The following is a 185710-nucleotide window of genomic DNA, read 5'->3' on the forward strand; positions in this document are numbered from 1 at the left end:
GTACGGGCGGCCCCGTGCCCGCGGAACAAGTAACCCGGCTCCGCCGGGCACCGGGCTCCGCCCGGACCCGCGCCTCAAACGCCGGCGAGGCTGGAATGGCCGCCGGTGAGGCTGGGGTGCGCGCCGGCGGGGCTGGGGTGGCCGCCGGTGAGGCGGAGGTGGCCGCCGGCGAGGCTGGAATGCGCGCCGGTGAGGCTGGGGTGGCTGCCGGCGGGGCCGGGGTGCGCGCCGGCGAGGCTGGAATGGCCGCCGGTGAGGCTGGGGTGGCTGCCGGCGAGGGGGAGGGGGCCGGGGGCATTCGGCAGATGCCCCTTAGGGGGTCCCGGCAGGCGGGCGGGCCACCGATCGGCTCGGCGACGTACGCTCTCTTCCCGTGGAACACACGCCGAGCGACCCGCAACCCCCCGCCGCCCCCATCCGGGTGCTCCTCGCCGACGACCAGGCCCTGCTCCGCAGCGCCTTCAAGGTGCTGGTCGACTCCGAGCCCGACATGGAGGTCGTCGGGGAGGCCGCCGACGGCGCGCAGGCCTACGCCCTGGCCCGCGAGCACCGCGCCGACGTGGTCCTCATGGACATCCGGATGCCCGGCACCGACGGTCTCGCCGCCACCCGGATGATCAGCGCCGACCCGGAACTCGCCGGCGTGCGCGTGGTGATGCTGACGACCTTCGAGGTCGACGAGTACGTCGCCGCGGCCCTCCGGGCGGGCGCCTCCGGCTTCCTCGGCAAGGGCGCCGAGCCCGACGAGCTGCTGAGCGCCATCCGGATCGCGGTCGCCGGCGAGGCGCTGCTCTCCCCGGCCGCCACCAAGGGCCTCATCGCCACCTTCCTCGCCCAGGGCGGCGGCGCCCCGCCGACCGCCGCCGCGGGCGTCCACGCCGAACGGCTCGCCGCCCTGACCGGCCGCGAGCGCGAGGTGCTCGGCCTGGTCGCGGGCGGCCTGTCCAACGACGAGATCGGCGGCCGGCTGGAGGTCAGCCCGCTCACCGTGAAGACCCACGTGAACCGCGCGATGGCCAAGCTCGGCGCCCGGGACCGGGCCCAATTGGTGGTCATCGCATACGAATCGGGCCTGGTGCGGCCCCGCGCGGAGTAGATCGGGGCAGTGGGGCGTACTGCGGGCGCGGTACACGCGGGATAAGGACGGGACCTGCGGGCGACGCCCGGGCGCCGTGGCGGGGGAGAAGGTGGGACGACCCTCGCTCCACGCGCTCAATTCGGCAGAGAGATCTCACCCATGTCCTGGCTGTCCCGCTTCAGCCTTGCCCAACGGGCACTGATCGGCCTCGTGTCGATCGTCGCGCTCCTGTTCGGCGCCCTAGCCATCCCCCAGCTCAAGCAGCAACTGCTGCCCTCCATCGAGCTGCCGATGGTGTCCATCCTCGCGCCGTACCAGGGCGCCTCGCCCGACGTGGTCGAGAAGCAGGTCATCGAACCGATCGAGGCCACCCTCAAGGGCGTCGACGGCATCACCGGCATCACCTCCACCGCCAGCGAGGGCAACGCCCTCATCACGGCCAAGTTCGACTTCGGCGACAGCGGCACCAAGCAGCTCGTCGCCGACGTCCAGCAGGCCGTCAACCGGGCCCGCGTCCGGCTGCCCGCCGACGTCGACCCGCAGGTCGTGGCCGGCTCCACCGACGACATGCCCACCGTCGTCCTCGCCGCCACCTCCGACAAGGACCAGCAGGCCCTCGCCGACCAGCTCCAGCGCAGCGTCGTCCCCGTCCTGGAGGACATCCCGGGCGTCGGCCAGGTCAGCGTCAACGGCGTCCAGGACCTCCAGGTCACCGTGACCCCGGACCAGGCGAAGCTGGCGGCCGCCGGCCTCGACACGGCCGCGCTCGCCAAGGGCCTGGAAGCGGGCGGCGCCACCATGCCCGCCGGTTCCTTCGACGAGGCGGGCAAGAACCGCACCGTCCGCGTCGGCGGCGGCTACACCTCCCTCGCCCAGCTGGAGGACCTGCGCCTGAGCGCGGGCCCGGCACCGGGCGGCGCGGCACCGACCGGCGCGGCACCGACCGGCAAGCCGGCGGTCCGCCTCGGCGACGTCGCCACCGTGAAGCAGGAGCCCGCCAAGGCCGTCTCCATCACCCGCACCAACGGCAAGCCCAGCCTGGCCGTCGTCCTCACGATGGACAAGGACGGCAGCTCCGTCGCCATCTCCGACGCCGTCAAGGACAAGCTGCCCGAGCTGCGCACCGCCCTCGGCGCCGGCGCCGGCCTCACGATGGTCAGCGACAACGGCCCGGCCGTCGCCACCGCCATCTCCAGCCTCACCACGGAGGGCCTGCTCGGCCTGGTCTTCGCGGTGATCGTGATCCTGGTCTTCCTCGCCTCGATCCGCTCGACCCTGGTCACCGCGGTCTCCATCCCGCTGTCCATCGTGCTCGCGCTGATCGTGCTGTGGACCCGCGACCTGTCGCTGAACATGCTGACGCTGGGCGCGCTCACCATCGCCATCGGCCGCGTCGTGGACGACTCCATCGTGGTCCTGGAGAACATCAAGCGGCACCTGTCCTACGGCGAGGAGCGCGAGGCCGCGATCATCACCGCGGTCAAGGAAGTGGCCGGCGCGGTCACCTCCTCGACGCTCACCACCGTCGCCGTCTTCCTGCCGATCGGTCTCGTCGGCGGCATGATCGGCGAGCTGTTCAGCTCCTTCTCGCTCACCGTGACCGCGGCCCTGCTGGCCTCGCTGCTGGTGTCCCTGACGGTCGTACCGGTCCTGTCGTACTGGTTCCTCAGCGCCCCCAAGGGCGTGGACGGGGCAACCCCCACCGACCCGGCCGCCGTGGACGCCGTCCGGCGGGCCGCCGAGGAGAAGGAGTCGCGCAGCCGGCTCCAGACCTTCTACGTGCGGGTGCTGCGCTTCGTCGCGCGCCGCCGCCTGGCCACCGTGGCCGTCGCGTGCGTGCTCCTCGTCGCCACCTTCGCCATGGCCCCGCTGCTGAAGACCAACTTCTTCGACAAGGGCGAGCAGGACGTCCTGACCATCAAGCAGGCGCTGGCCCCCGGCACCTCCTTGTCCGCCTCCGACGAGGCGAGCCGCAAGGTGGAGAAGGTCCTCGCGGGCACCGCCGGCGTCAAGGACTACCAGGTCACCGTCGGCTCCTCCGGCTTCATGGCGGCCTTCGGCGGCGGTACGGGCACCAACCAGGCGTCCTACCAGGTGACCCTGAAGGACGCCAAGGACGGCGAGGCCGTCCAGAAGCGCATCGAGACCGACCTGGCCAAGCTCGACGGCATCGGCCGGACCACCGTCTCGGTGGGCGCGGCCTTCGGCAACACGGACCTCAGCGTGGTCGTCAAGGCGGGCGACGCCGGTGTCCTCGCCAAGGCCGCCGAGCAGGTCCGCGCCGAGGTCGCCAAGCTCAAGGACGTCAGCGACGTCCAGAGCGACCTCTCCCAGTCGGTGCCCCGCATCTCGGTCACCGCCAACGCCAAGGCCGCCGACGCGGGCCTGAGCCAGGCCGCCCTCGGCGGACTCGTCGCCCAGGCCGTCCAGGGCACCCCCGCGGGCAAGGCCTTCCTCGGCAACACCGAGCGCAACGTGGTCATCGCCTCCGGGCAGCCCACCAAGACCCTCGCCGAACTCCAGGCACTGCCGGTCGGACCCGTCAAGCTCGGTGACATCGCCGACGTCAAGGTGGTCCCGGGCCCGGTCGCGATGACCCGGATCGACGGCGCCCGCGCCGCCACCATCACGGCCAAGCCGAACGGCGACAACACCGGCGCGGTCAGCACCGAGCTGAGCGCCAAGCTCAAGGCCCTGCACCTGCCCGACGGGGCCACCGCCACCATCGGCGGCGTCTCCTCCGACCAGGACGACGCCTTCGGCTCGCTGGGCCTGGCCATGCTCGCGGCCATCGCGATCGTGTTCATGCTGCTGGTGGCGACCTTCCGCTCGCTCGTCCAGCCGCTGATCCTGCTGGTCTCCGTGCCCTTCGCGGCCACCGGCGCGCTCGGTCTGCTCCTGGTCACCGGCACCCCGATGGGCGTGCCCGCGATGATCGGCATGCTGATGCTCATCGGCATCGTGGTGACCAACGCGATCGTCCTGATCGACCTGGTCAACCAGTACCGCGCCCAGGGCCTCGGGGTCGTCGAAGCCGTCGTCGAGGGCGGTCGCCACCGTCTGCGCCCGATCCTGATGACGGCCCTGGCGACCATCTTCGCCCTGCTCCCGATGGCGCTCGGCGTCACGGGCGGCGGCGGCTTCATCTCGAAGCCGCTCGCCGTGGTGGTCATCGGCGGCCTGGTCAGCTCCACCCTGCTGACCCTCCTCCTGGTCCCGGCCATCTACACGATGGTGGAACTGCGCAAGGAGCGCCGCGCGGCCAAGCGCGCCTCGAAGCGCACCCCCCACCCGACCCCCACCCCCGCCCAGGAGCCCGACGAAAGCCCCGTCAGGGTCTGACGGCACGGACGCACGACAACGCCGATGGGCCGCCCCCTCGTGGAGGGGGCGGCCCATCGGCGTTGGTGCGGGCGCTCGGTTACGGGAGGGCGAGCATGCGTTCCAGGGCGAGCTTGGCGAAGCTCTCGGTCTCCTTGTCCACCTGGATCTGGTTGACGAGGTTGCCCTCGGCCAGGGACTCCAGGGTCCACACCAGGTGGGGGAGGTCGATGCGGTTCATGGTCGAGCAGAAGCAGACCGTCTTGTCGAGGAAGACGACTTCCTTGTCCTCGGCAGCGAATCGATTCGCCAGGCGGCGGACCAGGTTCAGCTCGGTGCCGATGGCCCACTTGGAGCCGGCCGGGGCCGCCTCCAGCGCCTTGATGATGTACTCCGTCGAGCCGACGTAGTCCGCGGCGGCCACGACCTCGTGCTTGCACTCGGGGTGGACCAGCACGTTCACGCCGGGGATGCGGGCGCGGACGTCCTCGACCGACTCCACGGAGAAGCGGCCGTGCACGGAGCAGTGCCCGCGCCACAGGATCATCTTGGCGTTCCGCAGCTGCTCGACCGTCAGGCCGCCGTTCGGCTTGTGCGGGTTGTACAGGACGCAGTCGTCCAGGGACATGCCCATGTCGCGGACGGCGGTGTTGCGGCCGAGGTGCTGGTCGGGCAGGAAGAGGACCTTCTCGCCCTGCTCGAACGCCCAGTCCAGGGCCCGCTTCGCGTTGGAGGACGTACAGATCGTGCCGCCGTGCTTGCCGGTGAAGGCCTTGATGTCGGCGGAGGAGTTCATGTACGAGACGGGCACCGTGACGTCGGCGATGCCGGCCTCGGTCAGCACGTCCCAGCACTCCGCGACCTGCTCGGCGGTGGCCATGTCGGCCATCGAGCAGCCGGCGGCCAGGTCCGGCAGGACGACCTTCTGGTCGTCCGTGGTCAGGATGTCCGCGGACTCGGCCATGAAGTGGACGCCGCAGAAGACGATGTACTCGGCCTCCGGCTTGGCGGCCGCGTCCTTGGCCAGCTTGAAGGAGTCGCCGGTGACGTCGGCGAACTCGATCACCTCGTCACGCTGGTAGTGGTGGCCGAGGATGAAGACCTTGTCCCCGAGCTTCTCCTTGGCCGCGCGGGCTCGGGCCACCAGGTTCGGGTCCGAGGGCGAGGGCAGGTCGCCGGGGCACTCCACCCCGCGCTCGCTCTTGGGGTCGGCCTCACGGCCGAGCAGCAGCAGGGCAAGGGGCGTCGGCTGGACGTCCAAAGGCTGGGCGGTGGTCACGACACGCACCCTTTCTGTTCTGCGACTAGGGACTGCTGGAGAGGTACTTCTGTGGAGGTACTGCGACTTCTCGTCTATTTGACGTTATCTATCATAACCGCTTCACGTCACTTTGACGATGCCCGATAGTGTCGATGTGACGCATTCGCCCGGCCGGCAGGTGTGCGAGCATGAATGTCTGGAACAAGCGCCGGACCCGGAATGAATCGGCGGCCGCGCTCGTTGCCACCGACGGCAAGAGTCCGACCGACGTTTCCCTGCCCCTGCCGGGAAGCCGCCCACTTCGGGAGTGAATGCAGATGTCCGTTCAGGACGAAAAGACCACTGTGAGCGACGGCATCCTCCTGTCCGACGCCGCCGCCGAGAAGGTCAGGACGCTGCTGGAGCAGGAAGGCCGCGAGGACCTGGCGCTTCGCGTCGCCGTCCAGCCCGGCGGTTGCTCCGGCCTGCGCTACCAGCTCTTCTTCGACGAGCGCTCCCTCGACGGCGACGTGGTCAAGGACTTCGACGGCGTCAAGGTCGTCACGGACCGGATGAGCTCTCCGTACCTGCACGGTGCGTCGATCGACTTCGTCGACACGATCGAGAAGCAGGGCTTCACGATCGACAACCCGAACGCCACGGGCTCCTGCGCCTGCGGCGACTCGTTCAGCTAGTCCCTGAGCCGTCAGGCACAGACGCACGGAGGGGCCCGACCGCCATCAGACGGTCGGGCCCCTCCGTGCGTGCGGGTGCCGGTCCCCGGCTACTGGCGGGGCAGCGGCTTGCCCGTGGTCCCGTCGACCACCTTCCGGGCGCCCAGCGGCTGCTCCAGCGTCACCGACACCGACATGTCCTTGGCGAGCATGATGCAGGCCCCGCCCGGGTTCGTCGGGGTGTCCGTGATCTTCACCGTCACCGCGTCGGTGCTCTCCCGGGCCTCGGCGGCGTAGGCACTGCACGCCCCGCCCCAGAAGTTCACGGTGAGCTTCCGGTCAGCCGCGGAGTACGAGAACCCCGGCACCGTACGCCCGGTCCCCGGCGCCGGAGCCGCGTCCCGCGCCGCGGGCTGGGCCACCGTGCGGCCCGCGCCGCCCCCGCTGCCCGCGACCTCGAAGAGCCAGGCGGGCACCAGCCCGCGGGCGCCGTCCACGGTCCCCGCGGCCAGACCCAGCACCGCCGTGCGGACCGTCTCCGTCCGCGGCGGCTTCATCGGGCGCGGCTCCGGGTTGCACGGCGGGGTCTCGCCCGGTGCGATCGGGGCCTCCGGCTCCAGCGGCACGGACGTGGCGCACCCGCTCGGCCCCGTCCCGCGACCGGGGGCCGACGCGGCGTTCAGCCGGTCCAGGGCCTCCTGCGCGCCGACCACCTGCTGGTCGGTCGCCCGCACCGGTGCCTTCAGCTCGCCGCCGGCGGCCACCACCTGGCCGTCCGCGCCCACGCTCACCGTGCTCTGCCAGCCCTGCGTGGGCAGCCCGCCGACCACCGGGTCCGCGGTCACCACGCGCACCGAGCCCTTGAGCTGCCGGGCGTCCAGCTTCGCGCCCTGCTGGCCCACCGCGGCGAGCAGCGGAGCCGCCGCGGCCTTCGCCGCCTCCTCGCTCACCGGCGTACCCGCGCCCGTATCCGTACTCGTACTCGTACCCGCGCCCGTGTCCGCACCGGACACCGCGGCGGGGCCGGGGCCCTGGCCCCCGCTGGGGGCCTGCGCGCCACCGGGCAGGGTGGCGGGCCCGCAGGTGTCCTTGCCGCGCCGGCAGTCGTCCGAGCCGCCCGCCAGGTGGCGGGTGAAGGTCCAGGTCCCGGGCGCCTTGAGGTTCACCTGGAGGCGCGGGCCGGACGGATCCCCGACCACCCCCGCCTGCCACAGCTCGCCCACCAGCTTCGGGACGGCCGTGATGCCGAGGGCGCTCGCGAGCCGGGCCACCTCGGCCTCGGTGACCTCGCCGCTCGCGGCGAAGGCGGGCGCTGCGGCCGGACCCTGGGGGAGGGGGCCTTCGGCCCGGTAGGTCACCCCGGACCCGTTGGGGTCCGGTTCGCCCGGCGCGATGCCGGGGGCCGAGGGGCCGACGGAGCCGGGGGCGCCGGGAGAGGCCGCCCTGGCCGCGGCGTCGCCCGCGGACAGTGACGCCGCGGCCGCGCCCGTGCCGTCGTGGGCCGTGGTGGCCCAGTACGCCGTACCGCCGCCCGCCAGCAGGACGGCGGCCGCGACCGAGGCGACGGCCCAGCGGGGACGCCGTCGTGGGGCGCCGCCCGGCCGCGCCGCGACGTCGGCCAGTTCGGCCGTTTCGGCCGGTTCGGTGTTGTCAGTCGGACCGGAATGCTCGGTGGTCACCGGATCGCTCCTTCGCCTGCCTCGCCGTGCGTGATGCGAGTGGGACGGAACAGGAGCGAAACCGGTTCCCCGGTCCCGCGGAGGGGATCAGTACCCGTACTGCGCGGTGGAGGCGATGAGCCGCGCGGAGGCCGGCGGCACGCGGACCCCGTGGATCTGCGAGGGCGCCACCGGGGCCGGTCGGGGGCCCGCCGGGACCGACCAGTGGGGCGCCATCCGGGCGCAGTCGCCCAGCAGCCGGGCGAAGCCCGGCTGGCGCGAGACTTCCGTGGTCCGCCCGGGAGCGGTGTACTGCGGGTACCCGAAGCCATCGGTATAGGTCATGGGGGCACCGTAAGCAGCGCCACCGGTGCGAAGAAAGAGCTACTACGGGGTAGTTTCAGCCGGTCGGCCTCGCGGCGTCTACCGGGTAGGTTTGATTGTCAGCTTGCCGCCCTCCGCAGGAGCATCCACGCCGTGCGCATCGCAGTCACAGGCTCCATCGCCACCGACCACCTCATGACCTTCCCCGGCCGCTTCGCCGACCAGCTGGTCGCGGACCAGCTGCACACGGTCTCGCTCTCCTTCCTCGTCGACAACCTCGACGTGCGACGGGGCGGTGTCGGCCCGAACATCTGCTTCGGTATGGGGCAGCTCGGAAGCCGCCCGGTCCTCGTCGGCGCCGCCGGCTACGACTTCGACGAGTACCGTGCCTGGCTCGACCGCCACGGCGTGGACACCGAGTCCGTCCGGATCTCCGAAGTGCTGCACACCGCGCGCTTCGTGTGCACCACGGACGTCGACCACAACCAGATCGGCTCCTTCTACACCGGCGCCATGAGCGAGGCCCGGCTGATCGAGCTGAAGTCCGTCGCCGACCGCGTGGGCGGCCTGGACCTCGTCCTGATCGGCGCCGACGACCCCGAGGCGATGCTGCGCCACACCGAGGAGTGCCGGACGCGCGAGATCCCCTTCGCCGCCGACTTCTCGCAGCAGATCGCGCGGATGGACGGCGAGAACATCCGGACGCTGATGGAGGGGGCGACGTTCCTCTTCTCCAACGAGTACGAGAAGGGCCTCATCGAGTCGAAGTCCGGCTGGACCGACGCGGAGATCCTCACCAAGGTCGGCACCCGCGTCACCACGCTGGGCTCGAACGGCGTCAAGATCGAGCGGGTCGGCCACGATCCGATCGTCGTCGGCTGCCCCGAGGAGACCGCGAAGGTCGACCCCACCGGTGTCGGCGACGCCTTCCGCGCCGGTTTCCTCACGGGCCTGGGCTGGGGCGTCGGGCTGGAGCGCGCGGCGCAGGTCGGCTGCATGCTGGCGACCCTCGTCATCGAGACCCTCGGCACCCAGGAGTACACCCTGGCCCGCGCCCACTTCATGGAGCGCTTCGCCAAGGCCTACGGCCCGGAGGCCGCGGCCGAGGTCCAGGCGCACCTGGCGTAACGACGCGACGCGGCGCCGTTCACACCAGGCGCCGCACCGTGTGAGCGACCCCCACCCCACCCGGGGCGGGGGTCGCTCCCACGTACTCCTGGCCCCGCATCCCGCACCACGCCGGAATGTCCAGCCGCGCCACCTCGTCGTCCGACAGGACCGTGACCGTCCCGCCGACCGCCACGCCCCCGATCGCGTTCCCCAACTCGATCACCGGCTGCGGGCACCGCAGCCCGAGCGCGTCGACGACCAGCGAATCGGCCGGTTCCGGCGCTCCCGCCGGCTGCGCGGACGGCGCCACGCCCAGCCGCGTCCGCACCCCGGCCACCACCCCCGGCAGCACCTCCAGGAAGCCGTTCACCTCCTGCGCCGTCGTGCCCACCGGCAGCGAGATCCGGACGTTCCCCTCCGAGAGCACCCCCATCGCCTTGAGCACGTGGCTCGGGGTCAGCGTCGAGCTGGTGCACGAGGACCCGGACGACACCGAGTACCCGGCCCGGTCCAGCTCGTGCAGCAGGATCTCCCCGTCGACGTAGAGGCAGGAGAAGGTGACCAGGTGCGGCAGCCGCCGCAGCGGATCGCCGACCACCTCGACGTCCGGGACCAACCGCGCCACCCGCCGCCGGATCCGGTCCACCAGGACGCCGAGCCGCTCCGACTCGGCCTGCGCGTCCGCCCGTACGGCCCTCAGCGAGGCCGCGGCCGCCACGACGGCCGGGATGTTCTCGAAGCCGGGGGAGCGGCCCGACTCCCGTTCCCCGCCCGGGCCTTGGGGCGCGAAGCGGACCCCCTTGCGGACGGCCAGCAGGCCGACCCCGGGCGGGCCGCCCCACTTGTGCGCGCTCGCGGTCAACAGCGACCAGCCCTCGGGCGCCGGACCCCAGGGCAACGACTGCGCCGCGTCCACGAGCAGCGGGACCCCGGCCGCCCGGCAGCGCTCGGCCACTTCCGGCACCGGCTGGACCGTCCCCACCTCGTGGTTGGCGGACTGCAGGGCGGCCAGCGCGGTGTCGGGGCGCAGCGCGCTTTCGAACACCCGCGGATCCACCGCTCCGGTGCGGTCGACCGGGACTTCGGAGAAGGAGCCCCCGCGTGACTCGACTGCCGCCGCCGAATGGAGGACAGAACTGTGTTCGACCGCGGACACCACGAGGTGCGCGCCGACGCGCCGACGGCCCGCCAGGGCGCCTTCGACGCCCGCGTGAACGGCGTGCGTCCCCGAAGGAGTGAAGACGAGTTCGTCCGGGCGGCACCCGACGGCCTCGGCCGCCGCCTCCCGCGCCGCGTCCAGCAGCAGCCGGGCCCGCCTGCCCTCCCGGTAGAGCCGGGCCGGGTCGGCCCAGCCCTCGTCCAGCGCGGCCTGTAGGGCCTGCCGGGCGACCGGGTGCAGCGGAGCGGCGGAGGCGACATCGAAGTACGGCATCCGGCCACGCTATCCGGCGGCCCCGCGCCCTTGGACGTCCGCCGAGGTCAGGGCCCGTCAGATGCCGTCCGGGCACCGCCATTCAGGTGTACGGAGGCCTTCCCCCGTACGGCGGATCCACCCCTTCGGGCGCAGTAGCGGCGCGTTGGGCACCCTCCCCGCGCGACCCCAAATAGCGTCCAGTAGGGTTTGGTCCGCATAAACATCCAAACCCCTGCCTGCGTCAGGGCCGGCGACCGACCCGAACACGGCCGCGGCCGACCGCGCGGGCCGAGACTCTCGGGAAGGCGCTACGTGAGTCCCTACGGCTCCGACCGCTCGCCGCGGCGCCCGATGCGGCGGAAGCTGCTGCAGGCGCTGACTGCGGGCGTGGTCCTGGCGACCGCCACTGGTTGCTCGTATTCATATAAGAACTTCCCCAACCTCGGTATGCCGGACCCGGTCACCAAAGAGGCGCCGATCATCCTCTCCCTGTGGCAGGGGTCGTGGGCGGCAGCGCTGATCACGGGCGTCCTGGTCTGGGGCCTGATCATGTGGAGCGTCATCTTCCACCGGCGTAGCCGGACGAAGATCGAGGTTCCGCCGCAGACCCGGTACAACATGCCGATCGAGGCCCTGTACACCGTGGTCCCGCTCATCATCGTCTCGGTGCTGTTCTACTTCACCGCGCGTGACGAGTCGAAGCTGCTCTCCCTCTCCGCCAAGCCGACGCACACGATCAACGTGATCGGCTACCAGTGGAGCTGGGGCTTCAACTACGTCGAGAACGTCGACGGCGACGCGGCGACCCCGAAGGCGGGCACGGTTCCCAAGGAACTGGCCTCCATCCCGGACCGCTTCACCAAGGACTTCCCCGCGGGCGCCGAAGGCGTCTACACCAAGGGTGTCCCCGGAGACGTGAACCCGGACAAGGCTGCGGAGGGCGTCAAGTGGCCCGGTCCGACGCTTTGGCTGCCCAAGGGTGAGAAGGTTCGCTTCATCCTGTCGTCCAACGACGTCATCCACTCCTTCTGGGTGGTCCCCTTCCTGTTCAAGCAGGACGTCATCCCGGGCCACACCAACGTCTTCGAGGTCACCCCGACCGAAGAGGGCGTCTTCATGGGCAAGTGCGCCGAGCTGTGTGGCGTCGACCACTCCCGGATGCTCTTCAACGTCAAGGTCGTCTCCCCCGAGGAGTACCGCAAGCACCTCAAGGACCTGGCGGAGAAGGGGCAGACCGGTTACCTCCCGGCCGGCATCAAGCAGACCGACCCGGCCCGCAACGCTGAGGTGAACAAACTGTGAGCATCCTCAACCAGCCTCAGGGTGCCGCCGCCGACTCGTATGAGAACGAGCTGCCGGTACGGCGCAAGCAGCCGGGCAACGTCGTCGTGAAGTGGTTGACCACCACCGACCACAAGACGATCGGCACGATGTACCTGGTCACGTCGTTCGTGTTCTTCATCATCGGCGGGATCATGGCGCTCTTCATGCGCGCCGAGCTGGCCCGTCCGGGCACGCAGATCATGTCGAACGAGCAGTTCAACCAGGCGTTCACCATGCATGGCACGATCATGCTGCTGATGTTCGCCACCCCGCTGTTCGCCGGCTTCGCGAACTGGATCATGCCGCTGCAGATCGGCGCGCCCGACGTGGCGTTCCCGCGGCTGAACATGTTCGCGTACTGGCTGTACCTCTTCGGTTCGACCATCGCGGTGGCCGGCTTCGTCACCCCCTCGGGTGCCGCCGACTTCGGTTGGTTCGCCTACTCCCCGCTGTCGGACGCCGTCCGCTCGCCGGGCATCGGCGCCGACATGTGGATCATGGGTCTGGCCTTCTCCGGCTTCGGCACGATCCTCGGTTCGGTCAACTTCATCACCACGATCATCTGCATGCGCGCTCCCGGCATGACGATGTTCCGCATGCCGATCTTCGTCTGGAACGTCCTGCTGACCGGTGTGCTGGTCCTGCTCGCGTTCCCGGTCCTCGCCGCCGCGCTCTTCGCGCTGGAGGCCGACCGGAAGTTCGGTGCGCACGTCTTCGACGCGGCCAACGGCGGCGCCTTGCTGTGGCAACACCTCTTCTGGTTCTTCGGACACCCAGAGGTGTACATCATCGCGTTGCCCTTCTTCGGCATCATTTCCGAAGTGATCCCGGTCTTCTCACGCAAGCCGATGTTCGGTTACATCGGCCTGATCGCCGCGACGATCGCGATCGCCGGCCTCTCCGTGACCGTGTGGGCCCACCACATGTACGTCACCGGTGGTGTGCTGCTGCCGTTCTTCTCCTTCATGACCTTCCTGATCGCGGTACCGACCGGTGTGAAGTTCTTCAACTGGATCGGCACCATGTGGAAGGGCTCGCTGTCCTTCGAGACCCCGATGCTCTGGGCCGTCGGCTTCCTGATCACCTTCACCTTCGGTGGTCTGACCGGCGTCATCCTGGCCTCGCCCCCGATGGACTTCCACGTCTCCGACTCGTACTTCGTCGTCGCGCACTTCCACTACGTCATCTTCGGCACCGTGGTCTTCGCGATGTTCTCCGGCTTCCACTTCTGGTGGCCGAAGTTCACGGGCAAGATGCTGGACGAGCGCCTGGGCAAGATCACCTTCTGGACGCTGTTCGTGGGCTTCCACGGCACGTTCCTGGTGCAGCACTGGCTGGGCGCCGAGGGCATGCCGCGTCGTTACGCGGACTACCTCGCCGCCGACGGCTTCACCGCGCTGAACACGATCTCGACGATCAGCTCGTTCCTGCTCGGCCTGTCGATGCTCCCCTTCATGTACAACGTCTGGAAGACGGCGAAGTACGGCAAGAAGATCGAGGTCGACGACCCGTGGGGCTACGGCCGCTCGCTCGAGTGGGCGACGTCCTGCCCGCCGCCGCGGCACAACTTCCTCACCCTGCCGCGGATCCGTTCCGAATCCCCGGCGTTCGACCTGCACCACCCGGAGATCGCGGCCCTGGACCACCTGACGGACCACGGCACGGCTCCCTCGGCGGTCACCGGCGGCAAGGAGTCCGGCAAGTGAAGATCCAGGGCAGGATGTTCCTCTGGCTCTCCCTGTTCATTCTGATCATGGCCGTCGTGTACGGCGTGTGGTCGAAGGAACCGGTCGGGACCACCGCTCTCTTCCTGGCCTTCGGCCTGAGCGTCATGATCGGCTACTACCTGGCCTTCACGGCCGCGCGCGTGGACGAGATGGCCCAGGACAACCTGGAGGCCGACGTCGCGGACGAGGCCGGCGAGCTGGGATTCTTCTCCCCGCACAGCTGGCAGCCGCTCTCGCTGGCCATCGGTGGCGCCTTCGCCTTCATGGGCGTCATCTTCGGCTGGTGGCTGATGTACTTCTCGGCGCCGCTGATCCTGATCGGTCTGTGGGGCTGGGTGTACGAGTACTACCGGGGCGAGAACGCCAACCAGTAGTCGAAAGCCGCCGCGCAACCCACTTGGGGCCCGGACACCTCGTCAGAGGAGTCCGGGCCCCTCGTTTGCAGTCACCCCGCGCGCCGTAATAGTCATATCTTCATAGCGTGGACTCATGAACCACTCACCGCGTCTTTGGACGGTAGTCGGCTGCTCCCTGCTGGTCGCGTCCCTCGGGGCCGGCGCCACCGCATGCGGGTCCGGCGACAACAACCCGCTGTCCGCCCGCCCCTACGACGCGGGCGACGAGGTCGCCTTCAATCAGGCGTCGGGCGGCCGGCCGGTCGACCCCGACCGCCCCCTCGAAGTCACCGCCAAGAAGGGCGACGGCCGGATCACCGACGTGAGCGCCGTCGACACCCACGGCCGTCACCTCGCCGGCGAGCTCTCCGCCAAGGGCGACCGCTGGCACAGCACCGCGCCGATGGCCGCGGGCGTCCGTTACACCGTCACCGTCGGCACGGAGGACGAGCGCGGCGCCCAGGGGCAGCGCACGCTGAACTTCGAGACCACCCCGGCCAAGAAGGTCGTCCACATCGAATTCGGCCCGGAGGCGGGCAAATACGGCGTCGGCCAACCCCTGACGGCCGAGCTCACCGAACCGGTCAAGGACAAGGCCGCCCGCGCCATCGTCGAGCGCGGCCTGGTCGTGGAGTCCGCGGGCAACGTGCAGGGCGCCTGGCACTGGGTGGACGACAAGAAGCTGCACTTCCGCCCCAAGGACTACTGGCCCGCCAACACCGAGGTCTCCGTACGGAGCAACCTGGAGGGCATCAAGATCGCGGACGGGCTCTACGGCGCCGCCGCGAGCTCGCTCAAGCTGGAGATCGGCGACCGCGTCGAGGTCACCACGGACGCCTCCTCGCACTACCTGACCTTCAAGCGCAACGGAGAAGTGATCAACACCATTCCGGTCACCACCGGAAAGCCCGGCTTCTCCACCCGCAACGGCGTCAAGGTCGTGCTGGGCAAGCAGTACTTCGTCCAGATGCGCGGCGACACCGTCGGCATCGGCGGCAGCGAGTACTACAACCTCCCGGTGTACTACGCCACCCGGGTGACCTGGAGCGGTGAATACGTGCACGCCGCGCCGTGGTCCGTCGGCTCCCAGGGCTACGAGAACGTCAGCCACGGCTGCACCGGCATGAGCACCGGCAACGCCGCCTGGTTCTACGAGAACATCAGCGAGGGCGACATCGTCCGGGTGATCAACAGCATCGGCGACGACATGGACCCCTTCGGCAACGGCTACGGCGACTGGAACCTCGACTGGAAGGAGTGGCGCGAAGGCAGCGCCCTCCTCAAGGGCACCCAGGACGGGCGCAGTCCCGTCGACGCGGCCCGGCTGCGCCCGCAGGTCTGAGGCGCCGTCGGATCCCGCGGGGCGCCCTTGGAAGCCCCGATCCGGCGCCACGAGCGACACAGCGGCCCCTGGAAGCCCTTAGGACGGCTTCCAGGGGCCGCTGTGCGATCTCCCGGCCCCAACGGGCCCGTTTCGAGCGCTCGGGCGCTCAGGCGTTCAGGGACAGCCGCGAGCGCAGTACGTCCGCCAGGGCCTCGGGGAAGTCCACCGGGTCGACCGGCAGCGTCACCGCGCGGTCGGCGCGGCTCCAAGTGGCCAGCCAGGCGTCCTGCGGGCGCCCGATCAGCAGCAGCACCGGGGGGCACCGGAAGATCTCGTCCTTGATCTGGCGGCACACGCCCATGCCCCCGGCCGGTACGGCCTCGCCGTCCAACACGCAGGCGTCGATGCCGCCCGCGTCCAGTTCCTTGAGGACGGCGTCCATGGTGGCGCACTCCAGGAACTCCACCGGCGGCAGGTCCGCTGCGGGCCTGCGCCCGGACGCCAGCCGCACCTGCTCCCGGGTGTTGGCGTCATCGCTGTAGAGCAGAACCCGCGCAGTCGCCCGCATTTCGTTCCTCCACGTGTCACATGAATCACGTTGATGATGTCGCGGATGCTACTCCGTCCGACACCCTGTCAACATCGGTTCGCAGGGGCCTCCGATGGGCCGTTCGGGCCTTGCACACGCCCCGGACACTCCGAACGGCACCCCCCGGGGTGAGGGCGGGATAAGCGACCGACATAATGTCGGTCGTGGCGACAGCAACGACAGTAGATACCGGGCACGCGCACCCGACGGTCAACAGGCCGAACCTCGTCAGCGTCGGAACGATCATCTGGTTGAGTTCCGAGCTGATGTTCTTCGCGGCCCTCTTCGCGATGTACTTCACCCTGCGATCGGTGATGGGCGCCGAGCATTGGGCAGAACAGGCCGAGGCCTTGAATCTGCCCTTCTCGGCGACGAACACCACGGTCCTGGTGCTTTCCTCGCTCACCTGCCAGCTCGGCGTATTCGCCGCCGAGCGCGGTGACGTGAAGAAGCTCAGGACGTGGTTCATCATCACGTTCGTCATGGGTGCGTTCTTCATCGGCGGGCAGGTGTTCGAGTACACCGAGCTGGTCAAGAAGGACGGCCTGAGTCTCTCGTCAGACCCGTACGGATCGGTGTTCTACCTGACCACCGGCTTCCACGGGCTGCACGTGACGGGCGGCCTCATCGCCTTCCTCCTGGTCCTCGGCCGGACGTACGCGGCCAAGAGGTTCACCCACGAACAGGCCACGTCGGCCATCGTCGTGTCCTACTACTGGCACTTCGTCGATGTCGTCTGGATCGGCCTCTTCGCCACGATCTACCTGATCAAGTAGCGAACACGTCGCCGGGCCCGTCCCGGCACTCCATCCAGACACACCGACGCAGAAGATCCTGACACCGGGGTAATCCGTGAAAAAGCTCTCCGCACGACGACGCCATCCGCTGGCGGCGGTCGTCGTTCTACTCTTCGCACTGGCGGTCACTGGGGGGCTGTACGCCGCCTTCGCGCCCGCGGGCAACGCGCAGGCAGACGAAACCTCCCAGTCCCTCGCCATCGAGGAGGGCAAGAAGCTCTACGCCGTGGGCTGCGCAAGCTGCCACGGGACCGGCGGTCAGGGTTCCTCTGACGGCCCGAGCCTGGTGGGTGTCGGCTCCGCCGCCGTCGACTTCCAGGTGAGCACGGGCCGTATGCCCGCCCAGCAGCCCGGCGCTCAGGTGCCGAAGAAGCCCGTGATCTACTCCCAGGCGCAGACCGACCAGCTGGCCGCGTACATCGCGTCCCTCGGTGCCGGTCCGATCACGCCGACCGAGAAGCAGTACGACCCGGCGGGCGCCGACATCGCCAAGGGTGGCGAACTGTTCCGCAACAACTGCGCGCAGTGCCACAACTTCACCGGTGAGGGCGGCGCGCTGACGCACGGCAAGTACGCCCCGAACCTCGAGGGCGTCGAGCCGAAGCACATCTACGAGGCCATGCTCACCGGCCCGCAGAACATGCCCTCCTTCCCGGACAGCACCATGCCGGAGAAGCAGAAGAAGGACATCATCGCGTACCTCCAGAACGTGAACGGCGAGAAGTCGACCAGCCCCGGTGGGCTCAAGCTCGGTGGCCTCGGCCCCGTTTCCGAGGGTCTCTTCGGCTGGATCTTCGGACTGGGTGCGCTGATCGCTGTCGCCGTCTGGGTCGCGGCCCACACCGCTAAGGCCAAGAAGTCATGAGTAGCCAAGACATTCCCGAAGAGAAGCACCTGCCGAGCGAGCAGGGCGACGCGCACCACGGTGGCGTAGCACTGGCGGACGACCCGTTCGCCGACCCGGGCCTGCCGGCCCACAAGCCCCGTATCCAGGACATCGACGAGCGGGCGGCCAAGCGCTCCGAGCGCACGGTCGCGATGCTGTTCACGCTGTCGATGCTGGCCACGGTCGGCTTCATCGCCTCGTACGTGACCCTGCCGGTCGACAAGATCGTGTACATCTTCCCCATCGGGAAGGTGAGCGCGCTCAACTTCGCCCTCGGCATGACCCTGGGCACGGCGCTCTTCTGCATCGGCGCGGGCGCGGTCCACTGGGCCCGCACCCTGATGTCCGACGTCGAGGTCGCCGCCGAGCGTCACGAGATCGCCGCTCCGCCGGAGGTCAAGGCGCAGGTCCTGCAGGACTTCGCCGACGGCGCCAAGGAGTCGGCCATCGGCCGGCGCCCCCTGATCCGCAACACGATGCTGGGCGCGCTGGCCATGCTGCCGCTCTCCGCCGTCGTGATCCTGCGCGACCTGGGTCCGCTGCCCGAGGACAAGCTCCGCAAGACGCTGTGGGCCAAGGGCAAGCTGCTCATCAACGACAACACCAACGAGCCGCTGCGTCCCGAGGACGTCATCGTCGGCTCGCTGACCTTCGCCCGGCCCGAGGGCCTGGAGGAGGACCAGCACGACTTCCAGACGCAGATCGCCAAGGCTGCCCTGATGATCGTCCGCATCAAGCCGGAGGACATCAAGGACAAGCAGGAGCTGGAGTGGTCCCACGAGGGCATCGTGGCCTACTCGAAGATCTGCACCCACGTCGGCTGCCCGATCAGCCTGTACGAGCAGCAGACCCACCACGTGCTCTGCCCGTGCCACCAGTCCACCTTCGACCTCTCCGACGGCGCCCGTGTCATCTTCGGCCCGGCCGGCCACGCGCTTCCGCAGCTGCGGATCGGCGTGAATGCCGAAGGCTTCCTCGAGGCGCACGGCGACTTCGAAGAGCCCGTCGGTCCTGCATTCTGGGAGCGCGGATGAGCACTGCCACTGAAACGACGGAGCGCAAAGCGCCTGCCGGTGAGCGCGTAGCCGACTGGGCGGACGGTCGCCTGGGCATCTACAGCCTCGCCAAGGCCAACATGCGCAAGATCTTCCCGGACCACTGGTCCTTCATGCTCGGTGAGATCTGCCTCTACAGCTTCATCATCATCATCCTCACGGGTGTGTACCTGACGCTGTTCTTCCACCCGAGCATGAACGAGGTCGTGTACCACGGCTCGTACGTGCCGATGCAGGGCGTCCAGATGTCCGAGGCCTTCGCCTCGACCCTGGACATCAGCTTCGACGTGCGCGGCGGTCTGCTGATCCGCCAGATCCACCACTGGGCGGCGCTGATCTTCGTCGCCGCGATGGTCGTGCACATGATGCGCGTGTTCTTCACCGGTGCGTTCCGCAAGCCGCGTGAGGTCAACTGGGTCTTCGGCTTCCTGCTGCTGTTCCTCGGCATGTTCACCGGTTTCACCGGTTACTCGCTGCCGGACGACCTGCTCTCGGGCACCGGTGTCCGCTTCATGCAGGGCGCCATCCTGTCCGTCCCGGTCGTCGGCACGTACCTGTCGATGTTCCTGTTCGGCGGGGAGTTCCCGGGCGGCGACTTCGTCGCGCGCTTCTACTCGGTGCACATCCTGCTGCTGCCGGGCATCATGATGGGCCTGCTGGTGGCCCACCTGATCCTGGTCTTCTACCACAAGCACACCCAGTTCGCGGGCCCCGGCAAGACGAACAACAACGTCGTCGGCATGCCGCTGCTGCCGGTCTACATGGCCAAGGCCGGAGGCTTCTTCTTCCTGGTCTTCGGTGTCATCGCGGCCGTCGCGGCGATCGCCTCGATCAACCCGATCTGGGCGCTCGGCCCGTACCGCCCGGACCACGTGTCCACGGGTGCGCAGCCCGACTGGTACATGGGCATGCCGGAAGGCCTCATCCGCGCGATGCCGGGCTGGGAGATCAACCTCTGGGGCCACACGCTGGTCCTGGGCGTCTTCATCCCGCTGCTGCTCTTCCCGCTGGTGCTGTGCTCGATCGCGGTCTACCCGTTCATCGAGTCCTGGGTCACCGGGGACAAGCGCGAGCACCACATCCTGGACCGCCCGCGCAACGTCCCGACCCGCACCGCGTTCGGTGTCGCCTGGATCGCGGAGTACATCGTGCTCCTCATCGGCGGCGGCAACGACATGTTCGCCCAGTACTTCCACCTGTCGATCAACTCGATCACCTGGTTCGTCCGGATCGGTTTCTTCCTCGTTCCGGTCCTCGCCTTCATCGCCACCAAGCGGATCTGCCTCGGCCTCCAGCGCCGGGACCGGGACAAGGTGCTGCACGGTCGCGAGACCGGCATCATCAAGCGCCTGCCGCACGGTGAGTTCGTCGAGGTCCACGAGCCGCTCTCGCAGGGCAAGCTGCACACGCTCACCTCGTACGAGCAGTACAAGCCGGTCGAGATCGGCCCGACGGTCGACGAGAACGGTGTCGAGCGCAAGGTGAAGGGTCTGGAGAAGCTCCGCGCGAAGCTGAGCAAGGGCTTCTACGGCGAGAACAACCAGATCCCGAAGCCCACGGCTGAGGAGTACAAGGAGATCCAGAGCGGCCACGGCCACCACTGACTCCGCATGACGGACTGATTCCGGTCAGTCTTCGCGTCGCCACGGCAAGAGCCCCGTCCAGTCACTGGACGGGGCTCTTCGCCGTCCACTCCGGCTGGATAGGCTGGGGCCTCACCCATCGACTGTGGACCCATCAGGAGCGGACCATGAACGTTGTGACCCCGGCAGGCGGCGACAGCGTGGCGGCCCGTACCTGGCCGGGCGTACTGGACGCCCTGCTGGACGGCCGCGACCTCGCCGCGGACGACACGGCGTGGGCGATGGACCGGATCATGAGCGGCGAGGCCACCGACGCCCAGATCGCGGGCTTCGTGGTCGCCCTGCGGGCCAAGGGCGAGACCGTCGCGGAGATCAGCGGCCTCGTGCGGACCATGTACGAACACGCCAACCTGATCGAGGTCCCCGGCCGCACGGTCGACATCGTCGGCACCGGTGGCGACGGCGCCAAGACGGTCAACATCTCGACGATGTCCGCGATCGTGGTCGCCGGTACGGGCGCCAAGGTGGTCAAGCACGGCAACCGCGCCGCGTCCTCCTCCAGCGGCGCCTCGGACGTCCTGGAGAAGTTGGGCGTCAACCTCGAACTGACCCCCGCGCGGGTGGTCGAGGTGGCCGAGGAGGCGGGCATCACCTTCTGCTTCGCCGTCAAGTTCCACCCGGCGCTGCGCCACGCGGCCTCCGCCCGCAAGGAGTTGGGCATCCGCACCACCTTCAACGCGCTGGGCCCGCTGACCAACCCGGCGCGGGTACGGGCCCAGGCGACCGGTGTCGCCGACGCCCGGCTGGCCCCCATCGTCGCGGGCGTGCTCGCCGAGCGCGGCTCCTCGGCGCTGGTCTTCCGCGGCGACGACGGCTTCGACGAACTGACCACGACGGCGACCTCCCGGGTCTGGTGGGTGCGCGACGGCGCGGTCACCGAGCAGGGCTTCGACCCGCGCGACATCGGCATCCCGCTGGTCGACGTCTCCGCGCTGCGGGGCGCGGACCCGGCGTACAACGCGGAGGTGGCCCGCCGTCTGCTGGCGGGGGAGACCGGCCCGGTGCGCGACGCCGTCCTGCTGAACTCCGCGGCCGCCCTGGTGGCCCTGGACCCGGGCAGCGGCACGCTGGAGGAGCAGCTGGCGGCGGGCGCGGCCCGCGCGGCGCAGTCGATCGACTCGGGCGCCGCCCAGGCCGTGCTGGAGCGGTGGGTGAAGGCGAGCAACGCCTGACGCCCGCGCGCCCGCCCGCACGGCTCCCCGCCGAGCGGCGATTTTCCGACAGGCCCCGGTCCGACATGCGGACCGGGGCTTGTGCGTGGCGGATCTTGTGGCAGGATGCTGACCAGGTCACGAGTGACAGCGTTTAGGCCCCGGCTTGCTGTCCGGCAACCCTCCTTCCGTGGCGGGGTGCCCCGGGTGATGACCAGGCCGTAGGCAGCGAGGCTTACGGCAAGCGCGGATCCCTCGACACCAGGGGTCCTGGTCTCTCGAGGAGCTTTTTCCGTGAGCAAGCGAATGCGATAGGGCGACTCGCCCCTTCTTCACCCCCGGAAACAGGGTCCTGTCCGCGTACCCCCAGGTAGCGCCGGCGCCACCCCCTCCTCCCGGGGCCTTCCCGTACCCCGCCGCACCCGGCCGCGTACGGCCCCTTGAAGCCATTCACCCCTGCCTGCCGGGAGATTCCGCCATGTCCGCTTCCCTGAACGCCGCCACCACCGCGACCGCCGACCCCGCGTGTGTCGAGCCCGCGTGTGTCGAGCCCGCTTGCGTCGAGCCGCTCCAGGTGCTCGGCCGGGACGTCACCGTGCCGCTCGTCACCGGCGGCGAAGTCACCTACGCGGCCCTGGACTACGCGGCCAGCGCGCCGGCCCTGCAGCGGGTCTGGGACGACGTGGCCGCCTACGCCCCGTACTACGGCAGCGTGCACCGCGGGGCCGGTTACCTCTCGCAGCTCTCCACCGACCTCTTCGAGCAGAGCCGGGCCACGGTCGCCGAGTTCCTCGACTGCCGGCCCACCGACCAGGTCGTCTTCACCCGGTCCACCACCGACTCGCTCAACCTCCTCGGCCAGGTGCTCCCGGCCGACTGCCAGGTCTTCGTCTTCGAGACCGAGCACCACGCCTCGCTGCTGCCCTGGCGCGACGCGCGGGTCACCTACCTCAACGCCCCGCGCACCCCGGCCCAGGCCGTCGCCACGCTGGAGCGCGCGCTGGCCGACCGCGAGCCCTACGGCCCGGCGCTGGTCTGCGTGACCGGCGCGTCCAACGTCACCGGCGAGCTGTGGCCGGTCAAGGAGCTCGCCGCCGCGGCGCACGCCCACGGCGCGCGGATCGTCCTGGACGCCGCCCAGCTCGCCCCGCACCACCCCGTGTCCGTCCAGGAGCTGGACGTCGACTGGGTCGCCTTCTCCGGGCACAAGCTGTACGCGCCCTTCGGCTCGGGCGTGCTCGCCGGGCGGGCCGACTGGCTCCAGGAGGCCGAGCCGTACCTCGCGGGCGGCGGCGCTTCGCGCAAGGTGGCGCGGCGTGAGGACGGCGGCGTGGACGTCGAGTGGCACACCACCGCGGCCCGCCACGAGGCCGGTTCGCCGAACGTCATCGGCGTCTACTCGATCGCCTCCGCCTGCCGTGCGCTGACCGAGGCCGGGTTCGACAGCCTGGTGGCCCGTGAGCAGCACCTGATCGCGAAGGTCCGCGAGGGGCTGGCCGAGGTCCCGGCGGTGCGGATCCTGTCGCTCTTCGGCGACGACGCGCCGCGGGTCGGCGTCATCTCCTTCGTGGTGGACGGGTGGAACAGCTCGCACTTCGCCGCCGCGCTGTCCGCCGAGTACGGCATCGGCGTCCGTGACGGGCTCTTCTGCGCCCACCCGCTGGTGCGGACCCTGCTGGGCAGTGCGCCGCAGGAGCCGGGCGAGTGCGGGGCGCCGGAGGCGGAGCCGGGCGAGCGCTCGCTGAACGCGATCCGGGTCAGCTTCGGGGCGGGTACGCCCGACGAGCACGTGGAGCGGTTCGTGGGGGCCGTGCGGGAGCTGGTGGCCCAGGGGGCGCAGTGGACGTACCGGACGGAAGAGGGCCGCTGCGTCCCGGCCGTCTGACGGTCCGCCTCAAACGCCGGCGGGGCTGGGGTGGTGCCCTTGTCCGGGGTCGGGGTGGGCGGGCCGCGGCCGGGCCGGTGACCCGCACGAGTGTCTCCTCGGCTCGCGGCAGCGGCCCCGTCGGACACTGCGCCCGGCGGTGACCGCTCGTCCTTGCGGGGACACTCCTGCGTGCCCCCGTCCCGGCCGCGACCCGCGCGGTGGTCCCGCGTCAGGGCGGTGGCGTCGCGGTGGGGCGGGGTGTCCCCGCAGGTCGAGCGGTCACCACCGGGTGCACGCTCCGACCGGGCCGAGCCCGCGAGCCGAGGAGACGCCCCGCCCCGGCGCGGCGACGCCGCCCTGACCCACCCCGACCGGGGTCAGGGACGTACCGGGCGCCCGCCGCCAGGCGTTACGCGTCCAGGCCGATCGCGAAGGCTGCTTCCAGGTCGTGCTGGGAGTACGTGCGGAACGCCACGTGGGTGTCCGTCGCCTCCACGCCCGGGATCTTGCTGATGCGGCCGGGGATGATGTCGGCCAGGTTCTCGTGGCGCGGCACCCGGACGAGGGCGATCAGGTCGTAGGTGCCCGTGACGGAGTAGACCTCGCTGACGTTGTCCAGCGCGGCGATCGACTCGGCGATCTCGGGGATGCGGTCCACGCTGGTCTTGATGAGCACGATCGCGGTGATCACGGCTGGCTGTCTCCCTCGGTGGCCGTCGCTGGTCGCCTCACTCTAGTCGTACGTCGATATCGCACCCACGCGTAGAGGAAGCCGAGCGAGAAGCCCACCACGTGGGCCAGGTACGCCACCCCGGGCCCGCTCCCCGCGCGCTGCGCCGCCAGCCACTGGAGGCCGAACCAGAACATCAGCACGATCCAGGCGGGGAAGCGCAGCGGGACGAAGAAGAGGAACGGGAAGAGGCTGGTGACCCGGGCCTTGGGGAAGAGGCACAGGAAGGCCCCCAGGACGGCCGAGATGGCCCCGGAGGCGCCGACCAGGGTCTGGTCGGAGGAGGCGTTGGCCGCCGCGTACGCGGCCAGGGCGAGGGAGCCGGTGGTCACGTAGAAGACGAGGAAGTGGGCGCGGCCCATGCGTTGCTCGGTCATCGCGCCGAAGACGTAGAGGAAGAGGCAGTTGCCCAGCAGGTGCAGCCAGCCGCCGTGGACGAAGAGCGCGGTCAGCGGGGTCAGCGCGGCGCGCGGGGTGCCGGCGAAGAGCTCGTCCGGTACGACGCCCCAGCGCCGGAAGTACGCCGTCCCGGCCACGACCAGGTCCTCGCCGGTGCCGTAGACCGGGTTCATCCCCGAGGCGGGGGAGAGGATGAAGACGACCGAGCAGGCCGCGATCAGCGCGTACGTCATCACCGGCCCGCGGGCTGCCTCGCGGACGGCCGGCCACCTTGCGCTCATGGGACAGAGCATGGCGTAACCGGAGGGACCGGGGCAGCTCGCCCCGCCGCGTCTCGCATGGAGGACTGTGCCCCACGCGAGGGGGGTGTCAGGCCGTAGGGTTACGAGCCACGGTCCCGCCGAGAGGCGCGGACCGCTTTAATTGAAAGAGTGACGAAGGAGTGAGCGGCCTGATGACGGTTCCCCTGCCGACGGAGACGACCCGGTGGCGCTGCACGCTGTGCGGCAACCTCACGCGGTTCGACGTGACCCGTTCGTCGAAGGTCGTGGAGTACGTCCACCTGGACCTCTCCGGGGAGCCCAAGGTCGAGGAGCGCGAGGTGGTCAATGAGACCATCGAGTCGGTCCGCTGCCGCTGGTGCAACGCGGTGGACCAGATCGAACTCGTGGACCGGCCGGGTACGGACTCCTGAGGGAGCCGGTGCCCGCGGTCGAGAAGTAACGGTAGGGGTGACGGATTGTGGAGCCAGCAAGCGGCGCTGAGCCGGCCGACGCGGCCGGTGACGCCGCGGAGGTGCTCGACCGCCCGCTGCCCGAAGGCGTGCGGCGCCGGGTGGTCGCGCTGGTCTCGGACGCCTTCGGCGGGTTGACGGTCGCCGACCTTCCGGGTCAGTTGCGCCAGTACGCCCGCTTCACCCCCACCCGGCGGGCGAAGTTCGCGGGCAACGCGATGGCGGCGGCCGTGGAGACGGACGCCGTCTTCCGCGGCCGGGTCGCCGAGAAGCTGCGCGAGGCCCAGCCGGAGCTGTCGGCCGCGCTGGAGTCCGGCGCGCCGCCCGCGGCCGCGGACCCGCTGGACGTGGCCGCCGCCGCGTACGTCCTGCGGCCCGCGGGCTGGGTCAAGCTCGTGGCCGCGGCCGGCGAGGAGGCGCAGCGCGCCGACGCCGAGCGGGTCGGCGAGGAGACCCAGCGCGAGCTGGAGCGGCTGCGCGAGGAGCTGGCACAGCTGCGCGAGCAGCAGCGCACCGGCGGCGAGCAGGTGCGCACCGAGCTGGAGGCCTCCCGCAAGGAAGCGGAATCGCTTCAGCGCAAGCTGCGCAGCGCCCTCAACGACGTCAAGCGCGGCGAGGCGGCCCTGCGCAAGGTGATCGCCGAGATCGACGGGATCCGCAGCGAGACCGGCGCCCGGGTGGTGGCGGCGGAGAGCGAGTCGCGGCGGCTCAAGTCCCGGCTGGCGGAGGTGGAGTCGGCGCTGGAGACCTCGCGCCGGGCCACCCGCGAGGGCCGCAGCATCGAGGACATGCGGCTGCGGCTGCTGCTCGACACGGTGCTCGACGCGGCCCAGGGGCTGCGCCGGGAGCTGGCGCTGCCGCCGGTCTCGACGCGTCCGGCGGACACGGTGGAGGCGGTGGAGCCGGGCCGGATGACCCCGAAGGACATCGCGGCGCGGGCGCTGTCGGAGACGGATCCGGCGCTGCTGGACCAGCTGTTGGCGCTGCCCCAGGCCCATCTGGTGGTGGACGGCTACAACGTCACCAAGACGGGCTATCCGACGATGCCGTTGGAGAAGCAGCGGCTGCGGCTGCTGGGCGGGCTGTCGATGCTGGCCGCCCAGAGCGGCGCCGAGATGACCTGCGTCTTCGACGGGGCCGAGCTGGCCGCGCCGGTGCTGTTGGCGCCGCCGCGCGGGGTCCGGGTGCTGTTCTCCAAGGCGGGCGTCACGGCGGACGAGTTGATCCGCCAGCTGGTGCGCGCGGAGCCGCCGGGGCGCCCGGTGGTCGTGGTCTCCACCGACCGGGAGGTGGCCGACGGCGTGGCCAAGGCGGGGGCGCGGCCGGTGACGTCCGCCTTGTTGCTGAAGCGGCTTTCGCGCGTTTCGTAACTCCTGGCCGGGATCGGTGGATTGAGCCAGTTGTCGGGATTTTCGGAACGTACCGTCAAGTGACCGCTACGGGGCGTGCGATGTAGGTAAAGAAGCTGGTCGGTGACCGATTTTTTTCTCGTCAGGATTTGAACTGATCACGGGAAGGTCACTAGGGTCGGCCCAAACCTTCGTGCGATGGATCACTCATTCGGGGTGCCGGGCGAAGGGGCTGCCGAGTGTGCGTACTGCGGCGGCTCTAGGAAGAAGGAGCTCGCCCCCGTGGCGTCCCACCGTCGACCCAAGCAGCCGAGCCGCCTTCGCGTGACCGTCCTGACGGCCACCGCCGCCGCGGCCGTCGTCCTCTCCGCCAACGGCGCCTCCGCCGCCCCGCAGCCGAGCAAGGACGAAGCCAAGGCCAAGGTCGACGCGCTCTACGAGGAGGCCGAACAGGCCACCGAGAAGGCCAACGGGGCCAAGGAGCGCCAGGACAAGCTGGAGAAGGAGATCGGCCAGATCCAGGACCAGGTGGCGAAGGGGCAGGACGAGCTCAACACCCTGCGCACCGCCCTCGGTTCGATGGCGAGCGCCCAGTACCGCACCGGCGGCATAGACAACTCCCTGGCGCTGTTCCTCTCCGCGAACCCGGACGACTACCTCGACAAGGCGTCCACGCTGGAGCAGTTGAGCGGCCAGCAGGTCGAGGCCGTCCAGAAGATCCAGGCCAAGCAGCGCAGCCTGGCGCAGAAGCGGCAGGAGGCCTCGGGCAAGCTCGCCGACCTCGAAGCCACCCGCAAGGAACTGAACGAGAAGAAGAAGGACTCCCAGGACAAGCTCGCCGCGGCGCAGGCGGTCCTCAACTCCCTCTCCGCGGAGCAGCGCTCGCAGCTCGGCGCCGACGAGAAGCGCGCCAGCGGCGGCGCCGCCGACAAGGCGAACGCCGGCGGCGGGGCGAAGGGCTCGGGCCGGGCCGGAGCCGCCCTCGAATACGCCAAGCAGCAGCTCGGCGACGCCTACCACATGGGCGACACGGGCCCCGACTCGTGGGACTGCTCGGGGCTGACCCAGTGGGCCTACGGCCAGGCCGGTGTGGACATTCCGCGCGTCACCTACGACCAGGCGAACGCGGGCCGCCGCCTGAGCCTGAGCGAACTCCAGCCGGGCGACCTGATCCTGTTCTACGACGACCTGCACCACGTCGGCCTGTACGCGGGCAACGGCATGACCCTGCACGCCTCCAACCCGCGCGGCGGCGTGAAGTACGAGGCCGTCGCCAACATGCCCTTCCAGTTCGGCGTCCGGGTCTCCGGCTGAACCCCGCGGCGCGCCCCGAACACCGCCCATCCGGGCGAATTACCGGGGCGCGCGCCACCCCCTCGCCCTGCCGGTGACCTGCGTCTGTCGGCAGGGCGTCACTGTGCGTGCCCACCGGCGGTCGTTGGTCGGGGCGTGGTCGCGCCGCTACTGTCTGCCAGCGCGGAACCCGGCACACGGCCGTCCACGGGGGGCGGACCCGGGCCCCGCGCTAGCGGAAGGGCGGCTCCACGTGGCATCCCATCGCCGGCCCGCGTCCACGGGCCACGACCGGAACACCAGGGTCACGGTCCTGACCGCCGCCGCGGCCACCGCCGCGGTCGCGTTGACCGGGGTACCGGCCAGCGCGACCCCCGCCGACCCGCCCGGTGCGAGCCGGGCCCAGGTGGACCGGCTGTTCGAGGAGGCCGAGCAGGCCACCGAGCGGTTCAACGCGGCGGGGGAGCGCAGCGCGAAGCTGCGCGCCGAGGTCCTGCGCGCCCAGGACGCCGTGGCGCGCGGCCAGGACCGGATCAACACCATGCGCGGGGTGCTCGGCAGCTTCGCCGGGGCCCAGTACAAGTCCGGCGGCCTCGACCCGGCCGTCGAGCTGATGCTCTCCGAGGACCCCGACGAGTACCTCGACAAGGCCAGCGCCCTCGACCGGCTGACCGGCCGCCAGACCCGCCAGCTCGACGAACTGCGCGAGGAGCAGCGCAAGCTGGACCAGGAGCGGCGGGTCGCCTCGGGCAAGCTCGCCGAACTCGACGAGCTGCGGGCCGACACGGCGCGCCAGAAGCGCTCCGTGACCGCCAAGCTCGCCGCGGCCCAGCGGCTGCTCAACGCGATGCCGACCGAGGAGCGGGCCTCCTTCGAGCGCTCCTCGCGTTCCGGCGGGCGCGCCGACGCGCTGCCCGAACTCCCCGGCTCCGGCGCCGCTTCCTCGGGGCGCGCCGCCACCGCCGTGATGGCGGCCCGGGCCGCGGTCGGGCGCCCGTACGTCTGGGGGGCCACCGGGCCCTCCGGCTTCGACTGTTCCGGGCTGATGGTGTGGTCCTACCGGCAGGCGGGCGTCTCGCTGCCGCGGACCTCGCAGGAACAGCGGCACGCGGGCCGCAGGGTCTCCCTCTCCGAGGCCCGGCCGGGCGATCTGGTGACCTACCGCTCGGACGCGAGCCACGTGGGCATGTACGTCGGCAACGGCCAGGTGGTGCACGCCCCCTACCCGGGGGCGGCCGTGCGCTACGACCCCGTCGGGATGATGCCGGTGTCCTCGGTGACCCGACCCTGAGGTGACCGCGCCCCGGGGGTGAGCGGCCTCCGGGGCGCCGCGGCCCGTGGTGCGGGTGGTTCCCGTGGTGCTTCCCGTGCCCGGGGTGCGTGGGCGCGCGTACGATCGCCGGATGGTCCGGGCTCCCCTCCGCGCGCTGCTCCCGCTGCTGGCCGTGCTGCTGTTGGCCTGCGGGTCCGGCTGCACCACCCGACCCGGGGCGCCGCCGCCCGACGGCGCCGAGCGGGCCGTCAGGGCGGCGGTGTCCGCGTGGTCGGCCCGGCCGCCCGCGGCGCTCGCCGCGGTGCCGTTGGAGGGCTGGAGCTACGAGGTCACCTCGGTGCGCCGGGACGGCGCCCGGGCCACCGTGCGCGCGGAGCTGCGCTACCGGCTCACCGGCTACGACTCCGCCCCGGCGGGCTCGGCCCGCTCCCTGACGCTGAGCGAGGACGCCGGCGGCTGGCACGTCACCGGTGACCGGCCCGCCCCCGGGGCCCTGCCGCAACTGTGGGACCAGGGGCCGGTGTCCGTGGTGCGCGGGGAGCGGGCGCTGGTGCTGGGCGGCCGGGGGCGCTCCAGGGAGAGCCTGGAGGAGATCGCGGTGGTCGCGGGGCGGGCCGTGCCCGCGGTGGGCGCGGCCTGGCCGCGGCCGTGGGCGGGCCGGCTGGTGGTCGTGGTCCCCGCGGACGTGGAGGCGATGGCGGCCCTGTTGGGGCGGCCCGCCGACGCCTACCGGGGACTGGCGGCGGTGACCAACGGGCTGGTGGGCGTGGACCCGGCCCCGGCGGACCGGGTGGTGGTCAACCCGCAGGCGTACGAGGGCCTCAGCGAGCTGGGCCGCCAGGTGGTCATCACCCACGAGAGCACGCACGTCGCCACCCGCTCCGCGACCACCGCCTCGACCCCGCTGTGGCTCTCCGAGGGCTTCGCGGACTGGGCGGCGTACCGCTCGACCGGGCGCACGCCGGCGGAGGCCGCACCGACCCTGCGCCGGGCCGTGGGCCGGGGTGAACTTCCGTCCGCGCTCCCCCCGAACGAGGCGTTCACCTTCGGGGGTGACGCGCAGGCGATGGCGCGCGCCTACGAAGGGGCCTGGTTGGCCTGCCGCTTGATCGCGGACCGCTGGGGCGAGGCGGCCCTGGTCAGGCTCTATGTCGAAGCCGGCCGGAATCCGCTGTCCACGGCCCTGCGGAGCACCCTGGACGCCGACCTCCCAAACCTCACCCAAACGTGGCAATCGACCCTGCGGGAGGAGCTGCGGTGAGCGGTAGCCTCGCCGCACGATGCACAAGACGCTGATCGTGACCAACGATTTCCCGCCACGCCCGGGCGGCATCCAGGCCTTCCTCCACAACATGGCCCTGCGCCTGGACCCGGACCGGGTCGTCGTCTACGCCTCCACCTGGAAGCGGGGCGCGGAGGGCGCCGAGGCCACCGCCGCTTTCGACGCGGCGCAGCCCTTCCCCGTCGTGCGGGACGGCGCAACGATGCTGCTGCCCACCCCCCGGGTCACCCGCCGGGCCACCGCCCTGCTGCGCGCGCACGGGTGCGAGGCGGTCTGGTTCGGGGCCGCCGCCCCCCTCGGGCTGATGGGCCCGGCGCTGCGCCGGGCGGGCGCCCGCCGGGTGGTGGCGACCACGCACGGGCACGAGGCGGGCTGGGCCCAGCTGCCCGGCGCCCGCGGCCTGCTGCACCGGATCGGCGAGGGCACGGACACGGTCACCTACCTCGGCGAGTACACCCGGTCGCGGATCGCGGGGGCGCTGAGCCCCGCGGCGGCGGCGCGGATGGTGCAGCTGCCGCCCGGGGTCGACGAGAAGACCTTCCACCCCGGGTCGGGCGGCGACCTGATCCGGGCCCGGCTGGGGCTGACGGACCGCCCGGTGGTGGTGTGCGTGTCCCGACTGGTGCCGCGCAAGGGCCAGGACACCCTGATCCGGGCGCTGCCGCTGATCCTGGCCGAGGTGCCGGGCACGGTGCTGCTGATCGTGGGCGGGGGCCCGTACGAGGGCGCGCTGCGGGCGCTGGCCGCGTCGAGCGGGGTCACGGACGCGGTGCGCTTCACCGGGGCCCTGCCGTGGGGGGAGCTGCCCGCGCACTTCGGGGCGGGGGACGTCTTCGCGATGCCGTGCCGGACCCGGCGGGGCGGGCTGGACGTGGAGGGCCTCGGGATCGTCTACCTGGAGGCCTCGGCGACGGGCCTGCCGGTGGTCGCGGGGGACTCCGGGGGCGCGCCGGACGCGGTGCTGGACGGGGAGAGCGGCTGGGTGGTGCGGGGCGGCTCCGCGACCGACGCGGCGGAGAGGATCGTCACGCTGCTGCGCGATCCGGCGCTGGCCCGGGCGATGGGGGAGCGGGGCCGGGCCTGGGTGGAGGAGCGGTGGCGCTGGGACCTGCTGGCGGACCGGCTGCGCGGGCTGCTGTGACCGGGGTGATCGCGGTCGCGGGGATCGCGATGATCGCGTACCGGTCGTAACGAGGCGCCTCTCGGCCATATCTGACTGTTACTCAGATATCTGTCAATACGGCATCTGGGTGGACGGTAGCATTCCGCCCATGATGCGAGCATGACATCACAGCTGACGCGCCGTCACCTCCTGGGGATCGGCGCCCTCCAGACCGCCGCGGCACTCGGGTTCACCAGGATCGGACTGTCCTCCGCGGCCGCCGCCGAACCCGCCGCCGCGCAGTACGCGCCCGCCATCGTCGTCGGCTCCGGCTACGGCTCCGCCGTGGCCGCCCTGCGTCTCGGACAGGCGGGCGTGCGCACCGTCGTCCTCGAAATGGGCCGGCTCTGGGACACCCCGGGCCCCGACGGCAAGGTCTTCCCCTCCACCTCCGCGCCCGACCAGCGCTCCATGTGGTACCGCACGCGCACCGAGGCCCCGCTCGCCCAGTTCCTCTGGCTCGACGTGGTCAACCGGGACATCAGCCCCTACCCCGGCGTCCTGGACCGGGTGAACTACGGCGACATGTCCGTCTACGTCGGCCGCGGCGTCGGCGGCGGCTCCCTCGTCAACGGCGGCATGGCGCCGACCCCCAAGCGCTCGTACTTCACCGAGGTGCTGCCCCGGGTCGACGCCGACGAGATGTACGGCACCTACTACCCGCGGGCCCGCCAGATGCTCGGCGTCAACGACATCGACCCGTCCTGGTTCGAGTCCACCGAGTGGTACCGCTTCGCCCGGATCTCCCGCAAGCACGCCCAGAACACCGGCCTGAAGACCACCTTCGTGCCCAACGTCTACGACTTCGAGTACATGAAGCGCGAGGCGGCGGGCACCGCCACCAGGTCCGCGCTCGCGGGCGAGGTCATCTACGGCAACAACCACGGCAAGAAGAGCGTCGACAAGACCTACCTCGCCGCCGCCCTCGGCACCGGCAACGTCACCATCGAGACCATGCAGCGCGTGGTCGCCGTACGCCCGGACCCGGCCGGCGGCTACGTCCTGAGCGTCCAGACCAGCGACGTGACCGGGCGGGTCACCCGGACCCGCGAACTGGGCTGCAAGCAGCTCTTCCTGGGCGCGGGCAGCCTCGGCACCACCGAGATCCTGCTGCGCGCCCGCGAGACCGGCGTGCTGCCCGCGCTCAGCGAGGAGGTCGGCCGCGGCTGGGGCCACAACGGCAACGTGATGACGGCCCGCGCCAACCACCTCTGGGACACCGTCGGGGCCAACCAGGCCACCATGCCCGCCCTGGGCATCGACGACTGGGACAACGCCTCGAACCCGGTCTTCGCCGAGATCGCCCCGCTGCCGATGGGGATCGAGCACTGGATCTCGATGTACCTGGCGATCACCAAGAACCCCGAGCGCGGCCACTTCACCTACGACGCCGCCAGCGACTCGGCGAAGCTCCAGTGGACCCGGGACCAGAACACCCCGTCCGTGAACGCCGCCAAGCGGCTCTTCGACCGGATCAACCGGGCCAACTTCACGATCTACCGCTACGACCTGTTCGGCGACAACAAGAACTTCGCCGACAACTTCACCTACCACCCGCTCGGCGGCTGCGTGTTGGGCGCCGCCACCGACGACTACGGCCGGGTCAAGGGCTACCAGGGCCTGTACGTCGTCGACGGCTCGCTCGTCCCCGGCTCGCTCGGGGTGAACCCGTTCGTCACCATCACCGCGCTCGCCGAGCGGAACATGGCGCGGATCCTCGCCCAGGACCCGCGCTAGCCCGTCACTCTTGGCGCTCAGCCCCGGTAGAGGGCCTCGACCTCGTCCGCGAAGTCCTTCGCCACCACATTGCGCTTCAGCTTCAGCGAGGGCGTCAGGTGGCCCGACTCCTCCGTGAACTGGGAGGGCAGAATGCGGAATTTCCGCACCGATTCCGCCTTGGAGACCGCCGCGTTGCCGTCGTCCACGGCCTGCTGGACGGCGGCGTTGAGGTCCGCGTCCTCGCGCAGCGAAGCCGCCGTCGAACCCGCGGGCTTGCCGTGCTCCGCGGCCCACCGGCCGAGGAACTCCTCGTCGATGGTCACCAGCGCGGCCACGAACGGCCGCGCGTCGCCGACCACCATGCACTCGGCGACCAGCGCGTGGGCGCGGATCCGGTCCTCGATCACCGCGGGAGCGACGTTCTTGCCGCCCGCGGTGACGATGAGTTCCTTCTTGCGCCCGGTGATCGTGAGGTAGCCGTCCTCGTCGAGGGTGCCGACGTCGCCCGTGCGGAACCAGCCGTCGGACAGCGCCTCGGCGGTCGCGCTCTCGTTCTTCCAGTACTCCTGGAAGACGTGCTCGCCGTGCAGCAGCACCTCGCCGTCGTCCGCGATGCGCACGACCGATCCCGGCAGCGGCTGGCCGACCGTACCGATCTTCGTCCGGTCCCACGGGTTGAAGGCGGTCGCGGCGCACGACTCGGTCAGGCCGTAGCCCTCCAGCACCGTGAAGCCGATCCCGCGGAAGAAGTGGCCGAGCCGCTCGCCCAGCGGGGCGCCGCCGGAGATCGCGTACTCGCCGCGCCCGCCCAGCACCGTGTGCAGCTTGCTGTAGACGAGCTTCGAGAAGACCTTGTGCTTGAGCTTGAGCCCGAAGGACGGCCCGCCCGGGGTGTCCAGCGCGCGGCTGTAGGCGATGGCGGTCTCGGCCGCCGCGTCGAAGATCTTGCCCTTGCCGTCGGCCTGCGCCTTGGCGCGCGCCGAGTTGTAGACCTTCTCGAAGACCCGCGGCACGCCGAGGATGAGGGTCGGCCGGAAGGACTGGAGCTCGTCGGTCAGGTTCTTGATGTCCGGTACGCAGCCCAGCCGGATGGGGGCCAGTACGGCGGCCACCTCGACCAGGCGGCCGAACACGTGGGCCGCCGGGAGGAAGAGCAGGACCGAGCACTCGCCGGTGCGGAAGAGCGGGCTGAGCCGCTCCACCACGTTGCCGCACTCGGCGAAGAAGTTGCGGTGGGTCAGCACGCAGCCCTTGGGGCGGCCGGTGGTGCCCGAGGTGTAGACGATGGTGGCCGGGTCGTCGGCGTTCGCGAGGCCGCTGCGCTCGTCGACCTCGGCGTCGGTGACCGCGGCGCCCGCGGCGCGCAGGGTCTCCAGGGCGCCCGCCTCGATCTCCCAGACGTCGCGCAGCTCGGGGAGCCGGTCGCGCAGGGCGGCGACGGACGCGCTGTGACCCGGGCTCTCGACGATCACGGCGCTCGCGCCGGAGTCGCCGAGGATCCACTGGATCTGCTCGGGCGAGCTGGTCTCGTACACGGGGACCGTGACGGCGCCCGCGCTCCAGATCGCGAAGTCGACCAGCACCCACTCGTAGCGGGTGCGCGAGATGAGCGCGACCCGGTCGCCGGGCCGGACACCGGCCGCGATCAGGCCCTTCGCCGTGGCCCGGACCTCGGCCAGGAACTCGGTGGCGGTCACGTCCTGCCAGCCGCTGCCGACCTTGCGCGCCATGACGGCGGTCTGCGGATGCTGAGCGGCGTTGCGGCGGATGAGATCCGTCAGGTTCCCGTCCGACGGGACCTCGTACAGGGCCGGAAGGCTGAACTCGCGCAAGACTGCTGCTCCTCTGGGCGCCATCGCCACCATGTGGACCGACCGGACGTTACCCACGAGTAGTGGGTTCCCGATAGGGGGAACCGGCCAGATGTTCCGTGCGTCACATGACACGGCCATACCGGGCCGACATTAGTCGACGCCTTCCACGACTCGGAAGTAACCGCAGGTCCGGGCAGCTGTACGAGATCCTCCCCACCCCGCCTATGCCCCGTCGGCGCACCCCCCTAGGGTGACGTCATGGGTGGTACGAAAAGCGGCAACGAGCGCACGGAGCGCAAAGGGACCAAGAGCGGCACACGGGTCAGCCGGGTGCACGTCGTCAGCGACGTGCACGGCAACGCGGAGGCGCTGGCCAGGGCCGGAGAGGGCGCGGACGCCCTGATCTGCCTGGGCGACCTGGTCCTCTTCCTGGACTACGCCGACCATTCGCGCGGCATCTTCCCGGACCTCTTCGGCGTGGAGAACGCCGACCGCATCGTGGCCCTGCGCACCGAGCGCCGCTTCGAGGAGGCGCGCGCGCTGGGCCGCGAGCTGTGGGCCGGCCTGGACCGCGAGCAGGTCATCGAGGGCGCGGTGCGCCGGCAGTACGAGGAGATGTTCGCCGCCTTCCCCACCCCCACCTACGCCACCTACGGCAACGTCGACATCCCCGCGCTCTGGCCGCAGTACGCCCGCCCCGGCACCACCGTCCTGGACGGCGAGCGCGTGGAGATCGGCGGCCGGGTCTTCGGCTTCGTCGGCGGCGGCCTGCCCACCCCGATGCGCACCCCGTACGAGGTGGACCTGGAGGAGTACGCGGCCAAGGTCGAGGCGATCGGCGAGGTCGACGTCCTGTGCTCGCACATCCCGCCCGAGGTCCCCGAGCTCTGCTACGACACGGTCGCCCGCCGCTTCGAGCGCGGCAGCGCGGCCCTCCTCGACGCCATCCGCCGCACCCGCCCCCGCTACGCCCTGTTCGGGCACGTGCACCAGCCGCTGGCCCGCCGGATGCGGATCGGCGCCACCGAGTGCGTGAACGTCGGGCACTTCGCGGCCACGGGGAGGCCATGGGTCCTGGAGTGGTGAGGTCCACCCGCGCGGTAGCCTTCACGCGGCGGCCGTAGGCCGCCACACTTCTGAACTTCCCCAGCTGCCGCTGGGAGGTGACACCGGCCCGGAGGAGCGACCGCGATGGCGGAACACACCAGCTCGAGCATCACGATCGACGCGGCGCCGGCTGACGTCATGGCCGTGATCGCCGACTTCGCCCGCTACCCCGAGTGGACCGGCGAGGTGAAGGAGGCCGAGGTGCTGGCCGCCGACACCGCGGGCCGTGCCGAGAAGGTGCGCCTGCTGCTCGACGCCGGGGCGATCAAGGACGACCACACCCTCAACTACACCTGGAAGGGTGCGGACGAGGTCAGCTGGACCCTCGACAAGTCGCAGATGCTGCGCCAGCTCGACGGCTCCTACCGGCTGGCCCCGCTGGACGGGGGCAAGAAGACCGAGGTCACCTACCAGCTGACCGTGGACGTCAAGATCCCGATGCTCGGCATGATCAAGCGCAAGGCCGAGAAGGTCATCATCGACCGCGCGCTGGCGGGCCTGAAGAAGCGCGTCGAGGCCGTCTAGGGCGTCTCTGGCACCCCGTAGTACCCGCCGTACCGCCGTACCCGCCGTACCGAACCGGAGCCGTCGCCCGTGCACACCTTGCTGATCACCGGCCCCGGCGGGGCGGGACGCACCACCGTCGCCGCCGCCACCGCCCTCGCGGCGGCCCGGCGCGGCCGGCGGGCGCTGGTCCTCTCCGGCGACCCCGGCGACCCGCTGGGCGCGCTCCTGGGCCCGGCCCTCGGGGCACCCGCCGAGGTGGCCCCCGGACTCACCGCCGTCCCCGTCGCCGAGGACGGCCTGTGGGCGGCCCGGATCGACTCCGCGGACGAGTTCCGCGCCGAGCTGGTCAGCCTCCAGGAGCGCGGCTCCACCGTCCTCGGGATGCTCGGGGCCCGGCCCCTGGGCGGCGAGGAACTCACCGAACTCCCCGGCGCCGAACAGTTCGCCCTGCTGCGCGCCCTGCGACGGGCGGCCGGGGCCGCCGCGGCGGGCGCCTTCGACCTGGTCGTGGTCGACATGCCGCCCGTCCACCAGGCCATCGCCACCCTCGCGCTCCCGGCCCAGCTGCGCCGCTACCTGGCCCGGCTGCTGCCCGCCCAGCGGCAGGCGGCCCGGGCGCTGCGGCCCGTACTGGCCCAGCTGGCGGGCGTACCGATGCCCGCGCAGTGGCTGTACGAGGCGGCCGCGCGCTGGGACGAGGAGCTGGCCGGCGTCCAGGCCGTGGTGGAGGCCGACACCACCTCCGTACGGCTGGTCGCCGAGCCGGGACCGGGCGCCGACGCCGCGCTGCGGCTCGGGTTGCTCGGCCTGGCCCTGCACGAGCTGCCCGTCGGGGCGGTCGTGGCCAACCGGCTCGTCCCCCGGGGCGGCCCGGACACCTGGCTGGCCGGACTGGCCGCGCAGCAGGACAAGTACGTCACCGCCTGGGCCGCGGACCTCCCCGACGCGGCCCGGCCCGCTCTGGAGCACCTGGGCGCGGACCCGCGGGATCCGCGGGACCTGGCCGCGCTGGACGCGCGGGACGAGCTGGCGGACGTACCCGCGGGGCCGCGCGTGCCGTGGGCGGTCGAGGACCGGCTGACCGAGGACGGGGTGCTCGTCTGGGTGGTGCCGCTGCCGGGGGCGACCAAGCGGGACCTGGACCTGGTGCGGCGCGGGGACGAGCTGCTGCTGACGGTCGGCCCGTTCCGCAGGATCGTTTCGCTGCCGTCGGCGCTGCGCCGGTGCACCGTCACGGGCGCGGGGCTGCACGAGGGGACCCTGCGCATCCGTTTCACCCCGGACCCGGGTCAGTGGCCGCTTACGCCCTGAACGGGACGGGGCCGTTCGGGTAACGTCGAGGGTGTTCCCACCGCCCCGCAGCCTGCCCAGGAGAGTCCGCCATGAGCGAGGCCACCGACCGTCCCGCAGACGACGACGCCTGGGCCAGGGCGTGCGCCGAGGACCTGGCCGCCGAGCGCGAACGCCAGCGCTCGCAGGGCCGGGGAGGCTCCGAGACCGGGAGTCCCACCGAGGAACTCTTCAAGCTCTTCGAGGCCGTCGCCGACAAGGTCGCCGGGCTCAACAATCCGCTGATCGGCACGGCCGCGCAGGGCGCCGCCCGCCAGTTCGTCAGCCAGGCCAAGAGCGCCGTCAAGCCCGTGATCGAGCGCAACCCCGAGGTCTTCGACCACCTGGCCGCCGCGGGTTCCGAGCTGCTGGCCGCCTACCGCTCGGCCGTCGAGGGCCACGAGCGCCGCTGGACCCGCGACGAGCCCTCGCCGCGCACGGCCCCCGCGGCCGGATCGGGCCCCAAGGGCGAGGACGGCGGGGAGGACGGCGGGGACGGATCCGGTCCCGGTGAGCGCATCGATCTCGACTGACATCGATCTCGACTGACTCTCGTCCAGCGCTCGGGTACCGTGGGCCCCGGCGGGGTTTGACCGGAAACCGAGGGACTAATGGGACTCACCATCGGCGTCGACATCGGCGGCACGAAGATCGCGGCCGGCGTGGTCGACGAAGAGGGCACCATCCTTGAGACGTACAAGGTGCCCACCCCGCCGACCGCGGACGGCGTGACCGACGCGATCTGCGCCGCAGTGTCCGAAGTCGGCAGCAGCCACACCATCGAGGCCGTCGGCATCGGCGCCGCCGGATACGTCGACGACAAGCGCGCGACCGTGCTCTTCGCGCCCAACATCGACTGGCGCCACGAGCCGCTCAAGGACAAGGTCGAGCAGCGCATCGGCCTGCCGGTCGTCGTCGAGAACGACGCCAACTGCGCCGCCTGGGGCGAGTACCGCTTCGGCGCGGGCCAGGGCCACGACGACGTCATCTGCATCACCCTCGGCACGGGCCTGGGCGGCGGCATCATCATCGGCAACAAGCTGCGCCGCGGCCGCTTCGGGGTCGCCGCCGAATTCGGCCACATCCGGGTCGTCCCCGACGGCCTGCTGTGCGGCTGCGGCAGCCAGGGCTGCTGGGAGCAGTACGCCTCCGGCCGCGCGCTCGTCCGGTACGCCCGGCAGCGGGCCAACGCCACCCCCGAGAACGCGGCGGTCCTGCTCGCGCTCGGCGACGGCACCCCCGAGGGCATCGAGGGCAAGCACATCAGCGAGGCCGCGCGGGCGGGCGACCTGGTGGCCATCGACTCCTTCCGCGAGCTGGCCCGCTGGGCGGGTGCGGGTCTGGCCGACCTGGCCTCACTCTTCGACCCGTCCGCCTTCATCGTGGGCGGCGGGGTCTCGGACGAGGGCGACCTCGTCCTCGACCCGATCCGCAAGTCCTTCAAGCGCTGGCTGATCGGCGGCGCCTGGCGTCCGCACGCTCAGGTCCTTGCCGCCCAGCTCGGCGGCAAGGCCGGGCTCGTCGGCGCGGCCGACCTGGCCCGCCAGGGCTGAGCCCGCACCGCACGCACGTCCGCCCGTCGCGCCCCCTGGGGGAGCGGCGGGCGGCTGCGTAGGTTGGCCCGCATGGACCTGCCTGTGGACGTGCCCGCGGCTCTGCCGCCGTTGCCGTGCTCGCGCACCGAACCGGACGGCTCCGCCGTGGTCCGGGTGCTCGGGTACAACGTGCGCTCCTTGCGCGACGACGAGGAAGCGCTGGTCCGGGTCATCCGGGCGTGCGCCCCCGACCTGGTCTTCATCCAGGAGGCCCCGCGGTTCTTCCGCTGGCGCAAACACGCGGCGCGCCTCGCCGCGAAGACGGACCTGGTGGTGCTGAGCGGGGGCGCGACGGCGGCCGGGCCGCTGCTGCTGTGCTCGCTGCGGGCGTTCGTGGAGCACACGCGGGACGAGCTGCTGCCGCTGCGGCCCGGGGAGCACCGGCGGGGCTTCGCGACGGCCGTGGTGCGGATCGGGGGCGTGCGGGTGGGGGTGCTCAGTGCGCACCTGTCCCTGCGGGCGGGGGAGCGGTACGAGCAGGCGGGCGTGCTGTTGGAGCGGCTGGCCGGGATGGACGTGCCGTACGTGGTGGCGGCCGGTGACATCAACGAGGGGCCCGAGGGGGCGGCCTTCCGGCGGCTGGCGGGGGAGCTGCAGGACTGCTGGGCGGTGGCGCCGTGGGGGGCGGAGGACACGTGGGTGCGGGGCGGGGGGCCCGGGCGGCGCATCGACGCGGTGTTCGCCTCGCGGGGGGTGGAGGTCCTGGGAGCCGGGGTCCCGCTGGGGCTCCCCGGGGTCACCTCCGCGGACCTCCACGCGGCCACGGACCACTACCCGGTCCTGGCAGCCCTCCGCCTCCCGGCGAGGTAGCCACCGCCCTCAAGCGCGGCCCGGGGTATCGCTCGTGCCTGCGCCGATGGGACGCTGGGGCCCGGTCTCGCCTCCGGCGAGGGCCCTCAAACGCCGGGCGGGCTGGTTTTGCCCCGGGGTGTCGTGTGTACCTGCGGCCGGTGGGTGCTGGGCCCGGTGGCGCCTCCGGGCCCTGCGGCCGGTGGGTGCTGGGCCCGGTGGCGCCTCCGGCGGGGGCCCTCAAGCGCCGGGCGGGCTGATTGGGGCGGGGCCGGTGGTGCCCGTTGCCCGCGCGGCGTTCCGGGCTCATTCAGCCCGCCCGGCGTTTGAGGGCACCGCAAGGTGGCCGGAGCGAAACCAGCCCGCCCGGCGTTTGAGGGCGCCCCGGGGCGGCACCTGTGAGACGGCAGGAGCGGAATCAGCCTGCCCGGCGTTTGAGGGCGCCCCGGGGCGGTGGTTGTGAGACGGCCGGAGCCAGATTTAGCCTGCCCGGCGATTGAGGGCACGACGGGGCGGCAGGCGAGAGACGGTCGGAGTGATACCGGCCTGCCCGGCGATTGAGGGTGTGGCCGGGCTTCGGGGCGCCGGAGGGGAACCAGCCCGCCCGGCGGGTGAGGGCGGTCGGGGAGGGGCTAGACCACCGCTCCGCGGCCCGGGTGGTCGTCCTCGTCGTCGTCACCGCGAGCCATCCGCGCCACCAGCGTCGCGAACCCGCCCAGGAAGCCGCCGATGCCCAGGGCCGTCAGCCACCACGTCATCTCCCACTGCAGCAGCACCGCCACCAACAGCAGCAGTGGCCCGCCCACCACCGCAAGCCACGCGAAGCGGGACGTGGCGTCGCCCGACGGGAGCGGCGGCGGCTCCGGCGGGACGAAGTGCCCCTCGTCCGCCGCGTCCCCGGCCCCCTCCGCCGCCGGCTCCGGCAGCGAGTGGTCGCGCGGGCCGACCCCCACGCCCGGGGCGAAGACCACCGAGCTGCCCAGGACCGGCGGTCCGGCCGGCCCCGCGTCCTTCTCCGGCGGTTTCGGCGCCACGGCCGGTTCCGGCTGGACGTCCTCCTCCGGCAGCATCAGGTTCTCGATGGGTCTGAAGGGCCGCGCCCCCGGCGGGTCCGGCGGCTCCTGCCCGTACCCGGCGACGATGGCCGCCCACGCCGCCTCTTCGTCCAGCGGCGGTACGCCTCCTGACGACTCCTCGTGCTCAGCCACCGCTGGCCGCCCCCTCCCTGCCGATGCTCTCCGCGAGCCGCCCGATGAACGCATAGCTGTCCGCGAAGATCCGCTCCGCGTCATGGTCCAACGTCGCGACGTGGTAGCTCTGTTCCAGCAGGGTTTCGGTGACGTCGGTGGACGACACCCTGGCGAGGATCCGGGCCGAGTCCACCGGCGGGACGACGTGGTCCTGCGGGCTGTGCAGGAGCAGCACCGGCTGGGTCACCTGCGGCAGCTCGGTGTCCACGATCCGCAGGAACTGGCGCAGCGAGTGCGCGGCCCGGGTCGGCACCCGGTCGTACCCGACCTCCTCCGAGCCGCCCTTGGCGATGTCGCTGGCGATGCCCGGCGTGGAGCGAAGGAAGTGCTGGGCGACGGGGAGCGCGAAGGCCAACGGGTCGTGGACCTTGTTGGCCGGGTTGACGAGGACGACACCGCTGATCGCGTCCCCGTGCTTGGCGGCCAGCCGCAGCGTGAGCGCCCCACCCATCGACAGCCCGAAGACGAAGACCTGCTCGCACCGCTCCAGCAGCTCCCGCAGCGCGCGGTCGACCTCCGCGTACCAGTCCTGCCAGCCGGTGAGCTGCATGTCCTGCCACCGGGTGCCGTGCCCGGGGAGCAGCGGAAGCGACACCGTCAGCCCGCGCTCGGCCAGATACTCGGCCCAGGGGCGCAGGGACTGCGGCGAACCGGTGAAGCCGTGGCAGAGGAGGACGCCGACCTCTCCGCCCTCGTGGCGGAACGGCTCGGCTCCAGGGAGGACGGGCACCTGAATCTCCTTGATCATGACGTTCTGGGGGTGGGTGCGGTGTGCTACTTCACCGTACGCGACCGCGCTGACACCGACCAGGGTCGTCGGGCCGCCACAGGGGCGGTCACGGGTTAAGGTCTGTTCGACGGACAAAGGAAGGCTTTCGAGTTGATCTACGGCGCAATGAAGTTCTCCATCGGCGGTTCCCTGAAGCTCGCCTTCAGGCCGTGGGTGGAGGGCCTCGAGAACATTCCCGCCGAGGGGCCGGCGATCCTCGCGAGTAACCATCTGTCCTTCTCCGACTCCTTCTTCCTGCCCGCGGTGCTGGACCGGAAGGTCACCTTCATCGCCAAGGCGGAGTACTTCACCTCGCCGGGCGTCAAGGGCAAGCTCACGGCCGCCTTCTTCAAGGGCGTCGGCCAGCTCCCGGTGGACCGCTCCGGCGCGCGCGGTGCGGGCGAGGCCGCCATCAAGAGCGGCATCGAGGTCATCGAACGCGGGGAGCTGTTCGGTATTTACCCCGAGGGGACCCGTTCACCCGACGGTCGCCTGTACCGGGGCAAGCCCGGTGGGCTGGCCCGGGTGGCGCTGGCCACCGGCGCCCCCGTGATCCCCGTGGCGATGATCGACACCGAGAAGATCCAGCCGCCCGGCAAGGTCGTCCCGAAGCTGATGCGCCCGGGCATCCGGATCGGCAAGCCGCTCGACTTCAGCCGCTACCACGGCATGGACGGCGACCGCTTCATCCTGCGTTCGGTGACCGACGAGGTCATGTACGAGATCATGAAGCTCTCCGGCCAGGAGTACGTCGACATCTACGCGACCGCCGCCAAGCGGCAGATCGCCGACGCGGAGAAGGCCGCCAAGGCCGACCACGCGGCCCTGGCCAAGGAAGCGAAGGACGCTCAGGACGCCAAGGAAGCGGACGCCGAGCGGAACTAGCGAGGGGCCGGGGCGAGGGGTGCGGGGCGGAGCGGGCGGTGCCCGCCCGTGAGGGGTGGGGGAGATGGCGAAGCGCGAACGCGTCGTACGCATGTCGGTCGAGCTGCCGCTGTGGCGGGCGCTGACCGCCTACCGGCTGCTCACCGCGGTCTACGCGGTGCTGCTCTTCGGCTTCGCCCACCGCGAGTTCGACCGCCCCTGGGTGGCGGCCTGCTACCTCGGCTTCCTCGTGCTGTGGACCCTGGCCACCTTCTCCAGGGTGTCCGGCGCGGCGAGCTGCACGAAGCCCTTCCTCGGCGCGGACCTCACGGTCGCGGTCGTCGGGATCCTGCTGACCCCGCTCGCCGACGCCCAGGCGCGGATCGCCGGCGGCGGCCCGACCCTCCCGTCGATCTGGAGCGCGGGCGCGGTCCTCGCCTTCGCCATCAAGGGCGGTTGGCGCTGGGCGGGATTCGCCTCCTCCTTCGTCGCCGTCGCCAACATCGTGATCCAGCGCGGCGAACCGACCCGGGACACCTTCCACAACGTGCTGCTGGTGTGGGTCGCCTCGATCGCCATCGGGTACGTCGTCGAGGTCGCCCGGGCCAGTGAGGCGACCCTCGCGCGCGCCCTGGAGATCGAGGCCGCCACCCGCGAACGCGAGCGCCTGGCCCGGGACATCCACGACGGGGTCCTCCAGGTCCTCGCCATGGTCCAGCGGCGCGGCGCGGAGGTCGGCGGCGAGGCCGCCGAACTGGGCCGGATGGCCGGGGAGCAGGAGGTGGCGCTGCGCACCCTGGTCTCCAGCGGCCTGGTGCCGCCCTCCCGGATCTCCCGCGACGAGTCGCGGGGCGCGTTCGTCGACAGCGTGGACGTGGCGGAACCCGGCGCGGACGAGGGGGAGCTGGACCTGCGCGCCCTGCTCGCACCGCACGCCGGGTCGCTCGTGAGCTTCGCGGAACCGGGCGCCCCGGTCCCGCTCCCGGCGCCGGCGGCCCGGGAACTGGCCGCCGCCACCGCCGCCGCCCTCGACAACGTCCGCAAGCACGCGGGAGCCGGGGCCCGGGCCTGGATCCTGGTCGAGGACTGGGGCGACGAGGTGATCGTCACGGTCCGGGACGACGGCCCGGGCATCGCGGCGGGCCGGCTCGACCAGGCCGCGGGCGAGGGCCGGCTGGGAGTGGCCCAGTCGATCCGGGGACGGTTGCGGGACCTCGGCGGCACGGCCGAGCTGGTGTCCGTACCGGGCCAGGGCACCGAAGTGGAACTGAAAGTACCGAGGGGGAGGACGGGTTCGTGATGAACACCGAGCACAGTGCGGGGGACCGGTCGGCGGCCGACATCAAGGTGATGGTCGTCGACGACCACCCCATGTGGCGGGACGCGGTCGCCCGCGACCTCGCCGCCGCGGGGTTCGACGTGGTCGCCACGGCGGGCGACGGCCCCGAGGCGGTCCGCCGGGCCCGCGCCGCCGCGCCGCAGGTCCTGGTCCTCGACCTCAACCTGCCGGGCATGCCCGGTGTGCAGGTCTGCAAGGAACTGGTCGGCGCCGACCCCGCCCTGCGCGTGCTGGTGCTGTCCGCCAGCGGCGAGCACGCCGACGTGCTGGAGGCGGTCAAGTCCGGTGCCACCGGCTACCTGCTGAAGTCCGCGGGCGCCGGCGAACTCATCGACGCCGTGCGCCGCACCGCGGTCGGCGACCCGGTCTTCACCCCGGGCCTGGCCGGGCTGGTCCTCGGCGAGTACCGCCGGCTGGCCACGGACCCCGCCCCGGCCGCCGCCGACGAGCCGAAGGCCCCGCAGCTGACCGATCGGGAGACCGAGGTGTTGCGCCTGGTGGCCAAGGGGCTGTCGTACAAGCAGATCGCGGAGCGGCTCGTCATCTCCCACCGCACGGTGCAGAACCACGTCCAGAACACCCTGGGCAAGCTCCAGTTGCACAACCGCGTGGAGCTCGTCCGCTACGCCATCGAGCGCGGCCTCGACGACGCGTAGGGCGCGGGTGGGCCGCCGGTGGGCCGCGCGTAGATCGTACGAATTCCCGTACGAGTGAACGGGAGTGCGCAACCACCCTTCAATTCACCGGAATTGACTCTTCCAGCGTGGGTCGAGTGACCTGCGTCACCACTAGCGTGGCCGCCGTGCGGGCTCAGCGGGCCCCTTGGCGAAGGGAAGATTCCATGAAGGTCGGAGTGCTGACCGGCGGCGGCGACTGCCCCGGACTCAACGCGGTCATCCGCGCGGCGGTGCGCAAGGGCGTCCAGGAGTACGCGTACGACTTCATCGGCTTCAAGGACGGCTGGCGCGGGGCGGTCGAGGGCGACACCGTCCCGCTCGGCATCCCCGAGGTCCGCGGCATCCTGCCCCGCGGCGGAACGGTCCTCGGCTCCTCGCGCACCAACCCCTTCAAGGTGGAGCAGGGGGTCCGCCGGATCAAGGAGAACCTCACCAAGTACGAGGTCGACGCCCTGATCGCGATCGGCGGCGAGGACACCCTGGGGGTCGCGGCCCGGCTGTTCGACGAGTACGGCATCCCCTGCGTCGGCGTGCCGAAGACCATCGACAACGACCTGTCGGCGACGGACTACACCTTCGGCTTCGACACCGCCGTCGGGATCGCCACCGAGGCCATCGACCGGCTGCACACCACCGCCGAATCGCACATGCGGGTCCTGGTCGTCGAGGTCATGGGCCGGCACGCGGGCTGGATCGCCCTGCACTCGGGGCTGGCCGGCGGCGCCAACGTCATCCTCATCCCGGAGCAGCGCTTCGACGTGGACCAGGTGTGCGCGTGGGTGACCTCCCGGTTCAAGGCGAGCTACGCGCCGATCGTGGTCATCGCCGAGGGCGCCATGCCCAAGGACGGCGAGATGGTGCTCAAGGACGCCACCAAGGACTCCTTCGGGCACGTCCGGCTGTCGGGCGTCGGCGAGTGGCTGGCCCTGGAGATCGAGAAGCGGACCGGCAAGGAGGCCCGTACGACGGTGCTCGGCCACGTCCAGCGCGGCGGCACTCCGAGCGCCTTCGACCGCTGGCTCGCCACCCGCTTCGGCCTGCACGCCATCGACGCGGTGCGGGAGCGGGACTTCGGGAAGATGGTCGCGCTCCAGGGGACGGACATCGTCCGGGTGCCGATCGCCGAGGCCACGGCGAAGCTGAAGACCGTGGACCCGGCGTTGTACGCCGAGGTCGGGGTCTTCTTCGGCTGACCTGCCGCCGGACGTCGGGCGGGCGGGCCCGGAGCATGGGTCGTATCGTGACGAAAGGCGTGCGGGGCGCCCGGTGCCCGGCACACACGGCGCGGGTGCGACCCATGGTCCGGCGGACGGGAGCGAGCGTGGAGATCCTGGCATTCGGTGTGACGGCCGACGAGAAGCCGCTGATGGAGCGCGCCTTCGCGGGGGACCACGAGGTCCGCTGTCTGGACGTGTTCCTGAGCGAGGACACCGCGCCGATCGCGGCGGGCTACGAGGTGGTCTCCACCAGCGTGAACGCCGACCTGAACGGCCGGGTGCTGCGGACCCTCGCCGCGGGCGGCACGCGGATGATCGCCCAGCGCTCCACCGGCTTCAACAACATCGACCTGGAGGTCGCGGGCCAGCTGGGCCTGACGGTGGGCCGCGTCTCCTACTACTCGCCGTACTCGGTCGCCGAATTCGCCTGGGCGCTGGCGATGGCGGTCAACCGGCGGATCGTGCGCGCCTCCAACCGCACCCGCGACTTCGACTTCCGGCTGAACGGTCTGATGGGCCGGGACCTGCGGGGCCGCACGGCGGGCGTCCTCGGCACCGGGAAGATCGGCGAGGCGTTCACCCGGATCGCCCACGGGTTCGGGATGAACCTGCTGGGCTGGGACGTCGCGCAGAACCCGGCCTGCGTGGAGCTGGGGATGAAGTACGTCGAGAAGGAGGAGCTGTTCGCGGCGGCGGACCTGATCAGCCTGCACGTGCCGCTGCTGGACTCGACGCACCACATCATCGACTCGACCGCGCTGCGGACGATGAAGGACGACGCGATCCTCGTGAACACCAGCCGGGGCGGGCTGGTGGACACCGACGCGCTCGTCAGCGAGCTGCGGTCCGGGCGGTTCTCGGGGGTGGGGCTCGACGTGTACGAGGCGGAGGCCGGGGTGTTCTTCCTGGACAAGTCCCTGGACGCGGTGGAGGACGACACGCTGGCGCGGTTGGTGACCTTCCCGCACGTGGTGGTCACCTCGCACCAGGCGTACTACACACGGGACGCGGTGGAGCAGATCATCACCACGACCGTCGCCAACGTGCGCGACTACCTGGCGGGCCGCCGCTCGGAGAACACCCTGGTCCCCCGGCTCTAGTGCCGTGACCGGGGTCGGGCCCGACCGCGGCCCGACCCCACCCGAGCCCGTCACGCCCGCGCGGCGCCTCCCGGAGTCACGGCGCCCGCGGCGGGGACCGGGCGCATGGACGCCAGCAGGTCGCGGACCACGTCCGCGCCCCGCAGGCTCAGCACCGACTCCGGATGGAACTGGACCCCGGCGAAGCCGCCCGCCGCGCCGCGCAGGGCGTGCACCTCGTACGTCGCCGGGTCACGGGAGACCTCCACGCCGGCCGCGGCCAGCCGCGCCGCCGCCGCGTCGTCGCAGCGGGCGGTGTAGGTGTTGTAGAAGCCCACCACCTCCGGGCTGCCGAACAGGTCGACGGTGGTCTGCGCCCCCTGCGCCGGTTCGGCCTTGCGCACCAGGGGCAGCCCCAGCTCGGCGGCCAGCAGCTCGTGTCCCAGGCAGACGCCCAGGATCCCGCCCCGGTGCGTGGCCAGCAGCTCCCGGGCCAGCCCCCGCAGCAGCCGCATCCGGGGGTCGGCGCCGTCCGCAGGGTCGCCCGGGCCGGGGCCCAGCACCACCGGGCCCGTCCAGGCGAGGGCGGCGGCGCGCAGCCCCGGGTCGTCGTAGCGGCGCACGGTCACGTCCAGCCCGCACACCCGCAGCACGTGCGCCAGCATCGCGGTGAAGGTGTCCTCCGCGTCGATGACCAGCGCGTGCCCCGCGGCCACCGCGGGCCGGTCCTGCATCCGCAGCCAGAACGGCGCCAGGTCCCGGCGCCGGGCCGCCAGCGCCGCCTGTACCCGGGGGTCCTCGCCGAGCCGGACCGGGCCGGCGACGGGCCGGGGCGCGGCCGGCCGCACCCCGAGGGCGGCCAGCACCCCGGCGGCCTTGGCGTGCGTCTCGGCCACTTCGCCCGCCGGGTCGGAGTGCCGCACCAGCGTCGCGCCGACCGGGACGCGCAGGGCGCCGTCGGCGTCGATGTCGGCGGTGCGGATCAGGATGGGGGAGTCCAGGCTCTGCGTCCCGTCGGCGTCGCGGCCCAGCAGGGCGAGCGCGCCCGCGTAGTAGCCGCGGCCGCCGGACTCGTAGCGCTCGATGACGCGGCAGGCGTTCTGCACCGGCGAGCCGGTGACGGTCGCCGCGAACATCGTCTCGCGCAGCACCTCCCGCACGTCCAGGGTCGAGCGTCCGCGCAGCTCGTACTCGGTGTGCGCGAGGTGGGACATCTCCTTCAGCCGCGGTCCGACGACGACCCCGCCCCGGTCGGCGACCGTGCACATCATCTTGAGCTCCTCGTCGACGACCATCGACAGCTCCTCGGTCTCCTTGCGGTCGCCGAGGAAGGCGAGGAGGGACTCGGCCGTGGGCCCGCCGGCGGGATAGCGGTAGGTACCGCTGATCGGATTCATCACCACCGTGCCGCCGGTCATCCGTACGTGGACCTCGGGGCTGGCCCCGACCAGGGTCCGGGTGCCCGTGTGCACGACGTACGTCCAGTACGCGCCCCGCTCGGCCACCAGCAGCCGCCGGAAGAGGGCGAGCGCGTCGGCCCGGCCGAAGTCCGGGACGCTGCCGCCGTAGGTGCGCCGGATGACGAAGTTGGCGCCCTCGCCGCGGCCGATCTCGTCCTCGATGACCCGCCGCACGGTGGCGGCGTACTCCTCGTCACCGACGTCGAAGCCGCCGCCCTCGACCCGTACCTCGTGGTCGGGCAGGGCCGCCAGGGCTTCGGCGAGCGGGACCGCGTGCAGCTGCTCGGCGACCAGCACGCTCAGCGGGGTGCCGTCGTCGCGCACGTCGAAACCGCGCTCGCGGATCTGCCGGAACGGCACCAGGGCGAGCGTGGGCAGGTCACCGAGCGGGAGGTCGGCGAGGCGCTCCACCTCGTGGACCGGGCCGGTCAGCACCTCGACGGTGTCGTGGTCCAGGCCGGGGGTGCGCCGGCGCAGCAGGGCGAAGGGCGGGGCGGCGTCGTCGAGCAGCCGGCCGAAGGGGTTCGCGGGGGGCGGGTTCATGGGGCGCGGGTTCATGGGTCGGGCTTCCTTCCAGTGGGGTACGTGGAGGGAGCGGCCCGGAAAACACCGAAGGCCGCCCCCGGGGGCGGCCTTCGCGTCTGTTCGGTGGGTACGCGAGTCAGTGGGCCGCCAACGGAGCGGTCCACCACCAGTTCTGGTTCGAGTGCGCGTACATGTCCGGCACGATAGCCCATGCTCCGCCGTGCGCCGCAGAACTCCGTCTCACGATCTGATCGCCGGGCTGGACGGCGCGTGTGACGACGTAATGTGTACGAGGTGACCGTGAACGCTGAAAACCAAGCCCCCGCCGCCAAGGCGACCTGGCGAGACCTTCCCGCGGCGCAGCAGCCTTCGTACCCCGATGCCGAGGCTCTGCGCGCTGTCGTCGCGGACCTCGAGTCGTATCCTCCGCTCGTCTTCGCGGGCGAATGCGACCAGCTGCGCGCCCGACTGGGAGCCGTCGCCAAGGGCGAGGCGTTCCTGCTCCAGGGCGGCGACTGCGCCGAGGCATTCGACGGGGTCTCCGCCGACCACATCCGCGCCAAGCTGAAGACGCTGCTCCAGATGAGCGCCGTCCTGACCTACGCGGCCTCCGTGCCCGTGGTCAAGATCGGCCGCATCGCGGGCCAGTACTCCAAGCCGCGCTCCAAGGACACCGAGACCCGCGACGGCGTCACGCTGCCGACCTACCGCGGCGACTCCGTCAACGGCTTCGCCTTCACCGAAGAGGCCCGGATCCCGGACCCCGAGCGGCTGAAGCGGATGTACCACGCCTCCGCCTCGACCCTGAACCTCGTGCGCGCCTTCACCACCGGTGGTTACGCGGACCTGCGCCAGGTGCACGCCTGGAACCAGGACTTCGTGAAGGCCTCCCCGTCCGGGCAGCGCTACGAGCAGCTCGCGCGGGAGATCGACAACGCGCTGAACTTCATGAAGGCCTGTGGCACGGACCCGGCCGAGTTCAAGGCCGTGGAGTTCTACGCCTCCCACGAGGCGCTGCTCCTCGACTACGAAGGTGCGCTGACCCGCACCGACTCACGCACCGGCAAGCTCTACGACACCTCGGGCCACATGGTCTGGATCGGCGAGCGCACCCGTCAGCTGGACCACGCCCACATCGAGTTCTGCGCGCAGATCGCCAACCCGATCGGCATCAAGCTCGGTCCCACGACCACCGTGGACGAGGCGCTCACCTACATCGACCGCCTCGACCCGAAGCGCATTCCGGGCCGGCTGACCTTCGTCGTCCGCATGGGCGCCGACAAGGTCCGCGACAAGCTCCCCGAGCTGGTCGAGAAGGTCACCGCTTCGGGCGCGATCGTCGCGTGGATCACCGACCCGATGCACGGCAACACCTTCGAGGCGGCTTCCGGCCACAAGACGCGCCGTTTCGACGACGTGCTCGACGAGGTCAAGGGCTTCTTCGAGGTGCACAAGGAGCTCGGCACGCACCCGGGCGGCATCCACGTCGAGCTGACCGGTGACGACGTCACCGAGTGCGTCGGCGGCGGCGACGAGATCTTCGTCGACGACCTGCACCAGCGCTACGAGACGGCCTGCGACCCGCGGCTCAACCGCAGCCAGTCGCTGGACCTGGCGTTCCTGGTCGCCGAGATGTACCGCGACCAGTAGGACCGGTACGACCGGTAGGACCAGTAGGACCGATAGGAATCGCGATCAGTAGGTAGCTTCCTATGAGGGTGGGGCGTGGATCGATGTGATCCGCGCCCCACCGTCGTATCCAGGCCTTTTAGGGAACCCTAAGTTTGGGTAGGGTTAGGTAAGCCTCACCGAACGGGGGGTGGCCCGCTCCGGGAGGTGAACCGCGTGTACGTCTGCTCTTGCTTCGGCATCACGGACAAGCAGGTCAAGGCCCACGCGGACGCGGGCGCGTGCACGCCCCGCCAGATCGCCTCGGCCACCAAGGCCGGCACCGACTGCGGCTCGTGCGTACGGACCATCCAGGGCATCCTCGGCCGGGGCGCGTGCCCCCGCCGCGAGCTGCTGGAGAAGGGCGACGCCGTCGCCGTGCTGGCCGCCGACCCGATCCTCACCGTCGCCGACGAGGCCCTCGCCCCGGCCGCGTGACCCGTTCGGGCTAGCTCTCCGGCTGCTCCAGCAGCTGCGCGATGTAGAGCGGCTCACCGATCTGCTCGATGATCTCCAGCTGGGTGTCGAGGTAGTCGATGTGGTGCTCCTCGTCCTCCAGGATCTCCTCGAACAGGCGCGCCGAGGTGATGTCGCCCTTGCCGCGCATGACCTCGATGCCGCGCTTGAGGCGGTCGATCGCCTCGACCTCGACCTGGCGGTCCGCCTGGAACATCTCCGTCAGGGTCTGGCCGACCCGGACGTGGAAGAGCCGCTGGTAGTTCGGCAGACCGTCGAGCATCAGGATGCGCTCGGTGATCTTGTCCGCGTGCTTCATCTCGTCGATGGACTCGGCACGGGTGTACTTGGCGAGCTTGGTCCAGCCCTTGTTGTCCTGGATGCGGTAGTGCAGCCAGTACTGGTTGATCGCGGTCAGTTCGCCGGTCAGCTGCTCGTTGAGGAATTCAAGAACCTCGGGGTCGCCCTGCATGGCAGCGGGCTCCTTCCAAGTGGTGTGACGGGGCAGGTGCGCGCATCCTCGCACCGCCGTCCGGGGGCGTCCAGTAAGTGCCTCCTTAGTGGGAGTTACTCGGACTTGCCCGAATAGGCGCGGACCTGGTCGTGACCACCCCGGCCAGTCTGTCACCATGGAGTCATGGGTCACCCGGAAAGCCGCGAAACTGCGGAAGCAGCGCAGCTGGAGCTCCCTCCGGGACAGCGATTGCAGCGGGGCTGGCCGGTCACCCACTACGGGCCCGTGCCCAAGTTCAAGCCGGACCGCTGGGAGTTCAGGGTCTTCGGCGCCACCGCCGACGGCGACAAGCACTGTTGGAACCACGAGGAGTTCTCGGCGCTGCCGTTCTCCACGGTGACGGCCGACCTGCACTGCGTGACGAAATTCAGCATGGCCGGGGCCGAATGGGGCGGCGTGCTCACCCGTGAGCTGCTGCGGTTGGCGCCGCCCGCGCCGACGGCCACCCACGTGATGGTGTGGGCCGAGTACGGCTTCAGCTCGAACCTGCGGCTCGCCGACTTCACCTCCGAGCGGGCCCTCTTCGCCACCCACCAGGGCGGTGAACCCCTGACCGCCGAACACGGCTTCCCGCTGCGGCTGGTGGTCCCGCACCTGTACGCCTGGAAGGGCCCCAAGTGGGTCCGCGGCATCGAGTACATGACCGCCGACCGGCGCGGTTTCTGGGAAGAGCGCGGCTACCACAACATCGGCGACCCCTGGCGCGAGCAGCGCTACTCCTACCAGGAGGAGCCGGGCGACGGCCCTGAGCTCTGAGTTCCGAGTTCCGAGCCCATAGTTCCGAGCCCGGAGCCCCGAACTCCGAGCGCCCCGCGTCAGTGCAGGTCGCGCAGCTCCTTGAGCAAGGCGACGTCCGCCGCGTGCCCCTCCTTGCCGCCCGGCGTCTCGATGACCAGCGGTACGCCGTCCATCGCCGGGTGCGAGAACAGCTCGGCGAAGGCCTCGCGCCCGATGTGCCCCTGACCGATGTTGGCGTGCCGGTCCTTGTGGGCCCCCACGCCCTCCTTGGAGTCGTTCGCGTGGATCAGCTTCAGGCGGCCCTCGCCCACCGTGTCCACCAGCAGGTCCAACGTCTGCTTCGTCCCGCCCGGTTCCGCCAGGTCGTGGCCGGCCGCGAAGATGTGGCAGGTGTCCAGGCAGATCCCGAGCTTGGGGTGGGCGTCGAGCGCCTCGAAGTACGGGCCGAAGTCCCAGGTCCGCGAGCACAGCGAGAAGCCCTGCCCGGCCGTCGACTCCAGCAGCAGGAAGGGGTCGTCGTCGTGCGTCAGCTCGTCCAGCAGCGGCAGCATGTGCTCCCTGACCTGCGCGTACGCCAGCTCGCGCGGGCGGCCTCCGGTCGCCGAACCGGTGTGGACGACCACCCCGCGGGCGCCGATCTCCCGCCCCCGGCGCAGCGAGTGGCGCAGGGACTCCACCGACTTCTCCACCGTCGCCTCGGTGTGCGAGCCGAAGTTGATCAGGTACGGGGCGTGCACGTAGACCGGGATCGCGTCCCGCGCGCACCCCTCGCGGAACAGCTCGTCCTGCGCCGGGTTGCCCACCGGGGTCGCCCAGCCGCGCGGGTTGGCGACGAAGACCTGGACGGCCTCGGCGCCCATCTCCCGGGCGTACGTCAGCCCGACCGAGGCGAGCCCGCCCGCGACAGGCACGTGCCCGCCCACCGGATTGCGCACCGCGCCCGGCGAGCGCGTCAGCCGTGTCCCGCGCATCCCTACAGCCCCTTGGTCTTGACGGTGATCGTGCTGCCCTCGGGGGCGCTCTGGCCGGCCGGCACCGACTGGGTGTCGACGGTGTTGCTGAAGGAGAGGAACGGCCGTTCCACCTTCACCTTGAAGCCCGCGCCCTCCAACGCCCGCTTCGCGGCCTCCGCGTCCTGGCCGACGACGTTCGGCACCGGAACCTGACGCGGCCCCTTGGAGACGGTCAGCGTCACCGTGTCGCCCGCGGCCGCCTGGGCGCCCGCGCTCAGCGACTGGTTGGCGACCGATCCGGCCGGGCTGGGCGAGTTGACCTGCTCCGGCGCGACCTCGACCTTGAGGCCGAGCCCCTCCAGCCCGGCGCGGGCCTGCTCGACGCCCGCGCCGACCACGCTGGGCACCTGGACCGGGCGGCCCTTGCTGACCACCAGCGCCACCGCCGCGTCCGGGGCCAGCTGTGCGCCGCCCTCGGGGTTGCTGCTGATCACCGCGCCCTGCGGGAGGTCCTGGCTGAAGGCCTGGCTGACGATGCCGGGCGCGAGGCCCGCCTTGGTCAGCTCCGTCTTCGCGGCGTCGAGCGGCTTGCCCTTGACGTTGGGCACGAGGACGACCTGCGGGCCGCGGGAAATCACCAGCGTCACCGCGCCGTTGCCGCGGATCCGCTTGCCGCTCTCCGGGTCGCTGTTCATCACGGTGCCGCGCTCGATGGTGTCGCTGAACTTGCGGTCGACCCCCTTCACCCCGAGGCCCGCCGCCGACAGCTGGGCGCGGGCCTGCTCCTCGGTCTTGCCGAGCAGCCGCGGGACCTGGGTGAACTGACCCGCGCTTATGTACCAGACCCCGGTGCCCAGGCCCAGGGCCAGCAGGAGCCCGGCGACGATCAGGTACGTGCCGCGCCGGGGGCGGGGGCGGCGCACCGCGCGCGGGCGCCCGGCCCCGGGCGGCGGTCCGGGGTGCTCCAGCCGTGAGGTGTGCTCCGCGGGGGCGGCCGTCGGGGCGGTGCGCGGGATCACGCTGGTCCGGTCCTCGGCCGAGGTCCGGTCCTCGGCGCGCGCCTGCGGCGGTACGGTGTCCAGCTCGCCGTCGGTCAGCGCGGACCGGGCCTCGCGGACCAGGGCGAGCAGCGCCACCGCGTCGTAGGGGCGCAGCTCGGCGTTGCGGGCGCAGGCGGTGGCGACCAGGTCGTCCAGGGCCACCGGAAGGCCGGGGACGGCGGCCGACGGGGGCGGCACGTCCTCGTTGAGGTGGCGGAAGATGACCTCGGCCGGGGTGCCGCCGGTGTGCGGCTTGGTGCCCGTGAGCATCTCGTACAGGACGACGCCGCAAGCGTAGACGTCGACGCGGGCGTTGGTGAGCCCGTTCTCGATCTGCTCGGGGGCGAGGTAGGAGACCGTGCCGAGCACCGAGCCGGTGGTGTCGGTGACGGAGTCGACGCTGCGGACCAGGCCGAAGTCGGCGACCTTCACCCGGCCGTCGTCGCCGATCAGGACGTTCTCGGGCTTCACGTCCCGGTGCACCAGCGCGGCGCGGTGGGCCGCGCCGAGGGCGGCCAGCATCGGCTCCAGGATGTCCAGCGCGGCCCGCGGGCGCAGGGCGCCGCGCTCGCGCAGGACGTCGCGCAGGGTGCAGCCGGAGACGTACTCCATGGCGAGGAAGACGAACGGGCCGTCCGTGCCCTGGTCGAAGACGCCGACCACGTTCGGGTGCGCGAGCCGGGCCACGGACTTGGCCTCGCGGATGAACCGCTCGACGAAGGCGCCGTCGGCGGCGAGGGTCGGGTGCATCACCTTGAGCGCGAGCACGCGGTCGAGGCGGGTGTCCACGGCCCGATAGACCGTGGCCATCCCGCCGACCGCGATGCGGGCGTCGATGCGGTAGCGGCCGTCGAGCACGCGCCCGACGAGGGGGTCGTCCAGGGTCGTATCCACCCGGCGATTCTACGAGGGCCCCGCCGCCCCCCGTCGCCGGTCCCACCCCTTGCAGCGCACCTGTGACGCACCCCGCCCTTGGCCTCGCGGCCCGCGCCGCACCCTTTGCCTGCGGCCCGAGCAGGGGCAAACCGTCGGGGGCGGACGGTCGTGGCGGGTGGTCGTGGCCTCCGGCGGGCCCTCAATCGCCGGGCGGGCTGGTGTGGGCCGGCCTGTGCGCGGAGCAGGGGCGCACCCAGCCTGCCCGGCGTTTGAGGGCCCGCCGGAGGCGAATGCAGCCCGCCCGGCGGTTGAGGGCGGGCGGCGGGTCAGAAGGCCGGGCGTTCCGGGTCCAGGGTGGCGCGGCCCTCGGTGGGGGACGAGGCGGCGGCGAAGTGGCGGCGCGGGATCCGCCCGGCACGCCGGGCGAGGCGCCCCGCCGTCACGGCGTCCCGCATGGCCCCCGCCATCAGCACCGGCACCTGCGCCCGGGTCACCGCAGAGGCCAGCATCACCGCGGCGCAGCCCAGCTCCATCGCCAGGGCCGCGTCGGACGCGGTCCCGGCCCCGGCGTCCAGGATCACCGGCACCCCGGCCCGCTCGACGATCAACTCGAAGTTGTGCCGGTTGCGGATGCCCAGCCCCGACCCGATCGGCGAGCCGAGCGGCATGATCGCCGCGCAGCCCACGTCCTCCAGCTTGCGGGCGAGCACCGGGTCGTCGTTGGTGTACGGCAGGACCGTGAAGCCCTCGTCGACCAGGGTCTCGGCGGCGTCGAGCAGTTCGACGCCGTCGGGCAGCAGGGTCCGCTCGTCGGCGACGACCTCCAGCTTGATCCAGTCCGTGCCGAGCGCCTCGCGCGCGAGGCGTGCGGTCAGCACGGCCTCGCCCGCGGTGAAGCAGCCCGCGGTGTTGGGCAGGACGGCGATGCCGAGCCGGTTCAGCACGGACAGCACGGATCCCTGGACGGTGGGGTCCAGTCGCCGCATCGCGACGGTGGTGAGCTCGGTGCCGGAGGCGATCAGGGACCGTTCCAGGACGTCGAGGCTGGGCGCGCCGCCCGTACCCATGATCAGGCGGGACGAGAAGGTCCGGCCGCCCAGGACGAAGGGGTCGTCGGTCGCGGTGTCGGTGTCGCGGGACATGGTTCAGCCTCCCTGGACCGCGGTGAGGACCTCGACGCGGTCGCCGTGGCCCACCGTGGTGGCGGGCCACTGGCCGCGCGGGACCACGGTCTCGTTGAGGGCGGCGGCGACCCCCTTGGGCGCGGCGGTCAGGGTGGCGACGACCGCGTCGAGGGTGGTGCCCGCGGGGAACTCGCGGGGCTCGCCGTTGACGGAGACGGTCATGCGGGGGACTCCTCGCGTACGGCGGAGAAACGGCGCGGGCTGAAGGGGCGGGCCAACTCGGGCAGTTCCCCGGTGGTCAGTACGTCGGCCAACACGTCGCCGGTGACCGGGGTGAGCAGCACGCCGTTGCGGTAGTGCCCGGTGGCCAGGTGCAGCCCCGGCAGCTCGGTCGGGCCGAGCAGCGGGGCGTTGTCGGGGGAGCCGGGGCGCAGGCCCGCGCGGGTCTCGGTGAGCGGCAGCTCGGTGATCCCGGGCACCAGCTCGTGGGCGTCGCGCAGCAGCTCGTACACGCCGCCGGCGGTGACGGTGGTGTCCCAGCCCAGCTCCTCGCTGGTGGCGCCGACGACGAGCTCGCCGTTCTCGCGCGGGACCAGGTAGACGTGGCTGCCGCGGACCACGGCCCGCACGGTCCGGGACAGGAAGGGCGCGTAGGCGGGCGGCACGGTGAGCCGCAGCACCTGCCCCTTGACCGGCCGTACGGGAGGCAGCGCCCGCGGCGGTACGCCGGCCAGCCTGCCGCTGAGGCTGCCCGCGGCCAGCACCACCTGGTCGGCGGCCAGCTCGGTGCCGTCGTCGAGCAGCGCCCCGGCGGCCCGGTCGGCGGTGACGGTGAGCCGGGTGGCGGCCGCCCGGTGGATGCGCACGCCGGCCCGCTCGCACGCGGCCAGCAGGGCGGCCGCGAGCCGCCGGGGGTCGACCTGGTGGTCGCCGTCCACGCGCAGCCCGCCGCGTACGCCCGGCGCCAGCATCGGCTCCAGGCGGCGGCACTCGCGGCCGGTCAGCCACTGCGCGTCCAGGCCGCAGCGGCGCTGGAGGGCGTGCAGCTCGCGCAGGTGGACCCGGTCGTCGGCGTCGAGGGCGACGGCGAGGGTGCCGCAGGCGCGGTAGCCGATGTCCAGGCCGCCGCTCGCGTCGGCGAGCTCCGCGGCGAAGGCCGGGTAGCGCTCGGCGGAGGCGAGGTTCAGGCCGAGCAGGGTCTCCTCGCCGTAGTGCAGCTCGGTGACGGCGGCGAGCATGCCGGCCGCGACCTGTGCGGCGCCGCCGCCGGGCGCCGGATCGGCCAGTGCGGTGCGCAGCCCGCGCCGGGCCGCCCGCCAGGCGGTGACCAGGCCGATGATGCCGCCTCCGATGACGAGGACATCACATCCCCGGCCGGAATCCGAGCCGGGATTTCCGTAAGAGTGCATGGGCGTCCAGCCCCTCCCTTCGCCGGCATGACCCGGATCAGGTTCGTACGGTCGGAGGCCGTCCAGCCTCCCTCTCAGCCCGGTCCGCCGGGCTCCCGCGATAGGTACGGTGGCCAGCCTAACCCCGCCGCGGGGGCCCGGTAAGGCTGCCTCCCTATTCCTGACGGATCGTCAGATGATTAGGCTGGGCGCCGTGAACGAGCAGACGCACGAGCAGACCGAGCAGACGCGGGAGCGGACGGACCCGGCCCCGGCCGCCGCGGTCCCACCCGCCGTGGTGATCGTCGGCGCCGGCATGGCCGGGGTGCAGACCGCGGTGGCCCTGCGGGAACAGGGCTTCACCGGCCCGGTGACCCTGCTGGGCGCCGAACCCCATCAGCCCTACGACCGGCCCCCGCTCTCCAAGGCCGTCCTCCTCGGCAAGGCCGAGGGCGCCGCCTTCGACGTGGACTTCGAGGGCCTCGACATCGACCTGCGGCTCGGCGTCGAGGTCACCGCCCTGCGCGCCGCCGACCACGCGCTCGACACCACCGCGGGCCCCGTCCCCTACGGCGTCCTGGTCCTGGCCACGGGCGCCGAGCCGCTCACCCTGCCCGGAACCGAGGGGGTCCCCGGCGTCCACCTGCTGCGCACCCTGGACGACGCCGAACGGCTGCGGCCGGTGCTGGCCGCCGCACCCGAGGTCGCGGTGGTCGGCGCCGGCTGGATCGGCGCCGAGTTCGCGACCGCCGCCCGCGGGGCGGGCTGCGCCGTCACCGTGGTCGAGGCCGCCGACCGGGTCCTCGCCGGGGCCCTGCCCGCCGAGGTCGCCGCCCCCATGGCCGACTGGTACGCCCAGGCCGGGGCCCGCCTGATCACCGGGGCCGAGGTCGCCGGCATCGAAGCGGGCGCGGCCGGCGCCCCGGGCCGGGTGCTGCTCGCCGACGGCCGCGAGCTGCCCGCCGCCGCCGTGGTCGTCGGCATCGGCGCCCGCCCCGCCACCGGCTGGCTGGCGGGCACCGGGGTGGAGCGCGGGAGCGACGGCTCGATCACCGCCGACGCCCACCTCGCCACCTCCCTCCCCGACGTGTACGCCGTCGGGGACTGCGCCTCCTTCCCGTCCGCGCGCTACGGGGCCCGGCTCCTCGTCCACCACTGGGACAACGCCCTGCAGGGCCCGCGCACGGTCGCCGCCAACATCCTGGCGGCGCTCGCCGGGGAGCCCGCCGCCGTCTACGACCCCGTCCCGTACTTCTGGTCCGAGCAGTTCGGCCGCTTCGTCCAGTACGCCGGGCACCACGGCGGGGCCGACGCCCCGCTGTGGCGCGGGGACCCGGCCGACGCCACCTGGTCGGTGTGCTGGCTGCGCGCCGGGGCGCTGGTGGCGGTGCTCGCCGTGGGCCGCCCGCGCGACCTGGCGCAGGGCCGCAAGCTGATCGAGTCCGGGGCGCGGGTGGATCCGGACAAGGTGGCGGACCCGTCCGTTCCGCTGAAATCCGCGGTGCTGTAGCGCGCCGGTGGGCCGGGGGGGGGGCCCCCCCCCCCCCCCCCCCCCCCCCCCCCCCCCCCCCCCCGCCCCCGCCCCCCCCCCCCCCCCCCCCCCCCCCCCCCCCCCCCCCCCCCCCCCCCCGCCCCCCCCCCCCCCCCCCCCCCCCCCCCCCCCCCCCCCCCCCCGGCGCCGGTGCGGGGTCGGGATGCGGCTCCGGTCACGCCGTCGCCACGGCCCCCGCACACGGGCTGGACCTCGTCATGCTCCCCACCCCCGCGGCGGACGCGCCCCCCGCCCCGGAAGCGGTGGAGGCCGCCCCCGCCCGCGCGTTGGACGCCGTTCCCGCGCCCGGCGCGGAGCCGGCCCCCGCGCCCGGAACCCCATCCGGAACCCTATCCGGAACCGCCCCCGGTGCGGCCCGCCCGCACGGGGGAGGCGTGTGGCCGCCCGCGCCCATGCCCGGAGGCGGGCGCGGGGTGCCCGGGCCCGGGATCGCGCACGTGGTCGCGCAGGCCGTGGCCCGGGGGATGGAGGAGGACACCCAGGACCTGCCCCGGGTGACCCTCCCGGGCCCGGGCTCCGCGGCCACCGAGGTACCGGCCGGTCTGCCCTTCCGGGACGGGGCGACCGGGGTGCTGCGCCCCTCGGCCGGGCCGCGGCCGCGCCCGGCGCCCCCCGCCGCTCCCGGCCGCCGGGTCCCGCGCGGTGACGAGCGGCTGCGCGAGCGCCGCGGCCCGGTCCTGCCCGGCTCGGTCGGCCTGCTGGTCGGCGGCCTCGCCCTCGCGGGGTGCGCGGCCGTGCTCTGGCGGGCCGGGGCGCTGCCGGCCGCGCTGGTGGCGGGTTTCGGCGTCACGCCCCGGGCGTACCAAGGGCTGCGCGCCTACCAGTGGCCCCCGTTGGCCTTCCTCGGGATCGTCGCCCTGTTCGCCCTCGGCGGGCTCGGGCGCGGTCGTACCGGGCACGCGCTGGTGCTGACCCTCTTCGGCCGCTACCGCGGCACGGTCCGCCGGACCGGCCTGTTGTGGGCCAGCCCGCTGCTGCTGCGCCGCCGGGTCGACGTACGGCTGCGGCACTGGCGCAGCGACCCGCTGCCCGCCGTGGACTCGGGCGGTCTGGCCCTCCAGGTCGTCGTGCAGGTGGTCTGGCAGATCAAGGACACCGCCCGCGCCGCGCTGGCCGTCGAGGACCACATCGACTACCTCGCCGAGCAGGTCGAGTCCGCCATGGCCCGGGTGCTCTCGCAGCTGCCGGCCGACGCCTTCCACGAGGACGCCCCGACCCTGCGCGATGCGGAGGCGGTCGGCGACGCGCTGACCCGGATGCTGGCGGACGAGACGGAGGCGGTGGGCATCGAGGTGTACTCGGCCCAGCCGACCCGGATCGAGTACGCCCCGGAGGTCGCCGCGGCGATGCGCCGGCGCCGGGTCGCCGCGATCGACGCGAAGCACCGGGACAGCGTCCTGACGTCGGTGGTGGACGCGGTGGACGACACCGTCAACCGGCTGACCTCGCGCGGGCTCGTCGAGCTGGACGACTACGAGCGCAAGGCGCTCGTCAAGGACCTCACCGTGGCCTTCTACACGGGCCGCCCCGAGTAGCCCGCAGGACAGGGTGGACGGGCGAGGGGCGGCCGGAGCCACCGGCCGCCCCTCGCGCGCGTCCGCCCACATCGCGGGACGCCCGTTCGCCGATTGGTCTGGACATGGCCAACTCCCGTCAATAATCTGGAACTTGGTCTAGACCTGAATTCCGGTACCGCAGTCCCCACGCGTGCGCACGCTCACCGAACTCCCCCCACGTTCTAGGAGCATCATGCGTCAGTCCCGCATGTCCATCCGCATGCCCAGACGGATCGGCTCCGCCGCGATCGGCCTCGGCATGATCGTCGGCGTATCCGTCCTCAGCGCCCCCACCGCGAGCAGTCACGGGTACACCGACACGCCCATCAGCCGCCAGAAGCTCTGCGCCAACAAGACCGTCGCCGACTGCGGCCCCATCCAGTGGGAACCGCAGAGCGTCGAGGGCCTCAAGGGCTTCCCGGCGGCCGGTCCCGCCGACGGCCGGATATGTTCCGCCAACCACACCGAGTTCGCGCAGCTCGACGACCCGCGCGGCGGCACCTGGCCGACGACGAAGATCACCAGCGGCGCGCCCTACGACTTCCGGTGGCAGTTCACGGCGAACCACTCCACCACCGACTTCCGCTACTACGTCACCAAGAACGGATGGGACCCGACCAAGCCGCTCACCAGGGCCTCGCTCGACCCGCAGCCCTTCCTCACGGTCGCCTACAACGGCGCCCGCCCCGCCATGACCACCATCCACCACGGCACGCTGCCCAGCGGCAAGACGGGCCGGCACATGATCCTGGCGGTGTGGACGGTCAACGACACCGCCAACGCCTTCTACTCCTGCTCCGACGTTCAGTTCTGACGTAGCGTCAGCTACGCTCCGGCCGCATGCGCAGGACGACGACACCAGGGACCGTCGCGGAGCTCGTGGCGCGCCAGTGGGGCGATCACCGGCCCGGGCTGAGGTACGGCGACGCCGTCCTCAGCCACCACCGGAGCGCCGCCGAGAGCGCCGCGCGCGCGGCGCTGCTCGTCGACCTGCTCCCGCCGGGGGAGCCGCCGCACGTGGGGGTGCTGCTCGACAACACCCCCGAGTTCCCGTTCTGGCTCGGCGCGGCGGCCCTGGCCGGGGCCGCCGTCGCCGGGATCAACCCCACGCGGCGCGGCCCCGAGCTGGCCCGCGACATCCTGCACACCGACTGCCGGATCCTGGTCACCGAGCGGGCCCACCTGCCGCTGCTGGAGGGCCTCGACCTGCCCGGCGTGCGGATCCTGGTGACCGACGACGACGGGGAGTACGCCGCCCTGCTCGCCCCCTACGCCGGCGCCGGGCCGGGGGACGCCGTGCTCCGGCCCGCCGGCCCGGGGCCCGGCGACCGGCTGCTCCTCTACTTCACCTCCGGGTCCACCGGCGCCCCCAAGGCGGCGATCTGCACCCAGGGGCGGCTCGCCGCCGCCGGTGCGGCGCTGGTGCGGCAGTTCTCGGTCACGCCCGACGACGTCCACTACATCTGCATGCCGATGTTCCACGGCAACGCCGTCATCGCCGACTGGCTCCCGGCGCTGGCCGGGGGCGCCTCGGTGGCGCTGCGCCGCCGCTTCTCGGCCTCCGCGTTCCTGGACGACGTACGGACCTACGGAGCGACGTACTTCACCTACGTCGGGCGGGCCGTCCAGTACCTCCTGGCCACCGAGCCGCGCCCCGACGACCGGGACAATCCCCTGCGCCTCGGCTTCGGCACCGAGGCCGGGGCGGTGGACGCGGCCCGCTTCGCCGAGCGCTTCGGGGTCCGCCTCGTCGAGGGCTACGGCGCCACGGAGGGCGGCGCCTCCGTGCAGCGCACCGCGGACACCCCCGCGGGCGCCCTGGGCCGGGCGGGCGCGGGGGACGACCTGGCGGTGATCGACCCGGCGACGGGCGCCGAGTGCCCGCCGGCCGACTTCGACGCCGGGGGCCGCCTGACGAACGGCGCCGAGGCCATAGGAGAGCTGGTCAACCGGGGCCGCAGCCTCTTCGAGGGGTACTGGCGCAATCCCGACGCGGAGGCGGCCCGCACCCGCGACGGCTGGTACTGGACCGGGGACCTCTTCTTCCGCGACCGGGCCGGCTTCCTCTACTTCGCCGGACGCACGGACGACCGGCTGCGGGTCGACAGCGAGAACCTGGCCGCCGCGATGATCGAGAACATCCTGGCCCGGTGGGAGGACGCGGCGGCCGTCGCGGTCTACGCGGTCCCGGACGAGGTGGCCGGGGACCAGGTGATGGCCGCGCTCGCGCTCAGGTCGGGGGCCGTCTTCGATCCGGGGGCCTTCGAGGCGTTCCTCGCTGCGCAGCCGGACCTGGGCACGAAGATGGCGCCGCGCTACGTGCGGGTGGTGGCGGCCATGCCCGTGACCGCGACGAACAAGGTGCACCGGGTGGGCCTGCGCCGGGCCGGCTTCCTCACGCCGGATCCGGTCTGGTGGCGCCCGGCCGGGGAGGCGGGCTACCGGCCGCTGTCGGCGGCGGACGTGTCCGCGCTCCTGGCGTCCTACGCGGCCCAGTCCCGCGCGGAGCTGCTGGAGCGCTGACCCGGGCGGTCGGAGAAATGGTGGTCGCGAGCACCCCCGGGGACCAGGTAATATTTTCTTTGTCAGGCGCCGCTAGCTCAGTTGGTTAGAGCAGCTGACTCTTAATCAGCGGGTCCGGGGTTCGAGTCCCTGGCGGCGCACCTGTACTTCGGGCGGTTTCCGGTTCACCGGGAACCGCCCGAAGTGTTTTCGGCCCCGCAGGCCCCGTAGACCCCGTCGATCCGGTCGATCCCGGCCTACAGCGTGAGCGACAGCAGCAGCGGCGCGGCCTTGCGGTTCAGCGCCTCGGCCGCGGCCCGCAGTCGGTGCGCGTGTTCCACCGGCATCGACAGCGCCAGGCAGCCCACGGCCGATCCGGCGGTGATCGGAACCGCCGCGCACACCGTGCCCACCGCGTATTCCTGCAGGTCGAGCACCGGCACCGTGGCCGGCTGGCTGTCCAGCTTCGAGAAGAGGATCTGCTCGTTCGTGATCGTCTTCGACGTCAGCCGGGCGATCTTGTGCCGCGACAGGTGGTCGCGGCGGCCGTTCTGGTCCAGCTGCGTCAGCAGGCACTTGCCGACCGCGCTCGCGTGCGCGGCGGAGCGGAAGTCGACCCACTCGTGCACCTTGGGGGTGCGGGGACTGTCCGCGAACTGCGTGATGCTGACCTCGCCGTCCACGTACCGGCTGATGTAGACCGCCGCCCCCACCGAGTCGCGCAGCCGGTCCAGGGTCTCCTGGAGCTTGTCCTGCAGGGCCTGCTGGCGGTCGACGCCGGAGCCGAGCAGGACGAGCGAGTCGCCTATCGCGTACGCGCCGTCGGACACCTGGAGCACGTACCCCTCGCGGCGCAGCATGAGGAGCATCGGAGCGAGGTGGGCCGCGGGCAGCCCCGTCTCACGGGCGATCTGTACGTCCGTCACACCGCCGGAGTGCCGTGCGATGGTTTCGAGTACGCGCAGTGCGTACTGCACCGAGTGGAACGGCGCGGTCGGCTCGGGCTTCAGCGCCACGGTTTCCCCCTAGCAGGTTGTTACCGCTTGCTCTCACACGATAGCCACGAAGGAGCCCGCACGGGGCGCCTGTTGAAGAACTTGATGGCTCAATCATGTCCTTCCGCCAGTGGCTACTCCGGCGGCATATGCCAAGGTCAACCACCCTGTCCCGGTGTGCCGGGAATGCCCCGGGCGCGGGCGCTGTTCGACCCCTTCGTACGGCCGCGTCACGGACCGATCACGACCGTGGCGCGAACACGACGCGTGGCCGGACGAGGCCGCCGAGGGACGACAGAGGAGCGAAGATGGCTGACACGGGGGACGCGATGGGCGCGGCGGACGCGATCCACGGGAGCGTCCACGGCTCGGCGCCGGTACCGCTGTCCGTACTGGATCTGGTCACCGTCGGCGCGGGCAGCACCGCGCACGCCTCGCTGCGGACCAGCGTGGAGATCGCCCGGCTCGCCGAGGCGCGCGGCTACCACCGCCACTGGGTGGCCGAACACCACTCCATGCCCGGGGTCGCCAGCTCCTCCCCGGCCGTGATCCTGGCGCACCTGGCCGCCCACACCTCCCGCATCCGGCTCGGCTCCGGCGGGGTCATGCTGCCCAACCACGCGCCGCTCGCGATCGCCGAGCAGTTCGGCACCCTGGAGGCGCTCGCGCCGGGGCGGATCGACCTGGGCCTCGGCCGTGCGCCCGGCACCGACGGGCGCACCGCGACGGCGCTGCGCGGCGGCGGCCGGCTCGACGAGGGGGCCGAGGACTTCCCGCGCCAGCTCGCGGAGCTGACCCGCTTCCTCGACGACGACTTCCCCGACGGGCACCCCTACGCCCGGGTGCACGCCGTGCCCGGGCCGGTGCAGGGCCCGACCGCGCGGCCGCCGCTGTGGCTGCTGGGCTCCTCCGGCTTCAGCGCGGCCCTCGCCGGGCAGCTCGGGCTGCCCTTCGCCTACGCCCACCACTTCTCCGCGGCGGGCACGATCCCCGCGCTGGACCTGTACCGGCAGAGCTTCCGGCCCTCGGCGGTGCTGGCCGAGCCGTACGCGCTGATCGGGGTGTCGGCGCTGGCCGCCGACACCGAGGAGGCCGCCCGGGCGCAGGTGCTCACGGGCGCGCTGTCGATGCTGCGGCTGCGCAGCGGCCGGCCCGGCCTGGTGCCGACGCCCGAGGAGGCGGCGGCGTACGACTTCGGCGCCCTGGAGCGGGAGTTCGTCGACAGCTGGCTCGCGAACGTCGTGTACGGCACCCCGGACGTGGTGCGCGAGGGGCTGGACGCCCTGGTGAAGCGGACGGGTGCGGACGAGCTGATGCTGACCGCGACCGGGCACGGCGGGGCCGCCCGGTTGCGTTCGTACGGGCTCGTCGCAGATGCGTACGGCATGCCCGGGGAGGGCGCCGGACCTGCCTGAGTGCGCCCGACCGGGGTTTGGTTGGTTTGTTGCCAAAACCTTGCACGGAGATGGCCTAAGGGGGCCTTAAACCGCTCGTCACCGGGGTGACGGGCGGTTTCTTTTGCGCCGTCAGGTCTCTGACGAGCGGGTTTACCGCCTGAGTGGTCTAGTCCTTGTTTGGTCCAAACCATTGACGCGGAGTTGAAGTGATCGCTATCACTTCTCTCACCTACAGCGTTGCGACCTCCCCCCGAACCTCCCCCCGCCTCCGGAGGCCCCCCATGCACATCCGTAAACCCCTCGTAGCGGCGGCCACCACGGCCGCCCTCGCCGCCGGGGTGCTCGCCACCTTCGCCGGCCTCGGCACCGCGCAGGCCGCGGACTCCTCGACGACCGCCGCGGCCGCCGGTGGTGGCGTCAAGATCGCCTACTACGACCAGTGGAGCGTGTACGGGAACGCCTTCTACCCGAAGCAGCTCGACACCCGGGGGATCGCCGGCAAGCTGGACGTCCTGAACTACTCGTTCGGCAACATCCACCCCACCAACCTCACCTGTTTCGAGGCGAACAAGGCGGCGGGCGACGACAACAACGCCAACGCCGGTGACGGCGCCGGGGACTCCTACGCCGACTACCAGAAGTCCTTCAGCGCGGCCGACAGCGTCAGCGGCGTCGCCGACAAGTGGGACCAGCCGATCGTCGGCGTGATGAACCAGTTCAAGCAGCTGAAGGCGAAGTACCCGCACCTCAAGATCAACATATCGATCGGCGGCTGGACCTACTCCAAGTACTTCCACGACGCGGCGCTCACCGACGCCAGCCGGAAGAAGTTCGTCTCCTCCTGCATCGACCAGTACATCAAGGGCAACCTGCCGGTCGAGGGCGGCTACGGCGGCGCCGGCAGCGCGGCCGGGATCTTCGACGGCATCGACATCGACTGGGAGTACCCCGGTTCCACCGGCGGCCACCTGGGCAACCACACCGGCCCCGAGGACAAGGCCAACTACACGCTCCTGCTGAAGGAGTTCCGCGAGCAGCTCGACGCCTACGGCGCGGCCAACGGCGGCAAGAAGTACCTGCTGACCTCGGCCCTCCCGGCGGGCCAGGACAAGATCAAGTACATCGAGACGGACAAGATCGGCGCGTACCTCGACTACGCGAACATCATGACCTACGACATGCACGGCGCCTGGGACGGCGACGGGCCCACCTACCACCAGTCACCGCTGCTGAACTCGGCCGCCGACCCGACCGACCCGATCGCGCCGGGCACCCAGAAGTACGGCATCAAGAACGCCATCGACTCCTGGATCGACGGCAACGCGGCCTACGGCATCGCGGGCGGCTTCCCCGCCAACAAGCTGACCCTGGGCTACGAGTTCTACTACCGCGGTTGGAAGGGCGTACCGGCCGGCACCACCAACGGCCTCGCCCAGACCGCGACCGGCCCCTCGGCCGCCCGGCCCACCAGCCAGCAGGCGGGCATCGCCAACTACAAGGAGCTGGGCGGGATCGTCGACAACCCGGCCACCACCTTCTGGGACGACCAGGCCAAGGCCTCCTACTTCTACAAGGACGGCGAGTTCTTCACCGGCCTGAACCAGAAGTCCATCCAGGCCCGGGTCGACTACGGCAAGCAGCGCGGCCTGGCCGGCGCGATGATGTACTCCCTGCTCGGCCTGGACGACAAGACCACCCTGCTGAACCAGATCTCGGACGCCCTCGGCGGCACCACCCAGCCGCCGACCACCCCGCCGACGACGCCTCCCACGACCCCGCCGACCACGCCCCCGACCACCCCGCCGACCACGCCTCCCACCACCCCGCCCGCGGGTTGCGGAGCGGTCGCGGCCTACGTCGGCGGCACCGTCTACACCGGTGGCCAGCAGGTCTCCTACAACGGCCACAAGTGGCAGGCCCAGTGGTGGACGCAGAACGAGGTGCCCGGCACCACCGGTGAGTGGGGTGTCTGGAAGGACCTCGGCGCCTGCTGATCCCCCCACCCCGCGCCGAGCGAGCGCCGCCCCCGACCCCGCCAGGGTCGGGGGCGGCGGTGTGCGCCGGCGGTTTCAGCGGGCGAGGTCCTGCGGGCGGGCGCTGATCATCTCGGCGATCCGCTCCGGGGCCACCGCGCGGGAGTACAGCCAGCCCTGGCCGGTGTCGCAGCCCACCCGGCGCAGCCGGGCCGCCTGGCCCGCGGTCTCCACGCACTCGGCCGTCACCGTCAGGCCCAGCCGGTGCGCGAGCTGCACCAGGGCCTCGACGATGGTCTCGTCGGCCGGGTTCGGGTGGGCCCCCTCCTCGTAGCGGAAGCCGCGCACGAAGGAGCCGTCCAGTTTCAGCACCGAGACCGGCAGCCGGGACAGGTAGGCCAGGTTCGAGTAGCCCGTGCCGAAGTCGTCGATGGCGATCCGCACGCCCATGTCGCTGAGCGCCTGCAGGGCCTGGAGCGGCCGGCCCGCCGAGCCCATCACCGCCGACTCGGTCAGCTCCAGCTGGAGCAGCTGCGGCGCGAGCCCGGTCTCCGCCAGGATCTCCGCCACGTCACCGACCAGGTCCGAGTCCCACACCTGACGCACCGCGACGTTCACGGAGACGAAGACCGGCGCGTCACTGGGGTGTTCGATCTGCCAGCGGCGCGCCTGGCGGCAGGCGGTCCGCAGCACCCACTGCCCCAACTGCACGATGGAGCCGTCCTCTTCGGCGATCCCGATGAACCGATTCGGCGTGAGCGTCCCGAACTGCGGGTGGTTCCAGCGCACCAGGGCCTCCACCCCCCGCACCACCCCGCTCTCCAGGTCCACCAGCGGCTGGTACTCCAGCACGAACTCGTCCCGCTCCACGGCCGGCCGCAGCGTGGAGGACAGGGCCTGGCGGGTCATCCGGTGGGCGTTGCGCTCGGGGTCGAAGAGCGTCCAGCGGGCCTTGCCGTCCTCCTTCGCCCAGTAGAGCGTGGTGTCGGCCGCCTGCATGAGGGCCGTCGCCGAGGTGCCGGCCGTCACCCGCTCCACCACGCCGATGGACGCGGAGACCGACAGTCGCTGCCCGGCCAGGTCGAAGGGCTCCTGTACGGCCGCCAGCGCGGACCGGGCCAGGTCCGCGAGCTGTTCGGTGCCGGTGGAGTCCTCCACGAGCAGCGCGAACTCGTCGCCGCCGAGCCGCGCGACCAGGTGACCGCCCGTACGCCCGTAGCCGGACTGGTCCGCGCAGTGGGTGAGCCGGGCCGCGACGGCGGTCAGCAGTCGGTCGCCCACCCGGTGGCCCAGGGTGTCGTTGACCGCCTTGAACCCGTCGAGGTCGAGGTAGCACAGGCCGATCCGGCCGGTCCCGCCCCGCTCGTAGGACGGGGTCTCCAGGGCGGCCGACAAGCGTTCGAAGAAGAGCGCCCGGTTGGGCAGCCGGGTGACCGGGTCGTGCATCTGCAGGTGGCGCAGCCGGGCCTGGAGGTCGCGCCGGTCGCTGATGTCGGCGACCGAGAGCAGGACGTCGCCGGTCCCGGGCACCGGCCCCAGCGTGATCTCGGTCCACAGGGAGTGCCCGTCGGGGTGTTTGAGCCGGCGGGTGCAGCGCAGTCGGGCCCGCCGGCCGCGCAGCACCTCGCGGTAGGCCTGCCAGGTGCGGGCCTCGGCGGCCAGGTCCACCAGGTCGGCCGCGTTCTGCCCGTCGAGGGCGTGCGGCTCGGTGCCCAGCAGCCCGGCGAGGGCCGCGTTGGCGTTGACGACGAAGCCGTCCCGGTCGACGACGGCCATCGCGAGGTGGGCCGCGTTGAACGCGGCCCGGTAGTCGCGCAGTTCGGACTCGCGCAGTTCGGACTCGCGTGGTTCGGACTCGCGCACCGCGGTCCGTCCCGCCGTCGGCCGGCCGGAGGTGCCCGAGGGCGTCGACGCGGCCGGAACGGCCGGGTGACGCTCCGTAGTGGTCGGGCGGATGCTGTCGGCCGCCGAACCGGTTCCTTCTGAGGTTCCGCTCACCGTTGGCTCCCGCAGTGCTCGTGGTCTCCGCGCAGGAAAGTGTGCCGATCATAGAGGTTGCCGGGAGGCCCTATCCAGCGGCGGCGCCGTGCGGAGCCCGCCGGGTCGGCGTGCTGACGGTGTGTCGGCCCTTCGTCGCTCGATCGTTTCCGCACACCTGTGAGCGCGCGGAGTCCGCGCCTGACCTCAGCTGATCATTCGTGACGTTCTGTAGGCACAGCTGGATATGCGCGTAAAGCGCCGGGGTCACCGGGATGCCGGACCGCTCACTCGTGTGGGGCACCGGAACAGGACATTAGTAAGACAATCGCCGCAAGGTGGGTGGGATGTTACGAAATCCACCACCGGAGGTCGATGTGCCGCTGCAGCAGACACCCGGGGGAGTGGAGCGCTACCGCGTGCGCAGTGCCGCGGCCGCCCTCACCTCCCTCGCGGCCATCGCCGCGATCTCGCTCGTGGCGGGTCCGGCGGTGGCCGATCCCGGGTCCGGGCCGTGCGAGCTGACCCGCACGCAGGCGCACCACTCGCTGGGCCTGGACACCTGGAACGGTGCCTACCCCAAGCCGGAACGTTCCCTCAACGCCCTGATGGTCTTCCTGTCCTTCCCGGACTCGCGGCCCTCCACCACCCCCGAGCAGCTGACCGGCGACTACTTCCCGGCCACCAGCGACTTCTTCGAGCGGGCTTCCTACGGCCGCTTCCGGCTCGTCCCGCACCCCCAGCGGCAGTGGATGCGGATGCCCAAGCCCTCCACCGCCTACGGGATACAGCGCGACTGGGCCCCCGAGTCCCGGGCGGCGTACCTGCGCGACGCGGTCGCCACCGCCGACCCGGCGGTCGACTTCAGCAAGTACGACATCGTGTACTTCGTCGCCGACCCGGACGCGCCCGGGGTGGACTCCGACGCCACCAAGGTCGTCAACTTCGACCGGCCGCTGCGCGCCGACGGCACCGACCTGCGGCGGATCGTCACCGTCTTCGAGAAGCACCCCCCGGACCGCAACGTCCTGGCGCACGAGACCGGGCACGTCTTCGACCTGCCCGACCTCTACCACCGGCCGACCGACGGCAAGGGGGACTGGGACACCTACGTCGGGGACTGGGACGTGATGGGCAGCCAGTTCGGCATGGCCCCGGACCTCTTCGCCTGGCACAAGTGGAAGCTGGGCTGGCTCGGCCGCGGCCAGGTCGACTGCGTGCGCGGCGGCACCTCGCTGCACACCCTCCAACCGCTGGGCCAGGCCCCGCAGCGCGGCGGATCGGTCGGGACCCGGCTCGCGGTGGTCCGTACGGGCCCCGGCAGCGCGATCGCCATCGAGGCCCGGGGCTCCGCGGGCAACGACGGGGACACCTGCACCGAGGGCGTCCTGGTCTACCGGGTGCGCAACGAGCCCGCGTCCGGCGGCGGCCCGATCGAGGTGCTGGACGGCCACCCCGACTCCGGCGCCTGCTGGGGACGCTCGGTCTACCCGCCGCTCGCGGACGCGCCGCTGGAGGTCGGGGAGACCTTCACCGTGCCGGGGGAGCGGATCACCATCGAGGTGGCCGACCGCACCCAGTCGGGCGCGTACACGGTGAAGATCACCAGCTAGCTGGTACCGGGCGCCGGAACACGAAGAAGGCCCCCACTCGCGTGGGGGCCTTCCTCCGTCTGTGCGCCGCCAGGGACTCGAACCCCGGACCCGCTGATTAAGAGTCAGCTGCTCTAACCAACTGAGCTAGCGGCGCTTGCTGACGTCGTAGACATTAGCATCCGGACCGGCGGAAGGAAAAATCGATATCCGCAGGTCCGGTGCGCCCGCGGTGGCGGCGCCGGCCCCGCCGCCGGTGCGGGCGGCCCGGACGCAGGCCCACAGCAGGGCCTCCGGCCCCGGCAGCCACGGCAGCCGGGCGTCCGGAGCCACCACCCAGCGCGAGTGGCCCGGCGCGGCCCCGGGCGCGGCGCTCAGCGCCGGTACGGTCACGGCGTCCCCCCGGCCGTGGCAGAGCGGGGCGGGCAGCCGCCCCTGGGCCGCGCCGTGGGCCTCGCCCCACTCCTCCCAGTCGAGCAGCGCGGGCAGCCGCTGGGCCGTGCCGGGGGTCGCGAACAGCAGCATCCGGCCGCGGTGCACGGCCACCGGCCCGCAGCCCGGACCCTCGGCCCACAGCAGGTCCAGCATCCGGCGCCCGAAGACCGCGGGGACGTTGACCACGTCGAAGGCGGTGCCGCACGGCAGCACCGCGGGGGCCGTGGGGCGGTCCTGCCACAGCGCGAGGGTGCTGCGCGGGTAGGGCGAGGCGGAGGCGAGCCACGCGGCGCCCTGCGGGGTGACGTGGGTCGCGGGTCCGTGGAGGGCGGGGCAGCCGGTAGCCGTCGTCATCGTGGTCATGCGGCAGGTCTACCGGCCGTAGCGCCCCGGTTCCGCGGAGTTACGGGAAACCCGGACAGCGCCGGGTGCGCTGGGGTATCTTGCGCTGCGCATATGCCGGAACAGGTGTGCGGGCGGCCGCGTCAGTGGCTCTCCGCACCGCCCCGCAGCAGGCCCTCGCCGAAGTCGATCATCTTCTCGGCGTAGTCCTCGGACCACTGCGCGGACTCGCCGATGGCCGCCGGCGAGAGCCGGTCGAACCGGCGCGGGTCCGCCAGCTGGGCGGCCGCCATGGCCTGGAACTCGACCGCCCGGTCCTGCGCCGCCCGGAAGGCGAGCGCGAGTTCGGTGGCGCGGGCCAGCAGCTCGCGCGGGTCCTCGATGGATTCGAGATCGAAGAAGTGCTCCGGATCCGTGGCCGCGTCCGAGGGCTCGAAGAGCAGCGGTGCGGGCCGCAGCCTCCGCTCGGTGCGCTCGGGCTCTGCCATGCGTGTCCTCCTGCTTCGCGGACGAATTCCTTCCGGGCCACCGTCCATTGTCCAGCGCCGCGCAAGCCCGCCCCAAGGGGCCCCGCGACGCTGGAACGCGTGTACGACCTCTCCCGCGTGTCGGGTGCCGTGGCTACGGCTTCCAGGCGACCCGGTGCTCCGAAAGGTGCGCCAGGACGGAGTGGTTGGCCTCCCACCCGTCCGGGAACTTCATGGTCACGCCGAGCTGGACCGGTTCCGTCGAGGGGTGGTCGTCCAGCAGGCGCGCTATGCCCGCGCGGGCCACCACCACGCAGGCGTGCCGGTGGCGGGAGGCCAGGACGCACAGTCGGCCCGTCTCCAGGTGGAAGGCCGTCGCGTCCGGGCGGCCCGACAGGGGGTGCAGGACCACCGTGAGGTCGTACTCGCGGCCCTGGAGCCGGTTGGCGGTGTCCACCGTCACCCCGGTGACCCCCAGTCCGGCCAGGGCCGCGCGGATCGCCGCGGCCTGGTCGCGGTGGGCCGTGCCGACCGCGATCCGGTCCGCGGTCAGCGGCGCCGGACCCGGGCCGCGCTCGTCCGTGGTCACCGTGCCCCGGTCCAGCGCCCGCCGGACCACCAGGGCCACCGCCCCCACCGCCTCCGGGTCGGTGCGCGGGGTGTGCCGGGCCGGCAGCTCCAACAGGCCCCACCCGGACTCGGCGGCCTCGTCCAGGACCCGGTCCGGACCCGACCCGTCCGAGGGCACGCCGTACGAGAGCCGCCGCTCCCCGTGGTCCGTACCGCTGCGGAAGCGGGCGTACGGGTAGAACGCGCGGGAGACCAGCGGCGCGGCCGACGCCGGGAGCCGCCAGGACACCGGCAGTCGGTGCTGCGGCAGCTGCGGGTTGTGCGCGAGCAGGGTGGAGACCGCCGAGGCGGACGGGTCGTAGGACAGGCCCGCCCACTGCTCGGCGCCGACCACGCTGAAGGGGTCGAGCTGGCCCGGATCGCCCACGAACAGCGCCCGTTCGAAGAGGCCGGCCACGGCCAGCAGCGCGTCGGAGCGCATCTGGTACGCCTCGTCCACGATCGCGTGCTCCCACGGCTCCACGTTCTGGGTGTGGGCCCACTTCGCGGCCGTCGAGATGACGACCGGCAGCTCGGCCAGGTCGCCCGCCTTCGCCGAGAGCGTCACCGACGGCAGCTCCAGCAGCGCCTTGTCGTAGGCGTCGCCGTCACTGCTGTGCAGCCGCCCCACCCGTAGCTCCGGGTCCTTCTCGGCGAGCCGCAGCACCAGGTCGTCCACCTGGGCGTTGGTCTGCGCCACGATCATCATCCGGCGCCCCGCCGCGGCGAGCTCCCGGGCCGCCCGCACCACCAGGGTGGACTTCCCGGCCCCGGGCGGGGAATCGACGACCACGCCCCGCTCGGCGCCGTGCAGGGTGTCGTGCAGGATCGCCTCGGTGGCCCGTGCGGCGGCGGCGCCCGGGTCGGAATCCGACGGGGGCGCGGACAGGATCGTGGTCACAGGATGTCCTCGTCGGTCACGGCGTCGGGCTGCGGCGCCGTGGCGGAGCCCGCGGAGCCGGGCGGTCCGCCGTGCGTCCACGGCGTGTTCTCCGGGTCGGGCAGCTTCGGCCCGCCCCGCGCGTCGTGCTCGAAGAGCGTCCAGCACACCCGGTCGCCCTTGCCCGGCACCGAGCCGGCGTCCGGCTCCTTGCCGCGGCCCATCTTGTCCAGCAACCGCAGCACCAGCAGCCCGTCCTCCTTGGGCCCGGCGTAGCCCACGAACTCGGCCGACTGCGGACGCCCGTCCAGCGCGCGGTACACCTTCGCCCGGCCGCCGTCCTCGGGCAGCTGCGGCCGGTCCTCCGTCGCCACCGTCACCAGCGGGCGGGGACTGGGCCGCTTGGACTGCGTCCACTCCATGACCACCTCGGTGACCTCGCCCGCGAAGGCCTCGCCCGCGAGCCGCCGCCCCGCCATCACCAGCGGGTCGTCCAGCGCCTCCTGGGCGTCCACCCGGACCTGCTCGGTCTCGCGGGTGGCCAACTTCTGCGCCGCCGTCACCGCGTCGTCACGACGGGGCTGCGGAGGCTCGCCCGCCCGGACCCGGTCCCGGTGGCCGGTGAAGGACCAGCGGTCACGGGTCCAGCGCTGTTCGACGTACGCGCCCTCGGGCAGCCCGTGCAGCAGGTCCAGGGACCGCCACACCGCGTCCCAGGTCGGCCGCAGCTGCGACTCGACCAGCCGGTGCACCTCGCGGCCGGCCCGCTCCACCGCCTCCTCGGAGCGCGGATCGGCGCCGCGGGCCGCGTCGAAGCGGCTCATGGCGGGGGCCAGCAGCCGGTTGTCGAAGGCCGGGTCGGTGGCCGGCCCCGCCGGGGGGACGAGCAACTGACCGTCCCGGTCCCGGCCCAGCTCCGCGCGCAACGCGGCCGCCGCGCCGGATTCCCCCGCCGGCGGGTCCATCCAGGCCAGCAGCGCGCCCAGGTGCTGGTCCTCCAGGTTGCTCTGGCCGCTCGCCCAGTGCCGGGAGCAGCTCCGTCGCGGACAGCAGCATCGAGGAGCCCGGCACCCGGGAGCGCTCCGCGAGATGGGTGAACCAGCGGCCGAGCAGCGGCACCAGCGGCGGCGCGGGGTAGGGGGCGTCCGGATCCTCCTCGGCCGTCCGCCGGAACCGCATCGAGCGCCCCAGCAGCCGGACGTACTCGATGCCCGCCCGGCTCGGCACGATCAGCTGCGGCGCGTCCGCGCACAGCTCGGCGACCACCTTGACCTTCTGGCCGCTCGTGGGGTCCGTCTCGGTCCGCTCGACCGCCTCGACCTCGTCCGCGTACCCGTCGAGGTACGGCACCACCTCGTCCGCCAGCGCGGCGAGGAACCGCCAGCGCAGGTCCCGGTCGCGCGGCTGCGTCACGACGAGCAGCCGCGGCCGCTCCCGGTCGGTGCCCACCAGCGCGCCCAGTGGGGCTCCCGCCTCGCCCGCCGTGGTCAGCGGGACGAACACCAGCGGGCGGGCGCCCAGGTGCCGGTGCCGGACGGTGGCCAGGGGCTGCGCGCGCCCCGCGCGGACGGCCTGGAGCCGGGCCAGTGTGCTCAGCAGGGGCATGCGACGGCCTCCGGAAGCGGGTCCGAGCGGACGGCGGAGAATTCCAGGGCCTCGGCGCGCAGCCGGGCCGCCCGGTACAGCGCCTCGGCGGTCGGATCGCCGGGCGCGCCCGCTCCGGCGGCGGCCGCCAGCGCGGCGCCGACCGTGGTCAGCGCCCCCAGCTCGCCCCGGACGGAGCGGCCGAGCGCGCCCGCCGCGTCGGCCGCGCGGGACCGCTCCCGGCAGTGGAAGGCCAGCTCGCAGGAGGCCAGGCACTCGGGGGCGTAGGCGGCCTCGACCGCCTCGACCGCCTCGGTCAGCTCGTCGGCGGGCCGGGCCGGGTCGAAGCTCAGCCCCTCGGGCAGCTCCGCGGCCAGCTCCTCGATCCGGGTGAGCCGGGCCAGCTGGCGCGCCGTCACCGAGCGCTGCTTGCGGATGTCGAGGACCGCCGCGGTGGGCAGGTTGGAGAAGTCCTTGGGACAGACCAGCAGGGCCGCGTGCGCGACGGTGGCGCCCGTCAGCACGGCGGCGATCCGCTCCAGGGCCAGCACGTAGACCGCGGACTGGCGGGCCGCGGCGCCGGCCTTCGCCGCGTCCGCCGTCCCGTCGATCATCGGGAAGGACTTGATCTCGACGACGCTCCAGCGTCCGTCGGGATGCACCACGACGGCGTCGGGCTCCAGGTAGGCGGGGGAGCCGGCGACCTCCAGCGCGAGCATCGGATGGTCGAGCAGGGTCCAGGCGCCCGCCGCCGTCGCCTCGCGCAGCGCCAGCGCGGTCCGCGCGGCGCGGCCCTCGGGGCCGGCCGCGGTCAGGTCGGGGACGAGGGCGCCCCGGGTCGGCGCCTCGGCCCCGGCGCCCAGGTGCGCGTGCACCAGGCGCAGCAGCTCGGCGCCGCCGTCGCCCTTGACCTTGGCCTCGAAGGAGTTGCCGCGGATCATCGCGAACTGGGACTGCCCGAAGGCGGCCGGCGAGCCGAGCGCCGAGGCCAGCGCGGTCTTGTCCACCCCGGCGCCGTCCAACAGCGCCCGTCTGCCGCAGCCGGGGTTGGCGGCGAGGGCCGCCAGCGCCCGGGCGTCGAGCGGGCGTGGCGGCACGGCGGGGCCGCGCAGATCAGCGAGCCGTTGCCGGAGCGTCGTCGGCTGCGGGGGGCCGCTGGGCGGGAAGGAGCTCACCCGCGGAAGTCTCCCATCCGCCACTGACAATCGTGGACTTACGGCGGAAACCGGCTCCCGGGGCGGTGGCGGTCGAGTCGGGGACGGCGGAAGTGGCGGGAGTGGCGGCCCCGGCGGCGGACCGGCGTGCGGCGAGCCGCTCCACGCCCAGCGCGATCAGGAAGCCGACGCCCATGACGCCCGCTCCGGCGACGGCGTCGAGGAAGTAGTGGTTGGCGGTGCCCATCACGACGAGGGTGGTCAGCAGCGGGTACGCCGCGCCCAGCGCCCGCAGCAGCGGGTGGCGCCCGTGGCGCCACAGCAGCACCCCGCACCACAGCGCCCAGCCGACGTGCAGGCTCGGCATCGCCGCGTACTGGTTGGTGAAGGAGCCGAGCCCGCGCGGCGCGCTGGCCTCGGCGCCCCACCAGCCGTACGCGCTGTACTGGGCCATGGTGTCGGTGAACCCGTGGGCGAGGTGGAGCAGCCGCGGCGGGCAGGTGGGCATCAGGGCGAAGCCGACGAGCCCGAGCAGGGTGGAGGAGACCAGCCAGGTCCGAGCGGTGCGGTAGCGCTCGGGGCGCCGGTGGTAGACCCAGATGAGGACGGCCGGGGTGACCAGGTAGTGCAGGGACGCGTAGACGAAGTCGGCGGGTATGCCGAGCCACGCGTGGGCGCTGAAGAGCCGGTTGAGCGGGCTCTCGAAGTCGATGGACAGGCCGCGCTCGAAACGCAGGATCGCGAGGCCGTGGTCGACGGCGAGCTGCACGTCGCCCCGGGCCAGGAGCCGGCCGCCCGAATAGGCGCCGTACACGAGGCCCAGGAGCAGCAGTTCGGCCCACCATCGAGTGGGCCGTCGCCAATTAGTCATACGGTGTAAGACGCGGATGAGCGCCGGGAGGTTGCCTGGCGTTCGCGTGATGGATGATTACCTGAAGACAGACCATATGATCCACGGCATACGCGCGAAAACACTGGCGAAGCCGACAACGCCTGTGAACCCTCACGGACCGGGAGAAAACGACATGGCCCCCCGCATCCTGCTGGCCCGTCACGGACAGACCGCCTGGTCCTTGTCCGGCAAGCACACGGGACGTACGGACGTCCCGTTGCTGGAAGAGGGGAAGCGGGGCGCCAAGCTGCTCGGCGAGCGCCTGGTCCGCGACCCCTGGGCGGGCCTGCCGGGGATCGAGGTCCGCACCAGCCCGCTGATCCGCGCGAGCGAGAGCTGCGACCTCGCCGGCTTCGGGCTCCAGGCGATGCCCTGGGACACCCTCATGGAGTGGGACTACGGCGACTACGAGGGCATGACCCCGGCCGAGATCCACGCGGTCCGGCCGGGTTGGCTGATCTGGCGCGACGGGGCGCGCGGCGGCGAGACGATCGCCGACGTCTCCGCGCGGGCGGACGAGGTGGTCACCTGGGCCCGCTCGTCCGAACGCGACGTGTTGATCTTCGCCCACGGCCACATCCTGCGCGCCCTCGCCGCCCGCTGGCTCGGCCTGGACATCTCCTTCGGCGCCCGGATCAAGCTGGACCCGACCTCGCTGTCCGTCCTCGGCTGGGCCTACGGAGCCCCGGCGCTGGAGCGCTGGAACGACACCGGGCACCTGGACGCGTAGGCCCGGGCGACGGCGCGGACGGGCCCCGGTCAGGTCGAGGCGTGCCGGGTCAGGAAGGCGCCGACGCGCGGTGAGCGCTGGTGCGGGACCAGCGCGCGGGCCGTGCCGGAGAGCCTCGACTCGACCCGGGTCGACTGCACCTCGGCCAGCAGGTCCAGCACCCGGTGGCCCGCCCAGGCCGCCTCGTCCGGGGCGCCCGCGCGGGCCAGGTCGTCGGCCAGCTCCGAGGTGTAGAGGGCGACGTTCCGGGCGAAGTGCGGGTCCTGGAGGTCGGCGGCCCGCCGCGCGTGCCGGGCGGCGCGGGAGTACTCGCCCAGCGCCGCCCAGCAGCGGGCCTCCAGGAACTCCAGCTCCGCCTCGCCGAAGAACGACATCCACTCGGGGTCGGCCGCGGCCGGGCCGCGCGAGAAGTGGGTGTGGGCGCGGGTCAGCGCGTCCTCGCAGGACCTGCGGTCCGCCATCCCGGCCCAGCCGCCCGCCTCGCGCAGGGCCAGCAGGGACAGCAGCCGGGCGGAGCCGAGGTTGCGGGCCGCCCGGGAACCGGCCTGGGCCGCCCGGACGGACTCGCGGGGCCGCCCCTGGTCCCCGGCGAGGAAGGCCGCGTTGCTGAAGGCGTGTGCTTCCAGGGCCGCGTCGCCGCAGACCCGGGCGGTGGCGAGGGCCTCCGCGTAGTGCGAGCGGGCGTCCTCGAAGCGGCCCGAGTCGTGGGCCAGCCAGCCCACCGAGATGGCCAGCTCGCCGGCGCCCGCGTGCAGCCGGTCCTCGGTGGACTGGCGGGTGGCGCCGGCGTCCAGCAGCGCGTAGGCGGTGCGCAGCGGTTCGGCGGCCTTGCGGTAGAGGGCGTCCGCGCCGTGCCGGTCGTCCAGCAGGCGGATCTGGCGTACGGCGTCCTCGACCGCCGCGGCCTCGGCCTCGCCGGCCCGTGCGGGGACCCGGCGGCCCGCGCCGAGGAGGGGGAGGCTGAGCGTCGCGGCCGCCGCGACGGTCGCGGAGCCACCCGCCATGAATGCGCGACGCAGCACGTCGCTCTCCTTGGAGGAATGCGTGAAGCCTGGGAACAGGGACAGGGGTGGAGAGGGGATCCGGGGCGAGGGGACCCGGTGCGCGGACCGGCCGCGTACCGCCTCGCGGGGGGAGAAGCCGAGATCGGTGAGCGTGTGCCCGGGAAACATGTGCAGAAACACGCGCTCGTAGGCGTAGTTGGGACAGCGGATCTCCCCCGACTCGACCCGACCGATGTAGCGGGCGTCGCAGGAAACCGTTTCTCCGATCTCTTTCGCCGCCCGGCGCACCATGCCCGCGAACTCGGCGGGGGAACGCTGTCCCCGGAGGCGTCGGAACGATGAGTTGGGTGAGTGGGGGGACGCCGCCATGGACGTGACCTCTCTGGCGAGGAACGCTGCCGGCGATCTGGGGCCCGGCGCGCACGAACGTACCGCCAGGGAGGGTCGACCCACACGGTGTTTGCCTACAAAACGGATATCTCACCCGCGATCCGCCATGAACTGCCATCCTTTGCGGCGCCTTGTCGCCGCACCCGTTGACGACTCCGTGCGTTGAACCATGCGGACCGGGAGGAGACTCCCGGCCGGCACGCGCATCGAGGAGGGGTTCCCTTGTTGGAGGGCGGCATGGAGACCAGTGGCACGAACACCGCGACCGAGCCGGGCACGGCTCCGACCGGAACCCCGGCGGGCGTCCCGGCCCCGGACCTGGTGACTGTGCCCGCGCGACAGGGGCTGGAGGCGGTGGACATCATCCGCCGCGCCGCCGCCCGGGACAGCGGAGTGGGCCCGGTCCTGCACGACGGCTCCGGCGACACCCTCGGTTTCCTGGTACCGCCCGGCACCGCCGACGGCTGGGACCTGCCGGGCAGCGCCTGTACGCAGACCAACGGGCGCGGGATCCGGCTCTTCGGCGAATCCCCCACGGCGGGCGGCACCGGCTGGCTGCTGCCCCCGGACACCACCGGTCCGGTCACCGATCCGGAGGTGCTGCGCGCCGCCCTCGGCGAGGCGGCCCGGCTGATCGAGGCCGCCGACAACTGCCGCTGAGGCAGCGGTGACGGGCTCGTGATCTGGGACGACGCCATAATGGCGGCATGGCAAAGGGTAGGCAGCGCGGCGAACGGGGCGGCAGCGGGAGCGGCAGTGCGGGCGGGAGCGGACGCGCGGCGGCCGCCGGGCCCCTCGTCGGACCGGTCGACGGCGGCACGGCGGAGCTGGCGCCCGACCGCGAGCGCGCCCGCGCCTGGACCCTGCTGATCGACGGCGCCCCGCAGTCCCACGTGGACCTGGACGACCCGCGCCATCTGGACTTCTCCTACCAGCGCCGGATCGGGCACCTCATCGACCTGGTCGCGCCCGCCCGCCAGCCCCTCAACGTGCTGCACCTGGGCGGCGGAGCCTTCACCCTGGCCCGCTACACCGCGGCCACCCGCCCCCGCTCCACCCAGCAGGTCGTGGAGATCGACGCGGGGCTGGTGGCCTTCGTACGGGCCCACCTCCCGCTGGACCCGCAGGCGCGGGTCCGGGTGCGGACCACCGACGCGCGGGCCGGGCTCGGCAAGGTCCCGGACGGCTGGGCGGACCTGGTGATCGCCGACGTGTTCGGCGGCGCGCGCACCCCCGCGCACCTGACCAGCACCGAGTTCCTGGACGACGTACGCCGGGTGCTGAACCCCACCGGGTGGTACGTCGCCAACCTCGCGGACGGTCCGCCGCTCACGCACCTGCGGGGTCAGATCGCCACCGCCGCCTCCCGGTTCGAGCAGCTGGCGATGGCCGCGGACCCGGTGGTCTGGCGGGGCAAGCGCTTCGGCAACGCGGTGCTCGTGGCCGCCGACCGGGAGCTCCCGGTGGCCGAGTTCACCCGGCGGGTGGCGAGCGACCCGCATCCGGGGCGGGTCGAGCACGGACGCGAACTGGCCGCCTTCGCGGGCGGAGCCGCGCCGGTGGCCGACGCGGCCGCGGTGGCCTCGCCGGTGCCGCCGCCGTCCGTCTTCCGCTGATCGGCCCTCACCCACGGGAGGGAAGGCCCGTCATACCCGTGGGCGACGTCCGCGGCGGGCGGGCCGATCAGGATCGGGGGCGACACCACTTCCTGAGGGGGAGACGCCACCATGATCAAGCCGACGTCGCGCACAGCCGCCCCGCTCGTCCTCGCCGCCGTGCTGGCGACCGGCGCCCCCGTGCCGGCCAGCGCCGCGCCCGGGCCCTCCGACGGCCGTCCCGCGGCGGCGACGGCCCCCGGCGTGGCCGGTATCGCGGGGTGGTCCCGCATGGACTACGCCGACCCGCGGGACGAGATCCAGATCTTCGTCGACGCCCACGGCCTCTTCACCCCGCGGGGCGGTCGGACCGGGCCGGCGCGCTCCTGGGGCACCTTCCGCATCCAGCACTCCATGGGCGCGAAGGACGGCGAGCCCGCGTCTTTCAACTGGGGCGACTTCACGGTCGACTGCGTACGCGTCGACGGCCCCGACGTGGCCGTGACCGGCAGGATCGTCGACGCCGGTCCGGGCTGGCAGATCTTCCTGAACCGCGAACGGCCCGCCCGCATGGGGCTGAGCTTCCACGTCCCCGCGCCGGGCGCCGGTGCGACCCGCATCGGGATCACCCCGCCGGCCCCGGACGGGCAGCCCGAACTGCCGATGTGCTCGACCTGGGCCCCCGACGCGGACGCGCTCGGGGGCGCCTACACCGTCACGGACACCCGCCGCCACTGACGCGGCCGGGCGCGCGGCACAGGACGCGCCCTAACCGTCGACGACCTCGACCAGCGGCGGGTGCCCGTTCCAGGTGCAGAAGACGGACACCGCCCGGTTGTCCCGGGTGAAGTTCACCCGGATCCACTGCGACTGCTTCCACACCTGCATCCGCCACCCCGCGTCCGGGGTCGCGGAGACCAACTGGCCCGCGGTGCCACCGAGGTCGAAGACGACCCGGCCGCCCGTGACCGCGTAGCTGCGCACGCTCCCGCCGTCCTCGCCCGCGGGCCGGCCGTACGACTGCTCCCGCGGCGGTGGCGAGGACGTCCGGGCGCTCGGTGACGGGGCCGCGGTGGACGCGGACGCGCTCGGCGACGCGGCGGGGGAGGACGGGGTGGCGGACGCGGGGGCGGGCGTACGGGCGTCCCCGGTCGAGGAGGAGCGCGGCAGCGCGGTCAGCGGCACGGCGCGCGGAGGATCGTAGGCCGTACCGGACATGACGGTGTGCACGCCCCACCACGAGAGCGTCACCGCTGCTCCGGTCGCCAGCGTCCAGGCCAGTGCGTGGACAAGTCCTCGATGCATCAGGGGCCATACTGCACCACCCGATCGAGTGGCGGCCCGAGGGCTCCGGGGGTCCCTCGAATGGCGTACGGTGCCGCTCATGGCAAGTGTGCTCGTGGTCGAGGACGACCAGTTCGTACGTTCCGCCCTCATCCGGCACCTGACCGAGGCCTCCCACACCGTGCGGAGCGTCGGCACCGCCCTGGAGGCCCTGCGCGAGGTCGCGCACCACCGCTTCGACGTGGTCGTCCTGGACCTCGGGCTGCCCGACCTGGACGGTTCGGAGGCGCTGAAGATGCTGCGCGGGATCACCGACGTACCGGTGATCATCGCGACCGCGCGCGACGACGAGGCGGAGATCGTCCGACTGCTCAACGACGGGGCCGACGACTACCTCATCAAGCCCTTCTCCGTCGAGCACCTCTCCGCCCGGATGGCCGCCGTCCTGCGCCGCTCCCGCGCCGCCACCGGCGCCGAACCGCCCTCGCGGGTGCTGCGGGTGGGCGGGCTGGCCATCGACCCGCTGCGCCGCCAGGCCGAGCTGGACGGGGCCGTACTGGACCTGACCCGGCGCGAGTTCGACCTGCTGACCTTCCTGGCCGGGCGGCCCGGGGTGGTCGTGGCCCGGCGGGAGCTGCTGGCCGAGGTGTGGCAGCAGTCCTACGGCGATGACCAGACGATCGACGTCCACCTGTCCTGGCTGCGCCGCAAGCTCGGCGAGACGGCGGCCAGCCCGCGCTACCTGCACACGCTGCGGGGTGTGGGCGTCAAGCTGGAGCCGCCCCTGTGAGCCCCGACCGTGTCGGCGGCCCGCGATGAGGTGGGCGCTCGTCAAGGTGTGCCTCGCGGTCACCACCATGGTCGTCGCGGCCTTCGCCGTCCCGCTCGGGCTGGTCGTCCGGGAGATGGCCAGCGACCGGGCCTTCTCCAACGCCGAGCGGCAGGCCGCCACCATCGGCCCCACCCTCTCCATCACCACCGACCCGCTCCAGCTGCGCAAGGCCGTCGAGTCCACACAGATGGGCGCGGCGCGCCGGATGGCCGTGCACGTCCCGGCCGTCGCCGGCGCCGCCGCGGTGGACATCGGCGGGCCCGGGGAGAGCGGCGCGGGCTGGGCGGGAGCGCAGGCGGTCGCCGAGACCCGCGGCTACGGGCGCGGGATGACCACGTCGGTGCCGGGCGGCGGTTCGGCGCTGCTCCAGCCGACCGCCCTCGGCTCCGGCGACATCGCGGTGATCGAGATCTACGTGCCCGAGAGCGAGGTCAGCAACGGGGTCACCACCGCCTGGCTGGTCCTCGCGGGCGTCGGACTCGCCCTGATCGTGGGCTCGGTGGCGGTCGCCGACCGGCTCGGCGCGCGCCTGGTGCGCCCGGCCGAACGCCTCGCGGACGCCGCGCACCGGCTCGGCGAGGGGAAGCTGGGCGCGCGGGTGTCCGAGGAGGGGCCGAAGGAACTCCGCTCGGCCGCCGTCGCGTTCAACTCCATGGCGGACCAGGTCGTGGAACTCCTCGCCAGCGAGCGGGAGCTGGCCGCCGACCTCTCGCACCGGCTGCGCACACCGCTGACGGTGCTGCGGCTCAACGCTGCCTCGCTCGGGGACGGCCCGGCGGCCGAGCAGACCCGGGCCGCCGTCGAACAGCTGGAGCGCGAGGTGGACACCATCATCCGGACCGCGCGCGAGCAGCGGCCGACCGCCGCGCAGGGCTTCTCGGGCGGCGGGTGCGACGCCTCGGAGGTGATCCGGGAGCGGATGGACTTCTGGTCGGCGCTGGCCGAGGACGAGGGCCGCGAGGTGCGGCTGGCGGGCGTGGACCGGGTGGTGCGGATCCCCGTGGCCCGGCCGGAGCTGGCGGCCGCGCTGGACGCGATGCTCGGCAACGTCTTCCGGCACACCCCCGAGGGCACCCCCTTCGCGGTGGACGTGCACGACGCGACGGACGCGGTGATCGTGCTGGTCTCGGACGCCGGGCCGGGGATCGTCGACCCGGACGCGGCGCTGCGGCGCGGGAACGACGGGGGCCGGGACGGGTCCACGGGCCTGGGCCTGGACATCGTGCGCCGGGTCGCGGAATCGACCGGCGGGGACGTCCGGCTGGGGCGCTCGGTGCTCGGGGGGACCGAGGTGCGGGTGTGGATCGCGCTGGACGGGCGGACCCGCGGCGGGTCGGCCGGCGCGCGCGGCCGCCGGGGCGGTCGGCGCAAGCGGAGCAGGTGAGGCGGAGCGGGTGCGGGCGGGGCCGCCGGGGGCGGGGGACGGTACCGGGGCGGCGCAAGTGACGTAACCGCAGGCGGGCGGGGGCGCGCCTGGTGAGGGGCGCGGCGTGCGATCGGTACGGTCCGGCGCATGGACACCCTCATCTTCGGTGGCCTCCTCGCCACGATGATCGCGATGTGCCGGGACTCGTCCCGGACGATCGTGCTCGCGGCCTGGTGGGTCATGCTGCTCGCCGTGATCCTGCTGATGGCGCACCACATCACCAGCGGCCTCGCCCTGACCTTGAGCTACTGACCGTGGCCACGATGCGCAGCATCATGCCCGAGGCCCCGCTGGAGGGCGGGCTCCTGGGGCGGGTCCAGTACTGGTTCGCCTGCGTCTTCGCCATCGGCTGGACGGGGGTCGTCTGCGGGGGCCTCTTCTTCCAGTTCGGGCTCTGGGAGTACCCGTGCCCGCTCTGCATCGTGCAGCGGATGTTCATGCTGCTGGCCGCGATGGGGGCCGCGTACATCATCCGGACGGGCATCAGCACGGGGGCGGTGACCGGGCGGGACTACATGACGGGCTGGGGGCTGGCCCTGGTCGCGGTGATCGCCGGCTCCTTCGCCTCCTGGCGGCAGACGATGCTGCACGTCCTGCCGGGGGACGAGGGGTACGGGAGCGAGGTCCTCGGCCTGCACCTGTACGTCTGGGCGTGGGTGCTCTTCCAGGCCTCGGTGGTCGCGATCGGCATCGTCCTCGCCTTCGCCCACGCGACGGCGGACCGGGCGGTGCCGGAGGACGGGCCGTACCGGACGGTGGGGCTGTTCGCGCTGTGGTTCCTCGGCGCGGTGATCGCGGTGAACGTGGTGGCCGTCTTCTTCGAGGAGGGGTTCCACTGGTTCCTCCCCGACGACCCGACGAAGTACCGGCTGCTCTACGACATCGGGATCCTCGGCTGACGGAGGGGCCGCATCCTGTTGGTGCCGCGGCCCGGTCAGCCCTTACCTTCAGGGCGTTGCGACCTCAACTCACGTTCCACGAAGGGAAGTCCGAAATGCGCTACGCAGTCCTCGGTACCGGGATCGTCGGCCGGACGCTCGCGGGGAAGCTCGTCTCCGTCGGCCACGACGTGGTGATCGGCACCCGGGACCCGGCCGCCACGCTCGCCCACACGAGCGAGGACCCCGCGGCCCCCTCCTACGCCGACTGGCAGGCGGCCCACCCCGAGGTGGGGCTGGCCGCCTTCGCGCAGGCCGCGGAAGGGGCCGACGTGCTCGTCAACGCGACCGGCGGACGGGCCAGCCTGCTGGCACTGGCCACGGTGGACCCCGCCCACCTGGAGGGGAAGGTGCTGATCGACATCGCCAACCCGCTCGACTTCTCCCGCGGGTTCCCGCCCGGCCTCGACCCGGTCGACAGCGACAGCCTCGGCGAGCAGATCCAGCGCGCCCACCCGGGGCTGCGCGTGGTCAAGACCCTCAACACCATGCAGTGCGCGGTGATGGTCGACCCGGGCCGGGTCGCCGGTGAGCACCACGTCTTCGTCTCCGGGGACGACGCGGAGGCGAAGAAGGAGGTGCGGGAGCTGCTGTACTCCTTCGGCTGGCCGCAGGCGGCCGTCCTCGACCTCGGTGGGATCGAGACCGCGCGGGGCACCGAGATGCTGCTGCCGATCTGGCTGCGGCTGATGGGCTCCCTGGGGCACGCCGAATTCAACTTCCACATCCAGGGCGCGGGCGCCGCGGGCGGCGGTGGCGGGAGCCACTGACGGGTGCGGATGTGTTGCCGGGTCGGGTGGGCGCGCCGAGTGTGGGCGTGACGGAAGGAGTCACGCATGAGAGTCATGCTCCGCGCCCATTTCGACACGGTCGCCGCCAACGAGGGCATCAAGAGCGGCGCCCTGCCCGCGGCGGTGGGCAGGATGATGGACACCCTGAAGCCGGAGGCCGCCTACTTCGGGCTGTCGGAGGGGGTGCGGACCTGTTGGCTCGTCTTCGACATGCAGGACAGCTCGCAGCTGCCGCCCGTGGGCGAGGACCTCTTCCTGCAGTTCAACGCGGAGGTCGAGATCTCTCCCGTGATGAACCGCGACGACCTGGCGAAGGGGTTGGAGGCGCTGAAGGCGACGAGCGGCTGACGAGCGGCTGAGGGTCGTCAGCCGGTCGGTGCGTCGGCCGCGCCCGAGGCGAGGCGGTGGGCCTGGGCGCGGCCGACCTCGGCGGCGCGGTGCAGGTAGTCCGCGATGACCTGCAGCTCCGCGTCCGAGTAGCTCGCCAACACCTCACCGAAGGCGCGGCCCGGGGTCTCCCAGGCCGCGCCGATGCGTGCGCGGGCCTCGGGGGCGAGGGCGACGAGGGAGCGGCGGCGGTCGTGCGGATCGGCCCGCCGCTCGACGATCCCCGCCTTGACCATGCGGTCCACGAGGCGGGTGGCCGAGCCCGAGGTCAGGCCGGTGAGGCGGGCGATGTCGCCGGTGCTGACGGGGCCGGGCTCGATGTCGAGGAGCGCGATGCACTGGAGGTCGGTGGGGTGCAGGCCGACGTGGTCGGCCATGGCCTGGCTGAAGAGGGAGTAGTCGGCGTAGTGCCGCTGGCTCTCGGTGATGACGCGCGCGAGCAGCTCGGCGCGGCTCCAGGCCGGGGAATCACCCGAAGGAAGTGAATCGGTTGACATCGGCATCTCCGTGCTCCAAATTTAACTGTGTGACGCAGAGGGTGTGTCGCACAGAATCTGCGCCACGTGTTCATCGTAACCCGGGCGCACCGCCGAAGCGCATCACCGAAGCGCATCACCGAGGCGCATCACCCCATGGGAAAGGACCCACCGTCATGACCGTCCTCATCACCGGAGGCCGCGGAGCCGTCGCCCGAGGTCTCGCCGCCCTCCTCGCCGAGCGCGGCGCCGCGTTCCGGCTCGCCTCCCGCGAGCCCACGGGTGCGCCCCCGGGGGCCGTGCACTGCGACCTGACCGATGCCGCGACCTTCCCGGCCGCCCTCGAAGGCATCCGCTCGGTGTTCCTGTACGCCGCCGCCGAGCAGGTCGACGCCTTCACCCGGGAAGCCGTCCGCGCCGGAGTGGAGCACGTCGTGCTGCTGTCCTCCTCCAGCGTCCTGGACCCCGGCGCCCGCGAGAACGCGCTGGCCGCGTCCCACCTCGCCGTGGAGGAGGCCCTGCTGGCCGCGCCGCTGCGCACCACGCTGCTGCGCCCCGGATCCTTCGCGAGCAACGCCCTCGGCTGGGCCCGGTCCATCCGCGCGGGGGCGCCGGTGCGGCTGCCCCACCCCGGCTCGCACAGCGATCCCGTCCATGAGGCGGACCTCGCCGAGGCCGCCCTCGCCGTCCTCACCGACCCGGAGCTCGCCGGCCGCGCCCACACCCTCACGGGGCCGCGGTCGCTGACCTTCCTGGACCAGCTGGAGGTGCTCTCCGGCGCGCTGGGGCGGCCCGTGCCCCACGAGGAGGTCACCCCGCAGGCGTGGAAGGACTCGGTCGCCGCGTTTCTCCCCGGGCCGTACGCCGATGCGCTCCTGGCCCACTGGGCCGCCGGGGTCGGGGTCCCCGCGCCCATATCCGGGTCCGTGGAGCTGCTCACCGGGCACCCGGCCCGTTCCTTCGCCGACTGGGTCGAGGACCACAGGGAGGAGTTCGGTGCCTGCGCCAACGCGAAGGGCCCCGGTCCGCTCGCGCGTACCAGGGCCCTTCAACAGGGTGAGTGACGGGACTTGAACCCGCGGCCACCTGGACCACAACCAGGTGCTCTACCAACTGAGCTACACCCACCATGCCCGGCGGGAATCCCGACCGGCCGATTAAAAGGGTACAGGGTCCGAGAGGGTGCTCGCTCCCACCTTTTCGCCGGCCCGTGGGCACCCGCCCGCTGGGCCGCTATTCAGCGGGGATGACGTGCTTCGCGGCGATGGTGCGCGCGGTGTCCGAGTCCGGTCCGGGCTGCGGGACGAAGACCGCTTCGCGGTAGTAGCGCAGCTCGGCGATGGACTCCTTGATGTCCGCGAGTGCCCGGTGGTTGCCGCTCTTGGGCGGGCTGTTGAAGTAGGCCCGCGGGTACCAGCGGCGCGCCAGCTCCTTGATCGAGGACACGTCCACGATCCGGTAGTGCATGTAGGCCTCGAGCGTGGCCATGTCGCGCAGCAGGAAGCCGCGGTCGGTGCCGACCGAGTTCCCGCACAGCGGGGCCTTGCCCGGCTCCTTGACGTGTTCCCGTACGTAGGCCAGGACCTGGGCCTCGGCGTCCGCCAGGGTGGTCCCGGCCGCCAGTTCGTCGAGCAGGCCGGAAGAGGTGTGCATCTCGCGCACCACGTCGGGCATGGTCTCCAGGGCGGCGTCCGGCGGGCGGATCACGATGTCCACGCCTTCGCCGAGCACATTGAGCTCCGAGTCGGTGACCAGTGCGGCCACCTCGATAAGTGCGTCGTCCGCCAACGAGAGCCCGGTCATCTCGCAGTCGATCCACACCATGCGATCGTTCATGCGTCCCACCTTATGCGGAGCTTCCCCGTCTACGGGCCCCCCGGAGGGCGCGGGTGTGCGCCAGAGTGCGCCCCCGCCGCAACGCGCAGGTCCCCCCGGCCCTGATCAAGGGTCGGAGGGACCTGCCGTTCGGCGGTGTACGCCCGGTGGGGACTACGCGTGCTCGCGCAGCACCCGGCCGGGGGAGTACAGCTCGGTCACCGACGGTCCGGTGGCCGCCAGGGCGGCCGCGGCCCGCTGGGGCTGCGGCGTGCGCTGGTGCGGAACCGGCCCGTCCGAGAGCTGCGACACCTGCGGCACGTCGACCTGCGGCCGGCGCGCCCGGTAGGCCGAGCGGTAGGCGGCGGGGGAGGACCCCAGCTGCCGTCGGAAGTGCCCGCGCAGCGCGACCGGCGAGCGGAAGCCGCAGCGCCCGGCGACCTCGTCGACCGAGTAGTCGGAGGTCTCCAGCAGCCGCTGTGCCTGGAGCACCCGCTGGGTGATCAGCCACTGCAGCGGCGCACTGCCGGTCAGCGAACGGAACCGCCGGTCGAAGGTGCGCCTGCTCATGTAGGCGCGCGCCGCCAGCGTCTCCACGTCGAACTGCTCGTGGAGGTGTTCCAGCGCCCAGGCGACGACCTCGGCGAGCGGATCGGCGCCGATCTCCTCCGGCAGCGACCGGTCGAGGTAGCGCTCCTGGCCCCCGGTGCGGCGCGGCGGCACGACGAGTCGGCGGGCCAGTGCCCCGGCCGCCTCACTGCCGTGGTCCGTGCGCACGATGTGGAGGCACAGGTCGATTCCGGCCGCGGTGCCCGCGGACGTCAGCACGTCGCCGTCGTCCACGAAGAGTTCGCGCGGATCGACATGGACGGACGGGTACCGCTTGGCCAGCGTCGGCGCGTACATCCAGTGCGTCGTCGCGGGTCGGCCGTCGAGCAGACCGGCGGCGGCGAGCACGAAGGCTCCCGTGCACAGCCCGACGATCCGGGCCCCCTCCTCGTGCGCCTGACGCAGTGCGTCGAGCGCCTCCGGCGGTGGCGGCGAAGTGATGGAGCGCCAGGCCGGGACGACGACCGTGCCTGCCCGGGCGATCGCCTCCAACCCGTACGGCGCGGTCAGTTCGAGCCCGCCGGTGGTCCGCAGTGGACCGTCCTCCCCGGCGCACACGAGCAGTCGATAGCGTGGAACTCCCGCGTCCTGCCGGTCAATGCCGAACACGGAGAGTGGAATGGAACTCTCGAAGATCGGACCGCCGCTGAAGAGCAGCACCGCAACAATTTCCCTGCGGCGGCGCCCTGCGAGCTTCCGGCCGGCGTCCGCGACGACGGCGGTGGAATCCTGGCTCATGGCGCTAAGCCCCCCTTGGGTGTCGCGACTCCTTGGTCTGGTCGCACCTGCACGTTTCCCCTCGGCCTTGCACGTGGATCCCCCGCCGTAAATACATGATCGAATCTACTGCGTCCCGTGGTGTCGGCGTGACAAGTTCAGCACGCAGCGCTATGTCGACTTGGCAACTTGGCGAAAAGCATTCGATCAGGAACCCTTCCACTCCGCCAGGCGGGTGGGAAGTGGGCCGTCCGCTGCTGGCCAGTACACGTAGGGTCTGGGCGCTCCCGCGGCTCTGTCGTCCCTGGTGGTAGGGGGGTTGGCCGGGGCTTCCGGCAAGGGTGGAGTCCGAAAGCGAAGTTGGCTGAAAACATGCGGGCGCGAGTGTGCGAATAAGTCATTCGTGGGTGGAGATCCCGCCGGAACCATGGCATCCGCGGTGTGTTCCGGCCCCGGGGCGGGAGTGCCGGCCGCGGGGTACGGCCCCCGGAGGGAGCGCCACCGGAACCCGGGCCGCGGCCCGTTGGGTCTTCTCCGAGTGGCGCAGCATCACCCGGCACACCGCGGTGACCGTCACCAGCCCCAGGGTCGCGACGGCGGCGCCGTCGAAGGAGGTCCCGTAGACGACGAGGACCACGGGGACGAGCAGGCAGCTGAAGGCGGCCCAGCGCACCACGTCACCCGCGGGGTCGTCGCCGGGCTGGCGAGCCGGGTGCACGGACGAGTGAACGGCCGCGTGGCGGGAAGGCGGGAAGGGCGGGGCGGACTGTGTCGGCGGAGCTGGCTGGACGGGGTGGACCGGATGACCGGGCACGGCGTACTCCCTGCGGGCTCTTCCTGGACGGTCGGACCCTTGTCCAACGCCGGGCGGCGCGGCTCGGTCACTGCGCGCACGGGTGGCTCGTCACTGCCTGTAGGGGGCAGCGGCCATTGCCAAGGAGCCCTCGCTCCGGCATGCTCCCTTCGACGCTCTCCAAGGGCGACAAGGGGCGGCAAGCCCTGTGCACGGCAGGAGTGTCGCCGTACCCTGGGGGGTAAGGGCTTGGGAAGATGGTTTCCCGGACAGACCCCCGTCACCCTGAGTCGCCGATTCCGCGCGACCCTGATCCCGAGGACCTTTCGCCGAGACGCCCATGGCCGGTCACGAATTCTCCGAACCCGCGGACCGCAAGCGCAAATCCCTCGCCGACTCCGTGTCGAGCGACCTGCGCGCGGTGGAACAGACACGTCTCGCCTGCGACCCGGCCTTCCGGCACGGGGTGGTGGTGGGATTCGACGGATCGACGTCCAGCGAGCGCGCGCTCGCCTACGCGATCGGGATGGCCCGGCGCTCCGGCTCCGGCCTGATCATCGTCCACGTGGCCAATCGGCTGCCCACCACCGTGTGGGCGGGCTGTGAGCCACCGGTCTTCGTGGACGTCCCGGACCACCGCACCGAGGTGCTCGGGCTGGAGCTGGCCTGCGCCGACTACCTGACCGAGGTCCCCTGGATCCTGGTGGAGCGCGGCGGGGACATCTGCCACGAGCTGGAGGAGGTCGGCCGCGAGTACTCGGCCGACGCCATCGTGGTCGGCTCCACCCAGGGCTTCGTCGGGCGCATCTTCGGCTCGGTGGCCGGACGCCTCGCCAAGCGCGCCCAGCGGCCGGTCGTCGTCATTCCGTGAGCCGCCCGCGGACCGCCGCGCCGATCACCGCGTGACCGGTTGTGTTCGCTCCGTGACCCAGCCGTGACCCGTCGCGTGGTGGATTGAGCGGTTGTGAAGGGTACATAAAAGTCGCTGGGACACAGCATAAAACTGCAGATCGAAGGGAGCCCGCCGTGGACAACGACGTCTCTGCGGGAAGCACGGCCACGACTTCGACCCTGGGGCACCTGGCCCTGGGTCTGACCCTTCTCGCGTTCGGAATCGGCCACACCGGCATCATCGACGGAGTGTCGGCGGCCGATTCCGTATCGCTCGCCACGTACCTCGGCGGCCTCGCCCTGTTCGTCCTCGGGATCCTCGAGTACCGGGGCGGCAACGGCTTCAACGGCACGGCCTTCGCCGGACTCGGCGTCTTCTGGTTCACCTGGGCCAGCGGCGCGGGCGACAAGGTGTCGGCCCACGCAGGCGGAACGTTTCTGGTGCTGTTCGCCCTGCTCGCGCTGACCCTCACGGTCGGTGCCTCGGGCGGACTGTTCGGGCAGGGCATGTACGCCCTGCTGTTCCTCTCGCTGGTGTTGCTGGCGATCTCGGCCTTCGCGGACAGCGGCTCGCTGGCCAAGGCGGCGGGCTGGGTCGCGGCGGTCGCCGGACTGCTGGGCTGGTACGCGGCCACCGCGGCCCTCGCCAAGTGGCCGATGGCGGTCGGCCGGCGCTCGCGCGGAGCCGTCGCCGCGAGCTGAACGACGAACCGCCCCCCGTGCGCCGTGCGCACGGGGGGCGGTTCGCTGCCGTGGGTGACTATTCGACGGTGACCGACTTGGCCAGGTTGCGCGGCTTGTCGATGTCCCGGCCCAGGGACAGGGCCGTGTGGTAGGCCAGCAGCTGGAGCGGGATCCCCATCAGGATCGGGTCCAGCTCGTCCTCGTTCTTCGGCACCACGATGGTGTGGTCGGCCTTCTCCTGCTCACGGTGGGCCACCGCGAGGATCCGGCCGCTGCGGGCCTTGATCTCCTCCAGGGCCGCGCGGTTCTTCTCCAGCAGGTCGTCGTCCGGCACGATCGCGACGGTGGGCATCGCGGGCTCGATCAGGGCGAGCGGGCCGTGCTTGAGCTCGGAGGCCGGGTAGGCCTCGGCGTGGATGTAGGAGATCTCCTTGAGCTTGAGCGAGGCCTCCAGCGCGACCGGGTAACCGCGGACCCGGCCGATGAACATCATCGACTTGGCCTCGGCGTACGCGGCGGCCAGCTGCTTGATGTCCTCCTCGCCCTCCAGGATCTCCTGGATCTGCGCGGGCAGCTTGCGCAGGCCCTCGATGATCCGCTTGCCGTCGGTGACGGACAGGTCGCGGATGCGGCCGAGGTGCACGGCGAGCAGCGCGAAGGCGACCACCGTGTTGGTGAAGCACTTGGTGGAGACGACGCAGACCTCCGGGCCGGCGTGCACGTACACGCCGCCGTCGGCCTCGCGGGCGATGGCCGAGCCGACCACGTTGACCACGCCGAGGACGCGGGCGCCCTTGCGCTTGAGCTCCTGCACCGCCGCGAGCACGTCGTAGGTCTCGCCCGACTGCGACACCGCGATGTAGAGGGTGTCGGGGTCCACCACCGGGTTGCGGTAGCGGAATTCGGACGCGGGCTCGGCGTCGGCGGGGATCCGGGCCAGGCTCTCGATGAGGCCCGCGCCGATCAGGCCCGCGTGGTACGAGGTGCCGCAGCCCAGGATCTTGACGCGGCGGATGCCGCGCGCGTCGCGCGGGTCCAGGTTCAGGCCGCCCAGGTGCACGGTGGAGAAGCGGTCGTCGATCCGGCCGCGCAGCACGCGGTCGACCGCGTCGGGCTGCTCGGAGATCTCCTTGTGCATGTAGGTGTCGTGGCCGCCCATGTCGTAGGAGGCGGCCTCCCACTCCACGGTCTCGGGCGTGGCGGTGGTCGTCGTACCGCTCGTGGTGTAGGTGCGGAAGTCGTCGGCCTTGAGGGTCGCCATCTCGCCGTCGTTGAGGGTGACGACCTGGCGGGTGTGGGCGATCAGCGCGGCGACGTCGGAGGCGACGAGCATCTCCTTCTCGCCGATGCCGAGGATGACCGGCGAGCCGTTGCGGGCGACGACGATGCGGTCGGCGAAGTCGGCGTGCATCACGGCGATGCCGTAGGTGCCCTCGATGACCTTGAGCGCCTCGCGGACCTTCTCCTCCAGGGTGTTCGCCTGGGCGCGGGCGATCAGGTGGACGATCACCTCGGTGTCGGTCTCGGAGGCGAAGACGACCCCGTCGGCCTCCAGCTTGGCGCGCAGCTCGGAGGCGTTGTCGACGATGCCGTTGTGGACGACGGCGACCTTGTTCTCGGGGTCCAGGTGCGGGTGGGAGTTGTGGTCGCTCGGGGCGCCGTGGGTGGCCCAACGGGTGTGCGCGATGCCGGTGGTGCCGGTGAAGCGCTTGGGGACCTTCGCTTCCAGGTCGCGGACCCGGCCCTTGGCCTTGACCATCTTCAGCGCGGGGGACTTCGGGGTGTTGACGACCATGCCGGCCGAGTCGTAACCGCGGTACTCCAGGCGTGCCAGCCCCTCCAGCAGCAGCGGTGCCACGTCACGCTTGCCGATGTAACCCACAATTCCGCACATACGGTTCTTGCCCCTCCTGAAGTTCGGTGTTCGTGCCCGGCGGCGGCCCCGTGGCCGCCCGGCCGGTTCAGCCGTAGACGATGCGGCGCAGCTGCCGCAGCGAGAGCTCCGGCGGCGCCACGGCGCGGTGCGGCAGTTCGCCGGCGATGCGCTCGAAGATGTCCGCGTTCACCGCGCCGCCGGACTGCAGCTCGCGGTGGCGGCGCCGGACGAATTCCTCGGTCGTCTCGTCGAAGTACGCGAGGACGTCGAGTACCACCCGGGCGGCTTCTCCGCGCTGGAGCGCGGTGCTGCGCACCAGGTGGTCGACGAGGTCGTCATGCGACGTGCGGCGATCGGACACCCGTAGATACTGGCCGGGGATCTCCGGGAATGCAAAGATCCTGCCCGAAATCGGGCAGGATCATGCTGGTACGGACCAATGGAAGCGAATAATCCGGTCGTGGTCGGTCAGAAGCGACGCAAAACGGCCTGCTTCGTCGCCGCGAACTCCTCCGCGGTGAGCACCCCCGCCTGGTGCAGCTCGGCCAGCTCGCGCAGCCGCCGCAGCAGCACGTCGTGGTCCTCGGCCGGAGCCGGGCCCGCGCCGGAGCCGCTCCGTCCGCTCGCGGACAGCTCCCTCGGCGCCGCGCCGGTCGGTACGGCGTCCCGCGGCGCCGCCGGGTGCGGCACCCGCACCACCACGGCCGCCGCGACCAGTGCCATCAGCGGGTCCTTCTTGAAGCCGAACAGCTCGATCGCGTAGGGGTCGTACTTCGCGGGGGGCGCGGACGGCGCCCCCGTCAGGCCGAAGCGGAGCCAGCCGTTCTCCAGCCCCGTCGCCGGGAACCACTCCACCGACGCCAGCGCGTCCACCCGGAAGTCCCGCGGGCCGAAGGAACTCTTGGCCTGCTCCGTCTTCCAGTTCCACTCCAGCGACACCCGGTCCCCGTCGAAGGACACGGTCCCGTCCCCCGCGCCGACCGTGATCGGCACGGCGGGCCCGGTCAGCAGGTACGCGTCCACCGGCCCCGGATCCACCTGCTCCAGCAGCAGGGCGTTGCGCACCTCGTCCACGAAGTACTCCGCCACGCCGCTGCGGTGCGGCTCCACCGTCAGCACGTACGGATCGGAGCCCTCCGGCAGCCGTCCGCCCGTGACCTGGAGCAGCGGATCGGCCCCGTCCCGCAGGCGCAGCCGCAACCGGCCGCCCTTGCGCCCCGGTTCGAAGGAGATCCCCGCCAGCGCGCGCAGCGGGACGACCACCTCACCGAGGGTCTGCCGGAGCAGTCCCACCCCCTTGTCGCGGCCCGGAACGATGCGGACCGCTTCCCCGTCGAAGGTCCAATTGCCGTCCTTCTGGATGATTTCCGCCATCCAGGGATTCTCGCACCGCCCGGGACGCCTATACCTGGCCTCATGAGAGTCCCGCGCACCTGCGCCGCCCTGCTGGTCCTCATGGCGGCGGTCTCCTGCACCGCCGCCCACGGGGACGACGCGAAACCGGGGGCCCCGGCGCCCGTGCTCCCCGCCTTCCAGCGCCTGCTGCCGTCCCCCGAGCAGGCCAGGGCCGCCGCCCCGGGCACCGGCTACCGGCTGGAGCCGGGCACGGTGATCCGCGCCGACCCCTCCTCCCCGGACACCCGGGAGGCCGCCGAACGGCTCGCCGAGCAGCTGCGCGCCAGCAGCGGGTACTCGCTGATGGTGGTGGACGGGGACCAGGCGGACGGGATCCTGCTGCGGATCGACGAGGACGCCGCGGACCTGGGGGCGGAGGGGTACCGGCTCACCTCGGACGAACACGCCGTGGTCCTCACCGCGCACACCCCGGCCGGGCTCTTCTACGCGGCGGCGACCCTGCGCCAGCTCGTGCCGGCGGCGGGCGGCGGGATCGTCCAGGGCGGCACGATCACCGACCGGCCGCGCTTCGCCTACCGCGGCGCGATGCTCGACGTCGCCCGCCACTTCTTCCCGGTCGGCCAGGCCAAGCGGTACGTCGACCAGCTCGCCCAGTACAAGGTCAACAAGCTGCACGTGCACCTGAGCGACGACCAGGGCTGGCGGATCGCCATCGACTCCTGGCCGCGCCTGGCGGAGTACGGGGGCGCCACCGAGGTCGGCACCGGGCCCGGCGGGTACTGGAGCAAGGAGGAGTACCGCTCCCTGGTGACGTACGCGGCCGAGCGGCACGTCGAGGTGGTGCCCGAGATCGACATGCCCGGGCACACGAACGCGGCGCTGGCCTCCTACGCGGAGCTGAACTGCGACGGCAAGGCCCCCAAGCGCTACACGGGGATCAGGGTCGGCTTCAGCTCGCTGTGCATGACCGAGCAGAAGAAGGAGGTGACGCACCGGTTCGTCGACGAGGTGCTCGGCGAGCTGGCGGAGCTGACCCCCGGCCCCTACCTGCACATCGGCGGCGACGAGGCGCACAGCACGAGCGCGGCGGACTACGCGACCTTCATGGACCAGGCGCAGAAGACGGTGGCGAAGTACGGGAAGACGGCCGTGGCCTGGCACCAGCTGTCGGCGGCCCGCCCGGCGGACGGCACGGTGCTCCAGTACTGGGGGACCGCGACCACCTCGGCCGCGGAGAAGGGGAGGGTGGCGGACGCCGCGAGGAGCGGGCACCCGCTGATCCTGTCCCCGGCGGACCGGCTGTACCTCGACATGAAGTACGACCTGACCACGAGGCCGGGGCTGACCTGGGCCGGCTACGTGCCGGTGAAGAAGGCCTACGACTGGGACCCGGGCAGCTACCTGGGCGCGGCCGGAGTGCCGGAGTCCGCGGTGCTGGGAGTGGAGGCCCCGCTGTGGACCGAGACCATCGCGACCCGCGCCGACCTGGAGTTCATGGCCTTCCCGCGGGTACTGGGCCTCGCGGAGCTGGGCTGGGCGCCCAAGGGCGCGCACGACTGGACGGCGTACCGGCAGCGGCTGGCCGAACAGGGGCCGCGCCTCGACGCGCAGGGCGTCACCTTCTACCGGGCCCCGGACGTCCCCTGGTCCTGACCCGTGGCGCCGGGCGGGGGCCGGGGCGGGGACGGGGTCGGGACCAGGGGCCGGACGAGCCGGGCGCGCTGTGCGAGGGACCGTATCGGACGGCGCGCCCGGCCCGCGGTCACCGCCGCGCGAAGGGCGCGACGGGGTTCTTGAGGGTGCCGATCAGCTGCAGCGCGGCGGCCGGGTCGGCGAGGTCGACCATCTGCTTGTTGTTGCGCAGCTGGAGCCGGTTCAGGCAGGACAGCTGGAACTCCTCGGCGAAGAGGTCGTAGCGCTCGAAGCGCTCCGCGAGCTGCGGCATCGACTCCTGGTAGTCGTGTCCGCAGTCGGCGACCGCCCGCCAGAAGGCGGACTCGTCGCAGATGCCCTCCGCTTCCAGGATCGGGCCCAGGAAGCGGAAGAAGCAGTCGAAGACGTCGGTGAAGATCGACAGGAGCTTCATGTCCTCCGGGATGTCCGCCCGGACCCGCTCGACCGCGGGCGGCAGCACCGCGTCCGGGTCCATGATCACGATCTCCTCGGCGATGTCCTTGAAGATCGCCCGCTTCACCACGCCGCCCTCGATGACGAGGATGGTGTTCTCGCCGTGCGGCATGTACGCGAGGTCGTACTGGTAGAAGCAGTGCAGCAGCGGCACCAGGTAGGCGCGCAGGTACGAGCGCAGCCACTCGGCCGGGGTCAGCCCCGACTCCTCGATCAGGGCGCCCACGAAGGACTTCCCCTCGGAGTCGACGTGCAGCAGCGAGGCCATCGTGGCCAGGCGCTCGCCCTCGCGCAGGGACTCCACCGGGGACTCGCGCCAGAGCGCGGCCAGCATCTTGCGGTACGGGGAGTACCGGTCGGTGGCGCGCTCGTACTGGCGGTGGTGGTAGCCGATGGCCGCCCGCTCGCGGATGATCGAGAAGTCGACCGAGCGCAGCGTCTCGTCGCTCTGGATCAGCTGGTGCAGCCAGTCGTTGATGGCCGGGGTGGCCTCCATGTAGGCGGCGGAGAGACCGCGCATGAAGCCCATGTTGAGGACCGAGATCGCCGTCTTGACGTAGTGCTTGTGCGGCGCGCTCCGGTTGAAGAAGGTCCGGATCGACTGCTGCGCGAGGTAGGCGTCCTCGCCCTCGCCCAGCAGCACCAGGCGCCGGCTCGCGATCTCGGCCGCGAAGGTGACCGAGGTCTTGTTCCACCACTGCCAGGGGTGCACCGGCAGCAGGTGGTAGTCGGCGAGGTCGAGACCCAGCTCGCGCATCCGGGCGGCGAAGCCCTCGACGGCCTTCTCGCCCAGCTCGGCGCGGACGAAGGAGTCGTGGTCCAGGCCGGCGCCGGCGGTGAAGGTGGAGACGTCCCGGTGCGCGGCGACCCACACGAGGTGGACGGGGTTGGCGGCCTCCGGGGCGTAGGAGCGGAACTCGTGGACGCCGAAGCCGAGGCGGCCGTTGTTCGCCACGAAACAGGGGTGGCCCTCGGTCATGCCGGTCTCGATGTCCTGGAAGGAGGACGCGGCGAGGACGGCGGCGGGGGTCTGCTCCTTCGTGTACTTGAAGGCGGACCCGGCGAGGGTGGAGGAGATCTCCTCCAGGTACACCGGCAGCACCTCGGGGCTCAGCCCGAGCGCCTCGCGCAGCTCGATGTGGAAGTCGAGGGCGTCGAGGGGGAGTTCCCGGCCGTCTCGGTGACGGGTGATCGAGGGCTCCTCGACCGCCCAGTGGTCCAGGGCGTGGCGGCGCGCGGTGAAGCGGTACTCCACGCTCCCGTCGTCGCTGCGGACGGCGTAGCGGTCGTCGCCGAGCGGCTCGGGGGTGAGCAGGCGCTCGTGCGAGAACTCCGCGAGGCCCTTGCGGACGAGGGCGCGGTTGGCGCGTTCCCACAGCTCGGGGGAGAGGTGGGAGACGGCGTCGGCGAGGCTCATATGGAGGCTCCCTGCGCGGCCGTGGCCGCCTGGAACTGGGCGCGGGTGCAGAAGCTCAGCAGGGCTTCCTTCTCCGGCTTGGTGATCGGGCGGTCGGGCACGAAGCCGACCGCCTCGTTGAGGGCGTGCACGGCGGTGTTGGCGACGTCGGGCTCGACGACCACGCGCGCGGTGGCCGGGTCCTCGAACAGGGCCGCCATGACGGTGGTGATGACGGCGCGGGTGAAGCCGTGCACCGGCCGGTCGCTGGGGGCGACGAGGAAGTGCATGCCGACGTCCCCGGGCTGGGCGTCGTAGAGACCGACCAGCTCCAGCTCGCTCGGGTCGTAGCGCTCCATCAGGAAGGCCGGGCGGCCGTCGTGCAGTCCGATGAAGGCGTCGTGGTGCTCGGCCGCGGCGATCTTCATGTACTCGCGCTCGACGTCCGGCAGCGAGGCGTCCTGCATCATCCAGAACGCGGCCTTCGGATGGGTGACCCAGCCGTGGAGCAGCTCCGCGTCGGCGAAGGGGTCCAGCGGGCGCAGGGCGAAGGTGCCCAGGGCCGGATCGGTGCGGGTGAAGAGGACGTCGGTGGTGCTCATGCCAGGGTGCCTTCCGGGGCGGCGAACTGCTGGAACGCGATGGACTTCTCGACCTTGTAGTACTCGCGGCCGAGCAGTTCCCCGACGATGTAGGCGTTGCGGTACGCGGCCATGCCCAGGTCGGGCGAGGTGATGGAGTGGTTGTGGACCGTGCCGTTCTGGAGGAACACGCCGCGACCGGTGGTGTCGATGCTGTAGTTGCGGGCCGCGTCGGGTCGCCCGTGGCCGTCGAAGTTCAGCCGGTCGCGGATCGGGTCGAGGAACCGCGGCACGCTGTACTTGTAGCCCGTGGCCAGCACCAGGCCCTCGGTGGCGAGGGTGAAGTCGCGCTCCTGCTCCTCCTGGCGCAGCCCCAGGGTGTAGGTGCCCGTGGTGGTGTCGTACGCCGCCGAGTTCAGCGAGGTGTTGGTCAGCAGGGTGGTCGGGACCGGGCCGGGCGAGGAGACCTTCTTCTGGTAGAGCAGGTCGAAGATGGCGTTGATCAGCTCGCCGTCGATGCCCTTGAAGAGGTTCTTCTGCGAGGTCTCCAGGCGGTAGCGGGTCTCCTCGGGGAGCGCGTGGAAGTAGTCCACGTACTCGGGGGAGGTCATCTCCAGCGTCAGCTTGGTGTACTCCAGCGGGAAGAACCGCGGGGAGCGGGTGACCCAGTTGAGCTGGTAGCCGTACACGTCGATCTCGGCGAGGAGGTCGTAGTAGATCTCGGCGGCGCTCTGGCCCGAGCCGACCAGCGTGATCGACTTCTTCTTCTGCAGCTCCGCCTTGTTCTGCACGTAGGCGGAGTTGTGGGTGAAGTCGCCGCCCAGGTTCGCGCAGGCCTGCGGGACGAAGGGCGGGGTGCCGGTGCCGAGGACCAGGCGGCGGGCGCGGTGCACGCTTCCCCGGTCGGTGTGGACCTCGTAGAGCCCCGCCCGCTCGTCGTAGGTGACCTCGGTGACGGAGGTCGAGTAGAGGACGTTCTCCAGGCGGTCGGCGGCCCAGCGGCAGTAGTCGTTGTACTCGGCCCGCAGCGGGTAGAAGTTCTCCCGGATGTAGAAGGAGTACAGCCGGTCCTTGTCCTTCAGGTAGTTCAGGAAGGAGAAGGGCGAGGTCGGGTCGGCCAGCGTGACCAGGTCGGACATGAACGGCGTCTGCAGGTGCGCGCCGTCCAGGAACATCCCGGCGTGCCACTCGAAGTGCGGCTTCGACTCGATGAACAGGCCGTCGAGCTCGTCGATCGGCGCCGTCAGGCAGGCCAGTCCCAGGTTGAAGGGACCGAGTCCGATGGCGATGAAGTCGTGGGGCCCGCGGGGGTCGCGGAGGTCACGAGGCGTGGACAAGGGATTCTCCCAGGTACTGCTCGGCGTGCGCGGCGAGCAGGTCGAGGACGGCCGCGATGTCGGACGTCGTGGTCTGCGGGTTGAGGAGGGTGAACTTCAAGTACTGGTCGCCGTCCACCTTGGTGCCGGCGACGAGGGCCTCGCCCGAGGCGAAGAGGGCCTTGCGGGCGTGCAGGTTCGCCTCGTCGATCAGGTCGGCGCGGAAGTCGCCGGCGTCGGTCGAGGGGACGTAGCGGAAGACCAGGGTGGAGATCTGCGGTTCGACGACGACCTGGAAGCGGGGGTCGGCGGCGATCAGCTTCCAGCCCTCGGCGGCCAGGTCGATGACCTCGTCGAAGAGCGAGCCGATGCCGTCCGCGCCCATCACGCGCAGGGTCATCCAGAGCTTGAGCGCGTCGAAGCGGCGCGTGGTCTGGATCGACTTGTCGACCTGGTTGGGGATGCGCTCCTCGGCCATCCGGCGCGGGTTGAGGTAGTCCGCGTGGTAGGTGGCGTGCCTCAGGGTGTCGCGGTCGCGGACCAGCATCGCGCTGGAGGAGACGGGCTGGAAGAACGACTTGTGGTAGTCGACCGTGACCGAGTCGGCGCGCTCGATGCCGTCGAGGAGGTGCCGGCGGGTGGGGGAGGCCAGCAGGCCGCAGCCGTAGGCGGCGTCGACGTGCATCCAGGCGCCGTGCTCGGCGGCCAGGTCGGCGATCTCCTGGAGCGGGTCGATGGACCCGAAGTCGGTGGTGCCGGCGGTGGCGACGACGGCCATCGGGAAGAGGCCCTCGCGGGCGCAGTTCTCCAGCTCCAGGGCGAGGACCGAGGTGTCCATCCGGCGCTTGGAGTCGCAGGGCACCGAGATGACCGCTTCGTAGCCGAGGCCGAGCATGGCGGCCGACTTCTTGACGCTGAAGTGGCTGCACTCGGAGGTGAAGATGCGCAGTTTCGGCAGCACCTGCGACTTGGGCAGCTCGGCGCCGCTGTTCTGCATGACGATCCGGCAGGCCTCGTCACGGGCGAGGAGCAGCGCGTGGAAGTTCGACTGGCTGCCGCCGGAGGTGAAGACGCCGTCCGCGGCGGGGCCGAGGCCGATGCGCTGCGTGGTCCAGTCGATCAGGCGGCGCTCGATGAGCGTGCCGCCGATGGACTGGTCCCAGGTGTCGAGCGAGGAGTTGACGGCCGAGAGGACCGCCTCGCCGAGCACGGCCGGTATGACGACCGGGCAGTTGAGGTGGCCGAGGTAACGCGGGTGGTGGAAGTACACCGCGTCGCGCAGGTAGACCTCTTCCAGCTCGTCCAGGACGAGCGCCGGGTCCTCCAGCGGCTTGTCCAGGTCGATCCCGTTGATGACCGGGGCGAGTTCGTCGACGGATATACCGGTGTGGGGGCGCTCCGTGGTGGCGATCTTGGCCGCCACGCGCGAGACGCCCTCGGTGACGGAACGCCGGTAGAGGTCCGCGGTCGTCTCGTTGAGCAGATGCTGGCGCATCAACTGGTTCCTCCGGGCAGGGAAGAGGGGGTGGGGTGCGAGGATTAGGTTAGCCTAACCTAACTCGCAGGCCAAATAGAGAGGGGCCCCGGCCAAAGCCGGGGCCCCTCTCAAGTCAGTTGTGGTGGTGCGCAGTCGGGTACTACAGCGCGGAGTCGGGGTCCTCGCTCGGAGCCCGGCCCGCGTACGCCTCGGCGAGGAGCTGCTCCTCGCTCTTGCCGAGCCGCCAGTACCCGGTGAAACGCACCGCGCGCCGATCGACGGAACGTTCCTGCACGACGTGGCGACGGACCGCCCGGATCGTGCCCGACTCGCCCGCGATCCAGGCGTACGGAGCCCGCGCGTCCGGGAGTTCGGCCGCCCGCAGCACCTCCAGGACCTGGTCGGTGCGCCCGGGGCCCTGGTCCGCGCGGACGATCCAGGTGATGTCGACGTCCGCCGGGCTCGCCGGGACGAGCCGGTCGTCCTCGTGCGGCACCTCGAACCAGGCCTTCACCGGGGTGTTGGCGGGGAGCCGCTCCAGGATCGCCGCGGCCGCGGGCAGCGCGGTCTCGTCGGCGTACATCAGGATCGCGTCGGTGCCCGCGGGCGGCTGGAAGCGGACGGACTTGTTCTCCGCGACGGCCGGGCCGATCGCCATGATCCGACGGCCGGAAACCGCCCTGCCCGCCCAGAAGGAGGCGGGGCTGGAGTCGCCGTGCAGGACGAAGTCGATGTCCACCTCGTCCACGCCCTGCGGCGTGCGGCGCTGCTCGCGCACGGTGTAGGAGCGCATCACCGGACGCTCCTCGTCCGGCATCGCGCGCCAGGCGCCGAACCAGGTGTCCTCGTCCGTGGACGGGAGCGTGGTGTGCTCCTGGTGGGGCTGCGGGAGGAAGAGCGAGAGGCTCTGGTCGTAGCCGCCGGAGCGGAAGTCCGCGAGGGACGCGCCGCCGAACGTGACGCGCAGGAAGGAATGGCCGAGGCGCCGGGTGCGCAGCACTTCCATGGTGAAGAAGCGGAAGTGGGCGACGGCGGCCGGGGCCGGTGCGGTGACGGTCATGCGGAGGGTCCCCCCTGGGATGCGGTGCGTGCGACGACCTGTGCGGCCGCGCCCGGCGGGTGGTCGGGGCCGGGCGCGGCCGCGGGATCAGCCGAGCTTCTTGGCCTTCTCGATGGAGGTGGCGAGGTCCTCGACGAGCTTGGCGGCCTTGTCGTAGGAGTAGATCGGCTCGGTGACGCGCGGGATGACCTGACCGGCCTTGACGGCGGGCAGCTCGTTCCAGGTCGGCTTGGCCTTGAGCGCCTCGGGCTGGAGGGTGGCGCTGCGGTTGTCGAGCATGATCACGTCGGCCTTGTACTTGCCGGCGTTCTCCCAGCTCAGGGCCTCGAAGAAGCCGCCCTCTTCCAGCTTCTCCGGGGTGATGAACTCGACGCCCAGCTCCTGGAAGAACTTCAGGTCGGCCGAGGTCTTCGCGGTGGAGACGTAGAACATCTGGTCGGCGCCGGAGCCGACGAGCACCTTGACGCCCGGGTTGGCCTTGGTGGCCGCGCGCAGCTTGGCGGAGGCCGCCTCGAAGCGGGCCTTGGCGTCGACGACGTTCTTGGCGTTCATGTCGGCGCCCAGGGACTTCGCCAGCTCGGCCATCCGCTCCAGCGGCTTGGTCAGGCTGACGTCACCGCCCACGGAGACGGCGGCGGCCGGGGCCAGCTTCAGGATCTTGTCCTTGGAGGCCTCCGGGACGTACCAGTACGTGCCGTCCCAGGTGTTGGTGAGCAGGAGGTCGGGCTGCAGGGCCGCGTACTTCTCCACATTGAACTGGTCGTAGACGTTGCCGAGGACCTCGACCTTGGAGACGTCCATCGAACCGGCCTGCACGTCGGGCTTGCCGTCCGGCAGGGTCGTCGGGCCGAACACGCCCTTGACCGGGATGCCGTAGTCGTACAGCGCGGCGGCCGTACCGGTGAAGGCGACGATGTTCTTCGGCTTGGCCTTGAGGGAGACCGTCTTGCCGAGGTCGTCCTTGAAGGTCCAAGCGCCCTGGCTGGCGCCCGCCTTGTCCGCGTCGCCCTTGTCCGCTTTGGCGTCCGAGCCGCCGCACGCGGTGAGCGCGGCGACGAGACCGAGGGCGCCACCCGCGGCGATCAGGCCACGACGGGTGAGGAGGGAGGAACGGGACTTGGGCATGTGGGTGTCCGCTTTCGTGCGTTGCAGGGGCCGCTCTCGGCCGTTCGGAACGAAGGTTAGCCTAACCTCATGCCCTGTGGGTAAGGGGGGCCTAAGTTCCTTACCGGAACGTGACCCGGCGCCCGCCGCGGGTGCGACGGGCGCCGGATCACGCCGGTGTGCGGGACGTCCGGGTCAGCCGGAGAAGCCCAGCTCGCGCGCGATGAGCATGCGCTGGACCTCGCTCGTGCCCTCGCCGATCTCCAGGATCTTGGAATCGCGCCACATCCGGGCGACGGGGTACTCGTTCATGAATCCGTACCCGCCGTGGATCTGCGTGGCCTCGCGGGCGTTGTCGACGGCGACCGTCGAGGAGTACAGCTTCGCGAGCGCCGCCTCCTTCTTGAACGGCTCCCCGTGCACCAGCCGGGACGCCGCGTCCCGCCAGCCGAGCCGCGCCATGTGGGCGCGCATCTCCATGTCCGCCAGCTTGAACTGGATGGCCTGGTTGTCGCCGATCGGGCGGCCGAAGGCGTGGCGCTCCTTGGCGTACTTCACCGACTCGTCCACGCAGCCCTGGGCCAGGCCCGTGGCGAGGGCGGAGATGGCGATCCGGCCCTCGTCCAGGATCCGCAGGAACTGGGCGTAGCCGCGGCCCTCCGCGCCGACCAGGTTCGTCAGCGGCACCCGGACGTCGGCGAAGGACAGTTCACGGGTGTCGGAGGAGTTCCAGCCGACCTTGGAGTACGGCGCGGCCACCGTGAAGCCGGGGGTCCCCGACGGCACGATGATCGAGGAGATCTCCGGGCGGCCGTCGGCCTTGCGGCCGGTGACCGCGGTGACGGTGACCAGGCCGGTGATGTCGGTGCCGGAGTTGGTGATGAAGCACTTCGACCCGTTGATCACCCACTCGTCGCCCTCGCGCACGGCCGTGGTGCGGGTGCCGCCGGCGTCCGAACCGCCGTCCGGCTCGGTCAGGCCGAAGGCGCCGAGGATCTCGCCGGAGCACATCCGCGGCAGCCACTCCCGCTTCTGCTCCTCGGTGCCGAACAGGTGGATCGGCATGGCGCCCAGCGAGACGCCCGCCTCCAGGGTGATGGCGACGGAGGAGTCGACGCGGGCCAGCTCCTCCAGGGCGATGCCGAGGGCGAGGTAGTCGCCGCCCATGCCGCCGTACTCCTCCGGGAAGGGCAGGCCGAACAGGCCCATCCGGCCCATCTCGCGGACGATCTCGTACGGGAACTCGTGGCGCTCGTAGAGGTCGCCGATCTTCGGGGCGACCACGTCGTGCGCGAACGCCTCGACGGTGCGGCGGAGTTCCTCGTGCTCGGGGGTGAGCCGGTGGTCGAGGGCCATGGTTCTACTGCTCCTTGTGGGAGAGGGCTTTGACGGTGCGGGAGGGGCTGGGCCGGCCCAGTTGTTCGGCCATCCACACGCTCGTGGCGGTGAGGGCGGCCAGGTCGACCCCGGTCTCGATGCCGAGGCCGTCGAGCATCCACACGAGGTCCTCGGTGGCGAGGTTCCCGGTGGCGCTCTTCGCGTACGGGCACCCGCCGAGGCCGCCCGCGGAGGCGTCGACGGTGGTGACGCCGTGCTGGAGGGCCGCGAGGGTGTTGGAGAGGGCCTGTCCGTAGGTGTCGTGGAAGTGGACCCCGATCCGATCGGTCCCCACGCCCGCCTCGTTCAGCGCGGACAGCAGGGCCTGGACGTGCCCGGGGGTCGCGACGCCGATGGTGTCGCCGAGGCTCAGCTCGTCGCAGCCGAGGTCGAGCAGGGCCGTGGCCACCCCGACCACCTGGTGGACCGGGACCGGCCCCTCCCACGGGTCGCCGAAGCACATCGAGAGGTAGCCGCGCACGTGCGCCCGGCCCGCCTTGGCCCGGGCGACGACCGGCTCGAACATCGCGAGGGACTCGGCGACGCTCCGGTTGAGGTTGCGGGCGGCGAAGGTCTCGGTCGCCGAACCGAAGACGGCGATCCGGGTCGCGCCGAGGGCGAGGGCCCGGTCCAGGCCCCGCTCGTTGGGCACGAGCACCGGCAGGGCGGCGGGGACGTCGGACAGCAGCGGGAACAAGCTCTCCGCGTCGGCCAGTTGGGGCACCCACTTGGGGTGGACGAAGCTGGTCGCCTCGATGGTGGCGAGGCCCGCCGCGGCCAGGCGGTGGATGAACTCCGCCTTCACCTCGGTGGGGACGGAGGTCTTCTCGTTCTGCAGGCCGTCGCGGGCGCCGACCTCGTGGATGCGGACCCGGGCCGGCAGGTCGGGGACGGGGAAGGCCATCGGGAGCCCGTTCACTTCCCCTCCTCCTGCGCGGCGGGGGTGACCACGGCCAGGACCTGGTCCATGGCGACGGTGGTGCCGGGGGTGACGTCGAGTTCGGTGACGGTGCCGGCGTGGGGCGCGGAGATGACGTGCTCCATCTTCATCGCCTCGACGACCAGGAGGCTCTGGCCCGCCTCCACCTCGTCCCCGACGGCGACCTTCACGACGGTGACGGTGCCGGGCATGGGGGCGGCGAGGGTGTCGGCCCCGGAGCGGCCGCGGCCGGTCAGGGACGCGGCGACCGGGTCGTGGTGCTGGACGTGCCAGGTGTCGGCGTCGCGGCCGAGCCAGGTCCCCTCCGGGGAGGTTGCGTGGGTGAAGCGGTGGGTGATGCCGTCGAGTTCGACGGTGAGGTGGGTGGTGGTGCGGGTGACGATCCGGCCCGCGGCCGGTGCGCCGGGGCTCCGCCCCGGACCCCGCGCCTCAAGTGCCGGCGGGGCTGGATTTGCCCCGGTGACCAGGAGTTCCGTCGTGCCGTTGGTCGAGGGGCGGGTGCGGACCTCCACCGGGTCCTGGCCCGGGAGGCGGAAGTGGTGGACCGTCCAGGCGGGGGTGCCGCCCAGGCGCCAGCCGTTGGGCACCCCGAAGGGGTCGACCCACCCTCCCAGCCCCTCCGGCGTTTGAGGAGCGGGGTCCGGGGCGGAGCCCCGGTTCAGTAGCGCGGCCGCCGCGTACACCTCGTCCGGGACCCCCTCCGGCAGGAGGGATGGGAGGTCGCGCTCCACCAGGCCCGTGTCCAGGTCGCCGGAGACCACGTCGGGGTGGGCCAGCAGCCTCCGCAGGAACCCGGCGTTGGTCTGGACACCCAGGATCACCGTGTCCGCGAGCGCCCCCCGCAGCACCCGCAGGGCACTGGCCCGGTCGGGCCCGTAGGCGATGACCTTCGACAGCATCGGGTCGTAGGTGCTGCCGACCGGCACGCCCGCGGTCAGCCCGGAGTCGGTGCGCACGGCGCCACCGTTCGGCTCCGACAGCGCGAGCACGGTCCCGCCCGAGGGCAGGAACCCGCGCGCCGGGTCCTCGGCGCAGACGCGGGCCTCGATGGCGTGCCCGGTGAGGGTGACGTCGTCCTGCCCGAAGCCGAGGGGCTCGCCGGCGGCGACCCGCAGCTGCCACTCCACCAGGTCCAGGCCCGTCACCAGCTCGGTGACCGGGTGCTCGACCTGGAGGCGGGTGTTCATCTCCATGAAGTAGTACGAGGAGGGGTCCCCGCCCGGCACGATGAACTCCACGGTGCCCGCGCCGACGTACCCGCAGGAGCGGGCCGCCGACGTGGCCGCCGCGCCCATCGCCTCGCGCAGCTCGGGGGTCAGCAGGACGCTCGGAGCCTCCTCGATGACCTTCTGGTGGCGGCGCTGGAGGGAGCACTCGCGCTCGCCGAGGTGGACGACGTTCCCGTGGGCGTCCGCCAGGACCTGGATCTCGATGTGCCGCGGCCGGTCGACCCAGCGCTCCACGAGCAGGGTGTCGTCGCCGAAGGAGGACCGCGCCTCGCGCCGCGCGGCCGCGATCTCCTCGCCCAGCAGGGCCTCGTCGCGCACCAGCCGCATGCCCTTGCCGCCGCCGCCCGCCGAGGGCTTGAGCAGGACCGGCATGCCGATCTCGCGGGACGCGTCCGTCAGTTCGGCGTCGCTGAGCCCGCTGCCGGAGGAGCCCGGGACCACCGGGACGCCCGCGGCCCGTACGGTCTCCTTCGCGCGGATCTTGTCGCCCATCAGGGCGATGGCGGTGGCCGGCGGCCCGATGAAGGCGAGGCCGGCCTCGGCGCAGGCCGCGGCGAAGGCCGCGTTCTCGGCGAGGAAGCCGTAGCCGGGGTGGACGGCCTCGGCCCCGGTGCGGCGGGCGGCGTCGAGCAGCCGCTCCACCGACAGGTAGCTCTCGGCGGCGGCCGCCGGGCCGATGCGGACGGCCGTGTCGGCCTCCCGGACGTGGCGCGCGTCGGCGTCCGCGTCGCTGAAGACGGCGACCGAGCGCACGCCCAGCTGGCGGAGCGTACGGATGACCCGGACCGCGATCTCGCCCCGGTTGGCCACCAGAACAGTGCTGAACATCGAAGGGTTCCTCACGTCACACATCACATCCGGAAGATGCCGAAAGCCGAGTCGGCGAGGGGCGCGTTGGCGCAGGCGGTCAGGGCGAGCCCCAGCACCTGGCGGGTCTCCACCGGGTCGATGACCCCGTCGTCCCACAGCCGGGCGGTGGCGTAGTAGGCGCTGCCCTGCTCCTCGTACTGCGCGCGGATCGGGGCCTTGAAGGCGTCCTCGTCCTCGCCGGACCACTCCTGGCCGGCGCCCTCGATCTGGTCGCGCTTGACCGTGGCCAGCACCGAGGCGGCCTGCTCGCCGCCCATGACCGAGATCTTGGCGTTGGGCCACATCCACAGGAAGCGGGGGCTGTAGGCCCGGCCGCACATGGAGTAGTTGCCCGCGCCGTACGAGCCGCCGACGACCACGGTCAGCTTGGGGACCCGGGTGCAGGCCACCGCCGTGACCATCTTCGCGCCGTGCTTGGCGATGCCGCCCGCCTCGTAGTCCCGGCCGACCATGAAGCCCGAGATGTTCTGGAGGAAGAGCAGCGGGATGCCGCGCTGGTCGCACAGCTCGATGAAGTGGGCGCCCTTCTGGGCGGACTCGGAGAACAGGATGCCGTTGTTGGCGACGATCCCGACCGGGTGCCCGTGGATCCGGGCGAAGCCGGTGACCAGGGTCTGCCCGAATTCGGCCTTGAACTCCTGGAAGCGGGACCCGTCCGTGATGCGCGCGATGATCTCGCGGGCGTCGTACGGCGTGCGGGAGTCGACCGGCACCGCGCCGTAGAGGCCGTACGGGTCCACCTTCGGCTCCTCGGGAGCCTCCAGCGACCACGGCGCCGCGGTCCGCTCCGGGAGGGTGGCCACGATGTTGCGCACGATCCGCAGTGCGTGCGCGTCGTCCTCGGCCAGGTGGTCGGTGACCCCGGAGGTCCGCGAGTGCACCTCGCCGCCGCCCAGCTCCTCGGCCGTGACCACCTCGCCGGTGGCGGCCTTCACCAGCGGCGGGCCGCCGAGGAAGATGGTGCCCTGGCCGCGCACGATGACGGCCTCGTCGCTCATCGCCGGTACGTAGGCCCCGCCCGCCGTGCAGGAACCGAGGACGGCGGCGATCTGCGGGATGCCCGCGCCCGACATGCGGGCCTGGTTGTAGAAGATCCGGCCGAAGTGCTCGCGGTCGGGGAAGACCTCGTCCTGCATGGGCAGGAAGGCGCCGCCGGAGTCGACCAGGTAGAGGCAGGGGAGACGGTTCTCCAGGGCCACCTCCTGGGCGCGCAGGTGCTTCTTGACCGTCATCGGGTAGTACGTGCCGCCCTTGACGGTGGCGTCGTTCGCCACGATCACGCACTCGCGGCCGCTCACCCGGCCGATGCCCGCGATCACGCCGGCGGCGGGGGCCGCGCCCCCGTACATGTCCTCGGCGGCCAGCGGGGCCAGCTCCAGGAACGGCGAACCGGGGTCCAGGAGGGCGTCCACCCGCTCCCGCGGGAGGAGCTTGCCGCGCGCGGTGTGGCGGGCGCGGGCCTTCTCGCCGCCGCCGAGCCGGGCGGCGTCGAGCCGGGCCCGCAACCCCTCGGTCAGCTCGCGGTGGGCGGCCTCGTTGGTCCGCCAGGCCTCGGACGCCGGATCGGCGGCGGTCGTCAGCACTGGTGCCTGCTGCATCGCTCGAGCTCCCTTGCTCGGTTAATGAGCGTTAACGCCTTACGCGCCATAGGTTAACGACCGCTAACGGCCCTGTCTAGAATGGATTCCCATGAGCACCAGAGCGGCCGCCCCCACCCGTCGCGAGCAGATCCTCAACGAGGCCGCTCGTCTCTTCGCCGAGCGCGGGTTCCACGGTGTCGGCGTGGACGAGATAGGGGCCGCGGTCGGCATCAGCGGCCCCGGCCTGTACCGACACTTCGCGGGCAAGGAGGCGATGCTCGCCGAGCTGCTCGTCGGGATCAGCGAACGGCTGCTGACCGGCGGCCGCCACCGGGTCGCGGAGGCCGCCGGGGACCCCGCGTCCGTGCTGGCCTCGCTGATCGACGGGCACATCGACTTCGCCCTCGACGACCGCGCGCTGATCACCGTCCACGACCGCGAGCTCGACCGGCTGCGGGACACCGACCGCAAGCTCGTGCGCCAGCTCCAGCGGCAGTACGTCGAGCTGTGGGTGGAGGTCGTGCGCGAGCTGCACCCGCTGGTGCCGCAGGCGGAGGTGCGGATCTGCGTCCACGCCGTCTTCGGCCTGCTGAACTCGACCCCGCACCTGGGGCCGCTGGGCCGCGAGGCCACCGAGTCGCTGCTGCGGCGGGTGGCGCACGGGGCGTTCGGGGCGCTGTCGGGGTGAGCGCCTGGGCCGCACTGTTCCGGTGGACGGGACGGAACGGACGCGTCCGGGCCCCCGGCGGCAGAATGGGGCCCATGCCGATAGAGACGCCCGTACCCAGCCGCGCCGAGCTCATCGATCACCTGGTCCGCACCCGGATCGCCGGGCAGGTCGCCACGCCGCGCGAGAACAACCTCTCCCACTACCGCAAGCTCGCCAACGGCGACCGCCACTACTGGCTGGGCCTGGAGCTGGGCGACCGCTGGACGGACGAGCAGGACGTCCTCGCGGTGATGGCCGAGCGCTGCGGGGTCGTCGACGACCCGGCGCAGCTGCACGGCCAGGACACCATCGACCCCGAACTGACCCTCGACGCGCTCGACCGGATGGCGGCGCGGCTGCGCAAGGCCGCCCTGGACCAGCAGCGGGTGCTGTTCGCGACCGGGCACCCGGGCGGGCTGCTCGACGTGCACCGCGCCACGGCGGCGGCCCTGCGGGCGGCCGGCTGCGAGATCGTGGTGATCCCGGCCGGGCTGACGGCCGACGAGGGCTCGGTGTGGCAGTTCGCCGACGTGGCCGTGCTGGAGCGGGGGGCCACCCTGTGGCACACCCATTCCCCGAACCCGATGGCCGCGATCCTGGACGCCCTGGCGGCCGAGGGGCGGCCGCAGCCCGACCTGGTCGTCGCCGACCACGGCTGGGCCGGCTGCGCGGCCCAGCGCGGCCTGGACGCGGTGGGCTACGCCGACTGCAACGACCCGGCGCTCTTCCTCGGCGAGGCCGAGGGCACCCTCCAGGTGGCGGTCCCCCTGGACGACCACGTGCGCGACCCGCGGCACTACGACCCGCTGGTGGCGTACCTCCTGGCCGCGGCGGGCCTGTCGTCGTAACCCTGCCTCCGGCGGCGCCTCAAACGCCGGCGGGGCTGGTGGTGGTGGGGCCTGTCGTCGTAACCCCTGCCTCCGGCGGCGCCTCAAACGCCGGCGGGGCTGGTGGTGGTGGGGCCTGTCGTCGTAACCCCTGCCTTCGGCAGGGCCTCGAACGCCGGCGGGGCTGGTGGTGGTGGGGCGGACTGGGGCGCCGGCCCGCCTCCGGCGGGGCCTCGGCTTCACGAGGCGTCGAAGGCGTACTCCAGGACGTAGGCGGCGGCGTCGAGGACCATCTGGTCGACCCCGCCGTCGGCCGCGAAGGCGGTCCGGCTGATCAGGATCACCGGCGTACCGGCCGCCAGGCCGAGGCCGTCGGCCTCCTCGGACGAGGGCATCCGCGAGCGGACCTCCTCGCGGAAGCGGGCCGGCCCGCGGCCGAGTTCGGCGAGCCGGGTGTGGATCCCGCCGGGTCCGGAATCCGGTTCGGTGCTGGGCGTACCGGCCGCGAGGGCGGCGTCGAGGTAGGAGGTCGCCAGCAGCACCGGCTTCCCGCCGAGCGTGAACCGGCGGCGCCGAGGTGGCGTCATGGCACCGCTTCCGGGCGACGAAGGTCGGCGCGGACCCCACCGGGACGGCGGAGCCGCTGCTGTCCGAGCCACGCCGTGCGGCACGCACGGGCCCCGCACGGTGCGGCTCGCCCGGTACGACGGGCTCCTGCGGGTGGAGGTGTCGGACGCCGGGTCCGCGCCCGTGCTCGTGGTGAGGGGGTGGGGGAGGGGGACGGGCGGGGCCGGGGGGCGGTGCGCGCGCCGCGGCGGGGTCGGCAAGGTCGTGTGGGCCGAGGGTGGCGGCTGACGCGGGTCAGGGGCCGGGCGGTGGGCCCGGGCGGCGCGGGGTGGGGTCCAGGTAGACGCGGCGGATCGACGGGTAGCGCTCGCGGAGTTGTGCCTCGGCCTCCTCGCAGGCGCGCTCGACCTGCCAGGCGGCCGCCAGGTCGTGGAAGTCGATCTTCGCGGCGATCAGCACCTCGTCCGGGCCCTGCACCAGCGTGGTCAGTTCCAGCACCGCCTCGATGTGCGGCACGGACAGCAGCTCCTCGCGGACCCCGGCCCGCATCCGCGGCGGCAGCGGGCGCCCGATCAGGTACTGCGCGTTCGAGCGGCCCAGCTCCCACGCCACCCCCACCAGCAGCAGCCCGATCAGCAGCGAGGCGATCCCGTCGTACGCCCCCGAGCCGGTCAGCTGCGCGCCCAGCAGCCCGCCCGCGGCCAGGGCGAGGCCGATCAGGGCGGCCACGTTCTCCAGCAGGACCGCCTTCACCGCCGTGTCCGGGGTGTGCTTCACGTACAGGCCCAGGGGCGCCCGCATCCGGGCCGCCTCGCCCTTGACCTGGCGCCAGGCGACCAGCAGCGAGTAGCCCTCCAGGAGGAAGGCCACGGCGAGGATGAGGTAGGAGAGGGTCGGGTCGCCCGGGTCCTCGCCGTGCACCAGGGTGTGGATCCCGTCGTACACCGCGAAGACCGCGCCGCCCACGAAGGTGGCGATCGAGGCCAGCAGCGCCCAGATGTAACGCTCCGGCCCGTAGCCGAGCGGATGCGCCTCGTCCGCGGGCTTGGCGCTGCGCTTGAGCGAGGCCAGCAACAGCACCTCGGTCACGGTGTCGGCCACCGAGTGGGCCGCTTCGGAGAGCATCGCGCTGGATCCGCTGACGATCCCGCCGACCGCCTTGGCCGCCGCGATCCCGAGGTTGGTGACCACGGCGACGAGGACGGTGGCGACGCTCTCGTCACCGCCGCTGCCGGCGTCGTCCGGGTTGCTCGACATGAGGCGACGGTACGTCCGCCGCCCCGGCTACGCGCGCGGGACGCGCACCACGCCCTCCTGGATGACGGTGACGGCGAGCCGCCCGTCCCGGGTCCAGATCCTGGCCTGCCCCAGGCCCCGCCCGGCGGCGGCCGAGGGGGACTCCTGGTCGTACAGCAGCCACTCGTCCGCGCGGAACGGCCGGTGGAACCACATCGCGTGGTCCAGCGAGGCGCCCACGACGTCACCGACCGCCCAGCCGCCGCGCCCGTGCGCGAGCAGGACGGAGTCGAGCAGGGTCATGTCCGAGACGTAGGTGGCCAGGCAGGTGTGCAGGAGCGGGTCGTCGCTCTCCAGCTTGCCCGCGGTGCGGAACCAGACCTGTGTGCGCGGCTCGACCGGCTCGCCGACGCTGCCCCACGGCGGGGTCGTCGCGTACCGCAGGTCCACCGCTGCCCGCGCGTCGATCAGCCGCTCCACCGTGCCCGGGTCGCGGAAGACGTCCCGGTAGCGGGGCAGGGCCTCGGCGGCCGTCTCCAAGGTCTCCGGATCGGGCGCGTCCGGCATCGCGGCCTGGTGGTCCAGGCCCTCCTCGGGCGTCTGGAAGGACGCCGAGAGGTGGAAGATCGGCTGTCCGTGCTGGACGGCGACGACGCGGCGCGTGGTGAAGGAGCGCCCGTCGCGGATCCGGTCGACGGAGTAGACGATCGGCGCGCCGGGGTCACCGGCGCGCAGGAAGTACGAGTGCAGCGAGTGCGCGCTGCGGTCATCGGGCACCGTGCGGCCGGCCGCGACCAGTGCCTGGGCCGCGACCTGACCGCCGAAGACGCGCGGTACCAGCGCCGAACGGCTGGTACCGCGGAAGATGTTCTCCTCGATCTGCTCCAGGTCGAGCAGGTCGAGGAGCGTCGTCAGTGCCTCGTTCATGGTCGGTAAGCGTAAGTGCCGGGTGGCTACTGGCTCACAGGCCCATGGACTTGGCGATGATGGACTTCATGACCTCGCTGGTGCCGCCGTAGATGCGGTTCACGCGGTTGTCGGCGTACAGGCGGGCGATCGGGTACTCGTTCATGTAGCCGTAGCCGCCGTGCAGCTGGAGGCACTTGTCGATGACGCGGTGCGCGACCTCGGTGCAGAAGAGCTTCGCGGACGCGGCCTCGGCGGCGGTCAGCTCACCGGCGTCCAGGGCTTCCAGCGCGCGGTCGGCGACGGCCTCGGCGGCGTCCACCTCGGCCTGGCAGGAGGCCAGTTCGAACTTGGTGTTCTGGAAGTGGGCGACCGGCTTGCCGAAGACGGTGCGGTCCGTGACGTACTGCTGCGCGAACCGGACGGCGGCCTTGGCCTGGGCGTACGCGCCGAAGGCGATGCCCCAGCGCTCGGAGGGCAGGTTGGCGCCGAGGTAGTAGAAGCCCTTGTTCTCCTCGCCCATCAGGTCCTCGACCGGCACCTTCACGTCGACGAACGCCAGCTCGGCGGTGTCGGAGGTGCGCAGGCCCAGCTTGTCGAGCTTGCGGCCGATGGAGTAGCCCTCGGACTTGGTGTCCACGGCGAAGAGGGAGATGCCGAAGCGGCGGTCGTCCTCGCGCGGGGAGGAGGTGCGGGCGCAGACGATCACGCGGTCGGCGTGGACGCCACCGGTGATGAAGGTCTTGGAGCCGTTGAGGACGTAGTGCGTGCCGTCCTCGGAGAGCTTCGCGGTGGTCTTCATGCCCGCGACGTCGGAACCGGTGCCCGGCTCGGTCATCGCGAGGGCCCACATCTCCTCGCCGGAGACGAACTTCGGCAGGTAGCGCTTCTTCTGCTCGTCGGTGGCGAGCATCTTGATGTAGGGGAGGGCGAGCAGCACGTGCACGCCGGAGCCGCCGAAGTTCACGCCCGCGCGGGAGGTCTCTTCGTAGAGGACGGCCTCGAACTTGTGCGTGTCCAGGCCGGCGCCGCCGAACTCCTCGGGCACGTTGATGCCGAAGACGCCCAGCTCGCCGAGCTTGTAGTAGAAGTCGCGCGGCGCCTGGCCCGCCTGGAACCACTCGTCGTAGACCGGAACGACCTCGGCCTCGATGAAGGCGCGGATCGTCTCGCGGAACGCCTCGTGGTCCTCGTTGAAAACGGTACGGCGCACGGCCGGCTCCCTTCGGTCGCGGCGGTCCGCCGCCTATGGCTAAGCGCTTGCTCAGACTAAGTTACCGGTGAGTTGTTCCCTCTGTCCAGAGTGAGGCCGGGCACGCCGGCGGCCCCTGTCCGGGGGGAGCGCTCAGAAGCCGTTGCAGACGGCCGAGGCGAAGGGGCCCATCGCGCTCGCCGTGATCGGCGGGTCGTCGTCGACCGTGACCGAGCAGGTGGCGGCGCCGCCCTGGGCGCCCAGCGTCACGACGAGCGAGCCGCCCTTGGCGAAGCCCTTCGTGGTGAGCACCTTCGTCCACGGCAGGCTCTGGCCGCCCACCTGGCTGGTGGAGGCGCTGCCGTCGTGCCAGGTCGAGTAGGTGATGGTCACGTCCGTGGCCTTGCCGGTCGCCGCGTAGGTGACCCGGGCGGGCCGTCCGGCCTCCTTCTGCACCTCGCCGACGAAGACGGCGAAGAGTGCCGCGCAGCCTCCGACCAGCAGCAGGAACAGGCCGAGCAGCACCCACGGCCAGCGGCGGCGCCTGCGGGGCGGGGGCGGGGGCGGCGGGTACGGATAGCCGCGGAGCGGCTCGCTCCCGGGGTCTCGGGGGCCCCATCCCCGCGGCCCCTTCGACCCCTGCGGCTCCTGCGGTTCGGGTGAACTGTCCGGTCGGCTCATGTCACCAGCGTGGCCCCGGTCGCCTCAGTCCTCCACCCCGGCGTGCCGCAGCGCGAACCACAGCTCCATCCGGGTGTCCGGATCGTCCAGGTCGAGCGCCAGCAGGGCCGCGCAACGGGCGACGCGCTGGCGCACGGTGTTGCGGTGGACGCCGAGGGCGGCCGCGCTGCGGTCCCAGCTGCCGTGGTGGGCCAGCCACGCGCGCAGCGTCCGTGCCTGCGCCGGGTTCAGCGGGGCCAGAAGCGCCTCGGCGTACGCGCGGGCCTCCGCCGGGTCGAGCAGGGCCGCGATGCCGCCGGGGGCGTGCCGGGCCAGGGGGACGCGGGCCGCCTCGGCGCGCTCCAAGGCCCGTCGCGCCCGGGCTCCGGCGCCGCGCAGCTCCGCGGGTCCGGCGGGCGGGGCGACCCCGAGCCGCCAGCCGGGCTGGGGGGTCGGGTCCCGGTCGGTGAGCAGGCGCGGGCCGTCCTCCCGCGGGTCCAGCAGTACGGTGCCCAGCGCGGCCGCCAGGGCCCGCGGATCGCCGGCGCCGCGCGCGTGGACGGCGTACCAGGGCCCCGGGCCCAGCGCCCCGACCGGATCCCCGTCGAGCAGCAGCCGGGTCAGGGCGGCCGTCTCCGGGCCCGGCGGGCGGTGCGCGGTCAGCAGCGTCAGCAGCACGGCGGCCACGGAGGCGATGGTGTGGTCCCCGGGCGCCCGGCCGGGCGCGGCCAGCGCCAGCACGGGCACGGGTGCGCCCCCGGGCGCCGCCCCCGGGCGGCCCAGGGCGTGCGCCGAGAGGTGCAGCCCCTCGTGGGTGTCGGTCGCGGTCGCCGCGGCGGGACCGCCGACCCCGGGGCCGTTGCCCGCGACGCGGGCGGCCAGCGCGGTCAGGGCCGCGAGCACCCCCGCGGGCGCGGGGCGGCCCGCCGCCTCCCGGACCCCGTCCGCGGTCACCAGTACGGCGTGTCCGTCCAGGACGCCGGCCAGCCGGGACAGTACGGCCGGTACCGGATCGGGCCGGGCCGCGGCGGCGGCCAGCGCCTGCTGGGCCTCGGTGATCCGGCTCAGCTCCCGGGTGCGGGCCCGCGCCATCAGCCGCCACACGGCGCGGGCGACCGCCGTGAACGGCGTCCCGGCGGGCACCTCCAGCAGCGGCAGCCCGTGCCGGTCGCAGGCCGCCACCAGCTCCGGGGGCACGGTCGCGTGCACCGGGGTCACGCCGAAGCCGAGGGCCGCCGTGCCGGCGCGGGCGAGCCGGGCGACGTACGCGTCGGGGTCCTCCAGCGCGGCGCCCGCGGTGAGCAGCAGCTCGCCGCCCAGCAGGTACGGCGAGGGGTCGCTCATCTCGGAGGCGTGCACCCCGTGCACCTCGGCCCCGGCGGGCCCGGCGAGGTGGCGCAGCCCCAGCTCCCGCTCCGGCAGCAGTGCGCCGAGCGGGACCGGCGGAGTGGGCGGGGCTTCCATGGACACTCCGTACACATCGGGGATGCTCGATGGAGGGAACGTACACTCCGCGCGCCCGGGGTGTCCGTTTACGCTCGAAGCACCGCACTCGCAGGACCTCCAGGAAGGGCACCCCCCATGAGCACGCAGCCGCGCGGCCCCGTCGACTCCTCCCGCATCCCGCGCTACGCGGGTCCCGCGACCTTCGCCCGACTGCCCCGCCTCGACGAGGTCGGCGGCAAGGCGGACGTCGCCGTGGTCGGCGTGCCCTTCGACTCCGGTGTCTCCTACCGCCCCGGCGCCCGCTTCGGCGGCAACGCCATCCGCGAGGCCTCGCGTCTGCTGCGCCCGTACAACCCGGCGCAGGACGCCTCCCCCTTCGCCCTCGCGCAGGTCGCCGACGCCGGTGACATCGCGGCGAACCCCTTCAACATCAACGAGGCCGTCGACACGATCGAGGCCGCGGCCGACGAGCTGATCGCGGGCGGCTCCCGCCTGATGACCCTCGGCGGCGACCACACCATCGCGCTGCCGCTGCTGCGCTCGGTGGCCAAGAAGCACGGTCCGGTGGCGCTGCTGCACTTCGACGCGCACCTGGACACCTGGGACACGTACTTCGGCGCCGAGTACACCCACGGCACGCCCTTCCGCCGGGCCGTCGAGGAGGGCATCCTCGACACCGAGGCGCTCTCGCACGTCGGCACCCGCGGCCCGCTCTACGGCAAGCAGGACCTGGACGACGACGCCAAGATGGGCTTCGGCATCGTGACCTCGGCCGACGTCTACCGCCGCGGCGCCGACGAGGTCGCCGACCAGCTGCGCCAGCGCATCGGCGACCGCCCGCTGTACATCTCGATCGACATCGACGTGCTGGACCCGGCCCACGCGCCCGGCACCGGCACCCCCGAGGCGGGCGGCATGACCTCCCGCGAGCTGCTGGAGATCATCCGCGGCCTGTCGTCCTGCAACCTGGTTTCCGCCGACGTGGTCGAGGTGGCCCCGGCGTACGATCACGCGGAGATCACCTCGGTCGCGGCCTCGCACACCGCGTACGAGCTGACCACGATCATGAGCCGTCAGATCGCGCAGGCGAAGGGCAAGTAAGCACCGTGACGCACGACCACGACCTGGTACTCCGCCCCACCGAAGCCCAGAAGGCGGCCGCACTCGCGCCGCCGCCGGGCCGGACCGGCGGGGACCTGGTCGTGGAGACGCTGCGCTCGCTCGGCGCGACCACCGTCTTCGGCCTGCCGGGGCAGCACGCGCTCGCCACCTTCGACGCGCTGGGCCGCTCCGACCTGCGGCTGATCGGCCTGCGGGTGGAGAACAACGCGGCCTTCGCGGCCGACGCGTACGGCCGCCTCACGGGCGAGGCGGTCCCGCTGCTGCTGTCCACCGGGCCGGGCGCGCTGACGGCCCTGCCCGCCCTGGCGGAGGCGGCCGCCGCCTCCGCCCCGGTGGTGGCCATCGCCTCCCAGGTGCCGAGCGCGGGCCTGGGCGGCGGGCGGCGCGGCCACCTGCACGAGCTGCGGGACCAGGCGGCGTCCTTCCGGGACGTGGTCAAGTCGGTGCACGAGGCCCGCACCCCGTCCCAGATCCCCTCCGTGATCGCCGCGGCCTGGGAGTCGGCGCTGACCGCTCCGCACGGCCCGGTCTGGGTGGAGATCCCGGAGGACGTGCTGCGCGCGGAGACCATCGTTCCGCAGGTCACGGGCGTGGACGCGACCCCGCACGACCTCGCCCCGCGCCCGGAGCTGACCGCGCTGGCCGCGCACTGGCTGGAGCGCGCCGAACGGCCGGTGATCATCGCGGGCGGCGGGGTGGTCCGCTCCGACGCCGCGAGGAAGCTGCGGGAGCTGGCCGAGCGGCTGAACGCGCCGGTCGTCACCACCTTCGGCGGCAAGGGCGCCTTCCCCTGGACCCACCCGCTCTCCCTCCAGTCCTGGCTGGAGGACCGCCACATGACGGACTTCCTGGAGGACGCCGACGTCCTGCTGGTGGTCGGGTCGGGCCTCGGGGAACTCTCCTCGAACTACCACACGTTCTTCCCGGAGGGCCGGGTCGTCCAGATCGACGCGGACCTCGGCAAGCTGGAGTCCAACCACGCGGGGCTCGGCATCCACGCGGACGCACGGCTCGCGCTCCAGGCACTGCTGGAGACGGTGTCCGAGCGTCCGGACCCGTCGGCTCCCGAGCGCGTCCGCTCGGTGCTGGCCGCCATCGCGGAGCGGCTGTCCACCCAGGACGTCGCCCTGGAGCAGTCCCTGCTGGCCTCGATCAGGGCCGCCCTGCCGGCGCGCTCGCCGTCCTTCTGGGACATGACGATCCTGGCCTACTGGGCCTGGTCCGCCTTCGACCCGAAGCACCCCAACACGATGCACTCGGCCCAGGGCGCGGGCGGCCTCGGCTACGCCTTCCCGGCCGCCCTGGGGGCCTGCGCGGCCGAGCCGGACACCCCGGTCCTGGCCGTCTCGGGCGACGGCGGGGCGATGTACTCCCTGGCGGAACTGGCCACGGCCCGCCAGTACGACCTGGACGTGACCTGGCTGATCGTCGACGACGGCGGCTACGGCATCCTGCGCGAGTACATGAGCCAGTCCTTCGACGGCCGCACCACGGGTACGGAGCTCACCCGCCCCGACTTCGTCGCCCTGGCCGAGTCCTTCGGCGTCCCGGCGGCGACGACCACCCCGGACTCCCTGCGCGCGGACCTCGCGAAGTCCCTCTCCACCCCGGGCCCCTCGGTCCTGGTCCTCCCGGCCACCTTGAAGATGTTCGCCCCGACGCACGTGTGAGCGTTGCCCGACCCGGGCCGGCCTCCTATGCTTGATATGGAACCAGCATAGGAGGCATATATGTCGAACCTCTACATGGAAGTCGATGACGAGGCCCTCGCCGAGGCCGCTTCGATACTGGGCACCAAGTCGAAGAAGGACACGGTCAACGCGGCCCTCCAAGAGGTGGCGCGGCGCAACAAGCGGCTGAAGGCGCTGGAGCGGCTCGTCGAGATGGGCGAGCGCGGCGACTTCGAGCCACTCCTGAACAAGGCCGACTACCGACGATGAGCCCGGTGACCCACCTCATCGACACCTCCGCCGTCGTGCGCATCGTGACGAACGAGGACGTCCGCAAGAACTGGCTGGAGCACCTCGCCGTGGGCGTGATCGGCGTCTGCGAGGTCACGGAGCTGGAGCTGCTCTTCTCCGCCCGCTCGCTCGCCGACCGGCTGGAGAAGGAGGCGCTGCTCGGTGAACTCTTCAACTGGACGCCCATGCCCGAGCGGGTCTACCTCCGGGCTCGCGCGGTGCAGCGGCTGCTCACCGACCGGGGCGAGCACCGCAGTGCGGGCCCCGTCGACCTGCTCGTCGCCGCCACGGCCGAACTCACCGGTCTCACGCTGCTGCACTACGACAAGGACTTCGACACCATCGCGCGCGTGACCGGCCAGCCCGCCCGCTGGATCGCCCCTCCCGGCACCGTCTGACCGCAGGCCCCCTCGCCGCTCCCACGCCCGGCCCCGCCCGCCGTGCGCCCCGTCGGGCAAACGCGTTCGATTGTTGCGACGGGATGAAATCCGCCGGTCGCGGCGTTGGGGCTTGCGGCAGGACAGGCAGGACGGACGGGGAGGCACCACGTGGCGGCGGCGGAGGAACAGGACCAGGGCTGGGGCCGGCGGCTGGCCCGGTACACCTGGCGGTACAAGGCCAACGTGCTGCTCGCCCTCGGCTCCTCGCTCGGCGGCATGGCCGTCATGGCGCTCGTACCGCTCGTCACCAAGGTGATCCTCGACGACGTCATCGGGGACAAGAGCAAGCCCATGGGGCCCTGGGCCGGGATGCTCATAGGCGCGGCCCTGATCGTGTACGTGCTGACCTACATACGCAGGTACTACGGCGGGCGGCTCGCCCTCGACGTGCAGCACGACCTGCGCACCGACATGTACGACACCATCGGCCGCCTCGACGGGCGCCGCCAGGACGAGCTCTCCACCGGGCAGGTCATCGGGCGGGCGACCAGCGACCTCCAGCTGATCCAAGGGCTGCTCTTCATGTTGCCCATGACCATCGGCAACTTCCTGCTCTTCGGCATATCCCTCGCGATCATGCTGTGGCTCTCGCCGCTGCTGACCCTCGTCGCGCTGCTCATGGCCCCCGCCCTCTGGTTCATCGCCAAGCGCAGCCGCAAGAAGCTCTTCCCCGCCACCTGGTACGCCCAGAGCCAGGCGGCCGCCGTCGCCTCCGTCGTCGACGGGGCCGTCACCGGCGTCCGCGTCGTCAAGGGCTTCGGCCAGGAGGAGCAGGAGACCGGCAAGCTCCGCGCCGCCGGCCGCCGCCTCTTCGCCGGACGGATGCGCAGCATCCGGCTGAACTCCCGCTACACCCCCGCCCTGCAGGCCGTACCCGCCCTCGGGCAGGTCGCGATGCTGGCCCTCGGCGGCTGGATGGCCACCAAGGGCCAGGTCACCCTCGGCACCTTCGTGGCCTTCTCCACCTACCTCGCCCAGCTCGTCGGCCCCGTCCGGATGCTCGCCATGATCCTCACCGTCGGCCAGCAGGCCCGCGCCGGTGCGGAGCGGGTCTTCGAGCTCATCGACACCGAGCCGGTGATCCAGGACGGCACGCACGCCCTGCCCACCGACGCGCCCGCCACCGTCGAGTTCGAGGACGTGCGCTTCGGCTACGACCCCGAGCGCCCGGTGCTCGACGGTTTCGGCCTCTCGATCGCCGAAGGCGAGACCGTCGCCCTCGTCGGCGCCTCCGGCAGCGGCAAGTCGACCGTCTCCCTGCTCCTGCCGCGCTTCTACGACACCGACCACGGCACCGTCCGGGTCGGCGGGCACGATGTGCGCGAGCTGACCTTCGACTCGCTGCGCGACGCGATCGGCCTGGTCCCCGAGGACTCGTTCCTCTTCTCCGACACCATCCGCGCGAACATCGCCTACGGGCACCCCGACGCCACCGAGGAACAGGTGCTGGCCGCCGCCCGCGCCGCCCAGGCCGAAGGGTTCATCGAGGCCCTCCCCGCCGGCTTCGACACCAAGGTCGGCGAGCAGGGCCTGACGCTCTCCGGCGGCCAGCGCCAGCGCATCGCGCTCGCCCGCGCCATCCTCACCGACCCCCGGCTGCTGCTCCTCGACGACGCGACCTCCGCCGTCGACGCCCGGGTCGAGCACGAGATCCACGAAGCGCTGCGGGCCGTCATGGCCGGCCGCACCACCCTGCTCATCGCGCACCGCCGCTCCACGCTCGCGCTCGCCGACCGGATCGCCGTCCTGGACCACGGGCGGCTCTCCGACATCGGTACGCACGAGGAGCTGGAGCGCCGCTCCGCCCTCTACCGGCGTCTGCTCACCGATCCGGACGCGCTGGGCGCGGGCTCCCCCCGGACGCCCGAGGCGCCCGTGATGGAGGAGTTCGAGCGGGACATCGATCGGGACATCGAGCGGGACATCGAGCTCGAAGCCGAGATCGACTCCGAGCCCGTCAACGCCAAGCGCCGGGTGGCCGGCGGCATCACCCCCGAGCTCTGGCAGCGCCAGGAGCGGGCGGACGAGAAGACCACCGCCCCCGCCGGGATGCCCGCCACCCCCGAACTGCTCGCGCAGGTGGCCGCGCTGCCGCCCGCCGACGACACCCCGGCGGTGGACGAGGCCCGCGCCGCCTCCAGCGAGGACAGCTACAACCTGCGCCGCCTGCTGCGCGGCTTCTGGGCGCCGCTCGCGATATCCCTGGGCCTCGTCGCCCTCGACGCGGGCTCCGGGCTGCTGCTGCCGATCCTGATCCGGCACGGCATCGACAAGGGCGTCGAAGCCGCCGCGCTGGGCGCCGTCTGGGCGGCGTCCCTCCTCGCGCTCGGCGTCGTCCTGGCCCAGTGGGCCGCGCAGTTCGCCGAGACCCGGATGACCGGCCGCACCGGCGAGCGCGTGCTCTACGCCCTGCGCGTGAAGATATTCGCCCAGCTCCAGCGCCTCGGCCTCGACTACTACGAGCGCGAGCTGACCGGCAAGATCATGACCCGGATGACCACCGACGTCGACGCCCTGTCCAGCTTCCTGCAGACCGGGCTGGTCACCGCGGTCGTCTCCGTCCTCACCTTCTTCGGCATCCTGATCGCCCTGCTCGTCCTCGACGTCGAGCTGGCTCTGATCGTCTTCGCCACCCTGCCCCTGCTGGTCATCGCCACGATCGTCTTCCGTCGCCGGTCCGTGGCCGCGTACGAGCTCGCCCGCGACCGGGTCGGCCTGGTCAACGCCGACCTCCAGGAGTCGGTGGCCGGGCTGCGCATCGTCCAGGCGTTCCGCCGCCAGGCCAGCGGATCCGTCCGCTTCGGGGAGCGCAGCGACTCCTACCGCCAGGCCCGCGTCCGCGGCCAGTGGCTGATCTCGGTCTACTTCCCCTTCGTCCAGCTCCTGTCCTCGGGGGCCGCGGCCGCCGTGCTGATCGTCGGCGCCGGACGGGTGGAGGCCGGCACGCTCACCACCGGCGCGCTGGTCGCGTACCTCCTCTACATCGACCTGTTCTTCGCCCCCGTGCAGCAGCTCTCCCAGGTCTTCGACGGCTACCAGCAGGCGACCGTCTCGCTCGGCCGGATCCAGGGCCTGCTGCGGGAGCCCACCAGCACCCCGCGGCCGGCCGAGCCCCGCCCGGTCCCCGAACTGCGCGGCGAGATCGCCTTCGAGGGGGTCCGCTTCGAGTACGGCACCGCCGAGGAGCGCGGGGTGAAGGAGCCGGCGCTGGGCGGGATCGACCTGCGCATCCCCGCCGGGCAGACCGTCGCCTTCGTCGGCGAGACGGGGGCCGGCAAGTCCACGCTGGTCAAGATGGTGGCCCGGTTCTACGATCCGACCGCCGGCCGGATCACCGCCGACGGGGTGGACCTGCGCGAGTGGGACCTGACGGGTTACCGCCACCGCCTCGGCGTCGTCCCCCAGGAGCCGTACCTCTTCCCGGGGACCGTGCGCGACGCCATCGCCTACGGGCGGCCCGACGCGAGCGACGCCGAAGTGGAGGGCGCCGCCCGCGCGGTCGGGGCGCACGACATGATCGCGACGCTGGACGGCGGCTACCTGCACGCCGTCGCCGAGCGCGGCCGCAACCTCTCCGCGGGCCAGCGCCAGCTGATCGCCCTGGCCCGCGCGGAGCTCGTCGACCCGGACGTCCTGCTCCTCGACGAGGCCACCGCGGCCCTCGACCTGGCCACCGAAGGGCTGGTCAACCAGGCCACCGACCGCCTCGCGGGCAAGCGCACCACGCTGGTGGTGGCCCACCGGCTGACCACCGCCGCGCGCGCCGACCGGGTCGTGGTGATGGACCACGGCCGGGTCGTCGAGGACGGCACGCACGCCGAACTCCTGGCCCGGGACGGCCGCTACGCCCGCCTGTGGCGGACCTTCGTCGGCGAGGACGAGCGCGCCGCGGCCTGACCCCGCGGCGGCGGGCCGCCCCACCCCCGCGCACCGGACCCCTCGGACGTGGTTGCCGCCTGCAACCTTCCGGGGGGTCCGTGCGTCGTACGGACGCGTACGTCGTACGGACGACCGACAGGGGGAAGCGTGTTCGGGTTGAGGGGTGGGGCGGGCCGGTCGGCCAGGGGTGCGGGGGTGTTCTCGGCGGGGCTGCTCCTCGCGTCCGGCGCGCTGTTGGCGGCGCCGCCCGCGCAGGCGGCGACCGGCGGCTGTCCGGGCCAGCTGGCCCGGACCGTGGACTTCGCCGCGGGCGAGGTCCGCGTGTACAAGTCCCATGCCCAGGTGTGCGCGGTGACCGTGCCCGCGCGCCCGGGGGCGCGGACGTGGATGTCGGTGAGCGTGCAGCCGCGGGGCGGGGTGCCGGTCCGTGACGAGGGGCGTTTCACCCGCTTCGCCGGGCCCGTCACCGTGCCGGCCGTGAGCCGCTGCGTGTATGTAAAGGGGCAGGTGGGCTCGGAAGCGGTCGGCTCCGGCTGGATCCTGTGCTGAGAGCGAGGCCCAACGCCCCCTGTTCGAGCGTGCGTTGATCCCGCTAGGTTCACCGGTACCGCAGTGAACTCAAGGGGAGGGTGAGAATGCACAAGGCGCTCAGATGGCTGTTGTCGTTCGTGGTGCTGATCGGCACCATGGGCGCGGCGGGCGTGACGGCACAAGCGGCCACCGCCGCCGGGCCGACCGCCGCCACGGACATCAAGGACCGGATCCTCGCGATTCCGGGGATGACCCTCATCGAGGAGAAGCCCTACACCGGCTACCGGTTCTTCGTATTGAACTACGAGCAGCCCGTCGATCACCGGCAGCCGTGGAGGGGCACCTTCAAGCAGCGGCTGACCCTGCTGCACAAGGACACGTCCCGGCCCACGGTCTTCTTCACCTCCGGGTACAACGTCAACACCAATCCGCGCCGCAGCGAGCCGACGACCATCGTCGACGGCAACCAGGTGTCGCTGGAGTACCGATTCTTCACCCCGTCCCGCCCCGACCCGGCCAACTGGTCGAACCTGGACATCTGGCAGGCCGCCAGCGACCAGCACCGCATCTTCACCGCCCTCAAGAAGATCTACACCAAGAACTGGCTGGCCACGGGCGGCAGCAAGGGCGGCATGACGGCGACGTACTACGAGCGCTTCTACTCCCACGACATGGACGGGGTCGTCGCCTACGTCGCCCCCAACGACGTCGTCAACAAGGAGGACTCGGCCTACGACCGGTTCTTCACCAAGGTCGGCACCAAGGAGTGCCGCGACAAGCTGAACGCGGTGCAGCGCGAGGCGCTGGTGCGCCGCGTGCCGCTGGAGGCCAAGTACGCGGCCGCCGCCGTCGAGAACGGCTGGACCTTCACCACCGTCGGCAACATCGACAAGGCCTACGAGGCCGTCGTCCTCGACTACACCTGGGCCTTCTGGCAGTACAGCCTGCTGGCCGACTGCGCGGGCGTCCCGACCGCCGCGACCGCCACCGACCAGCAGATCTGGGACACGGTCGACGCGATCTCCGGCTTCTCCGCCTACGCGGACCAGGGCCTGGAGACGTACACCCCGTACTACTACCAGGCGGGCACCCAGCTCGGTTCGCCCGACATCAAGCAGCCGCACCTGGCCGGCCTGAGCCGCTACGGCTACCAGCCCCCGCGTAACTTCGTGCCCCGCGACATCCCCATGACCTTCCAGCCCGGCGTCATGGCCGACGTGGACAACTGGGTGCGCAACAACGCCCAGCAGATGCTGTTCGTGTACGGGCAGAACGACCCGTGGGGCGCCGAGCCCTTCCGCCTCGGGTACGGGGTCCGCGACAGCTACGTGATGATCGCCCCCGGGGCCAACCACGGTGCCAACGTGGCCAAGCTCCAGGAGGGCGAGAGCAAGCTCGCCACCGCGAAGATCCTGCAGTGGGCCGGGGTCGCCCCCGCCGCCGTGCAGGCCGACCCGAACAAGGCGGCCCCGCTCGCCCGGGCCGACGCCCAGCTCGACAAGCGCGACCTGGAGCGCGAGCCGCAGCTGCGGCCGTGACCCGGTGAACAGGTCAGCCGTGCCGACCCGGTGAGCCGCCGGCTCCGGTGACCGCTGCGCCCCCGCGGGCCCCTCGGCCCGCGGGGGCGTTCGCGTCAGTACGTCAGCCCGTGCCCCAGCGGCCAGCGCCCCGGCACCGGCACCGGGAGCCGACCCGTGGGCCGGTGCGCGCCCGCGACCACCCGCGCGGCGGCCCGCAGTTCCCCCTCGCCCCAGGAGTACGTCGCCAGCGCGGCGGCGACCGGCGGCAGCCGGGCCGGGTCGTACGGATTGCGCAGCGCCAAGGTCACCACCCGGGCGCCCGCCGCCACCAGGTCCCGCACCAGGGCGTAGGGGGCGCTCGCGGCGCCCTCCGGGACGTTGTGGGTGCACACCAGCACCACGTCGTGGTCGGGAGCCGCGGCCACCGCCCGCTCGGGCGCCGTCGCGGTCGTCGTGAAGCCGAGCGCGCCCAGCTCGCGCGCGAGGACGATCGTCGGGGGTCCGCCGGTGCCGGTGGGCGAGGCCGGATCGGCGCCGGTGACCAGCAGCTTCGGGTAGCGCACCGGATCCAGCGGGAGCAGCCCCTGGGTGTTGGCCAGCAGGGTGGTCGTGGTGGCCGCGATCCGGTCGGCCTCGGCGAGGTGCTCCGGGACGCCCACCGCCGTCGCGAGCCGCGCGGGGTCCACGAAGGGGTTCGCCAACAGCCCCCGCCGTTCCTTGAGCCGCAGGATCCGCAGGACCGATTCATCGATCCGGGCCTCGGTCAGCTCGCCCGAGCGCACCGCCGCCAGCACGCTGCGGTGGGCGAGTCCCAGGTCCGGCGGGTTCAGCAACTGGTCGCACCCCGCCTTCAGGGCGAGGACCGGCACCCGGTCGTCCCCGTACTTCTGCCGGACCCCGGCCATCCCCAGCGAGTCGGTGATCACCAGCCCCGTGAAGCCGAGGCGTTCGCGCAGGATGCCCGTGACGATGGGGTGCGAGAGGGTCGCCGGGTCCCCGGAGGGGTCGAGCGCGGCGAAGACGATGTGCGCGGTCATCACCGCGTCCACGCCCGCCTCGACGGCCGCGCGGAACGGCGGCTCGTCCAACTCCTCCCACTCGGCGCGGGTGTGCCGCATCACCGGCAGCCCGACGTGGCTGTCGGTGTCGGTGTCCCCGTGCCCGGGGAAGTGCTTGACGGTGGCGGCCACCCCGGCGCCCTGATAGCCGCCCACCTGGGCCGCGACCAGCGCCGCGACCGCCTCCGGAGCCGAGCCGAAGGACCGTACGCCGATCACCGGATTGGCCGGGTTCACATTCACGTCGGCCACCGGGGCGTAGTCCTGGCGGACGCCCATCGCGGCCAGTTCGGTGCCCGCGATCCGCGCGGCCCGCCGGGCTCCCTCGGCCGCGGCCGCGGCGCCCGCGCCCGTGGCCGCGCCCAGGGCCATCGCCCCCGGCAGCTGGGTGGCGGGCTTCCCGACCCGGTTGACGGCCCCGTGCTCCTGGTCGGTGGAGAGCAGCAGCGGGATGCCGTCCCCGTCGGCGCCGGCGGCGCGCTGGAGTTCGTTCGACAGCTCGGCGACCTGGCGCGGGGAGCGGATGTTGTTCGCCCAGCCGAAGTAGATGATCCCGCCCAGGTGGTAACGGGCGATCAGCTCGGCCGCGCTGCGCACCCCCAGCTCGGTCTCGAAGGTGTCCGCGTCGGCCGGATCGGGCGCGGTCGCGGAATGCCCGTAGACCCGGCTGACGAAGAGCTGCCCGACCTTCTCCTCCAGGGTCATCCCGGCCAGCAGTCGGGCGACCAGCTCCCCGGGCGCGGGCCCGCGGCCCCGCGGGGCGCCCTGCGCCCGGCGGGGGAGCGCGGCCGCGGCCGCGGTGACGGCTACGGCGGCCACGGCGGCGGCGGACAACAGGGAGCGGCGGGACGCGTGGTTGGGCACCCGGGCACGCTAACGCCGCGCGCCCCCGCGGCGGCTAAGGACACTCGCCGGGTCCCCCGGACGTGGTGCCCCAGTGTCCCTGGAGGGTGCGGACGGCCTCCGTGATGGCCGGCCGCCGGGCGGCCCCGGCCCGCCACAGGGCGTGCACCCTGCGCACGGGCGTCGGGCGCAGCGGGACGGCCACGGCGCCCGGCGGCAGCGGGCCGGTGCCCAGGCGCGGCACCACCGCGACCCCCAGGCCCGCCGCGACCAGGGCGACCAGGGTGTGGTTCTCCTCGGCGACGTGCACGACGTTCGGCTCGGCGCCCACCGCGCGCAGGGTGCGCACCAGCCAGTCGTGGCAGACCCGGCCCGGCGGCTGGCAGATCCAGCGCTCCCCGCCGAGGTCCGCGCGCCGCACCACGGACCGGGCGGTGAAGGGGTGGCCCGCGGGCACCAGCAGGTCGCAGAGGTCGTCGCCGATCACCGCCTGCTCGACCCCCTCGGGCACCGGCAGCGGCGCGATGTCCCAGTCGTGGGCCACCGCCAGGTCGGTGACGCCCCGGGTCACCAGGTCCACCGAGAGGTGCGGGTCGACCTCGGTGAGGCGGACCTCCAGGGCCGGGTGGCGGTCGGCGAGTTCGGCCAGCACCCCGGGCAGCAGTCCGCGCGCGGCGGAGGCGAAGGCGGCCACCCGCAGCAGCCCGCTGGGCCGCCCCCGCCGCTCCTCCAGGGTGGTCTCGGCCCGCTCCACGATCCCCAGCAACTCCTGGGCGGTGGAGGCCAGGTGGCGGGCCTCCTCGGTGAGCGCGACACCGCGGCCGCGGCGCTCCAGGAGCGTGGTGCGGGTCTCCCGTTCCAGCTTGGCGATCTGCTGGGAGACGGCGGAAGGGGTGTAGCCGAGGGCGGCCGCCGCGCCCGCGACGGAACCGTGGACGGAGACGGCGTGCAGGGCGCGGAGCCGGGACAGGTCGAGCATGCTCGAAGCGTAAGCGCTGCTTCATCCAACGGGGAAGAGATCATCGCTGGTGCTACATGGTCCCAGCGCCGATGCTCTTCTCATGCGTCCCGTACACACCGCCCTGGCCGTCCTCGTGGCCGCCGTCTGGGGCTTCAACTTCGTCGTCATCCAGATCGGCCTCGACCACTTCCCGCCGCTGCTGCTGTCCGCCCTGCGCTTCCTCGTCGCGGCCGTGCCCGCGGTGTTCTTCGTGGGCCGCCCCAAGGTCGCCTGGAAGTGGGTCCTGGGGGTCGGGGTGGCCCTGGGCATCGCGAAGTTCGGGCTCCTCTTCACCGGCATGGCCGCCGGGATGCCGGCCGGGCTGTCCTCGCTGGTGCTCCAGGTGCAGGCCGTCTTCACCGCCGTCCTCGCCGCCGTCGTGCTGCGCGAGCGGCCCGGGTGGATCCGGCTGGCCGGGATGGGCGTCGCGCTCGCGGGCATCGCCGTCGCCGCCGTGGACCGCGGAACCTCGGCGCCCGTCACCGCCTTCCTGCTGGTGGTCGCGGCCGCCGCGTGCTGGGGGGTGTCCAACGTGCTGACGCGCAAGGCCGCCCCGCCCGACGCGCTGAACTTCATGGTGTGGGTGTGCGCGGTGCCGGTGCTGCCCCTGTTCGGCCTCTCGCTGCTGGTGGAGGGGCCCGAGCGGGACCTCGCCGCGCTGCGCGCGCTGGACTGGTCCGGGGCGGCCGTCATCGGCTACGTCGCCTGGGTGTCCACCGTCTTCGGCTTCGGGGCCTGGGGCTACCTGCTGCGCCGCTACCCGGCCTCGTCGGTGGCGCCGTTCTCGCTGCTGGTGCCGGTCTTCGGGATGTCCTCGGCGGCGCTGGTGCTGGGCGAGGGGATCTCCCCCCTGCGCTGGCTGGCCGCGGCGCTGCTGGTCGGCGGGGTCGCGGCCACCTCGCTGGCCCCGGCGCGGGGCGCCCGTACGGCCTCCCGCACGGTCCGCGGCGCGCCCGCACCGCTCAGCGCGGCGGGCCTTCCTGGAGCGGCAGCCGCCAGTCCTGTCCGGTCAGGGTGACGCCGTACGAACGGTGCTCGCGCTCGGCGACCAGAGTGAACCCGGCGCGCTGGTAGAGGGAACGGGCGCCGGTCAGGACGTCGTTGGTCCACAGCACCAGCTCGCGGTAGCCGACCGAGCGGGCGAAGGCGATCACCGTGTCCACCAGCAGCGCGCCGGTCCCGCGGCCGCGGCCCGCCGGGTCCACCAGGAGCAGGCGGAGCCGGGCGGTGCCGGGGGCCGGATCGCGCACGCACATGACCGAGCCCACCGGGCGGCCGTCCGACTCGGCGATCCAGACGCGTTCGAGGTAGGGGTCGTGGTCCTGGGCGAAGTCCGCGACGATCCGCGCGACCAGCCCCTCGAACTCGCTGTTCCAGCCGTACTCGGCGGCGTAGAGGGCGCCGTGGCGCTGCACGATCCAGCCCAGGTCGCCGGGTCCCGGAGGGCGGAGTACTACCTGCGTGCCGGACGTGTCCATGGCGTCCGAGGATACGGCGCGGCGCGGAGCTGGGGAACGGGGGTTTCCGGCTCCGCGCCGCACCCGTGCGTCCCGGGTACGCCGTTCGGGTGAGGCGGCGGGAACGTTACTTCTTGCCGCCGCCGAGGATCTGGCCCAGCAGGTCGCCGAGGCCGCCGCCGCCCGGGGCCGCGCCCGGGGCCGCGCCCGGGGCCGCGCCCGGTGTCGGGGCGCCCGAGGCCTGGGGAGAGCCCGCGCCCTTGCCCGCCGCGCGCTTGGCGAAGACGGCCAGCAGCACGGGGATCAGCAGCTCGATCACCCGGGCGACGGTGGGGGCGGGGATGCCGGTCTTCTTGGAGACGGCCGCGGCGACGGGCTTGCTCACCTTGGCCAGCACGCCGGCCATCATGCCGCCGCTCAACAGGCCCCCGCCCAAGGTGGCCACGCCCTGGAGCGGGGGCTCGGTCACCTCGGCGAAGGCCTGGCGGACCTCGTGGCCGTCGTCGTCGTCCGCGTCGGCCTTCTGCTGGAGGTCACCGGTCATCGCGCCGACGGTGGTGGCGATCGTGTCGCGCGCGCCCGTGGCGTCGGTGCCGAGCAGACCCGCGATCTCGGTCAGCTTGTCCTCGCCCAGCTCGTTGATCACGTCGTCCTGGAAGGAAGGTTCGCTCATGACTGAAACGCTACGTCTGTCGTGTTTTGCCGGCACCTCGGGTAACGGAACGATAAAGCCTCGCATCTCTGTGCAACCGTCCGGCGGGGTCGGGGGTCGTATGGTGCGTCGGAACTTCCGGGAGGGGATCTGGGGGGATCGGGAAGTCCGACGAGGGAGGGGTAACCGTGAGGGGGTCCGGCCGCGAGGCCGGACCCCCTTTCGTTTCCCGCGGGCCCGACGGGCTGTCGGCGCCGGACGCTAGCGTTGCGCCATGGGGACGGACAGTGCGGTGAACACGGCGGTGCTCGAAGGGGTCCTGGAGCGCATCACCTACGCCAACGAGGAGAGCGGCTACACGGTCGCCCGTGTCGACACCGGGCGCGGCGGCGGCGACCTCCTCACGGTGGTCGGCGCGCTGCTCGGCGCGCAGCCCGGCGAATCGCTGCGCATGGAGGGCCGTTGGGGCTCGCACCCGCAGTACGGCAAGCAGTTCACGGTCGACAACTACTCCACGGTGCTCCCCGCCACCATCCAGGGCATCCGCCGCTACCTCGGCTCCGGCCTGATCAAGGGCATCGGGCCGAAGATCGCCGACCGGATCGTCGAGCACTTCGGCGTCGACACCCTGGACGTGATCGAGGACGAGCCGAAGCGGTTGGTCGAGGTGCCCGGGCTCGGGCCCAAGCGGACGAAGATGATCGGCGCCGCCTGGGAGGAGCAGAAGGCCATCAAGGAGGTCATGGTCTTCCTCCAGGGCGTCGGGGTCTCCACCTCCATCGCGGTGCGCATCTACAAGAAGTACGCCGACGCCTCCATCTCGGTGGTGAAGAACCAGCCCTACCGGCTCGCCGCCGACGTCTGGGGCATCGGCTTCCTCACCGCCGACAAGATCGCCCAGTCCGTCGGCATCCCGCACGACAGCCCCGAGCGGGTCAAGGCCGGACTCCAGTACGCCCTCTCCCAATCCACCGACCAGGGCCACTGCTTCCTGCCCGAGGAGCGGTTGATCGCCGACGGGGTCAAGCTCCTCCAGGTGGACACGGGCCTGGTCATCGAGTGCCTGGCCGAACTGGCCGCGGATCCCGAGGGCGTGGTGCGCGAGCGGGTGCCCGACCCGCAGGGCGGCCCGCCGCTCACCGCGGTCTACCTGGTCCCCTTCCATCGCGCCGAACTCTCCCTCGTCGGGCAGCTGCGACGGCTGCTGCACACGGAGGAGGACCGGATGCCGGGCTTCGGCGACGTCGACTGGGAGAAGGCGCTGGGCTGGCTGGCCGGGAGGACCGGCGCCACCCTCGCGCCCGAGCAGCGGGACGCGGTCAAGCTCGCCCTGACCCGCCGCGTCGCGGTGCTCACCGGCGGGCCGGGCTGCGGCAAGTCCTTCACCGTCCGCTCGATCGTGGAGCTGGCCCGGGCCAAGAAGGCCAAGGTGGTGCTCGCCGCGCCCACCGGGCGGGCCGCCAAACGGCTGGCGGAGCTGACCGGCGCCGAGGCCTCCACGGTGCACCGGCTGCTGGAGCTGAAACCGGGCGGGGACGCGGCGTACGACCGGGACCGGCCGCTGGACGCGGACCTGGTGGTGGTCGACGAGGCCTCGATGCTCGACCTGCTGCTCGCCAACAAGCTCGTCAAGGCGGTGGCGCCGGGCGCCCACCTGCTGCTGGTGGGGGACGTGGACCAGCTGCCGTCGGTGGGGGCGGGCGAGGTGCTGCGGGACCTGTTGGCCGAGGGCGGACCGGTGCCCGCCGTCCGGCTGACCCGGATCTTCCGGCAGGCCCAGCAGTCGGGCGTGGTCACCAACGCGCACCGCATCAACACCGGGCTCCCGCCCCTCACCGACGGGCTGCCGGACTTCTTCCTCTTCGCCGAGGAGGACACCGAGGCGGCCGGAGTGCTCGCCGTGGACGTGGCGGCCCGTCGCATTCCGGCCAGATTCGGCCTCGACCCGCGCCGCGACGTCCAGGTCCTCGCGCCCATGCACCGGGGCCCGGCCGGAGCCGGGAACCTCAACGGACTGCTCCAGCAGGCGATCACCCCGGCCCGGCCGAACCTGCCCGAGAAGCGCTTCGGCGGCCGGGTCTTCCGGGTGGGCGACAAGGTGACCCAGATCCGGAACAACTACGAGAAGGGGGCCAACGGCGTCTTCAACGGCACCGTCGGTGTGGTCACCGGGCTCGACCTGGAGGAACAGCGCCTGACCGTGCGCACGGAGGAGGACGAGGAGATCGGCTACGAGTTCTCCGAGCTGGACGAGCTGGCCCACGCCTACGCCGTCACCATCCACCGCTCCCAGGGGAGTGAATATCCCGCGGTCGTGATCCCGGTCACCACCGGAGCTTGGATGATGCTCCAGCGCAACCTCCTCTACACGGCGGTGACCAGGGCTAAGAAACTGGTCGTGCTGGTCGGGTCCCGCAAGGCCCTCGGTCAGGCGGTGCGTACGGTTTCCGCAGGCAGGAGGTTCACGGCTGTCGCGCCCCGGCTGTCCGGACAGATACCGGTGGGAAACATCACCTAGATGATCGATCATTTGGGGTATCCCCGCCGGTTCGGAGGGGGCAGGATGAGCAGCTTGAAGGCACTCAGTGCCGTCAAAAACACCAAACCCCGACCCCGAGTGCACTCACCTGTGCCAAATGGGGGAAGGTAGAGGCAGTCAGGGCACCTCGAAGAAGAGGCACTACGTCGGTGAGGGATGACGTGAGCGACAACTCTGTAGTACTGCGGTACGCGGACGGTGAATACACCTACCCGGTGGTCGAAAGCACCGTAGGCGACCAGGGCTTCGACATCTCGAAGCTCCGGTCCCAGACCGGGCTGGTCACCCTGGACAGTGGCTACGGGAACACCGCCGCCTATAAGTCCGCCATTACCTACCTCGACGGCGAACAGGGCATCCTGCGCTACCGCGGTTACCCGATCGAGCAGCTGGCCGAGCGCTCGACCTTCATCGAGGTCGCGTACCTGCTGATCAACGGTGAGCTGCCGACCGTCGACGAGCTCGCGTCGTTCCGCAACGAGATCACCCAGCACACGCTGCTGCACGAGGACGTGAAGCGCTTCTACGACGGCTTCCCCCGTGACGCGCACCCGATGGCGATGCTGTCCTCCGTGGTCAGCGCGCTGTCGACGTTCTACCAGGACAGCCACAACCCGTTCGACGAGAAGCAGCGCAACCTCTCGACGATCCGGCTGCTCGCCAAGCTTCCGACGATCGCGGCCTACGCGTACAAGAAGTCGGTCGGCCACCCGGTCGTCTACCCGCGCAACGACCTCGGCTACGTCGAGAACTTCCTGCGCATGACGTTCTCCGTGCCGGCCCAGGAGTACGACCTGGACCCGGTCGTGGTCTCGGCGCTCGACAAGCTGCTCATCCTGCACGCGGACCACGAGCAGAACTGCTCGACCTCCACCGTGCGCCTGGTCGGCTCCTCGCAGGCGAACATGTTCGCCTCGATCTCCGCCGGCATCAGCGCCCTGTGGGGCCCCCTGCACGGTGGCGCCAACCAGTCCGTCCTCGAGATGCTGGAAGGCATCAAGAACGACGGCGGCGACGTCGACGCCTTCATCCGCAAGGTGAAGAACAAGGAAGACGGCGTCCGCCTCATGGGCTTCGGGCACCGCGTCTACAAGAGCTTCGACCCCCGGGCGAAGATCATCAAGGCTGCGGCGCACGACGTGCTCTCGGCGCTCGGCAAGAGCGACGAGCTGCTCGACATCGCGCTGAAGCTGGAAGAGCACGCGCTGGCCGACGAGTACTTCGTCTCGCGCAACCTCTACCCGAACGTGGACTTCTACACCGGTCTGATCTACCGGGCCATGGGCTTCCCGACCGAGATGTTCACCGTGCTCTTCGCGCTCGGCCGCCTTCCCGGCTGGATCGCCCAGTGGCACGAGATGATCAAGGAGCCCGGCTCCCGCATCGGCCGTCCGCGCCAGATCTACACCGGCGAGGTCCTGCGCGACTTCGTCCCGGTCGAGGGCCGCTGATCTCCTCACCGGTCGCGCGCGTGGATCCGTAGCGGTCCCACACGTACGAAAAGCGCCCCGCCGTCGATCCCCCCACGGGTCGACGGTCGGGGCGCTTTCCTTTTCCCCGGTGCGGATTCCCCCCACGGGACCCGGACCAGGGCGTCGGTGAGGAGCGCGCGCGGCGCTCCGGCGGGGGTGTCTGCCGGGACCCGTTCGGATCGGGAAGCCCTTGCGCGTGCTCCCCGCGGGTACGTGTCCCGGCCGGCGGGTGCCTGCGGACGTCCCCCAAGACCTCCGTGAACGTCCCCCAAGACGTTCTTGGCACCGCCCCATTAGACCCGCGCCACCACCTGATGGTTACGTTCCAATCACTGTGATCTGCGTCTCCCGTGAAGGAAGTGTGTGCGTGATGGGGAGGGGGTTCTCTAGCGGAAGGAGCGCAACCGGAGGCTGTTGCTCACCACGAACACCGAGGAGAACGCCATGGCGGCGCCCGCGATCATCGGGTTGAGCAGCCCGGCCGCCGCGAGCGGCAGCGCCGCCACGTTGTAGCCGAAGGCCCAGAAGAGGTTGCCCTTGATGGTGGCCAGGGTGCGCCGGGAGAGCCGGATCGCGTCCGCCGCGACCCGCAAGTCCCCCCGGACGAGCGTCAGATCGCCGGCCTCGATGGCCGCGTCCGTACCCGTTCCCATGGCCAGCCCCAGATCCGCCTGGGCCAGCGCCGCCGCGTCGTTGACCCCGTCGCCGACCATCGCGACCGTACGGCCCTCGGCCTGCAGGCGGCGTACGACGTCCACCTTGTCCTGCGGCAACACCTCGGCGATCACCTCGTCGATGCCCACCGCGCGGGCCACCGTCTCGGCCACCGCGCGGTTGTCGCCCGTCAGCAGCACCGGGGTCAGCCCCAGCGCCCGCAGTCGGGTCACCGCCTCGGCGCTGGTCTCCTTGACCGCGTCGGCGACGGTCAGCACCCCGCGCGCCGCCCCGTCCCAGGCCACCAACACCGCCGTGCTGCCCGCGGCTTCGGCGTCCGCCTTGGCCCGCGCGAGCTCCTCGGGCAGGGCGATCGACCAGTCGGCCAGCAGCTGTTCGCGGCCCACCAGGACGGCGTGGCCGTCCACCACGCCCTGGACGCCGAGACCGGCGAGGGCGCGGAAGTCCTCCGGCACCGGCAGCGAGCCCGCGCGCTCGGCGGTGCCGGCGGCGACGGCCCGGGCGATCGGGTGCTCGGAGGCGTGCTCCAGCGAGCCCGCCAGGCGCAGGAGTTCGGTGGCGTCGGTGCCTTCGGCGGGGTGCACCCCGGCCAGGGTCATCCGGCCGGTGGTGACCGTACCGGTCTTGTCGAGGACGATGGTGTCCACGCGTCGGGTGGACTCCAGCACCTCGGGACCCTTGATCAGGATGCCGAGCTGCGCGCCGCGGCCGGTGCCGACCAACAGGGCGGTCGGGGTGGCGAGTCCCAGGGCGCAGGGGCAGGCGATGATCAGTACGGCCACGGCGGCGGCGAAGGCGGCGGTCGGGTCGTCGGTGATCAGGAGCCAGGTGACCCAGGTGCCGAGCGCGAGCAGCAGCACGACGGGAACGAAGACGGCGGCGATCCGGTCGGCCAGCCGCTGGACCTGCGCCTTCCCGTTCTGTGCCTGCTCGACCAGCTTGGCCATGCGGGCGAGTTGGGTGTCGGCGCCGACGCGGGTGGCCTCGATGACCAGGCGCCCCGAGGTGTTGACGGTGGCGCCGGTGACGGAGTCGGCGACGGTGACCTCGACCGGTACGGACTCGCCGGTCAGCATCGAGGCGTCCACGGCGGAGCTGCCCTCGACGACCGTGCCGTCGGTGGCGATCTTCTCGCCGGGGCGCACGACGAAGCGGTCGCCGACGGCCAGCGCGGCCACCGGGATCCGGACCTCCGCGCCGCCGCGCAGCACCGCGACGTCCTTGGCGCCCAGGTGCAGCAGTGCCTTCAGGGCCGCTCCCGCCTTCCGCTTGGAGCGGGCCTCCAGATAGCGGCCGAGCAGGATGAAGGCGACGACGCCGGCCGCGACTTCGAGGTAGATGGCCGAGGCGCCGTCGGTGCGCGAGACCGTGAAGTCGAAGCCGTGCCGCATGCCGGGCATGCCCGCGTGACCGAAGAACAGGGCCCACAGCGACCAGGCGAAGGCGGCCAGGGTGCCGACCGAGACCAGCGTGTCCATGGTGGCGGCGCCGTGCTTGGCGTTGGTCCAGGCGGCCCGGTGGAAGGGCAGTGCGCCCCAGACGACGACGGGCGCGGCGAGGGTGAGCGAGAGCCACTGCCAGTTGTCGAACTGGAGGGCCGGGACCATCGACAGCAGCACGACGGGCAGGGCGAGGACGGCGGAGACCAGCAGGCGCTGGCGCAGCGCGGCGAGCTCCGGGTCGGCCGCCGCCGCGTCGCCCGCGGTGCCGGCTCCGGCTTCCGCTCCGGCTTCCGCATCGGCTTCCGCTCCGGCTTCCGGTTCGGGGGTCGGCGGCGGGGGCTGCGCGGCGGTGTAGCCGGTCTTGACGACGGTGGCGATCAGGTCGGCCACCTGGACCTCGGGCGCGTAGGAGACCCGGGCCTTCTCGGTCGCGTAGTTCACCGTCGCGCTGACGCCGTCCATCCGGTTCAGCTTCTTCTCGATGCGGGCCGCGCAGGAGGCGCAGGTCATCCCGCCGATCGTCAGCTCGACCTCGGTCACTATCGGTCCGTCGTGCACTGTGCTGGTCATTCCGGCTCCAGGGGGAGGGCCGGGTCCGTACGGAACCAGTATGAGCTGGACGGTACGGCCCGGCGGGGTACTGCGCAGGAGAAGGGGCGGGGCGGGCGCGGGGCCCGCCGCCCCGGAGGGTCAGGCCCGGCCCGCGTACGCGTATCCGGCCTCGTCGACGGCGGCGCGCACGTCGTCCTCGTCGAGCGGGCCGGCCGAGACCACGGTGACCTCGCCGGCCGCGGCGACGGCCTTGACCGAGCTGACGCCGGGCAGGGCGGTCAGTTCGGCGGTCACGGCGCCTTCGCAGTGCCCGCAGGTCATGCCGGTCACCCGGTAGACGGTGGTGGTCTGGGTGTCCGTCTCGGCGCTCATGTCGTTCTCCTCTTCGGGGGCGTGTCCGGTCGCCGGCGGGCGGTGGATCCCTCCACCCTCCCGCCGATGGCTCCAGACTATACCCCTAGGGGGTATGGAGGCGAGCGCCGGTGCCCGGCGTGGCCGATGGACACGGCTCGTTCACCGTACGTAAATGGCGCATATGTCCGCTTCGGGAAGTCTGACGCTGATCCTGATCATGTCGATCGCGGTCCTGGCGCCCCTGCTCGCCCACGGGGCCTCCCGGTGGGTGTCGGTGCCCCTGGTGATCTTCGAGATCCTGCTCGGCGTGCTGGTCGGGCCCGACGTGTTGGGCTGGGCCGCACCGGGACCGGTGATCGACGTCCTCGGTCAGCTGGGCCTGGCGATGCTGATGTTCCTGGCGGGGTACGAGATCCAGTTCGACCGGATCGGCGGCGACACCCTCAAGCGTTCGTCCGGGGCCTGGCTGATCGCCCTGGCCCTGGGGCTGACGGCCGGCACCCTGCTCGCGCACGGCGGCGGATTCGACAAGGGCGTCTACGTCGGCACCGCGCTGACCAGCACCGCGCTCGGCACGGTCCTGCCGGTGCTGCGCGACGCGGGCGACCTGCGGGGCCGGTTCGGGTCCGTGGTGATGGCCATGGGGGCGATCGGCGAGTTCGGTCCGGTCATCGCCATGGCCCTGCTGCTCAGCGGGCGGGCGCCGGGCCGCTCCGCCGCGCTCCTGGTGGCCTTCGGCGTGCTCACGGCGATCGCCGTCCTCTGGGCGCTGCGGCCGAAGGCGACCTGGCTCTCGGCGGTCATCGTCAAGACCCTGGACAGCAGCGCCCAGTTCGCGGTGCGCCTGGTGATGCTGCTGTTGGTGGCGATGCTGGGGCTGGCGCAGGCGCTCGGCCTGGACGTGCTGCTCGGGGCGTTCGCCGCCGGCCTGATCACCCGGCTGGTGCTGCACGGGGCGGCGCCCGAGAGCAGCGGGGCGGTCCTCTCCAAGGTGGAGGCGATGGGCTTCGGCTTCCTGGTGCCGCTGTTCTTCGTGCTCACCGGGGTCCAGTTCGACCTGAAGGCCCTGCTCGGGGGCGGGCGGGTGCTGCTCCTGCTGCCCGTGTTCCTGCTGCTGTTCCTGGTCGTGCGCGGGCTGCCGATCTGGTGGCTGGCGCCGCGCGACCTCGGGCTGCGGGACCGGGTGGCGCTGGTGCTGCTCGGGTCGACGGCGCTGCCGCTGGTGGTCGCGATCACCACGCTCGGGGTGCAGGACGCGATGGTGGAACCGGGCGAGGCGGCGGCGCTGGTGGGGGCCGCGATGGTCTCCGTGCTGGTCTTCCCGCTGCTGGCGCTGCGGCTGCGGTCGGGCGGGGGCGCGGGGGCGCGCGCGGCCGGACGGGAGGGGCGGGCGCGGGTCAGCGAGGGGGAGTCGTGGTGACCATCGGCTCCAGGTAGCGCAGCAGCACGTTCTTCAGCTCGGCCACGTAGGCGTCCCGCTCGGCGCCCTCGGTGGCCAGCACCAGGTCGAGGGCCGACTTGAAGATGCCCAGCACCATGTTGGAGACGTGGGTGAGCTGGTCGGGGGTGGACTCCGGGGCGAAGCTGCTCAGCACGCCCTCGACCCGGGCCAGCAGGCCGGAGTGCAGCTCCTCGTGCTCCTGGGTGATGCCGGGGACGCCCGAGCCGTGCATGAGGGCCCAGAAGGCCGGGTTCTCGCAGTTGAAGGCGATGACCGGGTCCAGGACCGCGTCGAGCAGTTCGGGCAGCGGCTTGGCCAGGTTCTCGGGCAGGAAGGCCTGGCCGTGCATCTCGTGGGCGCGCTTGAGGAGCTCGCCGCCCAGCTCGACCGCGATGGCCTCCTTGTTCGGGAAGAACTGGTAGAGCGTGCCGGGGGAGACCCCGGCCTCGCGCGCGATGGCGTTGGTGCTCGCCGCGGCGTAGCCGGTGCGGCAGAACACCCCCGCGGCGGCGGCCAGGAGCTGCGCGATCCGGCGCTCGCCGCGGGCCTGGCGGCGGCGCGGGGCGGGCTCGGCGGCGGGCTGGTCGGTGGTGCTCCTGGTCGTCCTCTTGGCGCGTGCCGTGGCCTTGGTCGCGGGCTTGGTCGCGGGCTTCGGTGCGGCGCCTCCGGGCGCGGATGTTTCCGGCATGTCGGGCACTTCGCTCCCGTTCCTTCCCGAGGGTGATTGACAAACGCGAGTTGTCGCTCGCATTCTGTGGGAACGCGAGCGACTGCTCGTGTTTGCCAGTCTAACTTCTGGCAATCACGGTGAAGGGGACACCGAGACATGTCCGAAGTCAAGAAACCATCGGGCCGAGGGCAGCGGGCGGAGGTCGGGGTCGGGGCGGATGGCGCCCCCGGACCGAAGCTCGGGGGCTGGACGCGGTTCGTCACCGCGCGGCCGAGGCTCTCGCTCCTGCTCGCCCTCGTCCTGACGGCCCTGGCCGTGCTCGCGGGCAGCGGGGTCGCCGACCGGATGGGCAGTGGGGGCTGGCAGGACCCGGACGCCCGGTCCACCTACGCCACCAAGGCGCTGGAACGCGAGTTCCCCGCCTCGCAGCCCAACCTGCTGCTGCTCGTGGACGCCGGAGCGGCCGGGGTGGACGATCCGGCCGTCGCCGCCGAGGCGGCCCGACTGACCGCGCGGCTCGCCGCGGAGCAGGGGATAGCCGGGGTCGGCTCGTACTGGCAGAGCCGCCTGCCCGCGCTGCGCTCCGAGGACGGGCACCAGGCCTTGATCGCCGCCCGCGTGGAGGGCGATGAGAAGACCACGGCCGAGGTGCTCGACCGGATCGCCCCGGGCCTGCGCGGGGCGCACGGACCGGTGCGGGTCTCCCTCGGCGGGCCCGTGGCCGTACAGCGCGAGATCACCAGCACCATCCAGGAGGACCTGCTGCGGGCCGAGCTGATCGCCCTGCCCCTCACCCTGATCCTGTTGGTGCTGGTCTTCGGCAGCGCGGTGGCCGCCGTCCTGCCGCTCGGCATCGGCATCGTCGCGATCCTCGGGACCAACGCGGTCCTGCGCGGGCTCACCGAGATCACCGACGTCTCCGTCTTCGCCCAGAACCTCACCACGGCCCTGGGGCTCGGACTCGCCATCGATTACGCCCTGTTCATCGTCCGCCGCTTCCGCGAGGAACTGGCGGCCGGTCGGGAGCCGAAGGAAGCGGTGGGAGTCACCCTGCGCACCGCGGGGCGGACGGTGCTGTTCTCGGCGCTGACCGTCGCGGTGTCGCTCTCGGCGATGATGTTCTTCCCGATGTACTTCCTGCGCTCCTTCGCCTATGCCGGGGTCGCGGTGGTGCTGCTCGCGGCGGCCGCCGCGCTGATCCTGCTGCCCGCGGCGCTCGTGCTGCTGGGCGAGCGGGTCAACTCCCTGGACCTGCGGGCGCTGTGGCGGCGCGGGCGCCGGACGCCGGCCGCGCAGGGCCGGGGCTGGGCGCGCGCAGCCGCGCTGGTGATGCGGCGGGCGCCGGTCTTCGCGGTGGTCACCACCGCGGGGCTGCTGCTGCTCGGCCTCCCCTTCCTCGGGGTGAAGTTCGGCACCGTGGACGACCGACAGCTGCCGGCCACCGCCGCTTCGCACGTGGTCCAGCAGAAGATCCGGGACGACTTCCCGGGCGGTCCCGCGGCGCAGCTCGTCGTGTTCGCCGAGGGGCCGGCCGACGCCTCCGCCTACGGCGCCTACCGGAGCCGGTTGAGCGCCCTGCCCGGGGTGGTCCGGGTCGACGGGCCGGTGGGCTCGGGACCCGGCGGGAGCGCCGGGCAGTACGCCTACTTCTCGGTGGTCGGCGAGGGCGAGGCGGTGGGGCAGGAGGCCCAGGACCTGGTCGGCGAGGTCCGCGCGGTGGACGCGGGCTTCAAGACCTCCGTCACCGGGCAGGCGGCCGTCCTGGTCGACGCGCAGGACGCGATAGCCGAGCAGTTGCCGTGGGCGCTCGCCCTGGTCGTCCTGGCCACGCTGTTGCTCGTCTTCCTGCTCACCGGGAGCCTGCTGATACCGCTCCAGGCGGTGCTGCTCAATGCGCTCAGCCTGACCGCGATGTTCGGTGCGGTGGTGTGGGTCTTCCAGGACGGCAATCTTTCGGGGCTGCTCTCCTTCACCTCCACCGGGGACATCGAGACCACCCTGCCGGTGCTGATGTTCTCGATCGCCTTCGGACTCTCCATGGACTACGGGGTGTTCCTCATATCCCGGATCAAGGAGGAGTACGACCGCACCGGGGACCACGAGGGCGCGGTGCGGACCGGACTGGCCCGCACGGGCGGGCTGATCACCGCGGCGGCCGTGATCCTGGCCGTGGTGATGGTGGCCATCGGCACTTCGAGGGTGACCAACACCAAGATGCTGGGGCTCGGGATCGCGCTGGCCGTGCTGATGGACGCGATGGTGGTGCGCAGCCTGCTGGTCCCGGCGGTGATGAAGCTGACCGGGCGGGCCACGTGGTGGGCCCCGGGGCCGCTGCGCAGGCTGCACGACCGGTTCGGGCTGAGCGAGGGCGGGGACGCGGGCGCGGAGAGGGAGGGTCCGCGGGAGCCGGAGGTCGAGCCCGCCGACCGGGTGCCGGTCGGGAGGTAGGGTCCGTGCCGGGGTGGGGGCACCCCGGCACGGGTTCGGCGGTTCAGTCCTCGCGGCGGCCCCGGTTGCCGGGGCGTCGGGCGACCCAGGCGCGGATCGTGTCGGCGTACCAGAAGGGCTTGCCGACCTCGACGTGGTCGGGCGGGGGGAGCAGCCCGTGCTTGCGATAGGAGCGCACGGTATCCGGCTGGACCTGGATGTGCGCGGCGATCTCCTTGTACGACCACAGCTTCCGGTCGGTCATCTGGGGCACCTCCTTGTCCACACCGCGGGGGCGGCCGGGAGGCCGTCGGGGGAGCCTGAGCGTGGACACTGACGATCACTCAAGGTTGTGCCCGGAGAACGACGCTCAGTAAGTCCAGGGGAGGGGCTGTCGTACGCCTGTGACGGAAGACCCGCGTAATGCGGACATGTGTGACGGGACCACGACCCCTGTGACAGAAGCGGCACAGGGGTCGGATGGGGCAAACGGGTTACGCACCCCGGCAGCGCCAGCGCCAGCGCCAGCGGCGGGCGGCCGGCCGCTACCGGTACAGGGGCGGCCGTTCCACCAGCTCGACCATCGTCCGTGCCCCCGTGCGGGAAGCGGTGAGGCCCGCCTCCGAGACGGCCGCCGCCGCGTAACCGTCCCAGGTGCCGGGCCCCTCGACCCGGCCCGCCGCGGCCGCGGCCACCCACCGGCGCAGCTGGCGGTCGTAGGCATCGGCGAAGCGCACGGTGAAGTCCTGGGCGATCTCGCCGCCCCAGCGCCCCCCGGCCTGCACCACCATCGCCCGGCCGTCACCGATCCGGGCGCTGCCCGCCTCGCCCACCGCTTCGCACTGCACCTGGTAGCCGAACCCGCAGTTGACGAAGATCTCCACGTCCACGATCGCGCCGCCCGTGGTCTCCAGCAGCACCAGGCGGGGATCGCGCAGTCCCTCGGGGGCCGCGCCCGACGGCGCCGGGGACAGCACGGTGACGGCGGTGATCTCCTGTCCCAGCAGCCAGCGGGCCGCGTCCACCTCGTGCACCACCGAGTCGGTGATCAGCATGTCGCTGGTGAAGAAGGACGGCGAGGAGGCGTTGCGGTGGCGGCAGTGCAGGAACAGCGGCCGTCCGATGCCCCCGGCGTCCAGCAGCTCCTTGAGGCGCTCGTACTCGGCGTCGTAGCGGCGCATGAAACCGACCTGCACGCGCCGGCGCCCCAGCCGTTGCTCGGCCTCCATGATGCGCAGCGCGCCCGCCGGGTCCGGGGTCAGCGGCTTCTCGCACAACACCGGTAGGCCCAGGGCCAGGGCCTGGAGGACGGACTCCTCGTGAGCGGGCCCGGGCGAGGCGATCAGGACCGCGTCCACCCCGGGCGCGGCCACGGCGGCCGCCGGGTCGGTGTGGGCGCTCGCCCCCTCCAGGGCGGCCGCGACCTCCTTGACCCGGTCGCCGTCGGGGTCGGCCACGGCCACCACCCGCGCCCCGCCCACGGTCCGCCCGATCCGGCGGATGTGGTCGCCGCCCATCTTTCCGGCGCCGATGACGGCGATGCCGAGCGTGCTCATGCGCTACCTCTTCTCAGGGTCCGGGTCGGTATCGGGGGTGGTGGCGGGCGGTCAGCGGGCGCCGCAGGAGCGCAGGAAGTCGCGGGTGCGCCGGGCGATCGGCAACGGCCGCTCCGGCGGGCACGGGTACATGTCCTGCTCGACGATGGCGAAGAGGTCCACCCCGAGCCGCTGGGCCGCCGCCAGTACGGGCTCCAGCGCGGGCACCCCGGCCGGCGGCTCGCACATCACCCCGCGGGCCACGGCCGGACCGAAGGGCAGCTGCTCCGCGACGACTTCGGCGAGGATCCGGGGATCCACCTGCTTGAGGTGGAGGTAGCCGATGCGCTCGCCGAAGGTCTCGATCAGCTCGACGCTGTCGCCGCCGCAGTAGGCGTAGTGCCCGGTGTCCAGGCACAGCGAGACCGCTTCCGGATCGGTCGCGTCCAGGAAGCGGGCCACGTTCTGCGGGGTGTCGACGTGGGTGTCGGCGTGCGGGTGGACCACGATCCGCAGACCGTACCGCTCGCGCACCTCACGGCCCAGCCGCTCGGTCTGGCCGGCCAGTTCGCGCCATTGTCGCGCGGTCAGGTTCCGGTCCTCCAGGACCGCCCCCGTCTTGTCGTCCCGCCAGAAGGAGGGGATGACCACCAGGTGCTCCGCGCCCATCGCCTGCGTCAGGGCGGCGATCCGCGACACGTGCTCCCAGGTCTGCTCCCAGACGGCGGGGCCGTGATGGAGTCCGGTGAAGACCGTGCCGGCCGAGACCTTGAGCCCGCGCCTGCCGGTCTCCTCGGCGAGCCGCGCGGGATCGGTGGGCAGGTAGCCGTAGGGGCCCAACTCGATCCACTCGTAGCCGGACTCCGCGACCTCGTCGAGGAAGCGTGACCAGCCGGTCTGCCGGGGATCCTCGGGGAACCACACGCCCCAGGAGTCCGGAGCCGAACCGATGCGGATACGGGTCAACGCGGGCGGGGATGACGTCATGACGACACCTTAGGGTGCGAGGCTCAAGGGGGGACGGGCACGTGTGCTCGGTAGAGGACGCGAGACGCGAGGACAACGGGGTGGACGGGCCCGGTTGGAGAGCCCGGCCGCAGCGCCGGACGAGGAGCAGGGAGGACCGCGGGTGACCACCGCCCCCGACGACCAGCAGCACGACCAGCGCGACCGGCGGGCCCGGCGCGACCCGCACGACCGGGCGGAGCCGGACGACCGGGCGGAGCCGGACGACCGGGCGGACCCGCACGAGCGGCCGGACCCGTTCGACGTGATCACGATGGGCCGGATCGGGGTGGACCTCTACCCCCTGAGGACCGGTGTGCGGCTGGCCGAGGCCGACACCTTCGGCAAGTTCCTCGGCGGCTCGCCGACCAACGTCGCGGTCGCCGCCGCCCGGCTCGGGCGGCGCACCGCCGTGATCACCCGGACCGGGGCCGACCCCTTCGGCGACTACCTGCGCGAGGAGCTGCGCGGCTTCGGCGTGGACGACCGCTGGGTGACCGAGGTCGCCGCCTACCCGACCCCCGTGACCTTCTGCGAGATCTTCCCGCCCGACCACTTCCCCCTCTACTTCTACCGCCAGCCCAAGGCGCCCGACCTGGAGATCCACCCGGGCGAGCTCGACCTCGAAGCGGTGCGCGCGGCGCGGGTGTTCTGGATGACCGGCACCGGCCTGAGCGCCGAGCCCAGCCGGACCGCGACCCTGGCCGCGCTGGAGGCCCGGGCGAAGTCCGGGACCACCGTCTTCGACCTCGACTGGCGGCCGATGCTGTGGTCCTCCGAGCCGGGGCCCTGGTACGAGCGGGCGCTTGCCGCCGCCACGGTCGCCGTCGGGAACGCCGAGGAGTGCGCGATCGCCACCGGTGAGAGCGAGCCCTGGGCGGCGGCCCGGGCGCTGCTGGCGGCCGGGGTCGAGCTGGCGGTGGTCAAGCGGGGCCCGGAGGGGGTCCTGGCCGTCCACCGCGACGGCCGCGCGGTGCAGGCTCCGCCGGTGAAGGTGGAGGTGGTCAACGGCCTGGGCGCCGGGGACGCGTTCGGCGGCGCGCTGTGCCACGGGCTGCTCGGCGGATGGGAGCTGGAGCGGGTGGTCCGGTTCGCGAACGCGGCGGGGGCCATCGTGGCGTCCCGGCTGGCGTGCTCCACGGCGATGCCAGTGGTCGACGAGGTCGAGGAGGTGCTCGCGTCGTGGCGGTGACGGGGACGTGGGGGATGGCGCACACGCGGCTGCGCGTACTGGACCTCGAACCGGGGGAGACGTACCGGCTGGACTGCGGCGACCACGAGTGGATCGTCCTGCCGCTGGCGGGAGCGTGCGTGGTCCACAGCCACGAAGCCGGCCAGGCGCCGGGTGGGCGGTCGACGCGGGTCTTCGAACTGCGGGGGCGCGCGGACGTGTTCGCGGGGGTCAGCGACTTCGTCTACCTGCCGCGTGACGGGCACGCCGAGGTCCGTTCGGTCGACGGGGGGCGGTTCGCGCTCGCCGGGGCCCGCGCCACGCGGAGGCTGACCGCACGTCACGGACCGGCCGAGCGGGTACCCGTAGAGCTGCGCGGTGCGGGCAACTGTTCGCGACAGGTCAACAACTTCGCCGCCGCGGACGTCTTCGCCTGCGACCGGCTGATCGCCGTCGAGGTGCTCACCCCCGGCGGGAACTGGTCCTCGTACCCGCCGCACAAGCACGACGAGCACCACCCCGGCGCCGAGTCCGAGCTGGAGGAGATCTACTACTACGAGATCGCCCCGCACGCCGGCACCCCGGGCCTCGGCTACCAGCGTGTCAGCCCCTCCCCGGCCGGGAAGACCGACATCCTCACCGAAGTGCGGACCGGTGACGCCGTGCTGATCCCCGACGGCTGGCACGGGCCGTCGATCGCCGCGCCCGGGCACGACATGTACTACCTGAACGTGATGGCGGGCCCGGGGCAGACCCGGGAATGGCTCATCCGGGACCACCCCGACCACGGGTGGATCCGGGACACCTGGCCCGACCAGGCCATCGACCCCCGACTGCCCTTCCCCGCAGCGGAGCGAACGGAGGACGCCCGGTGAGCGATACCCGTCACCTCACCGTCGCGCAGGCCCTCGTGGCCTTCCTCGCCCGCCAGTTCACCGAGCGCGACGGCCGCCGCACCCGCCTGATCTCCGCGACCTGGGGGATCTTCGGCCACGGCAACGTCGCCGGGATCGGGCAGGCGCTGCTGGAGAGCGGGCCGGAGGCGATGCCCTTCCTCCAGGGCCGCAACGAACAGGCGATGGTGCACGCCGCCGTCGGCTACGCGCGGCGCGCCGGCCGGCTCTCCGCGCACGCCGTCACCACCTCCATCGGCCCCGGCGCGACCAACCTCGTCACCGGCGCGGCCCTCGCCACCATCAACCGGATCCCGGTGCTCCTGCTCCCCGGGGACGCCTTCGCCACCCGGCCCGCCGATCCGGTGCTCCAGCAGCTCGAAGTCCCCTGGGCCGGGGACGTGTCCGTCAACGACGCCCTGCGCCCCGTCTCCCGCTACTTCGACCGGATCACCCGGCCCGAGGCGCTGATCCCGGCCGCGCTCCAGGCGATGCGCGTGCTCACCGACCCCGTCGCGACCGGCGCCGTCACCCTCGCGCTGCCGCAGGACGTCCAGGCGCAGGCGTGGGACTGGCCCGAGGAGTTCTTCGCCGAGCGCGTGTGGTCCGTACGCCGCCCCCGGCCCGACCGCGCCGAGCTGGCGCGGGCCGCCGAGGCGGTACGGGCCGCCGCGCGCCCCCTGCTCATCGCGGGCGGCGGCATCCGCCACAGCGGGGCCGAAGCCGCCCTCGCGGCCTTCGCGGAGGCCACCGGCATCCCGGTCGCGGCCACCCAGGCGGGCAAGGGCGCCCTGCCCCACGGCCACCCCGCCGAGGTCAGCGGGGTCGGCCACACCGGCACCGACACCGCCGCCGAGCTGGCCCGGGAGGCCGATCTGGTCATCGCGGCCGGGACCCGGCTCACCGACTTCACCACCGCCTCCGCGACCCTCTTCCAGCATCCCGACGTCCGCTTCGTCGGGCTCAACCTCGACCCGTACGACGCCCACAAACTCGCCGCCCTCCCCTTGGTCGGCGACGCCCGCGAGAGCCTGGACGAGCTGCGCGGGGCGCTGGCGGGCCACCGGGTCGCGCCGGAGTACGCCGCGCACTACACCCGCGCGAAGGAGCGCTGGGAGGCGCGCGTGGACCGCGCGTACGCCACCCCGGACGAGACGGCCGTGCCGACCCAGGCGCAGGTGCTCGGCATCCTCGACTCCCTGGTCACCGCGGACGACGTGATCGTGAACGCGGCCGGGTCCCTCCCCGGCGACCTGCACAAACTGTGGCGGGCGCGCTCGCCGCACCAGTACCACGTGGAGTACGGGTACTCCTGCATGGGCTACGAGATCCCGGCGGCGCTCGGCGTCGCCCTCGCCGCGCCCGGGGACCGGGTCTGGGCCCTGGTCGGCGACGGGACGTACCTGATGAACCCGACCGAGATCGTCACCGCCGTGCAGGAGCGCGTCCCGCTGCGCCTGGTCATCCTCGACAACCACGGCTACGCCTCCATCGGCGGGCTCTCGGGGGCCGTCGGCGCCGAGGGGTTCGGGACCGCCTACCGCTTCCGGGAGCCCGACGGTTCGTACGGCGGCGCGCCGCTCCCGCTGGACCTCGCGGCCAACGCGGCCTCCCTCGGGATGGCCGTCTTCCGCGCCCGCACCGTCGGTGACCTGCGGGAAGCCCTCACCGCGGCCCGCGCCGCGGACCGTCCCACATGTGTCTACGTGGAGACCCGAACGCCCGACACTGTGTCGGGCCCACCCCCTGCGGCGGCGTGGTGGGATGTTCCTGTGGCCGAGACCGCGACCCGTGCGTCGGCGGTCGGAGCCCGTGAAGAGTACGACCGGCAAGCCGCGCAGCGACGTCGCCATCTGTGAAGGAGCAAGGCATGAAGACCGTCAACCACTGGATCGGTGGCACGACCGTCGAGGGCGCGTCGGGCAACTACGGCCCGGTCACCGACCCGGCCACCGGCGAGGTCACCACCCAGGTCGCGCTCGCCTCGACCGAAGAGGTCGACGCGGCGGTACGGGTCGCCAAGGAGGCGTTCCTCTCCTGGGGCCAGTCCTCGCTGGCCGCCCGCACCAAGGTGCTGTTCGCCTACCGCGCGCTCCTCGACGCCAACCGTGACGCGATCGCCGAGCTGATCACCGCCGAGCACGGCAAGGTGCACTCGGACGCGCTGGGCGAGGTCGCCCGCGGCCTGGAGATCGTCGAGCTGGCCTGCGGCATCACCACCCAGCTCAAGGGCGAGCTGTCGACCTCCGTCTCCAACCGGGTGGACGTCTCCTCGATCCGCCAGCCGATCGGCGTCGTCGCGGGCATCACCCCCTTCAACTTCCCGGCGATGGTGCCGATGTGGATGTTCCCGCTGGCCGTGGCCTGCGGAAACACCTTCATCCTCAAGCCGAGCGAGAAGGACCCCTCGGCCGCCAACAAGCTGGCCGAGCTGGCCACCGAGGCCGGGCTGCCGGCGGGCGTGCTGAACGTGGTCCACGGTGACAAGGTCGCCGTCGACGCGCTGCTGGCGCACCCCGACGTCGCCGCCGTCTCCTTCGTCGGATCCACGCCGATCGCCCGCCACATCCACACCACCGCCTCCGCCAACGGCAAGCGCGTGCAGGCCCTGGGCGGCGCCAAGAACCACATGCTCGTCCTCCCGGACGCCGACCTCGACGCGGCCGCCGACGCGGCGGTCTCGGCGGCGTACGGCTCGGCGGGCGAGCGCTGCATGGCGATCTCCGCGGTCGTCGCGGTCGGTGCCATCGCCGACGAGCTGGTCGAGAAGATCCGCGAGCGCGCCGAGAAGATCAAGATCGGCCCCGGCAACGACCCCACCTCCGAGATGGGCCCGCTGATCACCGCGGCCCACCGCGACAAGGTCGCCTCCTACGTCACCGGCGCGGCCGCCCAGGGCGCGGACGTCGTCCTCGACGGCACCGGTTACACGGTCGAGGGCAACGAGAACGGCCACTGGATCGGCCTCTCGCTCCTCGACCACGTCTCCACCGACTCCGACGCCTACCGCGACGAGATCTTCGGCCCGGTCCTGTGCGTCCTGCGCACGGAGACCTACGAGGAGGGCGTCGCCCTCATCAACGCCTCGCCGTTCGGCAACGGCACCGCGATCTTCACCCGCGACGGCGGCGCCGCCCGCCGCTTCCAGCTGGAGGTCCAGGCGGGCATGGTCGGCGTGAACGTGCCGATCCCGGTCCCGGTCGGCTACCACTCCTTCGGTGGCTGGAAGGACTCGCTCTTCGGCGACCACCACATCTACGGCAACGACGGCATCCACTTCTACACCCGCGGCAAGGTCGTCACCACCCGCTGGCCGGACCCCTCCGAAGCCCCCTCCGGCGTCGACCTGGGCTTCCCCCGCAACCACTGACCCACCCCGCCCGGCCCCGGCCGAGCCACAGCCCAACCCCCGGCCAACCCTCACCGGCCGGGGGTTCCTGCTGCCCCCGGCCGTCCGGCACCTGGCTTTATGCGACTACGCGAATATGGGCGAGGCCGCATGGACGGCGGGCGCCATCCCCTCATACGGTCATGGTCACCAGTCCAACCGGGCTGCCCTACAAGGGGGTTTCACCATGGCGCGTGAGGAACTGACCCGACTCACCGGCAACGGGAATGGGAACGGGGGCCCGTGCGGAGGGGATGACTGCCCCAACATGTACGTCTCCCGGACCGGCTCGATCATCGTCCAGGGCGAAGTGTCCACCGCCTTCCGTCCCCCGGCGGGGGAAGGGCTCGTCGAGATCCCCGAGGCAGTGCTGCGGGAGGCGTTCCGTGCTCTTGGATGGTGACGCCTGGCGGTCCAGGTTCCAGCGCTTCACGGTCGAAGCGTGGCGGCTGGAGACGCTGCCCCAGTACCTCATGCCGCAGGAGGAAGAGGAGTTCCGGGCGTTCAAGGCCGGGGTGCGCATCGACCCACAGGCGGTCTCGAACGCGTACACCGACCGGCTTCGGAGCCAGGCTGCGGAGGGCCGCCCTCAGGGGCGGGTGCATGTCCTCACCCGGCCGCTGTCCGACTATCTGCGGTTCGAATTCTCCCAGTACTACGCACCGCACGTGTTGGCCGGTGAGCAGATCCGCGTCCTCGACGTGACCGACCGGACGAACCCGCTTGAGGGAGTCCAGGATTTCTGGATGTTCGACCGCTCTGAGGTGGTGTTGATGAACTACCAGCCGGACGGGCGACAGATCAACCGGGAAGTCTACGAAGGCGACCCGGCTCCGTTCGTCGAATACCAACGCATCGCCATCACCGAGTCGGTGCCCTTCGAGAAGTACGTGAAGGGCATTGACGCTTGACCCTCGGCAGCTAGGAGAGTCCAGGGCCGACCTAGCGGAAACACTCAAGGCGCTGCGGAGCCGGGCCGGGTGGACACAGGCCCGGCTCGCTCTGCGCTGCAACATGTCGCAGACGAAAGTCAGCAACCTCGAGAGCGGGAAGCTGTCTCCTGCTCTGATGGATGTGGAACTCATCCTCCGGGCACTCGATGCGCCTGCCTCTGTCGTAACCGAGGTATTGGCGCTTGCCCGAATGGCCAACACGGAATGGAAGGACAGTCGGTCTTCCCGTCGCAAGGGACTGGAAAATCGGCAGAACGAGCTGGCCGGCTTCGAGAAGTCATCGACAGAGTTCCGCTACTTCCTGCCGACGATGGTCACAGGACTGCTCGCCACGCCGGAATATGTGCGAGCCAGCATCGCGCATGTTCCTGGGGATCACAGCAGGACCATTGCGAAGAAGCTTGAACGCCAGGCCGTCCTGCATGACCGCTCGAAGCGGTTCACCTTCATTCTGACCGAGCAGGCGGTGAGGTGGCCCATCGTCCCTCCTGCAGCTCTGGCCGCGCAGATGGACCGGCTGGCGTCGTTGACCCGCCTGTCCAGCGTTCGTATCGGAATCATTCCCATCGGCCCCGTGGTGGCGCCGGGGCCGATGAGTATTTTCACCGTTTACGACGACCGCATCGCCACTGTCGAGACGTCCACTGGCGTGTTGGTCTTTCGGGATCCGCGGGATGTTTCCGCTTACATTGATGAGTTTGCGGCCTTCGAGCGCTGCGCCGTGTTCGGTGAACAAGCCAGAGAACGCCTGAGCGAGTGGTCGGCTGTCTTTACCCGATAGCGCCAATAATTCTTCAGTGCGGCCTTGTCGGGGACGAAGGTTGTCACGTACCGAAGGGCCGGCGTGAGGGGTGCGAAATGGCGAGGGTGAAGGAAGTGGAAGTCCCGGAGGGTGATCGGGGTGCGTGGGAGTACGTGACCTATGCGCCCGGGCACGAGTGTTCTGCCTGCCGCCGGGTCATCGGGGCCCTGGAGGCCGTTCGCCGGGGCGTCGTCGACCGGACGTCGGGTGCGCCCTTCGTCGCGTACCGGCATGCCGAGCGGTGTCCTGGTGGGCGGGGGGTGGCCGCGTGAGGGACTTGGGGGTGTGGCGGGACGGGCATGCGCGGGCCGACGGCGCTGTCGCGGCTCTGCGGGCCGCCTTCGGGGTGCTCGGGGTTCCCGAGGGGGCGTGGAGCGGGGTCTGGGGTGAGGTTGACCCCGACGGGCGTGCGTATGTGCGCATGGGGATGCTCCCGGCCGAGGTGGTGGAGCGGCTGGCCGAGGTGGTGCGGGGCTCCGCCCACCGTCCTGCCCGAGAGGAACGGCAGCGATGACGACGATGCTCGACATCCCGGCCGTCCCGAGGCATGGGCGGGACCTCGTCAGTCCCGAGCTGTTCGAGAAGGTGGCCGAGTTCTGCGCGGAGGAGTACGGACACGAGCTGTCCACCGCGCGCCGGATCGTGGACCAGGCCCTTGCCTTCCTCAAGGTCATGGGCGACACACGCGCGTTCGACATGACCCCGTCCGACGCCGTCGACCCCGGCTGGCACTCGTTTGTGCTGCACACGCAGGCGTACGCCACGTGGTGCCAGGAGCAGTTCGGGTTCTTCCTCGGGCACGAGCCCAAGGCCACCGTCCGAACCCGCCCGCTGATCGGTTCGGTGGTGGACCGCGTCAGGGCCGCGGGGTTCCACGTGGACGACAGGTTGTGGGGCGCGGCGAAGGACTGCAATCCGCCCGCCTGCTGCGGAGACGGCGACGGCTGCTGATCCAGCTCGCGGAATGAGCCCCGGAGGTGGCCAATGTGTCCGGGACTCACCCCTAACAGAGGTATGGCGCATGCCAGTTGATGAGAATCAGTCCGGGCGTGGCAGGGTCACGGTCTTCCGTATGTTCGGTGCGGTCTTCGGCTACGCCACACACTCCCTTGACGAGCGGAACCTGGGCGAAGTCGCCGTGGTCGGGCCGCTGACTCCTGGCGTCGAGTGGGGGCGGTTGTGGGAGATGGCCAGGGCGATGTGCCGGGCCTCGGAGGGCGAGAGTGAACACGCCCGATGGATCATGGCGCAGGCGAACCGCGCGTTCACCTGCGGTGGAGACGTGGTGGTGAAGTTCCCCCGGGGCGACTGGAAGCTCGCGCGGGGCAAGCGAGCCGACCTCGCCGGGTACTGCCACCGTGACCACCTCTGGACGGGCGCCATGACCGTTGAGGAGGCGACCCCGGAGCAGGTGGCCGCGTACGAGCCGGTCTACACGGCGTAGACCGGCGCCAGGAGGGACACCGTGGACGGGTTCCAGGTGATGTCCGCGTGGCCGTGGTTCGGGAGGACGCGGTAGGTGACCCCGGGGTTTCCGGCGGCGCGGATCAGGGCCGCGCCCGCGGGGTGGTCGCCGCGGCCGTGTTCCGTGTTGAGCCAGAGCACCTCCGCGCGGATGCGGTCCCAGGCGATGGCGTACGTCGCGTCGTCGCCCGCCCAGATCGCGCTCAGGTCGCGCAGCAGGGCCGTCGGGATCAGGCCGCTGCCCAGGGCCGCCGTGGCCGCGTGCCAGGTGGCGAGCGGGGTGTGGGTCAGGGCGAAGCGGTCCTCGGCCGGTGTGGCGCCGAAGGCGTAGCTGCCGGCGGCGTGGCCCCGCGCGTAGATCCAGTTCGCCGGGCCCGGCAGCTCGGCGGTGCGGATCAGGGCGAAGTGGGCCAGGCCCGCGTGGGTGAAGCGGAGCGTCGGGTCCGGCGGCCACGGCACGGCGGAGGCGCCGTCCGGATCCGTCACGGCCCGGGAGACCAGCCCTGCCAGCCCGGGATCGCTCGCGTACGTGCCGGCCGCGAGCTGGGCCGCGTACGCGTCCCGCATCGCGGCGGCCCGGGCGGCGTCCGGGCCGGTCAGCGGGCCGGTCGTGTCCAGGACCAGGACGCGCCGCAGCCGGGGCGAGGGGTCGTGGGCGGCCGCGTCGAGGGCGAGGGCGGCCCCGGCCGAGTGCCCGGCGTACTGGTACGGCAGGCCCAGTACGCGGTCCAGCGCCCCCACCACCCGGGCCAGGTCCCGGCGGTGCGCGGCGAGCCCCCACCCCGCGGTGACGTCACCGGGCCGGGCCGCGTCCTCGCGCGGGGTCACCCCGACGACGAGGTGGCCCTGGCGGCGCAGGTGGTGGGCGAGGACGTGCCCGTCCGGGGTCAGGAAGTCGGCGGCGAAGTTCAGGCCGCCGCCCGGCAGCAGGTACGCGATCGAGTGCGGGGCCCGGTCGGCGTCGGCGAGCACGTCCACGGTGACCGGGACCCCGCTCCCGTCGCCCGGGCCGCCGTCGAAGAGCGGGAGGGTCAGGCGCAGGAAGCCGCGGCCGGGCAGGTGGGCGGCGGTACCGGTGCTCAGGGTGCGCTCGATCAGGGTCAGCAGGGCCGGGCCCGCGACGGCCGCGGCGCCGGTGGCGGCCCCGGGGGCCGTGGGCGTCGGGTCGTCGGGCTGCTGTCGGTCCATGAAAGTGCCTCCCCCTGGGCGGTGGCGGCCGTGCGCCGCCACCTGGGGACACCCTTCATGATCAGCGCGTTCCAGCCAAGTCCCGGACGGGCCGGGTCAGTTCCCGCTCCCGGCGGCGCCTGCGGCGCAGCACCCAGGCGGCGGTGGCGGCCCCCACCAGGACCAGCAGCGCGCCCGCCGCGGGCCACGGCACGGCGACGAACTCCGCCCCACCGCTCGGATCGAGGTCCGGATACATCGCCGCGCCCGCCGTCACCTTCACCGTGACCCAGTCCAACTGGGGCGCGTCCGGCCACGGTTCGGCCAGCTCGATGCGCTGGCCCGGCAGCAGGGTCAGCCGCAGCTCACGCCCCGGGCGGGACAGCACGTCCCGCCCGAAGAGGCCCTCGGCGCTCACCGCCACCTTCGGCTCGATCACCACGTTGCCCCGGTTGACCAGCGTGTACGTGAGGGTGGCCGACGCGTCGTGCACCCACGGCAGCAGCGGCGCGTCCCGGTGGACCCGTACGTCCTCGACGCTCAGGCCCGGGGTCAGCGGCCCCGGCACGCGGAAGTAGAGCCGGGCGCCGACCGAGCGCTTCACCCCGACCTGGACCTTGCCCTCCTTCTGGACGCCCTCCACCTCGGTGTTGAGGGCGACGATCCCGCCGACGTGGTCGCCCGGCGTCGCGTCCTCGGGGACCTTCACGGTGAAGGGGATGTCCTTGCGGCCCTTGGCGGGGACGGTGACGGTGCCCGTGTCCTTGGGCAGCGCGAGCCAGCTGCCGACGTCCTTGGGCTTCGTCTCGACGGGCAGCAGCGCGAAGGCGCCACCGGCCGGGGTGTTCACGGCGTCGGTGGCGAACACCTGGAAGGTCAGGTCCTTGGTGGAGGAGTTGAGGATCGTCACGCTGTCGCCGACCGTGGTCCCGGCCGCGCCCTGGTGGAAGAAGTACGCCCGGTCGGTCATCGCCGCGCCCGCGGGGGGCGTCGGGAAGACGCCCCAGGTGCCGTTCTCGGCGGCGTGCGCGGTCCCGGCCGGCAGGAACAGCCCCGCGAGCGGCAGGAGCAGGCCGACGAGCAGGCCGTACAAGGAGGTGCGGGTGCGGCGCATGGGCTGGTCTCCAGACAGGACGGAAACGGGGAAGGGTGGTGGGGGGGGGGGGGGGGGGGGGAGACGGGGGGGGGGGGGGGGGGGGGGGGGGGGGGTCCCCCCCCCCCCCCCCCCCCCCCCCCTCGCCTCCCTCCCTCCCTCACTCACCCGCTCGCCCTAGCCGCCAACGTCAGGGGACCGGTCCCGATGCCGCCGAAGGCCGCGCACCGCCCGTACTTCCGCGCCGTACCCGTCGCCCTGCTGCGGGCACCGGCACGCGGAGCCCTCGAAGGACCCGTCCGTACGTCCCCCGACGGCACGCCCGGCAGCCGCTCGGCCTGCGAGCAGCTCCTGCGCACGGCGGCGGGCGACGCCCCGTTCATGGAGGCCCTGCACGTCGCCAGCGCCTCGCTGGCACGGCTCGTCGAGTCGAGCACCGAGCCCGGGGGACTGGCCTCGCGCACCGACGGCCAGCTGCTCAAGGCCGCGCTGTCCGTGGTCCGTTACGAGGCCAGGACGCGCTCCCGCTGCACCCCCTTCGGGCTGTTCGCGGGCGTCGCCCCCGTACGCATCGGCACCTCGGCGAAAGTGTCCTGGCCGGGGCCCGCTTCCAGTCGCACCCGGGTGGATCTGGACTGGCTCTCCCGACTGATCCGCCAACTGGAGCTGGACGGTGCGCTCTTGCCGCACCTCACCGTGCACGCCCACACCGGGGTGTTCCCGCGCGGCGGCCGGCTCGTCATGGCCACGCCCTCCAACCCCGGCACCGGTGCGGGCGACGCCGCCCGCAGCGAGGTGTCCGTGCGGGTCACTCCCGTGGTCACCGCGGCCCTCGAACTGGCCTCGTCCCCGGACGGCATCCGCGCGGGCGAGGTGATCACCTCGCTCGAACGACGCTTCCCCACGGCCCGGGCCGGCGCCGTCGCCGGACTCCTCGCCACACTGGTCCGGCAGGAGTTCCTCGTCACGGGCCTGCGGCCGGTGCTCGACGGCAGCGATCCGCTGACCCACCTCATCGGGGTACTCGCCGCCGCCCAGGAATCGGCCGGCGCACCGCTCCCGGTCCTGAACGGGCTACGGGAGGCGGCCGCGGCCCGGGACCGGGCCGACGCGGCCGCGCCCGGCGGGCGCCGCGCGGCGCTCGCCGACCTCGAAGCCGCACTGCGCGGGCTCGGCGGCGCGCGGGAGGACGACCGGCTCGTCCACGTGGACCTGGCCCTCGGTGCCGACGTGCGGCTGCCGCGGTCCGTGGCCGACGAGGCCGCCCGCGCGGTGGACGTCCTGTGGCGCCTGTCGCCGCCGGGCCCCGGAATGCCCGCGCTCCGCTCCTACCACCGCGACTTCATCGAGCGCTACGGCACCGACCGGGTCGTCCCGGTCCTCGAACTGCTCGACGACACGGTGGGATTGGGGGCGCCCGCGGGCTACGAGTGGCCCGCCTCCTCGCGCACCGAGGAGCCGCACACCGCCCCGGAGCGCGCCCGCGACCTGCTGCTCGGGCGACTGGCCGCGGCGGCGGTCCGCGCCGGCGCCCGTGACGCGGGCCACGAGGGGGCCGGCCACGGGACCCCCGAGGTGGTCCTGGACGACGACCTCGTGGCGCGGCTCGTGCGCGGCGCGCCGGATCCCGCACGGCTGCCGAGGTCCTGCGAGATGTTCTGCACGCTGGTCGCCGATTCCGAAGAGGCGCTCGACCGCGGGGACTTCCTGCTCGTCGCCGGGCCCGGCCCCGCGCCCGCCGAGGCCGGGGCGACCTTCGGACGGTTCGCGGGTCTCACCGGAGGCATCACCGAGGAACTTGCCGCCGCCGTGCACCGGGACGTGCCCGGCGCCGCGCACCTCACCGTCGCGTTCCAACCGCGTACCGCACGGGCGCTCAACATCGCGAACAGCCCGCGCACCGCCGCACGCCAAGTGGCCGTCGGGCTACCGCCGAACCCGAGCGCGCACGCCGTACGGCTCGACGAGATCGGTGTCGCCGGGAACGCCGACCACCTCTACCCGGTCCACCTGCCCACCGGTCTGAGGCTCCTCCCGCACACCTCGCACGCCCTCGACCTGCGCGGCCAGGCACCCAACGCCGCCCGGTTCCTGCTGGAAATCGGCCGCGACGGCACCCGCATGTGCACCCCCTGGGACTGGGGCCAGGTCAAGACCGCTCCCTTCATGCCGCGCGTCCGCTACGGCCGCACCGTCCTCTTCGCCGCGACCTGGCGCCTCGACGAACTGGCGGAGCACGCGGCCCACGGACCGGCCGCGTGGTCCGCCGCGGTGGCCCGGTGGCGCGCGCAGTGGGGCGTCCCGCGGCGGATCGTGCTGAGCCGGCTCGACCACCGGCTGCGCCTCGACCTGTCCGACGCCTGGCACCTGGAGGTGCTCCGGGACGCGCTCGCCAAGGAGGGCGACCTCCTCGCCACGGAGGTCCCCGGCGGCGGGGAACGCACCGACGGCTGGCTCCGCGACCCGGACGGCGCGTCCCGGCCGGCCGAACTGGCGCTGGCCTTCACCGCCGCCGACGAACCGGTGGCGCCGCCCGCAGGCCGGCCCGCGGGTCCGGCGCGGATCGCGGGAGCGCGGTCATCGGAGGTGGGCGGCGAATGGCTCTACGCCAAGCTCTACCTCCCCGAACGGCACGTCCCCGCCTTCCTCGTCGAACGGCTCACCCCGTTCCTGGCCGGCCTGCCCGCCGCGTGCGGGGAGGTCGTGGACCGGTGGTTCTTCATCCGCTACCGGGACCAGGAGGACCACCTCCGGCTGCGTTTCCACGGCCCCGTCGGGCCGCTGTGGGAGCGGCTGGTGCCCGCCCTGCGCGCGGCGGTCCGGGAGTGGACCGCCGCGGGCCTGATCGGGCGGTGCGTCCTCGACGCCTACGAGCCCGAGTGGGAGCGCTACGGCGGACCGCGGGCCCAGGCGGCCGCCGAACGCTTCTTCGCCGCCGACAGCCGCGCGGCCCTGGCCCTGCCGCGCGCGGCCCGCGACCAGGCGGCCGGTGGGCTCCGGTGGACCCCGCAGACCCTCGCCGCGATGTCGATGGCCTCGATCGCCCAGGCCTTCGGCCCTCCGCCCGACCCCGCGCCCCTCCACGCCCCCGACCCCGCTCGCGGCACCGGCGGCCCGTCCGTGCGGGAACGGTACGGGCCCCAGGAGCCGGGGGCCGCCTGGCTCGCCGCCGACACGGCGGGCCACGACCTCCCGCAGGGGTTCCGGGCCGACCGGGCACAGTGGCTGCGCCTCGTCGACCCGGTCGGCGGGTGGCCCGTGCTCGGGGGAGACCCGGCCGGCCGGGAGGTGCTCGCCGCGCTGACCGACCAGGCCGCCCGGCTGCGCGAGTACCGGGAGGTCCTCGACGCCCTCGCCGACAGCGGCGAGACCTGGTCGCCGCCGCCCCGCGTGCTCGCCGGCCTCCTGCACATGACCTGCAACCGCCTGCTCGGCCCCGACCGGGACGCCGAGCGGCGGGCCTACGCCGCCGCCCGCTCCTGCCTGACGGGCAACGCCGACCGAAGGAGGCACCAGCGGTGACCACGGCCACCACCCTGATCGAGTCGACCGTCGCACGGGTGGCTGACGCGCTCGCCGACCCCGAGGCGCTCGCCCGGCATCGCGGCGAGCGCGGGGACCCGGTCTCGCTCGAAGGGAACGCCGGCGCGGCGCTGTTCCTCGCGGAGCTCGCCGGGCGCGATCCGGCCCGGCTGCCGGCCGCCCACGCCCAGCTCTCGGTGGCCGCGCGGGCCCTGAACGGCACGGCCTCCGCGGGGCTCTACCACGGCCCCGCCGCGGTACTGGCGGCCGCGCAGGCGTGTGCGCGGCGCGGCGGGCACTATCCGCGGCTGCGCCACCAGCTGACCGATCACCTGGCGGCGCGGCGGCTGGCCGAGATCGCCGCCGCGCAGCCCCGCACGGGGGTGGACTGGACGACGTACGACGTGATCTGCGGCGCCGCCGGCATCGGGCGGCTGCTGCTCGGCGCGGTGGCCGAGGGCGATCCCCAGGAGCGGGCCGCGGCCGAACCGGCCCTGCGCGCCACCCTCACCCAACTCGCCGCCCTGTCCCGGCCGGTGACGGTCGACGGCCACGTGGTCCCCGGCTGGTGGGTGCCCGGCCCGCTCCAGGCCACCCGCGCGGACCAGGAGCTGTTCCCCCGCGGGGACGTCAACCTCGGTCTCGCCCACGGCATCGCGGGCCCGTTGGCGCTGCTCGTCCGCTGCGCTGAAGCGGGGGTCACGGTGGACGGGCAGCTCGACGCCGTCCGGCGGATGGGCCGCTGGCTCGCGGACCGGGCCGACCACGATGCGGCCGGACCCTACTGGGAGCCTCGGCTGGCCTTCGACGAGGAAGTCGTACGGGGCGCCGGCGGCCGTACGCCGCCCTCCGCGCACGCCGCAGCGGCCTCGGGCGGGGCATGGTGCTACGGAGCGGTGGGCATCGCGAACGCGCTCGCCGGGGCCGCCCGGCTCACCGGAGAGAGCGGCTGGCACCGGCTCGCCCTCGACGCCGCCCGCGCGCTGCTGCGCCGTCCCGACACCGCGACCCACCTCAAGGGCCCCACGCTGTGCCACGGCCGGGCCGGGTTCCTCCAGGGCCTGTGGCGGCTGGGCCGGCTCACCGGGGACCGGGAACTGCTCGATCGGACCGCACCGCTGGCCGAGGAGCTGGCCGCCCTGGCGGAACCGGACGCACCCTTCGGATTCCGTCACCTGTCACCCGTACGGTCCGACCGGGGCTGGGACCGTACGCAGCAGCTGCACGCCGTGGACAACGCCGGGCTCCTGGAAGGGGCGGCCGGCGTCGCGGCGACGCTCCTGTCGATGCTGCCCGGGGGCACCGGCGAAGCCGGGCACGGCCCGCACTGGGATCGGGTGCTGCTCCTGTCCTGACGCGCACGACCGACCGCGCCCACCCCACCTCACGCCGCCCCGCCACGCCCCGCCCGTACGAGGAGACCCACCATGAGTTCTGGCACCGCCACGGCACGCGACCTCGTCCCCCTGCCCCGCGGGCAGGTCCTGATGGTGGGCACGGGCGCCTTCGACGTGGTGAAGATGCCGACCTGGGTGATGTGGCTGAGGGTGACCTGCGGCTGGTCGGTGCGGGTCTGCCTGACGGCGTCCGCCGATCTTCTGGTCTCCCGCCGGGCCCTGGCCGCCGCGGCCCAGGCGCCGGTCAGCGGGCCCGAGTGGGACACCGAGCAGGGCCGGGTGCCGCACCAGGAGCTGGCGGAGTGGGCCGACCTGGTCCTGGTGCTGCCGGCCACCGTCAACTTCATCGGGAAGTGCGCGGCGGGCATCGCCGACGACCTCGCGCTGACCACGGTCATGAACACCCTGGCCCCCGTGGTCATCGGCCCGTCGGTGCCGGCCACCGCACTGCGCCGCCCGGCGGTCCGACGGAACCTGCGCACCTTGGCGGAGGACGGCTTCCACGTGGTGCCCCCGGGGACGGGCACCTCCGTACACGAGGGCAGGGCGACCGACGGGTGGGGGAGCGAGCTGGGGTCCGCGCTGGAGTGCGCGGCGAAGGCGTTCGCCGAGGTCCGAGGAGCCTGACGCGCCCCCCGCGTCACGCGGTGTCGGTGTCGGTCTCCGCGGTCATGCGGGCCACGTGGAGCGCGAGGTAGGAGACCTCGTCCTCGCTCAGCTGCTGCCCCAGGCGCAGCTCGACGATCGTGGCCAGCTGCTGCGCGGTGTGGGTCGCCTCCGGGTAGTGCTGGCGGATGCCCTTGCCGATCGTGGACTCGTGCCCCTTCAGCTGCCGGTGCTGCTGGACACGTACGAAGAGGTAGCGCACGTGGGTGATGAACCGCGCCGCGCTCATGGACTCCTGGGGAACCTCCAGCCCGTACCGCTCCCGTACGACGGCGAGCATCTGCTGGATGACCCCGGTCATCGTGTAGGTGAAGGACAGGTCGCCCGAGGCGAAACCGGCGTTGACCAGGTGCAGCGTGAGCGCGGTCGCCTCCGAGGGGGCAAGCTGCGGGTCCACGCGCTCGTTGATGGCCGCCAGCAGGCGCCGCGCCTGGGCGTACTCGGCGGCGTACAGGGTCTGGGCCTCTGCCTGCAGCGGGTACTCGACGACGATGCCCCGCGCGGCCCGGTCCAGGGCGCCGGCGACGTGGTCGGCGACGGCGATCGCGAGGGTGGGGCGGGTGGACTCGCGTCCCTCGATGCCGACCTCGCTGAGGGCGATCACGACGGCCCGCAGGACCTCCTCGCCGATGAGCGTGAGCACCTCGGCCAGATGGTCCGGGTCACGGCCGTCGGCCGGCACGAAGACGCGCACGATCAGCGCCGGGTCGATGATCTGGCCCTGACGGCAGTTGAAGCCGATGCCGCGCCCGGTGAGGATGACCTCCTGGCCCTGTTCGTCGCGTGCCAGGACCACGTTGTTGTTGAGGACACGCAGCGCCTTCACCGCCTGCTCGCCTTCCTGTCCCGAGTTCGATGTCTGCCCATGATCTCGCACTGTCCGACGGCTCCGCCCCATCCGGCCCGGTCATGACCGGGCCTACCCGGTCCTGCCCGGCCCCGTGCGGGCCGGGCAGGAGCGGATCGGGCGGGAGCGGAGCGGGGGGGATCAGCGCCGAACGGTCACCACGGGGGCGCCGGCGGCGACGTCCTCGCCGGTGTGCGGCTCGACCGAGGCGAGCTCCGCGGTGTTGGTGACCGTCATCAGTGTGACGGTCGGGTGCCCGGCGGCGCGCACCGCGTCGAGGTCGACCTCGACGAGGAGGTCGCCGGCGGACACCTGCTGGCCGGACTCGACGCGGACGTCGAAGCCCTCCCCGTTCATCTGCACCGTGTCGATGCCGACGTGGACGAGCACCTCGATGCCGTCCGCGGTACGGATGCCGAAGGCGTGGCCGGTCTTCACGACCGTCACCAGCTCACCGTCGACCGGGGCGACGACCCGGCCGTCGGTCGGCTCGATGCCCACGCCCTCGCCGAGCGCGCGGGAGGCGAAGACCGGGTCCCCGACCTCGTCGAGGCCGACCACGCGGCCCGCGACCGGCGCCGCGAGTTCGACGCCCTTGTCCGCGGCGGAACCGGCGGACGTACCGGCGCTGCCCGAGGCCGCGGCGGCCACGACGGAGGCGGACCCGACGGAGGCGGACCCCGCGGAAGCCGCGCCGACGGTGACGAGCTCGCGGTCGTCCGCGGTCTCGGCCCCACCACGAGCGGCGGCCTCGGCGGCCTCGGCGACGTCGCGCTCGGCGTTGGCCAGGGCGCGCTCTTGCGGGGTGCGGAAGTCGGAGAAGTACACGAGCGCCATCGAGACGAAGAAGGAGGCCGTGATCGCGATGGAGTAGGTGGCCATCGGGGAGAAGACCGGAATGGTCAGCAGGGAGGTGAAGGCGAAGGCCTTGGTGTCCACGCCGCCCAGGACGCCCACGATCACACCGCCGACGAGGCAGCCGACGAGCATGCGCGGGTAGATCCGCTTGAAGCGCAGGTGGATGCCGTACAGCGAGGGCTCGGAGATGCCGCCGAACAGGCCCGCGGCCAGGGCGCCGGTCGCGGTCTGGCGCATCTCCTTCTCACGGTGGCGCAGCGAGAGCAGCAGCACACCGGCGGTCGCGCCGAAGCAGGCGAAGTTCCACGCGCCCATCGGGCCCTGGATGAAGTCGAAGCCGATGGTGTTGATGTTCTGCAGCATGAGCGCGTTCAGCGGCCAGTGCAGGCCCAGCGGCACCAGGAACGGGTAGAGCAGCGGAATGATGATCGCGAAGACGATCGGGGCGTTGCCGTTCAGCCAGGACAGGCCCGAACCGAGACCGTTGCCGGCCCAGATGCCCAGGGGACCGATGAGGAAGGCGGTGACCGGGATCATGATCAGCATGCTGAAGAACGGGACGAAGACCAGGTGCACGGCCTCGGGGAAGAGGCGCTGCAGGCCCTTGTAGACGAGGGCGAGGACGGCGACCATCAGCAGCGGCACGAACACCTGGCCGCCGTAGTCGTTCAGCTGCATCGGCAGCCCGAAGACGTGCGCGACGCACTCCTGGGTACCGAGCGTCGCATTGGTGGTGCAGTTGATGCCGGGGATCCCGGACTTCTCGTTCAGCATGCCGGTGAAGTTCGGGGTCATCACCGCGGCCATGACCGCGGCGCCCACCCAGGGATCGATCTTCAGCTTCTTCGCCGCGTTGTAGGCGACCATGATCGGCAGGAAGTACAGCACCGAACGCCACATCGCGTCGACGAAGACCCAGCTGGCGGACTTGTCCGCGGCCCGGAAGTCCACCAGGCCCAGGGCGTCGAGGACGGAGGCGATCGCGATGATCAGTGAGGAGCCCAGCAGCACGCCCATCAGCGGGCGGAACGAGTCGGAGAGGTACTCGAAGAAGTTGTCGACCCACGCGTAGCGGCCACGGCCCTTGGACCGGATGGCGGCCTTGACGTCCGCGTCGGACTGCGGGCGGGGAGTGCCGCCACCGCTCATCGACGGCAGGTTCATGAGCTTCGTGTAGACGTTCGCGACGGCCCCGCCGATCACGATCTGGAAGCGGTCACCGGACTGCGCCACCGTGCCCATCACCCCGTCGAGGGCGTCGAGAGCGGCCTTGTCGACCTTCGACCCGTCGTGGAGCTGGAAACGGAGCCGGGTGGCGCAGTGCGTGAGGCTCTCGACGTTCCCGGCCCCGCCGACGCCGCGAAGGATCCTCTCCGCCAGCTCACCGGGCCCTGCTGTGGGTGTGTTCATGATGCGTCCTTGCATCTCTGGGCTTTCGCCGTCCTGCCATCGGTCCGCGATCTCTCCCACCCGGGTCAGGGCAACAAAAAAGGCCCGGGTCGCGCCAAAGGCGCTACCCAGGCCTTGCCTCCCAGCGAACGGATCACCGCCGTGGCATCGCGCGGAGCGATGACGGTGACGCGCTCGGGGAGTAACAACCCTGTGATCGAGATCGATCTCACGCCACCTTAACACCGACCGCGCTGACCAGCGGTTCCTCGGGACGAATGGCGGGGGAGACCTCCATCACGGCCACCTCCTCACCCCTGACCGCACCCCTTGCCTCCGGCCCGCTACCTTGGTCGCATGGGGGACAAGAGCACAGGGGGACGGGCCGGCGTGACGCACGAGGACGGGTCCGCCGAGGATCACTGCGGCCGCGAGCGGTGCCTTCCGCAACCCTGGATGTGCGACGTCTTCCACATCGACGGCAGCCTGCGGGACATCCGGATCCTCGACGTGAGCGTCGACGTGTGGATCGCGGTCCTCGAACGGCTGCGCTCCGCGGCCGACGAGGTCGAGATCGATCACCCCTACCCCCAGCTCGACCCGACGCATCCGGCGACCGCCGACCTCTTCCGCGCGTGGGCGTGCGAGCCGGAGGGCCACGGCACGACCTTCGCCTTCCGGGCCCGCTTCGGCGACGTGTGGTTCTTCGCCCTGCCCCTCCACGAGGAGGAGATCGAGTTCTCCGTCTGGCCGGACGGCGTCGTCGACGGAGCGGGCGTGGCGGCCGTGCGGCGTTTCCTGACCGAGATCGCGACGGCCGGGCGACGCCCGGCCGTGCTGACCGCCGAATGCGTCACCTACGCCCCGGGGATGCCGACGCTGATGTCCCACGACCCGGCCACCGGCCTCGACTTCCACATCTGAACGGTGAGCGTGATGCGGAGCGTGGATCACGTGGGGTGGGACCGGGACCTCCCGGTGAACTACCTGCTGGTGCAGGAGGACGAGGCGGGCGTCGAGCAGCTCTGGGGGAGGTGCGTCGGCGTCGAAGGGCTGTTCGTCGAACCGGTGCCGCTGCCGCGCGAGGTCCTCACCCTCCGCGGATGCGGCCCCGATGGAGCGCTGAGCGAGATCCTCGCCGCGCCCGGGGCAGAGGCCGCAGGCTCGCCCCGCGGGCTGGGCGACGTATGCGTCGAGGTCTGGGACGGCGAGGACCAGGTGCAATGGTGGACCCTCGTCGATGCGGTCGTGTTGGCCCATCAGTCCGTTCGCGTGGACCCGGCCGACCGGGCCGACCCGGCCGATCCGGCGCGGTACGACGTCGTGGTGGGCGCCGGTGTCAGGGTGGACGAGACGCTGCGCGCGCGGCTGACGGCGCCCCGCTTCGAGCTCTTCGAGGCGGCGGCGGGTGCGCGGAGCCTCGGCGGGTGCGTGGATGTCGAGGGACTGGAGGGGCCGCGCGAGGACCCTGCCCCGGTCCCCCTCCAGCTGATCGGCTGCGAGGCGGTGGAACCGCTGCTCCGGGGGACGCAGCGACCGCGCCGCTGGGGAGGGAGTGGAGCCGATCTCCTCGTACTGGACCGGCACGGAGCGGTGATGGCCTCCCACGCGGTGGGCCTGGACGTCCGCGCCGTGCGCCCGTCCGTGCTCGGTGGCGGTCTCGAGGACATCACCCTCACGGACGGCGGTGAGGACAGGCCGCTGCCGGCGGTACGGCGGGTCTGGGAAGCGTGGTACCAGGGTCCGCCGACCGACCCCAACGCGTGGGCGCCGTACGACGGGCGGGGCCGGGCCGCGTGGCTGAACCTCACCACGCGGGCCTGGCGCGAGCGCGCACCCCGGCCGGACCGGACCGGCGACGAGCACCACCTCGACGGTCGGTTCGTCACCGACGTCCCGGGGCTGCACTGTGCGCTGGCCGAGGCCCTGATCGGTCCGGGCCGCTACTTCGGCCGGGAGTGGGACAGCTTCAAGGACTGCCTGTTCGGGGGATTCGGACGGGTCCCGCCCTTCACCCTGATCTGGCACGACTCCGCGATCGCGCGCCGCGCGCTGGCGGACGTGAGGGAAGGACCGGACGGCCGGCTTTCCTACTTCGAGGAGATCGTCCAGCTCCTCGGAGCGCGCGGCGTCACGGTCGTGCTCCGGTGAGCGGCGCCCGCCCCGGCACTCGGGCCGCGGGCGGGGCGCGCCCGGCGATGGAAGGTCAGTCGATGGGGTGGAGGGGGATGCCGAGGTAGGACTCGGCGCCTTCCGGGGAAGTGAGGTCGATGGTGAACACCGGGGTGATGGTGTTCTCGTAGGCGAAGAAGGGGTCGTGGGTGTCGATGACCAGCTGGAGCCGGTGTCCCTTCGCCACGACGTAGTCGGCGGGCTGGAGCGGGAAGGTCACGGTGGTCGCCTCGCCCGCCTCCTCGGAGGCGAAGGTGTAGGGGGCGTGGGTGACGATGTGGGCCCGGCCGGTGGCGGGGTTGTGGTCCAGCAGATAGGCGACGATCGTGGCGTCCGCCCGCTGCGCCTTCACGGTCACCCGCAGCTCCAGGTCACCCCGTACGCGCGCGGGGCCCTCCAGCGGCGCGGTGGCGAAGACGGCGGCCAGGCCGCGGTCGATGTCGGCGGTCCGGTAGACGTGGGGCAGGCCCAGGCGCTCGGCCAGGCCGGTCTGTACGAGCTTGGGGGCGACGACGATGTCGGTGCCCTTGCCGGTGGCCTTGAGCGAGCGGGTCCACCCCGCCGCCGGTGTGTCCTCGACCAACTGCCCGTCACCCTGACCATCGTTCTGCCCGGCGGCGTCGGCGAGGTACAGCCGCTTCTTCGGCAGGACGTAATCCGCCCAGGAGGAATGGCGGATGTCGGAGAGGGGGTTGAACATGTACTCCGACCGGACGTCGAACCGCGGCTCCGCCCCGTCGCCGGCGCTGCCGCCGAGGTGGTGGTCCATCCACCGGTAGGCCATGTCGGTGGGCTTGGCGGACAGTCCGGCCAGGCCCGGCAGCTCGGGGTTGCCGTGGTCGCCGACCTGGACGAGGAGCGTCTTGGGTCCTGTCAGGCTGTTGTGGAAGTCGATGACGGCGGGCACGGAGAAGATGGTCTCGTGCCAGCTGGTGGTCAACAGCACCGCCGTCGCGGCGTCGTTGTACGTCTTGAGGTGGATCTTGGGCGAGCGGACCCGGGCGAACTCCTTGACCTCGTCGTCGATGGTGTTGGCGCGGATCTTCTGGATGATCCCGCGGAACTCGGGCGAGCACCGGTCCTCGCCGAAGAGCTGCACGAGCGCCTCGAACGCCTTGAGGTGGCGCGTGCCGTTCTCATACAGCGAGGCGAACAGATCGGCCCAGACGCTGGTGCCCGCGACGGCCTTGATCCGCGGGTCGTTCGCGGCCGCCAGCAGGCTCGTGCCGGCGCCGTAGGAGGCTCCGAACAAGCCGATCCGTTGGGGGTCGACCTCGCTGTTCGTGAGCAGCCAGTCGACGACCTCGCCGGCGTCGGCGACGTCCTGCGGACCGGCGACGTGGATCTCGCCCGTGGACCTGGCGAGGCCGCGCTGGCTGTAGGCGAGGACGACGTACCCGCCCAACGCCCAGCGGGCGATCATGCCGAGGTAGGCCCGGTACCCGATGTTGACCAGCGGGGCGGGCAGGACGACCGCCGGACGGGTCTGTCCGGGGGCGAGGTTGCGCGGGACGCTCAGCGCCGCGTCCAGGACCGTCCCGTCCGACATCGTGAGCGCGACCTCGGAGTACCGGGCGATCTCCGCGTAGGTCTCGTACTCGTCGGCCAGCCCCCACTGGTCCAGCCGGCCGATCCGGCGCGGTGATGGATCCAGCAGCGCCTCCTGGATCGCGTCCAGCCTCACGAGGTCGTCGGCGCCGAGCGCGAACGGGGTCTCCGGGATTCCGTCGACAGACATGGCTGTGCCCACCTTCTGCAAGAGGGATGAGAGATGGTGACTAGGTGCCGGACATATGCTCACCCCGCGAACGCGGCCCATCGGGACGTTCCCCGCCGATCACTCCAACGAGTGAATAGCACCGCACAAACCCCGAGCCGGACAAAGGGCCGAAGGACGACCGAGAACGGCCGGCGGCCCGAGAAGGCGTCACGGCACTAGCGAAGGCGGGCCAGCAAGTGGGCGTCCAGGAAGCCCCGTTCGGAGCGCGGGTCGTGGAGCAGGCGGGCGAAGACGTCGAGCCCGGCCCGGTCCAGTAGCTCGGCGAAGCGGTCCGCCGGCCAGCTGTAGGCGGGCGTCACCTTGTGGTCGAAGCGGACCGGATCGGGCCCTTCGGTCGCGAAGAACGAGACCATGAGCAGGCCGCCCGGTGCCAGGACGCGCACCACCTCGGCGAGCGGCCCGGGGAGTTCCGCGGGAGGGGTGTGGATCATCGAGTAGTGGGCCAGCACACCGCCCAGCGCGCCGTCCTCGACGGGGAGGGCCTCCATCCGCGCCTCGTCGAACCGCAGCGCCGGATGGGCCCGCCGGGCGTGGTCGACCATGCCCGGGGAGAGATCGAGCCCGAAGGCGTCCAGTCCCAAGTCGTGCAGCATGGCCGTGAGATGTCCGGGCCCGCAGCCGACATCGGCCACCCGCGGGTTCCCCGTCCCGCGCACCAACTCGGCGAAGGTGGCGATCATGTTCCGCGAGAAGGGCTGCCCCTCCAACCGGCCGGCGAACATCGACGCGTACAGCTCGACGACCCCGTCGTAGGCCGTCCTGGTCTCCTCCTGGTGTTCCGTCACGGGAAGGCAGTCAACCACCTGCCTGTCACGGCCGTTCCCCGTCACGGCCGTTTCCCGTCACTCGTACCGGTACGTCAGCGAGTCCGCCTCCGCCTGCTCGATGGCGGCGATGGTCAGCCCCGGCATCCGCAACTGGGCCAGCGTCACCTCGGCCGAGGCCGGCTGGGCGTCCGCCGCCAGCCACTCCTGCGGTTTCCAGGCCGAGCTGCGCAGCAGCGACTTGGGACAGTGGGGGTAGACCTCCTCGATCCCCACCACCAGCGCACTGGCCGGCGGCTTGCCCACGGCGGTGAGCCGCGACAGCAGCTCAGGGCGGGTGGATACGCAGGCCCGGCCGTTCACCCGGAGCGTCGTGGTGCGTCCGGGGATGATGAACAGCAGCCCGGCCCGGCCGGTGGCGATGACGTTCTGCAAGGTGTCCAGCCGCTTGTTGCCGGTCGCGTCCGGTATCGCCACCGTCCGTGAGTCCAGGACGGCGACGAACCCGGCGGGGCCGCCGCGCGGAGAGACGTCACAGTTGCCCTCGGCGTCCGCGCTGGCCACCAGGACCAGCGAGGAGCAACCGATCAACCGTGCCGTCTGCGGGGTGAGTTCGGTCATCTGCTTGCGTACGGCGGCCTCGCCCGGGAGTTCGTAGGCGCGGCGCAGCGCCTCCTGATCGGGTACGGCGTCGAGCAGGAGCGAGTCGAAGGCGGTGCTGGTCAGAGGTGTCGTCATGCCTCTGAGCCTAAAGGGCCGATGCTGGCCGCCCATCCTCGATGCGGGCCGCAGCCCCGTCAGTCCCCCAGCAGCCGCCAGGCGGTGAGGGCGAGTCTGGCCCGTACCAGGCCCGTGGGCGCGGTGAGTTGGATGTCCAGGGTCTTCGCGAGCTGGTCGAGGCGGCGGGCGACGCTGCTGTGGTGCAGGTGGAGGAGGTCCGCGGCCCGGCGCAGGGAGCCGGTGGCGCAGTAGGCGTCCAGGGTCTCCATGTCCTCCGGACTGCCGGAGAGCCGGATGATGGCGGCCACGTCGGGGTTCGCGCGCGCGGCGTCCCGCGGGATCTCGGCCAGGAGCGCCAATGAGCCCAAGTCGGCGTAGCGCACGACCGGTTCGCGCGGGCCGGCGAAGCGGAGGGCGGTGCGGGCCTGCCACCAGGAGCGTTCGGTGCTCTGGGCGGAGCCGATGCCCGCGCGCGCGTCGGCCGGGAACCGGGCCGGGTCGACCGCGGTGGCCAGGATGACGCCCACGCCGGCGAGGGGCGCCGCCTTCACGGGGCCGGCCGTGGCCACCGAGGTCCCGAGCCGGTCGAGCGGGACGCGGGATCTCACGGCGACGACGCGGACGGGCGGCCCGGCGGCGAAGCCGAGGAGGCGCAGCGCCCGCGCCCTGGCCGCCTCGTCGACGTCGGCGCTGATCGCGAGTTCGACGAGGGCGGGGTCGGCCATGGTGGTGCGGGCGGGTCCGTACTGCTCGGCTACGGCGGCGGCCGCGATCGCGAGCCGGTCCAGGAGCACCTCGTCGAGGGGGTTCGGCGGGCCGGGGCGTTCCAGCCACACCGTGCCGATCTCCTCCTCGTCGAGGGTGATCGCCACGGTGGTGGACGGGGGCGCGGGCGACGCGGCGGGCGCCTGCCCGCCGTCGGGGGAGGCGCGGGTCACCCGCCCGGTGCCGTGCAGCCGTATCCCGGCGACGCACTCGGCCAGACCCGCCGAGGCCCGGGCCAGCGCCGGGAGGTCCACGCGTCGGCGCATCAACGTGTCGTAGAACGCGACGATGCGCATCGCGCCGTCGACGTACGGATCCAGTCCTGACAGCCGAACGGCCAATGCCTCCATGGCACAAGGATAGGAGGACGGGGGCGCGCCGAACGGCGCGCGATCGGGCCGGGATGCGCGACGGATGGCGGGTGACCCCGCCGTGTCCCGTCGTGAGGATGGTCGTCATGGATCCCGAACTCGAAGCCTTCCTCCCCTTCCTTCCCGAACTCGACCTCGACGACCCGGTCACCTCGCGCCGGCAGTTCGCCGAGCGCGCCGCCGCGGCGCCGGCACCCGACACCTCCCAAATGGAGGTCGAGGACCGCACGGTGACCGCCGACCCGGACGTCCCGGTGCGGATCTATCGACCGCACCAGGCCCACCAGTCGCTCCAACCGCTCCAACCGCTCCAACCAAACCAACCGGACCAACCGGACCAACCGCGGGGGCAGGGCGCCATCGTCTGGCTGCACGGCGGCGGCGGAGTCTTCGGCGACCTGGACACCGAGCACCCCTGGGCCGCCAGGATCGCGGGCCTGTCCGGCGCCGTGGTGATCTCGGTCGGATACCGCCTGGCACCCGAGAACCCCTTCCCGGCCGCCCTGGACGACGCGTACGCCGTATTGACCTGGGCCTGCGAGAACGCGTCCGAGCTGGGCATCGACCCGGCGCGGATCGCGGTCGGAGGACACAGCGCCGGCGGGAACCTCGCGGCCGGACTGGCGCTGCGGGCCCGCGACGAACAGGGGCCGGCGGTCCACTTCCAACTGCTCAACCAGCCGGGCCTCGACGACCGGCAGGAGACGTGGTCGGCGCGGAACTTCACCGACACGCCCTGGTTCGACCGCGCCAAGCTCACCACGGCGTGGCGGCACTACCTGGGCTCCCGGCCCGCAACCGCGTACGCCGCCCCCGCACGGGCCACCGACCTGTCCGGGCTCCCGCCCGCCTACCTCGCCACCGCCGAGTTCTGCCCGAACCGCGACGAGGGCATCGCGTACGCACTGCGACTGATGCAGGCGGGCGTGTCGGTCGAACTCCACCAGTGGCCCGGTGCCTTCCACGGATCGCAGGCGCTGCTGTCCGCCGACGTCTCGCAGCGGCAGAACGCCGAACTGGGCGCGGCCCTGCGCCGCGCGCTGGCGCGGCCGACCACCGCCCCGGAGGCGGGCGCCGCGCACGCCCTCGATTCCTCCGAGCTGCAGGCCGCCCTCGACGCCGTCCAGCGCGCCGGCGTGCCGGGGGTGTACGCCGAAGTGCGCGACGCCAGCGGCACCTGGCGCGGGGCCTGCGGGGTCGCCGACCTCACGACCGGTCGCCCCGTCACTCCTGACATGCGCCAGCGCGTCGCCAGCGTCACCAAGACCTTCACCGCCGCCGCGGTCATGCGGCAGGTCGAACGGGGCAGGATCCGACTCGACGCGTCGATCGGCGACTACCTGCCGCGGCTGGTGCCCGGCGAGCGCGGTATGAAGATCACGGTGCGGATGCTGCTCAACCACACCAGCGGGATCCCCGACTACATCCGTACGGCGTTCCCCTCCCTCGCGCGGATGTCGCCCCAGAGCCTGGACGACAACAGGTTCCGGCGGTTCCGTCCGGTCGAGCTGATCGAGATGGGCCTCGCCGCGCCTCCCGCGGGCGAACCCGGAGCCACGCCGGGGGTGTACTCCAACACCAACTACCAGATCCTCGGCCAACTCCTGGAGCGGGTGACCGGTGCCCCGGCCGAGGAGCACATCACCCGTCACGTCATCGAGCGCGCCGGACTCCGCCACACCGGCTTCCCGAACGGGACGCGCGTCGAGGGGCCGCACGCGCGGATGTACGAGTGCCTGTGGGGCCTGATCGACCCGCCGCGCGACTACAGCGAATACGACATGTCCTGGACCGGCACGGGCGCCGCCCTGATATCGACGATGGAGGACCTCAACCGCTTCTACGGCATGCTGCTCGACGGCAAGATCGTCGAGCGGTCGTCACTGGCGCAGATGCAGCGCACGGTCCCGGTGGTGGCCCTCGACGGATCGACGATCGAGTACGGTCTCGGCCTGCACAAGGTCGACATCCAGGGGTGCGGCACCTTCTGGGGCCACGACGGCTCGGTCTGGGGGGCCGGAACGATGTCCCTGACCAGGGACGACGGCAGGCGCCAGATGTCCGTCGCGGTCAACCTCCAGCGCTGGAAGCGGCCGGACGCCCCGGGGGAGCCGGAGCACCACCACCCCATCGACGAAGCGCTGAAGGAGCTGTACGGGCAGGCCCTGTGCGGTGACGCGAGCGCGCGGTTCGAGCCCACCTCCGCGGCTCACGGGCTCGTGCCGTAGCCGGACGGCCGGTTCCGGAGCCCGTGGGCCCGGATGTGGGGTTGATCGTGACAAAGGAGCGGGTCGTTCCTCTGGGCGGCCGGGAGGGCGCCCCCTACGCTGCCGTCGAGCGTTGCTCAAGGAGTCGGACGGGTGAAGCGGAGGGGTGGAGATCATGCGTGTTTCGCGAGGAGCGGTGGTAGCCGCGGTGGTGGTCCTGTCGACGATGGGGCTGGCCGGATCGGCGGAGGCCGCCCCCGTGCGGGCCTCCCCGGCACAGGGCGCCGCGTCGGCGGACAACTGCGACTGGCTGTCGGACAACGACGTGGTGGGTGACTCCGGGCACGCGACGTCCGGCGACCGCCAGGTCACGATCTACACCGCCAAGGCCACCGACGCGTACGCCAAGGCCGCGATCGAGGGCTACGTGGCGCGGTACGACAAGGTATGGATCGACCGGAGCATCAACCTGTTCACCATGGGCTCCAGCCCCGGGCACCCCTCCACCTCGACGGTTCAGTCCAACGGCGGTTGGAAGCAGTGCGGACCGTTCGAGGCCACCTGGTGGAACGCCTCGTGGAACTACCTCGAGACCCCCACCGTCCGGTTGCAGCAGTCCGGCAAGTCGTACGCCGTACGCGCCTGCATGATGCCCAAGGACTCCAACACCAGTACCTGCACGGCATGGTTCGTCGATCACACGTAGCCGTACCGGAGCCGGTGCCCGTTCAGGCACCGGCCGCCTCTTGACCGGCCTGGTGCTCCAACCGCCCGACCAGCTCGGTCAGCGCCTCGGCCATCTCCTGCGCCCATCGGAAGCGGGCGTCGGGCGACTTGGCGAGGGCGCGCAGCACCAGCGCGTCCACCTCCGCGGGGATGCCGGGGGCGTGGGCCGAGGGCGGCTCCGGCTGATCCCGCTGGTGTGCCCGTGCGATGCCGATGGGGGACGGTCCCGTGAACGGGGGCCGTCCGGCCAGCATTTCGTACAGGACGCAGCCGGTGGAGTACAGGTCGGCGCGGCCGTCCACGGGGTCGCCCCGCATCGCCTCCGGTGCGAGGTACTGAGCCGTACCGATCACGGTGGCACCCTGCGTCAGGGACTTGGCCTCGCCGAGGAGTTGGGCGATGCCGAAGTCCATCACCTTGATCTGACCGGTGAGCGTGACCATGATGTTGGCGGGCTTGATGTCCCGGTGGACGATCCCGCACGCGTGCGCGTAGTCCAGGGCGTGGAGGACCCCGGCACCGGCGAGCAGAACGTCCCGGAGCGGGAAGCGGACTCCGGAGTCGAGCCAGTGCCGGAGGGTCTTCCCGGCGACCTTCTCCATGACGATGTAGGGGACGAGGACCCCGTCGATGTCCTCCTCGCCGGTGTCGTGCACGGCCACGATGGCGGGGTGGTTGAGCGAGGCGGTGGACCTCGCCTCCCGACGGAACCGGTCTTGGAAGCCCGCGTCGCGAGCGAGGTCCTGACGGAGCAGCTTGACCGCCACCGGCCGGTCGAGCCGGTCGTCATGAGCCTCCCGGACCTCGGCCATGCCGCCGAGCCCCAGCAGGGCCCCCATCCGGTAGCGAGAGGCGAGGACGAGCGATCCGTCCCGGCTCTGGCGCGGCGCCGGCCCGAACCCGGTCCCGAACCCGGAGCCGTGGCCCGGGGCGGATCCGGGGTAGGCGAACGGCGGGACGTGGCGGGGGTTGCGCGCCAGTACCAGGGCGCCGATCGACTCCCGCACCTGACGCCGGGGAACGGGCCGCTTCCGCGCGGTGAGTTGCGCTCGGACGTGGCTGAACGCCCCGTCCAGCGTGACGAACTCGGGGCCGTCCTCGATCCCGGACTCCCATACGGCGATGAGCTGTTCGGTGAAGGCCGTGAACGGCTCTCCGGGTGTGGCGAGGGCCGCGGCCGTGGCGGCTGCGGAACACATCAGGTACACGCCCTCGATCGCGGCTTGGCCGGCGAGCGCCTGCGCCGGGTCGGACATGGCCCCCATCGCCAGACCGCTGTAGCAGCTGTCCAGGATGACGACCCGGCGTCTGGCCCGGGTCCTGAGCACGGCCTTGCGGACGGCCGAGTACGCCAACGAGTCCTCGGGCGAGTCCACGTGGGAGTGGACCAGGCCGAGGTGGAGGTCGAGGTCGTCCTCGTCCTGGAGGCCGTGTCCGGCGTAGTACAGGACCAGGGTGTCGGTGGCCTCCTGCGCGGCCCGGCGCAGTGGTTTGAGCACCTCGCTCGGGGTCCGGGGATCGAGGATGACCGTGGAGTGCTCCGTGGGCAGACCGAGGTGTGCCGCTCCGGTGACGAGCGTGTTGAGGCCGCGCAGGTTGTTCGCCACCGCCGGCAGGGCGGGTAGGTGGGTGTAGTGCGCGGTACCCACCAGCACGGCCCGCGACAGCTTGCCCACCAGCCGGTCGGGCACCTCCGGCATCAGGCTCCGTCCTCGCCCAGCGCCTCCAGGATCCTCGCGATCTCTTCCGGATCGGCCGTGTCGAGGGTGACCCGACGCCCGCGGTGCTCGACGGTCACGACGGACGACCGGGGGCGGGTGCCGCGCCACGCCGCATAGGCGAGGGCGAGGTTGCCCAGCTGGAAGGCGCTGTCCACCACGAGTTGGACGACGTCGAAGGCAGCGCCCATCTCGCCGGGCCGTGGCGGCGCCTGGGTCAGCTTGACCAGGGCCGTGCTCCGGATCGCGTCGTCGTCGCGCAGCCACCGGGCCAGGCTCCTCAACTCCCGCTCGACGGACTCCGGTTCCCCGTTCAACTCGACGCGGTACTCCTCCACAACGACGCCCCCCTGCACTCTTCGCGTTCCGACGGCCTGCAGCATAGGTCCGCTACCCCCCGCGGGTCCGCCAACCGGCACAAGACATTCCTGACTTGCGCGCTTGCCGGACGTCGTCGGGCCCGTCCGTGGTTCCGGGCGGCGGGGTCGCTCAGCCCCTACCGCTGGCCAGGGCGCGCGTACCAGGAGCGCAGTGCTCCCGCAGCGCGGCGAGTTCGGCCTCCGGCAGCCGCAGGGAGGCGCCCCGGCGGCTGCCGTCGAGCTGAGCGCTGCCGGCGTCGAGCCATCGCGGGAGCGGCTCGACGCCGATGAAGCGGGCCAGCCGCGTCAACTCTTCGCGGGGCGCGTCGAGCAGGTCCTCGTAGGCGAGCGTGGTCCGTACGGACGCGGGCACGGCGTCCAGATGCCGCACGCCCCGCTCGACGAGCTCGGACCACAGCGCGCCGAACCGGGCCAATCGCAGATCGCTGTCCAGTACCAGCGATGGGTCGAACCGGTCGGCCAGCAGCGCCGACAGCTCGGGCGGCAACGATCGGATCTGGTCCGGGGTGAGGTCACCGGGCCGTTCGGCACCGGTGCGCGCGAGGATCTCCCGTACGAGGAGGATCAGCCGGTAGCCGGTGTGCCTGCTCATCGACAGGGCGCAGTCGGGCCCGTCCCTGAACAGGTGGACGAAACGGGCCTGGGGGAAGACCCTGCGCAGGAGCGGTACCCGGTCCGACGAATAGCCGGACCGCTCGACGACCGCGGTGCTCCCGAACCGCGCGCACAGCAGGTCGAAGAGGGCCTCGTAGTGCCCCGCCGCCGTGCGGTCCGGCCAGCGGCGCACCTGCTCCCCGAGCTCGTCGAACAGCCCGTCGGGGTCGTCGGTGAGGTGGGGGAGCACCATCAGCGAGAGGGCGGGGATGCCGGTGGTCCCTGTCGCGAACCGACCCGGGCGGCGGGTGTAGACGAATTCCGGCATGGGAACGCCGCTGCGGATCATGGACTCGAAGGTGGCGTTGGGTTCGGCGAGCAGGCGCCAGAACTCGCCGCCACCGAGAAGTCCCTCGGGGAAGCCGCGGCTCTGCACCGACGACAGCAGCTCATTGAGGCTGAGCACGTCCGGATGCGCGTTGACGATGTGGGACAACGCGGTCGACCCGCTGCGGCCCGTGCCGACGATGAACGTCAGGGTGCGCATGCGGCCACTCTCCTTCGATCCGACACGTGGTCCTCGCGAACGGGTACAGCATTAGCGGCTCGCGATGCGCTCCAGCAAGGTGGCGCTCCGCGCCAACAGCAGCCGCTCCTCGGCCGTGAGTTCGGCCTCGATGGCCTGCGCGAGCCAACCGGCCCTGCGGCCACGCTCCGCTTCGAGCGCGGCCCGGCCCGCGTCGGACAGTTCGACGAGTGATTTGCGGCCGTCCGTGGGGTGGGCCCGCCGTGTGATCAGGTCCTGCTCCATGAGCAGCCCCACCGCGCGGGCCATCGACTGCGGGCGCACCCGCTGATCGGCGGCGAGGTCGCTGGTGGTCATGGCGCCGTTGCGGTCGAGAGCGCCGAGCACCGCGGCCTGACCCAGCGGGATGTGGTCCTCGAGTTTGACGCGTCGGGTCAGCTTGCCCATCGCAGTGCGCAGTTCGGTGGCGATGGCGGCGGCGTCCGGGGTGGGCATGAGGCACCTTACCGCGCTGGTCAGCCCTGCCGCACACGCTATCTGTACAGCAATGCTGCACAGCATAACTGTGCAGCAAAACTAAACAGCATTGCTGTATTGTCCGTGCTGTCGGGCCCAGCGCCAGCGCTGTCGCAGCCGGGGCCCCGGCACATGACAACGGGGAGGAACCACCATGTCCGCGAAGGAAGTCGACGCCGCCATCGAGACCGTCACCGCCACCATCGAGACCGTCACCGCCCGCCGGATCATCGACAGTCGGGGCAACCCCACGGTCGAGGTCGACGTCGTCCTGACGGACGGCTCCCTGGGGCGCGCGGCCGTCCCCTCCGGTGCGTCCACCGGCGCCCGGGAGGCGGTGGAGCTGCGCGACGGGGACGCCGCGCGCTGGCACGGCAAGGGCGTCGACCGCGCGGTGGCCCACGTCAACGGGGAGATCGCGGCCTCCGTACGGGGGCGGGACGCGGCGGACCAGACGGGCCTCGACGCCGCACTGGTCGCCCTCGACGGCACCGCCACCAAGGCCCGGCTCGGCGCCAACGCGATCCTCGGCGTCTCCCTCGCCGCGGCCAAGGCCGCCGCGGCGGCCCACCGCCAGCCCCTGTACCGCTACCTCGGCGGCGCCGACGCCCACCTGCTGCCGCTGCCGATGATGAACATCGTCAACGGCGGTGCCCACGCCGACAATCCCCTGGACTTCCAGGAGTTCATGATCGCGCCCGTGGGCGCGGACACCTTCGCCGAAGCCGTCCGCATGGGCAGCGAGGTCTTCCACACCCTGCGCCGCGACCTGCTGGCCGCCGGGCACTCCACGGGCGTCGGCGACGAGGGCGGCTTCGCCCCCGCGCTGCGCACCGCCGAGGAAGCGCTCGACTTCGTGGTGGCCGCCATCGAGCGCACCGGCTACCGCCCGGGCACGGACATCGGTCTGATCATGGATCCGGCGTCCTCGGAGTTCTTCCGCGACGGCGCGTACGACTACGCCGGCGAGGGGGTGCGCCGCACCTCGTCCGAGAACGTCGACTACCTGGTGAAGCTCATCGATTCCTACCCGATCCTCTCCATCGAGGACCCGATGGCGGAGAACGACTGGGACGGCTGGCGCGAGCTGACGGCCCGTGTCGGCGACCGCTGCCAGCTCACCGGCGACGACCTGTTCTGCACCAACGAGACGCTGCTGCGCGAGGGCATCGACACCGGAGCCGGCAACTCGGTCCTGATCAAGGTCAATCAGATCGGCACCCTGACCGAGGCCCTGGCCACCGTGGCCACCGCCCACCGGGCGGGCTGGACGGCCGTGATGTCGCACCGCTCCGGCGAGACGGAGGACACCACCATCGCGGACCTCGCGGTGGCGACCGGCTGCGGCCAGATCAAGACCGGCTCGCTCTCCCGCTCCGACCGCACGGCGAAGTACAACCAGCTCATCCGCATCGAGGAGGAACTGGGCGCCTCGGCGCGCTACGCGGGCCGCTCCGCACTGCGCCGGGCGTGAACAGCGGGCGGAGATGACGACCGGGCGGAGAGAACGACCAGGCGGGCCCCCGATCTCGATCGGGTGCCCACCTGCGTATGGCGGAACACCCCAGTCGATGCCTCCCCAGGGCGCGCCGCGCACGCCCCGGACTGCCGTGTGTCAGCTCGTGCGCTCGTAGTTGGTCAGGACGCAGCCCTCGACCTGGGCCTTCTCCAGCCGGTAGCCGGACGGCGCGGTGAAGCCGGTCTCGCAGTTCAGGTACAGGAACTGGAGCTGGTACAGCCCGCGGCGGACGTTCGCGTTGTTGGTCTCCACGGCGATGTTCGTGCCGACCAGCAGCTTGCTCGCAGTGGCCTTGAGGCGCCCGTCGTCCTTCAGGTCGGCCCGTTGCGCCGCCTTGGCCTTGGTCTGGAGGGTCTTCATGTCGGAGACGGTGTCCAGCCAGTTCAGGTTGTGCGCGCGCAGCTCCCCGCCGAGCTGGCCGCAGACCGCTCGCTGCTTGACGCCCCAAGCGCTCGCCGGGCCGTCGACGACCGGCATGTAGTCGATCGACTGCACCTGCTCGTCGGTGACCTTCATGCTCGTGCAGTCGACCGTGTGCGGGCTGACGAGCTTCTTCAGTTCGGTGATGCTGCCGGCGCTCGGCAGGCCCAGGCTGCCGGTGGACGGCTGGCCCGCCTTCGCGGCTCCCTCGGTGGAGGGGTCGCGGACCGCCCCGCGGTGGGGGCTGCCCTGGCCGTCGGGGCTGTTGACGTAGTCGGTGAGGAAGCAGCCTTCGACCAGGGCCTTCTCCTTCTTGAACCCCTCCGGGACGAAGACGTCGGGGTTGCAGCTCAGGATGCGCAGGTCGGAGTTGGGCGGGTCGACCAGGGACACGGCGGTGGCGGTCTTGAGCGCGGTCAGGGCGAAGGTCTTGCCCACGACCGTGCGGCTGGCGAGGTCGGTGTCGTCCCGGCCCTCGGCGAGCAGCTTCGCGGCGTTGTCCTTGGCGGCCTGCTGGAAGGCCTTCATGTCGGGGGTCAGGAAGAGGACGATCTCGCCCCGCGCCTTCTTGTCCGTGCAGACGCCGCGCTCCGTGATGCCCCAGTCCCCGGCGCCGATGAACCCGCTCAGCGGTACCCGGCTGTCGTTCGGGTCGGTGCTGAGGTTCTCGCAGGACGTGTACCGCTGTACGTGGGCCTGCGCTCCGGCCAGCGTGGCAGGCGCGGCGCCGGCGCCGGCGGTCGCGGGGGAAGCGGCGCCCCGCGCGCTCGCGGAGGGGCTCGCGGCGGGCGGGCCCGACTTGGGGGAGTCCTCGCAGGCGGTGGCGAGGGTGGTGAGCGCGGCGAGGGCCGCGGTCGCGGCGGATATCCGCTGGAGGCGCATGGGTGTCTTCCGTTGACTGGGCACGGCACGGGGGGATGGCGTGCCCATGCTAAGGCCTGTGTCTGAAAATTGATCTTGTGGTAGGTCGAGCGGACCGTCTATGAGCGGTTTGCCCGCTGGGAGGCGGACGGCACGTGGGCAAGGCCGTTGGAGCATGTGCAGGTCCGCGACGACGCCGTGGGCCGGGTGGCGTGGACCGTCGCCGTCGACTCCACGATCAACCGTGCCCACCAGCACGCCGCCGGCGCACGCGAACCAGCCCGTGATCATGTGTCAGACACAGCGCTAGGGCCTGTTGTGAAAGTGCTGGTCAAAGCCACTCGTTGATGACTGCGACCAGCACTGTCGCTTCGTAGCGCACGGCCAGCTTGTCGTATCTCGTGGCCACTGCGCGGTGCCGTTTCAGCCGGTTGATCCCGCACTCCACCGCGTGCCGCCTCTTGTAGTCGTCTTTGTCGAACGTCGGCGGACGGCCACCACGGGGGCCGAGCTTCTTGCGGTTGCGGACCTGGTCGGCCTTCTCCGGGATGGTGCACGCGACCTTGCGTCGCCGCGGGTAGGAGCGGTTGGCGCGGGAGCCGTAGGCTTTGTCGGCGCGGACCCTGTCAGGTGTGGTTCGTGGTCGTCCCGGGCCGGCGCGGCGGACCCGGATGCGTTCGAGGACGGCTTGAAACTGAGGGCTGTCGTGCCGGTGACTTCTGTCCCTGCTCCGCCGCGAGGTGGATCTTCGTGGTCAGGCCGCCTCGCGAGCGTCCGAGCCCGTGGTCGCTGGGTTCGGTGTCCACGCCGCCAGGGCGCTCGCGTTGGAGATCCCTTTTTTACGTGCGCCAGCGGCGTGCTGGTGGGCGCGGCAGACGGTCGAGTCCACACTCACGTCCCAGCTGATCAGACCCTCCGCGTCGGCCTGGACCTGCAGTTCCTCCAGGATCCGCTTCCATGTGCCGTTGCGCTGCCACCTGCGGAACAGATCATAGATTCGGCCCCACGGGCCGTACCGCTCGGGGACATCCCTCCACGGCGTGCTGGCCCGGGTCCGCCACCGTCTCCTGTCGATCAGCTGCCGACGGGTCCACGTCCGCGGCCTCCCCGGCTTCTTCCCCACCGGCAGCAACGGCTCCAGCCGAGCCCACTGCCGATCCGTCATATCCCCTCGTGCCACGCCATGATCATCGCAAGTCGAGATCCACTTCCGCAGCGGACATGGCGGTGAAGGTGCGGATGGTCGAGCGCCGACGTCCACGCCCTGCTGTCGGACCGAACCTTGCGAACGACATCACTCACTGATCTGCGTGTGCGCCGGTCCTGAGTCGTAGCGGTCGAGAAACGCGTTCGCTGGGAGGTCGAGGGCATGCAGTTTGGAGAACACCTCCGTACCCGCGCCCATCTCCTCGTCGCCATCGGAGATCCGGTATGCCTGCACCATGTCGAGGACTTCGAGGTCGCCCTCCCTGGCGTACTCGGCCGACTCCCGCTCGGCCAGTTCGATGGCCTCGTCGAGGGACCGCGCTCGGAACAGCACGACACGTTCCTCGAAGGGACGGTTTTCCCAGGTCAGCCATCTATAGAAGGTTCTGGCGCTGTACCACGCCTTCGGCTCATGCCTCATTGCCGGTCCGCCATCCCCTCGCGCCAAACCGTGATCATCGCAAGGGAAGATCCACTTTCGCAACAGGCCCTAGGTGTATTGATCACGAGCGTTGTTGACACTCGGTAGGTCTTGAACATGACGAAGACCTCCGGTGTGGTGGGAGCTGTCTAGGAACCCATTGC

General features: G+C 72.4%; 158 protein-coding genes, 3 tRNA genes, 7 pseudogenes and 2 riboswitches. Of the genes and pseudogenes, 90 read left to right on the forward strand and 78 right to left on the reverse strand.

The window, feature by feature from the left end:
• The first annotated feature begins 373 nt into the window (after positions 1–373).
• Positions 374–1096 (forward strand): response regulator, encoded by a 723-nt coding sequence (locus tag ACZ4UB_RS21345; protein WP_468072213.1) that lies wholly within the window; start codon positions 374–376, stop codon positions 1094–1096.
• 141 nt (positions 1097–1237) lie between these two features.
• On the forward strand, positions 1238–4420 hold the full coding sequence (locus ACZ4UB_RS21350) for an efflux RND transporter permease subunit (RefSeq protein WP_468072215.1): 3183 nt from the start codon (positions 1238–1240) through the stop codon (positions 4418–4420).
• Positions 4421–4499: 79 nt separating this feature from the next.
• Here the strand turns inward: ACZ4UB_RS21350 and nadA are convergent, their stop codons facing one another.
• Positions 4500–5687 (reverse strand): quinolinate synthase NadA, encoded by a 1188-nt coding sequence (gene nadA / locus ACZ4UB_RS21355; RefSeq protein ID WP_354383704.1) that lies wholly within the window; start codon positions 5685–5687, stop codon positions 4500–4502.
• A 290-nt stretch (positions 5688–5977) separates the two neighbouring features.
• Between nadA and erpA the strand changes: the two genes are divergently transcribed.
• Positions 5978–6334, forward strand: a complete 357-nt coding sequence (gene erpA, locus ACZ4UB_RS21360; protein WP_214949940.1) for an iron-sulfur cluster insertion protein ErpA — start codon at positions 5978–5980, stop codon at positions 6332–6334.
• An 89-nt stretch (positions 6335–6423) separates the two neighbouring features.
• Here erpA and ACZ4UB_RS21365 read toward each other — a convergent pair whose 3' ends face one another.
• Both ACZ4UB_RS21365 and ACZ4UB_RS21370 read right to left on the reverse strand, forming a co-directional pair.
• Complete coding sequence (locus ACZ4UB_RS21365; RefSeq protein ID WP_468072217.1) at positions 6424–7992, reverse strand: hypothetical protein; 1569 nt, start codon at positions 7990–7992, stop codon at positions 6424–6426.
• 87 nt (positions 7993–8079) lie between these two features.
• On the reverse strand, positions 8080–8316 hold the full coding sequence (locus ACZ4UB_RS21370; protein ID WP_354383702.1) for a hypothetical protein: 237 nt from the start codon (positions 8314–8316) through the stop codon (positions 8080–8082).
• Between the two features lie 132 nt (positions 8317–8448).
• Between ACZ4UB_RS21370 and ACZ4UB_RS21375 the strand changes: the two genes are divergently transcribed.
• Positions 8449–9423 (forward strand): carbohydrate kinase family protein, encoded by a 975-nt coding sequence (locus ACZ4UB_RS21375; protein WP_354383701.1) that lies wholly within the window; start codon positions 8449–8451, stop codon positions 9421–9423.
• Between the two features lie 19 nt (positions 9424–9442).
• Here ACZ4UB_RS21375 and ACZ4UB_RS21380 read toward each other — a convergent pair whose 3' ends face one another.
• Positions 9443–10837: an aminotransferase class V-fold PLP-dependent enzyme gene (locus ACZ4UB_RS21380; RefSeq protein ID WP_468072219.1), complete on the reverse strand. Its 1395-nt coding sequence runs from the start codon at positions 10835–10837 to the stop codon at positions 9443–9445.
• Between the two features lie 294 nt (positions 10838–11131).
• On the opposite strand from ACZ4UB_RS21380, the gene ctaC reads away from it, so the two are divergent.
• The 4 genes from ctaC (at position 11132) to ACZ4UB_RS21400 (ending at position 15606) form a co-directional block, all read left to right on the forward strand.
• Positions 11132–12121 (forward strand): aa3-type cytochrome oxidase subunit II, encoded by a 990-nt coding sequence (gene ctaC, locus ACZ4UB_RS21385; RefSeq protein ID WP_354383699.1) that lies wholly within the window; start codon positions 11132–11134, stop codon positions 12119–12121.
• On the forward strand, positions 12118–13848 hold the full coding sequence (ctaD, locus tag ACZ4UB_RS21390) for an aa3-type cytochrome oxidase subunit I (RefSeq protein WP_354383698.1): 1731 nt from the start codon (positions 12118–12120) through the stop codon (positions 13846–13848). Before ctaC ends, ctaD begins: the two co-directional genes overlap by 4 nt.
• Entirely contained in the window at positions 13845–14243 is a 399-nt protein-coding gene (locus ACZ4UB_RS21395) for a cytochrome c oxidase subunit 4 (protein WP_354383697.1), read from the forward strand. Before ctaD ends, ACZ4UB_RS21395 begins: the two co-directional genes overlap by 4 nt.
• A gap of 115 nt (positions 14244–14358) precedes the next feature.
• Positions 14359–15606 (forward strand): L,D-transpeptidase, encoded by a 1248-nt coding sequence (locus ACZ4UB_RS21400; RefSeq protein WP_354383696.1) that lies wholly within the window; start codon positions 14359–14361, stop codon positions 15604–15606.
• A gap of 148 nt (positions 15607–15754) precedes the next feature.
• On the opposite strand, the gene ACZ4UB_RS21405 is transcribed toward ACZ4UB_RS21400, so the two are convergent.
• Entirely contained in the window at positions 15755–16156 is a 402-nt protein-coding gene (locus ACZ4UB_RS21405) for a hypothetical protein (protein ID WP_404015328.1), read from the reverse strand.
• Positions 16157–16332: 176 nt separating this feature from the next.
• Between ACZ4UB_RS21405 and ctaE the strand changes: the two genes are divergently transcribed.
• From ctaE to ACZ4UB_RS21435, 6 genes are all read left to right on the forward strand, one after another.
• Complete coding sequence (gene ctaE, locus ACZ4UB_RS21410) at positions 16333–16953, forward strand: aa3-type cytochrome oxidase subunit III (RefSeq protein ID WP_354383694.1); 621 nt, start codon at positions 16333–16335, stop codon at positions 16951–16953.
• A 76-nt stretch (positions 16954–17029) separates the two neighbouring features.
• Positions 17030–17839: a cytochrome bc1 complex diheme cytochrome c subunit gene (gene qcrC / locus ACZ4UB_RS21415; protein ID WP_354383693.1), complete on the forward strand. Its 810-nt coding sequence runs from the start codon at positions 17030–17032 to the stop codon at positions 17837–17839.
• Positions 17836–18894 carry a cytochrome bc1 complex Rieske iron-sulfur subunit gene (gene qcrA, locus ACZ4UB_RS21420; protein WP_354383692.1) on the forward strand — a complete coding sequence of 353 codons (1059 nt, stop codon included), beginning with the start codon at positions 17836–17838 and terminating at the stop codon, positions 18892–18894. Before qcrC ends, qcrA begins: the two co-directional genes overlap by 4 nt.
• A complete protein-coding gene (gene qcrB / locus ACZ4UB_RS21425; RefSeq protein WP_354383691.1) occupies positions 18891–20519 on the forward strand; it encodes a cytochrome bc1 complex cytochrome b subunit in 1629 nt (542 codons plus the stop codon). Before qcrA ends, qcrB begins: the two co-directional genes overlap by 4 nt.
• 146 nt (positions 20520–20665) lie before the next feature.
• A complete protein-coding gene (gene trpD, locus ACZ4UB_RS21430) occupies positions 20666–21730 on the forward strand; it encodes an anthranilate phosphoribosyltransferase (RefSeq protein WP_468072222.1) in 1065 nt (354 codons plus the stop codon).
• Between the two features lie 115 nt (positions 21731–21845).
• A riboswitch (SAM riboswitch) is annotated at positions 21846–21962 on the forward strand.
• A gap of 225 nt (positions 21963–22187) precedes the next feature.
• On the forward strand, positions 22188–23594 hold the full coding sequence (locus ACZ4UB_RS21435) for an aminotransferase class V-fold PLP-dependent enzyme (protein ID WP_468072224.1): 1407 nt from the start codon (positions 22188–22190) through the stop codon (positions 23592–23594).
• Positions 23595–23985: 391 nt separating this feature from the next.
• Here the strand turns inward: ACZ4UB_RS21435 and ACZ4UB_RS21440 are convergent, their stop codons facing one another.
• Both ACZ4UB_RS21440 and ACZ4UB_RS21445 read right to left on the reverse strand, forming a co-directional pair.
• On the reverse strand, positions 23986–24267 hold the full coding sequence (locus tag ACZ4UB_RS21440; RefSeq protein WP_352215145.1) for an Lrp/AsnC family transcriptional regulator: 282 nt from the start codon (positions 24265–24267) through the stop codon (positions 23986–23988).
• A complete protein-coding gene (locus ACZ4UB_RS21445; protein ID WP_468072226.1) occupies positions 24264–24986 on the reverse strand; it encodes a rhomboid family intramembrane serine protease in 723 nt (240 codons plus the stop codon). Before ACZ4UB_RS21445 ends, ACZ4UB_RS21440 begins: the two co-directional genes overlap by 4 nt.
• A gap of 173 nt (positions 24987–25159) precedes the next feature.
• On the opposite strand from ACZ4UB_RS21445, the gene ACZ4UB_RS21450 reads away from it, so the two are divergent.
• The 7 genes from ACZ4UB_RS21450 (at position 25160) to ACZ4UB_RS21480 (ending at position 33534) form a co-directional block, all read left to right on the forward strand.
• A complete protein-coding gene (locus ACZ4UB_RS21450) occupies positions 25160–25399 on the forward strand; it encodes a hypothetical protein (RefSeq protein WP_468072228.1) in 240 nt (79 codons plus the stop codon).
• A 44-nt stretch (positions 25400–25443) separates the two neighbouring features.
• Positions 25444–26808, forward strand: a complete 1365-nt coding sequence (locus ACZ4UB_RS21455; protein WP_404015616.1) for an NYN domain-containing protein — start codon at positions 25444–25446, stop codon at positions 26806–26808.
• A gap of 261 nt (positions 26809–27069) precedes the next feature.
• Complete coding sequence (locus ACZ4UB_RS21460) at positions 27070–28101, forward strand: C40 family peptidase (protein WP_468072230.1); 1032 nt, start codon at positions 27070–27072, stop codon at positions 28099–28101.
• Positions 28102–28333: 232 nt separating this feature from the next.
• A complete protein-coding gene (locus tag ACZ4UB_RS21465) occupies positions 28334–29371 on the forward strand; it encodes a C40 family peptidase (protein ID WP_468072232.1) in 1038 nt (345 codons plus the stop codon).
• A 112-nt stretch (positions 29372–29483) separates the two neighbouring features.
• Positions 29484–30614 (forward strand): hypothetical protein, encoded by a 1131-nt coding sequence (locus ACZ4UB_RS21470; protein WP_468072234.1) that lies wholly within the window; start codon positions 29484–29486, stop codon positions 30612–30614.
• Between the two features lie 19 nt (positions 30615–30633).
• Positions 30634–31776: a glycosyltransferase family 4 protein gene (locus tag ACZ4UB_RS21475; protein WP_468072236.1), complete on the forward strand. Its 1143-nt coding sequence runs from the start codon at positions 30634–30636 to the stop codon at positions 31774–31776.
• Between the two features lie 141 nt (positions 31777–31917).
• The gene (locus tag ACZ4UB_RS21480; protein ID WP_468072238.1) at positions 31918–33534 is read left to right on the forward strand and encodes a GMC oxidoreductase; all 1617 of its coding nucleotides are present in this window, start codon (positions 31918–31920) and stop codon (positions 33532–33534) included.
• A gap of 17 nt (positions 33535–33551) precedes the next feature.
• On the opposite strand, the gene ACZ4UB_RS21485 is transcribed toward ACZ4UB_RS21480, so the two are convergent.
• Positions 33552–35348: an AMP-dependent synthetase/ligase gene (locus ACZ4UB_RS21485; RefSeq protein ID WP_468072240.1), complete on the reverse strand. Its 1797-nt coding sequence runs from the start codon at positions 35346–35348 to the stop codon at positions 33552–33554.
• A 240-nt stretch (positions 35349–35588) separates the two neighbouring features.
• On the opposite strand from ACZ4UB_RS21485, the gene ACZ4UB_RS21490 reads away from it, so the two are divergent.
• The 6 genes from ACZ4UB_RS21490 to ACZ4UB_RS21515 all read left to right on the forward strand — a co-directional run bounded on the left by ACZ4UB_RS21490 (position 35589) and on the right by ACZ4UB_RS21515 (position 40678).
• Positions 35589–36416 carry a metallophosphoesterase family protein gene (locus tag ACZ4UB_RS21490; RefSeq protein ID WP_468072242.1) on the forward strand — a complete coding sequence of 276 codons (828 nt, stop codon included), beginning with the start codon at positions 35589–35591 and terminating at the stop codon, positions 36414–36416.
• 105 nt (positions 36417–36521) lie between these two features.
• Positions 36522–36962, forward strand: coding sequence for an SRPBCC family protein (locus ACZ4UB_RS21495; RefSeq protein ID WP_468072244.1), 441 nt, complete (start codon positions 36522–36524; stop codon positions 36960–36962).
• A 69-nt stretch (positions 36963–37031) separates the two neighbouring features.
• Positions 37032–38255: an ArsA family ATPase gene (locus tag ACZ4UB_RS21500; protein ID WP_468072246.1), complete on the forward strand. Its 1224-nt coding sequence runs from the start codon at positions 37032–37034 to the stop codon at positions 38253–38255.
• Between the two features lie 71 nt (positions 38256–38326).
• On the forward strand, positions 38327–38806 hold the full coding sequence (locus tag ACZ4UB_RS21505) for a DUF5304 domain-containing protein (RefSeq protein ID WP_468072248.1): 480 nt from the start codon (positions 38327–38329) through the stop codon (positions 38804–38806).
• Between the two features lie 78 nt (positions 38807–38884).
• Complete coding sequence (locus ACZ4UB_RS21510) at positions 38885–39826, forward strand: ROK family glucokinase (protein ID WP_468072250.1); 942 nt, start codon at positions 38885–38887, stop codon at positions 39824–39826.
• 72 nt (positions 39827–39898) lie between these two features.
• Positions 39899–40678: an endonuclease/exonuclease/phosphatase family protein gene (locus tag ACZ4UB_RS21515; RefSeq protein WP_468072252.1), complete on the forward strand. Its 780-nt coding sequence runs from the start codon at positions 39899–39901 to the stop codon at positions 40676–40678.
• Positions 40679–41289: 611 nt separating this feature from the next.
• On the opposite strand, the gene ACZ4UB_RS21520 is transcribed toward ACZ4UB_RS21515, so the two are convergent.
• Positions 41290–41865 carry a hypothetical protein gene (locus ACZ4UB_RS21520; RefSeq protein ID WP_468072254.1) on the reverse strand — a complete coding sequence of 192 codons (576 nt, stop codon included), beginning with the start codon at positions 41863–41865 and terminating at the stop codon, positions 41290–41292.
• Positions 41858–42637: an alpha/beta hydrolase gene (locus tag ACZ4UB_RS21525; protein ID WP_354383673.1), complete on the reverse strand. Its 780-nt coding sequence runs from the start codon at positions 42635–42637 to the stop codon at positions 41858–41860. Before ACZ4UB_RS21525 ends, ACZ4UB_RS21520 begins: the two co-directional genes overlap by 8 nt.
• A 165-nt stretch (positions 42638–42802) precedes the next feature.
• On the opposite strand from ACZ4UB_RS21525, the gene ACZ4UB_RS21530 reads away from it, so the two are divergent.
• The 5 genes from ACZ4UB_RS21530 (at position 42803) to ACZ4UB_RS21550 (ending at position 47873) form a co-directional block, all read left to right on the forward strand.
• A complete protein-coding gene (locus ACZ4UB_RS21530) occupies positions 42803–43561 on the forward strand; it encodes a lysophospholipid acyltransferase family protein (protein ID WP_468072450.1) in 759 nt (252 codons plus the stop codon).
• Between the two features lie 64 nt (positions 43562–43625).
• The gene (macS, locus tag ACZ4UB_RS21535) at positions 43626–44840 is read left to right on the forward strand and encodes a MacS family sensor histidine kinase (RefSeq protein WP_468072257.1); all 1215 of its coding nucleotides are present in this window, start codon (positions 43626–43628) and stop codon (positions 44838–44840) included.
• Positions 44840–45535, forward strand: coding sequence for a response regulator (locus tag ACZ4UB_RS21540; RefSeq protein ID WP_468072259.1), 696 nt, complete (start codon positions 44840–44842; stop codon positions 45533–45535). The genes macS and ACZ4UB_RS21540 overlap by 1 nt, the downstream gene beginning before the upstream one ends.
• Positions 45536–45720: 185 nt before the next feature.
• Complete coding sequence (locus ACZ4UB_RS21545; protein ID WP_468072261.1) at positions 45721–46749, forward strand: 6-phosphofructokinase; 1029 nt, start codon at positions 45721–45723, stop codon at positions 46747–46749.
• 128 nt (positions 46750–46877) lie between these two features.
• Complete coding sequence (locus ACZ4UB_RS21550; protein ID WP_468072263.1) at positions 46878–47873, forward strand: 2-hydroxyacid dehydrogenase; 996 nt, start codon at positions 46878–46880, stop codon at positions 47871–47873.
• Positions 47874–47923: 50 nt separating this feature from the next.
• Here the strand turns inward: ACZ4UB_RS21550 and ACZ4UB_RS21555 are convergent, their stop codons facing one another.
• Positions 47924–49870, reverse strand: a complete 1947-nt coding sequence (locus ACZ4UB_RS21555; protein WP_468072265.1) for an anthranilate synthase family protein — start codon at positions 49868–49870, stop codon at positions 47924–47926.
• Between the two features lie 252 nt (positions 49871–50122).
• On the opposite strand from ACZ4UB_RS21555, the gene ACZ4UB_RS21560 reads away from it, so the two are divergent.
• Positions 50123–51487, forward strand: a complete 1365-nt coding sequence (locus tag ACZ4UB_RS21560; protein WP_468072267.1) for a class II 3-deoxy-7-phosphoheptulonate synthase — start codon at positions 50123–50125, stop codon at positions 51485–51487.
• A gap of 186 nt (positions 51488–51673) precedes the next feature.
• The gene (locus tag ACZ4UB_RS21565) at positions 51674–51943 is read left to right on the forward strand and encodes a (2Fe-2S)-binding protein (RefSeq protein WP_468072269.1); all 270 of its coding nucleotides are present in this window, start codon (positions 51674–51676) and stop codon (positions 51941–51943) included.
• A 10-nt stretch (positions 51944–51953) separates the two neighbouring features.
• Here the strand turns inward: ACZ4UB_RS21565 and bfr are convergent, their stop codons facing one another.
• Positions 51954–52433 (reverse strand): bacterioferritin, encoded by a 480-nt coding sequence (gene bfr / locus ACZ4UB_RS21570; protein ID WP_354383663.1) that lies wholly within the window; start codon positions 52431–52433, stop codon positions 51954–51956.
• 165 nt (positions 52434–52598) lie between these two features.
• On the opposite strand from bfr, the gene ACZ4UB_RS21575 reads away from it, so the two are divergent.
• Complete coding sequence (locus ACZ4UB_RS21575) at positions 52599–53231, forward strand: sulfite oxidase-like oxidoreductase (protein ID WP_354383661.1); 633 nt, start codon at positions 52599–52601, stop codon at positions 53229–53231.
• Between the two features lie 59 nt (positions 53232–53290).
• Here the strand turns inward: ACZ4UB_RS21575 and ACZ4UB_RS21580 are convergent, their stop codons facing one another.
• From ACZ4UB_RS21580 to thiO, 5 genes are all read right to left on the reverse strand, one after another.
• The gene (locus ACZ4UB_RS21580; protein ID WP_468072271.1) at positions 53291–54184 is read right to left on the reverse strand and encodes a deoxyribonuclease IV; all 894 of its coding nucleotides are present in this window, start codon (positions 54182–54184) and stop codon (positions 53291–53293) included.
• Positions 54185–54186: 2 nt separating this feature from the next.
• Entirely contained in the window at positions 54187–56100 is a 1914-nt protein-coding gene (gene pknB / locus ACZ4UB_RS21585) for a Stk1 family PASTA domain-containing Ser/Thr kinase (RefSeq protein WP_468072273.1), read from the reverse strand.
• A gap of 308 nt (positions 56101–56408) precedes the next feature.
• Positions 56409–57224: a thiazole synthase gene (locus ACZ4UB_RS21590; RefSeq protein ID WP_468072275.1), complete on the reverse strand. Its 816-nt coding sequence runs from the start codon at positions 57222–57224 to the stop codon at positions 56409–56411.
• Positions 57225–57227: 3 nt separating this feature from the next.
• Entirely contained in the window at positions 57228–57428 is a 201-nt protein-coding gene (gene thiS, locus ACZ4UB_RS21595) for a sulfur carrier protein ThiS (protein ID WP_354383657.1), read from the reverse strand.
• Entirely contained in the window at positions 57425–58615 is a 1191-nt protein-coding gene (thiO, locus tag ACZ4UB_RS21600) for a glycine oxidase ThiO (protein ID WP_468072278.1), read from the reverse strand. The genes thiS and thiO overlap by 4 nt, the downstream gene beginning before the upstream one ends.
• Positions 58613–58724: riboswitch (TPP riboswitch) on the reverse strand. It overlaps the preceding gene by 3 nt.
• Positions 58725–58790: 66 nt before the next feature.
• Here thiO and ACZ4UB_RS21605 point away from each other — a divergent pair.
• The 5 genes from ACZ4UB_RS21605 to ACZ4UB_RS21625 all read left to right on the forward strand — a co-directional run bounded on the left by ACZ4UB_RS21605 (position 58791) and on the right by ACZ4UB_RS21625 (position 64365).
• A complete protein-coding gene (locus tag ACZ4UB_RS21605; RefSeq protein ID WP_468072280.1) occupies positions 58791–60104 on the forward strand; it encodes an NAD(P)/FAD-dependent oxidoreductase in 1314 nt (437 codons plus the stop codon).
• A gap of 455 nt (positions 60105–60559) precedes the next feature.
• Positions 60560–61681 carry an SPFH domain-containing protein gene (locus tag ACZ4UB_RS21610; RefSeq protein WP_468072283.1) on the forward strand — a complete coding sequence of 374 codons (1122 nt, stop codon included), beginning with the start codon at positions 60560–60562 and terminating at the stop codon, positions 61679–61681.
• Between the two features lie 241 nt (positions 61682–61922).
• Positions 61923–62516: a lytic polysaccharide monooxygenase auxiliary activity family 9 protein gene (locus ACZ4UB_RS21615; RefSeq protein WP_354382552.1), complete on the forward strand. Its 594-nt coding sequence runs from the start codon at positions 61923–61925 to the stop codon at positions 62514–62516.
• Between the two features lie 26 nt (positions 62517–62542).
• Positions 62543–64225 (forward strand): AMP-binding protein, encoded by a 1683-nt coding sequence (locus ACZ4UB_RS21620; RefSeq protein WP_468072285.1) that lies wholly within the window; start codon positions 62543–62545, stop codon positions 64223–64225.
• A 66-nt stretch (positions 64226–64291) separates the two neighbouring features.
• A tRNA-Lys gene (locus ACZ4UB_RS21625) sits at positions 64292–64365 on the forward strand.
• Between the two features lie 96 nt (positions 64366–64461).
• Here the strand turns inward: ACZ4UB_RS21625 and ACZ4UB_RS21630 are convergent.
• Positions 64462–65220 (reverse strand): IclR family transcriptional regulator, encoded by a 759-nt coding sequence (locus ACZ4UB_RS21630; RefSeq protein ID WP_468072287.1) that lies wholly within the window; start codon positions 65218–65220, stop codon positions 64462–64464.
• Positions 65221–65507: 287 nt separating this feature from the next.
• On the opposite strand from ACZ4UB_RS21630, the gene ACZ4UB_RS21635 reads away from it, so the two are divergent.
• Together ACZ4UB_RS21635 and ACZ4UB_RS21640 are read left to right on the forward strand one after the other, a co-directional pair.
• A complete protein-coding gene (locus ACZ4UB_RS21635; RefSeq protein WP_468072289.1) occupies positions 65508–66614 on the forward strand; it encodes an LLM class flavin-dependent oxidoreductase in 1107 nt (368 codons plus the stop codon).
• A gap of 263 nt (positions 66615–66877) precedes the next feature.
• Positions 66878–68590, forward strand: a complete 1713-nt coding sequence (locus tag ACZ4UB_RS21640; RefSeq protein ID WP_468072291.1) for a glycosyl hydrolase family 18 protein — start codon at positions 66878–66880, stop codon at positions 68588–68590.
• A 75-nt stretch (positions 68591–68665) separates the two neighbouring features.
• On the opposite strand, the gene ACZ4UB_RS21645 is transcribed toward ACZ4UB_RS21640, so the two are convergent.
• A complete protein-coding gene (locus ACZ4UB_RS21645; RefSeq protein WP_468072293.1) occupies positions 68666–70567 on the reverse strand; it encodes a putative bifunctional diguanylate cyclase/phosphodiesterase in 1902 nt (633 codons plus the stop codon).
• 326 nt (positions 70568–70893) lie between these two features.
• Between ACZ4UB_RS21645 and ACZ4UB_RS21650 the strand changes: the two genes are divergently transcribed.
• Entirely contained in the window at positions 70894–72159 is a 1266-nt protein-coding gene (locus tag ACZ4UB_RS21650; protein WP_468072295.1) for a M6 family metalloprotease domain-containing protein, read from the forward strand.
• Positions 72160–72221: 62 nt separating this feature from the next.
• Here ACZ4UB_RS21650 and ACZ4UB_RS21655 read toward each other — a convergent pair.
• The 7 genes and pseudogenes from ACZ4UB_RS21655 to ACZ4UB_RS21685 form a co-directional block, all read right to left on the reverse strand.
• Positions 72222–72295: transfer RNA gene (locus ACZ4UB_RS21655), tRNA-Lys, on the reverse strand.
• Complete coding sequence (locus ACZ4UB_RS21660; RefSeq protein ID WP_468072297.1) at positions 72286–72936, reverse strand: bifunctional DNA primase/polymerase; 651 nt, start codon at positions 72934–72936, stop codon at positions 72286–72288. The genes ACZ4UB_RS21655 and ACZ4UB_RS21660 overlap by 10 nt, the downstream gene beginning before the upstream one ends.
• Before the next feature lie 122 nt (positions 72937–73058).
• Positions 73059–73403: a hypothetical protein gene (locus tag ACZ4UB_RS21665; protein ID WP_468072299.1), complete on the reverse strand. Its 345-nt coding sequence runs from the start codon at positions 73401–73403 to the stop codon at positions 73059–73061.
• 133 nt (positions 73404–73536) lie between these two features.
• Positions 73537–74892: an AAA domain-containing protein gene (locus ACZ4UB_RS21670; protein WP_468072301.1), complete on the reverse strand. Its 1356-nt coding sequence runs from the start codon at positions 74890–74892 to the stop codon at positions 73537–73539.
• Positions 74889–76476: pseudogene (locus ACZ4UB_RS21675) on the reverse strand (hypothetical protein). Before ACZ4UB_RS21675 ends, ACZ4UB_RS21670 begins: the two are co-directional and overlap by 4 nt.
• Positions 76464–77630 carry a hypothetical protein gene (locus ACZ4UB_RS21680; RefSeq protein ID WP_468072303.1) on the reverse strand — a complete coding sequence of 389 codons (1167 nt, stop codon included), beginning with the start codon at positions 77628–77630 and terminating at the stop codon, positions 76464–76466. The pseudogene ACZ4UB_RS21675 and the gene ACZ4UB_RS21680 overlap by 13 nt, the downstream one beginning before the upstream one ends.
• Entirely contained in the window at positions 77569–78480 is a 912-nt protein-coding gene (locus ACZ4UB_RS21685; RefSeq protein ID WP_468072305.1) for a phosphatase PAP2 family protein, read from the reverse strand. The genes ACZ4UB_RS21680 and ACZ4UB_RS21685 overlap by 62 nt, the downstream gene beginning before the upstream one ends.
• 154 nt (positions 78481–78634) lie before the next feature.
• On the opposite strand from ACZ4UB_RS21685, the gene ACZ4UB_RS21690 reads away from it, so the two are divergent.
• Positions 78635–79231 (forward strand): histidine phosphatase family protein, encoded by a 597-nt coding sequence (locus tag ACZ4UB_RS21690; protein WP_468072307.1) that lies wholly within the window; start codon positions 78635–78637, stop codon positions 79229–79231.
• A 29-nt stretch (positions 79232–79260) separates the two neighbouring features.
• Here the strand turns inward: ACZ4UB_RS21690 and ACZ4UB_RS21695 are convergent, their stop codons facing one another.
• On the reverse strand, positions 79261–80604 hold the full coding sequence (locus tag ACZ4UB_RS21695; protein ID WP_468072309.1) for a tetratricopeptide repeat protein: 1344 nt from the start codon (positions 80602–80604) through the stop codon (positions 79261–79263).
• A 258-nt stretch (positions 80605–80862) separates the two neighbouring features.
• On the opposite strand from ACZ4UB_RS21695, the gene ACZ4UB_RS21700 reads away from it, so the two are divergent.
• The 3 genes from ACZ4UB_RS21700 (at position 80863) to ACZ4UB_RS21710 (ending at position 82958) form a co-directional block, all read left to right on the forward strand.
• Positions 80863–81285 (forward strand): hypothetical protein, encoded by a 423-nt coding sequence (locus ACZ4UB_RS21700; protein WP_468072311.1) that lies wholly within the window; start codon positions 80863–80865, stop codon positions 81283–81285.
• 47 nt (positions 81286–81332) lie between these two features.
• Entirely contained in the window at positions 81333–82241 is a 909-nt protein-coding gene (locus tag ACZ4UB_RS21705) for a spermidine synthase (protein ID WP_468072313.1), read from the forward strand.
• 111 nt (positions 82242–82352) lie between these two features.
• Complete coding sequence (locus ACZ4UB_RS21710; RefSeq protein ID WP_468072315.1) at positions 82353–82958, forward strand: hypothetical protein; 606 nt, start codon at positions 82353–82355, stop codon at positions 82956–82958.
• Positions 82959–82988: 30 nt separating this feature from the next.
• On the opposite strand, the gene ACZ4UB_RS21715 is transcribed toward ACZ4UB_RS21710, so the two are convergent.
• The gene (locus ACZ4UB_RS21715) at positions 82989–83525 is read right to left on the reverse strand and encodes a hypothetical protein (RefSeq protein WP_468072317.1); all 537 of its coding nucleotides are present in this window, start codon (positions 83523–83525) and stop codon (positions 82989–82991) included.
• A 79-nt stretch (positions 83526–83604) separates the two neighbouring features.
• Here ACZ4UB_RS21715 and ACZ4UB_RS21720 point away from each other — a divergent pair, with 79 nt between their 5' ends.
• From ACZ4UB_RS21720 to ACZ4UB_RS21745, 6 genes are all read left to right on the forward strand, one after another.
• Positions 83605–84294: a response regulator transcription factor gene (locus ACZ4UB_RS21720; RefSeq protein WP_468072319.1), complete on the forward strand. Its 690-nt coding sequence runs from the start codon at positions 83605–83607 to the stop codon at positions 84292–84294.
• A 25-nt stretch (positions 84295–84319) separates the two neighbouring features.
• Complete coding sequence (locus ACZ4UB_RS21725) at positions 84320–85720, forward strand: sensor histidine kinase (RefSeq protein WP_468072321.1); 1401 nt, start codon at positions 84320–84322, stop codon at positions 85718–85720.
• A 129-nt stretch (positions 85721–85849) separates the two neighbouring features.
• Positions 85850–86014: a DUF5993 family protein gene (locus tag ACZ4UB_RS21730; protein ID WP_354382495.1), complete on the forward strand. Its 165-nt coding sequence runs from the start codon at positions 85850–85852 to the stop codon at positions 86012–86014.
• An 11-nt stretch (positions 86015–86025) separates the two neighbouring features.
• Positions 86026–86661 carry a disulfide bond formation protein B gene (locus ACZ4UB_RS21735; protein ID WP_354382494.1) on the forward strand — a complete coding sequence of 212 codons (636 nt, stop codon included), beginning with the start codon at positions 86026–86028 and terminating at the stop codon, positions 86659–86661.
• Positions 86662–86756: 95 nt separating this feature from the next.
• On the forward strand, positions 86757–87470 hold the full coding sequence (locus ACZ4UB_RS21740; RefSeq protein WP_468072324.1) for an NADPH-dependent F420 reductase: 714 nt from the start codon (positions 86757–86759) through the stop codon (positions 87468–87470).
• A gap of 66 nt (positions 87471–87536) precedes the next feature.
• A complete protein-coding gene (locus ACZ4UB_RS21745) occupies positions 87537–87839 on the forward strand; it encodes a hypothetical protein (protein ID WP_468072326.1) in 303 nt (100 codons plus the stop codon).
• Positions 87840–87856: 17 nt separating this feature from the next.
• On the opposite strand, the gene ACZ4UB_RS21750 is transcribed toward ACZ4UB_RS21745, so the two are convergent.
• Positions 87857–88375, reverse strand: a complete 519-nt coding sequence (locus tag ACZ4UB_RS21750) for a MarR family winged helix-turn-helix transcriptional regulator (RefSeq protein WP_468072328.1) — start codon at positions 88373–88375, stop codon at positions 87857–87859.
• A 155-nt stretch (positions 88376–88530) separates the two neighbouring features.
• Between ACZ4UB_RS21750 and ACZ4UB_RS21755 the strand changes: the two genes are divergently transcribed.
• Entirely contained in the window at positions 88531–89418 is an 888-nt protein-coding gene (locus ACZ4UB_RS21755) for an NAD(P)H-binding protein (protein ID WP_468072330.1), read from the forward strand.
• Here ACZ4UB_RS21755 and ACZ4UB_RS21760 read toward each other — a convergent pair.
• From ACZ4UB_RS21760 to ACZ4UB_RS21775, 4 genes are all read right to left on the reverse strand, one after another.
• A tRNA-His gene (locus ACZ4UB_RS21760) sits at positions 89410–89482 on the reverse strand. The genes ACZ4UB_RS21755 and ACZ4UB_RS21760 overlap by 9 nt on opposite strands.
• 105 nt (positions 89483–89587) lie before the next feature.
• Entirely contained in the window at positions 89588–90190 is a 603-nt protein-coding gene (orn, locus tag ACZ4UB_RS21765; protein ID WP_468072332.1) for an oligoribonuclease, read from the reverse strand.
• Positions 90191–90343: 153 nt separating this feature from the next.
• A complete protein-coding gene (locus tag ACZ4UB_RS21770; RefSeq protein ID WP_354382488.1) occupies positions 90344–91516 on the reverse strand; it encodes a helix-turn-helix domain-containing protein in 1173 nt (390 codons plus the stop codon).
• A 376-nt stretch (positions 91517–91892) separates the two neighbouring features.
• Complete coding sequence (locus ACZ4UB_RS21775) at positions 91893–92213, reverse strand: hypothetical protein (protein ID WP_468072334.1); 321 nt, start codon at positions 92211–92213, stop codon at positions 91893–91895.
• 415 nt (positions 92214–92628) lie between these two features.
• Between ACZ4UB_RS21775 and ACZ4UB_RS21780 the strand changes: the two genes are divergently transcribed.
• Both ACZ4UB_RS21780 and ACZ4UB_RS21785 read left to right on the forward strand, forming a co-directional pair.
• Positions 92629–93159, forward strand: a complete 531-nt coding sequence (locus ACZ4UB_RS21780; protein WP_354382486.1) for a universal stress protein — start codon at positions 92629–92631, stop codon at positions 93157–93159.
• A gap of 155 nt (positions 93160–93314) precedes the next feature.
• The gene (locus tag ACZ4UB_RS21785) at positions 93315–93881 is read left to right on the forward strand and encodes a GPR1/FUN34/YaaH family transporter (protein WP_468072336.1); all 567 of its coding nucleotides are present in this window, start codon (positions 93315–93317) and stop codon (positions 93879–93881) included.
• Positions 93882–93939: 58 nt separating this feature from the next.
• On the opposite strand, the gene glmS is transcribed toward ACZ4UB_RS21785, so the two are convergent.
• From glmS to ACZ4UB_RS21800, 3 genes are all read right to left on the reverse strand, one after another.
• On the reverse strand, positions 93940–95757 hold the full coding sequence (gene glmS / locus ACZ4UB_RS21790) for a glutamine--fructose-6-phosphate transaminase (isomerizing) (protein ID WP_354382484.1): 1818 nt from the start codon (positions 95755–95757) through the stop codon (positions 93940–93942).
• Between the two features lie 67 nt (positions 95758–95824).
• Entirely contained in the window at positions 95825–96100 is a 276-nt protein-coding gene (locus ACZ4UB_RS21795) for a hypothetical protein (RefSeq protein WP_354382483.1), read from the reverse strand.
• A 107-nt stretch (positions 96101–96207) separates the two neighbouring features.
• Positions 96208–97113 (reverse strand): DUF4429 domain-containing protein, encoded by a 906-nt coding sequence (locus ACZ4UB_RS21800; RefSeq protein ID WP_468072338.1) that lies wholly within the window; start codon positions 97111–97113, stop codon positions 96208–96210.
• A gap of 42 nt (positions 97114–97155) precedes the next feature.
• Between ACZ4UB_RS21800 and ACZ4UB_RS21805 the strand changes: the two genes are divergently transcribed.
• On the forward strand, positions 97156–98748 hold the full coding sequence (locus ACZ4UB_RS21805) for a beta-N-acetylhexosaminidase (protein ID WP_468072340.1): 1593 nt from the start codon (positions 97156–97158) through the stop codon (positions 98746–98748).
• Between the two features lie 109 nt (positions 98749–98857).
• On the opposite strand, the gene ACZ4UB_RS21810 is transcribed toward ACZ4UB_RS21805, so the two are convergent.
• The 10 genes from ACZ4UB_RS21810 to ACZ4UB_RS21855 form a co-directional block, all read right to left on the reverse strand.
• On the reverse strand, positions 98858–100639 hold the full coding sequence (locus ACZ4UB_RS21810) for an IucA/IucC family protein (RefSeq protein ID WP_468072342.1): 1782 nt from the start codon (positions 100637–100639) through the stop codon (positions 98858–98860).
• The gene (locus ACZ4UB_RS21815; RefSeq protein WP_468072344.1) at positions 100636–101220 is read right to left on the reverse strand and encodes a GNAT family N-acetyltransferase; all 585 of its coding nucleotides are present in this window, start codon (positions 101218–101220) and stop codon (positions 100636–100638) included. The genes ACZ4UB_RS21810 and ACZ4UB_RS21815 overlap by 4 nt, the downstream gene beginning before the upstream one ends.
• On the reverse strand, positions 101217–102536 hold the full coding sequence (locus ACZ4UB_RS21820) for a lysine N(6)-hydroxylase/L-ornithine N(5)-oxygenase family protein (protein WP_468072346.1): 1320 nt from the start codon (positions 102534–102536) through the stop codon (positions 101217–101219). Before ACZ4UB_RS21820 ends, ACZ4UB_RS21815 begins: the two co-directional genes overlap by 4 nt.
• Positions 102520–104010, reverse strand: a complete 1491-nt coding sequence (locus tag ACZ4UB_RS21825; protein WP_468072348.1) for a pyridoxal phosphate-dependent decarboxylase family protein — start codon at positions 104008–104010, stop codon at positions 102520–102522. Before ACZ4UB_RS21825 ends, ACZ4UB_RS21820 begins: the two co-directional genes overlap by 17 nt.
• A 142-nt stretch (positions 104011–104152) precedes the next feature.
• The gene (locus tag ACZ4UB_RS21830; protein ID WP_468072349.1) at positions 104153–105052 is read right to left on the reverse strand and encodes a siderophore-interacting protein; all 900 of its coding nucleotides are present in this window, start codon (positions 105050–105052) and stop codon (positions 104153–104155) included.
• Positions 105053–105139: 87 nt separating this feature from the next.
• On the reverse strand, positions 105140–106177 hold the full coding sequence (locus tag ACZ4UB_RS21835) for an ABC transporter substrate-binding protein (protein WP_468072351.1): 1038 nt from the start codon (positions 106175–106177) through the stop codon (positions 105140–105142).
• 174 nt (positions 106178–106351) lie between these two features.
• Positions 106352–107512 carry an acyl-CoA dehydrogenase family protein gene (locus tag ACZ4UB_RS21840; RefSeq protein ID WP_468072353.1) on the reverse strand — a complete coding sequence of 387 codons (1161 nt, stop codon included), beginning with the start codon at positions 107510–107512 and terminating at the stop codon, positions 106352–106354.
• 4 nt (positions 107513–107516) lie between these two features.
• Entirely contained in the window at positions 107517–108437 is a 921-nt protein-coding gene (locus ACZ4UB_RS21845; RefSeq protein ID WP_468072453.1) for a hydroxymethylglutaryl-CoA lyase, read from the reverse strand.
• 11 nt (positions 108438–108448) lie between these two features.
• Complete coding sequence (locus ACZ4UB_RS21850; protein ID WP_468072355.1) at positions 108449–110530, reverse strand: acetyl/propionyl/methylcrotonyl-CoA carboxylase subunit alpha; 2082 nt, start codon at positions 110528–110530, stop codon at positions 108449–108451.
• A gap of 23 nt (positions 110531–110553) precedes the next feature.
• Positions 110554–112170, reverse strand: a complete 1617-nt coding sequence (locus tag ACZ4UB_RS21855; protein ID WP_354382472.1) for a carboxyl transferase domain-containing protein — start codon at positions 112168–112170, stop codon at positions 110554–110556.
• A 91-nt stretch (positions 112171–112261) separates the two neighbouring features.
• On the opposite strand from ACZ4UB_RS21855, the gene ACZ4UB_RS21860 reads away from it, so the two are divergent.
• Positions 112262–112840, forward strand: a complete 579-nt coding sequence (locus tag ACZ4UB_RS21860; protein ID WP_354382471.1) for an SACE_7040 family transcriptional regulator — start codon at positions 112262–112264, stop codon at positions 112838–112840.
• Between the two features lie 65 nt (positions 112841–112905).
• Positions 112906–113709: a phosphatase gene (locus ACZ4UB_RS21865; protein WP_468072357.1), complete on the forward strand. Its 804-nt coding sequence runs from the start codon at positions 112906–112908 to the stop codon at positions 113707–113709.
• 218 nt (positions 113710–113927) lie between these two features.
• On the opposite strand, the gene ACZ4UB_RS21870 is transcribed toward ACZ4UB_RS21865, so the two are convergent.
• From ACZ4UB_RS21870 to ACZ4UB_RS21895, 6 genes are all read right to left on the reverse strand, one after another.
• Entirely contained in the window at positions 113928–114275 is a 348-nt protein-coding gene (locus tag ACZ4UB_RS21870) for a UTRA domain-containing protein (RefSeq protein ID WP_468072358.1), read from the reverse strand.
• Between the two features lie 274 nt (positions 114276–114549).
• The gene (locus ACZ4UB_RS21875; RefSeq protein ID WP_468072360.1) at positions 114550–115512 is read right to left on the reverse strand and encodes a cation diffusion facilitator family transporter; all 963 of its coding nucleotides are present in this window, start codon (positions 115510–115512) and stop codon (positions 114550–114552) included.
• Between the two features lie 27 nt (positions 115513–115539).
• Positions 115540–116418, reverse strand: coding sequence for an acyl-CoA thioesterase II (gene tesB, locus ACZ4UB_RS21880; RefSeq protein WP_467960416.1), 879 nt, complete (start codon positions 116416–116418; stop codon positions 115540–115542).
• 34 nt (positions 116419–116452) lie between these two features.
• The gene (locus ACZ4UB_RS21885) at positions 116453–117610 is read right to left on the reverse strand and encodes an acyl-CoA dehydrogenase family protein (protein ID WP_354382465.1); all 1158 of its coding nucleotides are present in this window, start codon (positions 117608–117610) and stop codon (positions 116453–116455) included.
• A 132-nt stretch (positions 117611–117742) separates the two neighbouring features.
• Positions 117743–118270, reverse strand: a complete 528-nt coding sequence (locus ACZ4UB_RS21890) for a hypothetical protein (protein ID WP_468072362.1) — start codon at positions 118268–118270, stop codon at positions 117743–117745.
• A gap of 24 nt (positions 118271–118294) precedes the next feature.
• Positions 118295–119713 (reverse strand): PucR family transcriptional regulator, encoded by a 1419-nt coding sequence (locus ACZ4UB_RS21895; RefSeq protein WP_468072364.1) that lies wholly within the window; start codon positions 119711–119713, stop codon positions 118295–118297.
• A gap of 117 nt (positions 119714–119830) precedes the next feature.
• On the opposite strand from ACZ4UB_RS21895, the gene speB reads away from it, so the two are divergent.
• From speB to ACZ4UB_RS21930, 7 genes are all read left to right on the forward strand, one after another.
• Entirely contained in the window at positions 119831–120796 is a 966-nt protein-coding gene (speB, locus tag ACZ4UB_RS21900) for an agmatinase (RefSeq protein ID WP_354382462.1), read from the forward strand.
• Positions 120797–120801: 5 nt separating this feature from the next.
• Entirely contained in the window at positions 120802–122487 is a 1686-nt protein-coding gene (locus tag ACZ4UB_RS21905; RefSeq protein WP_468072366.1) for a thiamine pyrophosphate-binding protein, read from the forward strand.
• A gap of 60 nt (positions 122488–122547) precedes the next feature.
• Positions 122548–122757: a type II toxin-antitoxin system VapB family antitoxin gene (locus ACZ4UB_RS21910; RefSeq protein WP_385772723.1), complete on the forward strand. Its 210-nt coding sequence runs from the start codon at positions 122548–122550 to the stop codon at positions 122755–122757.
• Entirely contained in the window at positions 122754–123176 is a 423-nt protein-coding gene (locus tag ACZ4UB_RS21915; protein ID WP_468072368.1) for a PIN domain-containing protein, read from the forward strand. Before ACZ4UB_RS21910 ends, ACZ4UB_RS21915 begins: the two co-directional genes overlap by 4 nt.
• 150 nt (positions 123177–123326) lie before the next feature.
• Entirely contained in the window at positions 123327–127115 is a 3789-nt protein-coding gene (locus ACZ4UB_RS21920; protein ID WP_468072370.1) for an ABC transporter ATP-binding protein, read from the forward strand.
• Positions 127116–127292: 177 nt separating this feature from the next.
• Positions 127293–127646, forward strand: a complete 354-nt coding sequence (locus tag ACZ4UB_RS21925; protein ID WP_468072372.1) for a hypothetical protein — start codon at positions 127293–127295, stop codon at positions 127644–127646.
• A gap of 86 nt (positions 127647–127732) precedes the next feature.
• Positions 127733–129166 (forward strand): aminopeptidase, encoded by a 1434-nt coding sequence (locus ACZ4UB_RS21930; protein ID WP_468072374.1) that lies wholly within the window; start codon positions 127733–127735, stop codon positions 129164–129166.
• A 95-nt stretch (positions 129167–129261) separates the two neighbouring features.
• Here ACZ4UB_RS21930 and ACZ4UB_RS21935 read toward each other — a convergent pair whose 3' ends face one another.
• A complete protein-coding gene (locus ACZ4UB_RS21935) occupies positions 129262–131070 on the reverse strand; it encodes a glycoside hydrolase family 3 protein (protein ID WP_468072376.1) in 1809 nt (602 codons plus the stop codon).
• A 34-nt stretch (positions 131071–131104) separates the two neighbouring features.
• Positions 131105–132028: a LysR family transcriptional regulator gene (locus ACZ4UB_RS21940; protein WP_468072378.1), complete on the reverse strand. Its 924-nt coding sequence runs from the start codon at positions 132026–132028 to the stop codon at positions 131105–131107.
• 82 nt (positions 132029–132110) lie between these two features.
• On the opposite strand from ACZ4UB_RS21940, the gene ACZ4UB_RS21945 reads away from it, so the two are divergent.
• Positions 132111–133067 (forward strand): EamA family transporter, encoded by a 957-nt coding sequence (locus ACZ4UB_RS21945; RefSeq protein ID WP_468072380.1) that lies wholly within the window; start codon positions 132111–132113, stop codon positions 133065–133067.
• Here the strand turns inward: ACZ4UB_RS21945 and ACZ4UB_RS21950 are convergent.
• A pseudogene (locus tag ACZ4UB_RS21950) lies at positions 133012–133506 on the reverse strand (GNAT family N-acetyltransferase); the annotation flags it as partial. The gene ACZ4UB_RS21945 and the pseudogene ACZ4UB_RS21950 sit on opposite strands and share 56 nt — an antisense overlap.
• A gap of 127 nt (positions 133507–133633) precedes the next feature.
• Positions 133634–134179, reverse strand: a complete 546-nt coding sequence (locus tag ACZ4UB_RS21955; RefSeq protein ID WP_468072382.1) for a DUF937 domain-containing protein — start codon at positions 134177–134179, stop codon at positions 133634–133636.
• Between the two features lie 253 nt (positions 134180–134432).
• Between ACZ4UB_RS21955 and recD2 the strand changes: the two genes are divergently transcribed.
• Positions 134433–136676 (forward strand): SF1B family DNA helicase RecD2, encoded by a 2244-nt coding sequence (recD2, locus tag ACZ4UB_RS21960; RefSeq protein ID WP_468072384.1) that lies wholly within the window; start codon positions 134433–134435, stop codon positions 136674–136676.
• Between the two features lie 182 nt (positions 136677–136858).
• Positions 136859–138148, forward strand: coding sequence for a citrate synthase (locus ACZ4UB_RS21965; protein WP_354382452.1), 1290 nt, complete (start codon positions 136859–136861; stop codon positions 138146–138148).
• A 407-nt stretch (positions 138149–138555) separates the two neighbouring features.
• On the opposite strand, the gene ACZ4UB_RS21970 is transcribed toward ACZ4UB_RS21965, so the two are convergent.
• Positions 138556–140856 carry a heavy metal translocating P-type ATPase gene (locus ACZ4UB_RS21970; protein ID WP_468072386.1) on the reverse strand — a complete coding sequence of 767 codons (2301 nt, stop codon included), beginning with the start codon at positions 140854–140856 and terminating at the stop codon, positions 138556–138558.
• A 120-nt stretch (positions 140857–140976) separates the two neighbouring features.
• The gene (locus tag ACZ4UB_RS21975) at positions 140977–141210 is read right to left on the reverse strand and encodes a heavy-metal-associated domain-containing protein (protein ID WP_354382450.1); all 234 of its coding nucleotides are present in this window, start codon (positions 141208–141210) and stop codon (positions 140977–140979) included.
• 163 nt (positions 141211–141373) lie between these two features.
• Here ACZ4UB_RS21975 and ACZ4UB_RS21980 point away from each other — a divergent pair, with 163 nt between their 5' ends.
• Positions 141374–142612 (forward strand): cation:proton antiporter, encoded by a 1239-nt coding sequence (locus tag ACZ4UB_RS21980; protein WP_468072455.1) that lies wholly within the window; start codon positions 141374–141376, stop codon positions 142610–142612.
• On the opposite strand, the gene ACZ4UB_RS21985 is transcribed toward ACZ4UB_RS21980, so the two are convergent.
• Positions 142590–143321: a TetR/AcrR family transcriptional regulator gene (locus tag ACZ4UB_RS21985; RefSeq protein ID WP_468072389.1), complete on the reverse strand. Its 732-nt coding sequence runs from the start codon at positions 143319–143321 to the stop codon at positions 142590–142592. The two genes, ACZ4UB_RS21980 and ACZ4UB_RS21985, sit on opposite strands and share 23 nt — an antisense overlap.
• A gap of 138 nt (positions 143322–143459) precedes the next feature.
• Between ACZ4UB_RS21985 and ACZ4UB_RS21990 the strand changes: the two genes are divergently transcribed.
• Positions 143460–145751, forward strand: coding sequence for an MMPL family transporter (locus ACZ4UB_RS21990; RefSeq protein WP_468072391.1), 2292 nt, complete (start codon positions 143460–143462; stop codon positions 145749–145751).
• Positions 145752–145794: 43 nt separating this feature from the next.
• Here ACZ4UB_RS21990 and ACZ4UB_RS21995 read toward each other — a convergent pair whose 3' ends face one another.
• The 3 genes from ACZ4UB_RS21995 to ACZ4UB_RS22005 form a co-directional block, all read right to left on the reverse strand.
• Positions 145795–145995 (reverse strand): helix-turn-helix transcriptional regulator, encoded by a 201-nt coding sequence (locus tag ACZ4UB_RS21995; RefSeq protein ID WP_354382447.1) that lies wholly within the window; start codon positions 145993–145995, stop codon positions 145795–145797.
• A gap of 280 nt (positions 145996–146275) precedes the next feature.
• Positions 146276–147286, reverse strand: coding sequence for a Gfo/Idh/MocA family protein (locus tag ACZ4UB_RS22000; protein ID WP_468072393.1), 1011 nt, complete (start codon positions 147284–147286; stop codon positions 146276–146278).
• A 51-nt stretch (positions 147287–147337) separates the two neighbouring features.
• Positions 147338–148252: a sugar phosphate isomerase/epimerase family protein gene (locus ACZ4UB_RS22005; protein ID WP_468072395.1), complete on the reverse strand. Its 915-nt coding sequence runs from the start codon at positions 148250–148252 to the stop codon at positions 147338–147340.
• A 292-nt stretch (positions 148253–148544) separates the two neighbouring features.
• Here ACZ4UB_RS22005 and iolC point away from each other — a divergent pair, with 292 nt between their 5' ends.
• From iolC to ACZ4UB_RS22050, 9 genes are all read left to right on the forward strand, one after another.
• Positions 148545–149462, forward strand: a complete 918-nt coding sequence (gene iolC / locus ACZ4UB_RS22010; protein ID WP_468072457.1) for a 5-dehydro-2-deoxygluconokinase — start codon at positions 148545–148547, stop codon at positions 149460–149462.
• Entirely contained in the window at positions 149459–150316 is an 858-nt protein-coding gene (iolB, locus tag ACZ4UB_RS22015) for a 5-deoxy-glucuronate isomerase (protein ID WP_468072459.1), read from the forward strand. Before iolC ends, iolB begins: the two co-directional genes overlap by 4 nt.
• Positions 150202–152193 (forward strand): 3D-(3,5/4)-trihydroxycyclohexane-1,2-dione acylhydrolase (decyclizing), encoded by a 1992-nt coding sequence (gene iolD / locus ACZ4UB_RS22020; RefSeq protein WP_468072397.1) that lies wholly within the window; start codon positions 150202–150204, stop codon positions 152191–152193. Before iolB ends, iolD begins: the two co-directional genes overlap by 115 nt.
• A gap of 11 nt (positions 152194–152204) precedes the next feature.
• Complete coding sequence (locus tag ACZ4UB_RS22025; protein ID WP_468072399.1) at positions 152205–153704, forward strand: CoA-acylating methylmalonate-semialdehyde dehydrogenase; 1500 nt, start codon at positions 152205–152207, stop codon at positions 153702–153704.
• Positions 153705–153909: 205 nt separating this feature from the next.
• The gene (locus tag ACZ4UB_RS22030) at positions 153910–154125 is read left to right on the forward strand and encodes a hypothetical protein (RefSeq protein WP_468072401.1); all 216 of its coding nucleotides are present in this window, start codon (positions 153910–153912) and stop codon (positions 154123–154125) included.
• Positions 154109–154633: a DUF6879 family protein gene (locus ACZ4UB_RS22035; RefSeq protein ID WP_468072403.1), complete on the forward strand. Its 525-nt coding sequence runs from the start codon at positions 154109–154111 to the stop codon at positions 154631–154633. Before ACZ4UB_RS22030 ends, ACZ4UB_RS22035 begins: the two co-directional genes overlap by 17 nt.
• Positions 154623–155456, forward strand: coding sequence for a helix-turn-helix domain-containing protein (locus tag ACZ4UB_RS22040; protein ID WP_468072405.1), 834 nt, complete (start codon positions 154623–154625; stop codon positions 155454–155456). Before ACZ4UB_RS22035 ends, ACZ4UB_RS22040 begins: the two co-directional genes overlap by 11 nt.
• A gap of 531 nt (positions 155457–155987) precedes the next feature.
• Positions 155988–156428, forward strand: a complete 441-nt coding sequence (locus ACZ4UB_RS22045; protein ID WP_468072407.1) for a glycine-rich domain-containing protein — start codon at positions 155988–155990, stop codon at positions 156426–156428.
• A gap of 121 nt (positions 156429–156549) precedes the next feature.
• Complete coding sequence (locus tag ACZ4UB_RS22050) at positions 156550–156921, forward strand: hypothetical protein (RefSeq protein WP_468072409.1); 372 nt, start codon at positions 156550–156552, stop codon at positions 156919–156921.
• Here ACZ4UB_RS22050 and ACZ4UB_RS22055 read toward each other — a convergent pair.
• A complete protein-coding gene (locus tag ACZ4UB_RS22055; protein WP_468072411.1) occupies positions 156909–158129 on the reverse strand; it encodes a hypothetical protein in 1221 nt (406 codons plus the stop codon). The genes ACZ4UB_RS22050 and ACZ4UB_RS22055 overlap by 13 nt on opposite strands.
• Before the next feature lie 61 nt (positions 158130–158190).
• Positions 158191–159222, reverse strand: a complete 1032-nt coding sequence (locus ACZ4UB_RS22060; RefSeq protein ID WP_468072413.1) for a WxL protein peptidoglycan domain-containing protein — start codon at positions 159220–159222, stop codon at positions 158191–158193.
• Between the two features lie 186 nt (positions 159223–159408).
• Between ACZ4UB_RS22060 and ACZ4UB_RS22065 the strand changes: the two genes are divergently transcribed.
• The 3 genes from ACZ4UB_RS22065 (at position 159409) to ACZ4UB_RS22075 (ending at position 164747) form a co-directional block, all read left to right on the forward strand.
• Complete coding sequence (locus ACZ4UB_RS22065) at positions 159409–162723, forward strand: lantibiotic dehydratase (RefSeq protein WP_468072415.1); 3315 nt, start codon at positions 159409–159411, stop codon at positions 162721–162723.
• Positions 162720–164078: a lanthionine synthetase C family protein gene (locus ACZ4UB_RS22070; protein WP_468072417.1), complete on the forward strand. Its 1359-nt coding sequence runs from the start codon at positions 162720–162722 to the stop codon at positions 164076–164078. Before ACZ4UB_RS22065 ends, ACZ4UB_RS22070 begins: the two co-directional genes overlap by 4 nt.
• 72 nt (positions 164079–164150) lie before the next feature.
• Positions 164151–164747 (forward strand): flavoprotein, encoded by a 597-nt coding sequence (locus ACZ4UB_RS22075; protein WP_468072419.1) that lies wholly within the window; start codon positions 164151–164153, stop codon positions 164745–164747.
• Between the two features lie 13 nt (positions 164748–164760).
• Here the strand turns inward: ACZ4UB_RS22075 and ACZ4UB_RS22080 are convergent, their stop codons facing one another.
• Positions 164761–165612 carry a PRD domain-containing protein gene (locus ACZ4UB_RS22080; protein ID WP_468072421.1) on the reverse strand — a complete coding sequence of 284 codons (852 nt, stop codon included), beginning with the start codon at positions 165610–165612 and terminating at the stop codon, positions 164761–164763.
• A gap of 162 nt (positions 165613–165774) precedes the next feature.
• Entirely contained in the window at positions 165775–167901 is a 2127-nt protein-coding gene (locus tag ACZ4UB_RS22085) for a glucose PTS transporter subunit IIA (RefSeq protein WP_468072423.1), read from the reverse strand.
• 336 nt (positions 167902–168237) lie between these two features.
• Here ACZ4UB_RS22085 and ACZ4UB_RS22090 point away from each other — a divergent pair, with 336 nt between their 5' ends.
• Both ACZ4UB_RS22090 and ACZ4UB_RS22095 read left to right on the forward strand, forming a co-directional pair.
• Entirely contained in the window at positions 168238–168804 is a 567-nt protein-coding gene (locus ACZ4UB_RS22090; RefSeq protein ID WP_468072425.1) for a hypothetical protein, read from the forward strand.
• Positions 168805–168816: 12 nt separating this feature from the next.
• Positions 168817–170031: a barstar family protein gene (locus ACZ4UB_RS22095; protein WP_468072427.1), complete on the forward strand. Its 1215-nt coding sequence runs from the start codon at positions 168817–168819 to the stop codon at positions 170029–170031.
• Positions 170032–170086: 55 nt separating this feature from the next.
• Here ACZ4UB_RS22095 and ACZ4UB_RS22100 read toward each other — a convergent pair whose 3' ends face one another.
• The 4 genes from ACZ4UB_RS22100 to ACZ4UB_RS22115 all read right to left on the reverse strand — a co-directional run bounded on the left by ACZ4UB_RS22100 (position 170087) and on the right by ACZ4UB_RS22115 (position 174431).
• Positions 170087–171790 (reverse strand): CocE/NonD family hydrolase, encoded by a 1704-nt coding sequence (locus ACZ4UB_RS22100; RefSeq protein WP_468072429.1) that lies wholly within the window; start codon positions 171788–171790, stop codon positions 170087–170089.
• Positions 171791–171987: 197 nt separating this feature from the next.
• Positions 171988–172617, reverse strand: a complete 630-nt coding sequence (locus tag ACZ4UB_RS22105; RefSeq protein ID WP_468072431.1) for a class I SAM-dependent methyltransferase — start codon at positions 172615–172617, stop codon at positions 171988–171990.
• 57 nt (positions 172618–172674) lie between these two features.
• The gene (locus ACZ4UB_RS22110; RefSeq protein ID WP_468072433.1) at positions 172675–173334 is read right to left on the reverse strand and encodes an MSMEG_1061 family FMN-dependent PPOX-type flavoprotein; all 660 of its coding nucleotides are present in this window, start codon (positions 173332–173334) and stop codon (positions 172675–172677) included.
• Between the two features lie 59 nt (positions 173335–173393).
• Positions 173394–174431 (reverse strand): helix-turn-helix domain-containing protein, encoded by a 1038-nt coding sequence (locus ACZ4UB_RS22115; protein WP_468072435.1) that lies wholly within the window; start codon positions 174429–174431, stop codon positions 173394–173396.
• Between the two features lie 107 nt (positions 174432–174538).
• Here ACZ4UB_RS22115 and ACZ4UB_RS22120 point away from each other — a divergent pair.
• From ACZ4UB_RS22120 to ACZ4UB_RS22130, 3 genes and pseudogenes are all read left to right on the forward strand, one after another.
• Positions 174539–175498, forward strand: a pseudogene (locus ACZ4UB_RS22120) (alpha/beta hydrolase); the annotation flags it as partial.
• A 54-nt stretch (positions 175499–175552) separates the two neighbouring features.
• Positions 175553–176680, forward strand: a complete 1128-nt coding sequence (locus ACZ4UB_RS22125) for a serine hydrolase domain-containing protein (protein WP_468072461.1) — start codon at positions 175553–175555, stop codon at positions 176678–176680.
• 154 nt (positions 176681–176834) lie between these two features.
• Positions 176835–177365 carry a hypothetical protein gene (locus ACZ4UB_RS22130; protein WP_468072437.1) on the forward strand — a complete coding sequence of 177 codons (531 nt, stop codon included), beginning with the start codon at positions 176835–176837 and terminating at the stop codon, positions 177363–177365.
• Positions 177366–177456: 91 nt separating this feature from the next.
• On the opposite strand, the pseudogene ACZ4UB_RS22135 reads toward ACZ4UB_RS22130, so the two are convergent.
• From ACZ4UB_RS22135 to ACZ4UB_RS22155, 5 genes and pseudogenes are all read right to left on the reverse strand, one after another.
• Positions 177457–178224 (reverse strand): annotated as a pseudogene (locus ACZ4UB_RS22135) (protein kinase domain-containing protein); the annotation flags it as partial.
• A 201-nt stretch (positions 178225–178425) separates the two neighbouring features.
• Positions 178426–179085: pseudogene (locus tag ACZ4UB_RS22140) on the reverse strand (caspase family protein); the annotation flags it as partial.
• Positions 179085–179441: an effector-associated constant component EACC1 gene (locus ACZ4UB_RS22145; protein WP_468072439.1), complete on the reverse strand. Its 357-nt coding sequence runs from the start codon at positions 179439–179441 to the stop codon at positions 179085–179087. The pseudogene ACZ4UB_RS22140 and the gene ACZ4UB_RS22145, both read right to left, overlap by 1 nt.
• Positions 179442–179592: 151 nt before the next feature.
• Positions 179593–180624, reverse strand: a complete 1032-nt coding sequence (locus ACZ4UB_RS22150; protein WP_468072441.1) for a sulfotransferase family protein — start codon at positions 180622–180624, stop codon at positions 179593–179595.
• A 51-nt stretch (positions 180625–180675) separates the two neighbouring features.
• Positions 180676–181098, reverse strand: coding sequence for a MarR family winged helix-turn-helix transcriptional regulator (locus ACZ4UB_RS22155; protein WP_468072443.1), 423 nt, complete (start codon positions 181096–181098; stop codon positions 180676–180678).
• A 175-nt stretch (positions 181099–181273) separates the two neighbouring features.
• On the opposite strand from ACZ4UB_RS22155, the gene eno reads away from it, so the two are divergent.
• Positions 181274–182593 carry a phosphopyruvate hydratase gene (gene eno / locus ACZ4UB_RS22160; RefSeq protein WP_468072445.1) on the forward strand — a complete coding sequence of 440 codons (1320 nt, stop codon included), beginning with the start codon at positions 181274–181276 and terminating at the stop codon, positions 182591–182593.
• 141 nt (positions 182594–182734) lie between these two features.
• Here the strand turns inward: eno and ACZ4UB_RS22165 are convergent, their stop codons facing one another.
• Positions 182735–183940, reverse strand: coding sequence for a hypothetical protein (locus tag ACZ4UB_RS22165; RefSeq protein ID WP_468072447.1), 1206 nt, complete (start codon positions 183938–183940; stop codon positions 182735–182737).
• 90 nt (positions 183941–184030) lie between these two features.
• Between ACZ4UB_RS22165 and ACZ4UB_RS22170 the strand changes: the two are divergent.
• Positions 184031–184195 (forward strand): annotated as a pseudogene (locus tag ACZ4UB_RS22170) (IS5/IS1182 family transposase); the annotation flags it as partial.
• Between the two features lie 55 nt (positions 184196–184250).
• Here the strand turns inward: ACZ4UB_RS22170 and ACZ4UB_RS22175 are convergent.
• Together ACZ4UB_RS22175 and ACZ4UB_RS22180 are read right to left on the reverse strand one after the other, a co-directional pair.
• Positions 184251–185099, reverse strand: a pseudogene (locus ACZ4UB_RS22175) (IS5 family transposase).
• Positions 185100–185213: 114 nt separating this feature from the next.
• On the reverse strand, positions 185214–185546 hold the full coding sequence (locus tag ACZ4UB_RS22180) for a DUF4288 domain-containing protein (RefSeq protein WP_406083476.1): 333 nt from the start codon (positions 185544–185546) through the stop codon (positions 185214–185216).
• Between the last annotated feature and the right edge of the window lie 164 nt (positions 185547–185710).

It is taken from the genome of Streptomyces sp. NPDC028419 (genome assembly GCF_055565515.1).

What these genes read in the sequence shown, in the direction of transcription:
- ACZ4UB_RS21435 (WP_468072224.1), top strand. Translation starts at nt 22,188, where the DNA reads ATGTCCGCTTCCCTGAACGCCGCCACCACCGCGACCGCCGACCCCGCG.
- ACZ4UB_RS21665 (WP_468072299.1), bottom strand. Translation starts at nt 73,403, where the DNA reads ATGGCAGAGCCCGAGCGCACCGAGCGGAGGCTGCGGCCCGCACCGCTG.
- qcrB (WP_354383691.1), top strand. Translation starts at nt 18,891, where the DNA reads ATGAGCACTGCCACTGAAACGACGGAGCGCAAAGCGCCTGCCGGTGAG.
- ctaE (WP_354383694.1), top strand. Translation starts at nt 16,333, where the DNA reads ATGTCGGTCGTGGCGACAGCAACGACAGTAGATACCGGGCACGCGCAC.
- ACZ4UB_RS21545 (WP_468072261.1), top strand. Translation starts at nt 45,721, where the DNA reads ATGAAGGTCGGAGTGCTGACCGGCGGCGGCGACTGCCCCGGACTCAAC.
- ACZ4UB_RS21990 (WP_468072391.1), top strand. Translation starts at nt 143,460, where the DNA reads ATGTCCGAAGTCAAGAAACCATCGGGCCGAGGGCAGCGGGCGGAGGTC.
- ACZ4UB_RS21705 (WP_468072313.1), top strand. Translation starts at nt 81,333, where the DNA reads ATGGCAAAGGGTAGGCAGCGCGGCGAACGGGGCGGCAGCGGGAGCGGC.
- ACZ4UB_RS21725 (WP_468072321.1), top strand. Translation starts at nt 84,320, where the DNA reads ATGAGGTGGGCGCTCGTCAAGGTGTGCCTCGCGGTCACCACCATGGTC.
- ACZ4UB_RS21530 (WP_468072450.1), top strand. Translation starts at nt 42,803, where the DNA reads ATGAAGTTCTCCATCGGCGGTTCCCTGAAGCTCGCCTTCAGGCCGTGG.
- ACZ4UB_RS21890 (WP_468072362.1), bottom strand. Translation starts at nt 118,270, where the DNA reads ATGAGCCGACCGGACAGTTCACCCGAACCGCAGGAGCCGCAGGGGTCG.
- ACZ4UB_RS21735 (WP_354382494.1), top strand. Translation starts at nt 86,026, where the DNA reads ATGCGCAGCATCATGCCCGAGGCCCCGCTGGAGGGCGGGCTCCTGGGG.
- ACZ4UB_RS21505 (WP_468072248.1), top strand. Translation starts at nt 38,327, where the DNA reads ATGAGCGAGGCCACCGACCGTCCCGCAGACGACGACGCCTGGGCCAGG.
- ACZ4UB_RS21745 (WP_468072326.1), top strand. Translation starts at nt 87,537, where the DNA reads ATGAGAGTCATGCTCCGCGCCCATTTCGACACGGTCGCCGCCAACGAG.
- ACZ4UB_RS22090 (WP_468072425.1), top strand. Translation starts at nt 168,238, where the DNA reads ATGGGGGACAAGAGCACAGGGGGACGGGCCGGCGTGACGCACGAGGAC.
- ACZ4UB_RS21540 (WP_468072259.1), top strand. Translation starts at nt 44,840, where the DNA reads ATGAACACCGAGCACAGTGCGGGGGACCGGTCGGCGGCCGACATCAAG.
- ACZ4UB_RS21840 (WP_468072353.1), bottom strand. Translation starts at nt 107,512, where the DNA reads ATGGCCCTCGACCACCGGCTCACCCCCGAGCACGAGGAACTCCGCCGC.
- ACZ4UB_RS21605 (WP_468072280.1), top strand. Translation starts at nt 58,791, where the DNA reads ATGATTAGGCTGGGCGCCGTGAACGAGCAGACGCACGAGCAGACCGAG.
- ACZ4UB_RS21970 (WP_468072386.1), bottom strand. Translation starts at nt 140,856, where the DNA reads ATGACCAGCACAGTGCACGACGGACCGATAGTGACCGAGGTCGAGCTG.
- ACZ4UB_RS21930 (WP_468072374.1), top strand. Translation starts at nt 127,733, where the DNA reads ATGCACAAGGCGCTCAGATGGCTGTTGTCGTTCGTGGTGCTGATCGGC.
- ACZ4UB_RS21370 (WP_354383702.1), bottom strand. Translation starts at nt 8,316, where the DNA reads ATGACCTATACCGATGGCTTCGGGTACCCGCAGTACACCGCTCCCGGG.
- ACZ4UB_RS21850 (WP_468072355.1), bottom strand. Translation starts at nt 110,530, where the DNA reads ATGTTCAGCACTGTTCTGGTGGCCAACCGGGGCGAGATCGCGGTCCGG.
- ACZ4UB_RS21940 (WP_468072378.1), bottom strand. Translation starts at nt 132,028, where the DNA reads ATGCTCGACCTGTCCCGGCTCCGCGCCCTGCACGCCGTCTCCGTCCAC.
- tesB (WP_467960416.1), bottom strand. Translation starts at nt 116,418, where the DNA reads ATGAACGAGGCACTGACGACGCTCCTCGACCTGCTCGACCTGGAGCAG.
- ACZ4UB_RS21350 (WP_468072215.1), top strand. Translation starts at nt 1,238, where the DNA reads ATGTCCTGGCTGTCCCGCTTCAGCCTTGCCCAACGGGCACTGATCGGC.
- ACZ4UB_RS22000 (WP_468072393.1), bottom strand. Translation starts at nt 147,286, where the DNA reads ATGAGCACGCTCGGCATCGCCGTCATCGGCGCCGGAAAGATGGGCGGC.
- ACZ4UB_RS22075 (WP_468072419.1), top strand. Translation starts at nt 164,151, where the DNA reads ATGAGTTCTGGCACCGCCACGGCACGCGACCTCGTCCCCCTGCCCCGC.
- ACZ4UB_RS21715 (WP_468072317.1), bottom strand. Translation starts at nt 83,525, where the DNA reads ATGCATCGAGGACTTGTCCACGCACTGGCCTGGACGCTGGCGACCGGA.
- ACZ4UB_RS21835 (WP_468072351.1), bottom strand. Translation starts at nt 106,177, where the DNA reads ATGCCCAAGTCCCGTTCCTCCCTCCTCACCCGTCGTGGCCTGATCGCC.
- ACZ4UB_RS21730 (WP_354382495.1), top strand. Translation starts at nt 85,850, where the DNA reads ATGGACACCCTCATCTTCGGTGGCCTCCTCGCCACGATGATCGCGATG.
- iolC (WP_468072457.1), top strand. Translation starts at nt 148,545, where the DNA reads ATGGGCCGGATCGGGGTGGACCTCTACCCCCTGAGGACCGGTGTGCGG.
- ACZ4UB_RS21995 (WP_354382447.1), bottom strand. Translation starts at nt 145,995, where the DNA reads ATGACCGACCGGAAGCTGTGGTCGTACAAGGAGATCGCCGCGCACATC.
- ACZ4UB_RS22155 (WP_468072443.1), bottom strand. Translation starts at nt 181,098, where the DNA reads ATGCCCACCCCGGACGCCGCCGCCATCGCCACCGAACTGCGCACTGCG.
- qcrA (WP_354383692.1), top strand. Translation starts at nt 17,836, where the DNA reads ATGAGTAGCCAAGACATTCCCGAAGAGAAGCACCTGCCGAGCGAGCAG.
- ACZ4UB_RS21510 (WP_468072250.1), top strand. Translation starts at nt 38,885, where the DNA reads ATGGGACTCACCATCGGCGTCGACATCGGCGGCACGAAGATCGCGGCC.
- ACZ4UB_RS21380 (WP_468072219.1), bottom strand. Translation starts at nt 10,837, where the DNA reads ATGCCGTACTTCGATGTCGCCTCCGCCGCTCCGCTGCACCCGGTCGCC.
- ACZ4UB_RS21405 (WP_404015328.1), bottom strand. Translation starts at nt 16,156, where the DNA reads ATGCGGGCGACTGCGCGGGTTCTGCTCTACAGCGATGACGCCAACACC.
- ACZ4UB_RS21780 (WP_354382486.1), top strand. Translation starts at nt 92,629, where the DNA reads ATGGCCGGTCACGAATTCTCCGAACCCGCGGACCGCAAGCGCAAATCC.
- ACZ4UB_RS21450 (WP_468072228.1), top strand. Translation starts at nt 25,160, where the DNA reads ATGACGGTTCCCCTGCCGACGGAGACGACCCGGTGGCGCTGCACGCTG.
- thiS (WP_354383657.1), bottom strand. Translation starts at nt 57,428, where the DNA reads ATGACCGTCTCCGTCAACGGCGAGCCCCGCGAGTTCCCCGCGGGCACC.
- speB (WP_354382462.1), top strand. Translation starts at nt 119,831, where the DNA reads ATGAGCACGCAGCCGCGCGGCCCCGTCGACTCCTCCCGCATCCCGCGC.
- bfr (WP_354383663.1), bottom strand. Translation starts at nt 52,433, where the DNA reads ATGCAGGGCGACCCCGAGGTTCTTGAATTCCTCAACGAGCAGCTGACC.
- ACZ4UB_RS21855 (WP_354382472.1), bottom strand. Translation starts at nt 112,170, where the DNA reads ATGCAGCAGGCACCAGTGCTGACGACCGCCGCCGATCCGGCGTCCGAG.
- ACZ4UB_RS21700 (WP_468072311.1), top strand. Translation starts at nt 80,863, where the DNA reads ATGGAGACCAGTGGCACGAACACCGCGACCGAGCCGGGCACGGCTCCG.
- ACZ4UB_RS21810 (WP_468072342.1), bottom strand. Translation starts at nt 100,639, where the DNA reads ATGAGCCTCGCCGACGCCGTCTCCCACCTCTCCCCCGAGCTGTGGGAA.
- ACZ4UB_RS21710 (WP_468072315.1), top strand. Translation starts at nt 82,353, where the DNA reads ATGATCAAGCCGACGTCGCGCACAGCCGCCCCGCTCGTCCTCGCCGCC.
- erpA (WP_214949940.1), top strand. Translation starts at nt 5,978, where the DNA reads ATGTCCGTTCAGGACGAAAAGACCACTGTGAGCGACGGCATCCTCCTG.
- ACZ4UB_RS21575 (WP_354383661.1), top strand. Translation starts at nt 52,599, where the DNA reads ATGGGTCACCCGGAAAGCCGCGAAACTGCGGAAGCAGCGCAGCTGGAG.
- ACZ4UB_RS22115 (WP_468072435.1), bottom strand. Translation starts at nt 174,431, where the DNA reads ATGGAGGCATTGGCCGTTCGGCTGTCAGGACTGGATCCGTACGTCGAC.
- ACZ4UB_RS21740 (WP_468072324.1), top strand. Translation starts at nt 86,757, where the DNA reads ATGCGCTACGCAGTCCTCGGTACCGGGATCGTCGGCCGGACGCTCGCG.
- ACZ4UB_RS21720 (WP_468072319.1), top strand. Translation starts at nt 83,605, where the DNA reads ATGGCAAGTGTGCTCGTGGTCGAGGACGACCAGTTCGTACGTTCCGCC.
- ACZ4UB_RS21660 (WP_468072297.1), bottom strand. Translation starts at nt 72,936, where the DNA reads ATGACCACGATGACGACGGCTACCGGCTGCCCCGCCCTCCACGGACCC.
- ACZ4UB_RS21910 (WP_385772723.1), top strand. Translation starts at nt 122,548, where the DNA reads ATGTCGAACCTCTACATGGAAGTCGATGACGAGGCCCTCGCCGAGGCC.
- ACZ4UB_RS21980 (WP_468072455.1), top strand. Translation starts at nt 141,374, where the DNA reads ATGTCCGCTTCGGGAAGTCTGACGCTGATCCTGATCATGTCGATCGCG.
- ACZ4UB_RS21845 (WP_468072453.1), bottom strand. Translation starts at nt 108,437, where the DNA reads ATGGCCTTCCCCGTCCCCGACCTGCCGGCCCGGGTCCGCATCCACGAG.
- ACZ4UB_RS22150 (WP_468072441.1), bottom strand. Translation starts at nt 180,624, where the DNA reads ATGCGCACCCTGACGTTCATCGTCGGCACGGGCCGCAGCGGGTCGACC.
- ACZ4UB_RS21945 (WP_468072380.1), top strand. Translation starts at nt 132,111, where the DNA reads ATGCGTCCCGTACACACCGCCCTGGCCGTCCTCGTGGCCGCCGTCTGG.
- ACZ4UB_RS21770 (WP_354382488.1), bottom strand. Translation starts at nt 91,516, where the DNA reads ATGAGCCAGGATTCCACCGCCGTCGTCGCGGACGCCGGCCGGAAGCTC.
- ACZ4UB_RS21495 (WP_468072244.1), top strand. Translation starts at nt 36,522, where the DNA reads ATGGCGGAACACACCAGCTCGAGCATCACGATCGACGCGGCGCCGGCT.
- ACZ4UB_RS21685 (WP_468072305.1), bottom strand. Translation starts at nt 78,480, where the DNA reads ATGACTAATTGGCGACGGCCCACTCGATGGTGGGCCGAACTGCTGCTC.
- ACZ4UB_RS22005 (WP_468072395.1), bottom strand. Translation starts at nt 148,252, where the DNA reads ATGACGTCATCCCCGCCCGCGTTGACCCGTATCCGCATCGGTTCGGCT.
- iolD (WP_468072397.1), top strand. Translation starts at nt 150,202, where the DNA reads ATGGCTCATCCGGGACCACCCCGACCACGGGTGGATCCGGGACACCTG.
- ACZ4UB_RS21755 (WP_468072330.1), top strand. Translation starts at nt 88,531, where the DNA reads ATGACCGTCCTCATCACCGGAGGCCGCGGAGCCGTCGCCCGAGGTCTC.
- ACZ4UB_RS21985 (WP_468072389.1), bottom strand. Translation starts at nt 143,321, where the DNA reads ATGCCGGAAACATCCGCGCCCGGAGGCGCCGCACCGAAGCCCGCGACC.
- ACZ4UB_RS21515 (WP_468072252.1), top strand. Translation starts at nt 39,899, where the DNA reads ATGGACCTGCCTGTGGACGTGCCCGCGGCTCTGCCGCCGTTGCCGTGC.
- ACZ4UB_RS22100 (WP_468072429.1), bottom strand. Translation starts at nt 171,790, where the DNA reads ATGTCTGTCGACGGAATCCCGGAGACCCCGTTCGCGCTCGGCGCCGAC.
- ACZ4UB_RS21695 (WP_468072309.1), bottom strand. Translation starts at nt 80,604, where the DNA reads ATGGCGGCGTCCCCCCACTCACCCAACTCATCGTTCCGACGCCTCCGG.
- ACZ4UB_RS21635 (WP_468072289.1), top strand. Translation starts at nt 65,508, where the DNA reads ATGGCTGACACGGGGGACGCGATGGGCGCGGCGGACGCGATCCACGGG.
- ACZ4UB_RS21860 (WP_354382471.1), top strand. Translation starts at nt 112,262, where the DNA reads ATGAGCACCAGAGCGGCCGCCCCCACCCGTCGCGAGCAGATCCTCAAC.
- ACZ4UB_RS22165 (WP_468072447.1), bottom strand. Translation starts at nt 183,940, where the DNA reads ATGCGCCTCCAGCGGATATCCGCCGCGACCGCGGCCCTCGCCGCGCTC.
- ACZ4UB_RS21580 (WP_468072271.1), bottom strand. Translation starts at nt 54,184, where the DNA reads ATGCGCGGGACACGGCTGACGCGCTCGCCGGGCGCGGTGCGCAATCCG.
- ACZ4UB_RS21830 (WP_468072349.1), bottom strand. Translation starts at nt 105,052, where the DNA reads ATGACCGTCACCGCACCGGCCCCGGCCGCCGTCGCCCACTTCCGCTTC.
- ACZ4UB_RS22045 (WP_468072407.1), top strand. Translation starts at nt 155,988, where the DNA reads ATGACGACGATGCTCGACATCCCGGCCGTCCCGAGGCATGGGCGGGAC.
- ACZ4UB_RS21690 (WP_468072307.1), top strand. Translation starts at nt 78,635, where the DNA reads ATGGCCCCCCGCATCCTGCTGGCCCGTCACGGACAGACCGCCTGGTCC.
- ACZ4UB_RS21620 (WP_468072285.1), top strand. Translation starts at nt 62,543, where the DNA reads ATGCGCAGGACGACGACACCAGGGACCGTCGCGGAGCTCGTGGCGCGC.
- ACZ4UB_RS21895 (WP_468072364.1), bottom strand. Translation starts at nt 119,713, where the DNA reads ATGGAAGCCCCGCCCACTCCGCCGGTCCCGCTCGGCGCACTGCTGCCG.
- ACZ4UB_RS21640 (WP_468072291.1), top strand. Translation starts at nt 66,878, where the DNA reads ATGCACATCCGTAAACCCCTCGTAGCGGCGGCCACCACGGCCGCCCTC.
- ACZ4UB_RS21480 (WP_468072238.1), top strand. Translation starts at nt 31,918, where the DNA reads ATGACATCACAGCTGACGCGCCGTCACCTCCTGGGGATCGGCGCCCTC.
- trpD (WP_468072222.1), top strand. Translation starts at nt 20,666, where the DNA reads ATGAACGTTGTGACCCCGGCAGGCGGCGACAGCGTGGCGGCCCGTACC.
- ACZ4UB_RS21445 (WP_468072226.1), bottom strand. Translation starts at nt 24,986, where the DNA reads ATGAGCGCAAGGTGGCCGGCCGTCCGCGAGGCAGCCCGCGGGCCGGTG.
- ACZ4UB_RS21490 (WP_468072242.1), top strand. Translation starts at nt 35,589, where the DNA reads ATGGGTGGTACGAAAAGCGGCAACGAGCGCACGGAGCGCAAAGGGACC.
- ACZ4UB_RS21915 (WP_468072368.1), top strand. Translation starts at nt 122,754, where the DNA reads ATGAGCCCGGTGACCCACCTCATCGACACCTCCGCCGTCGTGCGCATC.
- ACZ4UB_RS21590 (WP_468072275.1), bottom strand. Translation starts at nt 57,224, where the DNA reads ATGTCCCGCGACACCGACACCGCGACCGACGACCCCTTCGTCCTGGGC.
- ACZ4UB_RS21805 (WP_468072340.1), top strand. Translation starts at nt 97,156, where the DNA reads ATGAGAGTCCCGCGCACCTGCGCCGCCCTGCTGGTCCTCATGGCGGCG.
- ACZ4UB_RS21800 (WP_468072338.1), bottom strand. Translation starts at nt 97,113, where the DNA reads ATGGCGGAAATCATCCAGAAGGACGGCAATTGGACCTTCGACGGGGAA.
- ACZ4UB_RS22025 (WP_468072399.1), top strand. Translation starts at nt 152,205, where the DNA reads ATGAAGACCGTCAACCACTGGATCGGTGGCACGACCGTCGAGGGCGCG.
- macS (WP_468072257.1), top strand. Translation starts at nt 43,626, where the DNA reads ATGGCGAAGCGCGAACGCGTCGTACGCATGTCGGTCGAGCTGCCGCTG.
- ACZ4UB_RS21400 (WP_354383696.1), top strand. Translation starts at nt 14,359, where the DNA reads ATGAACCACTCACCGCGTCTTTGGACGGTAGTCGGCTGCTCCCTGCTG.
- ACZ4UB_RS22060 (WP_468072413.1), bottom strand. Translation starts at nt 159,222, where the DNA reads ATGCGCCGCACCCGCACCTCCTTGTACGGCCTGCTCGTCGGCCTGCTC.
- ACZ4UB_RS22095 (WP_468072427.1), top strand. Translation starts at nt 168,817, where the DNA reads ATGCGGAGCGTGGATCACGTGGGGTGGGACCGGGACCTCCCGGTGAAC.
- ACZ4UB_RS22130 (WP_468072437.1), top strand. Translation starts at nt 176,835, where the DNA reads ATGCGTGTTTCGCGAGGAGCGGTGGTAGCCGCGGTGGTGGTCCTGTCG.
- ACZ4UB_RS21650 (WP_468072295.1), top strand. Translation starts at nt 70,894, where the DNA reads ATGTTACGAAATCCACCACCGGAGGTCGATGTGCCGCTGCAGCAGACA.
- eno (WP_468072445.1), top strand. Translation starts at nt 181,274, where the DNA reads ATGTCCGCGAAGGAAGTCGACGCCGCCATCGAGACCGTCACCGCCACC.
- ACZ4UB_RS22085 (WP_468072423.1), bottom strand. Translation starts at nt 167,901, where the DNA reads ATGAACACACCCACAGCAGGGCCCGGTGAGCTGGCGGAGAGGATCCTT.
- ACZ4UB_RS21825 (WP_468072348.1), bottom strand. Translation starts at nt 104,010, where the DNA reads ATGCGCCAGCATCTGCTCAACGAGACGACCGCGGACCTCTACCGGCGT.
- thiO (WP_468072278.1), bottom strand. Translation starts at nt 58,615, where the DNA reads ATGCACTCTTACGGAAATCCCGGCTCGGATTCCGGCCGGGGATGTGAT.
- ACZ4UB_RS21470 (WP_468072234.1), top strand. Translation starts at nt 29,484, where the DNA reads ATGGTCCGGGCTCCCCTCCGCGCGCTGCTCCCGCTGCTGGCCGTGCTG.
- ACZ4UB_RS21750 (WP_468072328.1), bottom strand. Translation starts at nt 88,375, where the DNA reads ATGTCAACCGATTCACTTCCTTCGGGTGATTCCCCGGCCTGGAGCCGC.
- ACZ4UB_RS21815 (WP_468072344.1), bottom strand. Translation starts at nt 101,220, where the DNA reads ATGAGCACCACCGACGTCCTCTTCACCCGCACCGATCCGGCCCTGGGC.
- ACZ4UB_RS21865 (WP_468072357.1), top strand. Translation starts at nt 112,906, where the DNA reads ATGGGGCCCATGCCGATAGAGACGCCCGTACCCAGCCGCGCCGAGCTC.
- ACZ4UB_RS21475 (WP_468072236.1), top strand. Translation starts at nt 30,634, where the DNA reads ATGCACAAGACGCTGATCGTGACCAACGATTTCCCGCCACGCCCGGGC.
- orn (WP_468072332.1), bottom strand. Translation starts at nt 90,190, where the DNA reads ATGAACGATCGCATGGTGTGGATCGACTGCGAGATGACCGGGCTCTCG.
- recD2 (WP_468072384.1), top strand. Translation starts at nt 134,433, where the DNA reads ATGGGGACGGACAGTGCGGTGAACACGGCGGTGCTCGAAGGGGTCCTG.
- ACZ4UB_RS22110 (WP_468072433.1), bottom strand. Translation starts at nt 173,334, where the DNA reads ATGACGACACCTCTGACCAGCACCGCCTTCGACTCGCTCCTGCTCGAC.
- ACZ4UB_RS21615 (WP_354382552.1), top strand. Translation starts at nt 61,923, where the DNA reads ATGCCCAGACGGATCGGCTCCGCCGCGATCGGCCTCGGCATGATCGTC.
- ACZ4UB_RS21875 (WP_468072360.1), bottom strand. Translation starts at nt 115,512, where the DNA reads ATGTCGAGCAACCCGGACGACGCCGGCAGCGGCGGTGACGAGAGCGTC.
- ACZ4UB_RS22065 (WP_468072415.1), top strand. Translation starts at nt 159,409, where the DNA reads ATGCCGCCGAAGGCCGCGCACCGCCCGTACTTCCGCGCCGTACCCGTC.
- ACZ4UB_RS22180 (WP_406083476.1), bottom strand. Translation starts at nt 185,546, where the DNA reads ATGAGGCATGAGCCGAAGGCGTGGTACAGCGCCAGAACCTTCTATAGA.
- ACZ4UB_RS21555 (WP_468072265.1), bottom strand. Translation starts at nt 49,870, where the DNA reads ATGAACCCGCGCCCCATGAACCCGCCCCCCGCGAACCCCTTCGGCCGG.
- glmS (WP_354382484.1), bottom strand. Translation starts at nt 95,757, where the DNA reads ATGTGCGGAATTGTGGGTTACATCGGCAAGCGTGACGTGGCACCGCTG.
- ACZ4UB_RS21975 (WP_354382450.1), bottom strand. Translation starts at nt 141,210, where the DNA reads ATGAGCGCCGAGACGGACACCCAGACCACCACCGTCTACCGGGTGACC.
- ACZ4UB_RS22050 (WP_468072409.1), top strand. Translation starts at nt 156,550, where the DNA reads ATGTTCGGTGCGGTCTTCGGCTACGCCACACACTCCCTTGACGAGCGG.
- ACZ4UB_RS22030 (WP_468072401.1), top strand. Translation starts at nt 153,910, where the DNA reads ATGGCGCGTGAGGAACTGACCCGACTCACCGGCAACGGGAATGGGAAC.
- ACZ4UB_RS22055 (WP_468072411.1), bottom strand. Translation starts at nt 158,129, where the DNA reads ATGGACCGACAGCAGCCCGACGACCCGACGCCCACGGCCCCCGGGGCC.
- ACZ4UB_RS21955 (WP_468072382.1), bottom strand. Translation starts at nt 134,179, where the DNA reads ATGAGCGAACCTTCCTTCCAGGACGACGTGATCAACGAGCTGGGCGAG.
- ACZ4UB_RS21870 (WP_468072358.1), bottom strand. Translation starts at nt 114,275, where the DNA reads ATGACGCCACCTCGGCGCCGCCGGTTCACGCTCGGCGGGAAGCCGGTG.